This is a genomic window from Xanthomonas indica (assembly GCF_040529045.1).
Taxonomy (GTDB): Bacteria; Pseudomonadota; Gammaproteobacteria; order Xanthomonadales; family Xanthomonadaceae; genus Xanthomonas_A; species Xanthomonas_A indica.
Genome location: NZ_CP131914.1, coordinates 1,227,251 through 1,452,795, shown reverse-complemented (window position 1 = coordinate 1,452,795; position 225,545 = coordinate 1,227,251). Strand labels below are relative to the sequence as shown.

At 69.2% G+C, this 225,545-nt stretch carries 200 protein-coding genes and 1 riboswitch (2 of these 201 running past the window's edge); of the genes, 82 read left to right on the top strand and 118 right to left on the bottom strand.

Annotated features, from left to right (window positions below):
• The 16 genes from gspD to xerD form a co-directional block, all read right to left on the bottom strand.
• Positions 1-2,089 carry the 5' portion of a type II secretion system secretin GspD gene (gspD, locus tag Q7W82_RS06220; protein ID WP_242160627.1) on the bottom strand. The gene continues 221 nt to the left of window position 1, outside the view, so the window shows 2,089 of its 2,310 coding nt (coding positions 1-2,089); it begins with the start codon at positions 2,087-2,089; its stop codon lies off the left edge, out of view.
• 11 nt (positions 2,090-2,100) lie between these two features.
• Entirely contained in the window at positions 2,101-2,874 is a 774-nt protein-coding gene (gene xpsN / locus Q7W82_RS06215; RefSeq protein ID WP_242160626.1) for a type II secretion system protein XpsN, read from the bottom strand.
• Positions 2,864-3,688, bottom strand: coding sequence for a type II secretion system protein GspM (gene gspM, locus Q7W82_RS06210; protein ID WP_242160625.1), 825 nt, complete (start codon positions 3,686-3,688; stop codon positions 2,864-2,866). The genes xpsN and gspM overlap by 11 nt, the downstream gene beginning before the upstream one ends.
• The gene (locus Q7W82_RS06205; RefSeq protein WP_242160624.1) at positions 3,669-4,793 is read right to left on the bottom strand and encodes a PilN domain-containing protein; all 1,125 of its coding nucleotides are present in this window, start codon (positions 4,791-4,793) and stop codon (positions 3,669-3,671) included. The genes gspM and Q7W82_RS06205 overlap by 20 nt, the downstream gene beginning before the upstream one ends.
• A complete protein-coding gene (locus tag Q7W82_RS06200; RefSeq protein WP_242081800.1) occupies positions 4,790-5,647 on the bottom strand; it encodes a type II secretion system protein GspK in 858 nt (285 codons plus the stop codon). The genes Q7W82_RS06205 and Q7W82_RS06200 overlap by 4 nt, the downstream gene beginning before the upstream one ends.
• Positions 5,644-6,297, bottom strand: coding sequence for a type II secretion system protein J (locus Q7W82_RS06195; RefSeq protein WP_242160623.1), 654 nt, complete (start codon positions 6,295-6,297; stop codon positions 5,644-5,646). Before Q7W82_RS06195 ends, Q7W82_RS06200 begins: the two co-directional genes overlap by 4 nt.
• Complete coding sequence (locus Q7W82_RS06190; protein WP_242081802.1) at positions 6,294-6,710, bottom strand: prepilin-type N-terminal cleavage/methylation domain-containing protein; 417 nt, start codon at positions 6,708-6,710, stop codon at positions 6,294-6,296. Before Q7W82_RS06190 ends, Q7W82_RS06195 begins: the two co-directional genes overlap by 4 nt.
• On the bottom strand, positions 6,707-7,156 hold the full coding sequence (locus tag Q7W82_RS06185) for a GspH/FimT family pseudopilin (RefSeq protein WP_242160729.1): 450 nt from the start codon (positions 7,154-7,156) through the stop codon (positions 6,707-6,709). Before Q7W82_RS06185 ends, Q7W82_RS06190 begins: the two co-directional genes overlap by 4 nt.
• 78 nt (positions 7,157-7,234) lie before the next feature.
• Complete coding sequence (gene gspG, locus Q7W82_RS06180; RefSeq protein WP_026143220.1) at positions 7,235-7,672, bottom strand: type II secretion system major pseudopilin GspG; 438 nt, start codon at positions 7,670-7,672, stop codon at positions 7,235-7,237.
• 816 nt (positions 7,673-8,488) lie between these two features.
• Complete coding sequence (locus Q7W82_RS06175) at positions 8,489-9,703, bottom strand: type II secretion system F family protein (protein WP_019798209.1); 1,215 nt, start codon at positions 9,701-9,703, stop codon at positions 8,489-8,491.
• A 133-nt stretch (positions 9,704-9,836) separates the two neighbouring features.
• Positions 9,837-11,567: a type II secretion system ATPase GspE gene (gspE, locus tag Q7W82_RS06170; protein ID WP_242159750.1), complete on the bottom strand. Its 1,731-nt coding sequence runs from the start codon at positions 11,565-11,567 to the stop codon at positions 9,837-9,839.
• A gap of 280 nt (positions 11,568-11,847) precedes the next feature.
• The gene (locus tag Q7W82_RS06165) at positions 11,848-13,743 is read right to left on the bottom strand and encodes a S8 family peptidase (RefSeq protein ID WP_242159749.1); all 1,896 of its coding nucleotides are present in this window, start codon (positions 13,741-13,743) and stop codon (positions 11,848-11,850) included.
• A 156-nt stretch (positions 13,744-13,899) separates the two neighbouring features.
• The gene (locus Q7W82_RS06160; protein WP_242159748.1) at positions 13,900-20,898 is read right to left on the bottom strand and encodes an ESPR-type extended signal peptide-containing protein; all 6,999 of its coding nucleotides are present in this window, start codon (positions 20,896-20,898) and stop codon (positions 13,900-13,902) included.
• Positions 20,899-21,974: 1,076 nt separating this feature from the next.
• A complete protein-coding gene (gene purL, locus Q7W82_RS06155) occupies positions 21,975-26,033 on the bottom strand; it encodes a phosphoribosylformylglycinamidine synthase (protein ID WP_242159747.1) in 4,059 nt (1,352 codons plus the stop codon).
• Positions 26,034-26,338: 305 nt separating this feature from the next.
• On the bottom strand, positions 26,339-27,142 hold the full coding sequence (locus Q7W82_RS06150) for a DsbC family protein (RefSeq protein ID WP_242159746.1): 804 nt from the start codon (positions 27,140-27,142) through the stop codon (positions 26,339-26,341).
• A gap of 98 nt (positions 27,143-27,240) precedes the next feature.
• Positions 27,241-28,215: a site-specific tyrosine recombinase XerD gene (gene xerD, locus Q7W82_RS06145; protein ID WP_242159745.1), complete on the bottom strand. Its 975-nt coding sequence runs from the start codon at positions 28,213-28,215 to the stop codon at positions 27,241-27,243.
• A 212-nt stretch (positions 28,216-28,427) separates the two neighbouring features.
• Here xerD and Q7W82_RS06140 point away from each other — a divergent pair, with 212 nt between their 5' ends.
• Positions 28,428-28,904 carry an RDD family protein gene (locus Q7W82_RS06140; RefSeq protein WP_242159744.1) on the top strand — a complete coding sequence of 159 codons (477 nt, stop codon included), beginning with the start codon at positions 28,428-28,430 and terminating at the stop codon, positions 28,902-28,904.
• 48 nt (positions 28,905-28,952) lie between these two features.
• On the opposite strand, the gene Q7W82_RS06135 is transcribed toward Q7W82_RS06140, so the two are convergent.
• From Q7W82_RS06135 to lptF, 3 genes are read right to left on the bottom strand one after another with little or no spacing between them, the layout of a single operon-like run.
• Complete coding sequence (locus Q7W82_RS06135) at positions 28,953-29,297, bottom strand: hypothetical protein (protein WP_242159743.1); 345 nt, start codon at positions 29,295-29,297, stop codon at positions 28,953-28,955.
• 2 nt (positions 29,298-29,299) lie between these two features.
• Entirely contained in the window at positions 29,300-30,406 is a 1,107-nt protein-coding gene (gene lptG / locus Q7W82_RS06130; RefSeq protein WP_242159742.1) for an LPS export ABC transporter permease LptG, read from the bottom strand.
• Entirely contained in the window at positions 30,403-31,488 is a 1,086-nt protein-coding gene (gene lptF / locus Q7W82_RS06125; RefSeq protein WP_160948123.1) for an LPS export ABC transporter permease LptF, read from the bottom strand. The genes lptG and lptF overlap by 4 nt, the downstream gene beginning before the upstream one ends.
• 106 nt (positions 31,489-31,594) lie before the next feature.
• Here lptF and Q7W82_RS06120 point away from each other — a divergent pair, with 106 nt between their 5' ends.
• The 3 genes from Q7W82_RS06120 (at position 31,595) to Q7W82_RS06110 (ending at position 36,801) form a co-directional block, all read left to right on the top strand.
• A complete protein-coding gene (locus tag Q7W82_RS06120; protein WP_160948124.1) occupies positions 31,595-33,079 on the top strand; it encodes a leucyl aminopeptidase in 1,485 nt (494 codons plus the stop codon).
• Between the two features lie 124 nt (positions 33,080-33,203).
• Positions 33,204-33,629: a DNA polymerase III subunit chi gene (locus Q7W82_RS06115; RefSeq protein ID WP_242081849.1), complete on the top strand. Its 426-nt coding sequence runs from the start codon at positions 33,204-33,206 to the stop codon at positions 33,627-33,629.
• Between the two features lie 115 nt (positions 33,630-33,744).
• Positions 33,745-36,801: a valine--tRNA ligase gene (locus tag Q7W82_RS06110; protein WP_242159741.1), complete on the top strand. Its 3,057-nt coding sequence runs from the start codon at positions 33,745-33,747 to the stop codon at positions 36,799-36,801.
• A gap of 158 nt (positions 36,802-36,959) precedes the next feature.
• Here the strand turns inward: Q7W82_RS06110 and Q7W82_RS06105 are convergent, their stop codons facing one another.
• From Q7W82_RS06105 to pssA, 4 genes are all read right to left on the bottom strand, one after another.
• Entirely contained in the window at positions 36,960-38,114 is a 1,155-nt protein-coding gene (locus Q7W82_RS06105; RefSeq protein ID WP_242159740.1) for a pectate lyase, read from the bottom strand.
• 630 nt (positions 38,115-38,744) lie between these two features.
• Positions 38,745-39,233 carry a ribosomal protein S18-alanine N-acetyltransferase gene (gene rimI / locus Q7W82_RS06100; RefSeq protein WP_242159739.1) on the bottom strand — a complete coding sequence of 163 codons (489 nt, stop codon included), beginning with the start codon at positions 39,231-39,233 and terminating at the stop codon, positions 38,745-38,747.
• Entirely contained in the window at positions 39,230-39,724 is a 495-nt protein-coding gene (locus Q7W82_RS06095; protein WP_242159738.1) for a hypothetical protein, read from the bottom strand. Before Q7W82_RS06095 ends, rimI begins: the two co-directional genes overlap by 4 nt.
• Entirely contained in the window at positions 39,721-40,497 is a 777-nt protein-coding gene (gene pssA, locus Q7W82_RS06090) for a CDP-diacylglycerol--serine O-phosphatidyltransferase (protein ID WP_242159737.1), read from the bottom strand. Before pssA ends, Q7W82_RS06095 begins: the two co-directional genes overlap by 4 nt.
• Positions 40,498-40,574: 77 nt before the next feature.
• On the opposite strand from pssA, the gene Q7W82_RS06085 reads away from it, so the two are divergent.
• From Q7W82_RS06085 to Q7W82_RS06075, 3 genes are all read left to right on the top strand, one after another.
• On the top strand, positions 40,575-40,967 hold the full coding sequence (locus tag Q7W82_RS06085) for a DUF4124 domain-containing protein (RefSeq protein WP_242159736.1): 393 nt from the start codon (positions 40,575-40,577) through the stop codon (positions 40,965-40,967).
• A 100-nt stretch (positions 40,968-41,067) separates the two neighbouring features.
• A complete protein-coding gene (locus tag Q7W82_RS06080; protein ID WP_242159735.1) occupies positions 41,068-42,762 on the top strand; it encodes a proline--tRNA ligase in 1,695 nt (564 codons plus the stop codon).
• A gap of 249 nt (positions 42,763-43,011) precedes the next feature.
• The gene (locus Q7W82_RS06075; RefSeq protein WP_242159734.1) at positions 43,012-43,473 is read left to right on the top strand and encodes an H-NS histone family protein; all 462 of its coding nucleotides are present in this window, start codon (positions 43,012-43,014) and stop codon (positions 43,471-43,473) included.
• Between the two features lie 61 nt (positions 43,474-43,534).
• Here the strand turns inward: Q7W82_RS06075 and Q7W82_RS06070 are convergent, their stop codons facing one another.
• Positions 43,535-44,794, bottom strand: a complete 1,260-nt coding sequence (locus Q7W82_RS06070) for a threonine/serine exporter family protein (RefSeq protein ID WP_160948130.1) — start codon at positions 44,792-44,794, stop codon at positions 43,535-43,537.
• A gap of 99 nt (positions 44,795-44,893) precedes the next feature.
• Between Q7W82_RS06070 and Q7W82_RS06065 the strand changes: the two genes are divergently transcribed.
• The 4 genes from Q7W82_RS06065 to Q7W82_RS06050 all read left to right on the top strand — a co-directional run bounded on the left by Q7W82_RS06065 (position 44,894) and on the right by Q7W82_RS06050 (position 48,500).
• The gene (locus tag Q7W82_RS06065) at positions 44,894-46,006 is read left to right on the top strand and encodes an ABC transporter permease (protein ID WP_242081816.1); all 1,113 of its coding nucleotides are present in this window, start codon (positions 44,894-44,896) and stop codon (positions 46,004-46,006) included.
• 76 nt (positions 46,007-46,082) lie between these two features.
• Positions 46,083-46,898, top strand: a complete 816-nt coding sequence (locus tag Q7W82_RS06060; protein WP_242159733.1) for an ABC transporter ATP-binding protein — start codon at positions 46,083-46,085, stop codon at positions 46,896-46,898.
• 4 nt (positions 46,899-46,902) lie between these two features.
• On the top strand, positions 46,903-47,829 hold the full coding sequence (locus Q7W82_RS06055; RefSeq protein ID WP_242081818.1) for an MlaD family protein: 927 nt from the start codon (positions 46,903-46,905) through the stop codon (positions 47,827-47,829).
• The gene (locus tag Q7W82_RS06050; protein WP_242159732.1) at positions 47,826-48,500 is read left to right on the top strand and encodes an ABC-type transport auxiliary lipoprotein family protein; all 675 of its coding nucleotides are present in this window, start codon (positions 47,826-47,828) and stop codon (positions 48,498-48,500) included. Before Q7W82_RS06055 ends, Q7W82_RS06050 begins: the two co-directional genes overlap by 4 nt.
• 471 nt (positions 48,501-48,971) lie before the next feature.
• Here Q7W82_RS06050 and Q7W82_RS06045 read toward each other — a convergent pair whose 3' ends face one another.
• Positions 48,972-49,547, bottom strand: a complete 576-nt coding sequence (locus Q7W82_RS06045; RefSeq protein ID WP_242159731.1) for an alpha-ketoglutarate-dependent dioxygenase AlkB — start codon at positions 49,545-49,547, stop codon at positions 48,972-48,974.
• Between the two features lie 114 nt (positions 49,548-49,661).
• Between Q7W82_RS06045 and Q7W82_RS06040 the strand changes: the two genes are divergently transcribed.
• A complete protein-coding gene (locus tag Q7W82_RS06040) occupies positions 49,662-51,305 on the top strand; it encodes an electron transfer flavoprotein-ubiquinone oxidoreductase (RefSeq protein WP_242159730.1) in 1,644 nt (547 codons plus the stop codon).
• Positions 51,306-51,316: 11 nt separating this feature from the next.
• Positions 51,317-53,383 carry a glycoside hydrolase family 99-like domain-containing protein gene (locus tag Q7W82_RS06035; protein WP_242159729.1) on the top strand — a complete coding sequence of 689 codons (2,067 nt, stop codon included), beginning with the start codon at positions 51,317-51,319 and terminating at the stop codon, positions 53,381-53,383.
• Position 53,384: 1 nt separating this feature from the next.
• Here the strand turns inward: Q7W82_RS06035 and Q7W82_RS06030 are convergent, their stop codons facing one another.
• Both Q7W82_RS06030 and Q7W82_RS06025 read right to left on the bottom strand, forming a co-directional pair.
• A complete protein-coding gene (locus Q7W82_RS06030; protein WP_242159728.1) occupies positions 53,385-54,023 on the bottom strand; it encodes a CoA transferase subunit B in 639 nt (212 codons plus the stop codon).
• Position 54,024: 1 nt separating this feature from the next.
• Positions 54,025-54,762 (bottom strand): CoA transferase subunit A, encoded by a 738-nt coding sequence (locus tag Q7W82_RS06025; RefSeq protein ID WP_242159727.1) that lies wholly within the window; start codon positions 54,760-54,762, stop codon positions 54,025-54,027.
• A 133-nt stretch (positions 54,763-54,895) separates the two neighbouring features.
• On the opposite strand from Q7W82_RS06025, the gene Q7W82_RS06020 reads away from it, so the two are divergent.
• Entirely contained in the window at positions 54,896-56,242 is a 1,347-nt protein-coding gene (locus Q7W82_RS06020; protein WP_017911208.1) for a phosphomannomutase/phosphoglucomutase, read from the top strand.
• 55 nt (positions 56,243-56,297) lie between these two features.
• A complete protein-coding gene (locus Q7W82_RS06015) occupies positions 56,298-57,701 on the top strand; it encodes a mannose-1-phosphate guanylyltransferase/mannose-6-phosphate isomerase (RefSeq protein WP_242159726.1) in 1,404 nt (467 codons plus the stop codon).
• An 85-nt stretch (positions 57,702-57,786) separates the two neighbouring features.
• Here the strand turns inward: Q7W82_RS06015 and rfbD are convergent, their stop codons facing one another.
• From rfbD to rfbB, 4 genes are read right to left on the bottom strand one after another with little or no spacing between them, the layout of a single operon-like run.
• Complete coding sequence (gene rfbD, locus Q7W82_RS06010; RefSeq protein ID WP_242159725.1) at positions 57,787-58,701, bottom strand: dTDP-4-dehydrorhamnose reductase; 915 nt, start codon at positions 58,699-58,701, stop codon at positions 57,787-57,789.
• Positions 58,698-59,255 carry a dTDP-4-dehydrorhamnose 3,5-epimerase gene (gene rfbC, locus Q7W82_RS06005; protein ID WP_242159724.1) on the bottom strand — a complete coding sequence of 186 codons (558 nt, stop codon included), beginning with the start codon at positions 59,253-59,255 and terminating at the stop codon, positions 58,698-58,700. The genes rfbD and rfbC overlap by 4 nt, the downstream gene beginning before the upstream one ends.
• The gene (gene rfbA, locus Q7W82_RS06000) at positions 59,252-60,139 is read right to left on the bottom strand and encodes a glucose-1-phosphate thymidylyltransferase RfbA (RefSeq protein WP_242159723.1); all 888 of its coding nucleotides are present in this window, start codon (positions 60,137-60,139) and stop codon (positions 59,252-59,254) included. Before rfbA ends, rfbC begins: the two co-directional genes overlap by 4 nt.
• A 57-nt stretch (positions 60,140-60,196) precedes the next feature.
• On the bottom strand, positions 60,197-61,252 hold the full coding sequence (gene rfbB / locus Q7W82_RS05995) for a dTDP-glucose 4,6-dehydratase (protein WP_242159722.1): 1,056 nt from the start codon (positions 61,250-61,252) through the stop codon (positions 60,197-60,199).
• Positions 61,253-61,473: 221 nt separating this feature from the next.
• Here rfbB and Q7W82_RS05990 point away from each other — a divergent pair, with 221 nt between their 5' ends.
• Together Q7W82_RS05990 and Q7W82_RS05985 are read left to right on the top strand one after the other, a co-directional pair.
• Entirely contained in the window at positions 61,474-62,220 is a 747-nt protein-coding gene (locus Q7W82_RS05990) for an electron transfer flavoprotein subunit beta/FixA family protein (RefSeq protein ID WP_152236056.1), read from the top strand.
• Positions 62,220-63,161 carry an electron transfer flavoprotein subunit alpha/FixB family protein gene (locus Q7W82_RS05985; protein ID WP_242159721.1) on the top strand — a complete coding sequence of 314 codons (942 nt, stop codon included), beginning with the start codon at positions 62,220-62,222 and terminating at the stop codon, positions 63,159-63,161. The genes Q7W82_RS05990 and Q7W82_RS05985 overlap by 1 nt, the downstream gene beginning before the upstream one ends.
• Before the next feature lie 272 nt (positions 63,162-63,433).
• On the opposite strand, the gene Q7W82_RS05980 is transcribed toward Q7W82_RS05985, so the two are convergent.
• The 16 genes from Q7W82_RS05980 to Q7W82_RS05905 all read right to left on the bottom strand — a co-directional run bounded on the left by Q7W82_RS05980 (position 63,434) and on the right by Q7W82_RS05905 (position 82,327).
• Positions 63,434-64,420: a glycosyltransferase family 2 protein gene (locus Q7W82_RS05980; RefSeq protein ID WP_242159720.1), complete on the bottom strand. Its 987-nt coding sequence runs from the start codon at positions 64,418-64,420 to the stop codon at positions 63,434-63,436.
• Positions 64,417-64,863, bottom strand: a complete 447-nt coding sequence (locus Q7W82_RS05975) for a GtrA family protein (RefSeq protein ID WP_242159719.1) — start codon at positions 64,861-64,863, stop codon at positions 64,417-64,419. Before Q7W82_RS05975 ends, Q7W82_RS05980 begins: the two co-directional genes overlap by 4 nt.
• The gene (locus tag Q7W82_RS05970; protein WP_242159718.1) at positions 64,860-65,405 is read right to left on the bottom strand and encodes a hypothetical protein; all 546 of its coding nucleotides are present in this window, start codon (positions 65,403-65,405) and stop codon (positions 64,860-64,862) included. Before Q7W82_RS05970 ends, Q7W82_RS05975 begins: the two co-directional genes overlap by 4 nt.
• Positions 65,402-68,479 carry a glycosyltransferase gene (locus Q7W82_RS05965; protein ID WP_242159717.1) on the bottom strand — a complete coding sequence of 1,026 codons (3,078 nt, stop codon included), beginning with the start codon at positions 68,477-68,479 and terminating at the stop codon, positions 65,402-65,404. The genes Q7W82_RS05970 and Q7W82_RS05965 overlap by 4 nt, the downstream gene beginning before the upstream one ends.
• Position 68,480: 1 nt before the next feature.
• Positions 68,481-70,763, bottom strand: coding sequence for a glycosyltransferase family 39 protein (locus tag Q7W82_RS05960; RefSeq protein WP_242159716.1), 2,283 nt, complete (start codon positions 70,761-70,763; stop codon positions 68,481-68,483).
• A gap of 22 nt (positions 70,764-70,785) precedes the next feature.
• The gene (locus Q7W82_RS05955) at positions 70,786-71,757 is read right to left on the bottom strand and encodes a GDP-mannose 4,6-dehydratase (RefSeq protein ID WP_242159715.1); all 972 of its coding nucleotides are present in this window, start codon (positions 71,755-71,757) and stop codon (positions 70,786-70,788) included.
• Positions 71,754-72,665 carry a GDP-mannose 4,6-dehydratase gene (locus Q7W82_RS05950; protein ID WP_242159714.1) on the bottom strand — a complete coding sequence of 304 codons (912 nt, stop codon included), beginning with the start codon at positions 72,663-72,665 and terminating at the stop codon, positions 71,754-71,756. Before Q7W82_RS05950 ends, Q7W82_RS05955 begins: the two co-directional genes overlap by 4 nt.
• Positions 72,662-74,086, bottom strand: coding sequence for a methyltransferase domain-containing protein (locus tag Q7W82_RS05945; protein ID WP_353949511.1), 1,425 nt, complete (start codon positions 74,084-74,086; stop codon positions 72,662-72,664). Before Q7W82_RS05945 ends, Q7W82_RS05950 begins: the two co-directional genes overlap by 4 nt.
• Positions 74,087-74,206: 120 nt before the next feature.
• Positions 74,207-75,430 (bottom strand): ABC transporter ATP-binding protein, encoded by a 1,224-nt coding sequence (locus Q7W82_RS05940; RefSeq protein WP_242159712.1) that lies wholly within the window; start codon positions 75,428-75,430, stop codon positions 74,207-74,209.
• Positions 75,427-76,209 carry an ABC transporter permease gene (locus tag Q7W82_RS05935; RefSeq protein WP_242159711.1) on the bottom strand — a complete coding sequence of 261 codons (783 nt, stop codon included), beginning with the start codon at positions 76,207-76,209 and terminating at the stop codon, positions 75,427-75,429. The genes Q7W82_RS05940 and Q7W82_RS05935 overlap by 4 nt, the downstream gene beginning before the upstream one ends.
• 8 nt (positions 76,210-76,217) lie before the next feature.
• The gene (locus tag Q7W82_RS05930; RefSeq protein ID WP_242159710.1) at positions 76,218-77,612 is read right to left on the bottom strand and encodes a glycosyltransferase family 4 protein; all 1,395 of its coding nucleotides are present in this window, start codon (positions 77,610-77,612) and stop codon (positions 76,218-76,220) included.
• A gap of 48 nt (positions 77,613-77,660) precedes the next feature.
• A complete protein-coding gene (locus Q7W82_RS05925; RefSeq protein ID WP_242159709.1) occupies positions 77,661-78,845 on the bottom strand; it encodes a cystathionine gamma-synthase in 1,185 nt (394 codons plus the stop codon).
• 84 nt (positions 78,846-78,929) lie between these two features.
• Complete coding sequence (locus Q7W82_RS05920; protein WP_242159708.1) at positions 78,930-80,300, bottom strand: pyridoxal-phosphate dependent enzyme; 1,371 nt, start codon at positions 80,298-80,300, stop codon at positions 78,930-78,932.
• Between the two features lie 191 nt (positions 80,301-80,491).
• Positions 80,492-80,710, bottom strand: coding sequence for a YdcH family protein (locus Q7W82_RS05915; protein WP_010340228.1), 219 nt, complete (start codon positions 80,708-80,710; stop codon positions 80,492-80,494).
• A gap of 334 nt (positions 80,711-81,044) precedes the next feature.
• The gene (locus Q7W82_RS05910; protein WP_242159754.1) at positions 81,045-81,917 is read right to left on the bottom strand and encodes a hypothetical protein; all 873 of its coding nucleotides are present in this window, start codon (positions 81,915-81,917) and stop codon (positions 81,045-81,047) included.
• Between the two features lie 17 nt (positions 81,918-81,934).
• On the bottom strand, positions 81,935-82,327 hold the full coding sequence (locus tag Q7W82_RS05905; protein WP_048491628.1) for a DUF4398 domain-containing protein: 393 nt from the start codon (positions 82,325-82,327) through the stop codon (positions 81,935-81,937).
• A gap of 99 nt (positions 82,328-82,426) precedes the next feature.
• On the opposite strand from Q7W82_RS05905, the gene Q7W82_RS05900 reads away from it, so the two are divergent.
• A complete protein-coding gene (locus tag Q7W82_RS05900) occupies positions 82,427-83,566 on the top strand; it encodes a PilT/PilU family type 4a pilus ATPase (protein ID WP_017907532.1) in 1,140 nt (379 codons plus the stop codon).
• Between the two features lie 398 nt (positions 83,567-83,964).
• On the opposite strand, the gene maiA is transcribed toward Q7W82_RS05900, so the two are convergent.
• Together maiA and Q7W82_RS05890 are read right to left on the bottom strand one after the other, a co-directional pair.
• Complete coding sequence (gene maiA / locus Q7W82_RS05895) at positions 83,965-84,621, bottom strand: maleylacetoacetate isomerase (protein WP_242159707.1); 657 nt, start codon at positions 84,619-84,621, stop codon at positions 83,965-83,967.
• Between the two features lie 89 nt (positions 84,622-84,710).
• Entirely contained in the window at positions 84,711-85,700 is a 990-nt protein-coding gene (locus Q7W82_RS05890) for a fumarylacetoacetate hydrolase family protein (protein WP_242159706.1), read from the bottom strand.
• 345 nt (positions 85,701-86,045) lie between these two features.
• Here Q7W82_RS05890 and Q7W82_RS05885 point away from each other — a divergent pair, with 345 nt between their 5' ends.
• The 3 genes from Q7W82_RS05885 to Q7W82_RS05875 all read left to right on the top strand — a co-directional run bounded on the left by Q7W82_RS05885 (position 86,046) and on the right by Q7W82_RS05875 (position 88,614).
• A complete protein-coding gene (locus tag Q7W82_RS05885) occupies positions 86,046-87,419 on the top strand; it encodes a DEAD/DEAH box helicase (protein ID WP_242159705.1) in 1,374 nt (457 codons plus the stop codon).
• A gap of 175 nt (positions 87,420-87,594) precedes the next feature.
• The gene (gene queD, locus Q7W82_RS05880; RefSeq protein WP_010343828.1) at positions 87,595-87,954 is read left to right on the top strand and encodes a 6-carboxytetrahydropterin synthase QueD; all 360 of its coding nucleotides are present in this window, start codon (positions 87,595-87,597) and stop codon (positions 87,952-87,954) included.
• Positions 87,955-88,236: 282 nt separating this feature from the next.
• On the top strand, positions 88,237-88,614 hold the full coding sequence (locus tag Q7W82_RS05875; RefSeq protein WP_242159704.1) for a phasin family protein: 378 nt from the start codon (positions 88,237-88,239) through the stop codon (positions 88,612-88,614).
• Between the two features lie 268 nt (positions 88,615-88,882).
• Here the strand turns inward: Q7W82_RS05875 and bioD are convergent, their stop codons facing one another.
• Positions 88,883-89,572 carry a dethiobiotin synthase gene (gene bioD, locus Q7W82_RS05870; RefSeq protein WP_242159703.1) on the bottom strand — a complete coding sequence of 230 codons (690 nt, stop codon included), beginning with the start codon at positions 89,570-89,572 and terminating at the stop codon, positions 88,883-88,885.
• A gap of 120 nt (positions 89,573-89,692) precedes the next feature.
• On the opposite strand from bioD, the gene Q7W82_RS05865 reads away from it, so the two are divergent.
• The 3 genes from Q7W82_RS05865 to btuB all read left to right on the top strand — a co-directional run bounded on the left by Q7W82_RS05865 (position 89,693) and on the right by btuB (position 92,828).
• Positions 89,693-90,175 carry a GAF domain-containing protein gene (locus Q7W82_RS05865; protein ID WP_160948164.1) on the top strand — a complete coding sequence of 161 codons (483 nt, stop codon included), beginning with the start codon at positions 89,693-89,695 and terminating at the stop codon, positions 90,173-90,175.
• The gene (locus Q7W82_RS05860) at positions 90,172-90,600 is read left to right on the top strand and encodes a TfoX/Sxy family protein (protein ID WP_242159702.1); all 429 of its coding nucleotides are present in this window, start codon (positions 90,172-90,174) and stop codon (positions 90,598-90,600) included. Before Q7W82_RS05865 ends, Q7W82_RS05860 begins: the two co-directional genes overlap by 4 nt.
• Positions 90,601-90,625: 25 nt before the next feature.
• A riboswitch (cobalamin riboswitch) is annotated at positions 90,626-90,843 on the top strand.
• Between the two features lie 113 nt (positions 90,844-90,956).
• Entirely contained in the window at positions 90,957-92,828 is a 1,872-nt protein-coding gene (gene btuB / locus Q7W82_RS05855; protein ID WP_242159701.1) for a TonB-dependent vitamin B12 receptor, read from the top strand.
• Between the two features lie 433 nt (positions 92,829-93,261).
• Here the strand turns inward: btuB and gph are convergent, their stop codons facing one another.
• Together gph and dinB are read right to left on the bottom strand one after the other, a co-directional pair.
• Entirely contained in the window at positions 93,262-93,915 is a 654-nt protein-coding gene (gene gph / locus Q7W82_RS05850; RefSeq protein ID WP_242159700.1) for a phosphoglycolate phosphatase, read from the bottom strand.
• Positions 93,916-94,580: 665 nt separating this feature from the next.
• Positions 94,581-95,642 (bottom strand): DNA polymerase IV, encoded by a 1,062-nt coding sequence (gene dinB / locus Q7W82_RS05845; RefSeq protein ID WP_242159699.1) that lies wholly within the window; start codon positions 95,640-95,642, stop codon positions 94,581-94,583.
• Between the two features lie 208 nt (positions 95,643-95,850).
• Between dinB and fabA the strand changes: the two genes are divergently transcribed.
• Entirely contained in the window at positions 95,851-96,366 is a 516-nt protein-coding gene (gene fabA, locus Q7W82_RS05840; RefSeq protein ID WP_242159698.1) for a 3-hydroxyacyl-[acyl-carrier-protein] dehydratase FabA, read from the top strand.
• A complete protein-coding gene (gene fabB / locus Q7W82_RS05835) occupies positions 96,366-97,574 on the top strand; it encodes a beta-ketoacyl-ACP synthase I (RefSeq protein ID WP_242159697.1) in 1,209 nt (402 codons plus the stop codon). The genes fabA and fabB overlap by 1 nt, the downstream gene beginning before the upstream one ends.
• A 46-nt stretch (positions 97,575-97,620) precedes the next feature.
• Here fabB and Q7W82_RS05830 read toward each other — a convergent pair whose 3' ends face one another.
• From Q7W82_RS05830 to Q7W82_RS05805, 6 genes are all read right to left on the bottom strand, one after another.
• The gene (locus tag Q7W82_RS05830; protein WP_242159755.1) at positions 97,621-98,487 is read right to left on the bottom strand and encodes a hypothetical protein; all 867 of its coding nucleotides are present in this window, start codon (positions 98,485-98,487) and stop codon (positions 97,621-97,623) included.
• 396 nt (positions 98,488-98,883) lie between these two features.
• A complete protein-coding gene (locus tag Q7W82_RS05825) occupies positions 98,884-100,908 on the bottom strand; it encodes a M3 family metallopeptidase (protein ID WP_242159696.1) in 2,025 nt (674 codons plus the stop codon).
• 61 nt (positions 100,909-100,969) lie between these two features.
• A complete protein-coding gene (locus Q7W82_RS05820; protein WP_048492234.1) occupies positions 100,970-102,073 on the bottom strand; it encodes a PLP-dependent cysteine synthase family protein in 1,104 nt (367 codons plus the stop codon).
• Between the two features lie 122 nt (positions 102,074-102,195).
• Positions 102,196-102,411 (bottom strand): heavy-metal-associated domain-containing protein, encoded by a 216-nt coding sequence (locus Q7W82_RS05815; RefSeq protein ID WP_184502392.1) that lies wholly within the window; start codon positions 102,409-102,411, stop codon positions 102,196-102,198.
• A 34-nt stretch (positions 102,412-102,445) separates the two neighbouring features.
• Positions 102,446-104,884 carry a heavy metal translocating P-type ATPase gene (locus Q7W82_RS05810; RefSeq protein WP_242159695.1) on the bottom strand — a complete coding sequence of 813 codons (2,439 nt, stop codon included), beginning with the start codon at positions 104,882-104,884 and terminating at the stop codon, positions 102,446-102,448.
• A complete protein-coding gene (locus Q7W82_RS05805; protein WP_242159694.1) occupies positions 104,881-105,321 on the bottom strand; it encodes a heavy metal-responsive transcriptional regulator in 441 nt (146 codons plus the stop codon). The genes Q7W82_RS05810 and Q7W82_RS05805 overlap by 4 nt, the downstream gene beginning before the upstream one ends.
• Positions 105,322-105,438: 117 nt before the next feature.
• Between Q7W82_RS05805 and Q7W82_RS05800 the strand changes: the two genes are divergently transcribed.
• From Q7W82_RS05800 to Q7W82_RS05790, 3 genes are all read left to right on the top strand, one after another.
• Positions 105,439-105,846 carry a CopL family metal-binding regulatory protein gene (locus Q7W82_RS05800; RefSeq protein WP_242159693.1) on the top strand — a complete coding sequence of 136 codons (408 nt, stop codon included), beginning with the start codon at positions 105,439-105,441 and terminating at the stop codon, positions 105,844-105,846.
• 121 nt (positions 105,847-105,967) lie between these two features.
• The gene (locus Q7W82_RS05795) at positions 105,968-107,776 is read left to right on the top strand and encodes a copper resistance system multicopper oxidase (RefSeq protein ID WP_242159692.1); all 1,809 of its coding nucleotides are present in this window, start codon (positions 105,968-105,970) and stop codon (positions 107,774-107,776) included.
• Positions 107,773-108,975 (top strand): copper resistance protein B, encoded by a 1,203-nt coding sequence (locus Q7W82_RS05790; RefSeq protein ID WP_242159691.1) that lies wholly within the window; start codon positions 107,773-107,775, stop codon positions 108,973-108,975. The genes Q7W82_RS05795 and Q7W82_RS05790 overlap by 4 nt, the downstream gene beginning before the upstream one ends.
• Positions 108,976-109,274: 299 nt before the next feature.
• Here Q7W82_RS05790 and Q7W82_RS05785 read toward each other — a convergent pair whose 3' ends face one another.
• Both Q7W82_RS05785 and glmS read right to left on the bottom strand, forming a co-directional pair.
• Positions 109,275-109,748, bottom strand: a complete 474-nt coding sequence (locus Q7W82_RS05785; RefSeq protein WP_209032510.1) for a hypothetical protein — start codon at positions 109,746-109,748, stop codon at positions 109,275-109,277.
• 107 nt (positions 109,749-109,855) lie between these two features.
• On the bottom strand, positions 109,856-111,688 hold the full coding sequence (glmS, locus tag Q7W82_RS05780; RefSeq protein WP_242159690.1) for a glutamine--fructose-6-phosphate transaminase (isomerizing): 1,833 nt from the start codon (positions 111,686-111,688) through the stop codon (positions 109,856-109,858).
• A gap of 242 nt (positions 111,689-111,930) precedes the next feature.
• Between glmS and Q7W82_RS05775 the strand changes: the two genes are divergently transcribed.
• The 14 genes from Q7W82_RS05775 to Q7W82_RS05710 all read left to right on the top strand — a co-directional run bounded on the left by Q7W82_RS05775 (position 111,931) and on the right by Q7W82_RS05710 (position 129,769).
• Positions 111,931-113,199 (top strand): efflux RND transporter periplasmic adaptor subunit, encoded by a 1,269-nt coding sequence (locus Q7W82_RS05775; RefSeq protein ID WP_242159689.1) that lies wholly within the window; start codon positions 111,931-111,933, stop codon positions 113,197-113,199.
• Positions 113,200-113,327: 128 nt separating this feature from the next.
• Positions 113,328-114,044: an ABC transporter ATP-binding protein gene (locus tag Q7W82_RS05770; protein WP_242083751.1), complete on the top strand. Its 717-nt coding sequence runs from the start codon at positions 113,328-113,330 to the stop codon at positions 114,042-114,044.
• Positions 114,045-114,072: 28 nt separating this feature from the next.
• Positions 114,073-115,395: an ABC transporter permease gene (locus Q7W82_RS05765; RefSeq protein WP_242159688.1), complete on the top strand. Its 1,323-nt coding sequence runs from the start codon at positions 114,073-114,075 to the stop codon at positions 115,393-115,395.
• Between the two features lie 15 nt (positions 115,396-115,410).
• Complete coding sequence (locus Q7W82_RS05760) at positions 115,411-116,625, top strand: FtsX-like permease family protein (protein ID WP_242159687.1); 1,215 nt, start codon at positions 115,411-115,413, stop codon at positions 116,623-116,625.
• Between the two features lie 12 nt (positions 116,626-116,637).
• The gene (locus Q7W82_RS05755) at positions 116,638-117,948 is read left to right on the top strand and encodes an ABC transporter permease (protein ID WP_242159686.1); all 1,311 of its coding nucleotides are present in this window, start codon (positions 116,638-116,640) and stop codon (positions 117,946-117,948) included.
• A complete protein-coding gene (locus Q7W82_RS05750; protein WP_242159685.1) occupies positions 117,945-119,186 on the top strand; it encodes an FtsX-like permease family protein in 1,242 nt (413 codons plus the stop codon). Before Q7W82_RS05755 ends, Q7W82_RS05750 begins: the two co-directional genes overlap by 4 nt.
• Positions 119,187-119,199: 13 nt before the next feature.
• Positions 119,200-120,495: an ABC transporter permease gene (locus tag Q7W82_RS05745; protein WP_242159684.1), complete on the top strand. Its 1,296-nt coding sequence runs from the start codon at positions 119,200-119,202 to the stop codon at positions 120,493-120,495.
• 46 nt (positions 120,496-120,541) lie between these two features.
• Positions 120,542-121,768, top strand: coding sequence for an FtsX-like permease family protein (locus tag Q7W82_RS05740; protein ID WP_242159683.1), 1,227 nt, complete (start codon positions 120,542-120,544; stop codon positions 121,766-121,768).
• A 49-nt stretch (positions 121,769-121,817) separates the two neighbouring features.
• Complete coding sequence (locus tag Q7W82_RS05735) at positions 121,818-123,119, top strand: ABC transporter permease (RefSeq protein ID WP_242159682.1); 1,302 nt, start codon at positions 121,818-121,820, stop codon at positions 123,117-123,119.
• Positions 123,120-123,156: 37 nt separating this feature from the next.
• Complete coding sequence (locus Q7W82_RS05730; protein WP_242159681.1) at positions 123,157-124,377, top strand: FtsX-like permease family protein; 1,221 nt, start codon at positions 123,157-123,159, stop codon at positions 124,375-124,377.
• 36 nt (positions 124,378-124,413) lie between these two features.
• Positions 124,414-125,745, top strand: a complete 1,332-nt coding sequence (locus Q7W82_RS05725) for an ABC transporter permease (protein WP_242159680.1) — start codon at positions 124,414-124,416, stop codon at positions 125,743-125,745.
• Complete coding sequence (locus Q7W82_RS05720; protein WP_242159679.1) at positions 125,742-126,977, top strand: FtsX-like permease family protein; 1,236 nt, start codon at positions 125,742-125,744, stop codon at positions 126,975-126,977. The genes Q7W82_RS05725 and Q7W82_RS05720 overlap by 4 nt, the downstream gene beginning before the upstream one ends.
• Positions 126,978-127,079: 102 nt before the next feature.
• A complete protein-coding gene (locus tag Q7W82_RS05715; protein ID WP_160946290.1) occupies positions 127,080-128,417 on the top strand; it encodes a sigma-54 dependent transcriptional regulator in 1,338 nt (445 codons plus the stop codon).
• Positions 128,414-129,769 carry a HAMP domain-containing sensor histidine kinase gene (locus Q7W82_RS05710; RefSeq protein WP_019797852.1) on the top strand — a complete coding sequence of 452 codons (1,356 nt, stop codon included), beginning with the start codon at positions 128,414-128,416 and terminating at the stop codon, positions 129,767-129,769. The genes Q7W82_RS05715 and Q7W82_RS05710 overlap by 4 nt, the downstream gene beginning before the upstream one ends.
• A 183-nt stretch (positions 129,770-129,952) precedes the next feature.
• Here the strand turns inward: Q7W82_RS05710 and Q7W82_RS05705 are convergent, their stop codons facing one another.
• From Q7W82_RS05705 to glmU, 3 genes are all read right to left on the bottom strand, one after another.
• On the bottom strand, positions 129,953-130,252 hold the full coding sequence (locus tag Q7W82_RS05705; protein WP_242159678.1) for a hypothetical protein: 300 nt from the start codon (positions 130,250-130,252) through the stop codon (positions 129,953-129,955).
• A 118-nt stretch (positions 130,253-130,370) separates the two neighbouring features.
• On the bottom strand, positions 130,371-130,892 hold the full coding sequence (locus tag Q7W82_RS05700) for a GNAT family N-acetyltransferase (protein ID WP_242159677.1): 522 nt from the start codon (positions 130,890-130,892) through the stop codon (positions 130,371-130,373).
• 3 nt (positions 130,893-130,895) lie between these two features.
• Positions 130,896-132,263 carry a bifunctional UDP-N-acetylglucosamine diphosphorylase/glucosamine-1-phosphate N-acetyltransferase GlmU gene (glmU, locus tag Q7W82_RS05695; protein WP_242159676.1) on the bottom strand — a complete coding sequence of 456 codons (1,368 nt, stop codon included), beginning with the start codon at positions 132,261-132,263 and terminating at the stop codon, positions 130,896-130,898.
• 141 nt (positions 132,264-132,404) lie between these two features.
• On the opposite strand from glmU, the gene Q7W82_RS05690 reads away from it, so the two are divergent.
• The gene (locus Q7W82_RS05690; RefSeq protein ID WP_242159675.1) at positions 132,405-132,788 is read left to right on the top strand and encodes a GtrA family protein; all 384 of its coding nucleotides are present in this window, start codon (positions 132,405-132,407) and stop codon (positions 132,786-132,788) included.
• A gap of 610 nt (positions 132,789-133,398) precedes the next feature.
• Here the strand turns inward: Q7W82_RS05690 and Q7W82_RS05685 are convergent.
• The 11 genes from Q7W82_RS05685 to Q7W82_RS05635 all read right to left on the bottom strand — a co-directional run bounded on the left by Q7W82_RS05685 (position 133,399) and on the right by Q7W82_RS05635 (position 142,286).
• Complete coding sequence (locus tag Q7W82_RS05685) at positions 133,399-133,977, bottom strand: chorismate mutase (protein WP_242159674.1); 579 nt, start codon at positions 133,975-133,977, stop codon at positions 133,399-133,401.
• Positions 133,978-134,439: 462 nt separating this feature from the next.
• A complete protein-coding gene (locus tag Q7W82_RS05680; RefSeq protein ID WP_242159673.1) occupies positions 134,440-134,808 on the bottom strand; it encodes a hypothetical protein in 369 nt (122 codons plus the stop codon).
• Between the two features lie 32 nt (positions 134,809-134,840).
• Complete coding sequence (locus Q7W82_RS05675) at positions 134,841-135,263, bottom strand: F0F1 ATP synthase subunit epsilon (protein WP_019796279.1); 423 nt, start codon at positions 135,261-135,263, stop codon at positions 134,841-134,843.
• Between the two features lie 144 nt (positions 135,264-135,407).
• Complete coding sequence (atpD, locus tag Q7W82_RS05670; RefSeq protein ID WP_017910295.1) at positions 135,408-136,814, bottom strand: F0F1 ATP synthase subunit beta; 1,407 nt, start codon at positions 136,812-136,814, stop codon at positions 135,408-135,410.
• Between the two features lie 119 nt (positions 136,815-136,933).
• Positions 136,934-137,797: a F0F1 ATP synthase subunit gamma gene (gene atpG, locus Q7W82_RS05665; RefSeq protein ID WP_160946285.1), complete on the bottom strand. Its 864-nt coding sequence runs from the start codon at positions 137,795-137,797 to the stop codon at positions 136,934-136,936.
• Between the two features lie 116 nt (positions 137,798-137,913).
• Positions 137,914-139,461, bottom strand: a complete 1,548-nt coding sequence (gene atpA / locus Q7W82_RS05660) for a F0F1 ATP synthase subunit alpha (protein WP_026143773.1) — start codon at positions 139,459-139,461, stop codon at positions 137,914-137,916.
• Positions 139,462-139,608: 147 nt separating this feature from the next.
• Positions 139,609-140,136: a F0F1 ATP synthase subunit delta gene (locus Q7W82_RS05655; protein ID WP_017910292.1), complete on the bottom strand. Its 528-nt coding sequence runs from the start codon at positions 140,134-140,136 to the stop codon at positions 139,609-139,611.
• A 1-nt stretch (position 140,137) separates the two neighbouring features.
• Complete coding sequence (locus tag Q7W82_RS05650) at positions 140,138-140,608, bottom strand: F0F1 ATP synthase subunit B (RefSeq protein ID WP_017910291.1); 471 nt, start codon at positions 140,606-140,608, stop codon at positions 140,138-140,140.
• 114 nt (positions 140,609-140,722) lie between these two features.
• Positions 140,723-141,022, bottom strand: coding sequence for a F0F1 ATP synthase subunit C (gene atpE, locus Q7W82_RS05645; protein WP_010340497.1), 300 nt, complete (start codon positions 141,020-141,022; stop codon positions 140,723-140,725).
• 77 nt (positions 141,023-141,099) lie between these two features.
• A complete protein-coding gene (gene atpB / locus Q7W82_RS05640; RefSeq protein ID WP_242159672.1) occupies positions 141,100-141,894 on the bottom strand; it encodes a F0F1 ATP synthase subunit A in 795 nt (264 codons plus the stop codon).
• 26 nt (positions 141,895-141,920) lie between these two features.
• Positions 141,921-142,286 carry an ATP synthase subunit I gene (locus tag Q7W82_RS05635; protein ID WP_026143249.1) on the bottom strand — a complete coding sequence of 122 codons (366 nt, stop codon included), beginning with the start codon at positions 142,284-142,286 and terminating at the stop codon, positions 141,921-141,923.
• Between the two features lie 446 nt (positions 142,287-142,732).
• Here Q7W82_RS05635 and Q7W82_RS05630 point away from each other — a divergent pair, with 446 nt between their 5' ends.
• The gene (locus tag Q7W82_RS05630) at positions 142,733-143,545 is read left to right on the top strand and encodes a hypothetical protein (protein WP_242159671.1); all 813 of its coding nucleotides are present in this window, start codon (positions 142,733-142,735) and stop codon (positions 143,543-143,545) included.
• A 91-nt stretch (positions 143,546-143,636) separates the two neighbouring features.
• Here Q7W82_RS05630 and Q7W82_RS05625 read toward each other — a convergent pair whose 3' ends face one another.
• From Q7W82_RS05625 to aceF, 3 genes are all read right to left on the bottom strand, one after another.
• Positions 143,637-143,939, bottom strand: coding sequence for a hypothetical protein (locus tag Q7W82_RS05625; RefSeq protein WP_242159670.1), 303 nt, complete (start codon positions 143,937-143,939; stop codon positions 143,637-143,639).
• A gap of 43 nt (positions 143,940-143,982) precedes the next feature.
• Positions 143,983-145,782 (bottom strand): dihydrolipoyl dehydrogenase, encoded by a 1,800-nt coding sequence (lpdA, locus tag Q7W82_RS05620; RefSeq protein ID WP_242159669.1) that lies wholly within the window; start codon positions 145,780-145,782, stop codon positions 143,983-143,985.
• Positions 145,783-145,914: 132 nt separating this feature from the next.
• Positions 145,915-147,669, bottom strand: coding sequence for a dihydrolipoyllysine-residue acetyltransferase (aceF, locus tag Q7W82_RS05615; RefSeq protein WP_242159668.1), 1,755 nt, complete (start codon positions 147,667-147,669; stop codon positions 145,915-145,917).
• 210 nt (positions 147,670-147,879) lie between these two features.
• On the opposite strand from aceF, the gene Q7W82_RS05610 reads away from it, so the two are divergent.
• A complete protein-coding gene (locus Q7W82_RS05610) occupies positions 147,880-148,623 on the top strand; it encodes a hypothetical protein (RefSeq protein WP_242159667.1) in 744 nt (247 codons plus the stop codon).
• A 164-nt stretch (positions 148,624-148,787) separates the two neighbouring features.
• Here the strand turns inward: Q7W82_RS05610 and Q7W82_RS05605 are convergent, their stop codons facing one another.
• A complete protein-coding gene (locus tag Q7W82_RS05605; protein WP_242159753.1) occupies positions 148,788-149,246 on the bottom strand; it encodes a DNA-deoxyinosine glycosylase in 459 nt (152 codons plus the stop codon).
• Positions 149,247-149,503: 257 nt separating this feature from the next.
• Here Q7W82_RS05605 and Q7W82_RS05600 point away from each other — a divergent pair, with 257 nt between their 5' ends.
• Entirely contained in the window at positions 149,504-150,133 is a 630-nt protein-coding gene (locus Q7W82_RS05600) for an OmpW family outer membrane protein (protein ID WP_242159666.1), read from the top strand.
• A 122-nt stretch (positions 150,134-150,255) separates the two neighbouring features.
• Here the strand turns inward: Q7W82_RS05600 and Q7W82_RS05595 are convergent, their stop codons facing one another.
• The 5 genes from Q7W82_RS05595 to Q7W82_RS05575 form a co-directional block, all read right to left on the bottom strand.
• Entirely contained in the window at positions 150,256-150,819 is a 564-nt protein-coding gene (locus Q7W82_RS05595; protein ID WP_242159665.1) for a DUF1453 domain-containing protein, read from the bottom strand.
• Between the two features lie 13 nt (positions 150,820-150,832).
• Positions 150,833-151,636, bottom strand: a complete 804-nt coding sequence (locus tag Q7W82_RS05590; RefSeq protein WP_242159664.1) for a MetQ/NlpA family ABC transporter substrate-binding protein — start codon at positions 151,634-151,636, stop codon at positions 150,833-150,835.
• Between the two features lie 228 nt (positions 151,637-151,864).
• On the bottom strand, positions 151,865-152,560 hold the full coding sequence (locus tag Q7W82_RS05585; RefSeq protein WP_242159663.1) for a methionine ABC transporter permease: 696 nt from the start codon (positions 152,558-152,560) through the stop codon (positions 151,865-151,867).
• The gene (locus tag Q7W82_RS05580; protein ID WP_242159662.1) at positions 152,557-153,564 is read right to left on the bottom strand and encodes a methionine ABC transporter ATP-binding protein; all 1,008 of its coding nucleotides are present in this window, start codon (positions 153,562-153,564) and stop codon (positions 152,557-152,559) included. The genes Q7W82_RS05585 and Q7W82_RS05580 overlap by 4 nt, the downstream gene beginning before the upstream one ends.
• Before the next feature lie 98 nt (positions 153,565-153,662).
• Positions 153,663-154,559, bottom strand: coding sequence for a DMT family transporter (locus tag Q7W82_RS05575; RefSeq protein ID WP_242159661.1), 897 nt, complete (start codon positions 154,557-154,559; stop codon positions 153,663-153,665).
• A gap of 299 nt (positions 154,560-154,858) precedes the next feature.
• On the opposite strand from Q7W82_RS05575, the gene Q7W82_RS05570 reads away from it, so the two are divergent.
• A complete protein-coding gene (locus tag Q7W82_RS05570; RefSeq protein WP_242159660.1) occupies positions 154,859-155,341 on the top strand; it encodes a YajQ family cyclic di-GMP-binding protein in 483 nt (160 codons plus the stop codon).
• 393 nt (positions 155,342-155,734) lie between these two features.
• On the opposite strand, the gene salA is transcribed toward Q7W82_RS05570, so the two are convergent.
• The 6 genes from salA to Q7W82_RS05540 form a co-directional block, all read right to left on the bottom strand.
• Positions 155,735-157,021, bottom strand: a complete 1,287-nt coding sequence (gene salA, locus Q7W82_RS05565; protein WP_242159659.1) for a salicylate 1-monooxygenase — start codon at positions 157,019-157,021, stop codon at positions 155,735-155,737.
• A gap of 23 nt (positions 157,022-157,044) precedes the next feature.
• On the bottom strand, positions 157,045-157,764 hold the full coding sequence (locus tag Q7W82_RS05560; RefSeq protein ID WP_242159658.1) for an alpha/beta hydrolase: 720 nt from the start codon (positions 157,762-157,764) through the stop codon (positions 157,045-157,047).
• 19 nt (positions 157,765-157,783) lie between these two features.
• A complete protein-coding gene (locus Q7W82_RS05555) occupies positions 157,784-158,977 on the bottom strand; it encodes an outer membrane protein transport protein (protein WP_242159657.1) in 1,194 nt (397 codons plus the stop codon).
• Between the two features lie 163 nt (positions 158,978-159,140).
• Positions 159,141-160,079: a catechol 1,2-dioxygenase gene (catA, locus tag Q7W82_RS05550; RefSeq protein ID WP_242159656.1), complete on the bottom strand. Its 939-nt coding sequence runs from the start codon at positions 160,077-160,079 to the stop codon at positions 159,141-159,143.
• A gap of 76 nt (positions 160,080-160,155) precedes the next feature.
• A complete protein-coding gene (gene catC, locus Q7W82_RS05545; RefSeq protein ID WP_242159655.1) occupies positions 160,156-160,446 on the bottom strand; it encodes a muconolactone Delta-isomerase in 291 nt (96 codons plus the stop codon).
• A gap of 2 nt (positions 160,447-160,448) precedes the next feature.
• Positions 160,449-161,633: a muconate/chloromuconate family cycloisomerase gene (locus tag Q7W82_RS05540; protein ID WP_242159654.1), complete on the bottom strand. Its 1,185-nt coding sequence runs from the start codon at positions 161,631-161,633 to the stop codon at positions 160,449-160,451.
• A 143-nt stretch (positions 161,634-161,776) separates the two neighbouring features.
• On the opposite strand from Q7W82_RS05540, the gene Q7W82_RS05535 reads away from it, so the two are divergent.
• The gene (locus Q7W82_RS05535) at positions 161,777-162,706 is read left to right on the top strand and encodes a LysR family transcriptional regulator (RefSeq protein ID WP_242159652.1); all 930 of its coding nucleotides are present in this window, start codon (positions 161,777-161,779) and stop codon (positions 162,704-162,706) included.
• A 16-nt stretch (positions 162,707-162,722) separates the two neighbouring features.
• Positions 162,723-163,286, top strand: a complete 564-nt coding sequence (locus Q7W82_RS05530) for a DUF1415 domain-containing protein (RefSeq protein WP_242159650.1) — start codon at positions 162,723-162,725, stop codon at positions 163,284-163,286.
• A 110-nt stretch (positions 163,287-163,396) separates the two neighbouring features.
• Here Q7W82_RS05530 and Q7W82_RS05525 read toward each other — a convergent pair whose 3' ends face one another.
• Both Q7W82_RS05525 and Q7W82_RS05520 read right to left on the bottom strand, forming a co-directional pair.
• Complete coding sequence (locus tag Q7W82_RS05525) at positions 163,397-164,104, bottom strand: pseudouridine synthase (RefSeq protein ID WP_242159648.1); 708 nt, start codon at positions 164,102-164,104, stop codon at positions 163,397-163,399.
• Entirely contained in the window at positions 164,101-165,171 is a 1,071-nt protein-coding gene (locus tag Q7W82_RS05520) for a class I SAM-dependent methyltransferase (RefSeq protein ID WP_242159647.1), read from the bottom strand. Before Q7W82_RS05520 ends, Q7W82_RS05525 begins: the two co-directional genes overlap by 4 nt.
• 143 nt (positions 165,172-165,314) lie before the next feature.
• Here Q7W82_RS05520 and Q7W82_RS05515 point away from each other — a divergent pair, with 143 nt between their 5' ends.
• Positions 165,315-165,578, top strand: coding sequence for a hypothetical protein (locus tag Q7W82_RS05515; protein ID WP_017908770.1), 264 nt, complete (start codon positions 165,315-165,317; stop codon positions 165,576-165,578).
• A 451-nt stretch (positions 165,579-166,029) separates the two neighbouring features.
• Here Q7W82_RS05515 and Q7W82_RS05510 read toward each other — a convergent pair whose 3' ends face one another.
• From Q7W82_RS05510 to Q7W82_RS05490, 5 genes are all read right to left on the bottom strand, one after another.
• Positions 166,030-167,364, bottom strand: coding sequence for a sorbosone dehydrogenase family protein (locus Q7W82_RS05510; protein WP_242159646.1), 1,335 nt, complete (start codon positions 167,362-167,364; stop codon positions 166,030-166,032).
• Positions 167,365-167,438: 74 nt separating this feature from the next.
• Positions 167,439-167,759: a DUF3247 family protein gene (locus tag Q7W82_RS05505; RefSeq protein ID WP_242159645.1), complete on the bottom strand. Its 321-nt coding sequence runs from the start codon at positions 167,757-167,759 to the stop codon at positions 167,439-167,441.
• Between the two features lie 115 nt (positions 167,760-167,874).
• Entirely contained in the window at positions 167,875-169,875 is a 2,001-nt protein-coding gene (locus tag Q7W82_RS05500) for an ATP-binding protein (RefSeq protein ID WP_242159644.1), read from the bottom strand.
• Between the two features lie 165 nt (positions 169,876-170,040).
• Positions 170,041-170,289: a hypothetical protein gene (locus tag Q7W82_RS05495; protein WP_242159643.1), complete on the bottom strand. Its 249-nt coding sequence runs from the start codon at positions 170,287-170,289 to the stop codon at positions 170,041-170,043.
• Positions 170,290-170,308: 19 nt separating this feature from the next.
• On the bottom strand, positions 170,309-170,779 hold the full coding sequence (locus Q7W82_RS05490) for a hypothetical protein (protein ID WP_160946270.1): 471 nt from the start codon (positions 170,777-170,779) through the stop codon (positions 170,309-170,311).
• Positions 170,780-170,971: 192 nt separating this feature from the next.
• On the opposite strand from Q7W82_RS05490, the gene Q7W82_RS05485 reads away from it, so the two are divergent.
• On the top strand, positions 170,972-171,541 hold the full coding sequence (locus Q7W82_RS05485) for a DUF3016 domain-containing protein (protein ID WP_242159642.1): 570 nt from the start codon (positions 170,972-170,974) through the stop codon (positions 171,539-171,541).
• 46 nt (positions 171,542-171,587) lie between these two features.
• On the opposite strand, the gene alr is transcribed toward Q7W82_RS05485, so the two are convergent.
• Positions 171,588-172,661, bottom strand: coding sequence for an alanine racemase (gene alr, locus Q7W82_RS05480; RefSeq protein ID WP_242159641.1), 1,074 nt, complete (start codon positions 172,659-172,661; stop codon positions 171,588-171,590).
• Positions 172,640-173,947, bottom strand: a complete 1,308-nt coding sequence (locus Q7W82_RS05475; protein WP_242159640.1) for a D-amino acid dehydrogenase — start codon at positions 173,945-173,947, stop codon at positions 172,640-172,642. The genes alr and Q7W82_RS05475 overlap by 22 nt, the downstream gene beginning before the upstream one ends.
• 136 nt (positions 173,948-174,083) lie before the next feature.
• On the opposite strand from Q7W82_RS05475, the gene Q7W82_RS05470 reads away from it, so the two are divergent.
• Entirely contained in the window at positions 174,084-174,563 is a 480-nt protein-coding gene (locus Q7W82_RS05470) for an Lrp/AsnC ligand binding domain-containing protein (protein WP_242159638.1), read from the top strand.
• A gap of 21 nt (positions 174,564-174,584) precedes the next feature.
• Here Q7W82_RS05470 and Q7W82_RS05465 read toward each other — a convergent pair whose 3' ends face one another.
• A complete protein-coding gene (locus tag Q7W82_RS05465) occupies positions 174,585-174,965 on the bottom strand; it encodes a host attachment protein (protein WP_242159637.1) in 381 nt (126 codons plus the stop codon).
• A gap of 122 nt (positions 174,966-175,087) precedes the next feature.
• Positions 175,088-175,531 (bottom strand): hypothetical protein, encoded by a 444-nt coding sequence (locus tag Q7W82_RS05460; RefSeq protein WP_242159635.1) that lies wholly within the window; start codon positions 175,529-175,531, stop codon positions 175,088-175,090.
• A 138-nt stretch (positions 175,532-175,669) separates the two neighbouring features.
• Between Q7W82_RS05460 and msrB the strand changes: the two genes are divergently transcribed.
• The 6 genes from msrB (at position 175,670) to Q7W82_RS05430 (ending at position 179,672) form a co-directional block, all read left to right on the top strand.
• Complete coding sequence (gene msrB, locus Q7W82_RS05455) at positions 175,670-176,134, top strand: peptide-methionine (R)-S-oxide reductase MsrB (protein ID WP_242159634.1); 465 nt, start codon at positions 175,670-175,672, stop codon at positions 176,132-176,134.
• A gap of 80 nt (positions 176,135-176,214) precedes the next feature.
• Positions 176,215-176,574 (top strand): MliC family protein, encoded by a 360-nt coding sequence (locus tag Q7W82_RS05450; RefSeq protein WP_242159633.1) that lies wholly within the window; start codon positions 176,215-176,217, stop codon positions 176,572-176,574.
• 114 nt (positions 176,575-176,688) lie between these two features.
• Positions 176,689-177,543, top strand: a complete 855-nt coding sequence (gene motA, locus Q7W82_RS05445) for a flagellar motor stator protein MotA (RefSeq protein ID WP_160946263.1) — start codon at positions 176,689-176,691, stop codon at positions 177,541-177,543.
• Positions 177,544-177,550: 7 nt separating this feature from the next.
• A complete protein-coding gene (motB, locus tag Q7W82_RS05440) occupies positions 177,551-178,747 on the top strand; it encodes a flagellar motor protein MotB (RefSeq protein WP_242159632.1) in 1,197 nt (398 codons plus the stop codon).
• Between the two features lie 106 nt (positions 178,748-178,853).
• The gene (locus tag Q7W82_RS05435; RefSeq protein WP_242159631.1) at positions 178,854-179,378 is read left to right on the top strand and encodes a hypothetical protein; all 525 of its coding nucleotides are present in this window, start codon (positions 178,854-178,856) and stop codon (positions 179,376-179,378) included.
• Positions 179,379-179,387: 9 nt separating this feature from the next.
• Entirely contained in the window at positions 179,388-179,672 is a 285-nt protein-coding gene (locus Q7W82_RS05430) for a DUF4031 domain-containing protein (protein WP_242159630.1), read from the top strand.
• Between the two features lie 395 nt (positions 179,673-180,067).
• Here the strand turns inward: Q7W82_RS05430 and Q7W82_RS05425 are convergent, their stop codons facing one another.
• Positions 180,068-180,607 carry a hypothetical protein gene (locus Q7W82_RS05425; RefSeq protein WP_242159629.1) on the bottom strand — a complete coding sequence of 180 codons (540 nt, stop codon included), beginning with the start codon at positions 180,605-180,607 and terminating at the stop codon, positions 180,068-180,070.
• Between the two features lie 146 nt (positions 180,608-180,753).
• Between Q7W82_RS05425 and Q7W82_RS05420 the strand changes: the two genes are divergently transcribed.
• Positions 180,754-180,996, top strand: a complete 243-nt coding sequence (locus Q7W82_RS05420) for a DUF3297 family protein (protein WP_048492240.1) — start codon at positions 180,754-180,756, stop codon at positions 180,994-180,996.
• 81 nt (positions 180,997-181,077) lie between these two features.
• On the opposite strand, the gene Q7W82_RS05415 is transcribed toward Q7W82_RS05420, so the two are convergent.
• From Q7W82_RS05415 to Q7W82_RS05405, 3 genes are all read right to left on the bottom strand, one after another.
• Entirely contained in the window at positions 181,078-181,839 is a 762-nt protein-coding gene (locus Q7W82_RS05415; RefSeq protein WP_019798936.1) for an ABC transporter permease, read from the bottom strand.
• On the bottom strand, positions 181,836-182,783 hold the full coding sequence (locus Q7W82_RS05410; RefSeq protein ID WP_242159628.1) for an ABC transporter ATP-binding protein: 948 nt from the start codon (positions 182,781-182,783) through the stop codon (positions 181,836-181,838). Before Q7W82_RS05410 ends, Q7W82_RS05415 begins: the two co-directional genes overlap by 4 nt.
• Positions 182,784-182,953: 170 nt before the next feature.
• Positions 182,954-183,883 (bottom strand): DMT family transporter, encoded by a 930-nt coding sequence (locus tag Q7W82_RS05405; protein ID WP_242159626.1) that lies wholly within the window; start codon positions 183,881-183,883, stop codon positions 182,954-182,956.
• A gap of 111 nt (positions 183,884-183,994) precedes the next feature.
• Here Q7W82_RS05405 and Q7W82_RS05400 point away from each other — a divergent pair, with 111 nt between their 5' ends.
• Positions 183,995-184,474, top strand: a complete 480-nt coding sequence (locus Q7W82_RS05400) for an Lrp/AsnC family transcriptional regulator (protein WP_311195499.1) — start codon at positions 183,995-183,997, stop codon at positions 184,472-184,474.
• A 178-nt stretch (positions 184,475-184,652) separates the two neighbouring features.
• Here Q7W82_RS05400 and Q7W82_RS05395 read toward each other — a convergent pair whose 3' ends face one another.
• Together Q7W82_RS05395 and Q7W82_RS05390 are read right to left on the bottom strand one after the other, a co-directional pair.
• Positions 184,653-186,290, bottom strand: a complete 1,638-nt coding sequence (locus tag Q7W82_RS05395) for a Na+/H+ antiporter (protein ID WP_160946256.1) — start codon at positions 186,288-186,290, stop codon at positions 184,653-184,655.
• 412 nt (positions 186,291-186,702) lie between these two features.
• Positions 186,703-187,176 carry a hypothetical protein gene (locus tag Q7W82_RS05390; protein ID WP_242159623.1) on the bottom strand — a complete coding sequence of 158 codons (474 nt, stop codon included), beginning with the start codon at positions 187,174-187,176 and terminating at the stop codon, positions 186,703-186,705.
• A gap of 372 nt (positions 187,177-187,548) precedes the next feature.
• Here Q7W82_RS05390 and Q7W82_RS05385 point away from each other — a divergent pair, with 372 nt between their 5' ends.
• Positions 187,549-188,139 carry a fasciclin domain-containing protein gene (locus Q7W82_RS05385; protein WP_242159621.1) on the top strand — a complete coding sequence of 197 codons (591 nt, stop codon included), beginning with the start codon at positions 187,549-187,551 and terminating at the stop codon, positions 188,137-188,139.
• Between the two features lie 117 nt (positions 188,140-188,256).
• On the opposite strand, the gene Q7W82_RS05380 is transcribed toward Q7W82_RS05385, so the two are convergent.
• The 4 genes from Q7W82_RS05380 to Q7W82_RS05365 all read right to left on the bottom strand — a co-directional run bounded on the left by Q7W82_RS05380 (position 188,257) and on the right by Q7W82_RS05365 (position 192,337).
• Positions 188,257-189,699, bottom strand: coding sequence for a UdgX family uracil-DNA binding protein (locus tag Q7W82_RS05380; protein ID WP_242159620.1), 1,443 nt, complete (start codon positions 189,697-189,699; stop codon positions 188,257-188,259).
• Positions 189,700-189,755: 56 nt separating this feature from the next.
• Positions 189,756-191,000: a putative DNA modification/repair radical SAM protein gene (locus tag Q7W82_RS05375; protein WP_242159619.1), complete on the bottom strand. Its 1,245-nt coding sequence runs from the start codon at positions 190,998-191,000 to the stop codon at positions 189,756-189,758.
• 94 nt (positions 191,001-191,094) lie between these two features.
• Complete coding sequence (locus tag Q7W82_RS05370) at positions 191,095-191,901, bottom strand: class III extradiol ring-cleavage dioxygenase (protein ID WP_242159618.1); 807 nt, start codon at positions 191,899-191,901, stop codon at positions 191,095-191,097.
• 34 nt (positions 191,902-191,935) lie between these two features.
• Positions 191,936-192,337: a DoxX family protein gene (locus tag Q7W82_RS05365; RefSeq protein ID WP_242159617.1), complete on the bottom strand. Its 402-nt coding sequence runs from the start codon at positions 192,335-192,337 to the stop codon at positions 191,936-191,938.
• Between the two features lie 109 nt (positions 192,338-192,446).
• Here Q7W82_RS05365 and Q7W82_RS05360 point away from each other — a divergent pair, with 109 nt between their 5' ends.
• Together Q7W82_RS05360 and Q7W82_RS05355 are read left to right on the top strand one after the other, a co-directional pair.
• The gene (locus Q7W82_RS05360; RefSeq protein ID WP_242159616.1) at positions 192,447-193,352 is read left to right on the top strand and encodes a LysR family transcriptional regulator; all 906 of its coding nucleotides are present in this window, start codon (positions 192,447-192,449) and stop codon (positions 193,350-193,352) included.
• Between the two features lie 112 nt (positions 193,353-193,464).
• Positions 193,465-194,034, top strand: coding sequence for a flavodoxin family protein (locus Q7W82_RS05355; RefSeq protein ID WP_242159615.1), 570 nt, complete (start codon positions 193,465-193,467; stop codon positions 194,032-194,034).
• A 202-nt stretch (positions 194,035-194,236) separates the two neighbouring features.
• Here the strand turns inward: Q7W82_RS05355 and Q7W82_RS05350 are convergent, their stop codons facing one another.
• Positions 194,237-195,148, bottom strand: coding sequence for a LysR family transcriptional regulator (locus Q7W82_RS05350; RefSeq protein ID WP_242159614.1), 912 nt, complete (start codon positions 195,146-195,148; stop codon positions 194,237-194,239).
• Between the two features lie 146 nt (positions 195,149-195,294).
• Here Q7W82_RS05350 and Q7W82_RS05345 point away from each other — a divergent pair, with 146 nt between their 5' ends.
• The 11 genes from Q7W82_RS05345 to Q7W82_RS05295 all read left to right on the top strand — a co-directional run bounded on the left by Q7W82_RS05345 (position 195,295) and on the right by Q7W82_RS05295 (position 206,233).
• Positions 195,295-196,362 carry an aldo/keto reductase gene (locus tag Q7W82_RS05345; protein WP_242159613.1) on the top strand — a complete coding sequence of 356 codons (1,068 nt, stop codon included), beginning with the start codon at positions 195,295-195,297 and terminating at the stop codon, positions 196,360-196,362.
• Positions 196,363-196,399: 37 nt separating this feature from the next.
• Entirely contained in the window at positions 196,400-196,819 is a 420-nt protein-coding gene (locus Q7W82_RS05340; protein WP_242159611.1) for a carboxymuconolactone decarboxylase family protein, read from the top strand.
• Between the two features lie 66 nt (positions 196,820-196,885).
• Positions 196,886-197,881 carry an aldo/keto reductase gene (locus Q7W82_RS05335; RefSeq protein ID WP_184502394.1) on the top strand — a complete coding sequence of 332 codons (996 nt, stop codon included), beginning with the start codon at positions 196,886-196,888 and terminating at the stop codon, positions 197,879-197,881.
• Positions 197,882-197,945: 64 nt separating this feature from the next.
• A complete protein-coding gene (locus Q7W82_RS05330) occupies positions 197,946-198,647 on the top strand; it encodes a glycosyltransferase (RefSeq protein WP_242159610.1) in 702 nt (233 codons plus the stop codon).
• 70 nt (positions 198,648-198,717) lie between these two features.
• Entirely contained in the window at positions 198,718-199,734 is a 1,017-nt protein-coding gene (locus tag Q7W82_RS05325; RefSeq protein ID WP_242159608.1) for a 3-oxoacyl-[acyl-carrier-protein] synthase III C-terminal domain-containing protein, read from the top strand.
• Between the two features lies 1 nt (position 199,735).
• Entirely contained in the window at positions 199,736-200,713 is a 978-nt protein-coding gene (locus Q7W82_RS05320) for an NAD-dependent epimerase/dehydratase family protein (RefSeq protein ID WP_242159606.1), read from the top strand.
• Complete coding sequence (locus tag Q7W82_RS05315; protein WP_242159605.1) at positions 200,710-201,558, top strand: MBL fold metallo-hydrolase; 849 nt, start codon at positions 200,710-200,712, stop codon at positions 201,556-201,558. The genes Q7W82_RS05320 and Q7W82_RS05315 overlap by 4 nt, the downstream gene beginning before the upstream one ends.
• Entirely contained in the window at positions 201,551-202,735 is a 1,185-nt protein-coding gene (locus tag Q7W82_RS05310; RefSeq protein WP_242159604.1) for an ATP-grasp domain-containing protein, read from the top strand. The genes Q7W82_RS05315 and Q7W82_RS05310 overlap by 8 nt, the downstream gene beginning before the upstream one ends.
• Positions 202,732-203,847, top strand: a complete 1,116-nt coding sequence (locus Q7W82_RS05305; RefSeq protein WP_242159602.1) for a hypothetical protein — start codon at positions 202,732-202,734, stop codon at positions 203,845-203,847. The genes Q7W82_RS05310 and Q7W82_RS05305 overlap by 4 nt, the downstream gene beginning before the upstream one ends.
• Positions 203,848-203,988: 141 nt before the next feature.
• Positions 203,989-205,176 carry a GGDEF domain-containing protein gene (locus tag Q7W82_RS05300; protein WP_242159601.1) on the top strand — a complete coding sequence of 396 codons (1,188 nt, stop codon included), beginning with the start codon at positions 203,989-203,991 and terminating at the stop codon, positions 205,174-205,176.
• Positions 205,177-205,219: 43 nt separating this feature from the next.
• On the top strand, positions 205,220-206,233 hold the full coding sequence (locus Q7W82_RS05295) for a Rieske 2Fe-2S domain-containing protein (RefSeq protein ID WP_242159600.1): 1,014 nt from the start codon (positions 205,220-205,222) through the stop codon (positions 206,231-206,233).
• On the opposite strand, the gene Q7W82_RS05290 is transcribed toward Q7W82_RS05295, so the two are convergent.
• Together Q7W82_RS05290 and Q7W82_RS05285 are read right to left on the bottom strand one after the other, a co-directional pair.
• The gene (locus Q7W82_RS05290; RefSeq protein ID WP_242159599.1) at positions 206,223-209,198 is read right to left on the bottom strand and encodes an EAL domain-containing protein; all 2,976 of its coding nucleotides are present in this window, start codon (positions 209,196-209,198) and stop codon (positions 206,223-206,225) included. The genes Q7W82_RS05295 and Q7W82_RS05290 overlap by 11 nt on opposite strands.
• Before the next feature lie 102 nt (positions 209,199-209,300).
• Positions 209,301-210,227 carry an oxygenase MpaB family protein gene (locus Q7W82_RS05285; protein ID WP_242159598.1) on the bottom strand — a complete coding sequence of 309 codons (927 nt, stop codon included), beginning with the start codon at positions 210,225-210,227 and terminating at the stop codon, positions 209,301-209,303.
• Positions 210,228-210,401: 174 nt separating this feature from the next.
• On the opposite strand from Q7W82_RS05285, the gene Q7W82_RS05280 reads away from it, so the two are divergent.
• The 7 genes from Q7W82_RS05280 (at position 210,402) to Q7W82_RS05250 (ending at position 219,874) form a co-directional block, all read left to right on the top strand.
• Positions 210,402-211,019 carry a hypothetical protein gene (locus Q7W82_RS05280; protein ID WP_160946235.1) on the top strand — a complete coding sequence of 206 codons (618 nt, stop codon included), beginning with the start codon at positions 210,402-210,404 and terminating at the stop codon, positions 211,017-211,019.
• 354 nt (positions 211,020-211,373) lie between these two features.
• Entirely contained in the window at positions 211,374-213,491 is a 2,118-nt protein-coding gene (locus Q7W82_RS05275) for a TonB-dependent siderophore receptor (protein WP_242159594.1), read from the top strand.
• Positions 213,492-214,272: 781 nt separating this feature from the next.
• Positions 214,273-215,415, top strand: coding sequence for a glycosyltransferase family 1 protein (locus tag Q7W82_RS05270; RefSeq protein WP_242159592.1), 1,143 nt, complete (start codon positions 214,273-214,275; stop codon positions 215,413-215,415).
• Positions 215,416-215,434: 19 nt separating this feature from the next.
• Positions 215,435-216,577, top strand: a complete 1,143-nt coding sequence (locus Q7W82_RS05265; protein WP_242159590.1) for a glycosyltransferase — start codon at positions 215,435-215,437, stop codon at positions 216,575-216,577.
• Between the two features lie 61 nt (positions 216,578-216,638).
• Complete coding sequence (locus Q7W82_RS05260) at positions 216,639-218,045, top strand: undecaprenyl-phosphate glucose phosphotransferase (protein WP_242159588.1); 1,407 nt, start codon at positions 216,639-216,641, stop codon at positions 218,043-218,045.
• Positions 218,046-218,072: 27 nt separating this feature from the next.
• A complete protein-coding gene (gene wecB, locus Q7W82_RS05255) occupies positions 218,073-219,188 on the top strand; it encodes a UDP-N-acetylglucosamine 2-epimerase (non-hydrolyzing) (RefSeq protein WP_242159587.1) in 1,116 nt (371 codons plus the stop codon).
• A gap of 11 nt (positions 219,189-219,199) precedes the next feature.
• A complete protein-coding gene (locus Q7W82_RS05250; protein ID WP_242159585.1) occupies positions 219,200-219,874 on the top strand; it encodes a methyltransferase domain-containing protein in 675 nt (224 codons plus the stop codon).
• Here the strand turns inward: Q7W82_RS05250 and Q7W82_RS05245 are convergent.
• The 5 genes in view from Q7W82_RS05245 to Q7W82_RS05225 are tightly spaced (at most 3 nt apart) and all read right to left on the bottom strand, a layout consistent with a single transcriptional unit that may run on beyond the window.
• Positions 219,843-221,150, bottom strand: coding sequence for an O-antigen ligase family protein (locus Q7W82_RS05245; RefSeq protein ID WP_242159583.1), 1,308 nt, complete (start codon positions 221,148-221,150; stop codon positions 219,843-219,845). The two genes, Q7W82_RS05250 and Q7W82_RS05245, sit on opposite strands and share 32 nt — an antisense overlap.
• Positions 221,147-221,929, bottom strand: a complete 783-nt coding sequence (locus Q7W82_RS05240; RefSeq protein WP_242159581.1) for a WecB/TagA/CpsF family glycosyltransferase — start codon at positions 221,927-221,929, stop codon at positions 221,147-221,149. The genes Q7W82_RS05245 and Q7W82_RS05240 overlap by 4 nt, the downstream gene beginning before the upstream one ends.
• Positions 221,926-223,002 carry a glycosyltransferase family 4 protein gene (locus tag Q7W82_RS05235; protein WP_242159580.1) on the bottom strand — a complete coding sequence of 359 codons (1,077 nt, stop codon included), beginning with the start codon at positions 223,000-223,002 and terminating at the stop codon, positions 221,926-221,928. The genes Q7W82_RS05240 and Q7W82_RS05235 overlap by 4 nt, the downstream gene beginning before the upstream one ends.
• Positions 223,003-223,005: 3 nt before the next feature.
• Positions 223,006-224,325, bottom strand: a complete 1,320-nt coding sequence (locus tag Q7W82_RS05230; protein WP_242159579.1) for a hypothetical protein — start codon at positions 224,323-224,325, stop codon at positions 223,006-223,008.
• Positions 224,322-225,545: the 3' portion of a hypothetical protein gene (locus Q7W82_RS05225; protein ID WP_242159578.1), read on the bottom strand. It continues 42 nt past the right edge of the window; 1,224 of the gene's 1,266 nt are visible here — the last part of the coding sequence; its start codon lies off the right edge, out of view — the gene reads right to left on this strand; its stop codon occupies positions 224,322-224,324. Before Q7W82_RS05225 ends, Q7W82_RS05230 begins: the two co-directional genes overlap by 4 nt.

Below are 225,545 nucleotides of genomic sequence, written 5' to 3'. Positions count from 1 at the left end.
CGTTGATCAGGCCGGCGAGCATGATGGTGTCGCCGCTCTGCACCGCCGCCTCGGTCTTGACCCGGCGGGTGTTGATATCGACGTTACAGGCAGAGCTGTTGACGACGGTGGTAGAGGAGGTGCATGCGGCCGGCCGCGCGCCGGGCGTGCTGACCTCCTGCACGATGTCGAGGAACACCATGCCGTCCTTGGTGACCCGTGGACGCACCTTGAGGATCACGCCGGTGTCGATGTACTGCACAGACGAGTAGCTGGTATCGGTGCCGATGCCGGTATTGATCGAGGTCGAATTAATCGGAATCCGCGTGCCGACATTGAGGGTGGCTTCGGCGTTGTTGCGCACGAACACCGACGGGGTCTGCAGCAGCTTGAGGTTGGTGACCTTGTCCAGGGCGGTGATGACCGCCGCAGCATTGGTGCCGAGGAAGGTCCAGCCGAGGCCGCTGCTGCCGGTGATCTTGCCGGCGATATCGCCCCAGATCTTGCGGCCCTGTGCACTGGGCAAGCCCGCGCCCGCTCCAAGGCCGGTGGAATTCGCCACGGTGGAATCGGCAGAGGCGTTGACCGAATTCTCGAAGAACCAGTTCACGCCGTACTGCAGATCACCGGTCAGACTGACCTCCGCCACCTGCGCCTCGATATGCACCTGCATCGGCATCACGTCGAGCTTCTCGACCACGTCGCGGATCGAGCGCCACGCCTGCGGGGTCGAACGCACCAGCAGGGTGTTGGTTTCCTCCACCGCCGACACGCCGACCTTGTCGCCCTGCACTTCCAGGGTCACGCTGCCGTTGCCGGCGGTGCGCGGCGACAGCTGCAGGCTGCCGCTGCCGAAGCCGCCGCTGCTGCTGCCGGAAGAACCGCTGCTACCCGACAGGCTGTCGCTGCCGCTGCTGCCCAGGCTGCCGCCCAAGCTGCCGCCACCCAGGCTGCTGCTGTCGCTGCCGTTGAAGCCGCCCAGGCCGCCGCCGTTCAACTGGCTCATCTGCGAGCCCGGCATCAGCGAGGCGTTGGAGTCGCCACGGTTGCCGCCGCCGGCGCCGAACACCTCGGCCAGGCGGTCGGCCAGGTCCTTGGCCTTGATGTACTTGAGTTCGTAGGAGAACAGCCGCGCGCCGCCGCCGGCGCTGTCGATGCGGTCCAGCCACTCCTGGATCTGGTCCAGGTAGCGCGCCTGCGGGGTGATCACCAGCACCGCGTTGGCATTCTCCAGCGGCATGAAGCGGAACATGCCGGCGCTGGGGGTCTTGCTGTTCTCGCCGAACACCTTCTCCAGGTCGGCCGCGACCTGTTCGGCCTTGCCCGACTGGATCGGGAACACGCCCACCGACATGCCCGACAGCCAGTCGACGTCGAAGATCTGCACCGTGCGCAGGTAGTTCTCCAGTTCGGCGCGGGTGCCGCCCAGGGTGATGACGTTGCGCGAGCTGTCGATGCCGACGATGGCGTTCGGCCGCGCATACGGCTCCAGCACCTTCTTCATCTCGCTGGCGGAGATGTATTTCAGCGGCACCACGCGCACCTCGAAGCCGCGCGCGTTGGCCGGCGAGGCGGTGCTCGGCGCCACCGTGCCGGCCAGGGCCTGGTCGGCGGGGACGATGTTGTAGCGGCCGCCGCTGTAGACCATGCGCGCGTTGTTCCAGCCCAGCACCATCTCCAGCAGGTTCAGCGCCTGCGCCGGCGATACCGGCTTGGGCGTGGCCAGGGTCACCGTGCCCTGCACGCCCGGCGCGATCACGTAGTTCTGCCCGAGCATGTCGCCGAGGATGGCCTTGACCACCGCCTGCAGCGATTCGCCCTCGAAGTTGAAGGTGGCGCTGCCGCTGCTGGCGTTGCCCAGCGACGGTGCCGGCGCCGCGGCGGCCGCGGAATTGATCATGGTGCCGCTGCCGCGGCGGATCACCGGGGCGGCGCGCTCGGGCAAGGCATTGGGATCGGCCGGGCCGCCCTGGCCGTCGGTCTGGGTGCTGCCGGCCGCGCCGACCTGGGGGTTGATCGCGGCGCCGCGACGGATGTCCGGCGAGGGCGTGGTGGCGCAGCCGGCCACCAGGCCGATGGCGAGGAACAGGGAAAACAGACGCGGCGTCATGCGATCACTCTTCAAGGGTTCTGACCTGAGGGGTTGTTCTGGCGCTGTTGCTGCAATTGCCGGCGGCGCGCTTCGATCCGCTCGCGGATGGCCTGCAGTTGCTCCGACGACGGGGCCGGCGACGACGGCGGGGGGGCGCTCGGGGTTGGTGCCTGGTTCGGCACCGGGTTGGGGGCGGATTGGGGCGGCGGGCGCGGCGCATTGGGGTTGGACTGGCCGTTGCTCGCAGCTCCCGGCATCTGCCCCTGCGCGGCGGCCGCGCGCCCGGCCTGGCCGAGCACGGTCGGGGGTTGCCCGCCCTTGCCGTCGAACACCTTCAACTCCAGGGTCTGGGTGCCGCCGGAACCGCTGACCGTGGCCTGGCGCGGGGCCAGCGACAGCAGCCGCCAGCCCTGCACCGCGTCGCCGCCTTCCTGCAGGCGCAGCGATTCGCCCTGCTCGGTGGTCAGCGTGGCCATCTTGAAGCGGTCGGTGAGCAGCACGCCGGTCAGGCGCACGTTGGGGGCGGCGGCCTGGCCGTTGTCGGCGCTGAGGAAGAACGGATGCGGGCGGCGATCCTCGGCGAACACCGGGCGCGCGGCGATCTCGCCGTACTGCGAGAAATCGCCCAGGCGATGCGCAGTGGCCGCGGGCAGGCCCGGCAGCCGCTGCAGCATCGACGGATCGTCGGGCAGCGGCGCCACGCGTTCGCCGAGCCCGCCCAGGCCCAGCGCCCAGACCAGCAGCCCCCACAGCGCCAACGTGCCCAGCCACACGGTGCGCAGGCCCATCGCTTCAATTCGCATGGCGTCCCTCCACCTGTTGCGGCAGGTCCGCCGGCGCGGCATTCGCGGCGCCAGGCGTGCCCGGCAGGTTGGTCGCGCTGGGCGCGGCCGGCGGCGCTGGTGCGGTGGCCGGCTCGCTCGGCCCGGCGCCGGCGGAACCGCCGGCATTCATCACCGGCGTGGCCGCGGCAGGTGCCGCCGCTGCCGACGGGTCCGGCGTGGCGGACGCCGCCGGCGGCGCCGGCATCGCGTTCGGGCGCAGGTAGCCGGCCAGCTCGAAGGCCACGTCCAGGCCGTTGCCGCTTTCGCCCGGCGAGAGCTGGTAGCGCTGCGCCATCACGTTGAGGTTGTCGATGAACAATGCCGGCGTGCCGCTCTCCAGCGCATGCAGCACGGCCGCCAGTTCCGGCGTGCCGCAGCGCAGGCGCACCTGCACCGCGACGCGGGTGAAGCGGTCGCTGCGGTTGTCGGCGGCCAGCGGCGAGCGGTTGCTGATCGCGCAGCTGCGGTTGCCGGGGCTGGCCGTGGCCACGGCGCTTTCCAGGCGCTGTACCAGGCCGGCCGAGGCCAGCTCGGCCGAGGTCTCGCGCAGGAAGCCCGGGCGCGTGGCCAGCTCGCGCTGCGCCTGCTGCAGCCGTTGCGCCACCTGCGGCGCCTGCTGCAACTGCATGCGCACGCGCAGTTCGCGCTGCTGCAGTTCCTGGATCTGCGTATCGACCTCGAGCATCGGCACGGTCCACCACGGATGCACCAGCACCAGGTAGCCCAGCGCCAGCGCCGCCAGCAGCAGGCCCAGCGCCAGCCAGCGGTCGCGCTTATCGACCTGCACCGGCATCGGCGGCCTCCTTGCGCTTGGTCCCGGCCAGTTCGGCGGTGAGGGTGAACCGGTCGCGGTGGCTGCCCGGGTCGGCCTGCAGCACGCCGGTCAGCGACGGCGTGCGCCACAGCGGCGAGCCTTCCAGGCGCCCGACCAGCGACGAGGCTTCGCTGCTGAGGCCGATCAACTGCAGCTGGTTGCCCTCGATCGAGAACTTCTCCAGATAGGTGCCCTCCGGCAGGCGCTTGCTCAGTTCGTTCCAGACCTCCACCGAGGCCGGGCGCTCGGCGCGCAACTGCTCGAAGAAAGCGGCGCCTTCGACCAGGTCGACCAGTTGCTGGCGCTGCGCGGCGACCCCGCGCGCGCGCTGCGCGCCGCTGTCCACCTGCGCGCGCAGGTGCTCCAGCGCATCGCGGCGGTTGTCCAGCAACTGCCAGCCGGCCGCGCACAGCGCCAGCAGCGCGGTGACGGCGAGGATCGCGTTCCAGCGCCGCATCGGGTCGGCGCGGCGGTGGCGCTGTTCCTGCGGCAGCAGGTTCACCCCCAGCGGCGCGCCATCGCTGCCGGCGACGTCGATGCCGGCCAGGGTCGGGCGCAGCGCACCGGCACTGGCCTGCAGATCGTCCAGCACGCGGCGCGGGGCCACCACCAGTTCGGCATCGAGCTGGGCGTCGTCGCGGCGGCCGTCGGCGCGCACGTCGTAGATCACCTGGTCGGCCTGGAACGGAGTCTGCCGGTCGATCTCGAACTTGACCACCTCGCGCAGGTGCTCGGCCGCCGCCGCCGGCAGGCGCAGCCGGCGTTGCAGCGCCGCCTCGGCCGGCAGCAGCCAGACCCGCGGCAACGCCGCCAGGCGCGGCCCCAGCAGCGCCTCCAGTTCGGCGGGCAACAGCGGCCACGGCAGCGCCAGCGGCGCGCCCAGCTCGGACTCGACCTGCCGCGCCAGCATCAGCTGCTCGCCCTCGCGCCACAGCAGCAGCCGCGCCTGCGACCAGCCCAGCTGCAGTTGCCAGCGCGGCGGCAGCCACGCCATCAGCGAGCGCTGCCACCAGGCCAGCAGCCCGCCCGCACCGGGGGCGATGCGTACGCCAAGTTTGTCCATCGTGTCGCGCCACGCCGTCATCGCACCGTCGTTCCTTCTTCCCAACGCAACACAGTGTAGGCGGAGCCCGGCAGCGCCGACGAGCCTGGGCGCACCACCGCGCGCAACACGCCCTCGCGGCCATTGCCCAGCCGTGCCCGGCTTTCGATGCTGTAGGTGCCGCCCCCGCCCATGCCGACCATGCCGAGCTGGGTCTGGTCGGTGCGTTCGCGCTGCGCCAGCACCTGCTGCGCGTCCAGGCCGAGCGCGGTCAGCACCGGCCCCGGCGCGAAGTCCGGTGTCGGCCGCGACACGCCGCCGTACAGGGTCAGGTTGGGCAGCAGCTTGGCGTACAGCTCGGGGTCCATGCCCAGCACCAGCTGCAGCTCGGCCAGGCTCTCGAACGGCGCATCCTTGGCGCCATAGGGCAGGCCGGCGGCGGCATAGTCCGGATCCTCGGCGCCGTTGGGCTGGGTCAGGTTGTCCGGATCGCGCCAGTCCACGATCGCCGCGGCGATGCGCTCGGCGCGCTGCGGATCCTCGCCGACCGCGCGCACCAGCGCCGCCAGCAGCGTCGCATCGGCCATGTTCAGATCGACCTTGCCGCTCTCGTCGGTGACGCGCAGGTCGACGGTGGCGCCTTCGTACTGCCAGCGGTAGCGCCGGCCGTCGGCACGCCAGCCCGGCTGCGTGGGCGTGCCGGCGAGCCGGGTCAGCGCGTATTCCAGGCCGGCGCGCGCGCGCTCCTGCGCCTCGGCGCCGTCGCCCAGCACCTTGCCCTGCAGGTTCTCGGTGCGCGCGGTCAGCGCGAACGCGCCGATCAACGCGGTCAGCAGCGCGATCAGCCACAGCACCAGCACCAGCGCGGCGCCGCGGTCGCGACGCGCCGCGCTCATTGCCGCATCTCCGCGCCGCCGGCCTGGCGCAGCGCCACCACCAGCGGCGGCCACGCCGTGCCGTCGCCGCTGCGCAACTCGATCGAGACCAGCAGCGGCAGCGTGTCGGTGCGCTCCCAGCGCTCCTGCCAGGGGCCGATGGTGCCGCGCTCCGGGTCCAGGCCGCGGTAGCGGAAGCGCACCTCGCGCAGGTCGCGCGCCAGCGGCTCGGGCGGGCGCGGCGGCGTCTCGGCCAGTTGCTTGCCGGCCTGCACCTGCACCAGCGCGATCGCCAGTTGCCGATGGTCGCCCTCGCCGCTGACCCGCAGGTCGTGCAGGTAGGGGCCGCCGCGGCCGAGGTAGTCGGGCAGATCGGCCACGAACTGCATGCGCTGCGGTTCGCCGACGAAGCGCACCGGCTGCAGGGTCTGCGTGTCGATGTCCAGCGGCAGCGACTGCGCGCCGCTCAGGCGCCGACGCAGGAAACCCTCGACCGCGCGCATGCGTTCGCTGCGCCCGGCGATCGCCTCGCCGCGGCCGCTGATCGCCATCGCCGAGCGCAGCGTGGCGAAGGCCAGGGTCAGGCCGCCGACCAGCAACACCGTGGCCAGCAGCACTTCGATCAGGGTGAAGCCGCGCGCGGTGGCGCGGCGCGGCGCATGCCGGGTCATTGCGGCACCCCGGCGGCCTGCGGCGCGACCAGGCGCAGCGTCTTCCACTGCAGCGCCTGCGCCGGTGCATCGCCCCAGCGCACCTGCAGGGTCAGTTGCAGCAAGGTCGGCGCGCCGGGCACCACCGCGGCATCGGGCGGCCGCCGCGGGTCCGCATAGGGCGCCACGTCCAGCGTCCAGCGGTAGTGGCCCTGATCCAGGGTGCCCTGGCTGCGCCCCGGCTGCAGCGGCTGCTCCACGCCCTGCGCGGCCAGCAGCGACTGCGCATACAGGGTGGCGCGGCTCAACTGGTCGGCACGCTGCACCTGCCGCGCCGCGCCGGACAGCGAACCGAGCAGCAGGGTCAGCGCCAGCGCCAGCAAGGCGAACGCCACGATCACCTCGATCAGGGTGTAGCCGCGCTGACGGTTCATGGCGCCGCCTGCTCCGGCGCACGCCCCACCGTGACCTCGCCGGTCAGCCAGGTCACGTCGATGCGCCAGCGCGCCTGCCGCGCCTGCAGCTCGATGCGGCCGCCGGTGGACGCGCCGTCCTCGAAGAACTGGATCGCGCCCTCGCCGTCGCGGCGCTGCGCCTGGCGTGCGCCGGTGAAGCGGATCGTCAGCGACGGGGGGATCTCGCCGTGGCGGCCGTTGGGCGCCTGCCAGCGGTGCGCCTGCGGATCGATCAGGAAGCGCTGCGGCAGGCCGCTGGCGATCGCCTGGGTGCGGGTGTAGCGCAGTTGCGACGCGATCTCCTTGGCCGCCGAGCGCAGGCGCATGCCGTCGATGCCGCCGGTCAGCACCGAGGCCGCCAGCAGCGCGGCGATCGCGATCAGGCCCACCACCAGCAGCATCTCCAGCAGCGACACGCCGCGCATGCGCGCACGCGCCGCCGGCACGCACGCCGGCGCGCCGAAGCGCAGCGCGCCGGCAGGGGCCCGGATCACGGCGCCGGATCACTCGTACTTGATGTCGGCGTCGTAACTGCTGCCGCCGGGCTGGCCATCCTTGCCCAGGCTGATCAGGTCGAACGGACGGCCTTCGCCGGGCACCTTGTACTCGATCGGGTGGCCCCAGGGGTCGTTCAGTTCGGCAGGCTTGGCGTACGGGCCGAGCCAGCCGCTGACGCCGCCCGGCGCGGTGACCAGGTCGTCGAGCTTGGACGGCAGCTTGCCGGTATCGAGCTGGTAGTTGTCGACCTTGCCGGCCAGGGTCTGGATCTGCGACTTGGCCAGGTTGGCCTTGCCGCGGTCGGCGCCGCCGAGCACGCGGCTGCCGACCAGGGTCAGCACCGCGCCGATCAGCACGATGACGATGATGATTTCCAGCAGGCTCATGCCCGCCTGGCGTGCGGCGGACGGGGAACGGGTGAGGGAGCGGCGGAGAGTGCGCATTGCATCGGATCCTTGCGGTGGAAGACCTATGTAGCCGAACACGGTGACGATGGCAGCCGGGGCCGGCCGGCGGTACAGCGGCGCGTCACGCACGCCGTCACACCTGCCGCCGGAGGATCCGTGCCGCGCGCACGCACGGCCGCGACCGGCGCGCACGGCGCCGCTGGCAATGGGACAGGGGCAGCGGCCGAAGGTTCCCGCGCGAGAAGGCGTGGCGTCACAGTCCGCGGCAGTCGCCCGAAGCCCGGCCGAGGCCGGGCGTTCGGCGCCACATGCGCCATGGCGCACCGCGCGGGCGTGTCAGGCGAGGCCGCGGCCCTCCATGGCGTCGCATTGCCGGCGCCGGATAGACCGGCCCGGCCCTCCATGGCCGGGCGTTCGGCCATGCACGAACCTGCGGTTCGCAAGCGCATGGCCTCCTTTGATTCATTCGTCCGCTGCGCCAGATGACTGCGCAGCCGTCCATGGCGTGACATCGCGAGCGCCGGAACCACCGGCCCGGCCATCCTTGGCCGGGCGTTCGGCGCCACATGCGCCATGGCGCACCTCGCGGGCGTGTCAGGCGAGGCCGCGGCCCTCCATGGCGTCGCATTGCCGGCTCCGGATAGACCGGCCCGGCTATCCATGGCCGGGCGTTCGGCCATGCACGAACCTGCGGTTCGCAAGCGCATGGCCTCCTGTGATTCATTCGTCCGCTGCGCCAGATGACTGCGCAGCCGTCCATGGCGTGACATCGCGAGCGCCGGAACCACCGGCCCGGCCATCCCTGGCCGGGCGTTCGGCGCCACATGCGCCATGGCGCATAAGCGTGGCACCTCACCCAATCGCATTGGTGAGGTCGTAGAGGGGGACGAGGACGGAGATGATCACCAGGCCGACCACCGAGGCCAGGACCAAGGTGATCGCCGGCACCATCGCCGCCAGCAGGCGGTCGATGGCCTGTGCGGTCTCCTGTTCGAAGGTGTCGGCGGTCTTCAGCAGCATGATGTCGAGCGCGCCCGATTCCTCGCCGACCTGGATCATCTGCAGCGCCAGGCGCGGGAAGCGCTTGCCCTTGGACAGCGAGGCCGACAGGCCGTGGCCGTTCTTGACGTCGTCGGCGGCGGCGCCGACGTCGGCGGTCAGCGCCAGGTTCGACAGCACGTTGCGGGAGATGCCCAGCGCCGCCAGCAGTGGCACGCCGTTGCGCAGCAGGGTGCCGAGCGTGCGGGTCAGGCGCGCGGTCTCCAGCCGCGAAATCAGCACGCCGACGAAGCGCTGGCGCAGCAGCCAGGCGTCGAAGCGGGCACGGAAGGCGGGATCGCGGCGCTTGCGATCCACCGCCAGGATGGTCACGCCCGGCACCACCAGCAGCACGATCCACCAGTCGCGCACGAACAGGCCCACGCTCAGCACCGCCTGGGTGAACCACGGCAGGGCCACGTCCAGGCTCTCGTACATCTGCGCGAACTGCGGCACCACGTAGCCGAGCAGGAACAGCAGCGCGCAGCCGACCACGCTGACCAGGATCGCCGGGTAGATCAGCGCGTTGATCACCCGCCCGCGCAACTCGCGGCTGCGCTCCAGGTACTCGGCCAGGCGTTGCAGGGTGTCGTGCAGGCTGCCACCGGCCTCACCGGCGCGCACCATGTTGATGTACAGGCGCGAGAACAGCCCGTGCTGGCGCTCCAGCGCGGTGGACAGCGGCGCGCCGCCGCGCACCGCATCACGGATGTCGCCGACGGTGCGCTTGGAGCGTTCGTCCTCGGGCAGTTCGAGCAGGATCGACAGCGCGCGATCCAGCGGCTGACCGGCGCCGAGCAGGGTCGCCAGTTGCTGAGTGAACTGCACCAGCGCCGCGCCGTCGAACGGCTTGGGCCGGAACAGCCCGCGCAGCGAGGTGCCGCCGCCCTCGGCGGCCAGCCTGGCCTGCATCGGCATGTGCCCCTGCTCCTGCAGGCGCAGCGCCACTTCCGCCTCGCTGGCGGCTTCCATCTGCCCTTCCAGGATCTCGCCGTGCGAGTCCAGGGCCTTGTAGCGATACAGGGGCATCAGGGCTGGGAGTGGGGAATGGGGAATCGGGAATGGGAACGCGCGTCGTGCGCGGTCCGTGCGTTCCCGAGCGCGGACCGCCGGCGCATGGCGCAGCGACACGTCGTCACCACCGGAGCGCACGCCGCGCGCATCAGGTTTCCTCCGTCACGCGCAGCACTTCCTCGATCGTGGTCTGGCCGCTGAGCGCCTTGGCCAGGCCGTCCTCGTACATGGTGCGCATGCCGGCCTCGCGCGCCAGTTGCTCGATCTCGCCCATGCCGGCGTGGCGCATCACCGCACGCCGCAGCACGTCGTTCATCACCAGGAATTCCATGATGGTGGTGCGGCCCACGTAGCCGGTCGGCGCGATCGCCGAAGGCCGCGGGCGGTACAGGAAGATCTCGCCTTCCGGCTGCAGCCGGCGCAGTTCGAACTTCTCGATCTCCTCCGGCGAGGCCGCATAGCGCTCGGCATGGGTGGGCTCCAGCCGCCGCACCAGGCGCTGGGCGAGGATGCCGTTGATGGTGGAGGTCAGCAGGTAGTCTTCCACGCCCATGTCGAGCAGGCGGGTGATGCCGCCGGCGGCGTTGTTGGTGTGCAGGGTGGACAGCACCAGGTGGCCGGTCAGCGCGGACTGGATCGCGATGCGCGCCGTCTCCAGGTCGCGCATTTCGCCGATCATGATGATGTCCGGGTCCTGGCGCACGATGCTGCGCAGCGCATGCGAGAAATCCAGGCCGATCTGCGGCTTGGCCTGGATCTGGTTGATGCCTTCGATCTGGTATTCGACCGGATCCTCGACGGTGATGATCTTGACGTCGGCGGTGTTGAGCTGGCTCAGCGCGGTGTACAGCGTGGTGGTCTTGCCCGAGCCGGTGGGGCCGGTGACCAGCAGGATGCCGTGCGGTTGCTCGAGCACCTTGCGGAACTGCGGCAGGAACGCGTCGGTGAAGCCGAGCCGGTGGAAGTCGAACACCACGGTCTCGCGGTCGAGCAGGCGCATCACCACGCTCTCGCCGTGCGCGGTGGGCACGGTGCTCACGCGCAGGTCCAGTTCCTTGCCCTGCACCCGCAGCATGATGCGGCCGTCCTGCGGCAGGCGGCGCTCGGCGATGTTGAGCTTGGCCATGATCTTGACGCGGCTGATCACCGCCGCGGTCAAATTGGCCGGCGGGCTCTCGCCGTCGATCAGCACGCCGTCGACGCGGTAGCGCACCTTCAGCCGGCTCTCGAACGGCTCGATGTGGATGTCCGAGGCGCGCAGTTCCACCGCGCGCTGGATCACCAGGTTGACCAGGCGGATCACCGGCGCCTCGGAAGCCAGGTCGCGCAGGTGCTCGATGTCGTCGGCGGCGACGCTGTCGCCGTCGGCGGTTTCCACGATCGCGCCCATCGCGCTGCGGCCCTGGCCGAACCAGCGCTCGATCAGGTCGTCGATCTCCGAGCGCAGGCCGACCCGCGGCAGCACCTGCAGGCCGGTGGCCAGGCGCACCGCGTCGGCGGCATAGGCATCGTGCGGATCGGCCATCCACAGTTCCAGCACGCCGCCATGTTCGCCCAGCGGGCACACATGGAATTGCTTGAGGAAGCGCAGCGACAGCGGTTGCGCCTCGGGCAGGCTCTCCGGCGCGGTGGCCGGCAACTGCTTGGCGTCGAGCAGCGGCAGGCCCAGGACCTCGGCGCTGAGCTCGGCATGGTCGCGCTCGGAGACCAGGCCCAGGCGCGCCAGCAGCGCCAGCAGGCCGCCGCCGGACTCGCGCTGCAGCTGCCGCGCGCGCGCCAGGTCGCCGTCCTTGAGCCGGCCCTTGGCCAGCAATGCCGCGATGATGCGGCTTTCGGGCGTCTCCACGGCGACGGCAGTGTCCTTCACGAGCGCATTCACGCGATCCCTCCCAGATGACCGTGCGACTTTAGCAGTTCGGCATGACCCGACGCCGAATCCGGCGCGCTCCCCTGTCGCTGTCTACCGGGAGGCAGGGATGCCGGCTCCGGCAGGCCGGCGGCGGTCATCGGCCTGACATCCGCGCAGGCGATGCTCGCCGGTCGCGCCGCGCCTTGGCCAGCCGCACGGCGGGCCGGCACGGCGCTGTCCCCAGACGCAGGAAACCCGGCCGGAGCCGGGTTTCCTGGGACGACATGGCGCCTCCCTGCGCGGCGTGCGCTTACTGGCGCGCGACCAGGCTGACGCCGGTGTAGCTGCTTTCGCCGACCAGCTTGATGTAGTACGTGCCGGCCTGCGGCGCGGTGAAGCGCACCGTCTCGTTGTTGCCCGGGCGGGTCGACTTGGCGTCGGCGTTGCCGGCACTCGGCTCCTTGCCGAAGCTCACGTACAACGACACGTTGCCGCTGCCGCCGTAGGTGAGGAAACTCAGCACCGCACCGGCCTTGGCCTCGAAGCTGTACAGCGCCTCGTTGCCGGCGGCGCCGGCCAGGCCGGCCACTGCCACCTTGTTGGTCAGTGCGGTGGCCGTCGGCGCGCACTGCTCGGTGGCCGGATCGCACGGCTCTTCCAGCGCCTTGGCCAGCGCGGCCTTGGCATCGACGATACCGGTGCCGATCGGGGTGCTGGACGGGATCGACACCGGGAACGGACGCGCGGTCTGCTTGAGCAGGGTCTCCAGCGCCGCCGGGGTCAACGGTGCCTTGCCCGCAGCGATCAGGGCGCTCTGCACCAGCGCCGCCACCGCGGCCACGTGCGGCGAGGCCATCGAGGTGCCACCCAGGCCCATGTAGGTGTAGTTGCCGGAGGTCGGCGTGGTCGCACCGCTGTAGCCGTTCTGCCAGATGTAGCCGCCCGGGTTGCCGTCGACGCTGCCGCCGCCGCCGGGACCGGACAGGTCCACCTTGGCGCCATAGTTGGAGTAGTAGGTGATGCCGCCGGTGATGCGGGTGGCGCCGACCGCGATCACGTTGTCGCAGCTGGCCGGGCTGAAGTTGGCGGCGTTGGCGGTGTTGTTGCCGGCGGCCACCACCACCGTGGTGCCGCGCGACACCGCGCCGTTGATCGCGTCCTGGGTGACGCTGTCGCAGGCGCCGCCGCCGCCCAGGCTCATGTTGATGATCTCGGCCGGGTTCTGGTTGGCCGGCACGCCGGACACGGTGCCGCCCGAGGCCCAGATGATGGCGTCGGCGATGTCGGAGGTGTAGCCGCCGCACTTGCCGAGCACGCGCACCGGCAGCACGGTGGCGTTGGGCGCCACGCCGGCCATGCCGATGCCGTTGTTGGTCGCTTCGGCGACGGTGCCGGCGACGTGGCTGCCGTGCCAGGAACTGTCGTCGGCGACGGAACCGGCGTAGCACTCGTTGTCGTTCTCGACCCAGTCGCCGTAGTCCAGCGCGCCCGGCACGCGGGCGTCCGTCGGACGCCGCGAGGTCGCCGCGTCGGAAATGAAGTCGTAGCCCTGCAGCAGGTTCACCGCCACGTCCGGATGGTTCGGCAGGATGCCGGTATCGAGCACCGCCACCACCACGCCGTCGCCCTTGGACACGTCCCACGCGGCCGGCGCGTTGATGCCGCCGGTGGCGTTGCTGTAGTGCCACTGGTACTGCGCGTACAGCGGATCGTTGGGCACGAACTGCGGCTGCACCTGCGCCTTGGCGCGCAACACCTCGACCGGCCGCAGCTTGGCGTCGACCTGCGCGTACTTCACCGCCGGGTCGGCGGCGATCTCGGCCACCACCTTGTCCAGGTCGGCCTTGCTCAGCTTGCCGGTCAGGCGGATCAGGTCCGCGCCGATGCCCAGGGTGCGCACGTACTCGGCGCGCACGCTGGCCGCGGCCGCGCGCGAGATGCCGTTGCCGCCGCCGAGGCTGGCGCGGCCCACCGCCGACTGCACCGCCGACAGCTTGGCGCTGCGGTCGCTGGCCGCGGCGGTGCCGGCGTTGTAGCGCACCAGGATGCGGTTGGAGGTCACCGCATCGGCCGGCGCGGACCTGCCCGGTTCCTTGACCGGCAGCGGCGCAGAAGCGCCGGCCGCGATCGCGCTCGAGGCTCCCAGCGACATCGCCAGCATGGCGGCGGCGATGGCATTGATACGAAGGTTTTGCTTGTCGATCACGTTGACGTCCTCTTCAAAGTTTCGTGGATCAGGCGACAGTTGCGGCCGTAAAACTCCCTTTTTCGAATCCGTTGGCCGGCCCAGCCAAGGTCCTGTGGTCTGCCCCCTCAGGCCATTGCGTGGCGGACGGCGGCACGCGCCGCCGTCCGCGATGGATCACCAGCCGAAACCGGCACCGATGCCGATGGAGCTGTCGTCGCTGCTGAAGGCACCACCGATGGTCACCGTGGCGCGGTCGCTGAAGGCGCGCTGGTAGCCCACCGACAGCGCCGATTTGCCGTTCTGGAAGCCGATGCCGGCGCCGACCCGGTTCTGGGTGCGGATGCCGGCGGCGCTGGTGGCCATGTTGAGCATGGCCGCACTCATCGCGCCCTGGCGGTCGATGCGACGGTCCTGGTCGCGCAACCGCGCATCGACGTCGCCGCGCAGCACCTCGAAGCTGTCGGCCATCGTGCCGAAGCGCGCATCGGTGTACGACTTGGCCGTGGCCACACCGTTGTCGAGCTGGCTCTTGTTGACCGCATCGGTGGCCTGGGTGCCGGCGGCAACGTTGGCAAGCTGGCGCTCGTTGCCGGCGCTGCCGATCGAGACCGTCTGCGCGCGATCGGCCACCGAACCCTGCCCCAGTGCGACCGCGCCCTGCGCCGTGGCGCTGGCGCCCTGGCCGAGGGCGGTGCCCGAGGCCGCGCTGACGCTGGCGCCCTCGCCCATCGCCACCGCGTTGGTCGCCACCGCCGCGATGTGGCTGTTGGCGCCCACCGCGGTGCTGCCGTCGGCGTTGACCTTGGCGTTGCTGCCGATCGCGGTGTCGTTGGGGCCGTGCGCATAGGCGCTGCCGCCGATCGCGGTGCCGGTGACGTCGTTGGCGCGTGCGGCGGTGCCGACTGCGGTGGCGCTGGAGGCCACCGCCGTGCTTTCGCCGACCTGCGCGGTGTCGATGCTGCCGGACACCGGCGTCGCTGCCGCCGCGGTTGCAGCGGTCGCGGCCGACGCCGCCGGCGCCGCTTCGGTAGCCTGCGCCGCCACCGCACTGGTGCCGACCATGCGCGCGCTGCGTGCCGCGGTGGCGCTGCCGCCGCTGCGCGCATCCAGTTCGCTGACCTTGCCGTCCAGCGCCGCCAGCGCCGCGCCGACGTTGTTGTAGCTAGCGCCCTGGATCACGTAGGTCGGCGCCACGAACACCCCTTGCGCGCCGAGCCCGGCGCCGCCGCCCAGGAACGTCGCCATGTTGCTCAGCGACTGATACAGCTGGCCGCCGTTGATCGCCTCGGTGCTGCCGGCGGCGACGCTGCCGGCGGTCAGGTTGACGATGCGCCGGGTGGCCGGGCCGCCGCGGCCGTTGCCGCTGCCCAGCGACACGGTGTCGGCCTCGTACACCCGCGAGCCGGCACCGAGCGCGACCGCGTTGTCCGCGGAGACGCCGGCATTGGCGCCGAGCGCGACGCCGTTGCTGCCGCTGTTGCGGACGAAGCTGTTGTAGCCCATCGCCACGCCGTTCTCGCCGATCGCATTGGTCTGCAGGCCGATCGCGGTGCTGCGCGCACCGGTCGCCGAGCTGCCGGCACCGCTGGCGGTGGCCCCGGCGCCGGCGGCGACGGCACCCACGCCCAGCGCGGAACTGCGCAGGCCGCTGGCGGTGGCGCCGGCACCGGCCGCAGTGCTGTCCACGCCGCTGGCGCTGGCCACCGCGGTGCCGGAACTCTGGAAGCGCGCGCTGGTGTCGCCGGCGGCGGTGGCCACCGCGTCCAGCTGCGCCTTGTTCACCGCATCGGTGGCGTTGACCGCCGCGCCGACGTTGGTGATGCGGCGCGTGGCCGGCGCGCTGACGCCGTTGCCGCCGCCCACCGACACCACGTTGGCTTCGCTGGTGCGCGCGCCAGAGCCCAAGGCGACGCTGCCGGCGCCGCTGGCCGAGGCGTTGATGCCCAGCGCCGTGGCATTGGTGCCGCCGTAGGCGAAGGCGTTCTGGCCGATCGCGGTGCCGCCCTGCGCGGTGGCCCAGGCGAACTGGCCGACCGAGGTGGTCTGCGCCGCGGTGGCCCAGGCCGAGGCGCCGAGCGCGGTCGCGTCCTCGCCGGTGGCGCGGGCGCTGTAGCCCAGCGCCGCGGCATACGCGCCGGACGCGGTGCTGCCCCAGCCCAGCGCCGAGGCGTAGTTGCCCGCCGCCGCCGCGCCGTAGCCGAACGCGCTGGTGCGGGTGCCGCTGGCGGTACTGAAGGCACCGACCGCGGTGCTGTAGTCGCTGCCGGCGGTGGCCTTGTAGCCGTCGGCGGTGGCCTGCAGCCCGCTGGCGATGGCGCCGGCACCGCTGGCGCTGCTGAACGTGCCGCTGGCCTGCGCACCCGCGCCCAGCGCGGTGGCGCCGGCGGCGCTGGCGGTGGTGGTGCTGTCGAGCAGCACATTGCCGTTCGCATCGGTGTAGTACAGCGAGCCGCCGATCGCGGTGCTGGATTCGCCGGTGGCGGTGGCGTTGTAGCCGGACGCGGTGGCATAGCGGGCGCCGGCCAGCGCGCCGCTGCCGAACGCCGAGGCACCGGTGCCGTAGGCGTTGCTGGCCTCGCCGGCGGCGGTGGCGTAGGTGCCTTCCACGTAGCTGCCGACATCGTCGGCCGGATCGCTGCCGCCGCTGGCCTTGAACTGCTTGCCGGTGGCATCGGCGGACTGCTTCACCGCCTCCAGCTGGGCGACGTTGACCGCGTCGGTGGCCTCGGTCCCGGCGGCGACGCTGGTGATCTGCCGCTCCTTGCCGGCGCTGCCCACCGAGACGGTGTTGTCGCGCGCCGCCTCGGAGTTGGCACCCAGGGCCACGCTGTTGACGCCGGACGCATACGCGCCGTAGCCGAACGCACTGGCGCTGTCGGCGCTGGCATAGCTGAGGCTGCCGAGCGCGCTGCTGAAGTCGGCGGTGGCGCCGGCACCCGCACCGAACGCGGCGCTGTTGGCGCCCGAGGCCTCGGCCGGGATCAGGCCGAAGAACGAGGTGCCGCCGACCGCCACGCTTTCCTCGCCGGAGGCCACGCTGTACTCGCCCACCGCGACGCTGCCGCTGCCGGAGGCGGTGGAGGACACGCCGACCGCGGTGCCGTAGCTGCCGGAGGCCAGCGCGCCATAGCCCAGTGCCGAGGACAGGTAGCCGGTCGCCTCGCTGTAGCCGCCCAGCGCGGTGGCGCCGGTGCCCGAGGCGGCGCTGCGGAAGCCGGTGGCCGTGGCCTGGTTGTCCGAGGCCACCGCTTCGTTGCCGGTGGCGGTGGAATAGGTGCCGCTGGCCTGCGCGCCGGCACCGCTGGCGGTGGCGCCGATCTCACTGGCCTGGGCATTGCTGCCGATGGCGATGCTGTTCTCGCCCGCCGCCTGGCTGGCATTGCCCAGCGCGATCGCATCGACGCCGCTGGAGACGGCGTTGAAGCCGATCGCGGTCGCCCCGGCGGCCACCGCATTGGCGCCGCCGCCGAGTGCGGTGGCGCCGTCGGCGGTGGCGTTGGCCGCCTCGCCGGCGGCCAGCGCATTGTCGCCGTCGACCAGTGCGCCGGCATCGCTGTCGGCGCTGCCGCTGGCCTGGAAGTACTTGCTGGTGGTCGCCGCCGCCTGCTTCACCGCGTCCAGCTGGGCGACGTTGACCGCATCGGTGGCCTCGGTGCCGGCAGCGACGTTGGTGATCTGCCGCTCCTGGCCGGCACTGCCCACCGACACGCTGTAGGCGCGGTCGGCGACCGCGCCGGCGCCCAGCGCCACCGCGTTCGCGGCGGTGGCTTCGCTGCCGGCGCCGAGGCTGATCGCGCTTTCCGCGTCGGCCACGGTGTTGGTGCCGATGGCGATGGTATTGACCTGGTTGCCCAGCGCCTGGAAGCCCAGCGCCACGCTGTAGTTGCCGTAGCCGAAGGCGCCACGGCCGACCGCGGTGGCGCTCAGCCCCGGCGCCCAGCTGTTGAAGCCGATCGAGGTGGCGCCGCTGCCGCTGGCCCACGCCCCGGTGCCGAACGCCGAAGCATTGGTGCCGGTGGCCCAGGCCGAGGTGCCGAACGCCGAGGCGCCATCGGCCGTGGCCCAGGCGTAGGCGCCGACCGCACTGGCGTCCTCGCCGCTGGCCCAGGCATTGTCGCCCTGCGCCAGGCTGTAGTTGCCGGTGGCACGCGCCTTGTAGCCGCCGGCGGTGCTGTGGTCGCCGGTGGCCTGCGCACCGTAGCCGGTGGCGGTGGCGACGCTGCCGGTGGCCTGCGCGCCCGCGCCGAGCGCGGTGGCGTTCTCGCCGGCATTGGCGCCGACCAGCACCGGCTTGCCGTCGGCATCGACGATCGGCTGGTTGTACTGGTCGTAGGCCTGGCCGCGGCCGCCGATGGCGGTGCCGCCGGTGCCGCTGGCACTGCTGCCGTTGCCCAGCGCCACCGCGTCATCGCCCATCGCCGCCGCGCCGCTGCCGAACGCCGCCGCGCCGGCGCCGTAGGCATTGGCCGCATCCCCGGCGGCCAGCGCGCCCTCGCCGTCGGCATAGGCGCCGACCGCGCCGCTGCCGCCATGGGCGAAGAACTTGGAGGTGCCTTCGGCGGTGGCGCGCACCGCATCCAGCTGCGCGAGATTGACCGCATCGGTGGACTGCGTGCCCGCGGCGACGTTGACGACCTGCCGCTCGCTGCCGGCATCGCCGACCGAGACCGTGTTGGCGCGGCGCGCCACCGAGTTGGCGCCCAGCGCCACGCTGTCGGCCGCAAACGCGGTGCTGTAGTAGCCGAGCGCGGTGCTGTTGGCGCCGCTGGCCCAGGCCTGCGCGCCCACCGCGCTGGCGAAGTCGCCCGGCGCGTAGGCGAAGTAGCCCAGCGCCGTGCTCTGCAGGCCGGAGGCCTCGGTCATGCTGCCGTTGGCGGTGGACTCGTCGCCCGAAGCGATCGCGCCGGCGCCGAACGCGGCGGCATTGGCCCCGCTGGCCTGGGTCTGCACGAACAGGCCCAGGCCCGGGATCAGGTCGGCCGGACCGCCGACCGCGACGCTGCTGGTACCGGTGGCCACGCTCTGCGTGCCGACCGCGGTGGCGTAGTCGCCGGTGGCATTGGCCACCGCACCGAAGGCCGATGCCTGCGCGCCGCCGGCGTAGGCGCCCACGCCCACCGCCGAGGCGGCGAACCCGCCGGCATCGGCGCTGGCGCCCAGCGCGGTGCCGCCGACCCCGGCGCTGGTGGCGCCGGTATCCACCGCCACCCCGCTCTTGGTGATCAGCGGCTCGCCATTGGCGTCCACCGCCACGCCACCGACCGCCACCGCCGCCGGCCCGGTGGCCTGCGCGTTGGTGCCGAAGGCGGCGCTGTTCTGCCCGGCCGCGACCGCGCCGCTACCCACCGCGGTGGCGCCGCTGTTGAGCGCGTCGGCACCCGCGCCGAGCGCAGTGCTGCCGTTGCCGATGGCATTGGCGGCCTCGCCGGCGGCCAGTGCGTCGTCCCCTTCGACGTAGGCGCCGGCATCGCTGTTGGCGCTGCCGCTGGCCTGGAAGTACTTGCCGGTGGTGGCCGCGGCCTGCTTCACCTCATCCAGTTGCGTCACGTTGACCGCATCGGTGCCCTCGGTGCCGGCGGCGACGTTGGCGATCTGCCGCTCCTTGCCGGCGCTGCCCACCGAGACGGTGTCGGCGCGATCGGCGACCGATCCCTGGCCGAGCGCGACGCTGCCGCTGGCCGCGGCCTTGGCGCCATAGCCCAGCGCGGTGGAGTCGTCGGCCTGCGCCCAGGACGCGGCACCGAACGCGGCGCTGGACGCGCCGTCGGCCGAACTCAACCAGCCGACCGAGGTGGAGAAGTCGCCGTTGGCCCAGGCGCCGGCGCCGAACGCGCTGCCGCCTTCGCCCTGCGCCTCGGTGGTGAACAGGCCGAGCACGCTGCCGCCGACGGCGGTGCTGGAAACGCCGCTGGCGAGGCTGGAAAAGCCCACCGCCACGGCATCGCCGCCGCTGGCGTTGGCGCCGTAGCCGAACGCGGAGGCGAAATCGCCGCCGGCCTGGCTGAAGCCGCCGGTGGCGGTCGCGGCCAGCCCGGTGGCGGCGGCGGAGAAGCCGGTGGCGGTGCTCTGCGTGCCGTCGGCGCGCGCCGCGGTACCCAGTGCGGTGGAGAACGCGCCATTGGCCTGCGCGCCGGCGCCGAACGCGCTGGCGCCCTGTTCGGCGGCGGTGGTGGTGCCTTCCAGCAGCACCTCGCCGTTCTCGTCGACGATCGACAGCGCACCGCCGACCGCGGTCGCCGAGGCGCCGACGGCCGTGGCGTTGCTGCCGACCGCGGTGGCATTGCCGCCCAGGGTGGTGGCGCCGCTGCCCAGCGCGCTGGCACCATCGCCGATGGCGTTGGCGCCTTCGCCGGCGGCCACCGCGTTGGCGCCCTCGACGTAGGCCCCGGCATCGCTGGCATCGCTGCCGCTGGACTGGAAGTACTTGGCGGTGGTGTCGGCGGTCTGCCTGACCGCGTCGAGCTGCGCCACGTTGACCGCATCGGTGGCCTCGGTGCCGGCGGCCACGTTGGTGATCTGGCGTTCGCCGCCGGCCTTGCCGACCGAGACGCTGTCGTCGCGGTCGGCCACCGCGTCGGCGCCCAGCGCCACGCTGTTGCGGCCCTGCGCGACCGCGCTATTGCCCAGTGCGGTGCTGTTGAAGCCGCTGGCGCTGGAGAAGCCGCCGACCGCGGTGGCGTACGCACCGGTCGCGTCGGCCGCCACGCCGACCGCGGCGCTGGCGACGCCGGAGGCGATGCTCTCGGCGCCCAGCGCGGTCGCGCCATCGCCACTGGCGGTGCTGTAGTAGCCGAGCGCGCTGGCCTCCACGCCGCTGGCTTCGCTGAGCGTGCCGCTGGCCACGCTGCCGTCGCCGCTGGCATTGCTGGCCGCGCCGGTCGCGGTGCTCTGCGCGCCGCTGGCGTTGCTCTCCGCGCCGACCGCGGTGGCGTAGTCGCCGCTGGCGCTGGCGTTGTCGCCGATCTGCAGGGCCTGCGCCTGGGCGCTGGTGGGCAGCGCCACGGCGCCGGCGCCCAAGGCCAGGGCGATCGCGCCGGCCAGGGCCAGGCCGTGTGCGCGTGCGGCACGGCGATCGCGGACGACCGCGCCGCGCGCATCCCCGCTGGCCAGTTCCGATGCCACCACCCACATCCCCAGTGCGTTGTTCCAGACCTTGCGATAAATCCGATTCATCGACGACTGCTCCTCAATTCGGCTGGTTTCGGTCAAAAAGCCACCCTCGCCCGGCGTTCCGGCCGGCCGACCCCCTGTCGGTTTTTTGGTGCCGCACGTCCCGACCGGGACGCGAGAGGCTCACGCCTGTCGCTGCTCGGAGCTGTAGATGAACCGAGGTGGAATGCGGAACTGACTCGAGTGTTAACTCGGCCTCTCAAGTACGTCAAGTTTTTGACTTGATGCGCCACGCGCCGTGACAAAGACCGCGAATTCAGCCTGGTTTCGTTAAATTTTCGATAAATATCAATGAAAACAACCAGGTCGCGCCAATTTTTCGGCACGAAGCTTGCCAGCCTTGACACGCGACGCGTCGGGCGATTTCGTTTTCTGTCAAGGACTTGACGCAAACAGCTGGTAGAGGCGCCAAAGCGCGTCAAGGCAGGGCGGGCGACGGCGCCAGACGGATGCGGATCGCGCCGATTGCGCGAAATGGGGCGAGCGGTCGCATGGCGGAGCGACCTGGGTGCCGGGCGACGGATGGGTGCTGCCGGGTTGCGGCGACACAGTGCAGAGCGCCGCGAGTGGGCGCGCGCCGCGCGCCTGGGTGCGACGGCGGATCCAGCACACCGACGCAATGACGCCAGCGCGCGACGCACCGCGACGTTGCGTGGGAGCGGCTTCAGCCGCGACCGGGCGCGATCAGATCATCCGAAGGCGGGATGGCCGAGGAAACCCACTCGACACACAGGAAAAATCACGGCATCGGCCCGTCAGACCGTCGGCTCGGCCGGCCTGGAGGCCGTCCTGCGTCGGGACTGAAGTCCCTCCCACATGGGACACAGCGACGCGCGATTCGGCGCATGCCACGCCACGAATCCCGGCACTGCAGTCTGCATCCCACAGCGATGGCAGCGCGGCACAGACCCTCGATCAACGCAGCCGGCAGCGCCGGCCCCAACATCGGGGCAGCGGGCGCTGCCGACGGCGCCCTGGCGGGCGCCATCGTCTGCTCGCGATCAGGTCGCAGAACACGTCACCGTCGGCGCCGACCGAGCAAGCGCGTCGCCATCGCGGCGAGCGCGCCAGGGGGCGGGTCAGCCCACCCACACCCGTGCGTTGCGGAACATGCGCAGCCACGGCGCCTCGTCCGGCCACTCGGCCGGATGCCAGCTGAGGTTGAGCGAGCGCAGGGTGCGTTCCGGATGCGGCATCAGGATGGTCACCCGGCCGTCGTCGCTGGTCAGGCCGGTGATGCCGTCGGGCGAGCCGTTCGGGTTCAGCGGGTACTGCGTGGCGACGGCGCCATGGCCGTCGACGAAACGCAGTGCCACGCGCGCGGCGGCCTGGTCCACGGCACTGTCGAATTCGGCGCGGCCTTCGCCGTGCGCCACCGCCACCGGGATCCGCGAGCCGGCCATGCCGCGCAGGAAGATCGACGGCGATTCCACCACTTCCAGCAGGCTGGTACGCGCCTCGAACTGCTCGCTGCGGTTGCGCAGGAAGCGCGGCCAGTGCTCGGCACCGGGGATGATGTCCTTGAGCTGGCTGAGCATCTGGCAGCCGTTGCACACGCCCAGGGCGAAGCTGTCGCTGCGCGCGAAGAACGCGGCGAAGGCATCGCGCAGCGCCGGCCGTTCCAGGATCGAGGTGGCCCAGCCGCGGCCGGCGCCGAGCACGTCGCCGTAGCTGAAGCCGCCGCAGGCGGCCAGGCCGACGAAGTCGGCCAGGTTCACACGGCCGGCGATCAGGTCGCTCATGTGCACGTCGAAGGCGCGGAAACCGGCGCGCTCGAACGCATTGGCCATCTCGATCTGGCCGTTGACGCCCTGCTCGCGCAGGATCGCCACCTTCGGCCGCTGGCCGCTGGCGATGAACGGCGCAGCGATGTCCTCGGCCGGGTCGAAGGCCAGCTTCGGCTTCAGTCCGGGCGCGGCGAAATCGCGCGCCAACGCGCGCTCCTCGGCGGCGCTGTCGGGGTTGTCGCGCAGCGTCTGCATGGCGTGGGTGACCGACCACCAGGCATCGAACAGCTCGTCCCAGCGCCATTCGGCCAGGGTCTTGCCGCCCAGGCCCACGCGCACCGCGGCGGCGGTGCTGGGGCGGGCGATGCGCTGCGCGCATTCGGTCAGCGCATGGCGCTCGATCAGGTCGGCGAACGCGGCGCGATCTTCCTTGGCGACCTGCACCACCGCGCCCAGTTCCTCGTTGAACAGGCTGCGGAACGGATCGTCGCCCCAGGCATCGAGGGTGATGTCCAGGCCCTGCCGCGAGGCGAACGCCATCTCGCACAGCGCGGCGAACGCGCCGCCGTCGCTGCGGTCGTGATAGGCCAGCAGCAAGCCGGCCTCGCGCGCATCGCGGATCAGTTCGAAGAACGCACGCAACCGCTGCGGATCGTCCAGGTCGGGCACCGCGCCACCGAACGCCGGCAGCGCGCCATCGCCATGCACCTGCGCCAGCACCGAACCGCCCAGGCGCTGCTTGCCGCCGCCCAACCCGATCAGCCACACCTCGCTCTCGGCCTCGCGCGCCAGCAACGGCGTCAGCTGCGCCCGCGCATCGGCGACGGGCGCGAACGCGGAGACGATGAGGGAGACGGGGGAGACGCTTTTGTGCGTGGCGCCGGGACTGGAGAATGGGGAATCGGGAATCGAAGAAGCGGCGGCATCGGCGGCGGACGCATCGCGCTTTTCCCCATTCCCGATTCCCGATTCCCGATTCACGGCCGTAACACCCCACTGCGCCTGCATCGACAGCGAGTCCTTGCCCACCGGGATGCTCAGGTCCAGCTGCGGGCACAGTTCCATGCCCACCGCCTTGACCGCGGCGTACAGGCGCGCGTCCTCGCCGTCGTGGTTGGCCGCGGCCATCCAGTTCGCCGACAGCTTGACCTGGTCCAGCGCCTGCACCGGCGCCGCGCACAGGTTGGTGATCGCTTCGCCCACCGCCATCCGCGCGGCCGCGGCGGCGTCGAGCAGGGCCAGCGGGGTGCGCTCGCCGATCGCCATCGCTTCGCCGGCGTGGGTGTCGAAGCCGGCCAGGGTGATCGCGCAATCGGCCAGCGGCAGCTGCCAGGGGCCGATCATCTGCTCGCGCGCGGTCAGGCCGCCGACGCTGCGATCGCCGATGGTGACCAGGAAGCTCTTCGCCGCCACGGTCGGATGCGCCAACACGCGCAGCCCCGCCTCGCGCAGGTCCAGCGCATCGGTGTCCAGCTCCGGCCAACGCGGTGCGGGCGGCTGGCGGGCGTCGCGGTGCATCTTCGGCGGCTTGCCGAAGAGCACGTCCATCGGCAAATCGATCGGATGCTGGGAATGGGGAGTGGGGAATGGGGAATGGGCAACAGCGGAGTCTGCCTGCTTTTCACCATTCCCGATTCCCGATTCTCCATTCCCACCGCCGAGGACACCGTAGCCCACGACGAGCCGTTCCTCGGCGGTCGCCACACCCACCGCGGCAAACGGACAGCGCTCGCGCTCGCACAGGGCGGCGAATTCGGCCAGGCGCGCCTGCGGCACGCCGAGCACGTAGCGTTCCTGCGATTCGTTGCACCACAGCTGCATCGGCGACAGCGACGGGTCGTCGCTGGGCACGCGGTCCAGGTCGATGATCCCGCCCACGCCGGAGTCGTGCAGCAGTTCGGGGATGGCATTGGACAGGCCGCCGGCGCCGACGTCGTGGAACCAGCGGATCGGGTTGTCCGCGCCCAGCGCCACGCAGCGGTCGATGACCTCCTGCACGCGCCGCTCCATCTCCGGGTTGTCGCGCTGCACGCTGGCGAAATCCAGGTCCTCGGCGCTGTCGCCGGAGGCCACCGAACTGGCCGCGCCGCCGCCCAGGCCGATCAGCATCGCCGGGCCGCCGAGCACGATCACCGCATCGCCGGGCTGCAGCGGGATCTTCTCCACCTGCACGCGGTCGATCGCACCCAGGCCGCCGGCCAGCATGATCGGCTTGTCGTAGGCGCGGGTCAGATCCTGCGTCTCCGGCAGCTCGAAGCTGCGGAAATAGCCGAGCAGGTTGGGCCGGCCGAATTCGTTGTTGAACGCGGCGCCGCCGAGCGGGCCGTCCAGCATGATTTCCAGCGCCGGGGCCATGCGCGGGTTGAGCGGACGCGCGCCCTCCCACGGCTGCGGCAGGCTGGGGATGCGCAGGTGCGAGACGCTGAAGCCGGTCAGGCCGGCCTTGGGCTTGCCGCCGCGGCCGGTGGCGCCCTCGTCGCGGATCTCGCCGCCGGCGCCGGTGGAGGCGCCCGGGAACGGCGCGATCGCGGTCGGGTGGTTGTGGGTCTCGACCTTGATGCAGAACGCCGACGGCGTCACCGCCTCGCTGCGGTACTCGCCGCTGGCCGGATCCGGGCGGTAGCGCGCGGCCGGATGCCCTTCCACCACCGCCGCGTTGTCGCTGTACGCGCTGAGCGTGTGCTGCGGCGTCTGCTGGTGGGTGTGCTTGATCATCCGGAACAGCGAGCGGTCCTGCTCCTTGCCGTCGATGGTCCAACTGGCGTTGAAGATCTTGTGCCGGCAGTGCTCGGAATTGGCCTGCGCGAACATCATCAGTTCCACGTCGGCCGGATCGCGGCCGAGCTCGCCGAAGCGCTGGCGCAGGTAGTCGATCTCGTCCTGGGCCAGGGCCAGGCCCAGGCGCGCATTGGCCGCTTCCAACTGGTCCAGCGGGATGCGCTCGACCTCGCCCCGCACCGGCGCCTGGAACAGCGCCTGCGCCTGCGCGGCGCTGTCCAGCAGCGACTGGGTCATCGGATCGTGCAGCAGCCTGGCCAGCGCAGCCTGGTCGGCCGCCGCCGCCGCTGGCCAGCCGGCCAGGTCCAGGCGGGTGCCGCGCTCGACCCGGCGGATCGCCAACCCGGCGCCGCGCACCAGTTCGGTGGCTTTGCTCGACCACGGCGAGCGCGTGCCCAGCCGCGGCACCACGTAGCGCGAGCAGGTGCCCGCGTCGGCCGGCGCCGGCGCGTCCTGCGCCTGCAGGATGCGCCGCGCCGCGACCAGGTCCAGCGATGCGGCGTTCTCGCCGTCGATGAAGTAGACGTGCCAGGCGCCGGCGATGCGCACGCCGGGAACCAGGGACTGCAGGCGGGTTTCGAGCCGAGCGCGACGGAACGGCGAAAGGGCGGAAGCGCCCTCGAGGACGATCATGTCCGGGGAACCGTGTGAGGAAACGGGCTGGCTATTGTAGCGGAGAGCTGGGAATGGGGATTCGGGAATGGGGAATCGGCACAGCCGGCCGCCGAGCGGGGTCGGCGCAAGCGGACGTACCGGTGGTTGGACGCCCGTTGCAATGGCGCTCTGGACACAAAATGCGGTGTGACGCCCGCGATAACGCAGCGGCAAAGACCGCGCCGATGCCCCAAAGGGGAGACACCGGCGTTAAACGCCGTGCCTGGGGAAAAACGAGCGCAGTCGCGCCCATTCCCGATTCCCGTTTCCCCATTCCCGGCCGCTCAGCGGCTTCCGCCAGCCTTGGTCGCTTCCGCCGCGCGCTGGTCCAGGGCTTCGCGCAGCTTGGCCGGGGGCAGGTAGCCGCCGAGCTGGGTGCCGTCCGGGGCGAAGATCGCCGGGGTGCCGTTGACGCCCAGGCGCTGGCCCAGGTTGTACTGCATGGTCACCGGGTTCTTGCAGTTGGCCGCGCTCGGCACCTTGCCGCTGGCCTTGGCGTCGGTCAGCGCCTGCTTCTTGTCCGCCGCGCACCACACCGCGACCATGTCCTTGTAGTCCTGGCTGCCCAGGCCCATGCGCGGGAACGCCAGGTATTCCACGGCGATGCCCTGCTTGTTGAGTTCGCCGATCTCGCTGTGCAGCTTGCGGCAATAGCCGCATTCGATGTCGGTGAACACGCTGATGGTGTACTTGGGATTGGCCGGGGCGAACACGATGCGGTCGGCGCGCGGCGCCGATTCCAGCAGCTTGCGGCGGTAGCTCAGCAGGCCCTCGCTGGAGGCGAACTGCTTTTCCTGGATGTCGAACGGCTGCGCCTGGAACAGGTAGCGGCCGTCGTCGGAGACGTACAGCACCTGGCCGCCGACCACCACCTCGCGGAAGCCGGGGAACGGCGCGGCGCCGATGTAGTCGGGCTTGAAGTTCGGGTCCAGCTGCAGCAGCGCCGCACGCACGCGCTGCTCGCCCGGGGCGCCGCTGGCGGCGGGGCTGGCCTTGGCCGCGGCGGCGCCGGGCGCCGGGGAGGTGGACTGTGCGCAGGCGGAGAGCGAAGCTGCGCCCAGCAGCGCGCAAAGAGCAAAACGGAGCATTGGCGATCCATGAGGGCTGCGAATCGCCCGATTGTCGCATACCCCCCACCGCGGTCCATGTAGACAGGCTGAGCGGCCATCGCGCGCCGCGACCGCGCTCACCCGCGCGGATGATGCTTGCGGTGCAGGCTCTGCAGGTGCTCGCGCGCGACCAGGGTGTAGATCTGGGTGGTGGACAGCGAACTGTGGCCGAGCAGCATCTGCAGCGCGCGCAGGTCGGCGCCGCGGTTGAGCAGATGCGTGGCGAAGCTGTGACGCAGGCCGTGCGGACTGATCCGCGCCGGGTCGATCCCGGCCACCGCGGCATAACGCTTGACCAGCCCCCAGAACTGCTGGCGGGTCAGCGCGCGCCGGGCGGCATCGATGAACAGCGGCACCACGCCGTCGCTGGCCGGCACCGCCTGCCCGGCCGCCAGCGCCGGCCGCGCGCTGTCCAGGTAGCACTGCAGCCAGTGCTGCGATTCCTCGCCCAGCGGCACCAGCCGCTCCTTGCTGCCCTTGCCGGTGACCCGCAGCACGCCCTGGCGCAGGTTCACCGCATTGGCCGGCAGATTCACCAACTCACTGACGCGCAGGCCGGCGGCATACATCAACTCAAGCATGGCGCGGTCGCGCAGCCCGGCCGGCGCGGTCGCGTCCGGCGCCGCCAGCAACGCATCGACCTGGCTCTCGGCCAGCGCCTTGGGCAGCGAACGCGGCAGCCGTGGCGGTTCCAGCAGCGCGGTCGGGTCGTCGCTGCGCTCGCCGCGGCGCACGCGCAGCGCGAAGAACGCGCGCAGCGACGACAGCCAGCGCGCATTGCTGCGCGGCGAATAGCCCAGTTCGGTGCGCCAGGCCAGGTAGTCGAACAGCGCCTGCCGATCGGCGCCGGCCAGGCCACCGCCCGCGCCGTCGCGCCAGCGCGCGAAACCCTCCAGGTCGCGGCGGTAGCTGTCCAGGCTCTGCCGCGCCAAGCCCTGCTCGGCCCAGGCAGCATCCAGGAACTGCTGGATCGCGACCGCATCGGCCTCGCGCAGCGGCGCGAGCCGTTGCGTCTGCTGGCGGCGCTCGGCGGGGGAATGCAGGGAGGGCATGCTGGGCGGGATTGGGGATTGGGGATTGGGGATTGGGGATTGGGGATTGGGGATTGGGGATTGGGGATTGGGGATTGGAAAAGCCTAGCCGCTTTGCCTGGGGGCGCAAGGTCGACGTGCCCGGGCAGCGCACCGGGATGGCATGCGTGAGCAGTTCGACTGCGGCGCATCCCGTCCACCGCAAAGCGCGCGGCTGGCTCTAAGCTGTGCCGATGAGCGCATCGCCTCCCGCTTCCGTCCCCCGTCCGCGCGCGCTGCTGCTGTGGCGGCTGCTGGCACTGTTCTACGACGCCTGGCCGGTGCTGGCGCTGTGGTTCGCGGTCTCGGCGCTGTTCACCCTCGGCTACACCCTGGAGGGCCATGCCCCGCGCGAGAACATCGCGCCCTTCAGCGCCCTGCAGTGGCTGCTGTGGCTGTGCTGCTGGGCGGTGGCCGGGCTGTACGCCACGCTGAGCTGGCGCCGCGGCGGCCAGACCCTGGGGATGCGCCCGTGGCGGCTGCGCCTGCACGGCGCCGACGGCACCACGCCGAGCTGGGGCGCGCTGTGGCGGCGCTATCTGGTGGGCAGCGTGTCGTTGCTGCTGGGCGGGCTGGGGTTCTGGTGGGCGCTTTTTGATCGCGAACGGTTGACCTGGCACGACAGGGCCAGCGGCACCTATCTGACACGATTGCCGAAAGCAAAGCCCTGACCGCAGGACATGGGCGCGCGGCGGCACAACCGCTCTTGCCTTATTGGATCAAGGCTGCAAACGACCTCGGGATTGCTTCGCCGCCGAGCCGCGCACGGCATGCACCAGGCGCATGATCGTGCACTGCCCCAGCGCTTGCAGCGCACATCCCATCAAGTACAGCAGCAACAGAAACGGCGGTACCAGCAACAGATAGCTGGCAACCCAGGACAGTCCGTGCAGCGCGTGGTCCACGCCCAACGCTTCCAATGCCAGCATCTGCGGTGTCAACGGCAACTGCAAAAATACGAAGCGACCCTTTTCATCGGCGCCAAGCGCCATCCACACGCATGACGCCACCAGCGCCGCGTACAGCATGCACAGACCGAAGCCGAGCAGGCCGCGCCGGCGCATGACTAACTGCTGCGTTTGCGGAACAGCAACCAGGACACAGTGAGCATCACCAGCGGCGGCAAGGCGTAGGCGATGCGGTAGTCGAACTTCAGCGCGCCGGCCATGCGTCCGAAGAACAGCTGCAGCAGCCAGAACACCAGGGCGAACAGGATGCCCAGGAACAGGCGCTTGCCCATGCCGCCGCTGCGCAGCGCGCCGAACGCGAACGGGATCGCGGCGAAGCACAGCGCCAGCACGTTCAACGGATAGAACCAGCGGCTCCAGTACTGGTCCTCGTAGTCGCGCGCGTCCAGGCCGTTGCGGCGGCGGTACTCGATGCTGGTGTGCAGGTCGCGCGCCGACAGGTTGCGCGGCTTGGCCAGGCCCGAGGCCAGCGCCGCCGCATCCAGCCGCGATTGCCACGGCAGGCTGTCGAACTTCTCGCGCTGCACCGAGCGCTCGGCGAAGGTGTCGCGGTAGGCCTGCTTGAGGGTCCAGCCGCTGTGCCGGTGCTCGGCGATGGCGGCATGGGTCAGCGAGGCCAGCCGGCCGTTCTCGTCCAGCGTGTACAGGCGCACGTCGCGCAATTCCAGCCAGGTGCCGCCGTCGTCTTCCAGGTGCTCTTCGCCGGCCTGCGCGTTGAGGAAGGTGTTGCCCTCGCGCGCCCACAGCCCGGAGTAGCGGGCCATGCTCATGTCGCCGTTGTACTTGGCGTTGGCCTTGATCGCATCGGCCTGGTTCTGCGCCCACGGCGCCAGGGTCTCGCCGTTGACCACCATGGCCACGGTCAGCACCGCCATGGTCGCCGCCGCGGCCAGGCTCAGCCGGCGCCGCGACAGGCCCAGCGCGCGCAGCGCGGTCAGCTCGGAGGTGGCGGCGAGCTGGCCCAGGCCCATCAGCACGCCGATCACCGCGCCGGTGGGGAACAGGGTGTAGGCGCGGCGCGGCACCGTGTAGGCCACGAACGCGGCCGCATGGCCCAGGCTGTAGCTGCCAGTGCCGATCGTCTTAAACTCGTTGGACAGGGCCATGATCACGTCCAGGCCCAGCAGCACCGCCCAGGTCAGCAGCACCGTGCCGAGCACGGCGCGGCCCACGTACACATCGTGCAGGTTCGGACGCAGCCTCATGCCGGCTGCCTCCGCGGCCGCGACAGCCGGCCATCGCGCAGGTACATCCACACCGACAACGCCAGCAGCGGCAGGGTCAGCCACCACAGGCCGAGCGCGCGCGGCAGCTTCTCGGTGCTCAGCCACTGCGTGCCGAGGAACATCAGGTTGGTGCCGACCAGGTAGGCCAGGAACGCCAGCATGATCCGGCCATAGCGCTGCTGTCGCGGCGAGCTGCGCGACAGCGGCAGGGTCAGCAGGGCGAAGGCCAGCGCCAGCAGCGGCGGCGCCAGGCGCGCATGCAACTGCGCGTTGGCCTGCGGCCGCGGATCGCCAATCAGCTTGGCGGTGGGCAGCAGCTCCGGATCGTCGTCCTTGCGCGCGGCGTCACGGTCCGGCAACGCCACGTCGTTGCTGACGAAGCGCATCATCCGGTAGTCCAGCCCGTCGCCGGCCAGCGGCCCCTCGACCCGGTAGCCGTCCTCCAGGCGCAGGTAGCGGTCGGCCTTGCCCTCGAAGAACATGGCGCCGCGCTGCGCGGTGACCACGTCCAGGCGGCCGTCCTTCTGCCGCTGCATGAACACCTTGCTGAGCTTGGTGCCGTCCCCGGACAGGGTGCTGATGTAGACGATGCCGCCGTCGGACAGCGGGGTGAAGCGCCCGGCCTCCAGCCCGGCCATCAGCAGGCTATGGTTGGCCTCGTCGATCAGCCGGTCGGAGGTGCGGTCGGCCCAGGGGCCCAGCCACAGCGAGCACATGCCAACCAGGGTCACCACCGGGATCACCAGCATCAGGATCGGCCGCAGCAGGCGCCGCGGGCCCACGCCGATGGCGGTGATCACCGCCATTTCCGAATCCCGGTACAGCCGCGCCAGCGCCAGCAGCAGGCCCAGCATCAGCGCCAGCGGCAGAATCAGCGGCAGGTACACCACGAACTGCAGGCCCAGCTGTGAAAACAACAACTTGGCCGGGATGCGGCCATCGGCGATGTTGCCCAGGATGTCCACCAGCACACCACCGACGCTGACCACCAGCAGCACGATCAGGGTGGCCGAGAAGCTCTGGACGAAATCGCGCAGCAGGTATCGATCGAGCTTCGGCATGGGGGTGGGTTGATTTAAACTCTCGGATTCGTTCGCGGCGGACCCAGCCTATCCGACTGGGGGTAAAGAGTCGCGATTGTACGGATTTGCCAACGGAATCTGATCAATGGCCCTGGAATTCACCCTGAACCACGACGCCCCGGCCACCGCGGCGTTCGACTGCATCGTCGTCGGCGTGTTCGCCGACAAGCGCCTGTCCCCGGCCGCCCAGGCCCTGGACGCGGCCAGCGGCGGACGCCTGACCGCGCTTGCCGAACGCGGCGACGTCAGCGGCAAGACCGGCGCCACCGCCCTGCTCCACGACCTGCCCGGCGTGAAGGCGCCGCGCGTGCTCGCGGTGGGCCTGGGCGACGCCGCCAAGTTCGGCGTGCCGCAATACCTGAAGGCGGTCGGCGACGCCGCGCGCGCCCTCAAGAGCGGGCCGGCGACCAGCGCGCTGCTGACCCTGAGCGAGCTGGAGGTCAAAGGTCGCGACCAGGCCTGGGCGATCCGCCAGGCGGTGATCGCCAGCGACCACGCCTGCTACCGCTACACCGCCACCCTCGGCAAGAAGAAGCCCGACGACAGCGGCCTGGCGCAGTTGGCCGTGCACGGCGACGACGCCACCGCGCTGGCCCAGGGCGAGGCGATCGCCGCCGGCGTGAAATTCGCCCGCGAACTGGGCAACCTGCCGCCGAACCTGTGCACCCCGGCCTACCTGGCCGAGACCGCCGCCGCCTTCGCCCAGGGCGTGGACGGCGCCGAGGCCGAGATCCTCGACGAGACGCAGATGCAGGAGCTGGGCATGGGCTCGCTGCTGGCGGTGGCGCGCGGCTCGGCCAACCGGCCGCGGTTGCTGGTGCTGAAGTGGAACGGCGGCGGCGATGCCCAGCCCTACGTGCTGGTCGGCAAGGGCATCACCTTCGACACCGGCGGCGTCAACCTGAAGACGCAGGGCGGCATCGAGGAGATGAAGTACGACATGTGCGGCGGCGCCAACGTCATCGGCACCTTCGTCGCCGCGGCCACTGCGCGCCTGCCGCTGAACCTGGTGGTGGTGGTGCCGGCGGTGGAGAACGCCATCGACGGCAATGCCTACCGCCCGTCGGACGTGATCACCAGCATGTCCGGCAAGACCATCGAGGTCGGCAACACCGACGCCGAGGGCCGCCTGATCCTGTGCGACGCGCTGACCTACGCCGAGCGCTTCAAGCCGGCGGCGCTGATCGACGTGGCCACCCTCACCGGCGCCTGCATGGTCGCCCTCGGCCACCAGACCGCCGGCCTGATGAGCAAGCACGACGACCTGGCCGCCGAACTGCTGGCCGCCGGCGAGCACGTGTTCGACCGCGCCTGGCGCCTGCCGCTGTGGGACGAGTACCAGGGCCTGCTGGATTCCAGCTTCGCCGACGTCTACAACATCGGCGGCCGCTGGGCCGGCGCGATCACCGCCGGCTGCTTCCTGTCGCGCTTCACCGAAGGCCAGCGCTGGGCGCACCTGGACATCGCCGGCGTGGCCAGCGACGAAGGCAAGCGCGGCATGGCCACCGGCCGCCCGGTGGGCTTGCTGTCGCAGTGGTTGCTGGACCGCGCCGCGGGCGGCGCGGCGTGATTGGGGAGTCGGGATTGGGGATTCGTGAAAAGCGCCTCCGCGTTTCCTTCGCGTGTCCCCTGCCCCAGCAGGCGACCATGATCCGCGGTTGCCAATCCCCAATCCCCAATAACGAATCCCCGCTCTGATGCGCGCCGACTTCTATCTGATCGCCAAGCCGCGGTTCCTCAACGAACCGCTGCGGCTGGTGTGCGAGCTGGCGCGCAAGGCCAACGACGCCAACCTATGGACCCTGGTGCTGGCGCGCGACATGGCCCAGGCCGAGGAGCTGGACGAACTGCTGTGGGCGTTCGATGCCGACGCCTACATCCCGCACCAGATCGCCGACGCCGATGCCGACGAAGAAGAGGCGCAGGTGCTGATCGTGCCGCCCGGCGTCGACGCGCCGGAGCGCCCGCTGGTGATCAACCTGCGCGATGCGCCCTACCTCGGCGCCTGCGAGCGCGTCCTGGAAGTGGTCCCGGCCGACCCATCCGCGCGCGAACCGCTGCGCGAGCGCTGGAAGCAGTACAAGGCGCAGGGCTACGCGGTCACCAAGCACGATATGTGAGGAGCCGGGATTCGGGATTGGGGATTGGGGATTCGGATGAATTCCTGCCCCGCTCCCTCATCGGCACCGCACGGCAAGACATCCCGAATCACCAATCCCCAATCCCGGCTTTTCCATGACCACCCTCGCCTCCAGCTACGACCCCAAGTCCTTCGAATCGCGCCTGTACGCGCAATGGGAAGCGTCCGGTTACTTCGCGCCGTCCGGGCAGGGCACGCCGTACACGGTGCTGCTGCCGCCGCCGAACGTAACCGGCACGCTGCACATGGGCCACGCCTTCCAGCAGACGCTGATGGATGCGCTGGTGCGCTACCACCGCATGCGCGGCTTCGACACGCTGTGGCAGGTCGGCAGCGACCATGCCGGCATCGCCACCGAGATGGTGGTGTCACGCAACCTGACCCTGGAAGGCAAGGGCGAGACCCGCGATTCGCTGGGCCGCGACGGCTTCATCGCCAAGGTCTGGGAGTGGAAGCAGCACTCCGGCGACACCATCGAGCGGCAGATGCGCCGCCTCGGCACCTCCGCCGACTGGTCGCGCAGCACCTTCACCATGGATCCGCAGCCGTCGGCGGCGGTGGTCGAGGCCTTCGTGCGCTGGCACGAACAGGGCCTGATCTACCGCGGCCAGCGCCTGGTCAACTGGGACCCGGTGCTGAAGACCGCGATCTCCGACCTGGAAGTGGAGAACGTCGAGGAAGACGGCTTCCTGTGGTCGATCGCCTACAAACTGGACGACGGCGCCAGCTACGAACACGTCGAGCACGACGCCGACGGCAACGAGACCCTGCGCGAGACCCGCGACTACCTGGTGGTCGCCACCACCCGCCCGGAAACCCTGCTCGGCGATACCGCGGTGATGGTGCACCCGGAGGACGCGCGCTATGCGCACCTGATCGGCAAGACGGTGACGCTGCCGCTGACCGGCCGCCGCGTGCCGGTGATCGGCGACGACTACGTCGATCGCGCGTTCGGCACCGGCGTGGTCAAGGTCACCCCGGCGCACGACTTCAACGACTACCAAGTCGGCGTGCGGCATGGGTTGCCGATGATCAACATCCTGACCCCGGAAGCCAAAATCATTGGAATTTCCAGTTATCGCCAACGCCGCGATAGCGAAAATCCGCGCAGCCCGATCTTGACCCAAGAACGAGATGCCTTGCCTTTTGATCTTGGAATTCCAGAAAAGTACTGGAACCTGGACCGCTTCGAGGCACGCAAGGCGGTGCTGGCCGATCTGGAAGACCTCGGCATCCTGGTCGAGACCAAGCCGCACAAGCTGCAGGTGCCGCGCGGCGACCGCACCGGCCAGGTGATCGAGCCGTATCTGACCGACCAGTGGTTCGTGAAGATGGACGCGCTGGCCAAGCGCGGCCTGGAGCTGGTCGAGTCCGGGCAGATCCAGTTCGTGCCGCCGAACTGGATCAACACCTATCGCCACTGGATGGAGAACATCCAGGACTGGTGCATCAGCCGCCAGCTGTGGTGGGGCCATCGCATTCCAGCCTGGTTCGACGACGCCGGCAATTGCTACGTTGGCCGCGACGAGGCGGACGCGCGCGCCAAGGGCGGCCTCGGCGCCGACGTCGCGCTGCACCAGGACAGTGATGTGCTGGAGACCTGGTTCTCCTCGCAGCTGTGGCCGTTCGCGACCATGGGCTGGCCGGATCCGCAGGCGATGGCCGAGCGCGGCTTCGACCGCTACCTGCCGTCGAGCGTGCTGGTCACCGGCTTCGACATCATCTTCTTCTGGGTGGCGCGCATGATCATGGCCACCGACAGCTTCACCGGCAAGGTGCCGTTCCGCGACGTCTACATCACCGGCCTGATCCGCGACAAGGACGGGCAGAAGATGTCCAAGTCCAAGGGCAACGTGCTCGATCCGCTGGACATCATCGACGGCATCAGCATCGAGGACCTGGTCGCCAAGCGCACCACCGGGCTGATGCAGCCGCGCATGGCCGAGAAGATCGAGAAGGCCACGCGCAAGGAATTCCCCGACGGCATCATCGCCCACGGCGCCGACGCGCTGCGTTTCACCATCGCCGCGCTGGCCGGCCACGGCCGCGACATCAAGTTCGACCTTGGCCGCGCCGAGGGCTACAAGAACTTCTGCAACAAGTTGTGGAACGCCAGCCGCTTCGTGCTCATGAACACGCGCCAGGAAGATGTGGACGCGGCGACCATCACGAACGCGTCGCCACGCGCCCAGGTGGCGAACCACGCGGACACCGCTTCGAATGCCAGTTCCGCCTCGCTTGCACCGGTCACCGATGCCGAGAAGTGGATCCTGCTGCGGTTGCAGGCGGTCACGGCCGAGGCGCAGGCGCAGTTCGCCGCATACCGCTTCGACCTGCTCGCGCAATGCCTGTACGAGTTCGCCTGGAACGAGTTCTGCGACTGGTTCCTGGAACTGGCCAAGCCGGCGCTGAGCGGCGACGACGCGGCCGCCGCCGACAGCACCCGCCACACCCTGCTGCACGTGCTGGAGACCCTGCTGCGCCTGCTGCACCCGCTGACCCCGTTCGTCACCGAGGAACTGTGGCAGCAGGTGGCGCCGCGCCTGGGCATCGCCGCGCCGACCATCTCGCTGCAGCCGTACCCGGACGCGGCGGCGATGGACGTGGCCGCCTACGCCGGCGCCGCGGCCGACGTGGAATGGCTGAAGGCGATGGTGTCGGCGCTGCGCCGCGTGCGCAGCGAATTGCAGGTGGCGCCGTCGCGGCAGGTGCCGCTGCTGCTGCAGGGCGGCCAGGCACAGGATCGTGCGCAGATTGATAACCCCACGGTGGTTTCCGAAAAGTCCGCTCCCTCTTACTGGACGCAAGACCGTGCCCGCGTAGAACGGTTCACGCCGCAGCTGCGCTTCCTACTCAAGCTCGACGATATTGAGTGGCTGCAGGATGGTGCCGCGTCGCCGGCCGCGGCCACCGCGATCGTCGGCGAGCTGAAGCTGCTGGTGCCGCTGGAAGGGCTGGTCGACCTGGATGCCGAACGCCTGCGCCTGGACAAGGAGATCGCCCGCGTCGCGTCCGAGAAGGACAAGAGCGAGGCCAAGCTGGGCAAGTTCACCGACAAGGTGCCGGCCGCGGTGGTCGAGCAGGAACGCCAGCGCCTGGTCGACTGGAGCGCGCAGCTCGACGGCCTGCGCGCGCAGCGCGCCAAGCTGTAGGAGCAGCGCGATCACGCCACCGTAGGAGCGGCTTCAGCCGCGACCTGGTTTTCATGGGAACGCCCGGTCGCGGCTGAAGCCGCTCCTACGACGCGCTGCCGAAATTGCCGCACCACCACACCGCCGCCCGGTCTTCCAGGCGGCGGCGCAGCGATCCTTCAGAGCTTGCCGGCGCCGGCCTTGGCCTTGACGTCGGCGGCCACCTTGTTCGCCGGCAGCAGCGAGTAGGTGTACGGCGGGGTCCAGCCGATGCTGTTGTTCCAGGAGCAGGTCAGCGCCTTGCCGTTGAGCAACGAGCCGAAATCGCGGTAGACGCTGCCGCCGTAGTCGGCCGCGATCTTGTCGCAGCTGCTCACACCACTGATGTCGAAGACGTTGTTCTCGGAGAAGATCTTCGACTCCTTTCCGACGCCGTGCGCGTAGGAGAACGGATACACCGCGTGGCTGGTGCTGCCCACGTGGTAGTTGTTGTACAGGTGCACCTGGCCGAAGCGCACACGCGGCGCGCGCGCGGAGATGTTCTCGAACAGGGTGTTGTGGATGGTCACCTTGAGCTTGCCGCTGTCGGTGCTGGAGGCGCTGTCGCTGGAGCCGATCAGGTTGTTCTTCTCGTGCGACTTGAACGCCGAGTAGGACACGGTGACGTAGTTGGCGCCCTTCTTGATGTCCAGCGCGCCGTCGTGGTGCTGCTTGGGCCGGCCGTTGGCGGTGCCGTTCTGGTCGTCGGTGCGGCGGCCGTCGGTGAAGGTCACATGGTCTACCCACACGTTGCTGGCGCCCTCGATGGTCATGCCGTCGTATTCGGAATTCCAGTTGCCGGCGCTGCCGTCGTCCGGATCCCACACCGGCTGCGGATCCCACGGGTTCTCGATGGTCAGGTTGCGCACGATCACGTCGTTGGCCTTGACGTAGAAGTAGCCCTCGCGGATCTCGGCGTTGCTGCCCACGCCGATCAGCGTGGTCTTGGTCGGGATGTCCAGGCGTGCGCGGCTCTTCATGTCCGCGGTGGTGCTGTACGGCGTGCCTTCGCTGATGTCGATGATGCCGTTGACCTTGATGATGCGGCCATTGCTGCCGGCGCTGGCCTTCAGCGCAGCCTTCAGCTGCGCCGCCGTGCTGACGCTGTAGACGTCGGCCGCGGCGGCCTTGGAACCGCCCTTGGTGCCGCCGTTCTGCGTGGCCCAGCCGGTGCTGGCGACCTCCAGGCTGGCGTCGGCCTGGGCGGCGCCAGCGATGCCGGCCAGGCACAGGGCCAGGCCGAACGTGCGCAGCGGCGAGCGCGGCGATGGAGCGATGCGGGACTGCGTGGTCATCCTGGAAACCTCGTGAGCATGCGTGGTTTGGACGCAGGCGCGCGCGCTCCGCCAAAGCGGCATGCACGGCGACGCCTGCGCGATCGCTGTCCCCTCGGACACTGCGGGTCATGCCTTCGTGGGAGGCAGGCGCCGAAGAGGCGCGCACTGTAGGGAGCGCGTAGCCCGTGTAAAGAGACGATGGAGAAACGCACGATCCAACCGCACGATATGTGAGCCGCATCGAACGAATCGACCGCGCGCGACAGTGCGCCGCGACGCCATCGCTGCGGGACAACAACGCTGTCCCACCGACAGTGAGCGACATTGCGCGGTTCGCCTGCAACCGCGCAAAAACACCGGAAAAAGCCGCCAAGGCGATTGGGCGCGCGCCGGGCCTTGCCCAGCGGCGCGCGGCACGCAGGCCCGATCACCGCAGCGAACACGCTGCCGGCACCACCGCCGACCGCCTGCAGCGGGATCGCTCAGCTCATGTGGTGTGGCGCGCGGCGCAGTGCCGTTGCGCCGCCCGGGCACAGGCCAGCACCATCCACCATCCCCTCATCGGCCGCGTGCGCCGACGCTGTCCGCACACAAGCGACAGCAGCGCACGAAGGACCCTACGTCGCCCGCGGCGGACGCGCAGGGATCTCAGGACATGCCATCGAAGAACAGCTCGATCGCCATCACCAGCGCGTCCTCGCGACCGTTCGCGGCCGGGTAGTAGCGCGGGCGCCGGCCGATCTCGTTGAAGCCTTCGCTGTGGTACAGGGCGATCGCGTTGGGATTGGACGGGCGCACTTCCAGGAACACCCGGCGCGCACCGAGGTCGACGCCGTACTTGATCAGCGCGCGCAGCAGCAGTCGGCCGTAGCCGCGCGACTGCCGCTCCGGCGCCACGCAGACGTTGAGGATGTGCGCCTCGTCGGCGGCGACGCTGATCACCCCGTAGCCGACGATCGTGCCCTCCTCCACCAGCACCCAGCCCGGATAGCCGGCCTGCAGGCAGTCGCGGAAGATGCCGCGGGTCCAGGGGAACGGATAGGCGCGGCGCTCGATCTCCATCACCGCGTCCAGATCGGCCTCGCGCAAGGCACGCAGCGTGGCCGTCGGCGCCGGTGCCGAGCCGAGCGCGCTCATCGCGGCACCCGCTTGCGCAGCGCGCGCAGCTGCGGCCACAGCGCGCGCTTGGCCGCGGCATTGCCACGCAGTTCGTCCAGCGGCCAGGTCGCCATCAGCGCCTGCGTGGCCGGATCGTTGGGATTGAGGCCGGAGGCGCGCAGCAGGGCGATCTGCAGGCGGTCGGGCAGGCGCAGCCCGACCCGGCGCGCCCCTGCCGCGGGCGCCGCTCGCACCGCGTCCGGCTGCACCGTCGGCGCCGGTGGCGCGGATGCCCGCCGCCGCTCCGGTGCGTCGCCGGCCGGCATGTCGGCGGCGTGGCCGCCACGTGGCGGCGCCGATGCCGATGGCGCGCGCTGCACCGGCGCCGCCGGCTCGATCGCCGGCGACGCGGCGGGCTCGGGCTCGACCACGGCCGCGGCGTCCACGTAGACGGTGTGGCCGAGCGCCTGCAGCCAGCCGACCTGCTCGGCCGACCACAACGGCGCATGTCCGGACGCGTGCTCGCTCATGCCGTGTCCGGCACCCTTCGCCAGCGCCGCCACAGCCACAGGCACGGCCCGGACAGCGCGTACAGCACGCCGATCGCCAGCAGCGCCCGCGCCAGGTCGATGACCAGCACCGCCAGCACGATCGGCGCCAGCACCAGCATCAGGAACGGCACCCGGTCGGTACGCGGGCCCTTCTCGCCGCTGCCCTTGAAGCTCCAGAAGCGGATGCGGCTGACCATCAGCAGCGCCGCGGTCACGGTCAGGCCCAGGGCCACGTAGCGCAGCTGTTCGCCGTCCCAGCCCAGCGAGCCATCGGCGAAGGACCAGACGAAGGCCATCATCAGCCCGGCCGCGGCCGGGCTGGCCAGGCCCACGAACCAGCGCTTGTCGACCGTGCCGACCTGGGTATTGAAGCGGGCCAGGCGTAGCGCGGCGCAGGCCGCGTACAGGAACGCCGCCGACCAGCCGACCCGGCCCAGCATGCTGCCGTCGAACTTCAGCGCCGACAGCGACCAGTGGTACATCACCAGCGCCGGCGCCATGCCGAAGCTGACCAGGTCGGCCAGCGAGTCGTACTGCACGCCGAATTCGCTGCTGGTGCCGGTCAGCCGCGCCACGCGCCCGTCCAGCCCGTCCATCACCGCGGCCACGAACACCGCCACGCTGGCGTGCACGAACTGGCCGTTGGCGGCGGCGATGATGGCGTAGAAACCGGAGAACAGGCCGGCGGTGGTGAACAGGTTCGGCAGCAGGTAGATGGTGCGCGAACGGGGGGGCGGTCGGGATGGGTCCATCCCGTCAGTCTAATCGACTTGCCAGGCCCGTCGGCGGGTGCTGCAATCGGCGCTCCCGCCGCGCCCTGGAGACCGAGATGCGCGTCCTGCCCCGGCTTTGCTGCCTGCCCCTGCTCGCCGTCAGCGGCATGCTCGGCGCCACCACCCTGTACCAATGGAAGGACGCGCAGGGCGTCACCCACTATGCCGAGACCCCGCCCGCCGGCGGCAAGTACCAGGTCCGCAAGGTCGACACCCGCGGCGACGCCCCGGCCGAGACGCCCGCGGCGGCCCCGGCCGAGAACGGCCAGTGCCTGACCGCGCGCAAGAACCTGGACATCCTCAACAAGCCCGGCAAGATCACCACCGACAGCGATGGCGACGGCAAGCCGGACGGGGAACTGGACGAATCCCAGCGCGCCTCGCAGAAGGCCCTGGCCGAGGCCGCGATCAAGGCCTACTGCACCCCGGCGGCCGCACCCGCCAGGTAACCCGCACGCACCCCGAACGCGCCGGGCCGGCCGCGGGCGATGCCCGCAGCGCCGGCAATGACTGGCAAAATGGGCGACCCGCCGTCTGCGAAGCCCCTCGATGCGCCTTTCCCAGTTCCACCTGCACACCACCAAGGAAACCCCGGCCGACGCCGAACTGGTCAGCCACCAGCTGATGCTGCGCGCGGGCATGATCCGCAAGCTCGCCTCCGGCCTGTACACCTGGTCGCCGCTGGGCCTGCGCGTGCTGCGCAAGGTGGAAACCGTGGTGCGCGAGGAAATGAACCGCGCCGGCGCGGTGGAAGTGCTGTTCCCGACCATCCAGCCGCGCGAGCTGTGGGATGCCACCGGACGCTGGAGCAAGTTCGGCGGGCTGATGCTGCGCATGCAGGACCGCAAGGAACAGGACTACTGCTACAGCCCAACCGCCGAAGAGGCCGCCGCCGATTTCGCGCGGCAGGAGCTGAGCAGCTACAAGCAGCTGCCGGTCAACTTCTACCAGATCCAGACCAAGTTCCGCGACGAGATCCGCCCGCGCTTCGGGGTGATGCGTGCGCGCGAGTTCCTGATGAAGGACGCCTATTCGTTCCACCTCAGCGACGAGGACCTGGCACGCGAATACGAGAACATGAAGGCGGCCTACACCCGCATCTTCACCCGCCTGGGCCTGCAGTTCCGCGCGGTGCAGGCCGATTCGGGCGACATCGGCGGCGACGCCTCGCAGGAATTCCACGTGCTGGCCGCCTCCGGCGAGGATTCGCTGGCGTTCTCCACCGGCTCGGACTACGCGGCCAACGTCGAGGCGGCGATCGCCGCAGCGCCGGCGCCGCGCGCGGCGGCAGGCGAGGACCTGCGCAAGGTCGCCACGCCCACCCAGAAGACCTGCGAGGCGGTAGCCGAGCTGCTCGGCATCCCGCTGCAGCGCACGGTCAAGTCGGTGGCGGTGATGGCCGGCGAGACCTTCGTGCTGGCGCTGGTGCGCGGCGATCACACGATCAACGAGATCAAGCTGGGCAAGGTCGCCGGCCTGGCCGGTTACCGCATGGCCAACGAGGCCGAGATCCGCGCGCACCTGGGCAGCGAACCGGGCTTCCTCGGCCCGCTGAGCCCGCGCCAGCCGATCCGCGTGGTCGCCGACCGCGACGTGGCGGCGCTGGCCGACTTCGTGGTCGGCGCCAACGAGTCCGGCTTCCACCTGGCCGGGGTCAACTGGGGCCGCGACCTGCCGGAACCGGACGCCGTCGCCGACCTGCGCAACGTGGTCGAAGGCGAACGCGCCCACGACGGCGGCGAGATCCGCCTGGCGCGCGGCATCGAGGTCGGCCATGTGTTCCAGCTCGGCCGCCAGTATGCGCAGGCGCTGGACGCCACCGTGGTGGACGAGAACGGCAAGACCGTGACGCTGGCGATGGGCTGCTACGGCATCGGCATTTCCCGCATCGTCGCCGCGGCGATCGAGCAGAACCACGACGACGTCGGCATCCGCTGGCCGCAGCCGATGGCGCCGTGGACGGTGGCGGTGTGCGTGATCAATCCCAAGCGCGACGCGGCGGTGGACGCCGCCGGCGAAGCGTTGCTGGCGGAACTGCAGCAGGCCGGGCTGGACGCGGTGCTGGACGACCGCGGCCTGCGCCCCGGCGCGATGTTCGCCGATATCGAACTGATCGGCGTGCCGCACCGGGTGGTGGTCTCGGAACGGGGCTTGGCCGCCGGCACCTTCGAATATCGCGCGCGCAGCGGCGGCGATGCCGAACACCTCGATCGTGCCACCTTGCTGGCCCGATTGCAGGCATGACCAAAGGGCCGGGACGATATCCCGGCCCTTTTTCTTTACGCCACCATCACGCCACATGGGCGAAACCGACAGAGTATCGCCGCAATTGAATACGTCCGGCATGAATCCATAAGGACATATTCCAGGGGATTGCGTTCGCAGATACCCGGACGCGAATAAGCCGGATATTTGTCAAGCTGATTCGGCATCATTATGATTCTGCGCTGCCAGGGAATGGCGGAAGGCCACCACCCATTTTCCGGAGTAAAGATGACCATCGATCTCAGCGGCCTGTCGGCCAAGCAATTGGGCGCCCTCATCAAGACCGCCAAGAAGCAGCAGTCCATCGTCGCCAAGCGCACTCCCATCGCCAAGGTCCGCACCCAGTTGACCCGTCTGGCCAAGAGCCACGGCTACAGCATCGAGGAAGTCTTCGGCGGCGCTCCCGCCGCACGCGGCCGCAAGGCCGGCAAGCCGGGCCCGAAGCCGGGCCGCAAACTGGGCAAGGTACCGCCGAAATACCGCAATCCCGCCAATGCCGCCGAAACCTGGACCGGCCGCGGCAAGCAGCCGCGCTGGCTGGCCGACCTGGTCGCCAAGGGCAAGAAGGTCGAGGATTTCCTGATCGCCGGTGGCGCTGCCAAGTCCGCCGCACCGGCCAAGAAAACCGCCAAGAAGGCGGTCAAGCGCGTCGCCAAGAAGGCCAGCAAGAGCACCGCGCCGAAAGCCTGATCCGGCAACGGAAATACCGACGAAAAACGCCGGCGCATGCCGGCGTTTTTTATTACCGGATTCAAAGATTCTTGCGCGCCGGCACCAGAAGATTGCCGAACAACAGGCCGGCAACCAGCGCCATCACGATATTGGTCACCGTCAGCAGCGCCGATTGTCCGCCGAGCACGTCCTGCTGCTGGACCAGGGTCAGCAACCCGCGCAGGCTGGCGCTGCCGGGCACCAGCATGATGATTCCCGGCAGCCGCACCAGCGCCCCCGGCCGCTGCACGATGCGCCCGAACAGATTGCCGGCCGCGGTCAGCACCATCGCCGACAGGAAGATGCCGACCGGGCTGCCCCAGGCGTCGCCGGCGAAGCGCGCGATCGTATAGCCGGCCACCGAAGCGGCCATCACGAACGGATAATCGCGACCGCTGGCCTTGAACAGCAGCGCGAACGCGTAGGCGGCCACCAGCAGCGAGGCCCATTCCACCCAGCCGTGTTGCGGCCGCGACGCGCGCACCATCGGCTCCAGGCCGAGCAGTTGCGCCAGGGTCACCGCGATCACCGCGCCGACGGTCAGCTTGACGATGGTGGTGACCGCACCAGCGAAGCGCGCCGTGCCCGAAACCCAGTGCTGGCTGGTCAGTTCGTTGACCGCATTGGTCAGCGCCATACCCGGCAGCAGCACCACCAGCGAGGCGATGATCACCGTATTGAGATTCAGCGGCGCGACGAAACTGGCCACCAGGGTCGCGACGAAACCGGCCAGCAGCGCCGCCAGCGCGTCGTTGGCTTCCTTGGTCGCCGGGCGCTTGTCGGTGAGCTGGGTGAGCACGCCGATCAGCAGGCCGATCGCGGTGGCGGTGGCGATGTCCAGCCACGGCAGGCGCCACAGCCCGGCCACGCCGGCCGCGGCCAGACCGAAGCCGAGCACCTGCATCGCGATCCAGCGCGGTCCCGGCGGCTGGTCCAACTGGCGCAGCGCGGTGTGGCCCTGGGCCACGCTCATGCGCCCACTGGCCACGTCGTCGGCGATGCGGTCGGCGACGCTGAGCTTGTGCAGGTCGTTATCGCCCGGCGCCAGCCGCACCACGCGGGTGATGTCGCTGGAGCCGATCGCCTTGGTCGGGTCGCTGAAGCTGAGGATCAGCCCGGTCGGGTTGGACCAGGGTTCGCAGTCCAGGTCCAGTTGCTGCGCCAGTGCCACCACCGCCGCCTCCAGCCGCTGCGCGGTGGTGCCATAGGTGTGCAGTCGCCCGGCGATGTCGGAGACGAAGGCGATGCGCTGCGCGTAGGTCGCGGTGGCGGAGGGGCTGACGGTGGGAGCGGCGGGCATGTCGGCTAGTATGGCGCGAACGCCGCGCCCGGCCACCCGTCGCGATCACCACATCTGCAACACGGGCGAAACAGGTATGCTCGCGCACCGGACGCCCCCATGATCGAACCGCAACCGCCCAAACTCAGCCAGGACGACCGAGACCCCTCGCGGGTGCGGCTGACCGGCAGTTGGACCCTGGCCACGGCCCTGGCCTCCTCGGAAGTGCTGCGCGGCATGCCGGCCGGCACCACCGGCATCGACGCCAGCGGCATCGCCCAGCTGGATTCGGCCGGGGTGCTGCAGTTGATGCGCTACGCCACGCGCAACGGCATCGCCCACGAGGCGCTGGATTTCCGCCAGGATCACCGCGCGCTGGTCTCCACCATCGAGGACGTGGCCGACGACCGCCCCAAGCGCAAGCGCGACTACGGCTTCGCCGCGGCGCTGGAGCGCCTGGGCTACGCGGTCCACCGCAACGGCAAGGAAATCGTCGCCCTGGTCGGCTTCCTTGGCGAGACCCTGGTCAAGTTGCTGCGGCTGCTGCACGCGCCGCGCCGGTTCCGCCTGACCGCCACCGTGCACCACATGGAGCAGGTCGGCCTGGACGCGGTACCACTGGTGGCGCTGCTGTCCTACCTGGTCGGCGCGGTGATCGCCTTCCTCGGCTCCACCATCCTGCGCGACTTCGGCGCCGAGATCTATGTGGTGGAGCTGGTCAGCATCGCCTTCCTGCGCGAGTTCGCGGTGCTGCTGACCGCGATCGTGCTGGCCGGGCGCACCGCCAGCGCCTTCACCGCGCAGATCGGCGCGATGAAGGCGCGCGAAGAGGTCGACGCGATCCAGACCCTGGGCCTGGACCCGATGGACCTGCTGGTGATCCCGCGGCTGGTGGCGCTGCTGCTGATGCTGCCGCTGCTGACCTTCGTGGCGATGATCGCCGGCCTGGCCGGTGGCGTCACCGTCGGCGCCTTCGACCTGGGCATCCCGCCGCAGATGTACCTGGCGCGCATGCACGACACCATCCAGATCCGGCACATGCTGGTGGGCCTGTCCAAGGCGCCGATCTTCGCCATCGTGATCGGCCTGATCGGCTGCCTGGAAGGGCTGCGCGTGGAAGGCACCGCCCAGTCCGTCGGCGAGCGCACCACCTCCAGCGTGGTGCAGACGATCTCGCTGGTGATCATCATCGACGCGATCGCCGCGCTGTGGTTCATGAACATGGGGTGGTGATGGAGCCGGGATTGGAGATTGGAGATTGGGGATTGGTTGAAGCCGGGCGCTGCGCACCCGTGCGGGAGCTGTTGCCTTGACCAATCCCGAATCCCAAATCCCCAATCCCGAACTGGCCATCTCCGTCCGCGGCCTGGTCAATCGCTTCGGCAGCCAGACCGTGCACGAGGACCTGGACCTGGACGTGCGCCGCGGCGAGATTCTCGGCGTGGTCGGCGGCTCGGGCACCGGCAAGTCGGTGCTGATGCGCACCATCCTCGGCCTGCGCGACCCCGATGCCGGCAAGATCCAGGTGCTCGGCGTGGATACCGATTCCGGGCGCCGCGCCGATCGCCTGCACGTGGAGCGCAACACCGGCGTGCTGTTCCAGGACGGCGCGCTGTTCTCTTCGCTGACCGTCGGCGAGAACGTGCAGGTGCCGCTGAAGGAGCATTTCGGTGAACTGCCCGACAGCTGGCATTACGAACTGGCGCTGCTCAAGGTGAAGCTGGCCGGCCTGCCCGCCGATGCATTGAACAAGCTGCCCTCGCAGCTGTCCGGCGGCATGCGCAAGCGCGCCGGGCTGGCGCGCGCGCTGGCGCTGGACCCGCCACTGCTGTTCCTGGACGAACCCACCGCCGGCCTGGACCCGATCGGCGCGGCCGCCTTCGACCGGCTGATCCGCACCCTGCAGGAAGCGCTGGGCCTGACCGTGTTCCTCATCACCCACGATCTGGACACCTTGTACGCTATCTGCGACCGCGTGGCGGTGCTGGCCGACCGCAAGGTCATCGCCAACGCGCCGCTGGCCGAGATCGAGCAAGTGGACCATCCGTGGATCCAAGAGTATTTCCACGGCCCGCGCGCCCGCGCCGCACGCGATGCCAAGACCGCCTGGACCGAGACCCCCTGAGCCCATGGAAACCAAAGCCAATTACGTGCTGATCGGCGCCTTCACCATCGTGGTGGGAATCGCGCTGCTGCTGTTCGGACTCTGGGCCGCCAAGTACTCCTCCGACCGCACCTGGCAGGAATACCGCGTGGTGTTCCGCGAGGCGGTGACCGGCCTGTCGGTCGGCAGCCCGGTGCAGTACAACGGCATCGCGGTGGGGTCGATCACCGAGCTGACCCTGGCGCCGAACGACCCGCGCCAGGTGGTGGCGCGGATCCGGGTCAACTCGACCACGCCGATCAAGAGCGACACCCGCGCCAAGCTGGGCATCACCAGCCTGACCGGCCCGTCGATCATCCAGCTCTCCGGCGGCACGCCGGAAGCGCCGACGCTGACCTCGATCGACAACAGCGACGCGCCGATCATCCAGACCACGCCCTCGGCGCTGCAGAACATCACCGACACCGCCAACCGCATCGTCGAGCGCCTGGACGAGGTCCTCAGCGACCGCAACGTCGCCAGCATCACCGCCACCCTGCACAACCTGGAGACGATCAGCGGCGGCCTGGCCGACCGCGACCAGGGCATGCAGTCGCTGATCGTCAGCGCGCGCGACGCCGCGCGCAATCTAGACACCACGCTCAAGACCACCAACGGCACCATCCAGCGCCTGGACCAGAATCTGGTGCAACAGCTGCCGCCGATCCTGAACAAGCTGGAGGACACGCTGAGCAAGCTGGATTCGGCCGCGGGCAATGCCGACAAGATCCTTGGCGAGAACCGCTCGGCGATCAACAGCTTCGCCAACGACGGCCTCGGCCAGCTCGGCCCGACCCTGACCGAATTGCGCGGCCTGATCCGCGACCTGCGCCGGGTCAGCGACCGCCTGGACAACAACCCCGCGCGCTACCTGCTCGGCCGCGACGCCCCGAAGGAGTTCAAACCCAAATGAAGCCGATGCGCGCCTTCCTCCTGCTCGCCGTGCCGGCCCTGCTGCTGGCCGGCTGTTCGCTGACCGGCGGCAACAAGGAGCCGGTGACGATCTACGCGCCGGACGTGCGGGTGACCGCGGACCCGGCCTGGCCGCAGGTGCGCTGGCAACTGGCGCTGACCAAGCCCAGCGCCGCGCGCGTGGTCGACAGTGCGCGCATCGCGGTGCGCCCCACGCCGGACGAACTGCAGGTATACGGCGGCGTCAGCTGGGCGCAACCGGCCACCGACATGCTCGAGGACATGCTGCTGCGCGCGTTCGAGGATTCCGGACGCATTCCGGGCGTGGCCCGGCTCGGCACCGGCATCCGCGCCGACTACAAGCTGCTGCTGGACCTGCGCCGTTTCGAATCGGACTACGCCGGGCGCGCGGTGCCGTCGGCGACCATCGAGCTCAACGCCAAGCTGCTGTACAGCGCCGACCAACGCGTGGTCGCCTCGCGCACCTTCCTGGTGACCGAACCCGCCGCCGGCACCGCAGAATCGCAGGTGGTCGACGCCTTCGGCCAGGCGCTGTCGCAACTCGGCCGCGACGTGGTCGGCTGGACCCTGCAGCAGGGCCAGGCCGATGCCGCCACCGCGCTGGCCCCCAGCGTGCCGCCGCCGGCCAGCCCAAAGCCGCCGCGGCGCTGATTGACTCCCCTCTCCCACCGGGAGAGGGGTCGGGGGTGAGGGTACGACGGCCAGGGAGCCACCTTCTCCAGACACATTCCTGGCCACCCGACCCTCATCCGCCCCTTCGGGGCATCTTCTCCCGGTGGGAGAAGGAGTCAAGGCATCCGACGGCAACGGTGCCGCTTTTGCTCCCCTCTCCCACCGGGAGAGGGGTCGGGGGTGAGGGTACGGCGGCCGCGGAGTCATTTGCCCAGATACCTCCCTAGCCACCCGCCCCTCATCCGCCCCTTCGGGGCACCTCCTCCCGGTGGGAGAAGAAGTCAAGGCATCCGACGGCAACGGTGCCGCTTTGCTCCCCTCTCCCACCGGGAGAGGGGTCGGGGGTGAGGGTGCGGCGGCCGCGGAGTCATCCCCCCAGATACCGCCCTAGCCACCCGACCCTCATCCGCCCCTACGGGGCACCTTCTCCCAGTGGGAGAAGGGTGGGCGCTAGACGATCCGGCGGAACGTCAGGTTGATCCGCTCCCCCACCGGCTTGGCCGTGCGCGGCAGCGCATGCCGGTACAGGCGCTGGGTGTCGCCCGCCATCAGCAGCAGCCCGCCGGAGGTCAGTTCCAGCGCCTGGCGCAGTGCCGGCTCCTGACGATGGCGCAGCACGAAGCGACGCGTCGCACCCAGGCTCAGCGAGGCGATCACCGGCGCCGGGCCGAGTTCGCGCTCGTCGTCGCTGTGCCAGCCCATGGCGTCGCGGCCGTCGCGGTAGCGGTTGGCGAGCACGCTGTTGAAGGCCACCCCGGTCTCGGCCGCCAAGCGCGCGCGCAGCGACAGCAGCGCCTCTGGCCACGGATGCGGCGCGAAGCGGGTGCCGGAATAACGGTAGCTGGCGTCGGCGTCGCCGATCCAGCAGCTCAGCCGCGGCGAATCGACTAGCTTGCCGAACAGGCGGATCCGGTGCACCTCCCATGGCACGTCCCGCAACAACTGCGCGCACAGCGCCGCCGCCGCGGCCGGGTCCAGCCACTCGGGGTACCAGCGCAGATCGGCGCCAGGCAGGTCCAGTTCCATCGCGCCACGCTAGCATGCCGGCCACCACCATACGCCGGCGTGCGGAATTTGCCCCTTCACGCGCAAACCCTGAAAATGCAGGCAGCCAGAACGAGCCAAACGGGAGCGGAGCAGATGACGGGAACCGAGGGCGGCGCCAATGCGCCGGAGCCAGTGGAGCGCGACGTCATGGAATACGACGTCGTCACCGTCGGCGCAGGCCCGGCCGGGTTGGCGTTCGCGATCCGGCTCAAGCAGCTCAACCCCGACATCTCGGTCTGCGTGATCGAGAAGGCCAGCACCATCGGCGCGCACATCCTGTCCGGCGCGGTGATCGAACCGGCGCCGCTGGACGCGCTGCTGCCGGGCTGGCGCGACAACCCGCCGCCGATCTGCGTGCCGGCGGCCGAGGACGAGTTCTGGTACCTGAGCAAGGACGGCGGGCACAAGTTCCCGATGGTGCCGCCGGGCATGCGCAACCACGGCAACTTCATCGTCAGCCTCGGCGCGATGTGCGCCTGGCTGGCGCCGCAGGCCGAGGCGCTGGGCGTGGAGATCTATCCGGGCTTCGCCGCCGCCGAGACCCTGCACGCCGAGGACGGCACGGTGCTGGGCGTGCGCATCGGCGACATGGGCGTGGCCAAGGACGGGTCGCACAAGCCCGGCTACACCGCCGGCATCGACATCCGCGCCAAGGTCACGGTGCTGGCCGAAGGCGCGCGCGGACACCTGACCAAGCGTCTGATCGCGCGCTTCGCACTCGACGCCGGCCACGATCCGCAGGCGTTCTCGATCGGCATCAAGGAGCTGTGGCAGTTGCCCGAGGGCCGCGTCAGCCCCGGCAAGATCGTGCACACCCTGGGTTGGCCGGCCGACAGCAAGACCTATGGCGGCAGCTTCCTGTACCACCTGGAGAACAACCAGGTGGCGCTGGGCTACGTCAGCGGCCTGGACTACCACGATCCCGACTACCGCCCGTGGGAAGCCTTCCAGCAGTGGAAGAACCACCCGATGATGAAGTCGCTGCTGGAGGGCGGCACCATCCTCTCGGCCGGCGCGCGCGCCATCGCCAGCGGCGGCTGGCAGTCGCTGCCCAAGGTGGAGATGCCCGGCGCGCTGCTGATCGGCGATACCGCCGGCCTGCTCAACGTGCCCAAGATCAAGGGCACCCACCAGGCGATCCGCAGCGGCATGCTCGCCGCCGAACACCTCGCCGCCGGTGCCGCGCTGGACCCGGCCGGCTTCGACGCGCGCCTGCGCAACTCGGAAGTGATGGCCGAGCTCCGCCAGGTGCGCAACATCAAGCCCGGCTTCAAGAAGGGGCTGTGGTTCGGCCTGCTCAACGGTGCCTGGGAGACCCTGGTCAAGGGCGCCTCGCCGTGGACGCTGAAGGTCGGCGCCGACTGGAAGAGCCTGGACCGGCTGGGCGAACACGAGCAGCCCAAGCGCGACTACGTGCAGCGCGAGCTGGCCCCGCGGGACCGCCTGCAGGGCGTGTACTTCGCCGCCACCGAGCACGACGAGGACCAGCCGGTGCACCTGCATGTGCTCGATCCGCAGATCTGCGTGACCCGCTGCACCGAGGAATACGGCAACCCCTGCACGCGCTTCTGCCCGGCGGCGGTGTACGAGATCGTCGACGACGCGGCCGGCAAGCGCCTGCAGATCAACGCCGCCAACTGCGTGCACTGCAAGACCTGCGACATCAAGGATCCCTACGCGATCATCGATTGGGTGACGCCGGAAGGCGGCTCCGGGCCGAATTACCAGAACCTGTGAGCGGTCACCGGATGAGCGACTCCGTGTCGGCACGCCTGCGGGCAGGCATGTACCGCCTGTTGCGCATCGTGTTCCGGGCGATGCCGATCTCCGAAGGCGTGCGCGACCGATGGCGCAACTGGTTTCTCGATAGATACGCGAACTGGGTGCCGGAGGCGCCCAGAGGTCGCGTCGCGAGCGTCGGGAGCATGGCCCTGCGCCCTCTGCATCGCGCCGATGAAGCGGCGATCGGTCATGTGCCTTACCAGAAGGGCGTGCTGCCGTCGCCGCTGCCGGCAACCCTGGTCGCGTTCTATCTCCCGCAGTTCCATGCGATTCCGGAGAACGACGCATGGTGGGGCAAGGGCTTCACCGAGTGGCGCAACGTCAGCCGCGCCCTTCCGCAGTTCTATGGACACATGCAGCCACGGATCCCGGCTGATCTTGGGTTCTACAATCTGCGCGACCGCGAGGTGATGCGGCAGCAGGCGCAACTCGCCTCCGAGTACGGGATCGGTGCCTTCTGTTTCTATTTTTATTGGTTCGCAGGAACGACCCTGCTCGAGGACCCCATCCGCAACTGGCGCGATGACACGACCATTTCCTTGCCCTACTGCCTGTGCTGGGCCAACGAGAACTGGGCGCGCCGGTGGGACGGCCGCAATACCGACATCCTGATCGAGCAGCAACACAGCGACGCAGACGATCTGGCCTTCATCGCGCACTTGGCCACCTATCTCGCCGACCCTCGCTACTTGCGCATCGACGGCAAGCCGCTGGTGCTGGTCTATCGTCCCAATCTGATGCCGGACCCGAAGGCAACGGCGTCGCGTTGGCGCGCATGGTGCGCAGCCAATGGGATCGGCGAGATCCATCTTGCGTACGTCCAGGGGTTCGAGCGTCCCGACCCGCGCGATATCGGCTTTGATGCTGCCGTGGAGTTTCCGCCCAATATGAGTGCGCCGCCCTCGGTGGCTGGCGCACAGTTGTTGATCAATCCGGATTTTGCCGGGGAGGTGCTGGACTGGCGCGTCCTAGCGACCGAGATGGCAGCCAGGCCGTTGCAGGACTATCCGCTCTATCCCTGCGTCAATCCCGGCTGGGATAACGAGCCCCGCCGCTCCGGCAAGGGCCGCGTGTATCTCCATGCCTCTCCGCGCGGCTACGGGACATGGCTGTCGCAGACCATCCATGACCGGCTTGCGCCCGTTCCGACTGCGCAGCGCATGGTGTTCGTCAATGCCTGGAACGAATGGGCCGAAGGTGCCGTCCTGGAACCGGATGCGCGCCTGGGCCACGCATGGCTGGAAGCGACTCGCCGCGCATTGCAACCAAAGCGCCCCGCAAACGAACGCCCGCACGTCGTCATCCATGCCTGGTATGTCGATGTTCTGGAAGAATTACTGGCGCAGCTGCGCGAGGCGGCGTTCGACCACCAGCTCATCGTGACGACGACGGAACGCAACCTCGCCGGCGTCAACCTCGCCCTCAAACAACAAGGGATGGAGGCCGAGGTCGTGGTCCACGACAACCATGGCCGCGACATCCTGCCGTTCCTGCGCATCGCCGATCGCCTGCTCGATGCCGGTGTATCACTGGTGCTGAAGCTGCACACCAAACGCTCGGTGCATCGCCAGGATGGCGATCAATGGCGGCGCGAGATGGTGGGCAGCCTCCTCGACCGCGACCGGGTCAAGGCGATCGTGGAGGCCTTCCAGCAGCGTCCGGATCTCGGCCTGGTGGCCCCGGAAGGGCATCTCCAGCCCCTGAGCTTCTACTGGGGCGCAAACGAGCAGGCCGTGCGCGCCCTGGCCACGCGCATGGGTATGGCGCAACCGGACATCGAGAGCGCGGTCTTTGCAGGCGGCAGCATGTTCTGGGTGCGCCTGCAGGCGATTCAGCCCATTTTGGACTGCCACCTGCAGGCCGGCGAATTCGAGAAAGAGGCGGGACAGGTGGACGGCACCTTGGCGCACGCCATCGAGCGCCTGTTCAGTCTCTCCACGGTGGATCGGGGCTACGCCGTGACCAGCGCCGCCTCCCTCGTGGGGGCCGAGGACGCGTCCGCCGGCCCCTACAGGTACGCGCGCAGAGGCTAGATCACCCGGCCCGGATCGAGAACGGCACGCCGGTCTTGGCGACCAGTTCGGCCTCGTCCACGCCCTCGGCGGTTTCCACCAGTACCAGGCCGCTGTCGGTGACGTCGAACACGGCCAGGTCGGTGATGATGCGGTCGACCACGCCGACGCCGGTTAACGGCAGGTCGCAGGCCGGCAGGATCTTGTGGCTGCCGTGCTTGGCCACGTGTTCCATCAGCACGACCACGCGCTTGACCCCGGCCACCAGGTCCATCGCCCCGCCCATGCCCTTGACCATCTTGCCGGGCACCATCCAGTTGGCCAGGTCGCCCTTCTCGCTCACCTGCATCGCGCCGAGGATGGCCAGGTCGATATGGCCGCCGCGGATCATCGCGAAGGAATCGTGGCTGCCGAAGTAGCTGGCGCCGGCGCGGGCGGTGACGGTCTGCTTGCCGGCGTTGATCAGGTCGGCGTCGACCTCGTCCTCGGTCGGGAACGGGCCGATGCCGAGCAGGCCGTTCTCCGACTGCAGCCACACGTCCACGCCCTCGGGAATGTGGTTGGCGACCAGAGTCGGCAGGCCGATGCCCAGGTTCACGTAGGCGCCGTCGGTGAGTTCGCGGGCGGCGCGCTGCGCCATGTCGTCGCGGGTCCAGGCCATGTCAGGCGTCCTTCTGGCGCAGGGTGCGCTGTTCGATGCGTTTTTCGGGATGCGGGTTGTGCACGATGCGGTCGACGTAGATGCCGGGCAGGTGCACCTGGTCCGGATCCAGGCTGCCGGTCTCCACGACCTCCTCGACCTCGGCGATGCAGAGCTTGCCGGCCATTGCGCAGGCCGGGTTGAAGTTGCGCGCGGTCTTGCGGAACACCAGGTTGCCGGCGGCATCGGCCTTCCAGGCCTTGACCAGGGCCACGTCGGCATGCAGCGCGGTCTCCAGCACGTAGTGCTTGCCGTCGAATTCGCGGGTCTCCTTGCCCTCGGCCACCACCGTGCCGTAGCCGGTGGCGGTGAAGAACGCGGGGATGCCGGCACCGCCGGCGCGCAGGCGCTCGGCCAGGGTGCCCTGCGGGTTGAATTCCAGTTCCAGTTCGCCAGCCAGATACTGGCGCTCGAACTCCTTGTTCTCGCCGACGTAGGACGAAATCATCTTGCGGATCTGCCGCGTCGCCAGCAGCTGGCCCAGGCCGAAGCCATCGACGCCGGCATTGTTGGAGATCACCGTGAGGCCGCCGACGCCGCTGTCGCGCAAGGCCGCGATCAAGGCCTCGGGAATGCCGCACAGGCCGAACCCGCCGACCGCCAGGGTCTGCCCGTCCGCGACCACGCCGGCCAGCGCCGTGGCCGCATCGGGGAAAAGCTTGCCGCGCCGCCCGCTCACAGGGGTAGAGGTGTCGCCCATTCGCCAGCTCCGCATTGGAATGTAGACAGCTAGTTTAGCCGCTCGGGGACTGCGACCCCCGCCGCACCGCCGCAACGACCGATTAAGCGCCGTAACGTTACACTCGGGTTTCCCCCAACTAGGACCCTCTTCCATGTCGCTTCCCGCATTCAAGGCCTACGACATCCGCGGTCGCGTACCCGACGAACTGAACGAGGACTTGGCGCGCCGCATCGGCGTGGCGCTGGCGGGGCAATTGGACAGCGGTCCGGTGGTAGTCGGCCATGACGTGCGCCTGGCCAGCCAGGGGCTGCAGGACGCGCTGTCGGCCGGCCTGCGTGCCAGCGGCCGCGAGGTCATCGACATCGGCCTGTGCGGCACCGAGGAAGTGTATTTCCAGACCGACCACCTGCAGGCCGCCGGCGGCGTGATGGTCACCGCCAGCCACAATCCGATGGACTACAACGGCATGAAGCTGGTGCGCGAGAACGCGCGCCCGATCAGCTCCGACACCGGCCTGTTCGCGATCCGCGACACCGTCGCGGCCGATACCGCGGCGGCCGCCGAGCCGACCGCCGCCGAGCATCACCGCCCGGACAAGAGCGCCTACATCGAACACTTGCTCAGCTATGTCGATCGCGCCACGCTCAAACCGCTGAAGCTGGTGGTCAACGCCGGCAACGGCGGCGCCGGCGCCATCGTCGACCTGCTGGCGCCGCACCTGCCGTTCGAATTCGTGCGCGTCTTCCACGAGCCGGACGGGCACTTCCCCAACGGCATTCCCAACCCGCTGCTGCCGGAGAACCGCGCCGCCACCGCCAACGCGGTCAAGCAGCACGGCGCCGACTTCGGTATCGCCTGGGACGGCGACTTCGACCGCTGCTTCTTCTTCGACGCCGACGGCCGCTTCATCGAGGGCTACTACCTGGTGGGCCTGCTGGCGCAGGCGATCCTGGCCAAGCAGCCGGGTGGCAAGGTCGTGCACGACCCGCGCCTGACCTGGAACACCATCGAACAGGTCGAGGAAGCCGGTGGCATCCCGGTGCTGTGCAAGAGCGGCCATGCCTTCATCAAGGAGAAGATGCGCAGCGAGAACGCCGTGTACGGCGGCGAGATGAGCGCGCACCACTATTTCCGCGAATTCGCCTATGCCGACTCGGGGATGATCCCGTGGCTGCTGATCGCCGAGCTGGTGTCGCAGTCCGGCCGATCGCTGGCCGACCTGGTCGAGGCGCGCATGCAGAAGTTCCCGTGCAGCGGCGAGATCAACTTCAAGGTCGCCGACGCCAAGGCGGCGGTGGCACGGGTGATGGAACACTTCGCCTCGCATGCGCCGACGCTGGACTACACCGATGGCGTCAGCGCCGAATTCGCCGACTGGCGTTTCAACCTGCGCAGTTCCAACACCGAACCGCTGCTGCGCCTGAACGTGGAAACCCGCGGCGACGCGGCGCTGCTGGAGCAGCGTACGCAAGAAATTTCCGATCTGCTGAAAGCATGATCGTTCCCTTTCCTTTCTCTTCCCCCTTCAACGGATCCATGGAGTCCTTCCGTTCATGAGCGACATTCTGCCCATCATCCTGTCCGGTGGTTCCGGCACCCGCCTCTGGCCGCTGTCGCGCGAGGCGTATCCCAAACAGTTCCTGCCGTTGGTGGGAGACACCACCATGTTGCAGTCGACCTGGCTGCGCGCTGCGCCGATCGCCGGCCGCCCCCCCATCCTGGTGGCCAATGAAGAACACCGCTTCATTGCCGCAGAGCAACTGCAGCAACTCGGCGTCACGCCGGGCACGATCCTGCTCGAACCGAAGGGCCGCAACACCGCCCCCGCCATCGCGGTCGCGGCGATGGAGGCGATGCGTGAGGGTGCCGACCCGCTGCTGCTGGTCCTGCCATCCGATCACGTGATCCTGGACGAAGCCGCGTTCCAGGCCGCGGTCCAGGCCGCCGCGTCTTCGGCGGCCGACGGCAAGCTGGTGACCTTCGGGATCAAGCCGACCGCGCCGGAGACCGGCTACGGCTACATCAAGGCGGCTGCCGGGGTCGGCGCGCGCGCCGTCGAGCGCTTCGTCGAAAAGCCCGACCTGTCCACTGCCCAGGGGTATCTGACCTCGGGCGAGTACTATTGGAACAGCGGCATGTTCCTGTTCCGCGCTTCGCGCTACCTGGAAGAACTGCGCAAGTTCCAGCCCGCCATCGCCGATGCCTGCACCAAGGCGTGGCAGTCGGCAAAGCGCGACGCCGACTTCACCCGCCTGGACAAGGACGCCTTCGCCGCCAGCCCCTCCGACTCCATCGACTACGCCGTGATGGAGAAGACCGCCGACGCGGTAGTGGTGCCGCTGGACGCGAAGTGGAGCGACGTCGGGTCGTGGTCGGCACTGCTGGATGTGTCGCCGCAGGACGCCAACGGCAACGCCCACCACGGCGACGTGATCGAGATCGATTGCCGCAACACCTACGCCTACGGCTCGCGTCTGATCGCGATGGTGGGCCTGCAGGACGTGGTGGTGGTGGAAACCGACGACGCCGTGCTGGTCGGGCACAAGGAGCGCATCCAGGAAGTGAAGGACGTCGTCGGCAAGATCAAGGCCAACGGCCGCTCCGAAGCCACCTGGCACCGCAAGGTGTACCGCCCGTGGGGCGCCTACGATTCGATCGACAATGGCCAGCGCTTCCAGGTCAAGCGCATCACGGTCAAGCCCGGCGCCACGCTGAGCCTGCAGATGCATCACCACCGCGCCGAGCACTGGATCGTGGTCAGCGGCACCGCTGAGGTCACCCGTGGCGACGAGGTGCTGCTGCTCACCGAGAACCAGAGCACCTACATCCCGCTCGGGGTGACGCATCGTTTGAAGAACCCCGGCAAGCTGCCGCTGGAACTGATCGAAGTGCAGTCGGGCAGCTACCTGGGCGAGGACGACATCGTGCGCTTCGAGGACACCTACGGGCGCACCTGAGTTCGGCATCCGCCGCAAACGCAAAGAGCCGGGCACTGCCCGGCTCTTTGTTTTTCACCGATGCCATTTTGCAGTGCGCGCCGTCTCAGGCGGACGGCGCTGCCGCGGCGAGTTCGCCGATCACCTGGCGCAGACCATCGCGCCACTGCGGCAGTTCCAGCGCGAAATCGCGCTGCAGGCGCGACACATCCAGGCGCGAATACGCCGGGCGCTTGGCCGGGGTCGGATACTCCGCGGTGGTGATCGGCAGCACCCGCGGCGCGCGCGGCAACAGGCCCGCTGCCACCGCCTCGGCAAAGATCGCCTCGGCGAAGCCGTGCCAGGTGGTCTCGCCGGCCGCGGTCAGATGCCAGGTACCGGACGGCAGCGTCGCGCGCTGGGACAGCACGCGCGCGGTGACATCCGCGATCAGCGCCGCTGGCGTCGGTGTGCCAACTTGGTCGGCGACCACCCGCAGTTCGTCGCGATCAGCACCGACGCGCAGCATGGTGCGCAGGAAATTGTTCCCGTGCGCGGCGTACACCCAGGCGGTGCGGAAGATCAGGTGCTGCGCACCGGACGCGCGGATCGCCTCCTCGCCGGCCAGCTTGGTGGCGCCATACACGCCCAGCGGCGCGGTCGGTGCATCTTCGGGATAGGGCTGGGTACCCTGGCCGTCGAACACGTAGTCGGTGGAGTAATGCACCAGCGGCACGCCATGCGCTGCGCACCAGGCGGCGATCGCCGCCGGCGACTCGGCATTGGCGCGATGCGCCGCCTCGGCGTCCTGCTCGGCGCGATCGACCGCGGTGTAGGCCGCGGCGTTGACCACCGCCGATGGCCGCAGCCGGTCCAGCAGTTCGCCCAAGGTCTGCGGCTGGTCGAAGTCGGCGCGCTCGCAGGCGCTGCCGTCGGGCAACTGGCCGCTGCGCGTGGTCGCGACCACCGGCCCCTGCCCGGCCAGCGCCCGCAGCAGTTCCTGCCCGACCTGGCCGTTGCCGCCGAAGACCAGCACGCTCATGGCTGGTAGACCGGCAGACGCTCGACTGGGATCTCGGCGAGGAAAGGAGTAATGGCATCCTTGGCCGACAACACGGGATCGGCGATCGGCCAATCCACACCGATCGCGGCATCGTCCCAGCGCACACCAGCGTCGGCTTCCTTGACGTACACGTCGGTGCACAGATAGCTGAACACCGCGCGCTCCGACAACACAGCGAAACCGTGAGCAAACCCTTCCGGTATCCAGAGCTGCTTGTTGTTTTCGGCACTCAACACCACCGCAGTCCAGCGGCCGAAGTGCGGCGATCCATGGCGGATGTCGACGGCCACGTCGTACACCTCGCCCTCCAGCACGCTGACCAATTTTCCTTGCGGCCGCGGCCACTGGTAGTGCAGGCCTCGCAAAACGCCCTTGGCAGAAGCAGAAACATTGCTTTGTACGAACCGCGTAGGCAGTCCGTGTTCTCCGAAACGCTCTGCGTTCCAAGTCTCGAAGAAATAGCCGCGCGCGTCGCCGAACACTGCTGGCTCGATCACCACGCAGCCAGGCAGATTGGTTTCAATCACTTTCACGGAACGGATCCTCGTACAGCCAGTTCATGCAGGTAGGTGCCATAAGCGTTCTTGCGCAGCGGAGCGGCAAGTTTCTCCAGCTGCGCCGCATCGATCCATCCCTGCCCGAAGGCGATCTCTTCCGGACAGCACACCTGCAGGCCCTGTCGCGACTGGATGGTCTCGATGAAATTGGAGGCCTCGTGCAGCGACTGGTGGGTGCCGGTATCCAGCCACGCGTAGCCGCGACCCAACGCTTCCAGGTGCAGTTCGCCGGCTTCCAGGTAACGGCGGTTGAGATCGGTGATCTCCAGTTCGCCGCGCGGCGAGGGCTTCAGCTCCGCGGCATGTTCGCTGGCTTGGCCATCGTAGAAATACAGGCCGGTGACCGCGTAGTTGGAGCGCGGCTTGGCCGGCTTTTCCTCGATGTCGATGACCTTGCCGGAAGCGTCGAACTCGGCCACGCCGTAGCGCTCGGGGTCGTTGACCCAGTAGCCGAACACGGTCGCGCCGTGCTGGCGCGCATCGGCGCGGCGCAGGGTCTCGGTCAGGCCGTGGCCGTGGAAGATGTTGTCGCCCAGCACCAGGCAGCTCGGCTTGCCGGCAACGAAGTCGCGGCCGATCAGGTAGGCCTGGGCCAGCCCGTCCGGGCTAGGCTGCACCGCGTACTGGATATCCATGCCCCACTGCGCGCCATCGCCCAGCAGCGCCTGAAACAGCGCCTGCTCATGCGGGGTGTTGATGATCAGCACCTCGCGGATGCCGGCCAGCATCAGCACGCTGAGCGGGTAGTAGATCATCGGCTTGTCGTACACCGGCAGCAGCTGCTTGCTGACACCCTTGGTGATCGGGTAGAGCCGCGTGCCGGAGCCGCCAGCGAGGATGATGCCCTTGCGTTGTGTCATGAGGTAGTTCCTGGTGAAGCCCGCACCTGCATGGGGGACTCTTTCGAGGCGCGCGCGTTACGCCGCGGTGCCGATGCGTTCCAGTCGATAGCTGCCGTCGAGCACGCCCTGCACCCAGTCCTGATGGCTCAGGTACCAGTCCACGGTGAGCGCGATGCCCTGTTCGAAGGTGTACTGCGGTTCCCAGCCCAGTTCGTTCTTCAGCTTGGACGCATCGATGGCATAGCGGCGGTCGTGGCCGGGCCGATCGGCGACGTAAGTGATCTGGTTGACACGCGGCTTACCGTCTTCGCGCGGACGCCGCGCGTCCAGCAGCGCGCAGATCGCCTGCACCACTTCGATGTTCTCTTTCTCGGAATTGCCGCCGACGTTGTAAGTCTCGCCGACCTTGCCCTTGGCCAGCACGGTACGGATCGCCTCGCAGTGGTCGCCGACGAACAGCCAGTCGCGTACCTGCTTGCCGTCGCCGTACACCGGCAGCGGCTCGCCGGCCAGCGCCTTGGCGATCACCAGCGGGATGAGCTTCTCGGGGAAGTGGTACGGGCCGTAGTTGTTGGAGCAGTTGGTGGTCAGCACCGGCAGGCCGTAGGTGTGGTGGAACGCGCGCACCAGATGGTCGGACGCGGCCTTGGACGCCGAGTACGGCGAGTTCGGCGCATACGGCGTGGTTTCGCTGAACTTGCCGGTCTCGCCGAGCGTCCCGTAGACCTCGTCGGTGGACACGTGCAGGAAGCGGAACGCGTCGCGGCGGTCTTCAGGCAGCGCCTTCCAGTGATCGCGCACCGACTCCAGCAGACCGAGGGTGCCGACCACGTTGGTCTGGATGAAGGCACCGGGCCCGTCGATCGAGCGATCCACGTGGCTTTCGGCGGCGAAATTGACCACGGCGTCGGGCTGGTGCTCGGCGAGCAGGCGGCCCACCAGATCGCGGTCGCCGATATCGCCGTGCACGAACACATGGTCCGGGTTGCCGTCCAGCGACGCCAGCGTGTTCAGGTTCCCGGCGTAGGTCAACGCGTCCAGGTTGATCACACGGATGCCGCGCGCCACCGCCTCGAGCACGAAATTACCGCCGATGAAACCGGCACCGCCGGTCACGAGCCAAGTGGACACTGTGCGTCTCTCCTGATTGGCGCCACTGGCGCCCGCTTCCCAAACATCACAGGATATACGTTTTGTATGAATGGATCGTGGTTAAACCGAGGGCTGAGACAATAGCCCGCGCCAACCATACGCCCTCGCATGGTCCCCCGCGCCCGGTTAGAATCCTCCGACTGCCCCGTGCCAGCCGCCGCGGCCGGGCCTTCCCGCACTGCTGAAGGATCTCGTACACGATGAAAATCCTCGTCGCCTACAAGCGCGTGGTGGACTACAACGTCCGCATCCAGGTCAAGCCGGACGGCTCCGGCGTGGTCACCGAGGGCGTCAAGCTCTCCGCCAACCCGTTCGACGAAATCGCCCTGGAAGAGGCGCTGCGCCTGCGCGACGCCGGCATCGCCAGCGAGGTGGTGGTCGCCACCATCGCCCCGGCCGACGCCGCCGCGCACCTGCGCAACGGCCTGGCAATGGGCGCCAACCGCGCCATCCACGTGGTCGCCGATGCGGCGATCCAGCCGCTGACCGCCGCGCGCACCCTGCTCAAGCTGGTCGAGCAGGAGCAGCCGGACCTGGTGATCCTCGGCAAGCAGGCCATCGACGACGACGCCAACCAGACCGGGCAGATGCTGGCCACGCTGTGGGGCCGGCCGCAGGCGACCTTCGCCGGCAAGCTGGTGGTGGCCGACGGCAAGGCCACGGTGACCCGCGAGGTCGACGCCGGCCTGGAGACCCTGGAAGTGGATCTGCCGGCGGTGGTCACCACCGACCTGCGCCTGAACGAGCCGCGCTTCATCAAGCTGCCGGACATCATGAAGGCCAAGAGCAAGCCGCTGCAGACGCTGGCCTTCGCCGACCTGGGCGTGGAGGCCAACGACAGCCTCACCACCACCCACTACGCCCCGCCGGCCAAGCGCAGCCGCGGCGTGATGGTCAAGGATGCCGCCGAACTGGTGGCCGCACTGAAGAACAAGGGGTTGCTGTAATGGCCAAGATCCTCGTCGTCGCCGAACATCTCAACGGGCAGCTCAACGCCGCCACCGCCAAGTGCGTCAGCGCCGCGCAGGCGCTGTCGGCCGAGGCCATCGACATCGTGGTGCTGGCCGCCGATCCGGCCGCGGTGGCTGCCCAGGCCGCGCAGATCGCCGGCGTGGCCCGCGTCCTCACTGTCGCCAATGCCGCCAACGAACACGCCATCGCGCAGGTGCTGGGTCCGCAGATCGCTGCCCTGGCGGCAGGCTACACCCACGTGTTCGGCCCCTCCACCACGTTCGGCAAGGACCTGATGCCGGTGGTGGCCGCCCTGCTCGGCGTCAACCAGATCTCCGACCTGATGGCCGTGGACGGCGACTACGCGTTCAAGCGCCCGATCTACGCCGGCAACGCCATCATCAGCGTGCAGGCGCCGGCTGACCAGATCGTGGTCGCCACCGTGCGCAGCGCCTCCTGGCCGGAAGCGGCACAGGGCGGCAGCGCGGCGGTCGAAGCGGCCAGCGTGGACGCGACGTTGCCGAGCCACACCCGCTTCCTCGGCCTCGCCGCCGGCAAGTCCGACCGACCCGACCTGCAGAGCGCCAAGCGCGTGGTGTCCGGCGGCCGCGGCGTCGGCTCGGCGGAGAACTTTCAGATTATCTACCAACTCGCGGACAAGCTCGGCGCCGCGGTCGGCGCCTCGCGCGCGGCGGTCGACGCAGGGTACGTGCCCAATGAGCTGCAGGTCGGCCAGACCGGCAAGATCATCTCGCCGGAGTTGTACGTGGCAGTTGGCATTTCCGGCGCCATCCAGCACCTGACCGGCATCAAGGACGCCGGCACCATCGTCGCGATCAACAAGGACCCGGAATCGCCGATCTTCGAGATCGCCGACATCGGCCTGGTCGGCGACCTGTTCCAGCTCCTTCCGGAGTTGAGCTCCGCGCTGGGCTAACTGACGACTGCCGCATGATCAAAAGATCATGCGGCTTGTCGGTAGAACCGCGGTCGGACGCCCACCCAATGACCGAGCCTCATAGAAGAATCTAAAGACGGCTGTGGCGGAGGACTTTGGCAGTCCTACCCGTTGCCTTTCAAGAGTTCATCAAAAACATCACAGCGCCGTAGGCAATCGAACTTGGCGCGTGCTGGCGTCTCTTGTGGCTCGGCGCTACGGCTGGATGCCCAGCCTCCCGCCGTAATGCCGGATGCAACCATGAGGACCCGTTACTCTGGGCGCTGGCGCGGCGCCAACAAGCCGGTCAGGGCACGGCGTGGAATTGAGGCAATGTCGTAGCCCAAGAACGCGAGCAGGAACTGCAGACCTGAGACCGCTGCAACGGTCGCAATCATCACCGTCCCGAGCGGAGTAGCGATACCATGGTGCGCCGATTGCCACCAATGCCATCCGCCAAATGTGAAAGCCAAAAAGAGCAAGGCCAATGCCGCCACCAGCTCGAACGACGCCACCGAGAGATCTCGCAGGAAATAGTTATAAACAATGCGCTTGAAAGTATTACGGATGTGCTTGAACGCAAACTCGCCCAGAATCTTACTGACCTTTAGCCCGCTTTCTTCATCACCGTATCTGGCATCCATCGGAATATCGACCACCACGGCGCGCATCGTATTGAGCCGAAACAGGATGTCAGTTTCAAAGAAGTAGCGCTTGCTGATCTGATCCATGGGCAAATGACTGGCGACAGATGAACTGATCGCCGTATAACCGTTAGTTGGATCAAACAGATCCCAGTAACCCGTCGATGCCTTGGACATGAAACTGAGACCCAGGTTGCCGATCCGGCGCAGCAATGGCATCTGCTTGATCTGCCGCAAATCCCAAAAGCGGTTGCCCTTCGTGTAGTCCGCTTCCCCACGAAGAATGGGCGCAATGAACTGCGGCAGAAGTGCAGGATCCATCTGCCCGTCCCCATCGATCTTTACGGCAACAGCAGCACCATCGGAGATTGCTCGCCGATAGCCGGTCATCACCGCTCCACCGACCCCTTGGTTGACAGAATGGCGCAGCACCCGCACCCGTGGATCGCTGATGTGCGACTCAATGAAGTCGCCGCTTCCCTCTGGACAAGCATCGTCCACGCAGTAGATGACATGAACCTCAGGCCCCACCGCGGCAACAACGGACTGAATATGGCGCTTCACCCGATAACAGGGAATGACCATGGCAACAACGGACGGAGGCGGCACACTCATCGATAGATCCAATGCTTAGAAATGAAGAAACTCGCCAGCGCCAGCAAGACATCACCGGCAGGCTTGGCGGTCCACGCCCAACCCATTCCCGCGTAACGCCCCACCACCCACACTAGCGCAGAACTCAAGATGCTCATGACCACCCAGGTCAGAGCGAACCGCACTGCCTGAGTCCGGCTCAGGGCAGCAACACTTTCACCACTGCCGAAGGTGTACTTTCCATTTAACCAAAAGCCGAACACAGCGCCACCGACACGACCAACGAGATTGGCGGCAATCAGCGGCGCTCCGCCCCAGGTGAGCGCGACGAACAGCATCCAGTCGATCGCCAACTGGATACCGCCAACGAACCCGAATTTTGCCATCTGCGCGAGCAGGGGACCCCACTTGTCACGAAGACGCAGCAACCGTGGCGATCGTGCCATTGCAGGCAGCGGACTCATTTGATGTTCAACACCGTTTTCGCATCAAATGCGCAGCGGCTTGCCCTAGCCTCATTACCGATCACCAGCATTACGTCATAGTGACCTGCCGGAACTCCCGTCAGGTCCATCGACACGGTCAAGCCTGCCTTCGACGGCTTGCTCGCGGCGAAACGCGGGGCGGCACTGACATCCGGCCGATCCGAGCGATCGGCCTTGAAGTATCGGGCAGCACCGGATGCATCGCGCAGCTCCAGATAGGCGTCCGGTTGCTCGACGACCTTCGTGTCAACCGCCCAACCGACTGCGCGCGCCGGCGTAGAAGAAGAGAGCGACCAACCGTCGGCACCATGCTGCGCGCCCTCGATCACGTCGAGATAGCAAGCCTGTGCAGAATCCGCGTTCGCCTGCTGCAGCCAGGCTGGCGGCGCGCTCAACGGGGCAGCTCCCTTGGGTGCAGGAGCTGCCGAAGTCTTGCCCGGTTCCATGCTCGCCGGTGCATCTACACGGCCACAACCTGAGAGCAGCAATGCTCCACCGACAAGTACCGCAAAGTATTTCATACTCGACCTCCACTCAGTAGGTTCTCGAAATAGGCGGCGTGTGCCTTCGCCTGGCGCTGAACTGTAAACCGCCTTGCTCGTTCGCGACCAGCCGCTACCATTTCGGCGACATAGGAATCGTCGGTCGACGCGCGGCTGAGCGCTTCAAGCATCTCCGCTGGATCTTCGGGATTTTTCAGCAGATGGCTGGCGCCGAGGCCGATCTCACGCAGCGAACTGTTATCCGACGTGATCACCATGGTACCGCAAGCCATCGACTCGACCACCGGCAGGCCAAAGCCTTCGTACAACGAGGGATAGATAAAGGCCCTCGCTTGACTGTAAAGCGCGGGAAGGTCCTCAAGCGGAACATAACCCAAGGTCTGCACACGTCCATTTGCTGCCGCCATCAATTTTCGCAGGTCTTCGTTCTTCCAACCGGAAGCCCCTACCACCACGAGCTTCTCTTCTCCCTTATAGGACAGCATTGCCTTCAGGAGGGTCTTGAGATTCTTGCGCGGCTCGATGCTACCCACATACAGGAAGTACTTTTCAGGAAGATCATAGCGTTGCTGCACGCTTCGCCGCTGGACAAGCGACGCTGGCTTGAACAGTTCGTCATCAACAGCGCAATGGATCGTTACGATGCGCTCCTCGGCAACTCCATAATGGCGAATAAAGTCCCTACGACTACTTTCAGAAATAGCTACGAACTTGGCACCTTCCTTCACCGCACGATCAAAATTACTTGAACAGAGCCGGACGTTTTCCTCAGTATGAAACTGCGGATGAGACAGGAATGTGGTGTCGTACACCACCATCACCGCAGCCGTCCCCAAGCCCTGCGGATACACGTTTCCGGAGCAATACACCAAGTCCATGCCAGGTACGAAATGGTCCTCGTCGCGATAAGCAGGCAGTGGCCCCCGGTACGTCGTCATGCCACTGCCACGCAAGGTGGTCAGGGCATTGCTGCGCCCTGGCGCGTAGTCAGGATGAACGAAGTCACCAAATCCCGGTAGCAGCAAATAATCATGCTCTCGTCCATATTCCGCCTGATAGGCAGATATTCCCTTGACCAGCGTTGCCACATAGCGACCGACACCTGAAACCTCGCCCACGACAGCGCGCGACGCGTCGATAGCGATCCTGGGGCGCATCTTGACCTGACTCCGCTCCGCATTGTGCGTACCGTCGACAATATCGGCAATACGAGCATGCATACGTTTTGCGGAATGCTTCAGCGACCAGTGGTTGAATACGTCCTGAGCGGCCTGATCGCCCTTGGCACGCGACTCCTCCTGATTTTCAAAGGCGCGGCGCAACAAGTGGACGAGGTGTTCCTCATCGGGCAGCGCCCATTTGAATCCAGTGTAGTAAGGACACTTTGCTTCAGCGGGAACCAGCGAAACCTGTAATGGGTAGCTGTTATCCTCGTCCATGAATGCCTGCTGCGCACTCCAGTAACTGGCGATTACCGGAACTCCGCATGCCATCGCCTCCAGCAAGGGCATTCCCCAACCTTCACCGCGTGTCGGAAGCACGAAGCAATCAGCGGATCGATAGAGTTGCGCGATTTGATAGTAGGGAACCGACTCGTTCACCGAATAGACAACACGCCCCCCTTCAGGATCAAGTTTCAGACCGCGTATAACAGCCTCTGGGTCCACGCCCGGATCATGATTGGAGTACTTGCAGATCAACACAACCGGATCGGCGCGACGGAAAGCGCGATTGAATGCTCGCAGAAGGATCTCGGGAGACTTACGTTCACCCCACTCGAACACCGACAAGAAAGTATAGACCCCTTCAATCCGCTCACTTCTAATCCGCGGATTAAAATAGTTGGTGTCGATCAGAGCAAGCGGCATCACGTTCACAGGCACCTTGACGCCACAGCGCTGGAAGGTCCATTTATTGAACTCGGTGGGCACCCAAACTTCATCGACAGAATTGCATCCCTCCACCCATTCGACGGGGATACCCGTCGTCTCCAGCATGGTGTAACCGATGCGGTATCCACTGGTCACCTTGCCGAACGCATCCGCCTGACCATATACCAGATGAGGCACGCCATCTTCGACGATCGGACGCTGCTTGATCATTTCCAGCATGTAGACGCCGGTACTCTGCGTCCTCGCCTCATCGACAGGAAAAACAGTCCCCGGACCGTAAAGATACTCGTAAGACACAGACACGCCAGCGCCATCCAACCCCAACGCAATTTGCCGCGCGGTCATGGCATAACCGACTGGACGGAAAAAAGTAGAGTGCAAGTTGACCTGGTACTTGTACCGAGCGTCTAGCACATCCTTCCATTTGCCAAGGAACGTCTCCTTGGACTTAAGAAACATGTCGTTGAGATTGACCTTGTTGACAGAGGTCGAGCCATGCTCACGGTGACGAACCGTCAGCGTTCCGCAATTGATGACCCGAAAGCCCGCTGCCCGCGCCTTGAGGCAATAGTCGGTATCTTCGTAATAAGAAAAAAAGTCTTCATCCAGGAACCCAACTGCATCCATGACCTCCCGACGAATGTAAACACACGCGAAGACCACGCCCTCAACGTCTTGGTCGAAGCCGTACTGATTGATATCTTTCTCGCCCGACCCTAACTGCTGCCCCCAATAGCTGCGGTCAGGCATGTAAGTGCCAGCATGCTGAAAGTCATCCGCATCGAGGCGACGAATGCGACAACCAACGACGCCAGCGCCAGCATGGCCATACGCCGTTGACTGCAGCTTGCTGATCCAGAGAGGATCATCGATCTCGGTGTCGTTGTTCAACAATATTACGTCGCGGTCACGCTCGATCAAGCGCAAGGCCGCATTGTTCCCTCGCACGAACCCAAGGTTCTCACCATTGAAGATGGTGGAAATTCCCGGGACCTTCTTCAGATAATCAATGGTACCGTCGGTACTGCCGTTGTCCACGACAATGACTTCCACTTCATTCGCATTGGTATTACGCAGAACGCTCGCAAGGCACGGCTTGGTATATTCCAGTCCATTCCAGGTCAAGATCACGACCGAAACCGGGCGCGACGCCATTGGAAGACCTGCGGCGCTTGAGCTTGTGTCTTTTTCAGTACTCATGTCAGTTCACTTTGTAGATGCTGCAGGTGCCGGTGTCAGGGATGCGGGTTGCATGAGTCACCTCGATGCGATCATCGGCGAGGACATACCGGACCTGTCCCAATGCCTGAGCATCAACCACTCCACCATTAGGCAACATGCGCATTGCGACAGGCAGATACGGCAACCAAAATGCATTATCGACCAGCTCACGACGACCACTGGCGACAACGGCGACTCCACCGGGGGAGTGCGCGATAATTTCTTCAGCAAGCGCACTACAGCGCGCATCGAACGCACCCGGACTACGGCTCAGCTCGCGCCACGTCGCTGCGTTGCTCGCCAGAAGCCAGGCCCCCAGAAGCAGCAACTGAAGCGCTCGCCGACCAACGCCGTCGCGCATGGCGGCTACCAGCAAGAGGAGCAGCCCCAGACCAACGAACCAGCAACGCGTGGAGCGATACAGTTGGGCCTCCATGCTGTCTACCGTCGAGCCAAACCAAGGGCTGAGGTGAAACTTGAGGACCATCAGGAATAGCACAGCGGCGGTCATCACCACCGCAATGATGGCCCAATAGGCGCCCCAAGCTGCGACAGACTCATCCAATTTAGGCCGCCTCTTGAACATAAGAATCAAAAGCAGCGGAAAAGAAGAAAAGTAATAGCGACTATGCCAGCGACCCAATCCACCAAGATCGCTTGGCGCAATACCGATTGTGAAAACTATCGCCATTCCTATCGCAGCGGCTGTCGCCATCAACATGAAAAGCGTAGCCTTCCAGTTGACTCGCTCCATCTCATGATTCCGCTGCGCGATCAAGAATCCGATCCCAGCGGCCAACGACAGACTGAAGGGAATTGCAAGAATGGTCAAATGCCCGAGCAACAGGCCAGCAAAGCCCGGCAGATCCGATATGATCGTATCCCGCCAGCCATGCAGGCGATTTCCGTACATGCCCAGTCCGTCGGTGGCGGGCGAAGCCAGGCTGACCGAAACCAACTTGAAGGCGACATAGCTGGCAACCACCGCCAGCAACCAGGTCGGACGAGTGATGAATCGGGACAAATTACGTTCTTTTAACGAAACAATCGCCATCGTTGCGACCAAAGCCAGCAACACCGTGACGCCATTGAGCCTGACGTTGAGCACCATTCCGATCGAAAAACCGAACAGCAGAGAAGCAGCCCAGGAGTCAGGACGTTCCAGATATCTCAGGCCAGCCCAGCAGGCCCAGAGATACAAAGGAAAGTACAACACCTCCGTGGCGGCATAAGCGGAAATGAAAATACTCGGCAAAGCGACAGCTGCCAACGCCACCAAGAGACTAAGACGCCCAGCGATAAAACGGCGCGCCATCAGGTAGACCGGGAAAATCGCCGCCGTGACCACCAGTGCGTTGATCAACCTTATACCAGTATAAAACCCGTCGCCCGCCATGAAGCTAGGTGCGATCAGATACGGGTACAGCATGTTCGGCATATTGGTCGCATGCAGGATCTGTTCGGGCATGGGAATGCCAGAACGACCACCTCCAGCCCAGATGCCAGCCGCGATCATCTTGTACAAATACTCGTCGCCGGACCAATACGGCAACATCTGCACAACCATGAACCGAACAAACGCGCAGCCCAGCCACAAGGCAACGAGCAACGAGCATGGAACGCGCACTTCTTCGGCTGCAACTTCCTCATACGTCCAGCGTGCGACCAGCGCAGCAAACATAACGATCGCAGCCAACAGAATAACGGTCAGTAGATAGCCGACCCAGATTCTCCACTTCGGAACCTGCACCACGCGGATGTCGCTGACATGCAACCCTGCAGGGCCATCGTAGAAAATGCGCAGGAATACGGTATCCGGGACATTCTCCCCGACATCCATCGTGTCTGCCCAATGCAGCGATGCCTGCCCCGGCTGGGTACCGAAGCTTCGCTCCTGGGCCGGGTTGTCATAGCCAGGACCGAATAGATCGACAACGATATCCGCCGGACCTCCTGGCGAGGCATCCACGGAGAACGAGAAGCCGTAGCGCTGCCCTGGCTCCAGCTTGAACTGACCCATCAGCATGTGCGAGCGCCCAGCCCCGGTTGCCCTGAAACCGGAACCGTCCTCGCCGAAGCCATCCGTATGAATGGCTTCGGCTTGCAACTGCGTAGCGTAACGAGGATCGGCCTGGAATGCGTTCCAGCAGATCAACAGTAGTGCCGACACAATGAGGGCAACCACTACCTGTATCGGGCGCGGCCGACTCCAACGCTGCTGCCACATGCCCATTCCCCCTTGCTCACCCACGTTGCTTCTCATGTCCCCGGCCTGAAAACAAGCCTCAATCCTTCAGACGACGCAGCCCTGCATCTACCATCGAGCTAATCAGTTCCTGCAGGCTGGTCTTCGGATGCCAGCCTAGCTTGCTCTGTGCTTTAGCCGGGTTGCCCAACAGGACATCGACTTCAGCAGGACGCATGAACTTCTCGTCGATGACGACATAGTCGCGATAGTTCATACCGACATGGGCGAAAGCAATCTCGCACATGTCGCGAACACTGGTAGTTACTCCAGTAGCGATGACATAGTCGTCAGCCTGATCTTGCTGCAGCATCAACCACATCGCCTCAACGTAATCGCCCGCGAAACCCCAGTCGCGCTTCGCATCGATATTGCCTAGACGCAACTCCTTCTGTTTGCCCAACTTGATGCTCGCCACCGCGTCAGTCACCTTGCGGGTAACGAACTCGATGCCGCGTAGCGGCGATTCGTGATTGAACAGAATGCCGCTGGAAGCATGCATCCCATGGCTTTCACGGTAGTTGACCGTAGCCCAGTGCCCCATCAGCTTGGCAACACCGTAAGGACTGCGAGGATAAAACGGCGTTTTCTCGTCCTGCTTCTCAGCCTGGATCAAGCCGAACATCTCGCTGGTCGAGGCCTGGTAGAAGCGCGCGTCGGGGTTGGTGATGCGCACAGCCTCGAGAACATTGAACACACCCACACCATCGACCTGTGCGGTCAGGATCGGCTGCTGCCAGGAACTGCCCACAAAGCTCTGCGCACCAAGGTTATAGACCTCTCGCGCTTGCGAAATCTGCATCGCACGAATCAATGAAGCGAGATCCGAGATATCACCATCGATCAACTTGACCTGTTGCTCAACACCAAGCTCACGCAGGCGCCAAAGCGTGTCACTGCTACGGCGCGCAAGGATGCCATACACCTCGTATCCCTTCTCAAGAAGCAGCTTGGAAAGGTATGCACCGTCCTGGCCGGTGATGCCGGTAATCAACGCGGATTTTTTGCTCATTTGTTTCTCACTGATGTCAGGATGTCGTTCAAGGTCTGATCAAATTCAATCTTCGGACGCCAACCCGTATCCAGGGTTGTCTGCGTTGCATCAGCCACCATCCGCCTCTGATCGGATGGTCGCAGTCGAGCCGGATCGACACGCACTTCAGCCGCGGTGCCCGCCAGGCTCTGCATGTGCTGCAGGACTTGGGCGACAGTGCGCTCCACGCCTGACCCGACTAGATAGCGACGCTGCGGGCGACCGGACGCGAGAATCGCGGCATAGGCGGCGACTACATCACGCACATCGGTGAAATCACGAGTTGCCTCGATGTCGCCCACGTCGATCACCGGAGACTGCCTTCCTTGCTTGATCGCTACGACCTGGTGGGCCAACGAGGATACAACGAAGTCGGCGCTCTGACCCGGACCAATGTGGTTAAACGGGCGCGCGATCAACACATCGCGACCAGTGCGCCTGCCCCACTGCAGGCAAAGCTCCTCGGCGGCGAGCTTGCTGGATGCGTAAGGATTGCCGGGACATGGAACAGTCACATGGTCGACAGGCAGCGAATCGAGAGCCACGCGACCATAGACGTCGCCGGAGCTTACATAGAGAAAACGCCCCTTGAAGCCGCTGGCCGACAATGCCTCAAGGAGGTTCAGCGTCCCGATGACATTGATCTCGTACGTCTCCTTCGGCTGGGCGATGGCCCGAGGCACAAAACTCTGCGCCGCCAGATGGATGACATCGGTCGGTCCGGATTCGGAAACGAAAGCGGCAACCGCCAGCTCGTCGCGCAGGTCCTTGCCGCTTGGCCATGCGATCGGCTGCACTTCACTCCCGAAGTCACCTGCCTTAACAGCAGCCAGCAGGTGCCCCCCCACGAAGCCGCTAGCTCCGGTGACGAGGAGGCGCGACGTCATGGCTGCGACACCGATTTGCGGGCGATCACCGCATAGTCCAATGCCTCATGATACGGCTTGACCAACGCATTGATGGTTGCCGCGCCAGGCACGTCGGGTGCGACATAAGGTATGTCGGACGGCTGGCGAGCCTCGAACAGTGCCTGAATATCAGACTGCACGAATCCGCGCGCGCTGACCATCCACCGCAACATCTGCGGCGGCAACGGGTTCCGATGCGTGGGATCCATGTAAAACGTTAACTGCGCCACCCGCACATTTTCCGGATTGGGAGTTTCGAGAATGAGCCCACCCCCAGGCACCAGAACGCGATGCGCTTGGTCGATCAATTCGATAAGCGAGCCGAAGCTCAAGTGCTCGGCGAGGTGGAACAGCGAGACCACGCCAATCGAGGCGTCAGGCAGCGATTTCAGCTTGACCAGCACATCGCCGAACTCGACCTCCAACTCCTTGCGCAGGCACTCGCGCACGAACAGCATGTTCAGGTCGACGCCAGAGGCCCGGAGCCCCGCTTCACGCAGCAGCTCCAACCACTCTCCACGACCACAGCCCAGATCCAGAACCGGCGCACTTGGAGTGCCTGCGCCCACATCACGAATGAACTTCAGGTACGGCTCCAGGCGGACGCGGATCTGCTCCTGCGGGCCGCGGAACTGATCTTCGAAGTCTGCATAGAGCGCATCCAGGTGCGATTCGACTGCGGATGTTCGCGCCACGCTCTCGCTTTCCCCTGCGGACACAGCAGGCGCCACGACGGCGGGTACGATGGGAACCTGCAGCAACTCCACTTGCCTCGCCTGCAGTTCGGCAAGCTGCTCGGCCATCACCTCGATCTGCTTTGCCAGCGCATCTACCTCTTCTCGCACAGGCAAAGACACAATGCTGCGAGCCTGCGTCTCGAGCTGCTGAGCCTGATCGGCCACCGCGCGCGCCAACAAGCTTTGCGCGTGCTGCAAATCACCGCTCACCGCCCCAATGTGGGTCTCCAATACCCGGCTGTTGCGATGTAGACGTGCTGCGGCATGTGCCCAGTGAAGGAATCTGCCAAGGACAGGAGTTCGTCGCCAACGATGTAGCTTGAACGTGAGCAGCAAGCCATCGATATGTACGCCCCGCGCCTTGCCCTCGTCCGACCAGCGAATCTCTCCGAGCACTTCGATCTTTGTCATGCCACCAGTGCGCAGCGCGCTCAGATGCGTCATCGCGCTGTCATCTGGCTCTCGAAGAAGCACAGCCCGATATACATTGACGATGAAGGCAACATCGTCGTACCCGAGGAAGTCGGCAACCACATACTCCGCCTTCACCGGAAAATCCTGCGTTGGGGGAGGTGCAACGAAGTTCGATGACGAGATGCGAATGTCCGTTATCGAGGAAGAAACCCCCGGGGACACATTCAGGTCGTCGGCACCGAGGCGCATGCGAACCCTCCGCATTACCTCTGTGGCCGACAGCAGGGTTTCCTGTTTGGCTCCCATTTTATTTTTCTCTTGGCTATTATGCTTGGAAGGAATGGCACGGACTCGTCAACATTGACGCACCTAACCGCCACTTATCGAAATCTGCGGCGGCAACCAACTGGTTCCCACGAAGTATTGCTTATCCAGATTGGCTACCGAAAACACAAGCGCCATGTCGCGCCATTGGTAATTCTTTCCGAGATGGTCTCGCGTGTCGCTGAGCGAGATGGAAACCGAGTAGGTTCCAGGGCCAAGTTCGGCCTGGAAGTCAACATCGAATATCAGCTCGCGACCAACGGGCACTTTCTCCAGTATCTGTTCCGTATGGAAAGTATTGGTACCGAAGATCGCTTGACCGAGACGGTCGCGAATCATGTATCCGAATACAAGCCTATCCAACGCCTTCCGTGCCCTGACGCCGACACGCAACCGGACAGGCTCGCCCACTGCCACATATTCAGTGGGCTTGCCATGCGCGTCGAGTAGAGCAACCGACTCAATGACCGCCTCCCCCGTACCCGACTCGACCGCTGTTCCGCCGTCTTCTCGCGCAGTCAAGTTGATCGTCCCCTGCTCTTTCTGCGCTATCAAGGCATTGTAGTAATCCATGACCTGCTTTGGCTCGCCATCCATGATCATGGTACCTCCATCCAGCAGAATCGCCCGATCACAGAGCACCTGCACAGCCGTCGGATCGTGAGACACAAACAAAAGGCTGGTTCCCTCCGCCTGGAAGGTCTTTATCCGATCAAAGCACTTGTGAACGAAATAGGCATCGCCAACCGACAGCGCCTCGTCCACGATCAGCAGATCCGGCCGGAACGCCGTGGCCACACTGAAGGCGACACGCATCTGCATGCCGCTGGAATAAGTACGCACAGGCGCATCGAAGTACTCGCCGATTTCCGCAAACGCCTCTATGTCACCGATCGCCTTGGCGATATCCCCTTGCGCATGTCCCATCAGGCCAGCCGCATGAAAGACGTTCTGACGACCGGTCAGATCAGGATTGAAACCCATGCCGAGCTCCAGGATCGCAGCGACCTTTCCGCCCTGGATCACGTGCCCGCAGCTAGGCTGGGACGTTCCCGTGATCATTTTGAGCAGGGTGCTCTTTCCTGCGCCATTCTGCCCGACGATTCCGACACTTTCGCCGCGCCCTACTGCAAAGGAGATGTTGCGCAGTACCCAATGCTGCTCGGCCGGCTTGAAAGGCAAACCAAACCAGGAAAGGACGCGCATCCACTCGCTACGCCACGTGGAATAGGACTTGCCAACGTCTTTGACACTCAACAGGGCGTTCATAGAGCATCGACCATTTCAGCGCTGGACTTGCGGAACATGATCAGTGCGGCAACGGCCAGGATCACGGTAACAACCATCAATGATCCGAGCTGATGCCAGGCAGGCGGCTTATTGTAGACCAGCACATTCTGGTAACTGCTGACGAGCGCATACAAAGGATTGTAGGAGAACCATGACTGCAAATTCGGCGGAAGTGTATTGAGGTTGTAAACGACAGGCGTCAACCAAAACAGTGCATTGAGCACCACGGGAATGATCTGCCCCAGGTCGCGCATAAAGACGTTAATCACACCGAGGAGCGTGCCAAGACTGACCGAGAGCGCCAGGGTCATAAGAATCAGTAACGGAAGCCACATCGCATTGCTGTCCGGGTAATGCCCGAGCGCAGCAAATACGCCGAAGATCGCACAGGCCAACAGAAGATTGGTCACCAACATCGTGCCGGCCGCGATGATAGGCAGGCACAATCGTGGAAACGCCATTTTCTTCATCAGGTTGCCATTGTCGATGAACAAGTTCACGCAACGGCTCAGCGTCTCGGAAAACAAGGCCCAGAAAAGCATGCCTGCCATGAGATAGAGCGCATAGGCATATTTGTTGTCCACCCCGGGGAGCTTGGCCGAAAGCACTTCCGAGAGGATGAGGGCGAAGATGAGCACCTGCGCCAAGGGATGGATGATCATCCACAAGCCGCCCAGCTTGCTACGCGCAAAACGCGAGCGCAGATCGTTCTTGATCGACGACAGGATGAAATAGCGATACCCCCACAGGGAGCGCATTACGTTAATCACGGCGATACAGCCTCGTTATCCGCCGCAGTGCTGCGGTCGACTTGATGGAATTCAGGTAATTGAGAAAGATACGCCGCGAACAGCTGACCGCTGCCATGAGCAGACATTTCCCTAAGTATCGTTGAACGTCCGGCCGCAGCAACGTTCGCGGCACGCCCGCGGTCTCGCACCACGCTCCGCATTTGCCGCGCCGCATCGGCAGTATCAGGCTCGGCCCAGCTCTGTCCCTCGCCATGCGGGTACTGGCCTTCGAGCACCGGAACCAGACGGTAATCGACTAGAAAGCTGTTGCTTTCATCCATGAAGTCGCAATTTCCGGACCAGCCAGTCGCAATCACCGGCTTGCCCAGGCGCATGGACTCTGCCATCCCCAATCCGAGGCCTTCCGCACGATGAAGAGAAATATAGCAATCGCTCAGTTCATGCATCGCGGCAACATGACTGGCGTCGATCACGCCATCCCGTAGCAGGATGCGCGAATCTTCTCCGATCAAGCCGGCCAACTGGATCAAGAACGCCGGACTGCGCTCGCCGTTGCTCGATTTCAGCAACAGGCGGACGTCATCCTGCACAGCCGGAAACGCCTCGCGAAACGCCTTGATCACGCCCCCTGGATTCTTCCGTTCCAATGAAGAATTGCAGTCAAATGTGCACAGGAACACAAACGCATCATCGGGCAGACCGAGATGAGCGCGGGTCAATGCGCTTGCCGGCGTCGGCAATAACGGGAATGGGATCTTGGTGACAGGCTTGTCTGTGACTGCACGAAACGCTTCAGCAACGAACTCCGTCGCCACGACGATCTCATCCACCTGCTGCACGGCTGCCATCCAGGCATCGGGTACGCGTGGCAATTCCCAGAACCAGCAGCCTATGACGCGACCGGACGGCGGCTTCAGCTTGCGAAATGCCGCCATTGCTGCATCGAAATGGTCCGGATTCACGAACACGACCGTCGTATCGAAAGACGGTTCGGTCATTCCGGCGTACGCCTCCAGACTGCGATCCTGACGGGAATGTGGGATATCGATGTCCGCATCCACGATCGCGATGGGATATCCAACCGACAGCAGAGCGCTGGCGTAAGCGCGTGCACTAACACCAAGCCCGAACTCCCCGCTAATGTAGCCCAAGAGATTTGCGCCCTTGGTGGAGGCGCCCGTTTCCGTTTGCGATGGACGCGCAAGCGCCCCCCTGGCCGCCGCAGGTGGCCATTCAGCGATATTGGAGAAGCGCAAGGATGCAGGCAGCACTGTCTCTCTCTGCCGACGGATGAGACGACGCAGACGAGCAGGCAACAACGCACGATAAGCCACGAGCGCGACTTGGCGCAGGTGGCCAGCGAAAGGAATGCGCTCGCCAGCACTCTTCGGAAGGATCCGATCAGTCATCGGCGCCAGGGCATATGTACGCCCGCCAGGGTGTGTACCTTCTCCATTTCAGTCCAATGCCCTGTCCAAATCCCCACGCAAATCCTCAACATCCTCCACCCCCACGCTCAACCGCACCAGCGCATCGCTGATGCCGAGCTGCTCGCGCCGCGCGACCGGCACCGAAGCATGGGTCATCACCGCAGGATGGTTGACCAGGCTTTCCACGCCGCCCAGCGATTCGGCCAGGGTGAACAGCTTGGTGCGCTCGCAGAAGCGCTTGGCCGCGTCGAAGCCGCCCTTGAGCACGATCGAGACGATGCCGCCGTAGCCGCTCATCTGCCGGCCGGCCAGGGCGTGCTGCGGGTGCGAGGGCAGGCCCGGGTAGATCACCTTCTCCACCGCCGGGTGCGTCTCCAGCCACTGCGCCAGCGCCAGGGCATTGTCGCAGTGCGCACGCATGCGCAGCGGCAGGGTCTTCAGGCCGCGCAGCGCCAGGAAGCTGTCGAACGGGCCCTGCACGCCGCCCACCGAGTTCTGCAGGAAGGCCAGTTGCTCGGCCAGTTCGGCATTGTGGCCGACCACGGCCATGCCGCCGACCATGTCCGAGTGGCCGTTGAGGTACTTGGTCGCCGAATGCACCACGATGTCCGCGCCCAGCGCCAGCGGCCGCTGCAGCAGCGGCGAGGCGAAGGTGTTGTCGACCACCACCAGCAGGCCGTGCTTGCGCGCGATCGCGGCGATCGCCGCGATATCGACGATCTTCAGCATCGGATTGGTCGGGGTCTCGATCCACACCATCTTCGTGGTCGGACGGATCGCGGCCTCGAACGCGGCCGGGTCGGTCAGGTCGACGAAGCCGAACTCCAGCGCGGCGGTGCGCTTGCGCACGCGCTCGAACAGGCGGTAGCTGCCGCCGTACAGGTCGTCCATCGCGATCACGTGGCTGCCGCTGTCCAGCAGCTCGATCACCGTGGCCGTCGCCGCCATGCCCGAGGCGAAGGCGAAGCCGCGGCTGCCGCCTTCCAGGGCCGCCACGCAGCGCTCGTAGGCGAAGCGGGTCGGGTTGTGGGTGCGCGAGTACTCGAAGCCCTGGTGTTCGCCGGGGCTGGACTGGGCGTAGGTGGAGGTCGCGTAGATCGGCGGCATCACCGCGCCGGTGGACGGGTCCGGGTGCTGTCCGCCATGGATGGCCAGGGTCGCCAGCGCCAGCGCGGGGCCGTCGCCATGGGGATTCGACGTGTTGTCCGTCATGTGGGGTTACCGGAAAAGGGGCGTGATTCTAGCAGTGCGGTCTGAACGGCCCCATGCAGCACGGGGCCGTGCCGGGCGCAGGGATTACTGCACCCGGCGGCGCAGGTAGTTGAGCAGGTCGATGCGGGTGATCAGGCCGAGGAAAGCGCCCTCGTTCATCACGATGGCGACCTGGCCGCGATCGAACACCGGCAGCAGGGCCTCGATCGGCGATTTGACGTCCAGCCGGTCGAGCTTGCTGACCATGGCCGTGGCCACGGGGTCGCGGAACCGCGCTTCATCGCCGTATACATGCAACAAGACGTCGCTTTCGTCGACGATGCCCACCAATTGATCGCCTTCCATGACCGGCAGCTGCGACACGTCGTACAGCTTCATGCGCTGGTAGGCAGTGGTCAGCAGGTCCTTGGGGCCGACCACCACCGTGTCGCGCTGGCTGTACGGGCGCAGGATCAGGTCGCGCAGGTCGCCGTGCTGCGGGCGCTCCAGAAAGCCGTTGTCCAGCATCCAGTAGTCGTTGTACATCTTCGACAGGTACTTGTTGCCGGTGTCGCAGACGAACACCAGCACGCGCTTGGGCTCGGTCTGTTCGCGGCAGTACTTCAGCGCCGCCGCCAGCAGGGTGCCGGTGGAGGAGCCGCCGAGGATGCCCTCCTTGGCCAGCAGTTCCCGCGCTGTGTGGAAACTCTCGGCGTCACTGATCGAATAGGCCTTCTTGACCCGGGTGAAATCGGAGATCGCCGGCAGGAAATCCTCGCCGATGCCCTCCACCAGCCAGCTGCCGGACTTCTCGCTGACCGTGCCCTGCTCGATGTATTCGGTCAGGATCGAACCGACCGGGTCGGCCAGCACCAGCTCGGTGTGCGGCGAGGCGGCGGCGAAGGCGCGCGACAGGCCGGTCATGGTGCCGGAGCTGCCGCAGCCGAACACGATCGCGTCCAGCCGGTCGTCCATCTGCCGCAGGATCTCCGGGCCGGTGCCGAACTCGTGCGCGGCGGGGTTGTCGGGGTTGCCGAACTGGTTGATGAAGTAGGCGCCCGGGGTCTCGGCGGCGATGCGCGCGGCCAGGTCCTGGTAATACTCGGGGTGGCCCTTGGCCACGTCGGAGCGGGTCAGCACCACCTCGGCGCCCATCGCCTTGAGGTTGAAGATCTTCTCCCGGCTCATCTTGTCCGGGACCACCAGGATCAGCTTGTAGCCCTTCTGTTGGGCGACCAGGGCCAGACCGATGCCAGTGTTGCCGGCGGTGCCCTCGACCAGCACCGCGCCGGGCGTGAGGTCGCCGCGGCGCTCGGCCGCCTCGATCATCGACAGGCCGATGCGATCCTTGATCGAGCCGCCGGGATTGGCGCTCTCCAGCTTCAGGTACAGCTCGCACACCCCGGTGTCGAGCTTGCTGGCCTTGACGATAGGGGTGTCGCCGATCAGGTCGAGGACGGAGGAGTGAATGGCCATCGGGTCCGAATGCGTCGCGCCGCGGCAGCGGCTGGACCGGGCATTATCCGCGCTCGGGGGTGGAAAGTCAGAGAATGCGCGCGGCACGGACGAAAAAAGCCGCAATCGCGGCTCTCGGAGGGGGATGACGCGGACGGTGGCAAGCCGACGAGGAGGCCAGCCACCGCCCGCGACAAGGGGGAATGGGACGGTCAGTGCGGCTTCTGCTCGTAAAGGCGCAGCAGCTTTTCCTTGGCGGCGAGCTTTTCGCGCTTCATCTGCGCCAGGGTGACATCGTCGATCGGCAGCACGCCGAGCTCGGCGTCCATGCACTTCTTGTCCAAGGTCTTGTGGCGCTGGTAGAGCTGCTTGAACTCCGGATCGGACTTGATCAACGCGTCGATTTCGGTCTGCGGTTGCCCTTCGAACATAGGAATAGCCTCCTTCAGCTAGAAACAAGAACGCCCCGGCCGCTGCGGCACGGGGCGTTGCCTGGGAGCGGAAGCGCGCGAGCCGCCGGCTGCACCGCCGCAACGCCTGGAACCACGGTTCCTGCGACGTCGGACTGCGGTGCGCGCCACTGCGTCATCGGCTCGGACTCCTCCGTTGGCACCAGGCGGCGGGAGTGCCACCTGGAATACCGACCCTACGCTTCCCTACCGCCGCGGACAAGAGAAGCAAGCCCGCTTTGTCGCATTCAGTTGCTCGGCGCTCAGGCCCAGGGGAAAACCCCGTTAAACGCCGATGCAAAAGGGCACGACAGGCTTAGGGCGCGATCACAACCTCGGCCGAACGGGCCTTGGTCGACGCCCCCTTCTTGCCGACCGCCTGCACCCGGTTGGCGGGCACGCCGCCGCTGACCAGGGCCGCGCGCAGGGCATCGGCGCGCTTCTGCGCCACCCCGGCATCGGTGTCGTAGGCTTCGACCCGCACCTTGCCCTTGCTGATCTGCAGGTACTGGGACAGGGCCTTGGCCTGGTTCGTGGCATCGCCCGACAGCGCCGCCTTGCCGGCGCCGAAGGCCGCGCCGGAGAAGGTGAAGACCTCCCCGCGCGTCTCGAAGCGCGAGGCCGGCAGCTTGGTGCCGGCGACCAGTTCGGCCTCCTCGCGCGCCAGCTTGGCCGACTTCTGCTGCGCGGCGCTGAGCTTGGCGGTCTGCTGCCCGGCGACGCTGGCCAGGGCCGCATCCGCGTCTGCCCGCGCAGCCTGCTCGGCCTCGGCGGCCTGGCGCAGGCTCTCGGCCTCCTCGGCCTGGATCTGCGCCTGCACGCGCAGGCGCTCGGCCTCCTGGCGGGCCCGCGCGGCCTCGCGGCGGCTGGCCTCGATCAGCAGATCGCTGCGGGTCTTCTCCAACTGGTCGACCTGGCGCCGGGCGATTTCGGCGCGGGCCATGGTTTCGGCGATCTCGACCCGGCGCTCGGCCAGGTAGCGCGCCTCGTCGCGCTCCTTGCGCTTGGCGTTGGCGAAGTTGGCCACCGCCTGCTGCGCCTGCAGGCGTTCGTAGGCGGCGACATCGGCGTTGAGCGGATCGGCCTGCAGCGCCACCAGGCGCTGGTTGAGCACGGCCAGTTCCGGGTCGTCGGCCGCCATCGCGCCCAGCGGCGCCAGCAGCAACGCCAGCAGGGCCAGGCGGCGCATTCCGTGCAGCGCGCGGCTCATGGACGGCCCTCCCCGGTGCCCAGGGTCTGTTGCAGTTGGGCCACCTCGGCCTGGCGCTGCTTCAACTGCGCATTGGCCACCGCCTCCTCGCTGCGAGCGCGGGCCAGGTCGGCATCGGCGGCCACGCGCAGCGCCAGCTGCGGCGCGGTCTTGCGCTGGCGGCGGTCGAGCGCGGCCTGCTGCGCCTGTTCCAGGCCCTGGCGGGCGCTGGCCAGCAGGTCCGGCGCGTACTGATCGGCATCGGCCTGGATCGCGCGCTGCACCGCCTGCTGCGCAGACAGCAGTTCCGGCGAGGCCACCTGGGCGAATGCGGCCGGCGCGGCGAACAACGCCAATGCGCAGGCCATCACATACTGCTGACAACGGAAGTGTGCGAAGCTAGTTTTCATCTAGGGGGGCCGTGGACGGAGACGTCGATCACGGCCATTGTCGGAAGCCTGTGGCGCGCTTGCAACGGGCGATTGCGGATCGTTGGGGAACCATTGCGCATGGATATCGGCTATTTCCTGAAGCTGATGACCGAAAAGAACGCCTCGGACATGTTCCTGACCACAGGAGCACCGGTCTATATCAAGATCGAAGGCAAGCTGTACCCGCTCGGCGCCACCGGCCTGCCGCCGGGCATGGTCAAGAAGATCGCCTACTCGCTGATGGACGAAGGCCAGGTGCCGCAGTTCGAGCGGGAGCTGGAATTGAACATGGCCATCGCCCTGCAGGACGCCGGGCGCTTCCGCGTCAACGTGTTCAAGCAGCGCGGCGAGGTCGGCATGGTGATCCGCGCGATCCGCAGCAAGATCCCCAGCATCGAGGAGCTGCACCTGCCGCAGGTGCTCAAGGACGTGATCATGACCCCGCGCGGGCTGGTCCTGGTGGTCGGCTCGACCGGCTCGGGCAAGTCCACCTCGCTGGCCTCGATGATCGACTACCGCAACAGCACCACCACCGGGCACATCCTCACCATCGAGGACCCGATCGAATACCTGCACAAGCACAAGATGTCCATCGTCAACCAGCGCGAGGTCGGGCTGGACACCCACGCCTTCCACAACGCACTGAAGAACGCGATGCGCGAGGCGCCGGACGTGATCCTGATCGGCGAGATCCTGGACGCGGAGACCATGGAGGCGGCCATCGCCTTCGCCGAGACCGGGCACCTGTGCCTGGCCACCCTGCACTCCAACAACGCCGACCAGACCATCGAGCGCATCCTCAACTTCTTCCCCGAGAGCGCGCACAAGAACGTGCTGATGAACCTGTCGCTGAACCTGCGCGCGGTGATCTCGCAGCGCCTGGTCAAGGACAGCAGCGGCCGCCGCCGGCCGGCCTCGGAAGTGCTGTTGAACACGCCGATGATCCGCGACCTGCTGCGCCGCGGCCAGGTCCACGAGATCAAGCAGGCGATGGAGGAATCGCTGGAGGAAGGCATGGAGACCTTCGACCAGTGCCTGTTCCGCATGGTCAAGCAGGGCCAGATCGAGCAGGAGGAAGCGCTGCGCGCGGCCGACTCGCGCGACGGCCTGGCCTTGAAGTTCCGCCTGTCCGAAGGCGGCAGCGGCGAACACGATCCCTACGCCGACTACGACAGCGGCCCCAGCGCCGCGCCGCGCATCACCCACGGCTTCGTCTGAGGCGTCGCCACTTCCTCGTAGGAGCGGCTTCAGCCGCGACCGGGCGTTCGCAGACGCCTGGTCGCGCTGGCCCCGCGGCGACGGCGGCAACGGCGGCAACGGCGGACCAGGGTCCACCAGCGGTCACCGCGCGGTCGCCCTTCCCGGGGCAAACGCCACCTCCACGCAACTGCGCGTCGGGACTGAAGTCCCTCCCACAGTGCACCCAGCGCGTTCGCCGCAAGCCCCTGTGGGAGCGACTTCAGTCGCGACGCGCGAAGGACGGAGCGTCAGGCACTGCAGTCCTTTCCACATTCTCATGCTTACCGATGCGGCAGGGATGGCGGCAGCGTTGGCCGATCGGGCATTACCGGCACGCCGGTCGCGGCTGAAGCCGCTCCTACGACGATACTCCCGACTTACTGCGCGTCGGGCTGGTTTTCCGGGCGCGCCGCGTCGAAGGCCGGCAGCGCCAGGCAGGCGCGCTCGATCCGCTCCAGGGTCGGGTAGACCTGCAGGTCCACGCCGAAGCGGCGCGCGTTGTACAGCTGCGGCACCAGGCAGCAGTCGGCCAGGCCCGGCTGCTCGCCATGGCAGAAACTGCCGGTGTCCGGCGATTCGGCCAGCAGTTGCTCCAGCGCATCGAAGCCGACCTGCATCCAGTGCCGCATCCACTCCTCGCGCTCGGGCTGCGGCACGTTCCAGGCGCTCTCGAAGAACTGCGCCACGCGCAGGTTGTTGAGCGGGTGGATGTCGCAGGCGATCAGTTGCGCCAGGCCACGCACGCGGGCGCGATCGATCGGCGCGTCCGGCAGCAGCGGCGGCTCCGGCCAGCGCTCGTCCAGGTACTCCAGGATCGCCAGCGACTGGCGGATCGGCTGGCCGTCGTGGCACAGGGTCGGCACCAGCTCCTGCGGGTTCAAGCGTGCATATTCCGGCGAATGCTGCTGCCCGCCATCGCGCACCAGATGCACCGGCAGCGACTGGTAGGCCAGGCGCTTGAGCTCCAGCCCGATGCGCACCCGGTACGCGGCACTGGAGCGCCAGTAGGTATAAAGCTGCAGTGCCTCGTCCATGCCCGCCTCCGTCTGCGCAATCGACAACGATACCGGTGGACACCTGGGCCGCGGCGCCGCCGGTCGCCCCGGCACCGCCGCCGGCCGGGTCAGGGCAGCGGCGCCTGCTCGATGCGCTGCTCGATCGCGCCGAAGATGCTCACTCCGTCACGGTCCAGCATTTCGATCCGCACCACGTCGCCGAAGGACATGTACGGCGTGCTCGGCTTGCCGTCGCGCAGGGTCTCCACGGTGCGCTGCTCGGCGAAGCAGGAGGCGCCGCGCGTGGTGTCCTGGTTGGCGATGGTGCCCGAGCCGACCACCGCGCCGGCCGCCAGCGGCCGGGTCTTGGCCGCGTGCGCGACCAGCTGCGCGAAATCGAACTGCATGTCCTCGCCGGCTTCCGGCGCGCCGAACCAGGCGCCGTTGATGTGGGTCAGCAGCGGCAGGTGCACCTTGTTGCCCTGCCAGGCATCGCCCAGTTCGTCGGGAGTGACGAACACCGGCGACAGCGCCGAACGCGGCTTGGACTGCACGAAGCCGAAGCCCTTGGCCAGTTCCGGCGGAATCAGGTTGCGCAGCGACACGTCGTTGACCAGGCCGATCAGTTGGATGTGCGCGGCGGCCTGCGCCGGGCTGACCGCCATCGGCACGTCGTCAGTGACCACCACGATCTCGGCCTCCAGGTCGATGCCGTAATCCTCGCTGACCACCTTGACCGCGTCGCGCGGGCCGTAGAAGCCGGCGCTGACCGCCTGGTACATCAGCGGATCGGTGTAGAAGCTCTCCGGCACCTCGGCGCCGCGCGCGCGGCGCACGCGTTCGACGTGCGGCAGGTAGGCGCTGCCGTCGAGGAATTCGTAGGCGCGCGGCAGCGGCGCCGCCAGCGCCGCCATGTCCAGGTCGAACTGGCCGTCGGCGCTGCCGTCGTTGAGCGACTCGGACAAGGCGTTCAGGCGCGGGGCGAGGTTGCTCCAGTCCTCCAGCGCGCGCTGCAGGGTCGGCGCGATGCCGGTGGCGCGCACCGCGCGGGTCAGATCGCGGGACACGACGATCAGGGTGCCGTCGCGACCGCCTTCCTTCAGGGAACCTAGCTTCATGTCCGTCCAGTGCTGGGGGCTGAGCCGGCGATTGTACGGCCAGACGCCGGCTTGGTTTCAACTGAAACGGACCCGCATTTTGTGCAGCGCGCCAATTCAGGTACACTGACCCGGTCTGCATGCGGCCGTCCGTTTCCCTCAGGGATCGCCGGCGAGGCCAGGATCGCAACGATCCGACTCGCCCGCCCCGCCCGACGCCTTTCGTGGTGCCGACGAACCCCAGCCTCGCGCTGCGGGTTGATCCACCCTCTCGCAGCGCGGTTCACGGGAACGCTCCGAGCCTCACCTACTTGCGCCTGCGCGCCGGGTCCGTCCCGGCGTCGGCGCGTTATCCGGAGCATTCTCATGTCGTTCGAATCCCTGGGCCTTGCGCCCTTCCTGCTGCGCGCGTTGGCCGAGCAGGGCTACGAAACCCCCACCCCGATCCAGGCGCAGGCCATTCCCGTCGCCCTGGAAGGCCATGACCTGATGGCCGGCGCGCAGACCGGCACCGGCAAGACCGCCGCGTTCGGCCTGCCGCTGCTGCAGCACCTGGGCACCTCGCCGCAGCCGGTGGGCACCGGCCCGCGCAAGCCGCGCGCGCTGATCCTGACCCCGACCCGCGAACTGGCCACCCAGGTCCACGACAGCCTGCGCGGCTACAGCAAGTACCTGCGCATTCCCAGCACCACCATCTACGGCGGCGTGGGCATGGGCAACCAGCTCGACGCGCTGCGTCGCGGCGTGGACCTGCTGATCGCCTGCCCGGGCCGCCTGCTCGACCACCTCGAGCGTCGCAGCGTGGACCTGTCGGGCATCGAGATCCTGGTGCTGGACGAAGCCGACCGCATGCTCGACATGGGCTTCCTGCCCTCGATCAAGCGCATCCTCGCCAAGCTGCCCAAGCAGAACCGGCAGACCCTGCTGTTCTCGGCCACCTTCGAGGACGGCATCAAGCAGTTGGCCCGCGAGTTCATGCACGATCCGCAGGAAATCCAGGCCACTCCGAGCAACACCGTGGCCGACACCATCACCCACCGCGTGCACCCGGTGGACGGTGCGCGCAAGCGCGAACTGCTGCTGCACCTGCTGGCCGCCGACTCGCGCAAGCAGACCCTGGTGTTCGCCCGCACCAAGCATGGCGCCGACAAGCTGACCACCTTCCTGGACAAGTCCGGGCTGAAGACCGCCGCGATCCATGGCAACAAGAGCCAGGGCCAGCGCCTGCGTGCGCTGAGCGACTTCAAGGCCGGCCGGATCACCGTGCTGGTGGCCACCGACATCGCGGCGCGCGGCATCGACATCGACCAGTTGCCCAAGGTCATCAACTACGACCTGCCGATGGTCGCCGAGGACTACGTGCACCGCATCGGCCGCACCGGCCGCAACGGTTCGACCGGTGAGGCGATCTCGCTGGTGGCGCAGGACGAGGCCAAGCTGCTGCGCGCGATCGCACGCATGCTCAAGCGCGAGATGGACATCCGCGACGTGCCGGGCTTCGAGCCGGTCACGCCGATCCGCTGGGGCAACAACAACCCGCCGGACGAGCGTCCGGGCGGCCAGCGTCCGCCGCGCCGCGGCAGCCATGCCCGCCGCGGCCACGGCGATGCGCCGGCGCATGCGCATGCCCACGCCGGCAGCAAGAAGCCCGGCGGCCACCACGCCGACGGCGCCCGCCGCCAGGGTCAGGGCCGCCGCCAGGGCAACGGCGGCGGCAACCGCCCCGCCGCGCCGCGCTGAGCCTTCCGCGGCCGCGCCCTCCGCACGCACCCAGGCCGCCCTTCGGGGCGGCCTTTTTATTCCGCTTCACCTGGCAGCGCGCAGATCGCCCGCCCTGCAGCATGACGCCACCGCCGTCGTTGCGCGCGCCCAGCATCGCGCCATGCCGCCCCACCCCGACCGTAGAATGCCTCCCATGGATATCTTCAAAGTCTTCACCCTCGAAGCCGCGCACCGCCTGCCCAACGTGCCGCCGGGCCACAAGTGCGCGCGCCTGCACGGCCATTCGTTCCGCATCGAGCTGCACGTCAGCGGCGAACCCGGCGCCGAGAGCGGCTGGGTCATGGATTTCGGCGACATCAAGGCGGCGTTCCGCCCGCTCTACGACCAGCTCGACCACCACTACCTCAACGACATCGACGGGCTGGACAACCCCACCAGCGAGCGCCTGGCGATGTGGATCTGGGAACGGCTCAAGCCGGCGCTGCCGCTGCTGAGCGAGGTGGTGGTGCACGAGACCTGCACGTCCGGCTGCCGCTATCGCGGTCCGGGCTGAGCAAGGCTGGGATTGGGGAATGGGGACTAGGGAATCGCAAGGACGGCACCGCGCCGGCTGAGGGTTTTCGATGCCGCCCGCCTTGCGTTCGTCGTCGCGCGCATCTGGCGCTTTCCAGGCTCGCGGGGGCGTCCGGCAAGGGCTGGCGGAATTGCGCCAAGCCATTGAGCAGAAAAGCAGTTTGAACGGATCCTGAGCGGCTTCAGAAAATTTTGTTGCATCGCAGCAGAATGGGCGTATGTTGCACTGCAACAGCAGTCGGCATTCCAATGGAGTTGCATGATGTCCGCTCAATTCAACGACCAGTTCAGCAGCTACACCCAGCAGTTCGCCGCCACCGCGGCGCGTGCCAACCGCCTGGCGCTGGAGAGCGCCGAGAGCGTATTCGGCGTGCAGTTGAAGACCTTCGAAAAGAATGTGTCGGCCACCACCGGCTTCCTCGGCGAACTGACCGAGGCACGCGACCTGGGCACCGTGCAGGCGCTGTGGCCGAAGGGCCTGCAGATCGCCCGCGACAACTTCGAGCGGCTGGCCACGGCCAACCAGGAAGTGTTCGGCCTGAGCCTGAAGACCTCCGAGGCCATCGGCCAGCTCGCCAAGCACCAGTTCGAGGCGGCGACCGAGCAAGCCGCGCCCAAAGCCAAGCCCGCCGCCAAGTAAGACCCGATTCGACGTCGCTGCGGTTCGCCGCCCGACGCACCCTCGGTCTGCACGGGTCCCTCCCCCCGTGCAACCCCAAGGCCCGGTAGATCCCTCCCTCTACCGGGCCTTTTTTATGGGCGGGATTCGGGAGTTGGGGATTGGGGATTGGTCGATCGCGTGCGTCCCGGCGTTCCTGTCTTTCTTTGCGGGAAAGCTGCGACACCGATGCTTCGTTTGTGAGGTGTCGGGACTGAAGTCCCTCCCACACAACCCGTCCGGCAGTTGGTCAGCCCGGCGACATTCCTGCCCAAGGCTGCAACTGCGCGGCCAGTTGCTCGGCCTGCGGTTGCGGCCGGTACGGCAGCCGCCCCCAGCACGGCATCGGCAGCCGCGTGCGCAGCATCGCCATGTTGTCGTCGATGCGCTCCATCGCCGGGTCGATCTCGTTGCCGATCCAGCCGATGCACTGCAGGCCGTCGGCGGCGATCGCCGCGGCGCTGAGCCGGGCGTGGTTGAGGCAGCCCAGGCGCAGGCCGACCACCAGCACCACCGGCAGCCGCAGCGCGCGCGCCAGATCGGCCTGGTCCAGCGTCGCCGACAACGGTGCCGCCCAGCCGCCCACGCCTTCCACCACCACCACGTCGGCCTGCGCGCGCAGGCGTTCGAACGCGGCCGCGATCGGCGCCAGTTCCAGTTGCACGCCGGCGTCGGCGGCGGCCAGTTCCGGCGCCAGCGGCAGCGGCAGCGCGTAGGGATTGAGATCGTCATAACGCGGGCGCGGCGCGCTGGCCTCCTGCAACGCCAGTGCGTCCTCGTTGCGCCAGCCCTCGGCCTCGCGCGTGCAGCCGCTGGCCACCGGCTTCATGCCCACCGCGCGCTGGCCGCGCGCACGCAGGGCATGCAGCAGCGCGGTGCTGGCGATGGTCTTGCCGATGCCGGTATCGGTGCCGGTGACGTAGAAGGCGGGAACAGCCATGCGAACGAAACCCTGTCGGTTGGCCGGCGGGACGCGCGGCGGCGCGCAGGATAGCCGGGCGCGCCGCGCGCGTCAGCCGCGGCGGTGCCGGCGGACCCAGCGCGCTGCTAGACTCGGGCGATGTTCGCCTCGTCCTCGCTCACCGGCAGCAAGCCGGAACAGTACGCCCAGTTGCTCGACCAGGCCCGTGCCCTGGTCGCCGGGGAGCCCGACCGTATCGCCAATGCCGCCAACCTGGCGGCGCTGGTGTACCACGCGCTGCCGCGGCTGAACTGGGTCGGTTTCTATCTCTACGACGGCAAGGAACTGGTGGTCGGGCCGTTCCAGGGTCTGCCGGCCTGCGTGCGCATTCCGCTGCACAAGGGCGTATGCGGCGCGGCCGCCAGCAGCGGCCAGACCCAGCGCATCGACGACGTGGAGGCGTTCCCCGGGCACATCGCCTGCGATGCGGCCTCGCGTTCGGAACTGGTGGTACCGCTGCTGCGCGACAGCGCGCTGGTCGGCGTGTTCGACCTGGACAGCCCCGACCTGGCCCGCTTCGACGCCGACGACCAGCGCGGGCTGGAAGCGATCGCCCAGGTCTTCGTCGACAGCCTGCGATGAGCACCACCAAGCTGCGCAACATCGGCCCCAAGAGCGCGGCCTGGCTGCGCCAGGTCGGCGTGCGCACGCAGCAGGACCTGGAGGCGGCCGGCGCGGTCGGGGCCTTCGTCAAGGTCAAGCGTGCCGGCTTCAAGCCCAGCCTCAACCTGCTGTATTCGCTGGAAGGCGCGCTCAGCGGCTGCCACTGGCAGGAACTGTCCGAGGCGCGGCGCGCGCAGTTGCTGGGCGAGCTGGAGACCGCAACGGCGGCGCTGCCGGCGCAGCGCGGCCTGCCGGTCGCCGGGCCGGTGGCGACCACCCATTTCGACCGCGCCGATACGCGCGGCGACGATGACGCCGACGGCGCCTACGCGCCCGACCCGCACGACACGCCGGCGAACGACCATCACGGCGACGACGACGGCCACGGCACCCACGCCGACTGAGCCGCGCAGGCAGCGGCGATCGCGTACAATCGCGCCGCTTCAAGGTGACCCGCCGGCTCCGGCCAGCGGGTTGAAACGGGAAGCCGGTGCGTCTTGCGACAAGGCCGGCGCTGCCCCCGCAACGGTAAGCGATCCGCGCTGACGACCTGCGCCACTGTGCCTGGGCATGGGAAGGCGTCGCAGCCGGGAGGTCCGCCTCCCCGATCGCCAGCCCGGAGACCGGCCTTGCAGTTCACTGGTTGCGATGCGGAGGGCGTCGCGGCGTGCCGCGCCGTGTCCGGCGCCGTCCGCTTGCACCTTCCGTTCGCGACTCCCTTGCCGTCACAGCGCGCAGCCGCGCGCCGGAGTTGCCACCCATGTCGTCCCGCCTGCTTTCGGTCGCGATCGCGTCCGCCCTGTCCCTGCCCGCGCTGGCCCACGCCGCCGATGCCGCCACCGACCTCGACCAGGTCCTGGTCACCGCCACCCGCACCCAGATCTCGGTGGAGGACAGCGTGGTCCCGGCGCAGGTCATCGACCGCGCCGAGATCGAGCGCAGCCAGGCCGATTCGCTGGCGCAGCTGCTGCAGGGCCGCGCCGGCATCGGCATCTCCAACCAGGGCGGCCTGGGCAAGCTGACCACGCTGAACCTGCGCGGCAGCGAATCGGACCACGTGCTGGTGCTGGTGGACGGCGTGCGCATCGGCTCGGCCAGCGCCGGCCTGGCCGCGTTCCAGGATCTGCCGCTGAGCCAGATCGAGCGCATCGAGATCGTGCGCGGCCCGCGTTCGAGCCTGTACGGCTCCGACGCGATCGGCGGCGTCATCCAGATCTTCACCCGCCGCGGCGGCCAGGGCTTCCAGCAGAACCTGAGCCTGGGCGGCGGCAGCCACGGCCTGCGCGAGGCCGGCGCCGGCTTCAGCAACCGCGGCGAGCGCGGCTGGCTGGCCGTGCAGGGCGGCTACCAGAAGACCGACGGCATCAATGCCTGCAACGGCTCGGCCACGCTATTCGCCGGCTGCTTCGTCGACCAGCCCGACCGCGACGGCTACCGCAACGTCTCGCTGAGCGCGCGCGGCGGCTACGCCCTGACCGACACGCTGCGCATCGAGGGCCAGGCGCTGAACATCGACAGCCGCAACGCGTACGACGGCGACGCGCTGTTCGCCGGCAACGAGGCCGACAACACCCAGCAGGTGTTCAGCGGCAAGCTCGACTGGACGCCCTCCGATCGCCTGCACCTGGCCGCGCAGCTGGGCCGCAACGTCGACGACGCCGACAGCTACTACCGTGCGCCGGGCGCGCGCACCCGCAGCTTCATCAGCACCTTCGACAGCCGCCGCGACACCGCCGCGCTGCAGGGCGACATCACCCTGGCCGAAGGCCACCTGCTCAGCGTCGGCAGCGACTGGCAGCGTGAGCACGTCGCCAGCACCACCGCCTTCGACGTCGACAGCCGCGACAACACCGGCGTGTTCGCCGAGTACCAGGGCCGCTTCGGCGCGCAGCAGCTGCAGGCCAGCGTGCGCAGCGACGACAACGAGCAGTTCGGCGAGCACACCACCGGCAGCCTCGGCTGGGGCCTGGCGTTGGCGCATGGCCTCAAGCTCACCGCCAGCGTCGGCACCGGCTTCAAGGCGCCGACCTTCAACGACCTGTACTACCCGTTCGCCGGCAACCCTGACTTGAAGCCGGAGCGCTCCAAGAGCGGCAACCTGGGCATCGCGCAGTATGCCGACAGCTGGAACTGGACCTTCAACGCCTACGAGACCCGGGTCAAGGACCTGATCTCCTACGACGCGGTCAGCTTCCTGCCGGTCAACGTGGACGAGGCACGCATCCGCGGCGCCGAACTGACCGGCTATGCGTTGCTGGCCGGCTGGGAACTGTCGGCGCAGCTGAGCCACACCGATCCGCGCAACCGCAGCGACGGCGACAACCGCGACAACTGGCTGGCGCGGCGCGCGCAGAACACCGCGCGCCTGGACGTGGACCGCGGCATCGGCCCGGTCAAGCTCGGCGTCACCGTGTTCGGCAGCGGCCACCGCTTCGACGACGCGGCCAACCGCGTGCGCCTGGCCGGCTATGGCACCGTCGACCTGCGCGCGGAATACGCGTTCACCCCGGACTGGACGCTGCAGGCCAAGGCCAGCAACGTGTTCGATCGCGACTACCAGACGGTGAACTGGTACAACCAGCCGGGCCGCGAGTACGCGCTGACCCTGCGCTACGCGCCGGCAGCGCGCTGAGCCGGCGTCCCGCGCTGCGCCGATGGCGTGGCGCGGGACGACAGTGCAGAAACCACGCGTCTTTTTTTGTAGGAGCGGCTTCAGCCGTGATCGGCTTTCCCGGGAAAGCCTGTCGCGGCTGAAGCCGTTCCTACGAAAGGCGGCATGTGCGAACACAGCGGATGTAGATGCGCGCATTCTCAAAGCAGACATGCGCGACGCACGCGCACGTGGTCGCTCGCGATCAGGCCGCTGGCTGCCGAACGCAAACAGCCTCCCTCGTGCTCATGCATCGCGGCACAAACCTGACAGTTCAGCGACCGCTGCGCGCCCGGACCCTCACCCCAACCCCTCTCCCGGGGGGAGAGGGGCTTACTGCGTCATCGGCTGAAGCCGCTCCTGCAAGCGCATCCCGGTCTTTGCGCTACACCGCAGTGTTTGGATCGCCGTCGTATCAGCGCAGCCGCAGCAGCTCGCGCAAATCATCCATCAGCAACACCACGTCGGCCGTGGCCAGATCCAGATCGCGCGGATAGCCGTAACGCACCAGCGCCACCGGCATGCCGGCGGCGTGGCCGGCCTGCAGGTCGGTCCCCGAATCGCCGACCATCAGGCAGCGCGCCGGCGGCTGCGCGAACTGCTGCGCCAGGTGCAGCAGCGGCGCCGGGCTGGGCTTGCGCTCGGGCAGACTGTCGCCGCCGAGCACCGCAGAGAACAGATCGGCCACGCCCAGATGGCGCAACAACGGCGGCACCATTGCCGACGGCTTGTTGGTGCACAGCGCCAGCGTCACACCATCCGCATGCAACTGCGTCAGCGCCTCGGCCGCACCCGGATACAGCCGCGGACTGCGCAACAGGCATTCGGCGTAGTGACGCATGAAGGTCGGCATCACCGTCTCGAGTGGCGTGGCGTCGCCGACATGCCGCCAGGCGCTCTCGACCAGTTTGCGCACGCCCTCGCCGATCCAGCCGAGCACGGTCGCCTCCGACACGCGCGGCAGGCCGAAGTCGGCCAGGGTGCGGTTCAGCGCCTCGGCGATGTCGGCGCCGCTGTCGACCAGGGTGCCGTCCAGGTCGAACACCACCAATGCATAAGGAAATGTCATGTCGTGCCAACACAGGGGGACAAGTGCGCATTGTAGGTGGCGCAATGTCGGACGCGGTTGCGACGCGCGCGCGCGACGCGTGCCCTGCCTTCGCTGGCACGCGATTGCGACCACGCCACGCCCGCTACGGCAGCGCCGTGACGGCGACCGATCGCGCGAACCGCGCTCACGCGATCCATCCCGGTCCGAGTCAACCGCTCGATCCCTGCGCTCGCGCGCACGACACCCGAGAACATCACCGGTTGGCGATCCCCACCCATGTTTCAATCCACGCGTCCGTGAGGACGCGACCAGGTCGATCCGCGTGCCGGAGGATGAAGTCGCTGTTGCAACCCGAGCAGCATGCCCCTGTGGGAGGGACTTCAGTCCCGACGCGGGAGCGACGGCCAGGTTCTCGGCTTGCACCCACATCCCATGGTTGTTTCAACACACGCACACGCGAGCGTGTGCGACCGCTGACGCTGTGCCTGCTGAACGCCTCGATGCGCTTTCAATCCACGCCCCCGCAAGGGCGCGACACAGACCCGCCGTCGCCGCACCGTAACCCCAGGTGTTTCAATCCACGCACCGCTCAGGGCGCCGCGATAGAGGGTACGACAGTCTCCCGTGGCACACGTTCCAATGCAGTCAGCCGGGAAGGCAGTCTCCCAGGCAACGCAACCGCCTCAACCGAACAAGCACCCCTGCGCCTGCCCCGGCTCGCGCTCGTGGAAGCCGGACAGGCCGACGCCGACCAGGCGGTAGCGGGTGGATGCCGGCAGGTCCACCCGCTCGCGCAGCGCCAGGGCGATGTCGATCAAGGCCTGCAGCGAGTCCGGCGGTTGCTCCGGGGTGAAACTGCGGGTGAGGATGCGGAACTGCGCGGTCTTCAGCTTCAGCACCACGGTGCGCGCGATGCGCTCGGTGCGGCGGGTGGCGTTCCAGGTCTTCTCGGCCAGTTGCCGGATCGCCGGCTCCAGCGCCTCCAGCGCCAGGTCTTCGGCGAAGGTGTCCTCGGAGGAGATCGACTGCACCGGCTGGTCCGATTCCACCGGGCGTTCGTCGATGCCGCGCGCGCGCTGGTACAGGCGCAGGCCGAAGCTGCCGAAGCGCGCCTCCAGTTCCGCCTCGCTGCGCCCGCGCAGATCGCCGACGGTGGCGATGCCCAGTTCCGCCAGCTTGGCCTCCATGACCTTGCCCACGCCGGGTACCTTGTTCACCGGCAACGGCGTCAGGAACGCGTCCACGCGATGCGGACGGATCACGAACTGGCCGTCGGGCTTGCGCCAGTCCGAGGCGATCTTGGCCAGGAACTTGTTCGGCGCGATCCCGGCCGATGCGGTCAATTCGGTTTCGGCGCGGATCTGCGCGCGGATGGTCTGGGCGATCTCGGTGGCGGTGCGCATTTCGCCCTTGGGCGCGGTGACGTCCAGGTAGGCTTCGTCCAGCGACAGCGGCTCGATCAGGTCGGTGTGGCGCTGGAAGATCTCGCGCACCTGCCGCGACACCGCCTTGTAGCGGGCGAAATCCGGCGGCACGAAGATCGCGTCCGGGCACAGCCGCTCGGCGCGCAGCGCCGGCATCGCCGAGCGCACGCCGAACACGCGTGCCTCGTAGGAGGCGGCGCACACCACCGAGCGCATGCCGCGCCAGGCCACCACCACGGGCTTGCCGCGCAGCGCCGGATCGTCACGCTGCTCCACGGACGCGTAGAACGCATCCATGTCGACGTGAATGATCTTGCGCATCGACCCCAACCCTACGCCTGCGAACGGTGAGCACATGATAAGCCCGGCACTGCGCACGGATTGAGAACGCGCGCCTTGATCCGGCGCAGTGCGCGCGCCGTCGCCGCTGCCGACACTACGCGTGCGTACGGATAAAACGTTTGATTGAACGCGCGACGCTCATGCACTCTTGCGCGCCTCGACTGTCTCGCCTGGGAATGTTCCGCTCATGAGTCGTCTGTCCTCCTATTCGCGCGAGCAGTTGCTCGCCAGCGCACGCGGCGAGTTGTTCGGCGCCAATGCCGGGCGCCTGCCCAACGACCCGATGCTGATGTTCGACCGCATCGTCGCCATCGACGAGACCGGCGGCGCGCACGGCAAGGGCGTGATCCGCGCCGAACTGGATATCCGTCCGGACCTGTGGTTCTTCGGCTGCCATTTCATCGGCGATCCGGTGATGCCCGGCTGCCTGGGCCTGGATGCGATGTGGCAGCTGACCGGCTTCTTCCTGACCTGGTTGGGCGCACCCGGCCGTGGCCGTGCGCTGGGCGTGGGCGAGGTGAAGTTCACCGGCCAGGTGCTGCCCACCGCCAAGCAGGTGGTGTACGAGATCGACATCAGCCGGGTGATCAACCGCAAGCTGGTGATGGCGGTGGCCGACGGCCGCATGTCGGTGGACGGGCGCGAGATCTACACCGCCAAGGACATGCGCGTGGGCCTGTTCACTTCGACGGAGGCATTCTGATGCGGCGCGTGGCCATTACCGGGATGGGCATCACCTCGTGCCTGGGCAACGATCTGGACAGCGTGGCGCGCGCCTTGCGCGAGGGCCGCTCCGGCATCCGCTACAACGCGCAGGCGGCGGAGTTCGGCCTGCGCAGCCAGGTCGGCGGCGATGTGCAACTGGACCTGGACGCGGCGATCGACCGCAAGCTCAAGCGCTTCATGGGCGACGCCTCGGCCTACGCCTACCTGGCGCTGCGCGATGCCTTGGCCGACGCCGGCCTGGACGAAGCGGCGATCAGCGATCCGCGGATCGGCCTGATCGCCGGTTCCGGCGGCGGCTCCAGCCACTGGCAGGTGGAGGCGGCGGACCTGCTGCGCAACCGCGGCGTGCGCAAGGTCGGCCCGTACATGGTGCCGCGCACGATGTGTTCGGCGGTGTCGGCCAGCCTGGCCACCGCATTCAAGATCAAGGGCGTCAGCTACTCGCTGTCGGCCGCGTGCGCGACCTCGGCGCACTGCATCGGCGCGGCAGCGGACCTGATCCGCCACGGCCAGCAGGACGTGATGTTCGCCGGCGGCGGCGAGGAACTGGACTGGACCATGAGCCTGATGTTCGACGCCATGGGCGCGCTCTCCACCGGCTTCAACGATACGCCGGCGGTGGCCTCGCGGCCCTACGACGCCGCGCGCGACGGCTTCGTCATCGCCGGCGGCGGCGGCATGCTGGTGCTGGAGGACTACGAGCACGCGGTGGCGCGCGGTGCGCGCATCCATGCCGAACTGGTCGGCTACGGCGTGACTTCCGACGGCGCCGACATGGTCGCCCCGTCCGGCGAAGGTGCGGTGCGCTGCATGCGCATGGCGCTGCAGGGCGTGGACGCGCCGATCGACTATCTCAACACCCACGGCACCTCGACCCCGCTCGGCGACGTCACCGAGCTGGACGCGGTACGCGCGGTGTTCGGCGACGCGGTGCCGCCGCTGTCCTCGACCAAGGCGCTGTCCGGACACTCGCTGGGCGCGGCCAGCGTGCACGAGGCGATCTACTGCCTGCTGATGCTGCGCGACGGCTTCATCGCCGGCTCGGCCAACATCGACACGCTGGATCCGCGCGCCGAGGGCTTCCCCATCGAGCGCGAAAGCCGCGATGCGGACTTGCGCACGGTGATGTCCAACAGCTTCGGCTTCGGCGGCACCAACGCCGCGCTGGTATTCGCCAAGGCCTGAGTCGGGCCACGCCTGCACGGTGCCGGCAGCGGCAGCGTGCCGCGCGTCAGCGCTCCAGCTGCCGGACGTCGCGACGCCCGGCGTCGTCGTCCTTGTGCGCTTCCGGCTTGGCCGGTGGCGCTGAAGGCGGTGGCGGTGGCGGTGGCGGTGGAGGCGGTGGCGGTGGTGGCGGCGGAGGCGAGGTCGGCTTCGGCGAATGCCGCTCGACCCACTGGATGGTCGCCGGCGACGGTGGCCACGCCGGCGATGCCGACGGCGCGGACGCAGGGGGCGGCACCGGCTGCAGTCCCATCGCTTCGCGCTGGCGGCGGTCGCTGTCCTGGCGTTGCAACTCCTTCGCCAGTTCCTTGTTGTAGCGGGGATTGAGCGCGTCCGGCGGCGGGATCTGATGCATCCGCTCGCCCGGCGGCGTCCATGCCGGCGTGGCGCTCACGGCCTCGGAGGCAGACGCCGCTGGCGGCGGCGCCCGCCATTGCGGCCCCAACTGCCGCTGCAACGGGGCCGGAATCTGCGCCGGCCCGGCCGCGCTCGCGGCGCTTTCCAGTGGCCGATAGCGCGCGCGTTCGCGCGCCCACGGCTGACCGCGATAGTGCGTGTCCCAATAGCGATCCAGCGCAAAGCCGACGGTGGGCACGCCGGGTGCGATGCCCTGTTCCTGTGCGCTGAAATCGATCGCGCCGGCCGGCAGCCAACCGCGTTTTTCGCGCCAACTGACATCGCACCAGGTCCAGTCGCGGGTGCAGCCATGCACCCGCAGTGCATCGTCGGTGACCGGCGTGGCCACGCGCGGATACTCCGGCGCCGGGCCGGCGCGCAGGCTGGCGCCGATGCGCACCGTGCCGCTGCCGTCCTGCGCCAAGGCCGGCGCGACCATGCTCAACAGCAACGGCGTCCACCACCCTGCTCGCTTCATGCGGTCCTCCGTGTGCGGTGCGGCAGTGTCCTATGCCGCGATCGCGGCGGCGACGATCGCCGTGCCGCTGTGCTGTGTTCTAGCACAGAGGAGCTGGGATTGGAGATTGGAGATTGGGGATGACCAGCCTGCGGCTGTTGAGAGCCGGGATTGGGGATCGAGAACGGGAACGGGGTCGGGGTCGTCCTGCACGGGACAACATCGCCAGCAAACGATCTGACGAACGTGGCCGCCTTCCGATGAAAAGTCGCCGCTTTTTGTGGGAGGGGCTTCAGCCCCTCCCACAAGATCCTCGCAACTGCCCGAAACCCGCGAAGAATCCCGACTCCCTAACCCGAATCCCGGCTTTCAACAGCCGCAGGCTGTCATCCCGAATCCCGAATCCCGAATCCCAGCTTATCCCGCCATGCCGCTGTGCCGCAGCAACGCCTCCAGCTCCGGCGCGCGGCCGCGGAAGGCGGTGAAGTTCTCCAGCGCCGGGCGGCTGCCGCCGCGCGAGAGGATCTCGTGCAGGAAGCGCGCGCCGGTGTCCGCCAACTGGTCCGGCGCTTCCTCGAACGCGGCATAGGCGTCGGCGCTGAGCACCTCGGCCCATTTGTAGCTGTAGTAACCGGCCGCATAGCCGCCGGCGAAGATGTGGCTGAACTGGTGGGGGAAGCGGTTCCATGCCGGCGGCCGGTTCACCGCCACTGCGTCGCGCACGCGCTCGAGCAACTGCAGCACGCTGTCGGTCTGCGCATCGAAGCTGTGGTGCAACTGCATGTCGAACAACGCGAACTCGAGCTGGCGCACGGTGAACATGCCGCTCTGGTAGTTCTTCGCCGCCAGCATCTTGTCAAACAGCGCGCGCGGCAGCGGCTCGCCGCTGTCCACGTGCGCGGTCATCGCCTGCAGGCGCGGCCATTCCCAGCAGAAGTTCTCCATGAACTGGCTGGGCAGTTCCACCGCGTCCCATTCCACGCCGTTGATGCCGGCCACGCCCAGTTCGCCGACCTGGGTCAGCAACTGGTGCAGGCCGTGGCCCATCTCGTGAAACAGGGTGGTGACCTCGTTGTGGGTGAAGGTGGCCGGCTTGCCGTCGCTGCCGCGGCCGAAGTTGCACACCAGGTACACCAGCGGGGTCTGCACGCCGTCGGCGCGCTCGCGGCGGTTGCGGCAGTCGTCCATCCAGGCGCCACCGCGCTTGCCTTCGCGCGCGTACAGGTCCAGGTAGAACTGCCCGACCAGGCGCCCCTGCGCGTCGCTGAGGCGGAAGAAGCGCACGTCCGGATGCCACACCGGCGCGCTGTCGGCCTCCACGCGCAAGCCGTACAGGTCGTGGATCAGGCCGAACAGGCCGTCCAGCACCTTGGGCTCGGTGAAGTAGCGCTTCACCTCCTGCTCGGAGAAACTGTAGCGCGCCTGCTTGAGCTTTTCGCTGGCATAGAGCAGGTCCCAGGCTTCCAGCGTGTCCAGGCCCAGGTGCTCGCGCGCGAAGGCTTCCAGTTCGGCGCGGTCGCGCTGCGCGTAGGGCTTGGCGCGTGCGGCCAGGTCGTGCAGGAACTCCAGCACCTGGGCGGGATCCTGCGCCATCTTGGTCGCCAGCGAATACTCGGCATAGCTGGCGAAGCCGAGCAGCGCCGCCAGTTCGCCGCGCAGGGCGAGGATGCGGCCGATCGCCGCGCTGTTGTCCAGCGCCGCATCGCCGAACTCCGAGGCGCGGATCGCATTGGCGCGGTACAGCGTCTCGCGCAGCGCCCGGTCCTCGGCATACATCTGCACCGGCAGGTAGCACGGCATCTGCAGGGTCAGCTTCCAGCCTTCCTGGCCGTCGCGCTCGGCCGCCGCGCGCGCAGCGGCGACGCTGTCCTCGGGCAGGCCGGCCAGGCGAGCCGGGTCGTCGATCAGCAGCGACCACGCGTCGGTGGCGTCGAGCACGTTCTGCGAGAACTTGGCCGACAGCGCCGACAGCTCTTCCTGGATCGCGGCGAAGCGCTGCTTGTCGGCCTCGCCCAGTTCGGCGCCGCCCAGGCGGAAGTCGCGCAGCGCGTTGTCCAGCACCTTGCGCTGCGCCGGGCCGAGCGTGGCCGCCTCCGGCGATTGCGCCAGCGTGCGGTACTGCGCAAACAGCGCCAGGTTCTGCCCCAGCGCGCTGGAGAAGCGCGTCACCTTGGGCAGGTTGGCGTTGTAGGCCTCGCGCAGCGCCGGCGTGTTGACCACCGCCTGCAGGTGGCTCACCTGGCCCCAGGCGCGCCACAGGCGCTCGGTGGCATCGTCCAGCGGCGCCACGAAGCTGTCCCAGCGCACCGGCGCCACGGTCTCGGCGGCGGCCACGGCGGCCTCGGCCTGCGCCAGCAGCGTGTCGATCGCCGGGCCGATGTGCTCGGGCTGGATCGCATCGAAGCGCGGCAGGCCGGAAAAATCGAGCAGGGGATTGGTCATCGCGGAACTCTCGGTAGCGGGGAAAGGACCGGCGCGGCCGGCCATGGAAGACAGATGGCGGTCAGTCCAGCGCGGCACAAGGCAGCGGCGGCAAGCCGGCGCCGGCCACCGCCGCGGCCAGTTGCGCGTCGGCCTGTTCGACGTCGATGCCGTGCTCGGCGTACCACTGCGGCCGGTAGTAGCTGTGCACGTAGCGCTCGCCGCTGTCGCACAGGATGGTGACGATGGCGCCACTGCGGCCCTGTTCGCGCATGCGCGTGGCCGCCTGCAGCACGCCGACGAAGTTGGTGCCGGTGGAGCCGCCCACGCGCCGGCCCAGGCGCGCGCTGACGTAGCGCATCGCCGCCAGGCTCAGCGCGTCGGGCACCTTGACCATCGCATCCACGCAGCTGGGGATGAAGCTCGGCTCCACCCGCGGCCGGCCGATGCCTTCGATACGCGAGCCGCCGGTGCTTTCCAGGCCGGCGTAGTCGCGCCCGGCCAGCGCCTCGCGGTAGCCGTCGAAGAACAGCGACACCTCCGGGTCGGCGCACAGGATGCGGGTGGGATGGCGCCGGTAGCGCACGTAGCGGCCAAGCGTGGCCGCGGTGCCGCCGGTGCCGGGGCTGCACACGATCCACGCCGGGATCGGATGCGGCTCCTCCTGCATCTGCCGGAAGATCGACTCGGCGATGTTGTTGTTGGCGCGCCAGTCGGTGGCACGTTCGGCGTAGAGGAACTGGTCCATGAAATGGCCGCCGGTCTCGCGCGCCAGCTGCACCGAATCGGCATGCAGATCGCAGGCGCGCCCGACCAGGTGGCAGCGCCCGCCCTGGAACTCGATCGCGGCGATCTTCTCCGGCGAGGTCGTTGCCGGCATCACCGCGATGAACGGCAGCCCCAGCAGGCGCGCGAAGTACGCCTCGGATACCGCGGTGGAACCGCTGGAGGCCTCGATCACGGGGCGCCCCTCGCGCAGCCAGCCGTTGGCCAGGGCGTACAGGAACAGCGAGCGCGCCAGGCGGTGCTTGAGGCTGCCGGTGGGATGGCTGGATTCGTCCTTGAAGTACAGGTCGATGCCGGGGAACCCGGGCAGGTCCAGCGGGATCAGGTGGGTGTCGGCCGAGCGGTTGAAGTCGGCTTCGATCTTCTGGATGGCGGCGGCCACCCAAGCGCGATGGGTCATGGCGATGCGGGAGCGGAGAAATCGCGCCCACGATACACGCCCAGCCGGGCGCCAGGACCATGCGCCGCGCAGGCCGCCACCCCGGCGTTCACCCGGCGCGGCGCACGGCCCAGCGGCGGCGCTCAGCCGGCGGCGGCCACGCTGAAGCCGGCGTCGGCGATCGCCTGCTCCAGCGCGGCCACGTCGATGCGCGCGGGGTCGTAGTCGATGCCCACGCGCCCGCCCTCCAGCACCACCGTGCTGGCGGCCACGCCCGGGCAGGCGTCCAGCACCCGCTGCAGCCGTGCGCTGCAGCCGCCGCAACTCATGCCGTGGACGAGAAGATCGAGATGTTGCATGTCAGGCTCCAGGAGGAAGAAGGCGAATACGCGCTCACCGCGCCCGCCAGCGATTCAGCAGCAGCGCGTTGCCCAGCACCGAGACCGAACTCAGCGCCATCGCCGCGCCGGCGATCACCGGGTTGAGCAGGCCGAATGCGGCCAGCGGGATGCCCAGGCCGTTGAAGACGAAGGCGAAGAACAGGTTCTGGCGGATCTTGCGCACTGTGGCCGCGGACAGGTCGATGGCGGCGGCGACGCCGGCCAGGTCGCCGTGCATCAGCACCACGTCGGCCGCTTCGATCGCGATGTCCGAGCCGCTGCCGATGGCGAAGCTGACGTCGGCCGCGGCCAGCGCCGGGGCGTCGTTGATGCCGTCGCCGACCATGCCCACGTGCGCGCCCGGCACGGCCTGCAGCTCGCGCACATGCGCGGCTTTGTCCTGCGGCAATACCTCGGCCTGCACCTGGGCGATGCCGAGCCGCGCGGCCACCGCCTGCGCCGCGTGGCGGTTGTCGCCGCTGAGCATGGTCACCGCGATGCCGCGCGCCTGCAGCCGCGCCACCGCCTCGGCAGCGCCCTCGCGCAGCGGATCGGCGATGGCGATATAGCCGGCCACGGCGCCGTCCACCGCCACGCCGACCACGCTGTGGCCCTGCGCCTGCGCCGCCTCGGCCTGGCGGCGCAGCGTCGGGTCGGCCGGCACGGCGATCAGGCCATCGAGCCACGCCAGCGCGCCCAGCGCGACCTCGCGCCCGTCGACGCGGCCGCGCACGCCTTGCCCCGGCAGGGTCTGCACCGCCTCGGCGCGCGGCGCCGGCGCGGGCGTGCGCACCCCCAGGTCGGCGGCGCGCTGCACGATCGCACGCGCCAGCGGATGCGCCGACCCGGTCTCCAGCGCGGCGGCCAGACGCAACAGCGGCGCGGACTCGGCCTCGTCGGCGACCAGCACCGCGGTCACCTGCGGCTGGCCCAGGGTCAGGGTGCCGGTCTTGTCGACCACCAGCGCGGTCAGCGCGCGGGCGCGTTCCAGCACCTCGGCGTCGCGGATCAGGATGCCGGCGCGCGCGCCGATGCCGGTGCCGACCATGATCGCGGTCGGCGTGGCCAGGCCCAGCGCGCACGGGCAGGCGATCACCAGCACCGCCACCGCGTGCACCAGGGCGTCGGCGAAGCTGCCGCCCAGCGCCCAGGTCGCGCCCAGGGTGACCGCGGCGATGGCCAGCACCGCCGGCACGAACACCGCGGCGATGCGGTCGACCAGGCGCTGGATCGGCGCACGCGAGCCTTGCGCGGCATCGACCATGCGCACGATCTGCGCCAGCAGGGTGTCGGCGCCGACGCCGGTGGCGCGCGCGCGCAGCAGGCCGAGCTGGTTGACCGTGGCCGCATGCAGGCGACTGCCCGGCGCCTTGGCCACCGGCAGCGCCTCACCGGAGAGCATCGCCTCGTCCACGCTGGAGTGGCCGTCGAGCACCTCGCCGTCCACCGGCACGCGCTCGCCGGCGGCGACCACGAACACGTCGCCGACCACCAGTTCCGCCGCATCCACCTCCACGATGGCGCCGTCGCGCTCGACCCGCGCGGTGGTCGGCGCCAGGTCGAGCAGCGCGCGCACCGCGGCGGTGGTGCGGCGCTTGGCGCGGGCCTCCAGCAGGCGCCCGAGCAGCACCAGGGTGATGACGCTGGTGCTGGCCTCGAAGTACACGTGCTGGCCGTGCAGGCCGGCGACGGTGACCACGGCGCTGTACAGATAGGCCATGCCGGTGCCCAGCGCGACCAGCACGTCCATGTTGGCGCTGCCGTTGCGCAGCGCGCGGTAACCGGCGCGATAGAAGCGCGCGCCGATCCAGCACTGCACCGGCGTGGCCAGCAGCAGTTGCAGCCAGCGCGGCAGCGGCTCGGCATGCGCACCGCGCAGGGCGTCGCCATCCAGCATGCCGAGCATCTGCCCCCAGAACGGCAAGGTCAGCAGCACCGCCGCGGCGAACATGCCCAGTTCGCGCCGCCAGGCACGGCGCTCGCGGCGCTCGCGCTCGGCCAGCTGCGCCGCGTCCATGGCCTCGGCGACACGCGCACCGAATCCGGCGCGGGCGATCCGCGCGATCAGCTCCGCCGGCGCGACCGCGCCCGGCAGGATCTCCACCCGCGCCTTGGCCGAGGCCAGGTTGGCGTGGCCGCTGAGGACGCCCGGGGTCTTCGCCAACACGGCATCGATCGACGCCACGCAGGAGGCGCAGTGCAGGCCGCTGAGTTCCAGGGTCAGGGTCTGGGTCGGTACGGCGTAGCCAGCCTGCTCGATGCGCTGCCGCAGCGTCGACAGGTCCACCTGCTGCGGGTCGTAGTCCACCTGCACGCGCGCGCCGGCATAGCTGGCCTGCGCCGCCACCCCGGGCAGGCGCTGCAGCGCCTTCTCCACGCCAGCCGCGCAGGCGGCGCAGGTCATGCCCTGCACCGGCAGCGTCAGCGACGTGGTGGTCCGGTCCGCACTCATCGCGACGGCTCGCCGGCGGCATCGCCACGGATGTCGCCCAGGATCGGGCAGGCGTCCGGCACGCCGCGGCCGGGGCAGTCCTCGACCAGGGCGGCCAGGGTGTCGCGCATCTCCGTGAGTTCGGCGATGCGCCGGTCCAGTGCCTGCAGGCGCGCACTGGCACGCTGCTTGATGCCCTCCACGCCGTGCACCTGGTCGTCCTGCAAGGCCAGCAGTTCGCCGATCTCCTCCAGCGAGAAACCCAGCTCCTTGGCGCGGCGGATGAAGCGCACCCGCTGCACCGCCGCGGCGTCGTACTCGCGGTAGCCGGAGGCGCGGCGCGGGGCCGGTGGCAGCAGGCCCTGGCGCTCGTAGTAGCGCACGGTATCGATGGCGACGTCGGCCTGGCGGGCGAGCGCGCCGATGGTGAAGCGGGCGGTGGCGGGGTCGGATCGCATGCGCACACCCTACTCCCTGGAGTCGGGTCCAGAGTCAAGCCTCGCCGCGCCGCAGTCGCTTGCCGCCCACGCCGGCTTCGGTATCCTCTGTGGCCCCCCGCCGCCACCCTGCTGCCTGTGCCGACCTTCGCCGTCCTGCTGCGCCTGCTGCTGTGCCTGAGCCTGCTGCTCAACGGCACCGCGGCCGCCATGGCGATGCCGGGCATGGCGGCGCACGGCACCTCGATGCACGACACGGCTGTCACGGTCGCCAGCACGGCGCCAGCGCATGCGGCGATGCCCTGCCACGACGCGCCGCCACCGCCGCCAATGGATCACGACGGCCACTGCCACGACCATGCCGGCAAGCATGGCGGCTGCGGCGGCATGGCCGGCTGCCAATGCCCGCATGCGCAACCGCTGCCGGCCCTGCTGGCGATGCCGCTGGCGCTGCCGCGCATGCCCCGCCACCTGGTCGCCGCCGCGCCCCAGGCCGCGCACGGCGCGCCCGGCCTGCCGCGGCTGGAACGCCCTCCCAGCGCCTGAGCGCGCGCGGCCGCCCCGCGGGCGGCCTCCTGGCGGCGGCGCACAGGCGCTGCCGCGCCCGTGCCTGCCGCGCCGCCATCGGCGCTGTCTGGCGCATCGCATCCGCTTACGGACATCGCACATGAACGCATCTTCTTCCGGCCTGCCGGCGCTGCCGTCGCGGCGCCGCTTCGTCACCGGGCTGGCGCTGGGCGCCGCCGCCGGCCTCACCGGGCTGCCGCTGCGCCACGCCCAGGCCAGCGCGCTCGCCCGCAACGGCGCCGCGCCCTACGTGCTGCACGGCACCGACCTGGACCTGAGCATCGGCAGCACGCGGGTCAACTTCACCGGGCGCGAGCGCCCTGCCATCGCCGTCAACGGCAGCGTGCCGGCGCCGCTCCTGCGCTGGCGCGAAGGCGACACGGTGACCATCCGCGTGGCCAACCGCCTGCCCGGCCACACCCAGACCTCGGTGCACTGGCACGGCCTGCTGCTGCCGGCCAACATGGACGGCGTGCCAGGCATGAGCTTCGACGGCATCTATCCCGGCGAGACCTACCAGTACAGCTTCGCCCTGCGCCAGTCCGGCACCTACTGGTACCACAGCCATTCGCTGCACCAGGAGCAGGCCGGGCTGTACGGCGCCATCGTGATCGACCCGCGCGAGCCGCCGCCGTACCGCTACGACCGCGAACACGTGCTGCTGCTGTCGGACTGGACCGACCTGGATCCGGCGGCGCTGTTCCGGCGGCTGAAGCAGATGCCGTCCTACGACAACCTGTACCAGCGCACCGTCGGCGATTTCCTGCGCGACGCGCGCGAGGACGGGCTGCGCGCCACCCTCGCCGACCGCGGCATGTGGGGGCGCATGCGCATGACCCCCACCGACCTGTCCGACGTCAACGGCAACACCTACACCTACCTGCTCAACGGCATGACCCCGGCCGGCAACTGGACCGGGCTGTTCCGCCCCGGCGAAAAGGTGCTGCTGCGCTTCATCAACGCCTCCAGCATGAGCTACTTCGACGTGCGCATCCCCGGGCTGAAGATGACCGTGGTCGCCGCCGACGGCCAGTACGTGCATCCGGTGAGCGTGGACGAGTTCCGCATCGCCGCCGCCGAGACCTTTGATGTGCTGGTCGAACCCAGCGGCCAGGACGCCTACACGGTATTCGCCCAGGACATGGGCCGTACCGGCCACGCGCGCGGCACCCTGGCCGTGCGCGAGGGGCTGCAGGCGCCGGTGCCGGCGAACGACCCGCGCCCGCTGCTGCGCATGCAGGACATGGGCCATGCGATGGCCGGCCACGCCGGCATGGACCACGCCGCAGGCGCAGCCATGCAGGGCATGGAGGGCGGCTGCGGCGCGACCATGCACATGGCCGGCATGCCGGGCATGGAGCACGCCGCGCACGCGCCTGCCGCCGCACCTGCGCATCCGCGCAGCGAACGCGGCAATCCGCTGGTGGACATGCAGTCCTCCGCCACTGCGCCACGGCTGGACGACCCCGGCATCGGCCTGCGCGACAACGGCCGCCGCGTGCTGACCTACGCCGACCTGCACAGCCTGTTCGAGGACCCGGACGGACGCGAGCCGGGACGCGAGATCCAGTTGCACCTGACCGGCAACATGGAGAAGTTCGCCTGGTCGTTCGACGGCATTCCCTTTGCCAGCGCCGAACCGCTGCGGCTCAACTACGGCGAGCGCCTGCGCATCGTGCTGGTCAACGACACGATGATGCAGCACCCGATCCACCTGCACGGCATGTGGAGCGACGTGGAGGACGCCGCCGGCCGCTTCCAGGTGCGCAAGCACACCGTGGACATGCCGCCGGGCACGCGCCGCAGCTACCGAGTGCGCGCCGACGCGCTGGGCCGCTGGGCCTACCACTGCCACCTGCTGTACCACATGGACGGCGGCATGATGCGCGAAGTGCGGGTGGACGCATGAGCCGCCGCCACTTGTCGCCGCTCGCGCAGGCCACCGCTCTGGCGCTGCTGCTCGCCCACGCGCCGGTGTATGCGCAGCATGTCCACGCGGCCGGCAACGGCACGGACGTACCGGTAGCGCGCTGTACCTGCCCGGCGTCCGCTGCCACCATGCCCATGGCGAACGCGGAGACGGCACAGCCCGACACGGCAATGCACGGCGCCATGGACCATGCAGCCATGGGGCATGCCACGCAGGCGCCGGCCATGCACGGCGCGCCTGTGACGCGGACCACGGCAGAGTACGCCGACGCCCTGTCGCACGAGCACATGGACCACGCCACGATGGGCCACGCGGCGGTACCGGCGTCGCAGGGCGATCACCGCGAACACGCACACGCTGCACACGACGGCATGGATCACGACGGCATGGACCATGCGATGCGCACCGCGCCGGCACCGACCGCGAGCGCGTGCCAGTGTCCTACAAGTGCCGGCACGCCGCTGCCGCGCGAACCCATCCCGCCGATCACCGCCGCCGACCGTGCCGCCGCATTCCCGGTGCTGCGCGACCACGGCATGGCGCATGGCGCGTCGCGCACCGGCTACCTGTTGGTCGACCGCCTGGAGGGCTGGGACAACGCGCACGGCAGCGGCCAGGCCTGGGAAGCGCGCGGCTGGTACGGCGGCGACATCGACCGGCTGTGGCTGCGCAGCGACGGCGAGCGCGAGGGCGGCCGCACCACGGCGTCGACGCTGGAACTGGCCTATGGCCACGCGATCTCGCCGTGGTGGGACGTGCTGGTCGGCGCCAGCCAGGCGTTCGCGCCCGGCCGCGCGCAGACCTCGGCCGCGTTCGGCGTGCAAGGCATGGCGCCGTACAAGTTCGAGGTGTCGGCCATGCTCTACGTCGGCGAGGGCGGCCATGCCAGCCTGCACCTGGAAGGCGAGTACGACGTGCTGCTGACCAATCGCCTGATCCTGCAGCCACGGCTGGAAGCCGAACTGGCCGCGCGCGACGATCCGGCGCATCGCACCGGCAGCGGCCTGACCACCGTGGAGGGCGGGTTGCGCCTGCGCTACGAGGTCACGCGCCGGTTCGCGCCGTATGTTGGCGTGGAGCACGTGCGCAGCTTCGGCGACACCGCCGACCTGCGCCGCGCCGATGGCGAGGCGGCGCGCGAGACGCGCTGGGTCGCGGGCCTGCGGTTCTGGTTCTGACGGTTCTGGTTTTGAGCTGCGGGCGCACGGCGAACAGCGGCGCAAGGACGCGCCGCCGTAGCGAAACGCGGCATCGCCGCCAGCGCGAAGCGCGTCTCGCGCCAGGAGCATGCACGGCCCTCGCCACACCCAGGCAGCGCGAACGGCCGTGCGTCCGTAGGAGCGGCTTCAGCCGCGACGGGCGTTATCGGGAAAGCCCGTCGCGGCTGAAGCCGCTCCTACGAGATGCGGAACCGGGGGCCGCGGCACAGCGCATCAGGCATCGACGGCGACGGGCGCTCGACGTGCCCCTTCACCGCTCACGCGTGCAGCGCCGCCTGCAGTGCCTCCACCTCGTGCCGCGGCGGACGCAGCGCCCCCAGTGTGCGGACCAGCTCACGGTAGCTGCGCGCGAGTTGCCCGAACAGGCTGGCGTCGCTGTCGCGGGTCTCGGCGACTTCGGCATAGGCGCCGCGGCCGAGATCGATGAAGTAGTCCACGCTGACCCGACGTCGCGCCGCCACGCCGGGGAACAGCCCGGCGATGAGCAGGCAACCGTCGCCGACCTCGCGCAACGCGTCGGCGCGCGCACGCCCCACCTGCTCCTGCGCATGCAACCACGCAAGCGCCTGGATGCGCGCCAGCAGCTGCGCATCGCGCTGGTAGCGCAGCAGCACGAACACCAGATAGTGCTCGCGCGATTCGTCCAGCGGCCGGCCCAGGCGCTGCCCGGCCTCGTGCACCAGCGCCTGCCACAGCTCGGCCGGCGCCCCCTGTCTGAAAGACTCGTACATGCGTCCTCCTGCGTGGTGGGAACCCTCGCAGGAAGCTTATGCATAACCCGGGCCAGTGCGCTGGCAGCCGACTACGCCGTCTGCCAAGGCAACGCCGGCGCGGCGACTTACTCCACCGTCACCGACTTGGCCAGGTTGCGCGGCTTGTCCACGTCGGTGCCGCGCGCCAGCGCGGTGTGGTAGGCCAGCAACTGCACCGGCACGGTGTGCAGCACCGGGCTGAGCACGCCGGCATGGCGTGGCGTGCGGATCACGTGCACGCCCTCGGATTCGCTGAAGTTGCTGTCCTGGTCGGCGAACACGAACAGCTCGCCGCCGCGCGCGCGCACTTCCTGCATGTTCGACTTCACCTTCTCCAGCAAGGTGTCGTTGGGCGCGATCACCACCACCGGCATGTTGGCGTCCACCAGCGCCAGCGGGCCATGCTTGAGCTCGCCGGCCGGATAGCCCTCGGCGTGGATGTAGGTGATCTCCTTGAGCTTGAGCGCGCCTTCCAGGGCGATCGGGTAATGCAGGCCGCGGCCGAGGAACAGCGCGTTGTGCTTGTCGGCGAAGCGCTCGGCCCATACCGCGATCTGCGGCTCCAGGTTGAGCACGTGCTGCACGCTGCCGGGCAGGTAGCGCAGCTGCTCCAGGTACTCGGCCTCCTGTTCGGCGCTCAGCCGCCCGCGGCGCTTGGCCAGCACGCAGGTGAGCTGGAACAGCGCCGCCAGCTGGGTGGTGAAGGCCTTGGTCGAAGCCACGCCGACCTCGGCGCCGGCACGGGTGTACAGCACCATCGCGCTGGCGCGTGGGATCGCGCTCTCGGGCACGTTGCAGATCGACAGGGTCTTGGTATGGCCCAGTGCCTTGGCGTACTTGAGCGCCTCCATCGTGTCCAGGGTTTCGCCGGACTGGGAGATGGTCACGATCAGTTGCCGCGGATTGGCGCAGGCATCGCGGTAGCGGTACTCGCTGGCGATCTCCACGCTGCACGGCAGCCCGGCGATGCCCTCGATCCAGTAGCGCGCGGTCAGCCCGGCGTAGTAGCTGGTGCCGCAGGCCAGGATCTGCACGCCATCCACGTCGGCCAGCAGCGCCTCGGCCTTGCTGCCGAACAGCGTGGTGTCGAACCCGCCGGCGTCGAACAGCGCCTCCAGCGTGTCGGCCAGCGCGCGCGGCTGCTCGTGGATCTCCTTCTGCATGAAGTGGCGGTACGGGCCCAGTTCCAGCGAGGCCAGCGACACGTCGGACACGTGCGGCTCGCGCTGCACCGGCTGGTCCTGCGCGTCGTACACCTGCACGCCGTCGCGGCGCAGCTCGGCGGTGTCGCCCTCTTCCAGGAAGATCACCCGGCGCGTGGCCTGAATCACCGCCGAGACGTCGGAGGCGATGAAGTTCTCACCCTCGCCCAAACCGATCAGCAGCGGACAGCCCATGCGCGCACACACCAGCAGGTCCGGGCGCGACTTGCTCACCGCGGCCACGGCATAGGCGCCGGTCAGTTCCTTCACCGCCGCCTGCAGCGCGCCGAGCAGGTCGCGCCCCTGGGCGATGTAGTGGTGGATCAGGTGGGCGATGACCTCGGTGTCGGTCTGCGACTCGAACACGTAGCCCAGCGCGGTCAGGCGCTCGCGCTGCTGCTCGTGGTTCTCGATGATGCCGTTGTGGACCAGGGCCAGGTCGCCGTGGCTGACGTGCGGATGCGCATTGGCTTCGGTGACGCCACCGTGGGTCGCCCAGCGGGTATGACCGATGCCCAGCGGCGCGTGCAGGCCTTCGGCCAGCGCGGCGCTCTCGGTTTCCACCACACGGCCTGTGCGCCGTACGCGGCGCACCTCGCCATCGGCGATGGCGGCGATGCCGGCCGAATCGTAGCCCCGGTACTCCAGGCGCTTGAGCCCCTCGATCAGGACAGGAACCACATCGCGATCTGCGATCGCACCGACGATACCGCACATAGCCAGCCCCTCAGACGAAAAGTCCATCATTCTAGCGAAGTCCGCTGAATGTCTCGCCGCTGTCCGCTGCCGGACACAGGGCGTGTCACCCATTCCCGAGCATGCCGCGCCCCAGTGTCCGCGAACGTGTCCGCGGACACCCGGACACCTGTCCGCGCCGTCCGCTTCCATGCAATTCAATGGTTTGCAGTTGGCACGCATCGTGCTGTGAAGTCCCCATCCTCACCGCTGCGACCGTACCGATGATCCGTGACACCTCCGCCCAGGACCAGGTTCTCGCCCGCCCCCGCTCCGCGGCCTGGCGCCGCTGGCTGTGGCCCGGGCTGATCGTCGCGCTGGTGCTGCTGGGCATCGCCTTCGCCGCCCGCGGCTGGATCGCCGGCAGCCGCTCCTTCGACGCGCAACGCGTGCGCATCGCCACGGTGACCCGCGGCGACCTGGTCCGCGACATCTCCGCCGACGGCCGCCTGATCGCCGCCAACAGCCCCACCCTGTACGCCATCTCCGGCGGCACCGTGACCCTGAAGGTGGTCGCCGGCGACGTGGTCAAGCAGGGCCAGGAACTGGCCGAGATCGACAGCCCCGAATTGCGCAGCAAGCTGGCCCAGGAAGAGGCCACCCTGGCCGGCCTGGAAGCGGAGGCCGGCCGCGCCGACCTGGACGCGACCCTGGCCCGCGCCAACGCCAGCAAGCTGATCGACCAGGCGCAGATCGAGCGGCAGGCCGCCAGCCGCGACCTGGAGCGCTACCAGCGCGGCTACGAAGGCGGCGCGGTGCCGGCGGTGGAACTGGCCAAGGCCCAGGACACGCTGAAGAAGGCCGACATCGCGATGAGCCACGCGCAGAAGGATTCGGGCCTGCAGGCGCAGGGCGCGTCGCTGGACGCGCGCAACAAGCGCCTGCTCGCCGAGCGCCAGCGCGCGGTGGTGGCCGAGGTGCAGCGCCAGGTCGACCTGCTGACCCTGCGCTCGCCGTTCGATGGTCAGGTCGGCCAGGTGCAGGTCTCGCAGCACACCAACGTCGCCGCCAACGCGCCGGTGCTGAGCGTGGTCGACCTGTCCAAGTTCGAACTGGAGATCAAGGTGCCGGAAAGCTTCGCCCGCGACCTGGCGATCGGCATGCCGGCGCAGTTGACCAGCGGCGCTGGCGAACCGTTCGCCGGGGCGATCTCGGCGGTATCGCCGGAAGTGGTCAACGGCGAGGTCAATGCGCGCATCCGCTTCACCGACAAGCAGCCGCCGGGCCTGCGCCAGAGCCAGCGCATGAGCGCGCGGGTGCTGCTGGATACCCGCAAGAACGTGCTCAAGCTCGAGCGCGGCCCGTTCGTCGAACAGTCCGGCGGCCGCTACGCCTACGTCATGGACGGCGACTCGGCGGTGCGCCGCCCGGTCGAACTGGGCGTCACCAGCCTGGGCGAAGTCGAAGTGCGCTCGGGCCTGCAACCGGGCGACCGCGTGGTGGTCTCCGGCAGCGATCTGTTCGGCGACGCACCGCAGGTCACGGTGCATTGAGAGTTGGGATTGGGGAGTCGGGATTGGGGATTCGTCAGCCTCTCCCGTTCTCCTTTCCCGACTGCTGATTCCGATTCCCGACATCCCCAATCCCCAATCCCCGCTCCACCACCACAGGAACTCATGCCATGCTCGAAATGCGCGCCGTCTCCAAGGTCTTCCGCACCGAACAGGTCGAGACGCATGCGTTGCGCTCGCTGGACCTGCATGTCCGCGAGGGCGAGTTCGTCGCCGTCACCGGGCCGTCGGGCTCGGGCAAGACCACCTTCCTCAACATCGCCGGGTTGCTGGAAACCTTCACCAGTGGGCAGTACCTGCTCGATGGCCAGGACGTCAGCAACCTCAACGACGATGCGCGCTCGCGCATGCGCAACCAGAAGATCGGCTTCATCTTCCAGGGCTTCAACCTGATTCCCGATCTCAACCTGTTCGACAACGTCGACGTGCCGCTGCGCTACCGCGGCATGGGCGCGGCCGAGCGCAAGCAGCGCATCGAGGAGGCGCTGAGCCGGGTCGGGCTGGGCTCGCGCATGAAGCACTACCCGTCCGAGCTGTCCGGCGGCCAGCAGCAGCGTGCGGCGATCGCCCGCGCCCTGGCCGGCAGCCCGCGCCTGCTGCTGGCCGACGAACCGACCGGCAACCTCGACTCGCAGATGGCGCGCGGGGTGATGGAACTGCTGGAGGAGATCAACGCGCAGGGCTCGACCATCGTCATGGTCACCCACGATCCGGAACTGGCCGCGCGCGCCCAGCGCAACGTGCACATCGTCGACGGCCAGGCCACCGACCTGCAGCGCGAACCGGTGCTGGCGCACGGCGGCAGCGACGCCGCGGCCGCGCGCTGACCGGCACGGCGACGGCGCGGGGACCGGCATGCTCGGCTACTACTTCCAGCAAGCGTGGCGCAGCCTGCGCCGCAGCCCGGTGCTTACCGCGCTGATGGTGCTGTCCATCGCGGTGGGCATCGGCGCGGCGATGACCACGCTGACGGTGATGCGGCTGCTGTCCGGCGATCCCTTGCCCGGGCGCAGCCAGCAGATCTTCTTCGCGCAACTGGATCCACGGCCCAGCAAGGGGGCCAACCAGAAGCCGTACGACAAGCTCGACTACATCTCGGCCTTTGACCTGTGGACGCGCGGGCGCGCCGATCGCCAGGCCATGGTCGCCGAGAGCGAGATCAAGGTGCACGCGGCGGACAGCGCCGCCCCGCCCTTCATGACCCAGTTGCTGATGACCCAGGCCGATTTCTTCCCGATGTTCCAGGTGCCGTTCGCCTACGGCAGCGGCTGGCGCGCGCGCGACGATCAGGACCGGGCGCGGGTGGCGGTGATCTCGTCCGACCTCAACGCCAAGCTGTTCCAGGGCCGCAACAGCGTCGGCCGCAGCCTGCTGGTGCGCGGCACCGCAGTGCGCATCGTCGGCGTGCTGGCACCGTGGCGGCCGTCGCCGCTGTTCTACACGTTGGCCGGCGGCAGCTTCGCCCACGGCGATACCGCCAGCTTCTATGGACGCACGCAGGACGTGTTCATGCCGCTGTCCAGCAGCCTGGAGGTCAACGACGGCCACATCCAGCCGTGGACCTGCTTCAGCAAGCCCGAGGCCACCATGGACCTGCGCAGCGCCCCGTGCGTGTGGCTGCAGTTGTGGGTGCAGTTGGACACGCCGGCGAAGGTCGCCGACTACCGCCGCCTGCTGGCCGACTACGCCGCGCAACAGCAGGCCGCCGGGCGCATCGGCCGCGCCGACACCGCGCGCCTGCTGTCCCTGCCGCAATGGCTGGACCACAACCGCGTGGTGCCGGGCGACGTGCGCCTGCAGAGTTGGCTGGCGCTGGCGTTCCTGGGCCTGTGCCTGTTCAACAGCGTCGGCCTGCTGCTGGCCAAGTTCCTGCGCCGCGGCGGCGAGATCGGCGTGCGCCGCGCGTTGGGGGCTTCGCGCCGCGCGATCTTCGCGCAATGCCTGACCGAGGCCAGCCTGATCGGCCTGATCGGCGGCATCGGCGGCTGGCTGCTGACCCTGCTCGGCCTGTGGAGCGTGCGCCAGCAGCCGACCGCCTACGCCGATCTGGCGCATCTGGACCTGACGACCTTCGCCGGCACCTTCGCACTGGCGATCGCCTGCAGCCTCGCGGCCGGCCTGTTCCCCGCCCTGCGCGCCAGCGGTATCGCGCCAGCCATGCAACTCAAGAGTCTGTAAGCGGGGGACGCGACGATGCAGATCACTCCCATCCTCAGCGCGCTGTCGCGCCACCGCGTCGCAGCGACGCTGATCGCGCTGGAAGTGGCGCTGGCCTGCGCCGTGCTGTGCAACGCCTTCTTCCTGATCGGCAACCGCCTGGAACTAGTGCACCTGCGCAGCGGCATCGACGAGGCCGCGCTGGGCCTGGTGTCGCTGTCCGGCTGCGACGGCTGCAACGATGCCGACGTCAACGCCCGCGCCCTGGATGCGGTGCGGCGCACGCCCGGCGTGCGCGCGGCCGGCGCCATCAACACGGTGCCGTTCGCGCCGCCGGCGTTCAACAACGGGCTGTGCCTGGACCAGGACTGCACCCAGGTGGGCGGCGTGCCGCACTTCTACATGCTCAGCCCGGGCGCTGTCGCCGCGCTGGAACTGACGCCGGACAGTGGCCGCGCGTTCGGCGACGCGGACTACCAGCCGCTGGTCAACGGCATCCCGACCGCGGCCGGCGTTTGGATCACGCGGGCGCTGGCCGCGCACCTGTGGCCGGGCCAGGATCCGCTGGGGAAGGAGTTCTGGGCCGGCGGCCATTTCCGCGTGATCGGCACGCTGACGCACCTGGCGCGCCCCGATCCGGGCCGCAGCGAGGATGGCGTGATCGGCAGCGACTGGTCGGTGGTGATCCCGGTGCGCGAGGCCGCGCAGTCCGGCACCTACGTGCTGCGCGCCGATCCGCGCGACCTGCCGCGGGTGTTGGCCCAGGCGCGCGCGGCAGTGGCGCGGGCAGTGCCCGAGGCCGTGCTGGACAACGCCAACAGCAAGCCACTGGACGCACTGCGGCAGACGTATTTCCAGAGCGACCGCGCGATGACCGGGCTGCTGGTCGCGATCATCGTCGCGATGCTGCTGGTGACCGCGCTTGGCATCGTCGGCCTGGCCAGCTTCTGGGTGCAGCAGCGCACCAAGCAGATCGGCATCCGCCGCGCGCTCGGCGCCACCCGCCGCGACATCCTGCGCTACTTCCAGACCGAGAACCTGTTGCTGGTCGGCGCCGGCGTGGCCCTGGGCATGCTGCTGGCCTACGGCGGCAACGTGCTGCTGATGCACGTCTTCGAACTGGAGCGGCTGCCGGCCAGCTACCTGCCGGTCGGCGCGCTGCTGCTGTGCGCGCTCGGCCAGCTCGCCGTGCTCGGCCCGGCCCTGCGCGCCGCCGCGGTCGCTCCCGCCATCGCCACCCGCAGCGCCTGACCCGGAGTCCGCATGCTCGCTTACTACCTACGCCTCGCGCTGCGCAGCTTCGGCCGCAACCGCATCCTCACCGCGCTGATGGTGCTGGCCGTGGCGCTGGGTATCGGCGCGTCGATGACCATGCTGACGGTGCTGCACACACTCTCTGGCGATCCCTTGCCCGGGCACAGCGCCACGCTGTTCCACCCGCAGCTGGATCCGCGTCCGCGCAACCTGCCCAGTGCCGACCCCGAGCCGCCGGACGAGTTGACCTGGCAGGACGCGACCGCGCTGTACCGGGCGCAGGCTGCGCCGGCGCAGACCATGACCAGCGGGAACTGGCTGCCGGTGCGCCAGACCGTGTCCAACAGCCCCTTGCGCATGCTCACCACCCGCGCCGCCACGGCCGATCTGTTCGGCATGTTCGGCATGCGCTTCCTCTACGGCAGCGGCTGGAGCCATCGCGACGATACGCAGCGCGCGCTGGTGGTGGTGCTGAGCCGCCAGCTCAACGACGCGCTGTTCGGCGGCGCGGACAGCGTCGGCAAGACCCTGACCATCGCCACCCGCCCGTTCCGGGTGATCGGGGTGATCGACGCCTGGGATGCGCAGCCGCGCTTCTACGATCTCAACTCCGGCGCGTACACGCCGCCGGAGGCGCTGTACATACCGTTCGAGACCTGGCTGGACCTGCCGCAGGACTACGGCTACGGGCCGATGCAGTGCTGGGGCAAGGATGGCGAGGCCGGCCTGCACGACCCCAAGGCCGCGCAATGCACCTGGGTGCAGTACTGGGTGCGGTTGGACACGCCGGAGCAGGTGCGGCGCTACCGCGCGGCGCTGGATGCCTACAGCGCGCAGCAGCGCCAGCTCGGCCGTTTCGAGCGCGCGCCCAACACGCGCCTGCGCAGCCTGGTCGCGTGGCTGGATTACAAGCGGGTGGTGCCGGCCACGGTGCGCATGCAGACCTGGATCGCCTTCGGCGTGCTGTTGGTGTGCCTGCTCAATGCGGTCGGCTTGCTGGTCGCCAAGTTCATGCGCAAGGCCGGCGAGATCGGCGTGCGCCGTGCGCTCGGTGCCAGCCGCCGCGCGGTGTTCGCGCAATGCCTGGCCGAGTCGGCGCTGATCGGCTGCCTGGGCGGTCTGCTCGGCATTCCGCTGACCTGGATCGGCCTGTGGCTGGTGCGCCAGCAACCGGTGGCCTATGCGCAACAAGCCCATGCCGATCCCGCGATCCTGGGCATCGCCCTGGCCGTGGCCACGCTCTCGGCGCTGGCCGCCGGCCTGTGGCCGGCCTGGCGCGCCTCGCGCATCGCCCCCGCCCTGCAGGTGAAATCGCTATGACCTCGCTGCCTCCGGTACGCCCCATCCTGTCCGCGCTGGGCAGCCATCGCGCCGCGGTGGTGCTGATGGCCCTGCAGATCGCCCTGACCCTGGCGGTGCTGTGCAACCTGGTGTTCATCATCGCCCGCACCTACCAGCGCGTGCACACGCCCACCGGGGTGATGGAGCAGGACATCGGCCTGATCCAGAGCATCGGCGTGATCGGCGAGCCGGGCAACGTCAGCAGTGTCGGCCGCAACCTGGACCTCCTGCAAGCGGTCCCCGGTGTGGAAGCGGCGGCGTTCGGCCCGCCGCCGCTGGCCGGCCCCAACCGGGCACAACTGTTCCTGCAACCGCAGGCCACGCAGCCGGTCGCACGGGCGACGCTGTTCAACGGCAGCCAGGGCCTGAACCGGACCCTGGGCATCCGCATCGTCGCCGGCCGCGACCTGCGCGATGCGGAACTCCCTGGCGCCTCCGCATTGTTCGGCGCGCCTGCCGGGGTCGAGCGGCGCCTGCCGGCGCTGATCACCCCGTCGCTGGCCGCCAAGCTGTTCCCCGGCGTCTCGCCGCTGGGACGCACGCTCTACGCCAGCCTCTTCAACCAGCAGGTGGGTCTGGACATCGTCGGCGTGATGGCGCCGGTACGCGGCAGCATCACCGGCCACGACGACGACGCCGACGCGCTGCTGACCGAAGTCGCCGCCCGCAGCGAAGGCTGGGGTGGCATCTACCTGATCCGCAGCAAGCCCGGGCAACTGGCGCAGGTGCTGCCGCGCGCCGCGGCGGCGATGCAGCGCGCCAATCCCACCTACGTGCAGCAGCCGGCCGCCACCCTGCAGGAAGTGCGTGCGGATTACTTCAAGAGCGACAGCGCAGTGGCGCGGATGCTGCTGGCGATCATCCTGATCCTGCTCACCGTCACCGCACTGGGCATCGGCGGGCTGGCCAGCTTCTGGGTGCAGCAGCGCACCCGGCAGATCGGCATCCGCCGCGCGCTCGGCGCCACCCGCGGCGACATCCTGCGCTACTTCCAGTTGGAAAACCTGCTGATCGTCGGCGGCGGCGCGCTGCTCGGCGCGGTGCTCGCCTACGTCATGAACCAGTGGCTGATGCAGCGCTTCGAACTGGAGCGGCTGTCTTCGCCCACCGTGCTGACCGGCATCGTCGCGGTGTGGCTGCTCGGCCAATGCGCCGTGCTCGGCCCCGCCCTGCGCGCCGCCGCCGTCCCGCCCGCCACCGCCACCCGCAGCGCCTGACCCCGGAGCTCCCATGTTCGGCTACTACGTCCGCCTCGCCTTGCACAGCTTCCGCCGCAACACCGTCCTCACTGCGCTGATGGTGCTGGCCATCGCCTTGGGGATCGGCGCCAGCATGACCACGCTGACCGTGTTCCACGTGCTCTCCGGCGACCCGATCCCGCAGAAGAGCGATCGCCTGTTCTACGTGCAGGTGGATGCCCAGCCCAAGGCCGGCTACCAGCCGGGCGAGGAACCGGATTCGCAGAACACCCGCTTCGATGCCGAGGCCCTGCTGCGCGAGAAGCGCGCCAAGCGCCAGGCGCTGATGACCGGCGGCAGCGTGGCGATCGAACCGCGCAAGAGCGGCCTGAAGCCGTTCAAGTCGGAAGCGCGCTTCACCTCGGCGGACTTCTTCCCGATGTTCGACACGCCGTTCCTGTACGGCCACGGCTGGACCGGCACCGAAGACGAGCGCCACGACCGCGTGGTGGTCATCAGCAAGACGCTCAACGAGAAACTGTTCGACGGCGCCGACAGCGTCGGCCGCGAACTGCGCGTGGACCAGAACACTTTCCGCATCGTCGGCGTGCTCGACGCCTGGGACCCCAAACCGCGCTTCTACGACGTCACCAACACCTACGGGTCGGACGAACAGGCCTACCTGCCGTTCTCGGTGGCGATGGACCTGAAGATGGACCGCAACGGCAGCATGAACTGCTTCGGCGACAGCAACGGCGACCAGACCGCGCTCAACGCCCCCTGCACCTGGGTGCAGTACTGGGTGGAACTGGAAAACCCGGCGCAGGCCGCCGACTACAAAGCCTACCTGGAGAACTATTCCTCGCAGCAGCGCGCCGCCGGCCGCTTCCAGCGCCCCAACAACGTGCGCCTGCGCAACGTCATGCAGTGGCTGGACCACAACGAAGTGGTGCCCGGCGACGTGCGCCTGCAACTGTGGCTGGCGATGGGCTTCCTGCTGGTGTGCCTGCTCAACACCGTCGGCCTGCTGCTGGCCAAGTTCCTGCGCCGCAGCGGCGAGATCGGCGTGCGCCGCGCACTGGGCGCTTCGCGCGGAGCGATCTTCGCGCAATGCCTGGTGGAGGCCGGCGCCATCGGCCTGGTCGGCGGCATGGCCGGCCTGGCGCTGGCCACGCTCGGCCTGTGGGCCGTGCGCCAGCAGCCGGCCAGCTACGCCAAGCTGGCGCACCTGGACCCGAGCATGCTGGCGCTGACCTTCGCGATGGCGGTGGGCGCCAGCCTGCTCGCCGGCCTGTTGCCGTCGTGGCGCGCCATCCAGGTCGCGCCCGCCCTGCAGCTCAAGTCCTGATCCTGCGCGCCCTGCGCCTTCCACGCATCCTCACAAGGTCATCGCCATGGATATCCGCCCCATCCTGTCCACCCTGCGCCGGCACAAGACCGCCGCCGCGCTGATCGTGCTGGAGATCGCCCTGGCCTGCGCGATCGTGTGCAACGCGCTGTTCCTGATCGGCAACCGCATCGAGACCCTGCACCGGCCCAGCGGCATCGCCGAGTCGGAACTGGTGACGATCTCGCTGGGCGGCATCGGCCAGCAGGTCAACGCCGCCGTGCGCACCCGCGAGGACCTGGCCGCGTTGCGCGCGGTGCCCGGCGTGCGCAGCGCCACGTTGCTCAACCAGGTGCCGTTCGTGCACTACTCCTGGAACACCAGCCTGTCGCTGACCGCGGACCAGGAGCGGCCCACGCTCAACGCGGCGCAGTACATGGCCGAGGAAGGCACGCTGAAGACCCTGGGCCTGAAGCTGGTGGCCGGGCGCGATTTCGCCCCCGACGAATACATGGATCTGGAGGCCGCCCAGACCGACAAGCGGATCCAGGAGAAAGGCACCGCCATCATCCTCAACCGCGCCACCGCCGAAAAGATGTTCCCGGGGCAGAACGCGCTGGGCAAGACCGTGTATACCGGGCCGGTGGGCGCCCGCGTGGTCGGCATCGTCGAGACCCTGGCACGGCCCGCCGCCACCAGCGGCCTGGCCGAGATCGACTACGCGATGCTGCTGCCGTTTCGCCTGAACTACACCGACGGGCTGTACGTGCTGCGGGTCACCGACCCGTCACGGCGCCAGGAAGTACTGAACGCGGCCACCGCGGCACTGATGAAGGTCGACAGCAGCCGGCTGGTGCTCAAGCAGCAGACCTACAGCGAGATTCGCGACGCCTACTTCCAGGGCGACCGCGCGATGGTGTGGCTGCTCGGCGCGGTCTGCGTGGCGTTGCTGGTGGTGACCGCGCTGGGCATCGTCGGCCTGGCCAGCTTCTGGGTGCAGCAACGCACCAAGCAGATCGGCATCCGCCGCGCGCTCGGCGCCACCCGCGGGCAGATCCTGCGCTACTTCCAGACCGAGAACTTCCTGCTGGCCAGCACCGGCATCGTGCTCGGCATGCTGCTGGCCTACGCCATCAACCAATGGCTGATGGGCAAGTACGAATTGCCGCGGCTGCCGCTGTCCTACCTGCCGATCGGCGCGGTGGCGCTGTGGCTGCTCGGCCAGCTCGCCGTGTTCGCGCCGGCGCGCCGCGCCGCCGACGTGCCGCCGGCCGTCGCCACTCGCAGCACCTGACCCATCCCGTTGGCCGGCTTCGGCCGGCCTTTTTTCTTCAGGACGCACGATGCTCGGCTACTACTGCAAACTGGCGCTGCACAGTTTTCGTCGCAATCGCCTGCTCACCGCCCTGATGGTGCTGGCGATGGCGGTGGGCATCGGCGCGTCGATGACCACGCTGACCGTGTTCCACGTGCTGGCGGCCGATCCCATTCCCGGCAAAAGTGCGCAGCTGTTCAACGTCGAACTCAATCTTCAGCCGGACGACCACTACGATCCGAACGACACCGATCCGCAGCAACTGAGCCGGCGCGATGCCGAGACGTTGCTGCGCGACCGGCGCGGCGACCGCCAGGCGATGATGTCTGCCGGCGGCGTGACCGTGATCCCTGCGCAAGCGGCGCAGACCCCGTTCGGCGCCGAAGCGCGCTACACCAGTGCCGATTTCTTCCCCATGTTCGCGGTGCCGATGCGCTACGGCCACGCCTGGACCGCGGACGACGATGCCCGGCGCGCGCGCGTGGTGGTCATCTCGCAACGCCTCAACGCGCAACTGTTCGGCGACGTGGACAGCGTCGGGCGCGAACTGCAGCTCGGCGATAGCGCGCTGCGGGTGGTCGGGGTGATGGACGACTGGAACATGAATCCGCGCTTCTACGACCTGACCAATACCGAGTACGGCAACAGCGAGGACGTCTTCGTGCCGTTCTCCACCGCACGCGACCTGGACCTGGACGTCAGCGGCTCGATGTCCTGCTGGGGCGACACGGCCGATGGCAAGACCAGCGAAAACGCGCCGTGCGCCTGGATCCAGTACTGGGTGGAACTGGACAGCCCCGGCAAACGCGTCGCCTACCTGGACGCGCTGCAAGCGTATGCGCAACAGCAGCGCGATGCTGGCCGCTTCAGCCATCCGCCGGACATCCGCCTCAGCGACGTGATGACCTGGTTGGACCGCAACCACGCGGTGCCCTCCGACGTGCGTCTGCAGGTGTGGCTGGCGCTGGCGTTCCTGAGCATCTGCCTGCTCAACACCGCCGGCCTGATGCTGGCCAAGTTCCTGCGCCACAGCGGCGAAATCGGCGTGCGCCGCGCGCTGGGCGCCTCGCGCCGGGCGATCTTCGCCCAGCACCTGGTCGAGGTGGCGACGATCGGCGTGGCCGGCGGCAGCGCCGGCCTGCTGCTGGCCTGGATCGGCACCTGGCTGGTGCGGCAGCAGCCGGCCGAGTACGCGTCGCTGGCGCACCTGGATGGCCGCATGCTGCTGCTCGCGCTTGGCCTGAGCCTGGGCAGCAGCCTGCTGGCCGGCCTGCTGCCGGCCTGGCAGGCGATGCGCGTGCCCACCGCCCTGCAACTCAAGTCGCAATGACGCGCCGCGTGCGCCCCTCTCAGCCAGGACTCCCGCCGTGTCTCTTCATCCCATTCTCTCCAGCCTGCGCAAGCACCGCGTCGCGGCCAGCCTGATCGTGCTGGAAATCGCCTTCAGCTGCGCTGTGGTCTGCAATGCGCTGTTCCTGATCGACCAACGGCTCGAGCGCATGCACCGGCCCAGCGGCGTCGCCGAGCAGGAGCTGGTGCAACTGCGCACCCGCAGCGTGGTCAAGGACGGCAACAGCGCCGCATTGACCCAGTCCGATCTGGACGCGCTGCGGCGCATTCCCGGCGTGCGCGATGCCAGCAGCATCAACATGGCGCTGTTCGGCGATTCGATCGGCTACAGCGGCGTGTCGCTGCAGCCGGACCAGGAGCGCAGCACCCTGCATGCCGTGCACTACTTCGGCGATGCGCATCTGCTCGACACCTTGGGGCTGCGCCTGATCGCCGGACGCGGTTTCCGCGCCGACGAGTTCGTCGACGAAGCGCAGTTGACCAGCACCGTCGACAAGCGCGCGCCGCCGGCGGTGATTCTCAGCCAGGCGCTGGCGCAGCGCCTGTTCCCCGGCCGGGACGCGGTCGGCCGCAACCTCTATGTGTTCGGCGAACATCGCGTGGTTGGCGTGGTCGAGCGCCTGGTGCAGCCGCGCGACATGGGCGCCGAGTCCCAGTACGACTTCGCCATGCTGTTCCCGGTGAACGTGGCCTCCTCCAGGAGCACCTACCTGCTGCGCGTGCGCGACCCGGCGCAACGCGAGGCGGTGCTGCGGCAGGCCAAGGCGGTGCTGCAGCAGCAGGGCCCACGGCGCATGGTCAGGAGCGCCAAGACCCTGGAGCAGGCGCGCTCGGACTATTACCGCAACGACCAGGCGATGGCCTGGCTGCTGGTGGGCGTGAGCGCGGCGCTGCTGCTGGTCACCGCGCTGGGCATCGTCGGCCTGACCAGTTTCTGGGTGCAGCAGCGCACCAAGCAGATCGGCATCCGCCGTGCGCTCGGCGCCACCTGCACGCAGATCCTGCGGCATTTCCAGCTGGAGAACTTTCTGCTCGCCAGTACCGGCATCGTGCTCGGCATGCTGCTGGCCTACGCCGCCAACCTGTACCTGATGAGCGCCTACGAGTTGCCGCGGCTGCCGTTGTGGTACCTGCCGGTCGGCGCGGTGGTGCTGTGGCTGCTCGGCCAGCTCGCGGTGCTGCCGCCCGCCCGCCGCGCCGCCGCGGTGCCGCCGGCGGTGGCCACGCGCAGTGTCTGAGCGAGCGCGGCCACCCATCGAGCGAGGAGACGCGGGATGCTGAACTATTACCTGCCGCTGGCCTGGCGCAGCCTGCTGCGCACGCCGGTCGCCACGGCGTTGATGGTGCTGGCGATCGGCCTGGGCATCGGCGCGAGCATGACCATGCTGACGGTGCTGCACGTGATGTCGCGCGATCCGCTGCCGGGCAAGAGCGATGCGCTCTACACCCCGCATCTGGATCCGTTGCCGTCCAGCTATCCAGAAAACCACGAGTGGGGCGATCCGGCCGACAACCTCACATGGCCCGACGCCATGGCGCTGCTACGCGCCGCACCCGCCACGCCGCAGGCGGCGATGACCGGCGGGCAGGTCTTGCTGTGGCCGCCGCGCGCGGCGCAAGCGCCGCTCGACCTGAGCGGCTGCTACACCAGCGCCGGGTTCTTCGCCCTGTTCGGCATCCCCTTGCAGCGCGGCCACGGCTGGAGCGCGGCGGACGACCAAAGCCACGCCCGCGTCATCGTGCTGAGCCGCACCCTGGCCAACACCCTGTTCGGCGCGCACGATCCGATCGGCCAGCGGGTGGCGCTGGGGGAAAAGCGCATCGGCTTCCAGGTGATCGGCGTGACCGGCCAATGGGATCCGCAACCGCTGTTCTACGCCGACCCTGGCAGCAAGGGCAGTTTCGGCCAGCACGACGATTTCTTCCTGCCCCTGTCGACCGCGATGGAACTGGCACTGGACGTCAACAGCAACATCAGCAGTTGGAACAGCTTCAACGGCGACGACGCGGCGCGACGCAAGGATCCGTCGACCAGCTGGCTGCAGTTCTGGGTGCGCCTGGACACGCCGCAGCAGGTCGCCGCCTACCAGCGCCTGCTCTACGACTACGCCGCGACACAGCATGCCAGCGGCCGCTTCCAGCGTCCGCCGGAGCGGGCGCGCCTGTATGCGTTGATGGACTGGCTGCGCCACCTGCGGATGGTGCCCGACGATGTGCGCCTGCAGACGCTGCTGGCGCTGGGTTTCCTGTGGATCTGCCTGGTCAACGTGATCGCCTTGCTGCTGGCGAAATTCCTGCGCCGCGGCGGCGAGATCGGCGTGCGGCGCGCGCTCGGTGCCCGCCGCGGCCACGTGTTCCTGCAGTTCGGCAGCGAGGCCGCGCTGATCGGACTGCTCGGTGGCGCAGTGGGCATTGCGATCGCCGAACTGGGTCTGTGGAGCGTGCGGCAGCGCCCGGACGACTACGCCAGGTTGGCGCGGATGGACCTGCAAATGCTGCTCGCCACCGTGGCACTGGCGGTGATCGCCGCACTGCTGGCGGGCCTGCTGCCCGCCTGGCGGGCCAGCCGGATCGACCCCGCCCTGCAGATCAAGGACCTGACATGAATCTGCCAATCCGTCCCATCCTCTCCAGCCTGCAGCATCACCGCCTGACCGCCGCGCTGCTGGCGCTGCAGGTCGCGCTGACCTGCGCCTTCGTCGCCAACGCCGTGTTCCTGATCGGTGGGCGCATCGAACGTCTGCGGGTCTCCAGCGGCTTGCCCGAGGAAGAACTTTCGCTGATCTCGGTGCGCGGCGTCCAGAGCGATGGCAACGCGCCGGCCCAGCAACAATCCGATCTGCGGGCGTTGCGCAGCATTCCCGGTGTCACCGCGGCCGCCGCGATCGGCTTCAGCCTGCCGCTGTCCGGCGGCGCCAACGACTATGGCGGTTGCCCCGACCGGCAGACGCTGGACCGCGCGATGGCGCAGCAGTCGATGGACAATACAGGGTGCATCCAGGCCACGTATTACTCCGGCTCGCCCGGTTTCGTGCAGGCCATGGGCGCGCACCTGGTCGCTGGCCGCGACTTCCGTGCCGACGAATATTCCACCGCCACACCGAGCGCCGTGATCGTCACCCGCGCGCTGGCGCGGCAACTGTGGCCAGGTCAACCTGCGGTCGGCAAAACGCTGTATGGCGGAGTCCACGGCGCCATCGTCGTCGGTGTCGTCGACGATCTGCTGCGCACGACGCTGCGCGGCGCAGCGGTCGACCATCTGGCCGCGCTGTCGCCGCAGCTGCCCGCGGGCAACCAGGTGCAATACCTGTTGCGCAGCGCGCCGCAGGACCGCGAACGGATCCTGGCCGCAGCGGCCGGCGCGCTGGCACAGGCAGGACCGCTGCGGCTGATTCCGGCCGAAGGGCGCCGCAGCTATTCCCAGCTGCGGCAGCGCTATTTCCAGCGCGATGCCACCATGATCGGGTTGCTGCTCGCGGCGACCACCGGCCTGTTGTTCGTGACCGCCCTGGGCATCGGCGGACTGGCCAGTTTCTGGGTGCAGCAACGCACGCGCCAGATCGGCATCCGCCGCGCCATCGGCGCGACCCGTCGCGACATCCTGCGCCATTTCCAGACCGAAAACCTGCTGATCGTGAGCGCCGGCAGCGCCGCGGGCATGGTGCTGGCGTTGCTGCTCAATCAAGCGCTGTTGCAGCGCTACGATCTGCCACGCCTGCCGCTGGGCTACCTGCCGACCGTCGCTGCAACACTCTTGCTGCTCGGCCAACTGGCGATCCTGGCGCCCGCCCGCCGCGCCGCCGCGGTGCCGCCGGCGGTGGCCACGCGCAGTGTCTGAGGCGCCGATGCACGCAGGCACGACAAGCCGCGCGCGGACTGCGATGATGCCGCCTGGTCCGTTTTTCTTCGCCAGCGCGCCCGCCCGCGCCCAAGGTGCACGATGCCCTGCCTGCTGATCATCGACGACAACCCCGCAGTCGCCACCGCGCTGGAAGTGCTGTTCTCCCTGCACGACATCGATACCGTCTACGCCGACAGCCCGCAGGCCGGCCTGCAACGCCTGAGCGAGGGCGACATCGACCTGGTGCTGCAGGACATGAACTTCACCGCCGACACCACTTCCGGCGAGGAAGGCGTGGCCCTGTTCGATGCGATCCGCGCGCGCCACCCGGACCTGCCGGTGATCCTGCTGACCGCCTGGACCCAGCTCAGCAGCGCGGTGGAACTGGTCAAGGCCGGCGCCGCCGACTACCTGGCCAAGCCCTGGGACGACCGCAAGCTGCTGACCACGGTCAACAACCTGCTGGAACTGTCCGAGACCCGCCGCGAACTGGAGCGCCGCCGCGACGGTGAGCGCCGCCACCGCCAGCAGTTGGCGCAGCGCTACGACCTGTGCGGCGCGGTGTTCGCCGACCCCGCCAGCGAGCGCGCGATCGCCCTGGCCTGCCAGGTCGCGCGCTCGGAACTGCCGGTGCTGATCACCGGCCCCAACGGCAGCGGCAAGGAGAAGATCGCGCAGATCATCCAGGCCAACTCCTCGGTGCGGCGCGGCCCGTTCGTGGCGCTGAACTGCGGCGCGATCCCGGCCGAATTGATCGAGGCCGAGCTGTTCGGCGCCGAGGCCGGCGCCTACACCGGCGCCAACAAGGTGCGCGAGGGCAAGTTCGAGGCCGCCGACGGCGGCACCCTGTTCCTGGACGAGATCGGCAACCTGTCGCTGGCCGGGCAGATGAAGCTGCTGCGGGTGCTGGAAACCGGCCGCTTCGAGCGCCTGGGCTCCAACCGCGAGCGGCAGGTCAAGGTGCGGGTGATCAGCGCCACCAATGCCGACCTGACCGCGATGATCCGCGAGGGCACGTTCCGCGAGGACCTGTACTACCGGCTCAACGCGGTGGAACTGTCGCTGCCGGCGCTGGCCGAGCGCCCTGGCGACATCGTGCCGCTGGCCGAGCACTTCCTGTCCGGCGACAAGCCGCTGTCGGCCGGCGCCTGCCAGGCGCTGCAGCGCCACGCCTGGCCCGGCAACGTGCGCGAACTGCGCAACGTGGTGCAGCGCGCCGAACTGCTGGCCGGCGGCACACAGATCGAGGCCACCGACCTCAACCTGCCGAAGCCGGCAGCGCCGCGCGTGACCGCCGCCGCCGAACCCGATCGCGAGCGCATCGTGGCGGAACTGGGCCGTGCGCACGGCGTCATCGCCCAGGCCGCCGCCGAACTGGGCATGAGCCGGCAGGCGCTGTACCGGCGCATGGACCGCTACGGCATCCCGCGCGAATGAAACTGCGCCGCTCCTTCACCGTCATGCTGTTCCTGCGCCTGCTGCCGGTGCTGGCGCTAGCCGCCGCCTTGCCGTGGTTGCTGGCCTACTGGATGGACCGCGGCTGGGAAGTGGTGACGGCCTCGGCGCTGGCCCTGCTGCTGTTGATGTGGTGGACCCTGCGCCGCGCCACCGCACCGATGCGCTCGCTGTTCCGCGCCCTAGCCGGCACCGTCAGCAGCTACCGCGACGGCGAATACAACTTCGGCGTGCACTGGCGCGGCGACGACGAACTGGGCGAGATGGTCGCCGCACACGCCCAGCTCGGCGAGATCCTGCGCGAGCAGCGCCAGGGCCTGGCGCAGCGCGAACTGATGCTCGACACCATGGTGCAGAACACCCCGGTGGCGATGCTGCTCACCTCCAAGGGCGGCGACGGCCTGCGCCGCGTGGTGTTCTCCAACCTGGCCGCGCGCAAGCTGCTGCATAGCGGCTGGAAGCTGGAAGGCCAGCGCCTGGACGACCTGCTGCTGGGCGTGCCGGCGCCGCTGCGCGAAGCGATCTCGCGCGGCGGCGACAGCCTGTTCGCCATCGAAGGCGGCGACGAGGATCCGGACGAGGAGCAGATCTACCACCTGTCGCAGCGCCGCTTCCATCTCAACGGCCGCCCGCACGAGCTGCTGTTGATCCGCCTGCTCACCGCCGAGTTGCGTCGCCAGGAAGTGCACACCTGGAAGAAGGTGATCCGGGTCATCAGCCACGAGCTCAACAACTCGCTGGCGCCGATCGCCTCGCTGGCGCACTCCGGTGCCGAGCTGGTGCGGCGGCAGAAGGTGGAAAGGCTGGAAGAGGTGTTCGGCACCATCGAGGAACGCGCGCGGCACCTGGAAGGCTTCATCCGCGGCTACGCGCGCTTCGCCAAGCTGCCGCAGCCGCAGCTGCAGACCGTGCACTGGGCGCAGTTCCTGGCCGGGCTGCAGCAGCACATCCCGTTCGCGCTGGAACTGGAGGCGCCGGACCTGCACAGCCGGGTCGATCCGGCACAACTGCAGCAGGCCCTGCTCAACCTGGTCAAGAACGCGCACGAATCCCTGCCCGAGGGGCAGACACCGGCCGATGGCGTGCGGGTGCGCGTGTCCACCCGCCCGGACTGGCTGCGCCTGGAAGTGCTGGACCGCGGCAGCGGCATGAACGAGGCGGTGCTGCACAACGCCCTGATGCCGTTCTATTCGACCAAGCGCAACGGAACCGGCCTGGGCCTTGCCCTGACCCGCGAGATCGTCGAGGCCCACGGCGGCCGCCTGTCGCTGCACAACCGCGACGAAGGCGGATTGTGCGTGACCGTGCAGCTGCCGCAGGGGGAGCGCGGCTGATTCTGTTCGGGATTGGGGATTGGGAATTGGGAGTGAGAGTCGAGGCCCGGGGCCCGGGGCCCGGGGCCCGGGGCCCGACGAGCGTGAGCACAGCTAGGCAAGCCGTGATCGCCGCACTGCGCTCCGTTTCAGCGAAAACCCCTGGTTCATCCTGACGCGTCCCGGACACACCGGGCGCGGTGCTCAGTAGATCGCCATGTGGTCGATCACGGCGCGGTCGACGTCGGCGCAGCCCTTGACCACGATCTCGACGTTGGCCTTGCTGGTGAACGCGGCCAAGGCCAGCGAATACAGTTCCTTGAAGTGCGGCGTCGCTTCGTCGCGATACACCTCGTAGAAGACACCGCCGCATTGCTGCGGGATGTCGCTATCGGCGACGACGAGGGTGAATCGATTGGATTCCGAATAGATCTTGCTGATCTTTGCATGCACGCGATCGAACGCGGTCGCCTGAAAGCTCAGCAGCGTCAGCGCTGACGCCATGACAAGTCGCTTCATGGTGTTCCCCTGTGTTGACTGTCGCGGCGATATCGCCGCTCTCCCAGCGGCGTACAGTATCAGTCGCCACACCCGCAGGCTCGGCGACCCGCCGCGGACGCGCTCAGTGCGACGGCAACGGGCAACGCATCGCCACCCGCAGGTGCATCGGGAAGCCGAGCGCGGCTTCCTGTTGCCAGGTGGCGCGCAACTGCGGCCCCCATTGCGCAGGCGGCAGCTCGGCGAAGCCTGCGCTGGCGTAGAACGGGGCATTCCACGGCACATCGCGCAAGGTCGTGAGCAGCATGCACGGGAAGCCGGCCTCCATCGCGGCCGCGCGCGCATGCCGCAGCAGCGCACGACCAAGGCCACGGCGGCCTGCATCGGGGTCCACATCCATCTGCTGCACATGAAAGCCGTCGTCCAGCCGCCCGCCGAGCAGATAACCGGCGCAATGACCGTCTTCGTCCAGCGCCACCCACAGCTGCCCGCGTGCAAGCCCGGCGCGCAACGCCTGCGCATCCAGCGTGTGTGCGGCGAACACGGCCTGTGCCGCATGGCCCTGCAACAGGGCGCCGGCGCGCCGCTCGATCTCCAGCAACCGCGCAAGCTCCTGCTCGCGCGCCAAACGAATGCGTCCGGCCATGCCTCAGTCGCGTTTGCCCGGGCGCTTCCAGCCCTCGACCGTTTCCTGGCGCACCCGCGCCACGCTCAACTTGCCGGCCGGCGCGCTGCGGGTGATCACCGAGCCGGCGCCGATGGTCGCGCCCTCCCCGATCTCCAGCGGCGCCACCAGCGCGCTGTTGGAGCCGACGAACACGCCATCGCCGATCGAGGTCTGAGACTTGTTCACGCCGTCGTAGTTGCAGGTGATGACGCCGGCGCCGATGTTGACGCCGCTGCCGATGGTGGCATCGCCCAGGTAGGTCAGGTGATTGGCCTTGCTGCCGACGCCGAGCACCGCCTTCTTGGTCTCGACGAAGTTGCCGATGTGCACGCCGTCGGCCAGCACCGTGCCCGGGCGCAGCCGCGCGAATGGCCCGATCTGCACCGCGCCCTCGGTCACCACGCCTTCCAGGTCGCAATGCGCGCGCACCTCCGTCCCCGGTCCCAGCACCACGTCCTTCAGGCGCACGAACGGGCCGATGCTGACGCCGTCGCCCAGCTCCACCTCGCCTTCCAGGATCACGTTGGCGTCGATGCACACGTCGTGGCCGGCGCGCACCCGGCCGCGCTGGTCCAGGCGGTTCGGGTCGATCAGTTGCACGCCCTGTTCGCACAGCGCACGCGCCGCCCGCAGTTGCCAGGCGCGTTCCAGTTGCACCAGTTGCCAGGGATCGTTTGCGCCCTCGGCCTCGATCGGATCGGCCACCAGCACCATCTCCGCCGGCGTGAACTCGGCGGCGGCGGCGGCGAACACGTCGGTCAGGTAGTACTCGCCCTGCGCATTGTCGTTGCGCAGCTGCGCCAGCCAACGCTTCAGCGCGGTGGACTCGGCGGTGACGATGCCGGTGTTGATGGTGCGGATGCGCCGCTGCTCGTCGTCGGCGTCCTTCTGCTCGACGATCGCCGCGACCTTGCCGGCGGCATCGCGCACGATGCGGCCGTAGCCGGTGGGATCCTCCGGTTCGGCGACCAGCACCGCCAAGCGCCCCGGCGCATGCAGCAGGCGGATCAGGGTCTCGGCGCGGATCAGCGGCACGTCGCCGTACAGCACCAGCACCGTGGCCGCGTCGGGCACGGCCGCCATCGCCTGCTGCACCGCATGGCCGGTGCCCAGCTGTTGCGCCTGCTCGGCCCACAGCAGGTCCGGCTGGTCGGCGAAGGCCGCCAGCACCGCCTCGCCACCGTGGCCATGGACGATGTGGATCGCATCGGGCTGCAGGTGGCGCGCGGTCTCGATCACATGCGCCAGCATCGGCCGGCCGGCGATCGGCTGCAGCACCTTGGGCTTGACCGACTTCATCCGCTTGCCCGCGCCGGCGGCGAGGATCACGACGTGCAGGGGCAGGCTCATGGGGGCGGTTCCGTTGCGGGTGGACGACGAATTCTAGAGCGTGCCGGCCGCGCTTGCCGTCACGACCGCCGCACGCACGACGGGCTGTACATCGGCGCGGCAAGCGCTAGCATGCGCGATCGTCTTCTCCTGCGGATGTTCATGGGTCTCCTGCGCCAGGGCAGCCAGTTCCTGCTGATCGGCCTGCTGCAATTGCTGGTCGACTGGAGCGTGTTCGTCGCCGCCACCGCGGCCGGCATGCCCGCCGTGCCGGGCAACGTGCTGGGCCGCGTCTGCGGCGCCCTGCTCGGGTTCTGGCTCAACGGCCGCATCACCTTCGCCAACGGCGACGATGCGCGCCTGGGCTGGCGCCGCTTCGGCCGCTTCATGGCCATGTGGCTCGTGCTCACCGCGCTCAGCACCTGGCTGGTGGCGTTGTGCGCCCACGCGCTGGGCCTGCGCCTGGCCTGGCTGGCCAAACCGCTGGTCGAAGGCATGCTGGCGGTGGTGTCGTTCTTCCTGGGCCGGCAGCTGGTCTACCGCTAGCGCTGGCGAGCGCGGCAGGCAGAAAGAGGTCTCCGATCGACGCGCTCCTCGCGGACGACTTCGGGGCTTAAAGCCCCTCCCACGATAGGCCCAGCGGATGTCAGAAGCATCCGTGTGGGAGCGACTTCAGGCGCGACAAGCAAAGACCGGGCAAAGGCCGACGTCGAAAGCTGCTGGACTGAACACTCCTCTCGCAGCAGACCAACCAGACACAGCAATGCTCCCATGGGAGCGGCTTCAGGTCGCCTCCCTCCACCTTTTCCGCCAATAACCATTGGTGCACCGTAGGAGCGGCTTTAGCCGCGACAGGGCGTTACAGGTAGAGCGTGTCGCGGCTGAAGCCGCTCCTACGAGCGTGCCTTCTATCGCTACGGGAGCTGCCTTCAGTCGCGACGAACGAAGACCGGGCAATGATCAGCGGCGACGGCTGTCGGGGCTGAAGCCCCTCCCACAACCGGCCCAGCGGACGCCAGGAGTATCCCCCTGTGGGAGCGACTTCGGTCGCGACGCGTGGAGCCCGGCCGTCGGACCCACATCAGGAGCGCGGAGAGCCAAAGCAACTCCGCCGCTCCGACGCAGGCCAGACGTCGCCGGCCAGGCTCTCCGCGACTCAGTGGCAGAAATCGCCCAGGCTGCGCACCAGCGCGGTGCGGTGCAGTTGGTCCAGCTGCCAGCGCAGCGCATAGGCCTCGGCCGCGCGCGCGGTCGTGGCCGGGCAGTCGGGCGCCTGGCGCACCGCAGCACTGGCCTGCAGCGCATCCAGCATCTCACCCTGCAACTGATCCAGGCGCGCACGCAGCGCGGTCAGGTCCGGGCGCGGGCTGTTGGGCGCGCGGCCGCGCAGGTGCCACCGCGACAGCAATTCGTACTGCACCAGCTTGTTGGATTCGATCTGCATGCCGAAGAAGCGCGCCGCATCGTCCGGATCCACGCCGTGGGCCGGCGCCTGCTCGCGCACGCTGGCCAGCACCGCGGCCTCGCGCGTGGCATCCAGCACCGGCTTGCCGCTGTCCCACTTGCTCAGCGCGACCTGGTCGCCGATCGCATTGCGCTCGACGATGCGGTCCAGCAGCGGCTCCAGCGGGGTGGCGCTGCGCGCGGGCAAGGCACATCCCATCAACATGGCGCCGGCGAGCATGGCGGTCAGCGCATGGACGCAGGGACGAGGAACGGAAGCGGACAGGCTCATCTCGATTCTCCGGTAACCGTCTGCGGATGGGGGATGGACCGCAGATCGGGCCGCCATCTTGCCGCAGTCCACGGACCGGACGATGACCACACTCGCGTCTTGTCGCATGGCGGCACTGCCGAGTCAGCGACCAGCAAGCCAGCGCCGTGCGCTGCGTCGCAGTGCGCGGCGGCGGCGGCGCGACGAGGGTCAAAGAATGCGCATAAGCGCAGCGTGTCCACAAAACGCTTGGCCGACAGGTCGCAGAACGAGGGCGAGCCGTCGAACTCCCGGGCGAAAGCGGTCAGCGCGGCACGGCACCATGGCTGAGCGGCTGCATGGAACGCGACGACGCCCGCAAACGCCGATGCGTCCACCGCACTTGTCGAACAATCGCTCTTGCGCGTGCCACTGCCTGCGTGACCTGCGCCAGGCCGCCTGCACGCCATCGGTGCCGGCCGGGGCGAAGCGGATAGGCTTGGTCTACTGAAGGACCCGCCGGCTCGTCTCGAACGCAGCCAATGTGTCGCCGTGGAACGTGAAGTTCAGTTGCAGCGTCACCGGATGGCCAGCCGTGCCGCCCTTGGCGGTCGGATCGACGCCATTGCACTCGGTCACGGGCGGGGTGAGCGAGGAACTGAAACACTCGAGCACGACACCATGGCGCGACGCGAGCGCCTCCACCGCCGTCTTTGCGGTTCCGACCGGGGCTTCTGCACTGGCGGTCTTTTGCCAGAAGTCGTCACGCTCCTGCAGATTGCCGCGACTGAACATGCCATCGAACAGCCCGGTGCTGCGCAGCAGCAGCACGCCGACCAGGACGATAACGAGATAGGCGATCGCCTTGCCCACAGCTGCCCCCTGGTCTACCGGCGCGCGCCGTGTCAGTGCTTGAGGTTCTTGCGCAGGCGCTCCAGCGCCTGCAACTGCGCGGTGACTTCGGCCAGCTTGGCTTGCGCCTCGGCCACGTCCATGCCTTCGCCGCGGTTGGCGAGCAGGCGCTCGGCTTCTTCCTTGGCCTTGCGCACCGACGCCTCGTCGATGTCCTGCGCGCGGATCGCGGTATCGGCCAGGATCGTCACCACCTGCGGCTGCACCTCGAGGATGCCGCCGGAAATGGCGAAATCCAACTGCTCGCCGCTCGGGGTGGTCACCACCACCTTGCCGGGCTTGAGCCGGGTGATCAACGGCGCGTGCTTCGGGGCAATGCCCAACTCGCCCAGTTCGCCGGTCGCGACCACCAGGGTGGCGTCGCCGTGGTAGATCTCATGCTCGGCGCTGACGATGTCGCAACGGATGGTGCTCATGGTTACCTCGCTGGCGCGAGGCGGGATTGGGGATTGGGGATTGGGGATTGGGCAAAGCAGTCGCGCCGCCTTGTCCTCACTCCCACTCCCTTGTCCTCGATGCCGCCTTGCGAATCCCTAATCCCGAATGCCGAATCCCGGCTCTTACGCCTTCTCGGCCATCTTCTTGGCCTTCTCGACCGCTTCCTCGATGCCGCCGACCATGTAGAAGGCCTGCTCCGGCAGGTGGTCGTATTCGCCGTCGACGATGGCCTTGAAGCCGCGGATGGTGTCCTTCAGCGACACGTACTTGCCCGGCGAGCCGGTGAACACTTCGGCCACGTGGAACGGCTGGCTGAAGAAGCGCTCGATCTTGCGCGCGCGCGACACGGCCTGCTTGTCCTCTTCGGACAGTTCGTCCATGCCCAGGATCGCGATGATGTCCTTCAGTTCCTTGTACTTCTGCAAGGTGGACTGCACGCGGCGGGCGGTGTCGTAGTGCTCGTGGCCGATCACGTTCGGGTCCAGCTGGCGGCTGGTCGAGTCGAGCGGGTCCACCGCCGGGTAGATACCCAACGAGGCGATGTTACGCGACAGCACGACGGTGGCGTCGAGGTGGGCGAAGGTGGTCGCCGGCGACGGGTCGGTCAGGTCGTCCGCGGGCACGTACACGGCCTGGATCGAGGTGATCGAGCCGGACTTGGTCGAGGTGATGCGCTCCTGCAGCACGCCCATTTCCTCGGCCAGGGTCGGCTGGTAGCCCACCGCCGACGGCATGCGGCCCAGCAGCGCCGACACTTCGGTGCCGGCCAGGGTGTAGCGGTAGATGTTGTCGACGAACAGCAGCACGTCCTTGCCCTTGCCCGAGGCGTCCTTCTCGTCGCGGAAGTACTCGGCCATGGTCAGGCCGGTCAGCGCGACGCGCAGGCGGTTGCCCGGCGGCTCGTTCATCTGGCCGTACACCATCGCCACCTTGTCCAGGACGTTGGAGTCCTTCATCTCGTGGTAGAAGTCGTTGCCCTCGCGGGTACGCTCGCCCACGCCGGCGAACACGGACAGACCCGAGTGCGCCTTGGCGATGTTGTTGATCAGTTCCATCATGTTGACGGTCTTGCCGACGCCAGCGCCGCCGAACAGGCCGACCTTGCCGCCCTTGGCGAACGGGCACATCAGGTCGATGACCTTGATGCCGGTCTCCAGCAGCTCGGTGGCCGAGGACTGGTCTTCGTAGGTCGGCGCCGCGCGGTGGATTTCCCAATGGTCGGTGGCCTGCACGTCGCCGGCCTCGTCGATCGGGCGGCCCAGCACGTCCATGATGCGGCCCAGCGTGCCGGCGCCGACCGGCACCGAGATCGCACGGCCGGTGTTGGTGGCGACCAGGTTGCGCTTGAGGCCGTCGGTGGAGCCGAGGGCGATCGTGCGCACGACGCCGTCGCCCAACTGCTGCTGCACTTCCAGCGTGATGGCGGTGCCGTCGACCTTCAGTGCGTCGTACACCTTCGGCACATCGGCACGCGCGAATTCGACGTCGACGACCGCGCCGATGATCTGAACGATCTTGCCCTGACTCATTTGGATAACTCCACTAATGTCTGTTCGAAACTGGTGTCGGGAATGGGGAACGGGGAATCGGGAATGGGAAGATCGAGCGATGTTGCGACCATTCCCGTTTCTCCATTCCCTATTCCCGGCTACACAGCGGCCGCGCCGCCGACGATTTCGGAAATTTCCTGGGTGATCGCGGCCTGGCGCGCCTTGTTGTAGACCAACTGCAAGGTGCTGATCAGCTTGCTGGCGTTGTCGCTGGCCGCCTTCATCGCGACCATGCGCGCCGCATGCTCGGAGGCCACGTTCTCCAGTACCGCCTGGTACACCAGCGACTCGATGTAGCGCGTCATCACGTGCTCGAGCACGCTCGCGGCATCGGGTTCGTACAGGTAGTCCCAGTCGTGGTGCGCGACCTGGCTCTCGGCCGCCGGCAGCGGCAGCAGCTGGTCGAAGCTGGCCTTCTGCGTCATCGTGTTGACGAAGCGGTTGTAGACCAGATACACGCGGTCCAGCTTGCCTTCGGTGAACGCATCCAGCATCACCTTGATCACGCCGATCAACTGCTCCACGCGCGGCTGGTCGCCCAGGTGGCTGACGCTGCCGACCATGTCCACCTTGAGCCGGCGGAAGAACACCGAGGCCTTCTGGCCGATGGTGACCACGTCCACGCCCGCGCCCTGGTCCTGCCACTGGCGCACTTCGCCCAGCATCTTGCGGAACAGGTTGTTGTTCAGGCCGCCGGCCAAGCCGCGATCGGAGGAGATCACGATGTAGCCGACGCGCTTGACCGACTCGCGCTGCACCAGGAACGGATGGGTGTAGTCGGTGCTGGCCTGCGCCAGATGCCCGATCACCTGCTTCATCGCCTGCGCGTACGGACGCGAGGTCTTCATCCGATCCTGCGCCTTGCGGATCTTGGAGGCCGAGACCATCTCGAGCGCGCGCGTCACCTTGCGGGTGTTCTGCACGCTCTTGATCTTGGATTTGATTTCGCGTCCGCCTGCCATGCTCTCGCTCGCTTTGCTCGCTTCGTGGGAATGGGGAATGGAGAATCGGAAATGGGCAAGCCCGGATCCCGCTCCTACGATTCCCTATTCTCTATTCCCGATTCCCTGCAACTGATTTACCAGCTACCCGTGGTCTTGAACTCGCCGATGCCCTTCTTGAACGCGGCCTCGATGTCGCCGTTCCAGTCGCCGGTGTCGTTGACCTTGGCGATCAGCTCGCCCTGGGTGTTGGCGAAGTGGGCGTGCAGGCCCTCTTCGAACGCCAGCAGCTTGTTGACCGGCACGTCGTCGAGGTAGCCCTCGTTGACCGCGTAGATCGACAGCGCCTGGTTGGCGATGGACATCGGCATGTACTGCTTCTGCTTCATCAGCTCGGTGACGCGCTGACCGCGCTCGAGCTGCTTGCGGGTGGCTTCGTCCAGGTCCGAGGCGAACTGCGCGAACGCCGCCAGCTCACGGTACTGAGCCAGCGAGATGCGGATGCCGCCGGAGAGCTTCTTGATGATCTTGGTCTGCGCGGCGCCGCCGACGCGCGACACCGAGATACCGGCGTTCACCGCCGGGCGGATGCCGGCGTTGAACAGGTCGGTTTCCAGGAAGATCTGGCCGTCGGTGATCGAGATCACGTTGGTCGGCACAAACGCGGAGACGTCGCCGGCCTGGGTCTCGATGATCGGCAGCGCGGTCAGCGAACCGGTCTTGCCCTTGACCTCGCCCTTGGTGAACTGCTCCACGTACTCCTCGGACACGCGCGCAGCGCGCTCCAGCAGGCGGCTGTGCAGGTAGAACACGTCGCCCGGGTAGGCTTCGCGGCCCGGCGGGCGCTTCAGCAGCAGCGAGATCTGGCGGTAGGCCACGGCCTGCTTGGACAGATCGTCGTACACGATCAGCGCGTCTTCGCCGCGGTCCATGAAGTACTCGCCCATGGTGCAGCCGGCGTAGGCGCTGATGTACTGCATCGCCGCCGATTCGGAGGCGGTCGCGGCGACCACGATGGTGTGCGCCAGCGCGCCGTTCTCTTCCAGCTTGCGCACGATGTTGGCGACGGTCGAGGCCTTCTGCCCGATCGCCACGTACACGCACTTGATGCCGGTGTTCTTCTGGTTGATCACCGCGTCGATGGCCAGCGCGGTCTTGCCGGTCTGGCGGTCGCCGATGACCAGCTCGCGCTGGCCGCGGCCGATCGGGATCATCGCGTCGACCGACTTGTAGCCGGTCTGCACCGGCTGGTCGACCGACTTGCGCCAGATCACGCCCGGCGCCACGCGCTCCACCGGCGCGGTCTGGCTGGTGCCCAGCGGGCCCTTGCCGTCGATCGGCTCGCCCAGCGCGTTGACCACGCGGCCCAGCAGTTCCTTGCCGACCGGCACTTCCAGGATGCGGCCGGTGGTCTTGGCCACGTCGCCTTCGCGCAGGTTCTCGTAGTCGCCGAGCACCACGGCGCCGACCGAGTCGCGCTCCAGGTTCAGCGCCAGGGCGTAGGTGTCGTTCGGCAGTTCGATCATTTCGCCCTGCATCACGTCGGCCAGGCCGAAGATGCGCACGATGCCGTCGGACACGCTGGTGACCGTACCTTCGTTGCGCGACTCCGCGGCCAGCTTGACCTGCTCGATGCGGTTCTTGATCAGTTCGCTGATTTCGGAGGGGTTGAGCGTGGTTGCCATCTTGGTTTCCTTCGGATCGTCCATCGCGCAAGGGCGGATGGCGACGTGTGGTTAGCTTCTTTGAGAATCGGGAATGGGGAATCGGGAATCGCGGGTGGCGTCGCCGCCGGGCCGGGTTCTCTCCTCTCTATTCGCCATTCCCGTTTCTTAGTGGGCCAATGCGGACTGCAGACGCGAGAGCTTGCCTTTCAACGAACCGTCGATGACCACGTCGCCGGCGTCGATCACCGCGCCGCCGATCAGCGAAGCGTCCACCGCCGTGGTGATCTCGACCTCGCGGCCGAAGCGCTGCTTCAGCGCCACCTTCAGCGAGGCCACCTCGGCATCGCTCAGCGCCGTCGCGGAGGTCACGTTGGCCTGCACCACGCGCTCGGCCTCGGCCCGCAGCTGGTCGTACAGACCGGCGATCTCCGGCAGCAGCGGCAGCCGCTGGCCTTCGGCCAGCAGGCTCAGGAAGCGCTGGTACTGCTCGTCGGCCGCTTCCGGCGCCAGCAGCGACACCGCCTGCTCGCGCTGCAGCAGCGGGTTGTGCAGCAACGCGGCCACGCGCGGGTCGGCCGCGACCTGGGCGGAGAACGCCAGCGCCTGCGACCAGGGCGCGAGCTTGCCGGCGTCGCTGGCCGCGGCGAACGCGGCGCGAGCGTAAGGACGCGCCAGTGTGAGGGCCTGGCTCATCTCAGATCTCCGCCGCCAGCTCGTCGAGCAGCGCCTTGTGGGCGTTGGCGTCGATTTCGCGCTTGAGCAGCTTCTCGGCGCCGCTCACCGCCAGCAGCGACACCTGGCGACGCAGGTCCTCGCGCGCGCGGTTTGCCGCGGCGTCGATCTCGGCCTGGGCCAGTTCCTTCTGCCGGTTGGCTTCGACGATCGCCTCGTGCTTGGCCGCCTCGACGATCTGGTTGGCGCGCGCATGCGCCTGGTCGATGATCTCGTTGGCCTTGATGCGGGCGTCCTTCAACGCTTCGTTGACCTTTTCCTGCGCCTGCGCCAGATCCTTCTGGCTGCGATCGGCAGCGGCCAGGCCTTCGGCGATCTTCTGTTGGCGCTCTTCGATGGCCTGCATCAGCGGCGGCCAGATCTTGGTCGCGACGATCCAGATCAGACCGGCGAACGCCAGCGCCTGGGCAAAGAGGGTGAGACCGATATTCATGGGGTACGCTCAGCCAATGGTGACGGGGTGGACGCGCCGCCAGCACGGCGACGCGTCCGAACCTTCATCCGTAGCGGCGGCCGCCTGCGGCGACCGCACGCCGGTACGACGGGATCAACCGCCCTGCGGCAGACGCGCGACGAACTCGCCGATCATCGGGTTGGCGAACGCGAACAGCAGGCCGACCGCGACGCTGATGATGAACGCGGCGTCGATCAGGCCGGCGGTGATGAACATGCGGACCTGCAGCACCGGGATCAGTTCCGGCTGGCGCGCGGCCGATTCCAGGAACTTGCCGGCCATGATGGCCAGACCGAGGCCGGCGCCCAGCGCGGCCAGGCCGATCATGATGCCGACGGCGAGGACGGTGGAGCTCTGGACTTGGGCGAGGTTGGTCAGGACGGCGAAGTACATGGTTTTCTCCAGGAACAAAGTTGCTTGAGGATGGTGAATCGAACGAAGGGTTGCTTAGAACGCGTGAAACAGAAACGTCAGTGGCTGTCTTCCGCCAGGCTCAGGTACACGATGGACAGCATCATGAAAATGAACGCCTGCAGCGGAATCACCAGCAGGTGGAACAGCATCCAGCCGAAGCCGAACGCGCCGCCGGCCAGCGCACCGAGGATGCCGGCACCGCCCAGCACCCAGATCAGCAGGAACACGATCTCGCCGCCGAACATGTTGCCGAACAGTCGCATCGCCAGCGACACCGGCTTGCTCAGCCATTCGACGATATTGAGGATCAGGTTGAACGGCAGCATCCACTTGCCGAACGGCGCGGTGAGGAATTCCTTGGTCATCCCGCCCACGCCCTTGGAGCGCAGCGAGAAGAACAGCATCAGGAAGAACACGCTGATCGACATGCCGAGGGTGGCATTGACGTCGGCGGTGGGCACCGGCTTCCAGTAGTGCACGCCGGCCCAGCTCAGCGGGATCGCGAGGAAGTCCGCCGGGATCATCTTGATGAGGTTCATCAACAGGATCCAGAAGAACAGGGTGATCGCGATCGGGGTCACCAGCTTGCTGGTGCCGTGGTAAGTGTCCTTGGCCTGGCGGTCGACGAACTCCAGCATGATTTCCACGAACGCCTGCCACTTGCCGGGCACGCCGGCGGTGGCCTTGCGCGTGGCCAGCCAGAAGCCGAACACCATCAGCAGGCCCATCAGCAGCGACATCACCAGGGTGTCGACGTGCAATTGCCAGAACCCGCCTTCCTGCACCTGGAAGGTGAGGTTGTGCAGATGGTGCTGGATGTAGGAGGTAGGGGTTTCTGCCTCGCCCGCCATGAGTCCTGAGCCTTTTCTTGATTCGATCAACGCCTGGCCAGAGCCAGAACCTGGAACATCAGCCCGACGGCGATACCCGCCAACAGGGCCAGAGGAGGCAACCGCCACCAGGCAAAGCCCAGCGCCAGCACCGCGAACACCAACACCCACTTCAGCACCATGGCCACGATCAACCGCGCCAGCGCCGAGCCTGCCGCCTGCACGCCGCCATTGAGCGCGGTGCGTGCGGCCAGCCATCCCCCTGCCACGGTCGCCAGCCCGGTTGCGGCGGCGCCCATCGCGTATTTCGGTCCCAGCAGCAGGAACAGCAGGGACACCACGGCCACCGCCACCAGCGGGTAAATCGCTGCGCGCAGCATCAGCCGCCGACCCGCATCAACGGAGTTCAGCACAGAAAATCCTGCAATTGGTGGTGGATTGAGGACGTCTTCGCGTCCGTCGAGCCGCGGAATTATAGCAATGGGACAATTTGCGAGACAACCGCCAAGGGTCCTGACGGCGTCCGCAGGCCCGTCCGCTCGTAGACGATAGCACGGCGGCCGTCCGCCACCGGCACCGAATGCGGCGTCGCAGCACGTCTTTGCGGGGGAACTTTCTGTCCACTGCCCTGTCTGATCGGACAGGGACTGCGCCCATCCTCGTCGGCCCACAGCGCAGACCCGCCGAGCCCCGGTCCTTGCCGGGGCTCTTTTGTTGCGCGTTCTGGGACGCGTGTGCCGGGTCGAGCCACCATACTTTCACGAATGGTGGACGCAGATTTAAGGATAGTGACGCCACGCGCTGGCATTGCCATCGACGCCCTATCCAAAAAATCCCAAGACGACGGAGCTTGTCCCCCATGAAACACCTGCTTGCCCTGGCGCTGCCGTGCGCGCTCGCCGCCGCTTATGCCCTGCCCGCCCACGCCGAAGACGGCGATGACCGCTTCACCCTGCGTGTGGGCGCGATGAACGTCGACAACGAGAACACCCTGCGCGGCAATGCCGTGATCAACGGCAATGCCATTTCCGGCTCGCAGGACTTCAACTTCGGCGGCAAGGAATGGGAGCCGCGCGTGGACGGCGTGTTCCGCCTCAGCACCCGCCAGCGCCTGATCTTCGACTACTTCAAGTTCGACAAGGACCGCCGCGAGGAACTGGGCGAGGACGTCAGCCTGGGCGGCGTGACCGTGCCGTCGGGCAGCTTCGTCAAGGGCGAACTGAAGTACCAGGTGGCGAGCCTGGTGTACGACTACTCGGTGATCGACAACCCGCAGTTCAGCATGGGCCTGCAGATCGGTGCCGAGTGGGCCAAGGTGGAATCCAATGCCTACGCCGACCTGGGTCCGGTCTACACCGGCACCTTCCTGGACGAGAGCGAAGACGGCGCCGCGCCGGTGGTCGGCCTGCGCTTCACCGCACACCCGAGCGAGCACTGGCTGTTCAACATCCAGGGCCAGTACCTCAACACCAAGTGGGGCGATTTCGGCGACTACGACGGCGACCTGAGCCGCGCCAACGCCATCGTCGAGTACCGCTTCACCCGCAACTTCGGCATCTTCGCCGGCTACGACTGGTTCAAGCTGGACGTGGACCGCAAGCGCGACAACGCCAGCGTCGGCCTGAAGCAGGAGTTCAAGGGCCCGGTCGCGGGCGTGACCTTCGCGTTCTGATCGACGATCCACGCGCGCTACAAGCGAAAGGCCCGCCATGTGCGGGCCTTTTGCGTTCCTGCTGGCGTGCCATGTTGCCGACGCAGCGGACTCAGGGCGGCTTGGTCGCACCGGCCACCAGCAGGTGCCGGTGCGTCGTGCAGTAGCACTCGTCGTGCCAGCCGTAGTGCGGGTCGGTGCAGATCGCATGCTGCAGCGACGCCGGCAGCGACGCCACGTCGCTGCGCAAGTCGCGCTTCAGCGACACGAAGACCGAGCCGGGATGCGGCCAGTCGGTCCGCCGCGGCGGCTCGGCGATGCGGTTGCCGGCGGCGAGTTCGCGCTGCAGCAGCGCCTGCAGTTCCGGACATAGCGTGCCCTGCCCCACCTCGACCTCCCTGCGTCGGTCCACCATGGCCGCGACCGCACCGCGCGCGGCGGCGCGGTCGCTCAGGACATCACTTCTTCTTGGGGATGTAGAGATCGGTGATGGTGCCGTCGTAGACCTCGGCGCTCATGCCGACCGACTCGCTCAGGGTCGGATGCGCGTGGATGGTGTGGCCGATGTCCTCGGCCTCGGCGCCCATCTCGATCGCCAGGCCGATCTCGGCCAGCAGGTCGCCGGCGTGCACGCCGACGATCGCGCCGCCGATGATGCGGTGCGTCTCCTCGTCGAAGATCAGCTTGGTGAAGCCCTCGGTGCGGCCGATGCCGATGGCGCGGCCACTGGCCGCCCACGGGAACTTGGCCACGCCGACCTTCAGCCCCTTGGCCTTGGCCTCGGTTTCGGTGACGCCGACCCAGGCGATCTCCGGGTTGGTGTAGGCCACCGACGGGATCACTCGCGCCACCCATTCCTTCTTCTCGCCGGCAGCCACTTCCGCGGCCAGCTTGCCCTCGTGGGTGGCCTTGTGCGCCAGCATCGGGTTACCGACGATGTCGCCGATGGCGAAGATGTGCGGCACGTTGGTGCGCATCTGCCGGTCGACCGGAATGAAGCCGCGCTCGGTGACGTTGATGCCGGCCTTGTCGGCGCCGATCTTCTTGCCGTTGGGCGCGCGGCCCACCGCGACCAGCACGCGGTCGTAGGTGGTGGCGGCCAGCGCCGGGGTCTCGCCCGCGGTGGCGGCCTCGAAGGTCACGGTGATGCCCTTCTTGTCGGCCTTGACCTCGGCCGCCTTGGTCTTGAGATGGACCTCCACGCCCTGCTTCTTCAAGCGGTCGGCCAGCGGCTTGACCAGGTCCTTGTCGGCGCCCGGCATCAACTGGTCCATGAACTCGACCACGGTGACCTTGCTGCCCAGCGCGCTGTACACGGTGGCCATTTCCAGGCCGATGATGCCGCCGCCGACCACCAGCAGGGTCTTGGGGATCTCCTGCAGTTCCAGCGCGTCGGTGGAGTCCATCACCCGCTTGTCGTCCCACGGGAAGTTCGGCAGCTTCACCGCCTGCGACCCGGCGGCGACGATGCAGTGCTCGAAGCGCAGCAGCTGGGTCGTGCCGTCGGCACCGACGATTTCCAACTCGTTCGGCGACACGAACGACGCCACACCGGTGACGGTGCGCACCTTGCGCTGCTTGGCCATGCTGGCCAGGCCGCCGGTGAGCTTGCCGACCACCTTCTCCTTGTACTCGCGCAGCTTGTCCAGGGTGATCTTGGGCTTGCCGAAGTCCACGCCGAAGTCGCCGGCATGGGCGACCTCGTCGATCACCGCGGCCGCGTGCAGCAGCGCTTTGGAGGGAATGCAGCCGACGTTGAGGCAGACGCCGCCGAGGCTGGCGTAGCGCTCGATCAGCACCGTATCCAGGCCCAGGTCGGCGGCGCGGAACGCGGCGGTGTAGCCGCCGGGGCCCGCACCGAGCACCACCATCTTGCATTCGATGTCGGCGGGCTTGCCGCTGGCAAGGGCCGGCTTGGGCGCCGGCGGCTCGGCCGGCGCGCGGTGCGACGGCGCCACCGGCGGCTTGCTGGCCGGCACCTCGGCCGGGGCCGCGGCAGGCGCGCCTGCGGCGGCGCCATCGGCGGTCTCCAGCAGCGCGATCACCGCACCCTCGGACAGGGTGTCGCCGAGCTTGACCTTCAGTTCCTTGATCACGCCGGCGGCCGCGGACGGCACTTCCAGCGTGGCCTTGTCCGACTCCAGCGTCACCAGGCCCTGATCCTTCTTCACCGTGTCGCCGACGGCGACCAGCACCTCGATGACCGGAACGTCGCTGTAGTCGCCGATATCCGGGACCTTGACCTCAATGACCGCCATGCAGCTTCTCCTGTGACCCCTCGCCGCGGCGAGAGGCATTTGCAGTTCGTCGGCGCGACCGCGCAAACAGGCGGCGCGCGCAGGTGGGGGAAAACCGGCGCCGCGACGGACGCGGCGCCGTGACGACAGGGCTTACAGCAGCACGCGGCGCATGTCCGCCAGCACCTGGCTCAGGTAGGTGGTGAAACGCGCCGCGGCGGCGCCGTCGATGACCCGGTGGTCGTAGCTCAGCGACAGCGGCAGGAGCAGCTTCGGGGCGAATTCCTTGCCGTTCCAGACCGGCTGGATCGAGGACTTGGATACGCCCAGGATCGCCACTTCCGGCGCATTGACGATCGGGGTGAAGGCGGTGCCGCCGATGCCGCCGAGCGAGCTGATCGAGAAGCAGCCGCCGCTCATGTCGGCCGGGCCGAGCTTGCCGTCGCGCGCCTTCTTGGCCAGTTCGCCGCTCTCGCGCGCCAGTTCGACCACGCCCTTCTTGTCCACGTCGCGGATCACTGGCACGACCAGCCCGTTCGGGGTGTCGGCGGCGAAGCCGATGTGGAAGTACTTCTTCAGGGTCAGGTTCTCGCCGCTGGCGTCGAGCGAGGCGTTGAACTCGGGGAACTGCTTCAGCGCCGCGGCACTGGCCTTGAGCAGGAAGGCGAGCATGGTCAGCTTAATGCCGGCCTTCTCGTTCTCCTTGTTCAGCGCCACGCGCAGGGCTTCCAGGTCGGTGATGTCGGCCTGCTCGAACTGGGTGACGTGCGGGATCATCGCCCAGTTGCGCGCCAGGTTGGCGCCGGAGATCTTCTTGATCCGCGACAGCGGCTTGACCTCGACCTCGCCGAACTTGGCGAAGTCCACCTTCGGCCACGGCAGCAGGTTCAGGCCGTTGCCGCCCGCGGCAGGCGCGGCCCCGGTAGCGGCCGGCGCGGCGCCGGACAGCGCCGCCTTGACGTAGCGCTGCACGTCATCCTTGGTGATGCGGCCGCCCTGCTCCGAGCCGTTGACCTGGAACAGGTCCACGCCGAGTTCGCGGGCGAACACGCGCACCGCCGGGCTGGCGTAGGGCACCTTCTGCGGCAGCACGCTGTCGGCGTCGAACGCCACCGGCGGGCTGCTCTGGGTGGCGGACGGCGCGGCCGCCTTGGCCGTCGCCGTGGCCTGGACCTGGGCGATCTCGCGCTGGGCCAGCTTGTCCGGCGCCGACGAGGCCGGCACCGGCTCCACGCCGCCGCCGGTCTCGGCGCTGGGCTGGACCGCGGATGCGGACGGCGCGTCGGCATCGCTGCCGGCCACTTCGATCAGCGCCACCACCTTGCCCTCGGACAGGCTGTCGCCGACCTTGACCTTGAGTTCCTTGACCACGCCGGCCACCGACGAGGGCACTTCCATCGTCGCCTTGTCCGACTCCAGGGTGACCAGGCCCTGGTCCTTCTTGACCGTGTCGCCGACCGCGACCAGCACCTCGATCACCGGCACGTCGCTGTAGTCGCCGATGTCCGGCACCCGCGCCTCGACCACGCCGGCGGGCGCGGCAGCGGCCGGGGCCGGCTTGACCGCATTCTGCGCGGGCGCGGCGGCCGGGGCGGCGGCCTGCTGGGCCGGCGCGGGGGTGGCCTTGGCGGCCGCAGGCGCGGCGGGTGCGGCGCCGGCACCGCCCTCGGCCACTTCGATCAGCGCCACCACCTTGCCTTCGGACAGGCTGTCGCCGACCTTGACCTTGATCTCCTTGACCACGCCGGCGAACGGCGACGGCACTTCCATCGTCGCCTTGTCCGATTCCAGGGTGACCAGGCTCTGGTCCTTCTTCACCGTGTCGCCGACGGCCACCAGCACTTCGATTACCGGGACGTCGCTGTAGTCACCGATATCGGGGACAAGTGCTTCCTTGATTTCGGCCATGCGGGCAACTCCGGCAACTAATGAGGGGGAAACCCCTATTGTGGCGGCCCGCAGCCGCAGCGCCAACCTTTGCCGGGCAAAAAAGCCCGATCGCCTGTACCCGGCGCCGCTGCCGGCGGACAGTACGCCGGCGCATGTTGCGCACCAGCGCCGGCGCGCCGCCTTCACGGCACCGCCGCTAGGCTCACCGCAGATTTCCGGAGGGCAGGCATGCGGATCCTGGTGTTGTTGATGGCGTTGGCGATGCCGCTGGTCGCCTGGTTCGGGCAACGTGGCGCATTCGGCCCCACCAATGGCGCCATTTCCGACCGCTACCCGACCCTGATCGTCGCCGCCGGCTACGCCTTCGCAATCTGGGGCGTGATCTTCCTGCTCGACCTGGCCTTCGGCCTGTGGCAATGCAGCGCGCGGCGCCGCCGCGGCAGCGCGCTGGCGCAGGTGCGGGCACCGGCGGCGCTGGGCTTCGCGCTGACCGCGGCGTGGATGCCGGTGTTCTCCCAGCAGCACTTCCTGGTGGCGCTGGCGGTGATCTGGACCGCGCTGGCGGCGATGCTGCTGGCCGCGCTGCGGCTGTCGCGCGATCCGGCGGCCGAACCCGGCCAGACCCTGTGGGCCTGGCTGCCGCTGTCGCTGCACGCCGGCTGGCTGTCGCTGGCCGCATTCTTGAACACCGCACAGGTGATCGTGGCCTACCGCTGGCTGCCGACCGAGCGGATGCTGCCGTGGAGCCTGGTGTTGTTCGCGCTGGCGGCGGCGCTGCTGCTGGCCATGAACCGGGCGATGCGCGGCAATCTCGCCTATGCGGCGGCGGCGCTGTGGGCGCTGGCGGCGGTCTACGTCAAGCAGGCCGAGAGCACGCTGGCCGGTGCGCAGACCGCGGCGTGGGTGGCCTTGCTGCTCGCCGCCGTGCTGGCGCTGCAGACGCTGTGGCTGCGCCTGCGCGTGCGACGCTGATCCATCGGCGCAACGTCAGCGCAGTGCCAATCACCTGTTGTTGCCACACAGCGCGCCGTCTCGCGTAGGAGCGGCTTCAGCCGCGACAGCGCGTTGTCGAGACAGCGCCTCGTCGCGGCTGAAGCCGCCCCTACACAGGTGCCGCCTGTGGGGGCGCCATTAAATCACCGACCATCGGCGCGCAGCCATTGCTGCAGCGGTGACCACGCCTGCAGCAGGCGCGGCCAGGCGAAGGCGGCATTGGCCGGGCTGCTGGATGGCAGCGACAACAGCACCAGCGGCGGATCGCGCAGCGGCAACTGCGGCTGCACGAAGCGCGCGAACGCCTGCGCCGCCGCCGCGCCGTTGCAGGCGATGGCGCGCAGCTGCGGCAACTGCGCGATGCGTTCGGGCAAGGCGTTGGGCACTTCGCTGCCGCGCACGATCGCCGCGTCCAGGCTGCCGCGGCGCCGGCACTGGCCGATCACGTCCCACAGGCCCACGCCGGCCGCATGCAGCGCCTGCACCCGCGCTGCAGCGTCCAGCGCCGGATCGAAGTCGCACAACGCCGCCATCAGTGGCCAGAACCGGTTGCGCGGATGCGCGTAGTAGCGCGCCTGCTGCAACGACGCCACGCCGGGCATGGAGCCGAGCACCAGCACCCGGCAATCGTCGCGTATCTGCGCGGGCAGGCCCTGCAACAGCGGCTGCGTCGTCACATCGCGCGCATCAGGATGAACGGCCAAAAGTCTTAAAACCTCGTTATTTCAAGCCTCAGGCGCGGGTGCCTGAACGTCGCCTGCATTCGTCCGGCGAGGGTCGGCGACGATTCATCTTCTCATCGATACGGTGTGCGCGCCCACTCCCGTGGCCCCACAAGAAAAAGATGAGGAGATACCCCATGCGGTCCATTCAGATCCTGAGCCTGGCTGTCGTGTCCGCCCTTGCGTTTGCGCCCGCCGCATTCGCACAGGATGCCGATACCGCTTCCGGCAAGCACTTCTCCGTCGTCGGCAGCGCGACCCTGCTCGACCCGCATTCCAAGCCGGCCGCCGGCCTCGACGTCGATGGCGGCCCGGCGCCGACCATCAGCGCCAGCTGGCTGATCGACGACAACTGGGCGGTCGAACTGTGGGGCGCTGCCGACAAGTTCAACCACCGCGTCAAGGCCGATGGCATCGGCAAGGTCGGCACCGTCGAGCAGCAGCCGATCGCGCTGAGCGGCCAGTACCACTTCGGCCAGGCGGACAACGTGTTCCGTCCGTTCGTCGGCGTCGGTTACTACGAGTCCAACTTCAGCAACGAGAAGCTCGCCGGCCTTAACGCCGACCAGCACGTCAGCCTGGACACCGCCAAGGGCGCCATCGGCACCGTCGGCGTGGACATGAACATCAACTCCACCTGGTTCGCCCGTGCCGATGCGCGCTACATGCACTCGCGTCCGGAGCTGAAGGTGGCCGGCGAAGGCACCGGCGAAGACCTGAAGCTGGATCCGTGGCTGTTCAGCTTCGGCGTCGGCGCGCGCTTCTAAGCGTTCCGTCTTCAGTCGTAATGCAAACGGGCCCGCAAGGGCCCGTTTGTTTTTGTGCATGCGCTGGATCAAACGCGCGCCAGCGGAAACGGCATGGCGTGTGCCCGCAGGCGCGGCCGCTTTCAGCGCGGCGAGCGATCGAAACCGCGGTAGCGGGTGTAGCGGCGCAGGCGACGCCGCAACAGCCAAGCGTAGGCGCAGGCATAGCCGAGCAACAAGGCCGCGGCCGCCAGCAGGCTCGCATGACTCATCCAGCCCTCGGCCGGCCACGTGGCGCCATCGACCAGGCTACGCCAGCCCTGCCACACCCCGGCACCGATGCGGATCGCCACCAACGCGGTCATGCCCAGCACCAACCACAGGTTCGGCGTGTAATGCAGGCCGTGCGGCAGCGGTTCGAAGCGGGTGGCGACGCTGCCGAGCGCCCCCAGCAGCACGCCGATGCCCCAGCCCGCCAACGCGTACGTGGCAGCGTCCGGCCACCAGTGCCCGGCGATCAGCGCGAACACCAGCAACATCACGCTGGACAGCAGCGCCGACCACAGTTGCACCGCGACCAGCCAGCCGCGCGCCTGGCGCCGTGCCGTGCCCATGCGGAATCGCTGCAGCAGCGACAGCGGCAACAGCACCGCGGTCACCGCCAGGGCGATCACGATCGCCAGCGGAATGGCCAGCAGCAACGGCATGCGCGTGGGCCGATCAGAACGCCGGCAGTACCGCGCCCTGGTACTTGCGCTGGATGAAGGCCTTCACTTCCGGGCTGGTCAGCGCCTTGGCCAGCTTCTGCACGCGCGGATCGTCCTTGTTGTCGGGACGCGCGACCAGGAAGTTCACGTAGGGCGAATCCTTGCTCTCGATCGCCAGTGCGTCGCGGGTCGGATTGAGCCCGGCGTCGAGCGCGTAGTTGGTGTTGATCAGCGCCAGGTCGACCTGGTCCAGCACCCGCGGCAGCATCGCCGAATCCAGCTCGCGGAACTTCAGCTGCTTGGGATTGGCGACGATGTCGCGCTGCGTGGACAGCGCGTTGCTCGGATCCTTGAGTTTGATGACGCCGGCCTTGTCCAGCAGGATCAGCGCGCGGCTGTTGTTGCTGGGATCGTTGGGGATCACCACGTCGGCGCCCTGCGGCAGCGCGTCCAGCGACGTGTACCGGCGCGAATAGGCGCCGAACGGCTCGATGTGCACGCCGACCACGGTGACCAGGTTGCTCTTGCGGTCGCGGTTGTAGGCCTGCAGGTAGGGCTCGGTCTGGAAGTAGTTCACGTCGATCTGCTTCTGCACCACCTGGTCGTTGGGCTGCACGTAGTCGTTGAACACGCGCACGTCCAGGGTCACGCCCTGCTGCTCCAGCATCGGCTTGACCACCTCCAGGATCTCGGCGTGCGGCACCGCGGTGGCGGCGACGCTGAGGTGGTCGCTGGCGGCACCGGCATCGGGCTTGCCGCAGCCGCCGAGGACGAGCACGGCGCTGGCGAGCAGGAGGCGGAACGGGAATCGGGTCATGGCAGGTATCCGGGAAACGTGGGGAAGGAGAAGGGCAGCGGCCAGGTCTGTCAGCACGCTAGCAGACCTGGCCTCGCACTGCGGCGAAAGGCCGGGGAGTGCGTCCTGGCGCAGGCGCGGCGCTCGTCCCGGCGTGTGCGATCCGGCACCGCGCCCGCTCTGGCGCCAGCGGTCGCGGCTGATCCCGCCGCGGGGACACGCGCCGCTCCTACGCCGGCGCGCGGGACATCAGCGCCGGCTGTAATGCGCGACCAGGCGATCGCCGAGCATCTGCAGCGCCTGCACCAGCAACAGCAGGATCACCACCGTCACCAGGGCCACGTCGGCATGCGAGCGCTGGTAGCCGTCGCGGTAGGCCAGGTCGCCGAGGCCGCCGGAGCCGATCGCGCCGCCCATGGCGGTGAAGCCGATCAGGGCGATGGTGGTCACCGTGGCGCCGGCGATCAGCCCAGGCCGCGCTTCCGGCAGCAGTACCCGCGTCACCAGTTGCCAGGTCGTCGCACCCATCGCCATGCTGGCCTCGACCACGCCGCGGTCCACTTCGCGCAGCGCGGTCTCCACGAGCCGCGCGTAGAACGGCGCCGCGCCCACCACCAGCGGCAGGATCGCGCCGCGCACGCCCAGCGAGGTGCCCATCGCCCACAGGGTCAGCGGGATCATCGCGATCATCAAAATGATGAAGGGCACCGAGCGCAGCACGTTGATCACCAGCGCCAGGCTGCCGTACAGCAGCGGCTTCTGATGCGTCTGGCGCGGGCCGGTGAGGAACAGCAGCACGCCCAGCGGCAGGCCGATCAGCAGGGTCAGCGGCAGCGAGCCGCCGAGCATCAGCAGCGTATCGACGGTGGCGCGGCCGATCTCGCTCCACTTGCCGGCATCGAGATTGCGGAAGAAGCCGGTGGCGGCGGTGGCGAACGGACTCATCGGCGCAACTCCTGCACGTGCACGCCGGCAGCGACGAACTCGGCCTGCGCCGCATCCATGTCGCCCCCGACCAAGGCCACGGTGAGCTGGCCGTAGGGGGTGTCCTTGATCCGGTCGATGCGCCCGGACAGGATGTTGTAGTCCACCGCGGTGGCGCGGGCGACGCGCCCGAGCAGCGGTGCGTAGGTGTCGGTGCCGAGGAAGGTCAGCCGCAGGATGCGCCCGTCCACCGCGGTGAAATCGCGGTACAGCTCGGCCTCGTCGACGTGTTCGGCCTCGGAGACGAAGCGCTTGGTGGTCGCATGCTGCGGATGCAGGAACACCTCGGTGACCGGCCCGCTCTCGACCAGGTGCCCGGCATCGAGCACCGCCACGCGGTCGCAGACCCGGCGGATCACTTCCATCTCGTGGGTGATCAGCACGATGGTCAGGCCCAGCTCGCGGTTGATCTGCGCCAGCAGCGCCAGCACTGAGGCGGTGGTCTGCGGATCCAGCGCGCTGGTGGCCTCGTCGCACAGCAGGATCCGCGGCCGCGTGGCCAGGGCGCGGGCGATGCCGACGCGCTGCTTCTGCCCGCCCGACAGCTGCGCCGGGTACTTGCCGGCATGCGCGGCCAGCCCGACCCGCTCCAGCAGCTCGGCCACCCGCGCGTCGATCTCGGCGCGCGGCGTACCGGCCAGTTCCAGCGGGAAGGCGACGTTGCCGGCGACCGTGCGCGAGGACAGCAGGTTGAAGTGCTGGAAGATCATGCCCACCCGCTGGCGCAGGGTCCGCAGCCCGGCGCGGTCCAGCGCGGTGACGTCCTCGCCGTCGATGATCAGGCGCCCGCCGCTGGGCTCCTCGAGCCGGTTGATCAGCCGGATCAGGGTCGACTTGCCGGCGCCGGAATGGCCGATGATGCCGAACACCTCGCCGGCCTCGATGCGCAGGTCGAGCGGATGCAGCGCCACGACCGGATGGCCGGCGACGGAATAGGACTTGTGCAGGCGCTCGAACTGGATCAACGCGCGGGACCGGCAGCGACGGGGGGCGCAAAGCCTAGCAGGCCAAGGTGGCGTGCGTTATTCCATTCGATTCTAACGTAGGCGCGCATTGCGGTTGGCTAGGGTCGCGCCTGCGGCGGCGGATGCGCCGCCGCGCGGATCCGCTCCCGGTGCAGCAGGTACAGGCCGCTGGCGACGATGATCGCCCCGCCCACCCAGGTCCAGGCATCGGGCAGCTTGCGCCACAGCAGCCAGTCCCAGGGGATCACCCACAGCAGGCCGCTGTATTCCAGCGGCGCGACCAGCGAGGCGTCGCCGCGGCGGAACGCCTGGGTCAGCGCCACCTGGCCCAGCGCCCCGGCCAGGCCCATGCCGGCGATCCAGCCGGCGTCGGCCGCGCGCAGCGGGGTCCAGTCTGGGAGCGCCAGGGCGCCGGCGCCCAGCGCCATCAGCAGCAGGAACCACACCACCAGCGACTGCGGCGTGTCGGTGCGCGCCAGCAGGCTGACCAGCACTGAGGCCACCGCGTACGCGACGGCCGCCAGCAGCACCATCAACCCCGGCAGCGAGACGAACCCGTCCATGCCGGGGCGCAGCACCACCAGCACGCCGACCAGGCCGACGCCGATCGCCGCCCAGCGCCGCGGCCCCACGTATTCGCCCAGCAGCGGCACCGACAGCGCGGCCACCAGCAGCGGCGCGACGAAGTAGATGGTGTAGGCGGTGGACAGCGGCAGGCTGCGCAAGGCCCAGGCGAAGCAGCCGATCATGGCGATGCCGAGCACGCCGCGCAGCAGATGCAATCCCCAGCGCACCGGCCAGATAGCGCGCGGCCCGGCGCTGGCCAGCACCCACACCAGCACGAACGGCAGCGAGGCGCCGCCGCGCAGCGCCGCGACCTGCAGCGCCGGATAGTGCGCGCTGAGCTGCTTCATCGACGCATCCATCAGCGAAAAGAACGCGACCGCGGCGATCATCCATGCGGCGGCGACGGCATTGGAACGGGAGTTGGGCATCGGCGCATTATCGCCGCGATCGGCGATGTGCGTGGTACCGGGCTCATCGCGTCGGGACTGAAGTCCCTCCCACATGGCCCCAGCCGGCGCACCGGCCGATGCCGCTTCTTGTGGGAGCGACTTCAGTCGCGACGCGCGGCGCCCACCAACGCATGCCATTGCGCAACGCGCCGGAACCGACATCCACCCCACCCTGCACGTGCCAGCCCCTGCGACACCTGCGCTGCCACTTCCCACCTGCCGCGCCCCACTCCTCGCCCGCACGTCTTACGATAGGCATCTTTGCCGAGGACCCACCCATGCCTTCCTTCGATATCGTGTCCGAAGTCGACAAGCACGAACTGACCAATGCCGTCGACCAGGCCAACCGCGAGCTGTCGACGCGCTTCGACTTCAAGGGCGTGGAAGCCAAGTTCGAACTGGACGACCAGGTCATCACGCAGTCGGCGCCCAGCGACTTCCAGGTCAAGCAGATGACCGACATCCTGCGCGCGCGCCTGCTGGCCCGCGGCATCGACGTGCGCTGCCTGGAGTTCGGCGACGTGGAGACCAACCTGGCCGGCGCCCGGCAGAAGATCACCGTCAAGCAAGGCATCGAGCAGAAGCTGAGCAAGAAGATCGTGGCCACGCTCAAGGAGGCCAAGCTCAAGGTGGAAGCGCAGATCAACGGCGACAAGCTGCGGGTCAGCGGCAAGAAGCGCGACGACCTGCAGGACGCGATCGCGCTGCTGAAGAAGAGCGATTTCGAGCTGCCGCTGCAGTTCGACAACTTCCGCGACTGAAGCCGGCCGAGCAGACGCTTCGCGCACCACGCCTTTGCCAGGGTGCAAGACGACCACCGCATGCCGACGGGTCGTCTTGTACGCGACCGCACGATGTCGTGGCCGGGATGCGTGGATGCACGCAATTGCGCCTCGCCCAACGACCTGGTGCAGTACCTGCTCGCCTCGCCTTCGACAGCGTTGCAGAAGAACGGCCTGCACTCCATGCAGCGACCTGCGCATGCCATCCGGCCAGCGCAGGTGCGGGCATCCCGGCATGGCGACCGGAACGCTTCCTGACCGTTGCGCCGCTTGCGAGATGGACGTCCGGGGCGTCGCAACAGGGCGGCACAAGCCAGCCGCACCACCGTCTCCACGCCGCGTGCGGCCGATGCCACCCGCCGCAGTCCCTGTCTAACCGCCCGCGGTGACGCCCGCGACCAGCATCCGCCGCCCCTGCGCGACCTCGGCCTCCAGGTCATGCGTCCAGATCCAGTCGAAGCGCTGCGCCAGGGTCTGTGCCAGCCGCGCGTCATCGGCACCGGCCTGCGGATCGCGCAGTTCGTACAGTTCGCCAGCCTCGCGCGAGGTGCGCTGCACGCGGCAGGCGCGCGGCAGGCGCAGGCGCTCGTAGACCTGCAGCAGGCCCGGCAGATCGCCGCGCGTCAGGCCGGGCGTGGCCAGCAGTTGCGCCAGGAAATAGGCATCTTCCAGCCCCTGCCCGGCGCCAGCGCCCTGGTGCGGCAGCATGGCGTGCGCGGCATCGCCGATCAGCGCCAGCCGCCCGTGCACGTAGCCGAGCAGCTCGGCCAGATCGTGCAGCGCCCAGTGGGTGGGCGTGTCGATGCACTCCAGCAGGGTGCGCGCCGCTTCGCCCCAGTGCGCGAACGCCTCCAGCATCTCGCGGCGGCTGGCTTCGCGTACCCAGGCCTGGCCGGCACGCCATTGCGGCGCCGGGTCGCTGCGGTCGGAGACGAAGGCCACCACGTTGATCAGCCGGCCCTGCTTCACCGGGAAGGTGAGGATGTGCGCGTCCAGGCCCAGCAGCATCTGCGGCACGTCGACCAGGTGCGCGTCCACGCCACGCGCGGCGAAAGCGGCACGCAAGCGCGCGGCGTCGATCAGGCCGCGATAGGCGCAGGTGCCGGTGAAGCGCGGCGCCGCCGGCGCGTGGCCGAGCGCGTGCAGCACCTCGCCGCGCAAGGCCGACTTGATGCCGTCGGCGGCGATCAGCACGTCGCCTTCGTACTGGCTGCCGTCGGCGAAACGCACGCGCGCCGCATCGGCGTCCTGCTCCACGGCAACCGCGCGCTTGCCGAAGCGGGCCAGCCCGAACGGCAGACGCGTGGCCAGCGCATCGAGGAAATCGGCGCGGTGCACCGACGACTGGCCAACCCCGGGCGCCAGGGTTTGCCCCAACAGCCGCGCGTCCTCGCCGCGGCGCCATTCGAACCACACGTCCTGCCATGGTGCGGGGGTGCGGTCGGCGAGGTCGGCATAAGGCTCGCCCATGCCCAGCCCGGCCAGCGCGCGCACCGCGTTGGGGCCGAACGAGACGCCGGCACCGATCTCGCCGAAGGCCGGCGCCGATTCGAACAACTGCACGTCGAGATGGCGGTGACGGCACAGGCCCAGGGCCAGGCCGACGCCGGCGATGCCACCGCCGACGATGCCGATGCGCAGGGGGGATGCAGGAGTCATCTGGCGTTCTCCGATGGGGATCGTCAATCGCGGCCGGCCAGCAGGATCTTGTCGGCCAGCAGCGCGGGCGCGCTGAAACACACTTCGTGGCTGCCCGGCAGGCTGACCAGCCGGTAGGCGCCCAGGCGCGCACTCAGCCGCGGATGCCAGCCGTACTCGCCTGGCGGCAGGGCCACGTCGTCGGTGGCGTAGAGCCAACTGCGCGGGATCTGCAATTCGTGGAAGCGCTTGAGCGGCACCGCGTCGAAATGGCTGCGCGCCGGCGTCGGGCTCAATTGCGCGTAGGCCTGCTGCGCCTGCGCCAGATCGGCGTCGCCGATGAAGCCGTCGCGCCAGATCGGGAACGGCAGCATGATGCCGCCGTCGGCATCGACCGCGTTCTTCCACAGCGCCTGGTAATGCGGCGGCAGCAGGTCGAACAGCGCCTCGCCGTCGCGCAGCACGAAGGCGTTGTGAAAGATCAGCCGCTTGCAGCGCTCCGGCTCCTCTTCGGCCAGGCGCTGCACGATGCTGCCGCCCCAGCTGTGGCCGAGCACGACCAGGTCGTGCAGGTCGTGGCGGCGCACGTAGTCCACCACCGAGGCCACGCAGTCGGCATGGGAGACGCGCTTATCGGCGCCGGCGCCATGCCCGGCGATGGTCGGCGCATGCACCTGCACGCCGTGCGCGCGCAGATGGGCGGCGACGCCGTCCCAGGCGTGGCCGTCGTGCCAGGAACCGTGCAGCAACAGATAGGTTTGCATGGGATCGTCTCCGTATGGCTCAGCGGAAGGTCCAGCCGAGGCCGAAGGTGAGATAGGTCAGATCGCAGGTGCCGGCTTGCACGCCGCCGCTGGCGACCGCGCCGCCCGGCGCGTGGGTGACGCTGCCGCTCAGCGACAGCTGCGGCGACAGCCGCCAGGTCGCACCCAGCGCGTAGTGGCGGTACTGCGCCAGCGGCGCCAGCACCGCGAGCTGCGCCTGGCTGTCGGGAATCAGCTGGCTGGCGCGCGAGTAGCCAAGCCGCAGCGACCAGGCATCGTTGAGGCGGTAGTCGGCGCCGAATCGGACGATGCGTTGGCTGCGCCAGCCGAAGCCGGGGCCGTCCGCATCGCCGAGCGCCCCGCCCTGGTCGATGCGGTTGCCATAGGCGCGCTCGCCGGACCAGTCGATCCACAGCCAGTCGGCGGCCAGGGTCAGCGCGTCGCTGGCCTGCCAGGCCAGGCCGGCACCGGCCTGCTGCGGCAGGTTTAGATGGCCTTCCGGCAGTAGCCCGCGGTAGCGCTGCAGGCGGCCGAAGCGGATGCGGCTTGACCAAGTGACGCCTGCGTTCAACCCCGGCGCCAACTGGCCATACCAACCCAGCGCCACGCCATAGCCGTACGCGGCGTCGGCACCGGCCGACTGGAAGCCGATGCCTTCCAGGCCGGCGATGTGCAGGCGCTGGTAGGCCAGCCGCGGCGAGACGCCCAGGTACTGGTGCTCGCCCACGCGCCAGGCCAGGGTCGGCGCCAGCACCACCTGCTGCAGCTTGGACAGGGTGTCGTGGCTGCCGTAGACCGGGGTGCCATAGTCGAGCGCCACGCCATGGCCGAACACCGACACGCCCAGGCTCAGGTCGTCGTTGAGCTGGCGGTTGTAGCCGGCGGTCGGCACCGGGATCAGCGCATCGTCCTTGTAGCGCGCCGTGCCGACCTGGCTGCGCACCGGCGCCGAGATCAGGGTGAGGTCGGCATCGATGCGGTCGCCGACCGCGCCCATCCAGGCCGGGTTGTTGGCCGAGGCCGCCGCGTCCAGCGGCAAGGCGATCGAGGTGCCGGCCAAGCCCTGGGTCTGTGCGCCGTAGCCGGGCAAGGCCACACCGTTGTTGGCGGCGGCAACGCCGGACACCGCGGCCACGGTCCACAGCAGCGTGCTCCATCGCTGCTTGCCGTACCGCTGCGCCCCACGGCGCGATGCATCTTGGAACTGTTGCATGATCGGGCCCTCCCTCCGAGCCGATACGTGGATGCGGCCGCCGTGCGGCGGCACGCAGGGATCCGTACCGCCACCGGAGATGTCGGCGGCAGCGGGTGCCAGAAACCGAAGACGGCGTTGGATGCTGCGCCGCGGCCGCGATGTGGCCGCGGTGCGCGGTCGGCTAGGCGGCCGCGCGGCGGCGCGCCGGATTGGCCTGGTTGTCGACGCCGTCGACCAGCGGGGTCAGGTGGAAATCGAAGGCGATCTCGGCGAACGGACCGTCCACGCCGTTGGCGGCGATGCTGGCCGGATCGCGGTGCTCCACGATCGCCGGCACCAGGCCGTCGCGGGTGGCATAGGCGAAGTCGTCGTCGACCAGCGGGTCGCCGGCGATGTTGATCTGCGTGGTCAGCTTGCGGTGGCCGTCGGCACCGACGAAGAAGTGGATGTGCGCCGGGCGCTGGCCATGCCGGCCGAGCGCGAACAGCAGCCGTTCGGTCGGGCTGCCCGGCGGCACGCCGTAGCCCTTGGGCACGATACTGCGGAAGCGGTACTGGCCGTTGTCGTCGGCAATGATGGTGCGGCGCATGTTGAACGGCGCCTGCTTGCCGGTGGGATCGAAGTGCGAATAGAAGCCGCGCGTGTCGCAATGCCAGACCTCGACGCTGGCGCCAGGCAGCGGGCGGCCGTCGGCGCCGTACACGGTGCCGTGCATGACCAGGGTGTGGCCGTTCGCGTCGCTGCCGTCGTCGAGCCGGGCGACGCCGTGCGCCACCGGCGCGCCGGCCACGTACAGCGGTCCTTCGATGGTGCGTGGGGTCGGATTGTCGATGCCCAGTGCCGCGTCGATGGCATCCAGGCGCAGGTCCAGGAAGTGGTCCAGGCCCAGCCCGGGCGAGATCAGGCCGGCCTGCCCGGCCGCGCCCAGGTCGTTGAGCCAGGCGATCGCCGCCCAGTACTCGTCCGGCGTGATCTCCAACTCGTCGATGCTGCGGAACAGATCCGACAGCACGCGGTGCACGATCTGCTTCACCCGTGGCGTGCCGCCCGGCATGTCCAGCCCGCTGACCTGGCGCAGGAACGCCTGCACATCGGGGGTGGCGAAGATCTTGACGCTCATGGTGATGCCCTTCCTTTCTCGTGGTGGCGATGGCGGCCGAGACACGTCCCCTCCCGAGGGAGCGTCCGCAGCGGAACTAGCGATCGTCCTCGTACAGCGACGAGGGGTGGCGGCACAGCGGGGTGACCGCGATGCGCATGTAGGGGAACAACGGCAGCGACAGCAGCAGCGCGTGCAGTTCGGCGTTGTCGGCCACGTCGAAGATGCTGACGTTGGCGTACTGCCCGACCACCCGCCAGATGTGCCGCCAACGGCCGTCGCGCTGCAGGTCCTGGAAGCGCGCCTTTTCGTCGCGCTTGAGCTGCTCGGCACGCTCGGGCGGCATGTCGGCGGGCAGTTGTACGTCCATGGTCACGTGGAACAGCATGGTCAGTCCTCCATGGTGGCGCCGACCGCCACCACGCTGCGGCCGCGATCGCGGCGGAAGGCCTGCACTTGCGCCTCGTCCAGCGCGATGCCCAGGCCGGGGCCGGTGGGCAGCTGCAGGTGGAAGTCGGCGTAGCGCAGGGGCTCGGTCAGCAGGGGCTCGGTCAGCAGCAGCGGCCCGAACAGTTCGGTGCCCCACTGCAGCTGCGGGAAGGTGGCGAACACCTGCGCCGAGGCGATGGTGCCGATCGGCCCTTCCAGCATGGTGCCGCCGTACAGGCCGATGCCGGCCGCCTCGGCGATGGCGGCGACCTTCTGCGCGGCGATCGGCCCGCCGGACGGCTCGATCTTCACCGCGAACACGTCGGCCGCCGGCGCCCGCGCCGCCAGGAACGCGCTCTCCGGCCCGGCCAGGATCTCGTCGGCCATCAACGCCAGCGGGAAACGCTGCATCAACCGCTGCATCGCCTCGCGCGAGGCCACCGGCTGCTCGACCAGCTCGCAGCCGGCATCGGCCAGCGCCGGCAGCGCGCGCACCGCCTCGGCCTCGCTCCAGGCCATGTTGACGTCGACCCGCACCGCCGCGCGCGCGCCCAGCGCACGCTTGATCGCGGCCACGTGGGCGATGTCCTCGGCGGGTGGCCGCGCGCCGATCTTCAGCTTGAACACCTGATGCCGGCGCAGGTCCAGCAGGTGCTCGGCCTCGGCGATGTCGCGCGCGGTGTCGCCCGAGGCCAGGGTCCAGGCCACCGGCAGGCGCTCGCGCAGGCGCCCGCCCAGCAACTCGGACAGCGGCAGGCCGACGCGCTTGCCCTGGGCGTCCAGCAGCGCGGTCTCCACCGCGCACTTGGCGAAATGATTGCCCCTGACCTGCTTGCCGATGCGCTGCATCAGCGCCTGCACGGCGGTCGCGTCGGCGCCGGCCAGCAGCGGCGCCAGGTAGCGGTCGATCGCCAGCTTCATGCCTTCCGGGCTTTCCGCGCCGTAGGCCAGGCCGCCGATGGTGGTGCCTTCGCCCAGGCCGACCACGCCGTCGGAGCAGTGCAGGCGCACCAGCATCAGGGTCTGCCCCTGCATGGTCGCCACCGACAGGCGGTGCGGACGGATGGTCGGCAGGTCGAGCAGCAGGGTCTCGACGCGCTCGACGGTGGGGGCGGTGCGGCGGTTGGGGATCGGCGACGGGTCCATGCGGACCACACTGCGCCGGCCGCGCGACCACGTCCAAGACTCTGTTGGTCTCGTTCCATACCTTTTTGGTATTTTGTCCGTGCTAACCGCTTCATTTCTGCGTTTATTGCGGCGCAACATACCCGAACGAGCACCAACCTCCGATGGACCTGCGCCAACTCCGCTACTTCGTCGCCGTCGCCCGCGAGCGCAACTTCACCCGCGCCGCCGAGCGGCTGCACATCGCGCAGCCGCCATTGAGCCGGCAGATCCAGCAGTTGGAGGCGCAACTGGGCACGCGCCTGATCGTGCGCAGCAGCCGCCCGCTGCGGCTGACCGACGCCGGCAAGCTGTTCTACGAAGAAGCGCTGCAGGTGCTGGGCCGGGTCGAGCAGATGCAGGACGCCGCGCGCCGGATCGGCCGCAGCGAGCAGCGTGTGTTCGCGATCGGCTTCGTCGCCTCCGCGCTCTACGGCGGCCTGCCGATGCTGGTGCGGCGCCTGCGCCAGCAGCGCCCGGAACTGGACATCCGTCTGCTGGAACTGATGTCCGGCGAGCAGATCGAGGCGCTGAAGACCGGCCGCATCGACCTGGGCATCGGCCGTATCCGCCACGACGACGACATGGTGGAGCGCTTCGTGCTGCGCGAGGAACGCCTGGTGGTCGCGCTGCCGATGGAGCATCCGCTGGCCGCGTCCGACGCCCCGCTGGCGCCGGACGCGCTCACCGCGCAGCGCCTGATCGTGTACCCCAGCCAGCCGCGGCCGAGCTTTGCCGACCAGGTGCTGTCGCTGCTGCGCGACCGCGGCATTCGCCCATTGGCAGTGCAGGAGGTGCGCGAACTGCAGACCGCACTGGGCCTGGTCGCCGCGGAGATGGGCCTGTGCGTCATCCCGGCCTCGGTGCGGGTGCTGCGCCGCGACCTGCACTACCGCCTGCTCGACGACGAACACGCCACCTCACCGATCATCCTCAGCCACCGCCGCAACGACAGTTCCGAACTGCTGCCGCTGATCAAGCAGCTGATCCGCGCGATGTACGCGGAAACGCCGGCGTGGCTGGACACCGCCTACAATCGCCTGCACCTCCCCTAGGCCACTGCAGCGACCGATGCACGACGAAATCCCCGGCGACGCGCCCGACTACCTGGGCGACACCCGCCGCTGGCTGGAACGCGCGGTGATCGGCCTGAACCTGTGCCCGTTCGCCAAGGCCGTGCACGTCAAGCAGCAGATCCGCTACGTGCTCAGCGATGCGAGCACGCCCGAGGCGCTGCTCGAACAGTTGGCCGAGGAACTGGTGCTGCTGCGCGACACGCCGGCCGAGCAGATCGACACCACCCTGATCGTGCACCCGGACGTGCTGCAGGACTTCCTGGACTACAACGACTTCCTCGACAACGCCGACGCCGCGGTCGAGGCGCTGGACCTGCAGGGCATCCTGCAGGTGGCCAGTTTCCATCCGCAGTACCAGTTCGCCGGCACCGCGCCGGACGACATCGGCAACTACACCAACCGCGCGCCCTACCCCACCCTGCACCTGCTGCGCGAGGACAGCGTGGAACGCGCCGTGGCCGCCTTCCCGGACGCGGACGTGATCGTCGAGCGCAATCTCCAGACCCTGGAGAAGCTGGGGCTGGAGGGCTGGAAGCGGGCGCTTGACGGCCGGGATTAGGCATTCGGGATTCGGGATTGGCAAAACCGCCATGCTCAAGCACGGCGGCGGATCCCGCTTTTACGAATCCCAAATCCCCAATCCCTAATCCCCGCCCTCGACCCCAATCCCTAATCCCGGCCCTCGAACAGCACCGCCACGTCCGCCGCCTCCAGCACCCGCCACTGCCCCGACGGCAGATCGCCCAGGCCGAAACCGCCGATGCGGCTGCGGTGCAGCGCCGCCACGTGGTTGCCGACGGCGGCGAACATGCGCCGCACCTGGTGGTAGCGGCCTTCGTGCAGGGCGACGCGCACCTGACGCGTCCCCAGCGTCTCCAGTTCCACCGGCAGCAACGGCGTGGTCTCGCCGTCGAGCATCAGCGTGCCGCTGGCGAATTGCGCCGCTTCGTCGCCACGCAGGTCCTCGGCCAGGGTGGCTTCGTAGACCTTGGCCAGCCGCGCCTTCGGCGAGACGATGCGATGCAGCAGCGCGCCGTCGTCGGTCATCAGCAGCAGGCCACTGGTGTCGCGGTCCAGCCGCCCCACCGTGGACAGCAGCGGCGAGCGCAGGCGGAAGCGCGGCGGCAGCAGGTCGTAGACGATGCGCCCCGGATCCTTGGTCGAGCAGGTATAGCCGACCGGCTTGTGCAGCGCCAGGATCAGCCCGGGCGGCGGATCCAGCGGTTCGCCGTCGACCCGGATCGCCGCGTGCGGCACCTGGTCGTCGGCGTACAGCACCTCGCCGTCGGCATCGGTGATGCGGCCTTCGCGGAACATCAGCGCCACCTGCTTGCGGCTGCCGTAGCCCAGGTTGGCCAGGTGCTTGACCAGTTTCATCGGCGCGCTCCGGCGCGGCTGCGCACCGCGTGGATCAGCTTGAAGCCATCGCGGGTGGCGAGCACCTCGGTCTCGCCGAAACTGGCGTCGAGCACCGCCTCGTAGGGCAAATGCCGGTTGGCGACCAGGAACAGCCGCCCGCCCGGCGCCAGCGCCTGCGCCGCCACCGCGATGAAGCGCCGGCCGATGTCCGGCCGTTCCATCCGCCCCGGCGCATGGAACGGCGGGTTGCTGACGATGACGTCGTACTGCCCGGGCAATCCGGTGGTCACATCGTGCCAGTGGAAGCCCAGCGCCACCCCGGCCGGCGCCTGCGCCAGGTTGGCACGCGACAATGCCAGCGCGCGCGCGTCGGCCTCGAACAGGTCCAGCGCGGTCAACTGCGGACAGCGCGCCAGCAACTCCGCCGACAGATAGCCGTAGCCGGCGCCGAGATCGGCGGCACGGCCGCGCAGGTCGGCGGGCAGATGCTCGGCCAGCAGCGCCGAGGCCGGGTCGATGCGGTCCCAGGCGAACACGCCGGGGCGACTGCGGAAGCGCCCGTCCAGGATCGGCCGCACCGCATCCAGCCTCGCCCAGCGCTGCTGCAGCGCGGCGTCGTGGCCGCCCTGCAACGGCGCGGTCCAGTACACCCGGCAGTGGTGCTTGGTCAGCTTGCCGCCGAGGCCGGCCAGGTGCTGCAGGTCGTCCTCGCCGGAACGTGCACCCTCGTTATTGGCCTGGCAGGCCACCACCACACCGCCCGGCGCGGCCAGCGCCACGGCACGCGCCAGCAACGCCCGCGCTTCCTCGCGCTGGCGCGGCGGCAGCACCAGCACCAGCGCATAGCCGCCGGCATCGGCATCGCCGTCCTGCTCGGCGCGTACGGTCCAGCCACCTTGCTGCAGCGCACTGGCGAACGGTCGGTAATCCTGCTCGCAGACCAGGTGCGGCGGCTGCGCGTGCTGGCGCAGCGCCCAGCCGTCACGGGCGCGCAGGAACAGCACCTTGCCGGCAGGCCAGCGCAGCACGCCCTGGGCGAACGGCAGGAACAGGGTCTCGAGAGGGGCGTCTTGCGCGGCCGGCATCGGGCGTTGTCTTCGGAACAGGGACGCGCATTCTACCGGCAGCGGGCGGCGAGCCCGGTTTTGCGCGAATCCAACGCATCATTGATGTTTCGGCAACATCGCCGCGCCTAGGCTGCAAGGCACCCAATGACCGGAGAGGCAGCATGCGCGCAGTGTTCATCGGCGGCGTCGTCGACAACAGCGAAGTGGACCTGGATGGCAGCCAGCCGCCGTTGCACTACCCGGAGAACACCGGCACCGGACGTCCGCGCTACCGCCTGCACCAGCGCGGCGCACGCGACGACGGCAGTGTGGTCTACGCCGTCTACGCGGCCCCGGAACTGGGCGATACCGAAGTGGAGCGCGTGTTCAACGAACGCGGCTACGCCCGCCGTTTCGGCGTGGAGCCGGCACCGGTGGAGCACTGATACCGGGCAGTAACCCAGTACACCCAGACGCGATACGCAGGAGCGGCTTCAGCCGCGGCCGGGCCCCTCCCCAGGAATGCCCAGGTCGCGGCTGAAGCCGTTCCTGCGACGGCCATGACAGGCTGTGTGATCGCGCGCCGGCATCGGCGCGATTTCGACGGCAGAAGCGCCGAACAAGTCCAGTGCGTAGCGGCGTCGGCCGCGACGGCATTTGCGTGCAACCGTCGCGGCTGAAGCCGCTCCTACGCCGGGTGCATCCCGCAGGACACCGCTGCGCCTGCAGCGAGAGACGCGATGCGGGATCATGGACCCTGGGACGCGCCACCTCGACCCGGTCTTCTGTAGGAGCGGCTTCAGCCGCGACCAGTTTTCATCAGCTAGACCTCGTCGCGACCAAGACGCCGCTACGATCGGTGCGAAATGGCGCAGCGGGCGTCATGCCCGCTGCCGCTCACTTGCCCGGCTTCGGCGTCACCCGCCACACCACGTTGCCGACGTCGTCGGCGACCAGCAGCGCGCCAGGCTTGTCCACCGCCACGCCGACCGGGCGGCCCTGCGCGCGGCCCTCGGCGTCGAGGAAGCCGGTCAGCACGTCCTGCGGCTTGCCGCTGGGCTTGCCGTTGGCGAAGGGCACATAGATCACCTTGTAGCCGGACGGCGGATCGCGGTTCCAGGAGCCGTGCTGGCCGATGAAGGCACCGCCGCGGTAGGTCGGCGGCAACAGCGCGCCCTCGTAGAAGGCCAGGCCCAGCGAGGCGGTGTGCGCGCCCAGCGCATAGTCGGGCTTGATCGCGCTGGCCACCATCTCCGCATTCTGCGGCTGCACGCGCTCGTCCACGTGCTGGCCGAAATAGCTGTACGGCCAGCCGTAGAAGCCGCCCTCGCGCACCGAGGTCAGGTAATCGGGCACCAGGTCGCTGCCGAGTTCGTCGCGTTCGTTGACCACGGTCCACAGCGTGTCGGTGCCCGGCTGCCAGGCCAGGCCGACCGGATTGCGCAGGCCACTGGCGAACACGCGGGTGGCGCCGCTGGCCGCGTCCACCTCGAGGATCGCGGCGCGGTTGAGCTCCTGCTCCATGCCGTTCTCGGCGACGTTGCTGTTGGAGCCGACGCCCACATACAGCTTCTTGCCGTCGCGGCTGGCCAGCAGGCTCTTGGTCCAGTGGTGGTTGATGCCGCCGGGCAGGTTGGCGACGAAGCTGGGCGCGGCGGTGATCTGCGTATCGCCGTCCTTGTACGGGAAACTGACCAGGGCGTCGGCGTTGGCCACGTACAGGCGGTCGCCGACCAGGGCCATGCCGAATGGCGAATACAGGCCCTTGAGAAACTGGGTACGCACCTCGGCGACGCCGTCGCCGTCGGCATCGCGCAGCAGGGTGATGCGGTTGGCGCTGGGCACGCTGGCGCCGGCCTTGGACATCATCGCGCCCTGGATCTTGTCGCGCAGGCCGCTGCTTTCCTTTTCCGGCGCCGGCGGCTCGGCGGTCTCGGCGACCAGCACGTCGCCGTTGGGCAGCACGTACAGCCAGCGCGGGTGGTCGAGATCACGGGCGAAGGCCTGTACCGCCAGGTCGGCCGCGGGCACCGGCGCGGCGCCATCGGCCCAGCGCTTGACCTCGGCGATCTTGACCGTGGGGATCATGCGCTTGACCGGATCGGGCAGCACCGGATCCGGTCCCATGCCGTCCTCGATGGGGTGCTTGGCGGTGTCGCCGCAGGCGGCGAGCAGGGCGGCGCTGAGCGCACACAACACCCAACGGGCACGAATCGGCGAAGACATGGCCATGCGTCTTGGATATCCGGGAACACGGGGGAAGCCCGATGATGCCCAGCCATGGCCCGGAAAAAGTGAAAGATGCGTCAAGATGCGTCGCCGCGCGGATCGATGTCCCAGGGCCGCGCCGGCAGCTGGCGCACGCTGCGGATCTGGTCCAGCCACAGGTAACGGTGCTGGGCCGGGTCGTCGAGGTCGTCGATACGCACCTGCGCATTGCTGCCTTCGTTGCCGTCCGCATCGCGGAACTGCTGAATGCTGGGGCGAACCGACACGGTGCCAAAGCACACGCTACCGTCGGTCAATTCGATGCGCACATGCGACTGGCCGGGCAGTTGCAGGATCAACGCTTCCAGCGCCTGGATCTGCGCCTGGTCGGTGTGGACACGCTCGGCATACTGGGTCATCGGCGGACTCCGGGGGGGGGGGCCGTCGCAGCCTAACGCCACCAGCGTGAGCCGACGGACAAGAGCACCGGGCGTGTTCGAGCCGCACCTGCCGCGGCGGCTCGGCGGGCGCGCCCTAGCGCTGCCGCGCGAAGCGTACCGCCGAGACCAGTTGCGCCACGCTGTAGGGCTTGGCCAGGTGCTCCTGGAAGCCGGACTGCAGCGCGCGCTGGCGGTCGTCGGCGCGCGCCAGCGCGGTCACCGCCACCGCCGGCAGGTCGTCCGCGCCCAGGCCCATGTTCTCGCGCACGGTGCGGATCAGGCCATAGCCGTCCATGCCCGGCATGCCGATGTCGGTGACCATCACGTCGATCGCGGCATGGCCGCCGCCGTCGAGCACCTCCAGCGCCTCGCTGGCCGAGCCCACCGCGACCACCTCGGCGCCCTGCTCCTCGAGCAGGCGCCGCAGGTAGTCGAGCATGTCCGGCTGATCCTCCACCGCCAGCAGGCGCACGCCCTTGAGCGAATACGCCTCGACCACCTGCTCGGCCATCGCGAACGCGCGCACTTCGCGCAGCGGGCGCGAGCCCGGCGCGTCGCGGTGCAGCGGCAGGCGCACGGTGAACACCGAGCCGCAGCCACGGCCTTCGCTGGCCGCGCTGATCTGCCCGCCGTGCATCTCCACCAGTTGCTGCACGATCGCCAGGCCCAGGCCCAGGCCGCCGTGCAGGCGCGTGGTGGTGCTGTCGGCCTGGCGGAAGCGGCCGAACAGGTGCGGCAGGAATTCCGGCGGAATGCCGTCGCCGGAATCGCGCACCGCCACGCTGACGTGCTCGCCATCGTCCTCGAGGTCGATCGCCAGGGCGATGCGCCCGTGCGCGGGCGTGAACTTGATCGCGTTGGACAACAGGTTCCAGAACACCTGCTGCAGGCGCGTGGCGTCGCCCAGCACCATGCACGGCTGCGAGGGCGCCTGCAGGGTCAGCGCCTGGTCCTTGCCTTCGGCCACCGGTTCCTGCGCACGCATCGCCTCGCGCACCTGCTCGGCCAGGTCCAGCGCCTCCACTTCCAGTTGCACCTTGCCCAGCAGCATGCTGCTGAGATCGAGCATGTCCGAGATCAGCCGTTGCTGCGCGCGCGCGCTGCTGGCGATCACCGACAGGCCCTTGCTGCTCGGGTCGCCCGGCGGCAGCCGCTGCAGCAGCAGATCGCTCCAGCCGAGAATGGTGGTCAGCGGCGTGCGCAGTTCGTGCGACAGCGTCGCCAGGAACTCGTCCTTCAGCCGCGCCATGCTCTCGGCGGCGTTGCGCGCGCTGCGCTCGGATTCCAGCAGTTGCTCGCGCGCCAGTTCGATGTCGCGGCGCTCGGTGACGTCCGGGCTGCTGCCAGCCAGGCCGATGAACTGGCCCTCGGCGGAATAGCGCGGCATCGCGGTCATTTCCAACCAGCGCCATTCGCCATCGTGGCGGCGCGCGCGCACCAGGGCGCGCAGGTTGCGCTGGTCGTGCAGCGCGCTGCGCAGTTCGTAGGCGAACACGCCCACGTCCTCCGGATGCAGCACGTCGCCCCAGCCCGGGCGCGCCCCGTCGGCGTCCAGATCGATGCCGAAGAACTCGGCATAGGCGGTGTTGGTGAAGCGCAGTTCGCCCTGGGCGTCGAGCACCCATACCGGCATCGGCAGGCCCTCGGCCAGTGCGCTGAAGCGCGCCTCGCTTTCGGCAAGGTCGCGCTCCATCCGCTTGCGCTCGGTGATGTCGAGGAACTGCACCGCGACCTGGCGCAGTTCCGGCGCGCCGACGCGGAACGAATCCACCGCCCACCAGCGATCCAGCGCGGTGGCGAAGTTCTCGAACTTGGCCGAACGGCCGCTCAGCGCCACCTCGCCGTAGCGCTGGAACCAGTGCTCCTCGTGGGTGGGCGAGATGTCGCGCATGCGCCGACCCACCACGTCGCGCAGGCCAGTTTCGCGCTCGAAGGCCGGATTGACCTGCAGGAACACGTAATCGACCGCGCGCTCGCCCTCGAACAGCATCTGGATCACGCAGAAGCCGGAATCGATCTTGTCGAAGATTTCGCGGTACTGCAGGTCCGTCGCCTGCGCGAACGAAGACGAGGAGGAGTCTGGGCTTGCATGCATGACGGAGTAGCTCTGAAAGCGGCCTACGGCAACGGATGAAGTCGGCGCCCGACATCCGCGGCGCAACAACCGCGCGTTAGGGACGGCAAGGCGGAACCCCCATCTTGTTAAGCCACTCCGCTGCCGTCAAGCCGCGGCGTCCGCTCCCGCCTGCGCCGACCTGGCTTACCAGAAGAAAGCGACTACCAACACGATGCCCAGCAGCGACAGGCCGATGCCGGCCAGGACCATCCACTGCGTCAGGCGCGCGCTGCGCAAGGCCTGCTCTTCCAGCCAGCGCTCGGCTTCCTCGCGCCACGGTGGCGGCGGCGAGGCCTCCAGCAACTGCTGCACGCGTGCCGCCCCCAGCTGCCGGCATTGCCGGCGGCATTCCTCGGGGACCACGGGGCGCTCGGGCGCACTGACGACGGACATGACAACGTTCCTGAATTGCTCAGCCGAGCGTGAACCGCGGCGCGTCGCTGGCGAGCTCATGTTCTACCGCCATCCGCGCCAATCGCGTGTAGTTGGCGCGCGGGCCGGCACCACGGCCGACGATCAGGCCGAGGTATTCCAGGCCCGTCCACACCCGCGCCTTCCACTCCACGCCGTGCTCGGCCAGCACCAGCGTCAGCGTGTAGCGGAAGCTTTGCCCCTGCGGGCTGCGGTAGTGATAGCTGGGCGGGAACTGCACGGCCACGTCCCGCGCCTCGCCGAGCGAGACCAGGTAACGCCGCAACAGCTGGCGCACGTCGTCGCCCGGGTTCAGGCGCAACTGCCGCGCCGCATCGTCCAGGTTCGCCTGGTGCTCGACGAAGGCGGCCGCGCCGCTGGCCGGGCTGTGCCCGTGGCGCTTGGCCCAGTCGATGAACTGCAGGCGCACATCGCTGCCAGTGTGGGCCTGGTGGAACAACGGCGTCTTCATGCAATCCCCGCGTCACTCGAGTGGCCTCCATCCTCGCGCGCGCACCGTGAAGCAGGCGGCGAGGCGATGTGAGCCGTCCGTCATGCCGCAGCGGATGAATCGGCGGCCAACGCTCGCCGCCGCGCGCCTCGCCGCGATTGCGGGCGCGCCGGCACAGGCACACACTGGGCGTACGCCTCCTGGAGATCCGCCATGAAGATCCGCTATGCCTGGACGGCGCTGGCTGCTGCCTGCCTGTGGGCGGGCGGCGCCTCCGCCGAGATCCGCAACGTCACCGACCCGCAGGCCCCGCGCAGCCTCGCCAGCGACGGCCCGGTCCAGGTCAGTTGGGCCGATCCGGCCACCTTCAGCGAACTGCGGCAGAGCCGCAACCGCTGGGAAGCCGAACGCGGCGACTGGGTGCAGGACCTGGCCGCCTACCTGCAGAAGCAGGCCGCCAAGCAACTGCAGCCCGGCCAACGCCTGGACATCACCCTGACCGACATCAAGCGCGCCGGCGACTACGAGCCCTGGCACGGTCCGAACTGGAACGACGTGCGGGTGATGCGCGACCTGTACCCGCCGCGGATCAGCCTCGACTTCACCCTGTACGGCGCCGATGGCCAGGTGCTGGCGCAGGGCCAGCCGAAGCTGATGGACCCGAGCTATCTGTACAACAGCTCGGTCGGCCTGAGCACCGATCCGCTGCGCTACGAAAAGCGCATGCTCGACGACTGGCTGCGCCGCCAATTCCGCAAGGACAGCGCGGTCGCCGAACGCTGAGCCGCACGCGCGGCGCCGGCAGCGCGCCGGCGCCGTCAGGCAGGGCTCAGGCGCCGAGGTAGACCCGCGGCGCGCGCTTGAGGCCGCACAGCAGCCGGTAGGCGCTGGACGCGCAGCGCCCGGCCAGCGCATCGATGCGCGGCTGCGCGCCCCACAACTGCACCTCGCTGCCGAGCCCGGCCTGCGGGCGCTCGGTCAGGTCCACGGTCAGCATGTCCATCGACACGCGCCCGATCAGCTCGCCAGGGGCGCCGTCGATCAGCACCGGCGTGCCGTTGGGCGCGAACTGCGGATAGCCGTCGGCATAGCCGATCGCCACCACGCCGACCCGGGTCGGCCGCGCCGCGACGAAGCGCGCGCCGTAGCCGACCGGCTCGCCCGGTGCGATGTCGCGCACGGAGATGATCCTGGACTGCAGGGTCATCACCGGACGCAGTTCGCCGGGCAGCGCGGCCGCCGCGGCGAAGGGGTCGGCGCCGTACAGCATCAGCCCCGGCCGTCCCCAGTCGTTGCGCAACTCCGGCCAGCCGAGCAGCGCCGGCGAGTTGCACAGGCTGGTCTCGCCGACCAGGCCGGCGGTGGCCTGGCGGAATACCTCCACCTGCTCGCGCGTGCGCGCGCTGTCCAGTTCGTCGGCACGGGCGAAGTGGCTCATCAGCACCAGCCGCTCGACCTGTGGCAGCGCGCTCAGCCGCGCATGCGCGGCGCGGAATTCGTCCGGCGCCAGGCCCAGCCGGTGCATGCCGCTGTCCAGCTTCAGCCACAGGCACAGCGGCTGCGGCGCGGCGAAGGCGGCGATCGCCTCCACCTGCCAGGGCGAGGCCACCGCGCACCACAGCCGGTGTTCGGCGACCAGCGGCAGTTCCTCGGCGTCGAAGATGCCTTCCAGCAACAGGATCGGCGCGGCGATGCCGGCCTGGCGCAACTCCAGCGCCTCCTCGATGCAGGCCACCGCGAAGCCGTCGGCCTCGCCGTCCAGCGCGCGCGCGCAGGCCACCGCGCCGTGCCCGTAGGCATCGGCCTTGACCACCGCCAGCGCCTTGCCGCCGCTCAGCCGGCGGGCCAGACGGTAGTTGTGGCGCAGCGCGTCGAGGTCGATCAATGCACGGGCTGGGCGCACGCGACGGCCTCGGCAACGGACGCGGCGGAACCGCGGGAATAACGGAAGATGTCCAGGCCCTCGCCGCTGATCTGCGGCTGCCGCGAGACCATCAGGTCGGCCAGGTAGCGACCCGAACCGCAGGCCATGGTCCAGCCCAGGGTGCCGTGGCCGGTGTTGAGGAACAGGTTGCGGTAGCCGGTGGCGCCGACCACCGGCGTGCCGTCCGGGGTGGCCGGGCGCAGCCCGGTCCAGAACTCGGCCGCAGCCAGGTCGCCGCCGCGCGGGTACAGGTCGTTGACCACCTTCTCCAGGGTGGCGCGGCGCCGCGCCGGCCGCGACAGGTCGAAGCCGGCCAGTTCGGCCATGCCGCCGACGCGGATGCGCGCGTCGAAGCGGGTGATCGCCACCTTGTAGCTCTCGTCGAGGATGGTGGAGGTCGGCGCCAGCGCCGCGTCGCGGATCGGCAGGGTCAGCGAATAGCCCTTCAGCGGGTACACCGGCAGGCGGATGCCCAGCGGCGCCAGCAGGCCCGGCGAATAGCTGCCCAGCGCGACCACGTAGCGGTCGGCGCGCTCCAGCCGGCCGCCGATGCGCACGCCGTCGATGCGGTCGCCGTCGACCTGCAGGGCTTCGATGGTCTCGCCCTGGCGGAACTGCACGCCGGCCGCGGCGGCCATCGCCGCCAGGCGCTGGGTGAACAGGCGACAGTCGCCGGTCTGGTCGTTGGGCAGGCGCAGCGCGCCGACCAGGGTCGCCGGCGCGCTGGCCAGGGCCGGCTCGACCCGGGCGATGCCGGCGCGGTCCAGCAGTTCGTAGGGCACGCCGTACTCGCGCAGCACCTCGATGTCCTTGGCCGCGCCGTCCAGTTGCTGCTGGGTACGGAACAACTGGGTGGTGCCGAGCTGGCGGCCTTCGTAGGCAATGCCGGTCTCGGCACGCAGCTGGTCCAGGCAGTCGCGGCTGTACTCGGACAGGCGCACCATCCGCGCCTTGTTGATCGCATAGCGCTCGGCGGTGCAGTTGCGCAGCATCTGCGCCAGCCACAGGTACTGCTGCAGGTCCGCGGTCGGCGTGATCGCCAGCGGCGCGTGGCGCTGGAACAGCCATTTCAGCGCCTTCAGCGGCACCCCGGGCGCCGCCCACGGCGACGCGTAGCCGGGCGAGACCTGCCCGGCATTGGCGTAGCTGGTCTCCAGCCCGGCCGCCGGCTGGCGGTCGACCACCGTCACCTCGCAGCCGTTGCGGGCCAGATACCACGCCGTGGCCGTGCCGATCACACCGCTGCCGAGAACCAGAACCCGCATGCGCCTACTCCGTTCGGATCAATTCCCTGGCTGGATGGCGCCAGGGCAGAAGTTCGGTGCAGTATAGGCAGCGCAACCCAGGATTTTCCCCTGATTTCTACCGACCTGGCAGGCCAAACCCCTGAGACCCGCCCGCATGGCCACACGCCTCCGCGAACTGGACAAGATCGACCGCAAGATCCTGCGCATCCTGCAGCAGGAAGGGCGCATCTCCTTCACCGAACTGGGCGAGCGCGTCGGCCTGTCGACCACCCCGTGCACCGAGCGGGTGCGCCGGCTGGAACGCGACGGCGCCATCACCGGCTACTACGCGCGGCTGGACCCGCACTACCTCAAGGCCAGCCTGCTGGTGTTCGTGGAGATCAGCCTGGCCTACAAGTCCGGCGACATCTTCGAGGAATTCCGCCGCGCCGCGCTGAAGCTGCCCAACGTGCTCGAGTGCCACCTGGTCTCGGGCGACTTCGACTACCTGCTCAAGGCCCGCATCAGCGAGATGGCGTCCTACCGCAAGCTGCTGGGCAGCACCCTGCTGACCCTGCCGCACGTGCGCGAATCCAAGAGCTACATCGTGATGGAAGAAGTGAAGGAAACGCTCAGCCTGCCGATCGCCGACTGAGCGTTTCGCGCGGTGTGCAGGTCAGGAGACCAGCAGCTTCTCCAGGTCGTCGCGCGAGGAATTGGCGTGGTTCTTGGCCAGTTCGGCCACCACCCGCTTCTGGACCTCCTTGTGCAGCAGCGGCCGCAACTGCCCCAGCGTGTGCGGGTCGGCAACCAGCATCAGGTGTTCGACATCGCCGCGCAGGGCGTCCTGGTACAGGCGCTCGGCCACCTGGCGCACGAACCCGGCCTCATCCATGGTCATCGGCCGGTCGCCGTCCTCCACGCCTTCGATCGGCGTCGGGTTCAGCACTTCGGTCTGCTCCAGCAGCGCGGTCTCGCCCGCCAGGTTGACCCGGAACAGGCGTGCGCTGGTGCGGTCGGCGACGACGATCAGGGTGTTGTCGGGAAGCTTGCTCATCGGTTCTCCTGGCGAACATGGCGCCGCGCACATCGCGGCCGGTCCGCCAGTCTAGAAACCGATTTGTGAGGATGGCGGCCACGCGGCGTTCGCCGCGCGTTCGTCGCCCAGCTGCACGCGCCTCAGTCCTGGATGCGCACGCCGTCGCCGCTGGGCACGGTGTCGTAGTAACGGCCGGTGCGCGTGTCCAGCGCGCGGTTCGGCCCGACCTGCATCGCCCCGGGAATCACCTGGCCGCTGCGGTCGTAGAGGCGCACCGGGCGGCGCGCGGCCGGATCGGCGACTGCGGCCGGCACCGCCGGGCTGGCCACGCGCTTGCGCTTGGCCTGCCCCTGCGGCCGGTCGTCCAGGTTGGAGGGGACTGGCGTCGCCTTGGGAGCGGAGGCCGACGCCGGCGGGCGCTCGTCGAGACGGCTGGCCATCGATGGCGGTGGCGGCGGCGCGGACTGCAGGGTATTGGCGTCGCGATTGCTGGCCGGTGCGCCGGGCACCGGTTGAAGCGCCTGCGCGACGGCGAGCGCCGGCACGAGCAGGGCGATGGCAACGCAGGGCAGCAAGCGATTCACGATGGCTCCGTCGACGCGCCGGGAAGAGGCGTTCACGCTAGCGCATCGACCGCGCCGCGTCGACGCGGCCCCGGCGCGCTTGATCCGCCCCGTACAGCCCTCATGTTGTTTTCCCCTTCTTCCAGCCCGGGCCCCGCCATGAGCCGATTCGACCTCACGCCTCCCACTGCTGCCGAGCGCGAGCAGCTGATCGGCGGACTGAACGCGGAGGAACGCCGGGTGCTGCTGCAGCACGGCACCGAAGCGCCGTTCTGCGGGGTGTTCCTGGACAACAAGCTGGAAGGCGTCTACACCTGCCGGCTGTGCGGACTGCCGCTGTTCCGCTCCAGCGCCAAGTTCGATTCCGGCACCGGCTGGCCGAGCTTCTTCGCGCCCTACCACCCCGACCACGTGCGCGAGCTGCGCGACACCAGCTACGGCATGATCCGCACCGAGATCGTCTGCGCCCGCTGCGACAGCCATCTCGGTCACGTGTTCCCGGACGGCCCGCCGCCGAGCGGCGAGCGCCACTGCCTGAATTCGGTCTCGCTGCAGTTCACCGAACAAGGCCAGGCGCTGCCCAACCCGCTGCACCGCGGCGGCGGCGAGACCGAACCGGCCTGATTCCGGCGCGGACGCGCCGCCACAGGGAGACCACCGGTATGCGAACCCCGTTGCTTCCCCTTCTGCTCCTGCCGCTCGCCGTGAGCGCCTGCCAGCGCAGTCCCGCCCCGGCGCCGGCACAGGCCGCGCCCGCAGCGGCCACGCCGTCGCCCACCGCCGCCCCCGGCCTGCAGGCCGATGCCCTGCCCATGCAGTGGCGCTGCGGCGAGGAACTGGTGCAGGCGGCGGCCGATCCGGCGCGCGAGCGCCTGGCCCTGCAGGTACGCGGGACGCGCCTGGACACGCAGCGCACCGACGCCGGCGCCGCCACCGGCGCGCGCTACGCCGACGCGCTGGGCAATACCTTCTGGCAGTCGCAGCCGGACCAGGCCACGTTGACCCTGGCGGGCCTGGGCGAGACGCTCAAATGCGTCCGCCACGACAGCGGCATGACCGGCTGAGCACCCGGTCCGCCGCCTGCGCCGCCAAAAACCCGGCACGGTTCACACCTTCAGAATGGCGCCGCGGGGCCGACATCTAGAGCGTCCCCGTTCCGGCCCGCAGGCTGCTCCGCCATGCTCATCATCGTTGGCTTCATCGTCGTCATCATCAGCGTGGTCGGCGGCTACGTGCTGTCGCACGGCAAACTTGGCGCACTGTGGCAGCCCTACGAGCTGATGATCATCGGTGGCGCGGCGCTGGGCGCGTTCCTGGTCAGCACCCCGGGCAAGATCGTCAAGGCCACCATCGGCGGCGTGCTGGGCGTGTTCAAGGGCCCGCAGTACAAGGCCGACGACTACCGCAGCACCCTGACTCTGATCTACGAACTGCTGAACAAGGCGCGCCGCGACGGCTTCATGGCTTTGGAAGACCACGTCGAGCGTCCGGCCGACAGCGCGATCTTCGGCAACTACCCCAAGGTGCTGGCCGACCACCACCTGCTCGACTTCATCACCGACTGCCTGCGCCTGATGATCGGCAGCAACATCGAGCCGCACGAACTGGAACCGTTGCTGGAACTGGAACTGGAGAAGCACCACCACGAAGCGATGGCGCCGGCGCATGCGCTGAGCAAGGTCTCCGACGGCCTGCCCGGCTTCGGCATCGTCGCCGCGGTGCTGGGCATCGTCATCACCATGGGCTCGATCGGCGGCCCGATCGAGGAAATCGGCCACCACGTCGGCGCGGCGCTGGTCGGTACCTTCCTCGGCATCCTGCTGGCCTACGGCTTCGTCGCGCCGCTGTCGGCGGCGATGGAAGCGCGCGCCGAGCAGGACAGCCGCATCTTCGAATCGGTGAAGACCGCGCTGCTGGCCTGCCTGCGCGGCTACAACCCGAAGATCGCCCTCGAGTTCGCGCGCAAGACCCTGCCGACCGACGTACGGCCGAGCTTCGCCGACTTCGAAACGCATCTGAAGACGATCAAGTAACGCAGTCATGGCCGAGACCAAGCCCACCGTCGTCATCCGCCGGGTCAAGAAGGTCCAGGGCGGCGGCCACCACGGCGGCGCGTGGAAGGTGGCCTATGCCGACTTCGTGACCGCGATGATGGCGTTCTTCCTGGTGCTGTGGCTGGTCGCGGCCACCACCAAGGAACAGCGCGCGGCGATCGCCGAGTACTTCCGCAACCCCAGCCCGCTGGCCGGCAAGAGCCCGGCGCCGAGCCCCGGCATGGCCGGCCCCGGCGGCGCCAGCACCTCGATGATCAAGCTCGGCGGCGCCGGCGAGATGCAGCGCGGCAACAACAAGGATCCGTTCGGCAGCAAGAGCCTGAAGGGCGACGACAGCAAGAGCAGCCAGCGCGAGAAGGAAAAGGAGCGCCTGGAGACGCTGATGCAGGAGCTGAAGGAAGCCATCGACAAAAGCCAGGCGCTGGAGCCGTTCAAGGACCAGTTGCTACTGGACCTGACCCCGGACGGCCTGCGCATCCAGATCGTGGACAAGGAGAACCGGCCGATGTTCGACCTCGGCAGTGCGGTGCTCAAGCCCTACACCCGCGGCATCCTCCATGAGCTGTCCGGCTTCATCAACCAGGTGCCCAACCACATCAGCATCACCGGCCACACCGACGTCACCCAGTACAGCACCAAGAACGGCTACAGCAACTGGGAGCTGAGCGCGGACCGCGCCAACGCCGCGCGCCGCGAACTGGTCGCCGGCGGCATGGGCGAGGACAAGGTCTCGCGCGTGGTCGGGCTGTCCTCGTCGGTGCTGTTCGACAAGCAGGTGCCGAACAATCCGATCAACCGCCGCATCAGCATCGTGGTGATGACCAAGGATGCCGAGGACGCGGCCACGGCCGATGGCGACCATAGCGTCGCCCTGGGCACCGTGCAGCCCGACGCCGACACCAAGGTGCCGGACCTCAGCGCGGCGGCGACGGAGGCGGCCGCGGCGCCGGCCGCCGGCAAGACAGCGCCCGCCGCCGCACCTGCTGCCAGCACCGGCGCTGCGTCGGCAGCAGCGCCGGCGGCGACGCCGGCCAAGGCCTCGGTGCAGATCGCCGAACCGCGCACGACCTCGCCGGAGGCGGCGGCCGCCGCCGCACGCGACGCCTTGCGCAGCATCAACGGCGGGGCACCGGTGACGGCCGCCGCCGGCAGCGGCGGGACCGAGGCGGCCAGCGCACGCTGATCGCGGCGGCGCCCGCCGCGGCGCCGGCGGCCGCGCCGCGATGGCCCGGCGGGACCGCACACGGCGCGGCGCTTACAATGGCCGCCACTTCGCCAACGAGACCGCCGTGTCCAAGCAATCCAAAGCCAAGCGCGACAAGCGCAAGAAGCAGCAGCCGTCGCGCCCCTTCGCCCGCCTGGGCCGCGAGCAGCCCATCGCCAACCACGCCGTGCTGCAGGACCAGAGCGGCCGCGTGCTGGCCGCGATCGGCCTGCAGGGCCGCCAGTGGCTGCTGGCGGTCGGCGGCCAGACCATGGGCAATGCCGACAATCCGGTGCCGATGCTGGCGATGCTCAAGCACCTGGCCAACCTGCAGGAACAGGAAGGCAACACCATCACCCTCGAATACTCGACGCAGCTGCAGCAGATGATCGACGCGCTGGCGGCCGAGGCCGGCCAGACCCCGGCCGAGTACCTGGACGCGCTGGTCGCCGAGTTCGCCGCAGGCGATGGCGCGACAGAGGATGCGGCCGAGGACGAGACCGACGCGGACGACGCGACGGAGACCGGCGATGCCGCGCCGGCGCAGGCCGACAGCAGCGCGGCGCCTGACACCGCGGCGGACGCCGACGGCACGCACAAGCCGGCCTGACCGGACCCGATGGCGGTCTACATCGACGATGCGGTGCATCCCTGGCGCGGCCAGCGCTGGGGCCACCTGCTCGCCGACACGCTGGACGAACTGCACGCCATGGCGGCGCGGCTGGGCATTCCCCGCCGCGCCTTCCAGAACAAGCTCAGCGGCGCGCACTACGACGTGCCGGCCGCCCTGCGCGACGAAGCGATCCGCCTGGGCGCGGTGCCGGTCTCGCGGCACAGCGACCGCGAGCTGCTGAAGGCGCTGATCCGCAATGCGCGTGCGCAGGCGCGCGGCGAGGCCGATTGAAGCGTGATGGCGGCGGCGCGGGCGTGCGGGTGCACTGGGCCAGCGCTTCCGGCAGCGGCCGGCACGGCTACGTCTGACGGCTCTGCGCGTCGCGACTGAAGTCGCTCCCACAGGGAGCTGTGGATACGTTCTGGCGCACTGCAGGGGGGCTTCAGCCCCAACATTCACCATGGGCGGTGCGATCACGACTTCGTTCGTCGCGGCTGAAGCCGCTCCTACAGGGCGCTGGCGGCAAGCTGCTGGGTGCACTGTGCGAGGGACTTGAGTCCCGACTGCATCCGGCGCCAGAACATCCAAACACTGCACGCATCGCCACTGAAATCGCGCCCACAGGACGCTGCGGTGCCTGACATGCAAGGCTGCAACACCAATCACCGATGCGCAGCGAGAGATGCCTAGAACGGATCGCTGCCCGGGCGCAGGTCGATGCCGAGGATCGCCGCCAGGCGCTGCATGTCCTGGTCGTCGCGGCTGAGCGCCATCCAGCCGGCGCGGATCTCGCTGCCGGCGTCCCAGCACCAGATGCTGTAGCCGTGCTCGCGCAGGCGGTCGTAGGCCACCGCCAGCAGCGAGGCGCTGTCGTGGTCCTCTAGGAAGTCGGCATCGTCGATGTCGCCGCCCCAGTCGATGCGCAGGTTCCAGCGCGCGGCCAGTTCGTCGATCGCACCGATCAGCGCCTCGCGGTCGTGGCCGTCGACGTAGAAGCCCGCCCGCCAGTCGATCGCGTCCTTCAGCGTCCACAGCCAGTCCGCGTCCTCGCGCTCGACTTCGCCGGCGGCCTCGCGGTAGGCGTCGAACTGCCGCAGCGCGCTCTCCTCGTCGCCGGGGTTGATCAGCAGCAGCAGGTTCCAGATCAGGCCCTGCTGGGTGTCCGGATCGTCGTCGTCGTCGAACAGGTCGTCGGGATCGTCGTAGTCGGCGCTGTTGTCGGGCATGGCGGCGCATCGGGCATCACGGGGGAGCGCCAGTGTGCCGCGCCCGGCGCGACGACGGAAGCGCGGAACTCGGCAACGGCGCCGCGGGCGTTTATCCTTCGCAGCCCGGAAGACGGCGCTGTCCGCCGCCACGCGAAGCCACCACGATGTCCGACACGCCCCCCGACCGCCTGGCGGTCAGCCCGCAGAGCCCGTTCCACGATGCCGAGACGCTGTCGCGCGGCGTCGGCATCCGCTTCAACGGCGTGGAGCGCGACAACGTCGAGGAGTACTCGATCAGCGAAGGCTGGATCCGCGTGCAGGTCGGCAAGGCGCGCGACCGCCGCGGCAATCCCATGACCATGAAGGTCAAGGGCCAGGTCGAAGCCTTCTGGCTCGACGCCAAGTAAGCGCGATCGCCGGCAGGCACGGCGCCTGCCGGCACATCGCGGTGCCCGGCCGCACCTCGCGGCCCTCGGCGACCGACCGCCTCAGGGCTTGAGCCGGTAGCCGCTGCGGAAGATCGCCCAGATCACGCCCAGGCACAGCGCCAGGAATCCCAGGGTCATGCCCACGCTGACCGCGATGTGCACGTCGGCCTTGCCGTAGAACGCCCAGCGGAAGCCGCTGACCAGGTACACCACCGGGTTGAACAGGCTGATCTTCTGCCACAGCGGCGGCAGCATGTTGATCGAGTAGAAGCTGCCGCCGAGGAAGGTCAGCGGCGTGATCACCATCAACGGGATCACCTGCAGCTTCTCGAAGCCGTCGGCCCACACGCCGATGATGAAACCGAACAGGCTGAAGGTCAGCGCGGTCAGCACCAGGAAGCCGAACATCCACAGCGGATGGGCGATCTCGTACGGCACGAAGGCGCGCGCCGTGAGCAGGATCAGCAGGCCCAGCAGCACCGACTTGCTCGCTGCCGCGCCGACGTAGCCGATCACCACCTCCCACCACGCCACCGGCGCCGACAGCACCTCGTAGATGGTGCCGGCCCAGCGCGGCATGTAGATGCCGAAGGAGGCGTTGGAGATGCTTTCGCTGAGCAGCGACAGCATCACCAGCCCCGGGATGATGTAGGCGCCGTAGCTGATGCCGTCGATGGCGCCCATGCGCGAGCCGATCGCCGCGCCGAACACCACGAAGTACAACGAGGTCGACAGCACCGGCGAGGCGATGGACTGGGTCAGCGTACGGAAAGTGCGCGCCATCTCGAAACGGTAGATCGCGGCGATCGCGTGCAGGTTCATGCGCGCACCTCCGCCGCGGCGGACGCCGGCCGCACCAGGTTGACGAAGATCTCCTCCAGCGAACTCTCGCTGGACTGCAGGTCCTTGATCTCCACGCCCTGCTCCTCCAGTTGCCGCAGCAGCGGGCCGATGCCGGTCTGCTCGGCCTGCGCGTCGTAGGTGTAGGTCAGCGTGGCGCCGTCGGCGGACAGTTCCAGCGGCTGCGTCGCCAGCGCCGGCGGCAACGCCGGCAGCGGCGCCTGCAGGGTCAGCGCCAGCTGCTTCTTGCCGAGCTTGCGCATCAGCGTGCGCTTGTCCTCCACCAGCACTAGTTCGCCGCGGTTGACCACGCCGACACGGTCGGCCATGTCCTCGGCCTCCTCGATGTAGTGGGTGGTGAGGATGATGGTGGTGCCCTGCTCGCGCAGGCGCCGCACCATCTGCCACATGTCGTGGCGCAGCTCCACGTCGACGCCGGCGGTGGGTTCGTCCAGGAACAGGATGGACGGTTCGTGCGCGAGCGCCTTGGCGATCAGCACGCGCCGCTTCATGCCACCGGACAGGGTGGAGATGCGGCTGCCGCGCTTGTCCCACAGCGACAGCTCGCGCAGCACCCGCTCCAGGTGGGCGTCGTCGCGCGGCTTGCCGAACAGGCCGCGGCTGAAGCGCACCGTCGCCCATATCGTCTCGAACGCGTCGGTGGCCAGTTCCTGCGGCACCAGGCCGATCTTGGCGCGTGCGGCGCGGTAGTCGCGCACGATGTCGTGGCCATCGGCCAGCACCCGGCCGCTGCTGGGCGTGACCAGGCCGCAGACGATGCTGATCAGCGTGGTCTTGCCGGCGCCGTTGGGGCCGAGCAGGGCGAAGATCTCGCCGCGGCGGATCTCCAGGTCGATGCCCTTGAGCGCCTGGAAGCCCCCGGCGTAGGTCTTGGTGAGCTGTTGCACGGAAATGATCGGCGACACGGGAACTCCCTGGACGCGCGGCGGGCGCGGAAACGGCCCCCAGGGTAGAAGCCGGATCGTGATGGATAAATCCTGATCCGGCGGAAGCACTCTCCCGGATACGGGACAGTGCGCCAGCAGTGCCCGCAAACGCAGGGCAGCGCCGCGGTTATGGCGGTGGCGAACGCCGGCTAGCGTTGTCCGGTGTCGACGTCGCCGATGGTCGGCCGCGCGGGGCGCGGCCACGGCAGCACGCGCCAGCCGAAGTTGACCCCGGCCGCCGCCAGCAGGATCAGCAGCGCCCCGAGCACCTGCGTCCACGCCAGCGACTGCCCGAAGGCGATGCGATCGACCGCGATCGCCACCACCGGATAGATGAACGACAGCGCCCCGATCATCGCCGTGGGCAGTTTCTGGATGGCGCCGTACAGCAGCACGTACATCGCCCCGGTGTTGACCACGCCGAGCACCACCAGATCCAGCCACTGGCCGGGGCGGGGCGGCAAGGCATCGAAGTGCGCGAACGGCGCCAGCAACACGATGCCGATGCCGAGTTGCAGCAGCGCCAGCAGGTGCGGCGGCGTGCCTTTCAGGTGCTTGGTGACGATCGACGACACCGCGTACAGAAACGCCGCGCCCAGCGCCAGCGCGACGCCCTGCAGGTACTCGCCCGGCACCGCGAGCACTGCCGGCGCGATGCGCACCACGCCCACCAGGCCGACGAAGGCCACCGCCAGCCACGCCACGGTCGAGGCGGTGATGCGCTCGCGGAACACGATCGCGCCCAGCCCGACCAGCATGAACGGCTGCGTGTTGTAGACGGCGGTGGCCATCGAAATCGAGGCGCGGCCGTAGGCGGCGAACAGCAGCAGCCAGTTGCCCACGATCGCGACGCCGCCGAGCAGCACAAGCGCCAGCATCCGCGGCGAAAACGCCTTGCGTCGCAACAGGCCCAGCGCCGCGCAGACGATGAGCAGGGTGGCGGCGCCGAACAGGCAGCGGAAGAACACCACGTTGACCGGCGATTGCCGCGACGACACGACCAGCCAGCCGATCGTGCCGGACATGAGCATGGCCACGACCATCTCGGCCGCACCACGGCGGATCTCGCTGGACGCCATCCCGGTTCCTTTCACTGTGTCGGATGGCAGCCATTGTAGGAACCACGACTTCGCGAAGACATGCCTAAAATTAGGCCATCCAGCAACATCACCTCAGAAATTAATCCATTTATGCAAAATCGCCTTTCCGTACCCATCGTTGCCACACTCGACGCGATCGACCGCGCCATCCTCGGCGCGCTGGCGCAGGACGCGCGCGTGGCAATCAGCGAACTGGCCCGGCAGATCGGCCTGTCGGCGCCGGCCACCGCCGACCGCGTGCGGCGGTTGCAGCACCAGGGCGTGATCGCCGGGTTCACGGTCGAGCTCGACCCACGCACGCTCGGCTACACCTTGCAGGCGATCGTGCGGGTGAAGCCGCTGCCGGGGCAGTTGCACCTGGTGGAGGAACTGCTGCAGCGCATCCCGGAAGTCGTCGAATGCGACAAGGTGACCGGCGAAGACTGCTTCATCTGCCGGCTGTACCTGCGCACCATCCAGCATCTGGACAGCATCCTGGCGAAAGTCAGCGAACGTGCCGAAACCAACACCGCAATCGTGAAATCCATGCCGGTGCCCAGGCGGCTGCCGCCGCTGGTCGAGGATGCCTAGCGCGGGGCGCTAGCCGTGCGCCCTGCTACCCGCGGCGCAGGCCACCGTGCGCCGATGACGTACAGAGGGCGAAGAACCGTGAACCGGCGCGAGCCGGCACCGGCACCGCGAAAAATCCGCAACGGCGCCAGGAACCCGCTTCCACGAATCCCCATTCCCGATTCCCCATTCCCAGCCCTCAACTCTTGCGCCGCGCCTCCAGCAGATCCAGATTGCGGATCAGCCGGCGCGCGATCTCGTCGGAGATCTTGCGCTGGCGGGTCAGCTTGAACAGTTCCTGGCGCTCGGCCTGCAGGCCGGCGTTGCGCAGTTGGCGCAGCACATTGTCCAGGCGCCGCGCCTCCTCCGGGTCGCTCTCCATCGCATCGCCGTGGTCGAGATGGCGCTGGTACAGCGCGCTGACCCGGTTGGCCGCCTCGTTGTACAGGTCGGCGTGCTCGCTGTCCTGCACCAGCCGCTGGCGCAGCTTCTCCACCGCGGCCAATGCCGCACGCGAGGACTCGCGCCGGGCCAGGTCTTCCTCCAGCCGGTCGCTCGGCTCTTCCGGTAGCTCCAGGCCGCGCAGCAGGCGCGGCAGCGCGATGCTGGCGACCAGCAGCGAGGTGACGATCACCGCGCTGGCCAGGAAGATCGCCAGGTCGCGCGCCGGGAACGCGGCGCCATTGGGCAGGGCCAGCGGCAGGGTCAGCACGCCGGCCAGGGTGATCGCGCCGCGCACGCCGGCCAGCGAGGTGGCCACCACGATCCGCCACGGCGGGCTTTGCCGGTCTTCGCCGCGACGGCGCGCCTTGAGCAGGGTCCAGCGCAGCGACAGCCACACCCACAGGAAGCGCAGCAGCAGCAGGCCGACGTAGATGGCCAGCGCGTAGCCGAGCAGCCACCACGGGTCCAGGTGCCCGGCTTCGTCCATGTTGTGCATGGCGCCCTGCACGATGCCCGGCAACTGCTCGCCGAGCAGCACGAACATGATGCCGTTGAGGGTGAACTGCACCATGTCCCACACCGCCGAGCGCTGCACGCGCATGCTGCCCGGGGCGCGGCCGCTCAGTTCCACGTAGCTCATGGCGATGCCGGCGGCGACCGCGGCGAGGATGCCCGAGGCGTTGATCGCCTCGGCCAGCAGGTAGGCCGCGAACGGCAGCAACAGGTTGACCAGGATCGCCGCGCCCGGCTCCTCGCCGACCTGGCGCCACACCCAGCGCTGCGCCAGGCTAGTGCCGACCACCACCGCGATGCCGGCGGCCACGCCGACCAGCGCCACCCACAGGAAGGTCAGCGAGGCGTCGGCCAGCGAGAACGCGCCGGTGATCGCCGCGGCCACCGCGAACTGGAAGCAGACCAGGCCGGAGGCGTCGTTGAGCAGCGACTCGCCTTCCAGGATGTGCATCAGCCGCTTGGGGATCGGCGCGCGCGCCGCGATCGAGGACACCGCGATCGGATCGGTGGGCGACACCACTGCGGCCAACGCGAACGCCACCGCCAGCGGCATGGTCGGGATCATCCAGTGGATCAGGAAGCCGGCGCCGATCACCGTGAACACCACCAGGCCCAACGCCAGCTCCAGGATCACGCCCTTGTCACGGAACAGGCCCTGCTTGGGGATGCGCCAGCCGTCCAGGAACAGCAGCGGCGGCAGGAACAGCAGGAAGAACAGCTCCGGCTCCAGCGCATAGCCCTTCTTGAACACGCCGGCGATGATCGCGCCCAGGCCGATCTGCACCAGCGGCAACGGCAGCGAGAACGGCAGGACACGCACGAGGTAGCCACTGGCCACCACCGCCAGCAACATCGCCAAGACCACTTCGATCGAATGCATGCTCGTCCGGACGGCGGCGCCACGCCGGCGGCGCCGCCCATGAATGGGGGAGCCTGCAAGCAAAGCGCACCGCGGCGGCGATGTCCAGTGGCACGGCGCAGCCGGCCGCTGATGTCGCACCGTTGCCGCCCGGACGGCTGGCCCACAACTGGGGGGCAAGATGGGCAGCGCTCGCCCTGGACCCAGCGGCGTCCATCAAGCCGGATCTGGACGCCCCGGTGCGTCACCGATGGATGACGGCGCGGCCGGCGTTGTCCGCTGGCTGCACTGCGTCGCGCGACGCTTGATCCGCCCATGTTCCTGACTCGACAGGTGTGGAACGGCAACGCGTCGCTCCCTGCAATTCGCCAAGGGAGCGCACGAACGCACCATGCCCCGAGCATGCCACGCGGCAGGCACGTAACCGGATCGACTACGGCGTGTAGGGTTCGAACACCTTGTCTTTTCCCGTGGCGGTGCTAATGGTCCATATTTGCGTGCAATACGCGCGATTGATGTAGATGTAGTCGCTACGTGCATCCACGTCGTTATCGAGACTCGCGTCGTAGTCCTTTTGCTTGGTCAGAAACAGGGCGATTCCCTGTTTGCCTCTGTCCCCCTTGATGGGCGTGATCAGCACGGCAGCCCCTTTTTCCTCCCAGGCATCGGGCAAGTCCATCTCAAAGCACAGCCAGCGATCGCCCGGCGTCGCCTTCAGGCCCAGCACCCGTGCTACCGGGCTACTGTTGTCGGCAAGTTGCTCCGGCGAAAGGCGTGTGACGTAGCACGCTTTCGGCTTTCCTTCCGACTGATCCTGTGCGCTTTCGATGAACTCCCATCCCTTGCTGCCGCCCAGTCGCTTTACCTTGCTCAGAATCGACACAGGGCCGTAGTGGTAGTACTTCATGCCATCCTCTCTTTGCATGTGATCGTGCGGTTGATTGGCATGTCCCTGCATCCCGGTCGACGGCAGATGCCGATCGCGTTCCGCTGGCAACACCGGCGGCTTCCAGTTGATCGACAGGACCGGACCGTGATTGGCGAAGGGCCATGCACCCACAGAATCGGCCGACGGCGAAGCAAGAGATGCCGGGCAAAACCTGATTTGCGGCCAGTACCCGCCCTACTCTTCCCATCTGGCGTATTGCAGCGAGCGCGACGACATTGGGAACGCTCGTTCATCATTATCTGGACCGCGTGATGCAACCGCACCGGCGCAGCGCGCGTAGAGAGATGTGCACGGTCGACTGGCCGCGCATCCCTTTCAAGGAGCAAGCCCATGAAACTCCATTTGCTGGCCCTGGCCCTCGCCGGCCTCGTCTCCCTGCCCGCCATGGCCGACACCGGCCAGGCCGCGATGCACGACCACGCAGCGATGAGCGAGGCCAAGCCGAATCCGATGGTTGGCGGCGCGCCGATGTATGCGACCAAGGACATCGTCGACAACGCGGTCAACTCCAAGGAGCACACCACCCTGGTCGCCGCGGTCAAGGCCGCCGGCCTGGTGGACACGCTGAAGGGCGCCGGCCCGTTCACCGTGTTCGCGCCGACCAATGCCGCCTTCGCCGCCCTGCCGGCCGGCACGGTCGACACGCTGCTCAAGCCGGAGAACAAGGAAAAGCTGACCCAGGTGCTGACCTACCACGTGGTCCCGGGCAAGCTCGATGCGGCGGCGCTGCTGGCGCAGATCAAGGCCGGCGGCGGCAGCGCCAAGCTGACCACGGTGCAGGGCGAAACGCTGATCGCTAAGACCCGCGGCGGCAAGGTCACCCTCACCGACAGCAAGGGCAATACCGCGCACGTCACCACCGCCGACGTGATGCAGCGCAATGGCGTGATCCATGTGGTGGACAAGGTTTTGATGCCGTAAGCACATCGGGGGTGCATTGGCATCGCGGGGACGGCTGCGGCCGTCCCCGTTTTGCGCCTCCCTGCGCTCGACGACGGCAGCACGCCCGACTGCGACGACCGCCGCGTGCGCAGGCCGTCAGTCGTCGGCACTGTCTCCGTGCAGCATCGGCACCTGCTCCGCCAACATGCGCAAGTCGCGCACGAAGCCTTGATAGGCGGCCTCTCCCGCTTCGCCGCCGCGCTGGCGCAGCACCCACGACGGATGCACGGTGGCCAGGGCACGCGTGCCGTCGTCCAGCGCCTGCCACTGCCCACGCTGGGCCATCAGCGCAAACCCGTTCCCCAGCACCGCGCGCGCCGCGGTCGCGCCCAGGCACAGCACGATGCGGGGGCGCACCCGCGCCAGTTCACCGGCCAGCCACATCCGGCAGGCCTCGACATGGGCACGCTCGGGATTGCGGTGCAGCCGCGCCTTGCCGCGTTGCTCGAAGCGGAAATGCTTGACCGCGTTGGTGACGTACATGCCGGCACGTTCGACCCCCAGTTCCTGCAACGCGCGGTCGAACAGGCGTCCGGCCGGGCCGACGAAGGGACGCCCACTCAGGTCCTCCTCGTCGCCGGGCTGCTCGCCGACCACCATCACCGCGGCATCCTGCGGTCCCTCGCCGAACACGGTCTGGGTGGCCGGCTGCCACAGCGGACAGCGGCGGCAGTCGCGCGCCGCCGCGCGCAGCGCCTCGAGGCTGTCGTCGGCGGCCACCGCCGGCGCCGGGGGCGGCGCGGGAATGCGCCGACGCACCGGCTCCGGCGCGCGCTCGGCCATCTCGCGCACGCGCTGCCCGGCGTCGCGGATCAGCGTGGGCAGCAGCTGCGCCTCCGGCAGATGCTTCCAGTATTTCTGCGGCATCTCCTGGCGCATCATCGTCGGGTTGAGCCGCGCCGGATTGAAGATGTTGGCGTAGTAGGTGCGCCACAGCGTGTCCTGCGCATCGTCGGCCGGCGCATCGGCGCGCTGCGCGCCGGCGCCGAACTGCAGCGTCTCGCCATCCCAGCGCACACTGCGGTACGGGGTGAGGATCGCCCAGCGCATGCCGGCAAAACGGCGTGCGAAGAACGGTGCCACGCGATCGACGATGTGGTGCTCCGGCTCGAACCAGGCGATGTAGGCCTCCTGCTCGCCCGGCACCTCACGGAAGCGCACGAACGCCTTCATCTTGTGGCTGTCGCGGCGCACCGCCTGCGCCCATTGCTGCGCGCGGTGCACGTCGGCATCGGTGACCCGCTGCAGCAGCGCGCGCTCGCCGCCGGCGATGCGCCACAGCAGGCGGTACAGCAGCGCATGCCGCTGCGGATCGCGATGGCACAGCACCGCGCCGGCCAGCGCCAGGAACTCGGCCGACACCCGCGGCGGCGGCACCTGCGCAGGCAGCGCCGCGACGTCGGTGCCGGCGAGCAGGCCGCCCTGCGCATCGCCATCCCAGGCCAGCGTCTCCGGCGCCACCTGCGCACACCATGCCGCCCGCGCCACGGCCCGCCACGCCTCCAGGCTCCACGGCGGCAGCACCTCAGCCTGAAACACGGCACGCCCCGCGCATCGCTCCTGCGCCTGAAACGCAACAGGCCGCGCCCATCGCGTCAATCAAACAGGCCACCCTGCCGCGGCGCCGGCGCCAGTTGCGCGCGCAGCCGTTGCGGATCGTCCAGCCGCTGCCGCGGATGGTGATCGAGCACGCTGACGAACGGCAGCAGCTTCTTCAGCGGCACCCGCAGCCGCGCCAGGTCCTCGACCCGCAGCCGCGCGTGCCGCCGCGCCAGCAGCAGCCGCTCGACGTTGCGCGTGCCCAGCCCCGGCACGCGCAGCAGCAGTTCGCGCGCGGCGGTGTTGAGATCTACCGGGAACCGCTCGGGGTTGCGCAGCGCCCAGGCCAGCTTGGGGTCCACGTCCAGATCGAGCATGCCGCTGGCCGCGGGCGGGGCGATCTCCTCCACCGAGAAATCGTAGAACCGCAGCAGCCAGTCGGCCTGGTACAGGCGGTGCTCGCGCTGCAGCGGCGGCGCCAGCAGCGGCAGCTTGCTGGAGGCGTCGGGAATCGGACTGAACGCGGAGTAGTAGACCCGGCGCAGGCGATAGTTGCCGTAGAGATTGTGGCTGGTGTGCAGGATCGCGCGGTCGTCGGCGCCATCGGCACCGACGATCATCTGCGTGCTCTGCCCGGCCGGGGCGAAGCGCGGCGGCTTGGCGCGTACCCGCGTCTCGGCCTTGCGCGCCTCCTTGCTCTCCTCGATGCGCCAGCGCAACTCGCCCATCGCCGCACGGATGCCGCCGACGTTCTTCTCCGGCGCCAGTTGCGCCAGGCCGCCTTCGGTCGGCAACTCCACGTTGATGCTGAGCCGGTCGGCGTAGCGGCCGGCGGCGGCGAGCAGTTCCGGCGCCGCATCGGGAATGGTCTTGAGATGGATGTAGCCGGCGAAGCGATGCTCCTCGCGCAACTGCCGCGCCACCTCGACCAGTTGCTCCATGGTGTAGTCACTGTTGCGGATGATGCCGCTGGAGAGGAACAACCCTTCGATGTAGTTGCGCTTGTAGAAATCCAGGGTCAGCTTGACCACTTCGGCCGGGGTGAAGCGCGCGCGGCGCACGTTGCTGGACACGCGGTTGACGCAGTACGCGCAGTCGAACACACAGAAGTTGGTCAGCAGGATCTTCAGCAGCGACACGCAACGCCCGTCGGGCGTGTACGAATGGCAGATGCCCATGCCCTCGGTGCTGCCGATGCCGCCGCTGCGCAGCGAATGGCGCTTGTCGGCACCGCTGGAAGCGCAGGAGGCGTCGTACTTGGCCGCGTCGGCGAGCACGGCGAGTTTTTCGAGGGTATTCACCGGCCGACGATGCCGGGTCCGCGTCTCAAACGGTGAGACGCGGATGCGCTGCGGCCTTCACCGCCATGAATCGCTCAGGTCGACGCGCCGGCGTTCAGGCCGCTGCGCGTGCCGCGGCGCCATCGAAGCGATAGATGTCCATCGCCAGCAGGCCGGCGTCGATCCCGGCGTCGATGCGCTGCGCGCCTAACCCGTCCGTCCCCGCCGCGCCCATCGCCACGTAGATCGGCAACCAGTGCTCGTCGGTGGGATGCGCACGCGCGGCGAACGGCGCCTGCCGCCGGTAGTCGAGCATCGCCGGCACGTCGTCGCGGCGCAACGCCTGCTCGGTCCACTCGATGAACGGACGCACGTAGGGCACTTCCTTGCCCTCGGCGTAGCGGCCGAAGTCGTGCAGGTTGTGGGTGATGCTGCCCGAGCCGATCACCAGCACGCCGTCCTCGCGCAGCGGCGCCAGCGCGCGGCCCAGCGCCAGATGGTGCTCCGGCCCCAGTTCCGGCTGGATCGACAGCGGCACCACCGGGATGTCGGCCTGCGGGTACAGCAGCGACAGCGGCACCCACACGCCGTGGTCCAGCCCGCGGCGCTCGTCCAGCACCGGCGCCAGCCCGGCCTGCGCCAGCAGCTCGGCGACCTGGTGGGCCAGCGCCGGCGCGCCCGGCGCCGGGTACTGCATCGCATACAGCGCCTGCGGGAAGCCGCCGAAGTCGTGGATGGTCGGCGGCTGCGTGGCGGCACCGACCAGCGGCCGCCGGCCCAGCCAGTGCGCCGAGGCCAGCACGATGGCGCGCGGCCGCGGCAGCGTCTTCGCCAGTTCGGCCAGGCGCGTGCCGACCAGGCCGGGCTGCAGCGCGGTCATCGGCGAACCGTGCGAGATGTACAGGGAGGGCAGACGGGACATGACAGGTCTCCGGAAGGGACAGGAAACACCACGCTCAGCGCGTGCGCAACACGAAGCGGCCGTCGCCGATCAGGAACAGCACCGCCAGCGCCAGCGCCCAGAACGCCGGGTACTCCCAGCCGCCGCCGGGATTGGCGAAGCCGAAGCCGTTGGCGCCGTGCACGCTGACGATGGTGCCGAGCAGCAGCGGGATGCCGAGCAGTCCCACCCAGCGCGCGTACACGCCAAGCAGCAAGGCCGCGGCGAGGGTGAACTCCAGCGCCATCGCCACATAGCCCAGCGCGCCGGGCAACCCGAGCGACACGAAGTAGGCGGCGGTGCCGGCCGGGGTGAACACCAGCAGCTTGGTCAGTGCATGCACCAGGAACAGCGCGCCCAGGGCCAGGCGCAGCAGGGTGGCACCGTAGGGCGCCAGGCGGGAGACGGGAGCGGACATGGGAGACCTCACGACGGGGCAGGGAATGGGGAACGCTGTACAGGCTATTCCCGTCGCCGCCACGAATAAATTATCGTTATTTCGAGAATTCATTTCGGGATCCGCAACAATGGATACGCTTGATGCGATGCGGGTGTTCGTCGCCGTGGTCGACCGCAACGGCTTCAATGCCGCCGCCGAGGCGCTGGGCATGTCCACGGCCAGCGTCACCCGCCAGGTGGCGTGGCTGGAACAGCGCCTGGGCTCGCGCCTGCTCAACCGCACCACCCGCCGGGTCAGCCCGAGCAGCGTCGGCGCCGCCTACTACCAGCGCTGCCAGTTGTTGCTGGCCGAGTTCGACGACATGGAGGCGGCGGTCGGCGAGCAGGCGTTGACGCCCTCCGGCACGCTGCGGATCAACGCCCCCTTCAGTTTCAGCATCGCCCGGCTCGGGCCGCGCCTGGCCGGCTACAGCGCGCGCTATCCGCAGGTGGCACTGGACCTGACCCTGTCCGACCGCCTGGTGGACATCGTCGAGGAAGGCTACGACCTGGCGATCCGCATCACCCGGCAGGTGGCGCCGACCTTGATCGCGCGCAAGCTCGGCGAAGTGCAGGCCTTCCTGTGCGCGGCACCGGCCTACCTGGCGCGCGCCGGCACGCCGCAGCTGGCGGCCGACCTGGCCGGCCACGCCTTCCTCAGCTACAGCTACGTGCAGGACGACCTGACCCTGCACGGCCCCGAGGGCGCGACCCAGGTGCGGGTGGCCGGCACCCTGCGCGCCAATTGCGGCGACGTGCTGCGCGAGGCGGCCATCGCCGGCATGGGCATTACCATGCAGCCGGACTTCATGGCCGAGGCGGCACTGGAAGATGGCCGCCTGGTGCGGGTGCTGCCCGAGCACGAGGTCGGCCCGATCGGTGTCTATGCGGTGTACGCCAGCCGCAGCCACCTGGCGCCGAAGGTGCGCAGCTTCATCGACTACCTGGTCGAGGTCGGCATCGACCGCAGCATGCGCTCCCCGGCCGAAGACTGAACCGAACCGCGGCGCGCGGTCGGACACAACATCCCGCCGGTGGCGCTGATCCGGGCGGCAGGGCGTGCGCACAATGCCCGCGCTTTCCCCCTCACCCTTCAGGAGTCCGCCTATGAGCAAGATCGTGATCGTCTACTTCAGCGGCTACGGCCACACCGTCAAGCAGGCCGAGGCCGTGCACGCCGGCGCCGCCAGCGTCGGCGAGGCCACGCTGTACCGCATCGACCAGGACGGCAACCTGCCCGACGGCGCCTGGGAGGCCATCGGCCAGGCCGACGCCATCATCTACGGCAGCCCGACCTACATGGGCGGCCCCGCCTGGCAGTTCAAGAAGTTCGCCGACGCCAGCTCCAAGCCCTGGTTCGCGCAGGCCTGGAAGGACAAGATCGCCGCCGGCTTCACCAACTCGGCCTCGGTCAACGGCGACAAGTTCGCCACCATCGAATACTTCTGGACCCTGGCCCAGCAGCACGGCCAGATCTGGGTCGGCACCGGCCTGCTGCCGTCCAACACCAAGGCGCACGGCCCCAACGACGTGAACTGGACCGCCGGCTCCGGCGGCGCGCTGGCGATCTCGCCGTCCGACGCCTCGCCGGACGAGGCGCCGCGCAGCGGCGACCTGGAGACCGCGCGCCTGCTCGGCAAGCGCGTGGCCGAGTTCGCGGCCAAGCTCAAGGGCTGAGCCGCTTCGGTGCCGCCCGCGCCGGGCGGCACCCTGCACCGCGATCGCCGCGGTGCACGGGGCGACACGATGCCCCCTTCGGCGCCCGGCCTAGCCGGTCGGGCGCTTCCGCAGCACGAGCTAATCGCGGCTGCAGCACCGCCGCCTGTTCTCGCCCCCTCCCACTTTTCGCAACCGCCGGCCCCGAGCCAGCACCGGCGATCTACGCCGTGCCGCCCGTCGCATGCGCCGCGCGCAGGTGATCGATGAACACGCGCAGCTTCGGCGGCAGGTGCTCGCGCGCCGGGTAGTAGATGTGCCAGCCGGCGAACGGCGCATGCCAGTCGTCCAGCACCCGCTGCAGGCGGCCGGCGGCGACGTCGGCGGCGACCTGCCACTCGAACGCCTGGCCCAGCCCCAGACCGCGGCGCGCGGCGTCCAGGCCGACCGCGGTGTCGTTGACCACCAGCCGCCCGGTGACCTCGACCAGGAAATCGTGGCCGTCGCGGGTGAATTCCCAGGCCTGCAGGCGGCCGTCGGTGCGCCGCCAGCGGATGCAGTCGTGCTCGGCCAGCTCGGCCGGCGTGCGCGGCGTCCCATGCGCGGCGAAATATGCCGGCGCGGCCACCACCGTCTGCCGCTGCGGCGGCCCCAGCGGCACCGCGATCATGTCGCGCGCCAGGCTCTCGCCCAGGCGGATACCGGCGTCGAAGCCGCCGGCGACGATGTCGGCCAGGGTCCGGTCCGAATACAGCTCCACGCTGACCTCCGGATAGCGCGCCAGGAACGCCGGCAGCTGCGGGCACACCAGCTGCTCGGCGGCCACCAGCGGCAGGTTGATGCGCAGCGTGCCGGCCGGGCGGTCGCGCAGGAAATCCAGGTCGGCGAAGGCCACATCGATCTGCGCCAGGCCCGGCGCCACCCGCTGCAGGAAACGCTCGCCGTGCTCGCTCAGGCCGACCCGGCGGGTGGTGCGGTTGAGCAGGCGCGCGCCCAGTTGCGCCTCCAGCGCGCGCAGCGTCTGCGACAAGGCCGAGGGCGAGACGCCCAGTTCGGCGGCGGCGCGGGTGAAGCTGCCGTGGTGGGCGACGCGGACGAAGGCGACGACGGCGGACAGCGGCGGTGGACGGTGCATGGGGAACGGGCGGCAGCGGCAGGACGGACGCGCGGGGTGCGCCCTCCATTGTTTAGCACACCTTCAAGGCACATGCGGATTACCCGGATTTATCCATGGCGACACGGCGCCTACAGTGCCCGCACCCCTCACTGGAGACCGCTGCGATGGCCCTTGATCACTACCGCCTGCTCGGCCGCTCCGGCCTGCGCGTCAGCCCGCTGTGCCTGGGCACCATGACCTTCGGCGCCGACTGGGGCTGGGGCGCGGACGAGGCCGAAGCGCGCCGCCTGTTCGACCTGTACGTCGATGCCGGCGGCAACTTCCTCGATACCGCCAACATCTACACCAACGGCAGCGCCGAGACCCTGCTCGGCCGCTTCGTCGCCGGCCGCCGCGACCGCCTGGTGATCGCCAGCAAGTTCGCGCTCAATCCCTTCCCCGGCGACCCCAACGGCGGCGGCAACCACCGCAAGGCGCTGCTGCGCTCGGTCGACGCCAGCCTGGCGCGGCTGGGCACCGACTACCTGGACCTGCTGTACCTGCACGCCTGGGACGGCACCACCGGCATCGACGAGGTCATGCGCGGTTTCGACGACCTGGTGCGTGCCGGCAAGATCCTCTACGCCGGCATCTCCGACACCCCCGCCTGGCAGGTGGCGCGCATGCAGACCCTGGCCGACCTGCGCGGCTGGACGCCGTTCGTCGCCCTGCAGATCGAGTACTCGCTGGCGCAGCGCACGGTCGAGCGCGAACTGGTGCCGATGGCCGAGGCGCTGGGCATGTCGGTGCTGGCCTGGTCGCCGCTGGCGATGGGCGTGCTCACCGGCAAGTACGGCGCCGCCGACCTGGCGCGGGTGCGCGCGGCCGCCTCCGGCGGCGCGCAGGTCGATGGCGTGGGCCGCGCCGAGGTCGCGCATTCGCAACGGACCTTCAATGAGCACGCGCTGGCGGTGGCCGAGGCGGTGGTGGCGCTGGCCGCGGACCTGCAGCGCTCGCCGGCCCAGGTGGCGCTGGCGTGGTTGCTGGCGCGCGGGGCGATGCCGATCGTCGGCGCACGCAGCGTGGCGCAACTGCAGGACAACCTGGGCGCGCTGTCCCTGCACCTGGACACCGAGGCGCTGCAGCGGCTGGACGCCGCCAGCGCGATCGAACTGGGCTTCCCGCACGACTTCCTGGCCTCGCCGAATCCGCAGGCGCTGCTGAGCGGCGGCACCCGCATCCAGCCGCGCTGAGCGCGGCGACCGTCCCTTCGCACACGAGGAGCGTTGCATGGCACCCACCACGACCACACTGCCGAGCAGCATGACCCTGGCCGAGGCCGAAGCGGCCGGCATCGCGCAGATCGCCGCACTGATGGGCCCGCAGCAGGGTGCAGCGATCCGCGCCCTGGCCGACGACGCGGACACCGCGCTGAGCGGCCGCGGCGCCGCCATCGCCTTCGGCGAGATCTATCGCGCCGACGGCGCGCTGGACCTGCGGACCCGCGAACTGGTCACGGTGGCGGTGCTGGCCAGCCTCGGCCACGCCGCACCGCAGTTGCGCCTGCATCTGCGCGCCGCGCAGGCGGCGGGCGCCAGCCGTGCAGAGATCTTCGCGGTGCTCGACCAGTTGTACGCCTACGTCGGCTTCCCCACCGCGCTCAACGCGCTCGCCATCGCGCGCGAGGTGCTGGACGCGCCCTCACCCTGAGCGAACCGGACACCGGCCACGCTTTCCCTCCCCCTCCCCCTCCCCCTCCCCCTCAGGAGCAGTTCCATGCAAACCCGCACCCTCGGCCGCAACGGCCCCCGCGTCTCCGCCCTCGGCCTCGGCTGCATGGGCATGAGCGCGTTCTACGGCGGCCGCAGCGACGACGCGGCCGCGATCGCGGTCATTCATGCCGCGATCGAGCACGGCGTCAGCCTCATCGACACCGCCGACATGTACGGCCCGCACACCAACGAAGTGCTGGTCGGCAAGGCGCTGGCCGGGCGCCGCGACCAGGTCGTGCTGGCGACCAAGTTCGGCATCAAGCTCGATCCCAACGACCCGGCCGCGCGCGGCATCGACGGCCGCCCGGAGTACGTGCAGTCCGCCTGCGAGGCCAGCCTGCGCCGGCTCGGCGTGGACCACATCGACCTGTACTACCAGCACCGGGTGGATCCGAACGTGCCGATCGAGGACACGGTCGGGGCGATGGCGCGGCTGGTGGAACAGGGAAAGGTGCGCTTCCTGGGCCTGTCCGAAGCCGCTGCCGGCACCATCCGCCGCGCGCACGCGGTGCATCCGATCACCGCGCTGCAGAGCGAGTATTCGCTGTGGTCGCGCGACCCGGAGCACGACGGCGTGCTGGAGACGGTGCGCGAGCTGGGCATCGGCTTCGTGCCCTACTCGCCGCTGGGCCGCGGCTTCCTGACCGGGGCGATCCGCTCGCCGGAGGACTTCGAGGCCGATGACTACCGGCGCCATTCGCCGCGCTTCCAGGGCGAGAACTTCGCCCGCAACCTGCAACTGGTGGAGCGGGTGCGCGAACTGGCCCAGGCCAAGGGCGTGACCCCGGGCCAGCTGGCGCTGGCCTGGGTGCTGGCGCAGGGCGAGGACCTGGTGCCGATCCCCGGCACCAAGCGCCTGGCCTACCTGGAGGAAAACCTGGGCGCGCTGCAGGTGAAGCTGAGCGCCGAGGAGCTGGCGCAGATCGAGGCGATCTTCCCCGCCGATGCCGCTGCCGGCCATCGCTACCCCGCCGCCTCGCGCGGCGCGCTGCAGGGCTGAACCGCGTCCCCGGCCGCGGCGCGGGTCGATTGCCCGCGCCGCGCCGGCCCCGCATGATGCGCGGGTGATCTCCTTCATCGTCCCCGCGCACGACGAAGCCGCCCTGATCGGCGACACGCTGGCCTCGCTGCACGTCGCCGCCCAGGCGCTGCGGCTGGACTGCGAGACGCTGGTGGTGGCCGATGCCTGCAGCGACGCCACCGCCGAGATCGCGCGCCGGCACGGCGCGCAGGTGCTGGAAGTGGAACTGCGGCATATCGCCGCCGTGCGCAATGCCGGCGCCGCCGCCAGCCGCGGCCGCCATCTGCTGTTCGTCGATGCCGACACCCGGGTCAATACGCCACTGCTGGCCGCGGCGCTGCGGGCGCTGGGCACCGGCGCGGTCGGCGGCGGCGCGCAGGTGCGCCTGCTCGGCGACATCGCCTGGCACGAACGCCTGGCCCAGGCGCTGTTCGGCTGGCTGTTCCGCTGCACCGGCATCGCCCCCGGCTGCTTCCTGTTCTGCACGCGCAGCGCCTTCGTCGCCGCCGGCGGCTTCGACGAGCGCTACTACGCCGGCGAGGACGTCGCCCTGAGCCGCGCGCTGGCGCGGCAGGGACGCTTCGTGATCCTGCGCGAGCCGGTGCACACCTCCGACCGCAAGCTGCGCAGCTTCAGCAAGCGCGAGCACCTGGGGCTGTTGCTGCAGTTGCTGCGCCGCGGCCGCGGCATGCTGCGCTCGCGCGACGCGCTCGGCTTCTGGTACGGGCAGCGCCGCGGGCGCTGAGCGCGTCGCTGCGGTTGCCGGCGCCGACGTGCTGGCAGTACGCTGCGCGCCCCTTGTGCGAGCTTTACGGATGAGCGTCGACACCAGCAGGCCCATTGCGCTGCGTCTCCTCGGCACGGGCGAGTACCTGCCCGCGCAGCAAGTGCCGGCGGAGACCTTCGACCGGCGCTGGGGCAAGCCCGCCGGCTGGACCCTGCGGCACACCGGGGTGGCCACGCGGCACTATGCGGGCGCCGACGAGCCGGCCACCTTGATGGGCGAGCGCGCCGCGCGCGCGGCGCTGGAGGCGGCGCAGTTGCAGGCACACGAGGTCGATTGCGTGATCAGCGCCTGCAGCCTGATGGAACAGGCGATCCCGTGCAGCGCGGCGCTGCTGCACGCGCGGCTGGGCCTGCAGGGCAGCGGCATCCCGGCCTTCGACATCAACGCCACCTGCCTGAGCTTCATCGCCGCGCTCGACCTGGCCGCGGGCGCGATCGCCGCCGGCCGCTATCGCCGCGTGCTGATCGTCTCCAGCGAGATCGCCAGCGTCGGCCTCAACCCGGACGATGCGGACACCGCGCCGCTGTTCGGCGATGGCGCCGCGGCGGTGGTGCTCGGCGCCGACACCGGCGACAGCGGTTCGCAGTTGCTGACCGCGCGCCTGGAAACCTACTCCGAAGGCATCGACCACTGCCGCGTGCGCGCCGGCGGCACCCGCCTGCGCCTGGATCACGGCGTCGAGGCGCTGCGCGCCGGTTCGCAGTTCGAAATGAACGGCCGCGCCACCTACCGCCTGGCCGCGGCGAAGCTGCCCGGCTTCCTGCAGCGGCTGCTGGCGCAGGCCGGGGTCGAGCTGGCGCAGTTGCGGCGGATCGTGCCGCACCAGGCCAGCGCCAAGGCGCTGCGCCATCTGCGCGTGGCGCTGGGGCTGGCGCCGGATGCGCTGATCGAGGTGATCGGCCACCGCGGCAACCAGATGGCCGCGTCGATTCCCGGCGCGTTGCACCAGGCGATCGCCAGCGGCCGCATCGTCCGCGGCGACCTGATCGGCCTGGTCGGCTCCGGCGCCGGGCTGGCGTTCGGCGGCGCGGTGTTGCGCTACTGACATGGCCCGCGTCCTGGTCACCGGCGCGTCCGGGTTTATCGGCGCCTACATCGTGCGCGCACTGGCCGAGGCCGGCGTGCCGGTGCGCGCCAGCGGCCGCGACGCCGCCAAGCTGGCGGCCTTCGCCAACGATCCGCGCATCGAGGTGCAGCGCGCCGACCTCTGCCACGACGCGTTGGCGCCACTGCTGCACGGCTGCGATGCGGTGATCCACTGCGCCGCGCTGTCGGCGCCGTGGGCCAGCGCCGAGACCTTCCGCCTGGCCAACGTGGTCGCCACCGAGCGTTTGCTCGACGCCGCGCTGGCTGCGCGTGTGCGCCGCTTCGTGCACTTCAGTTCGCCGAGCATCTACTTCCGCTTCAACGATCAATACCAGATCACCGAAGACTTCACCCCGCCGGCGCGCTGGATCGGCGGCTACCCGCAGACCAAGTGGGAAGCCGAGGAGAAGGTGCGCGCGGCGGCGGCGGCCGGGCTGCCGGCGGTGGTGCTGCGCCCGCGCGCGGTGTTCGGCCATGGCGACAACGCGATCGTGCCGCGGCTGCTGGCGGTGGCGCAGCGCGGCTGGTTCCCGCTGGTCAACGGCGGCCGCGCGATGATCGACGTGTGCTGCGTGGAGAATGCGGTGGCCGCGGCGCTGGCCGCGCTGCGTGCCGAGCACATCGGCGACGGCCGCGCCTACAACATCAGCAACGGCACACCGATCGCCGTGCGCGACCTGGTGACCGAACTGTTCGCGGTGCTGCGCCTGCGCGTGCGGCTGCTGCCGGTACCGCGCGGGCCGGCGCTGGCCCTGGCCACGCTCGGCGAACAGATCGCGCTGCGCCGACGCGGCCAGCCCGAGCCGCGGCTCAGCCGCTACGGCATCGGCGTGCTCGGCTATTCGCAGACGCTGGACATCGGCCGCGCGCGCCGCGAACTCGGCTATGCGCCGGTGCTGTCGACCGAGGCCGGGCTGGCCGCGCTGGGGCAGTCATGAGCGCGCCCCGGCTGCGCTGGCGGCTGTACGAAGCCGGCCACTGCACGCACCCCGAACGCGCCACGCGCCGCGGCGCGCCGCTGGCGCCGTGTCCGTTCCCGGCGCTGGCGGCCCTGCTGCAGCATCCGCAGCACGGCGACCTGCTGTTCGACACCGGCTACGCGCGCCACTTCTTCGACGCCACCGCGCGCTTTCCCGAGCGCCTGTACCGCTGGCTGACCCCGGTGCAGCTGGCGCCCGGGCAATCGCTGCGCGAGCAACTCGCACGCGACGGCGTGGATCCGGACCGCATCGGCTGGATCGTGCTGTCGCACTTCCACGGCGACCACGTCGGCGGTGTCGCCGATTTCCCGCAGGCACGCCTGGCCTGCGCACGACAGGCCTGGGACGACCTGCAGCGCCGCGGCCGCCTGGCCGCACTGCGCGAAGGCTTCCTGCCGGCGCTGCTGCATGGCGCGCGCCCGCGCATGCACTGGATCGAAGCGCTGCCCGCGGCCGCAACGCCCGCCGCGCTGCGCGACTTCGGCCCACCGCGCGACCTGTTCGGCGACGGCAGCGTGCTGCTGGTACCGCTGCCCGGGCATGCGCCCGGCCACTACGGCCTGTGGTTCGAGGACGCGCAGGGCCCGGTGTTCCTGATCGCCGATGCGGCCTGGTCCAGCGCCGCGCTCGCCGACGGCACGCCGCCGCCGGCGCTGGTCACCCGCCTGCTCGGCGAGCATCGCGTGTACCGCGACACCCTGGCGCGACTGCATGCGCTGCGCCAGGCCGAGCCGGGGTTGCGGCTGGTGCCCTCGCATTGCCGGCAATGGCGGCCAGCGCAGGCGGCGCACAGGCATGGCTGAGGCGCCCGGCGTGCTGATCACCGGCGCGCGCGCGCCGGTCGCGCTGGACCTGGCGCGCCGTTTCGCCGCGCAGGGTTGGCGGGTGCACCTGGCCGACAGCGTCGCCAGCCGCATTTCCGGCTGGTCACGCGCGGTGGCCGCGCATCACCGTGTGGCGCCGGCACGCGATGCGCCGCGCGCCTGGCTGGCCGACCTCAATGCCCTGCTCGCGCGCGAGCGCATCGACGTGCTGGTGCCGACCTGCGAAGAGGTGTTCTACCTGGCCCGCTACCGCAGCGCGCTGCCGGCGCAGCTGCACCTGCCGCTGCACGACTTCAACACGTTGCGCACGCTGCACAGCAAGTACCACTTCATGGAACTGGCGCGCGGGCTCGGCAGCGACGACGTGGAGGTGCCTGCCGGCGTGCGCGTGCGCAACCTGGCGCAGGCACGCGAGTGGGCCGGTTCCGAACCGCTGGTGCTCAAGCCGGAGTTCTCGCGCTTCGGCGTGCATGTGCGGCTGTACCCGGACGGTGTACCCACCGATGCCGCGCCGCTGCCCGCGCAGGGCGACTGGGTCGCGCAGCGCTACTGTGCGGGCGAGGAGCGCTGCTCGTACGCGCTGGCGCGCGACGGCGCGTTGCTGGCGCATGTGGTGTACCGCCCGCGCTATCGGCTGCGGCGCAGTTCCAGCTATTACTTCGACGCGGCGCCGGATCCGCAGATCGAGCGCTTCACCGCGCAACTGGTACAGGCGCTGCGCTTCACCGGGCAGATCTCCTTCGACTGGATGGTGTCGTCGGAAGGGCGCTGCAGCGTGATCGAATGCAATCCGCGCGCGACCAGCGGCCTGCACCTGTTCGCCGCAGCCGACCCGCTGGTGGGCGTGCTGTGCGGCGACGCGGGTCCGACGGCGGCGCCGCTGCGCCCGGCCGACGACCGCGCGGCGATGCTGGGCATGCTGATGCTGGGCGTGGCGCTGCCCGCGGCGCTGGGCCATGGCCGCCTGCGGCAGTGGCGTCAGGACTACGCGCGCGCCGAGGACGTGCTGGCGCCGCGCGGCGACCGCTGGCCGCTGGCCGGCACGCTGTGCGACCTGGGCAGCCATGCGCGGCTGGCGCTGGCGCAGCGCTGCAGCGTCCGCGAGGCCGCCACCCGCGACACCGAATGGGACGGCGAGGCGCTGCCGCCGCCATGACCGGCGCCGATGCCGAGGCCGCGGCGGCCGATTACGCCGCGCAGCTGCAGCGTTTCGCCGCACTGCATGCCGGCGGCGAGGCGCAGCAGTTGGCCGACAATGCGCATGCACGCATCGAAGTGCTGCGCGCCGGCGCACTGGCGCTGCCGGTGACGGTCGGCGAGCGCCACCCGGGCAATGCCTGGGTCTGCTCGCCGCGCACCACGTATGCCGACTACGCCGCCGAGGAAGCCGCGCGGCTGCTGCCGGGCGCGCTGGCCGCACCGGTGCGCGGGCTGTGCGGCGGCATCGGCGCGTGGCTGGACTGGGCGCGCATCGACCGCGCGGTCACCCTCAACAACTGGCTGCTGTCCACCAACCTCTATCCGCCGCTGCCGCCGAGCGGCCTGCGCACGCTGCTGGACGCCGCACGCTCGCGCTGGCCCGACCACGCGCTGTGGTTCCGCTCGCTCAACGCGGTGGACACGCCGCAGTGGCTGCACGCGCTGCAGGCCGAGGGCTTCACCCTGATCGCCAGCCGCCAGGTCTACCTGTACGAAGACTGGCCGCAGCTGCTGCGCCATCGCGACCTGGCCCGCGACCTCAAGCTCGTCGACCGCCGCGACCTGCAGCGCTGCGGCAACGAGGCCATCGGCGAGGCCGATTACCCGCGCATCGCCGCGCTGTATGCGCAGCTGTATCTGGAAAAATATTCGCGTTGCAATCCGGCCTACCACGCCGGCTTCCTGCGCGCCTGGCACCGCGCCGGGCTGCTGCGCTTCGATGGCTTCCGCGACGCCACCGGGCAACTGGTGTGCATCACCGGCCTGTTCGGCATCGGCGGCACCGTCACCGCGCCGATCGTCGGCTACGACCTGCGCCTGCCGCAGCGGCTGGCGCTGTACCGGACCCTCACCGCCTGCGGCATCGACCATGCGCGACGGTACGGCCAGCGCCTCAACCAGAGCGCCGGCGCGGCCAGCTTCAAGCGCCAGCGCGGCGGCGTGCCGGTCATCGAGTACAGCGCGGTCGATGCGCGGCACCTGCCGTTGCGGCGACGCCAGCCGATCGCCGCGCTCGGCGCGCTGACCCGGCGCGTCGGCGTGCCACTGATGCGCCGGTATCGGCTGTGAGCGGCGCCGCGCCGCGCGTTTTGCATTCCGTAACCGTTTTCAGCGCAAAACGCGCGTGTTTTGCCGAATGCCGGGCGCACCCGCTGCCTTATACTTTGCTGCACCTGCAACACCCCATCGCCGCTGCGGCCCGGGACATCTGTGGAATGGATTGCGCATCTGGCCCATGCCGGCACCCTGCTGATCGTCAATGCGTTGCTCGCGGCGGTGTCCTCGGCGATGTTCCTGGCCCTGTACGTCACCGGCCGCAAGGAACGGCATGCGCGCAGCCTGTTGCTGCTGGCGCTGAGCTACGGCGTGTTCGCCCTGGGCTTCGGCACCCTGCTGGCGCCGGCCTGGCACTACATGGCGACCTGGGTCGCGCCCGCCGGCAACGTCACCCTCGACGTGGCCACCATCCTGACGCTCGTGGCGGTGAATGCCTACCTGCAGCGCCCGCTGCTGCAATGGACGTTGCTGGTACCGGTCGCGCTGCTGTGCGCACTGGAACTCTACAGCCTGCACTACACCGGCCTCGATCACCGGATCATGGTGATCTTCGGCGGCCTGGTGCGCGGCATGCTGACCGTGGCCACGGCGGTGGTGCTGTGGCGCCATGCCGACAGCACGGTGCGCGCGGCAGCGCGCTTCACCGCGGTCTTCCATTTCCTGTGGGCTGGCATGGTGGGGTTGCGGGTGGCCTGGTGGGCCTTCCATCCGGACGTCGACACCAGCTACGACCCGACCACCAACTTCGGCCTGCTCTCGCGCATCGTGCTGACCGCCAGCATCACCCCGGGCTTCCTCTGGATGCTGACCCGCGAAATGAACGCGGAGCTGACCCGACACGCCTCGCAGGATCCGCTCACCGGCGTGACCAACCGCCGGGTGATGTGGGAGCGCGGCGAGGCGGCGACGCTCGATGCCGCGCGCCGGCACGCGTCGATCGCGGTGCTGATGATCGACGTGGATCATTTCAAGGCAATCAACGACCGCTTCGGCCATGCCGTCGGCGACCAGGTGCTGGTCGCCATCGCGCAGACGCTGACGCAGCAGATCCGCCTGCCCGACCTGCTGGCGCGCATCGGCGGGGAGGAGTTCATGGTGCTGGTTCCGCAGGCCGACGAGGCGGGCGTGCGCGATCTCGCCGAGCGCCTACGGCGACGCATCGAACAGCAACAGATCGGCGCCGCGCAGGAGGCGCCGCTGGCGTGCACGGTGAGCATCGGCTATTGCCTGTCGCCAGGCGCGCAGGCGTCCTGGCAGGCCCTGGTGCTGGCGGCGGACCAGTCGCTGTACGCGGCCAAGCGCGCCGGCCGCAACCGGATCGCCGGCACCGCCATCGCATGATCGCCTGCCGCGGACCACACACGATCGCGGCGCCGCGCGCGGCATGAGTACCTGGCATCCGTCCCTGTACCGGCAGTGGTTCGCCGTCGCGCCCGCCACGGCGTTGCGACGACGACCGCTGGCGGTATCGGTGATGGACCGGCATGCGGCGATCGCGCGCTGCGCCGACGGCCGCCTGCTGGCGCTGGAAGACCGCTGCCCGCATCGGCACGCGCCGCTGTCGGCCGGCTGCGTCACCGGCGACGGCCTGTCCTGCCCGTATCACGGCTGGCGCTTCGACCACACCGGCGCCCTGCGCGAGATCCCCGGCCTGCCACCCGGGCAGACGCCGCCGGCCGTGCGGGTGCGCGCCTTCGCCGCGCGCGAGCACGACGGCCTGATCTGGCTGCGTCCCGATCCGGAAGGCGCGGACGCGCCGTCGCACCTGGTACAGGCGCTGCAGCCCTCGGCGCGGCGCTTCCTGTGGCGCACGCGCTGGGACGCGCACGTGGTCGATGCGCTGGAGAACTTCCTGGATCCGCTGCACACGCATCTGCTGCATCCGGGGCTGGTGCGACGCGGCGGCGCACGCACCGCCATGCGCGCCGAACTGCGCCACACCGAGGAAGGCTTCCACGTGGACTACCGCGGCGCCGCGGCGCAGAGCGGCTGGCTGTACCGCTTGTTCGAATCGCCGCGCACGCTGGAACGCGCGCATTTCGCCGCCCCTGGCAGCGCGCAGATCGAGTACCGCTATGCGCGCGGCGGCCGCGTGCGGATCAGCCTGCACTTCACCCCGCTCGGCGTGCGCAGCACCGAGGTCTTCGCCAGCCTGCACGTGGAGGGACGCTGGGCGCCGGCGTGGGCGGTGCGCCTGTTGGTGTGGCCGCTGCTGCGCCGGGTCGGCGAGCAGGACCGGCGCATGCTCGCACTGCAGTCGCGCAACCTGCAGCGCTACCCGGGCGCGCGCGGTGCCTCCACCGCGCTGGACCTGGTGCGCGAACCGCTGCGCCGCTACTGGGCAGGCGAGGCGCTGCCGGCGCCGGGCAGCGGCCACGACGTGGAGATCATGCTGTGACCGCGCCGAGCCGCTGCAGCACCTGCGGCAACGGCGCCGGGCGTCCCAGCAGATAACCCTGCACGCCGCCGCAGCCGTGCGCGCGCAGCCAGCGCAACTGCGCGTCGGTTTCCACGCCCTCGGCGACCACGTCCAGCCCCAGGCAATGCCCCAGGGTCAGCAGCGCCTGGCAGATCGAGGCGTTGCGCGGGTCGCGGTCCACCTCGGCGACGAAGCTGCGGTCGATCTTCAGCGTGTCCAGCGGCAGGTCGCGCAGATACGCCATGCTGGAGAACCCGGTGCCGACATCGTCCAGGGCCACGCGCACGCCCAGCGCGCGCAGTTGCCGCAGCACGTCGCCGGCCTGCTGCGGCTGCCGCATCAGGCTGCTCTCGGTCAGTTCCAGCTGCAGGCCGTCGGCGGCCAGCCCGGCATCGGTGCAGGCCTGCACCAGGTCGGCGACCAGATCGCCATCGAAGAACTGCAGCGCCGACACGTTCACCGCCACCGGCAGGTCCGGCCATCCGTGGTCGGCCAGTGCGCGGCGCGCGCGCGCCGCCGCGCGCAGCACCCACCGCCCCAGCGGCAGGATCAGCCCGGTGTCCTCGCACAACTGGATGAACGCATCCGGCGCAATGAAGCTGCCGTCGGCCTGCGGCCAGCGGATCAGGGCCTCGAGCTCGCGCGGCGCACCGCTGCCGGCGTGCATGATCGGCTGGAAGTGCAGTTCGAACTCCTGGCGCTCGATCGCCTGCTGGAGGCGTCCGGCCAGGCGCAGGCGTTCGCCGGTGCGTGCCGCCATGGCGCGGTCGAAGCGCACCAGGCTGCGGCCCTCGGCCTGTGCCGCATGCGCGGCCTGCGCGGCGCTGCCGATGGCCTCGTCGGCGTCGGCGGCATCGTCCGGACACAGCGCCACGCCGATGTGCGCCTGCAGTTGCTGGGCGAACTCGCCACCCTGCACCGGCGCATACAGCGCCTCCTGCAGCGCCTGCAAGGCCTGCGGCAGGGCCTGCGGATCCAGGATCGCCAGCACGAAGTCCTGCGCCGGCTGGTGCGCGCTCAGGCCGAAACGCTCGCCGAGCGCGCGAATGCGCGCGGCCACCGCGCTGCGCACCGCGTCGCCGACGGCGCGGCCCAGGGTGTCGCCGATCAAGGCCAGCCCGCGCACCTGCACGTAGGCGATGGCGTAGCCGCCGCGCTGGGCGCGCAAGGCGTCGGCGAGGGCGTGCGGCTTGAGCAGGCCGGTGCTGAACTCATGGCGCGCCAGATAGGCCAGTTCGCGCTCGTGGGCCACGCGCTCGGTGACGTCCTCGGCCAGGATCAGCCGCGCCGGCACGCCGCCGAATTCCAGGTCGGCGCTATGGATGCACACCGACAGCAGGCTGCCGTCCTTGCGCCGGTGCGTCCACATGCTCGGCGCATCGAACCCCTGCCGCGGTTTGCGCACGTCCTGCAGCAACCGCTCGGCATCCTCGGCCGGGCGCAGATCGCGCAGGTCCATCGTCAGGAATTCCTCGCGGCTGTAGCCGTACTGGCGCACTGCGGCCTGGTTCACTTCCAGGAAGCGCAGGCTGTCCACGGCGAACACCCAATACGGCAGCGGATTGCGATCGAACACCAGCCGGAACTGGCGCTCGGCATCGAGCAGACGCGCCTGCGCCGCCACGCGATCGCTGACGTCCTGCACCGCGCCGGTCATGCACATGCCCGTGCGGGTACGCACCAGCGCGCCACGCGCGGCCAGCCAGCGCAGGCGTCCATCGGGCAGATGCATGCGGTAGACAGTGTTGTAGTCCGCGCGCCCTTGCGCGGCGTCCTCGTACAACTGCTCCACTCGCGCGCGATCCTCGACGTGGAGCCGCTCCAGGAACGCCTCGATGGGCATCTGCATGCGTTGCAGGCCGAACATCGCCCCGGTCGGCTCGGACAGGCGCAGCACGCGCTCGGCGATGTCGATGCGCCATGTGCCGATGCCGCCCATGCCGTGCGCCAGGCGCAGGTCCTCGTCGCCGCGGCGCAGGCGCTGCAGCAGATGGCGCTGGCGCCGCTCGGCACGGCGCAGGCTGCCGAGCAGATAGCCCAGGCCGAGCAGGTACAGCACGTACACCAGCGCCGCCGCCGCGGCGAACCACCACCAGCCGGACAACGTCTCGCGCAGCCCCACGCCGGCCACCGCCAGCAAGGGATACGCGCCGCCACCGCTCAGCGCCAGGATCCGCGGCGTGCGGTCGAAGACATCGCGGTGCAGCCCCAGCGCGCCGCCGTGCGGCATCGGCTGCGCGAGTGCCAGCGGCAGCCGCGGCTGGCTGGCCGCAAGCAGGCGGCTGGCGGCCAGCAGCCTGCCCTGCGCGTCGGTCAGGGCGACGATGCCGTCGCGCCCGCTGTCGGTGCCTTGCACGATCCGCTGCAGCGCGGCCACCCGCCATTGCGCCTCCACCCAGCCGTCCGTTCCCCAGGGCACGGCCACCCGCACCACTGCCGTGCCATCGGCCAGGCGCAGCGGCGGGCTCACGCAGATCCGATCGCCGCAGCGCCCACGTTGCCGCCAGGCGCGCAGTTGCGCATCGCCGGCGCCGCCGAAGCGGCGTTGGCCCTGCGCATCCAGCAAGGCCACGTCGTGCAGCTCCGGATGCCGCGCCAGCAGGCCGCGCAACGAGGCGGCGATCAGGTCGGGCGCACGCACCGGCGTCTCCGCCAGCAATGCCTGCGCGCCCAGGCCTTCGCCATGCAGGGCCTGGCCGAGATTGTCCAGTTGCAGCTGCAGCAGCCGGTCGGCGCCGGTGGCCAGCGCCAGGCTCTGGCGCTGCGCCGCGGCCAGGCGGTTGTGGCGGTCCTGCGCCAGCACCAGCACCAGCCCCATGGCCAACAGCACCGCCAGCACCAGGCCCCAGGTCGCGATCGCCCGCAGCGGCGCGCGCGTGACGCGTCGCAGGCTGTGCCGAAAGCGATGGTCGCGCTTCCTGTCGGCGAGCGGCTTCTGCAGCATCGGGAGTGGGAACGGGCGGAAGGTGCTGGTTACAGCGGCCTGGGACCGGCGATCTTGACCGCGTGTGACGCGATGCTGCGTTCAGCGATGCGGATAAACCATTCAGTCCACTGCGGGCCACTGTGCCAGCTGCCGTGTCGGCAGGCCGACGCGGCGGCAGGCGCGCGCGGCGATGCCGTCGTGCAGCGCGACGCGGAACAGCGGCGCCACCTGCTGCAGCAACCAGGCCGGTACCGCCGGGCCGGTGCGCTGCAGCCGCGCCTGCCGCAGCATGGCGCTGGCCCACGGCGGCAACAACGCCGCACCGGCGCCCAGGAACAGTTCGCGCGACAGTCCGGGGGCCGGCACCGGCAGGCGCAGGCCGGCCAGCACCGCCAGCACCTCGCGCGACCGCGCATCCACCCGCAACTGCGGCCGCTGCCGGTCGAAATAGGCCAGCACCGCCGCCTCGCTGGCCGGGACCTCGCGTGCACCCAGCGCCTCGGCGACGCGCCGCCCTTCGTCGTAGTAGCGGTCGGCGATCGCGCCGGGGACCGCGCGGCAGTAGCGGCGATACCCCTGCAGGAAGCCGTAGGCCTCGGTCACGTGCACCCAGGTCAGCAGCGCCGGATCGTCGGCGGCATAGGCGCGCCCGTCCGGCGTGTGGCCGCGCACGCGGGCATGGATCGTGCGGACCCAGGCGATCTGGCGCTGCGCCGCGTCGGTGGGCGCGTAGCTGGTGGCGGCGACGAACTGGGTGGTGCGGCGCAGGCGCCCGACCAGATCCTCGCGGAAGTTGGAATGGTCGTAGACCCCGGCCAGCGCCAACGGGTGCAGGGTCTGCAGCAGCAACGCGCACAGCCCGCCGGCCAGCATCCCGGGAAACTCGGCATGGATGCGCCAGGTGACGCTGTCCGGACCGAACAGACCGAGGTCGCCGAGCGGCTGGTCGTAGTCGATGGCGTCGCGCTCGCGCGGGAACGCGCCCAGCACCCAGCGACGGATCTGGGTGGTGGCCGGAGCGGAGAGGGTACGCAGCAGCGAAGGCATGCGCCGATGCTAGCGGAGACGGCGCGAGCGCCGTGCGATGGCGTATGGCGCACAGCGGCCGCGCCGCATGTGCGACCGCAGCATGCACTTTGCAGCCGCTGTGCTAGAAAGAAGCTGCCTCAAGATCGCCCGCCGACGTTCCGCGTCCGTCACCGCATCTGCAAGGAGCCCGTCATGTTCGCATTGTTCAAAGGCTTGGGATTGCTGCTCGAGGACAACGCGCTGCACCAGCGCTCGTTTCCCGAACAGGTCGCGCACTGGCAGCACAAGAGCGAGGCGCAGATCCGCGACGAAGTGGCATTGCTGGCCAAGGCCAAGCAGCAGTGGCTGGTGGCCTCGATCATCGGCTGGCAGGCCATCTCGCTGATCCTGCTCGGCGTGATCACCGCGCAGCTGTGGCAACACGACTACCACCTGACCTTCTCGCGCATCGTCATCGTGGTCACCTCGTGGGTGGCGATCCTGTTCGTGATCTGGTTCATCGCCAACATGTTCGACCGCACCGCCGGCTTCGAGCGCTGGCTCACCGCGTTCAACAGCCGCGAACCGCTCTCCGCCGATGCCGACACCGTGGAGTGCGTGGCCGACGCGCTGAACATGGCACGCAAGTACCCGGAGATCCTCGCCTACAAGCGCGAAGTGGTGGCCAACCGCGAACTGCGCCACGAGGACATCCGGATCATGCGCGAGATGGGCCGCATCCGCCTGCATGCCGAACTGGTCGCCTCGCTGATCCAGTTCGAAGGCACCCCGCCCGGCGGCCAGCCCGGCGTGTTCCGCGTCGCCGGCTGAGCCCGCGCCACACGCACGCCACGCACGCCGCGCGCGCCATCTGCACGATGGCGCGGCGAAGATCTGCAACCAACGCGACCGCGCCATGCGGTCGCCGTCGCGCGCACGAGTGGCCAAGCCTCTGCGGCGCGCGCTGCTGCGCATCCCGCTGCGCGCCCGAGCGCCAAGCTGCACTGGCGTGCAGCATCGCCGCGATGCCGGCCGCCTGCAGCGTCTCCACCCCACCAACGACGACCGTGTCGCCGCGACGCCCGGTGCAGCCGGCGACGACCTGCGTTCGCGGCCACGGGCATTCCCAACCGGCGCTTCGCGAAATATAATCATTCTCGATTAGAACCTTCACCCCCGGTCTCGATGACACTGCACCCCCTGTCCTGCGCCTGCCTGCTGGGCATGGCGCTGTCCCTGCCTGCGCACGCAACCACCGCCGACACCGCCGCGGACGCCGAAAGCGGCGCCGATGCCGCGCAGGCGACCGCCCTGCCCACGGTGCAGGTGCGCGCCGACGCGCAGCGCGGCTTCCGCGCCACCGGGCCGGTGCAGGCCGACAAGTCCGATGCGCTGCTGGCGCAGACGCCGTTCTCGATCACCGTGGTGCCGCGCGCGCTGCTGGACAGCCAGCAGGCGCTGAGCCTGTCCGATGCCCTGCACAACGTCTCCGGGGTGGTCGCCAACACCTACGGCCGGCGCGGCTGGGACGACCTGATCATCCGTGGCCAGACTGCCTCCGACGCGCTGTTCGTCGACGGCCTGCGCACCGCCGACAGCAACCGCGTGGCCGAGCAACTGTTCGGCGTGCAGCAGGTGGAGGTGCTGAAGGGCCCGGCCTCGCTGCTGTACGGGCAGGTGCTGCCGGGCGGCCTGGTCAACCTGATCAGCAAGCGCCCCGGCGCCGAGCCGATGCGGCGGGTGGACCTGAGCGTGGGCAGCGACGGCCTGCGCCAGGGCAGCGTGGATCTCAACCAGCCGCTGTCGGCCGACGGCAAGGTGGCGCTGCGCCTCAACGGGCTGGCGATGAACAGCGACGATCCCACCGACCACGTGTATTTCCGCAGCCGCTGGATCGCCCCGTCGCTGTCGCTGGACCTGGGCCCGCGCACCGACTTCGTGCTGCTGACCAGCTACCAGGAACGCGACTACATCCGCCAGCAGGGCCTGCCCTGGGAAGGCAGCGCCGAGCCCAACCGCAATGGCCGGATCGACCGCGCGCTGTTCACCGGCGAACCCGGGCAGCGGCCGTACCACAGCCACCAGAGCCGGATCGGCTACGTGCTCGATCACCGCTTCGACAACGGCTGGACCCTGCACCACGCCGCACGCTGGCAGAGTTTCGGCTTGAATGGGTTCCTGATCGCCAACAACGGCCTGGCCGCCGATCTGCGCACGCTGCGCCGCACCGCCACTCAGCAACAGTTCGACGGCCGTACCTGGGTCCAGGACACCTACCTGCAGGGCGGCTTCGCCACCGGTACCTGGCAGCACACGGTCACCGCCGGCCTGGACGCGTTCAAGACCTGGGAATGGAACGTGCAGTCGACCTGCCGCGTCGGCACCCTGGACGTGTATGCACCGGTCTACGACAGCGCCGTGGTCTGCCCGGCCCGGCCCAACCGCGACAACCTCAGCGTGGTGACCTCGGGCGGCCTGTATCTGCGCGACCGCATCCAGTTCGCACCCGACTGGCAATTGCTGCTGGGCCTGCGCCACGACCGCAGCCGCAACCGCAGCGAGGACCACCTGGCCGGCACCGACACGCGCAACGACAACAGTGCGACCACAGGCTCGGCAGCGCTGATGTTCGACGCCGGTGGCGGCCTGCGCCCGTATGTCAGCGTGGCCACCTCGTTCTATCCCAACGTCGGCACCGACGCGCAGGGCGCGCAGTTCGACCCCGAACGCGGGCGCCAGGTGGAACTGGGCGTCAAGATGGAAGTGAGCAGCAGCACCAGCCTGAGCATGGCGCTGTACGACCTGCGCCGACGCAATGTGCTGCAGACCGATCCGTTCAACGACGGCTACAGCATCGCCGTGGGCGAGCAACGCAGCCGCGGCCTGGAGCTCAACGCCGCCGCCGACCTGGGCAGCGGGCTGAGCCTGTTCGGCGGCTACGCCTATACCGATGCCGTAGTCACCGACGACGGCGGCCAACGCGTGAGCAGCGTCGGCAGCCGCCTGAACAACGTGCCGCGGCACAGCGGTTCGCTCTGGCTGCAGTACGCCGCCCACGGCGCGGCCGACGGCTGGAGCGTCAGCGGCGGCGTGCGCGCCGAAGGCGAGAAGACCGCCTACGGCCACCGCATCCCGGGTTATCTGGTGGTCGATGCCGGCCTCGGCTACCGCCAGGGCCATTGGCGCTACGCGCTGAACCTGAAGAACGCCTTCGACCGCGACTACTACACCGGCGGCCTGCAACGCGCCGTGGCCCTGGGCGACCCGCGCACGCTGCTGTTCTCGGTGGGCGTGGATTACTGAGGTGGCGCGCGTCGTTGCGCACGACGCGACACCGGTCGCACCAGCGTGGTGCCGGATCGCGGGACAGCCTCCTGTGGGAGCGCCCTCAGTCGCGACGCGAGACGCCATCCGGCAACTCCGTTGCAGAGGCGTCGGGACTGAAGTCCCTCCCACAACAGCGGCGATCGGATGGACAGTCGCATGCGCGGGCGAATCCGGCGATGCGATGCGGCGCATCGGTCGACCTCGCGGCCAGGTCGCGGCTGAAGCCGCTCCTACGCTGTCCAGTGCCGGATCGCAGCGAGCCGTTCTGTAGGAGCGGCTTCAGCCGCGACGCATGACGTCATCCGGCAGCCCTGCGGGAACGCTTCTTGTGGGAGCGACGTCAGCCGCGACGCGAGACGTCATCCGGCAGCTCCGCGGGAATGCCTCCTGCGCATTCAAAGGTGATTAACCCATCACTCTCGGCGCTGCTGCGGCCACCGGCGCATTGCTGGCCCGGCGACCAGGGTAGTAGCGGCGCGGGGTTCGACACGGCCACCGCAGCTTCGGAGCACAGGCCGCCGGGCGGCAGCGGCAGCGCGTAGGTGCCAGGCCGGCGCTGGCCGCCCGCCAAGGTCGCCCAGCGCCTGGGCAGCGCAGGTTCGTTCTAGACTCTATGTCCGACCAGGGGAACCAGGATGCGCCAACAGCACCTCCCATGCAGCGACATGCCGAGCCTCGCCCGACGCGATGCATCGCCGGCGGCCGCGCCCTGCCCCGCCGCCAGGCCCACCGAGCGTCGCGCGCGACCGCTGTTGCGATGCACGTAATCCTGGCGACGGAGTCGATCCGGTATCCGCTGACCGGCGTCGGCCGCTACACACAGGAACTGGCCACGCAGCTGGCGGCCCTGCCGCAGATCGCGTCGCTGCGCTTCCTGCATGGCCGGCACCTGCGCCAGGACCTGCCGGCACCGGGCCCGGCGCCGACGCTGGTGCCGTGGCTGCGCGACCGGCTGTCAGGCATCCGGCCGGCCGTCGACGTGTACCGGCGGCTGCACAACGCGGCCAGGTCGCGCGCGCTGCGCGGCCAGGCGCCGGCCCTGTTCCATGGCTGCAACTACTATCTGCCGGCGTTCGACGGCCCCTGCGTCGCCACCTTCCACGACGTCTCGATCTATCGCTGGGCCGAGTGCCATCGGGCCGACCGGGTGCGCTACATGCGCAAGGAACTCGCGCTGTCGCTGCGCCGCGCACAGTTGATCCTGACTGTCTCGGAATTCTCGCGGCAGGAAATCGCCGCGCAATTCGACTGGCCGCTGGCACGCATCCGCGCCATTCCGCTGGCCGGCAATGCGGCCTTCCGCCCGCACCGCGCGGAGGAACTGCAGGCGCCGCTGCAGGCGCTGGGCCTGCAGGCCGACGGCTACACGCTGTTCCTGGGCACGATCGAGCCACGCAAGAACCTGCAGACGCTGCTGCAGGCCTATGCCGCGCTGCCGGCGGCGCTGCGCACACGCTGGCCGCTGGTGGTGGCCGGCCATCCCGGCTGGCACAGCGAGGCACTGCACCAGCGCATGGCGCAGGCGCAACGCGACGGCTGGCTGCGTTACCTGGGCTATGTGGAGGAGACGCGGCTGCCGGCGCTGGTCGCCGGCGCACGGCTGTTCGTGTTCCCGTCGCTCTACGAGGGGTTCGGCCTGCCGGTACTGGAAGCGATGGGCAGCGGCACAGCGGTGCTGTGTTCCAATGCGGCGGCGCTGCCCGAGGTCGCCGGCGACGCAGCGGCGCTGTTCGATCCCGGCGATACCGATGCGCTGATCGGCTTGCTCGCGCGCGGCCTGGACGATGCGGCGTGGCGCACGACGCTCAGCGCAGCCGGGCGCCGTCGTGCTGCGGAATTCGATTGGCGCATCTGCGCCGCGCGCACCGCCGACGCCTATCGCGACGCGATGCGCGCATGAAGCACGGACGCTGAGGCTGATGCGCGTTCTGCATGTCTACAAGACCGCCCTGCCCGACTCCACCGGCGGGATCGAGCAGGTGGTGCATACGCTGGCGCAGCACGCCCAGGCACGCGGGGCGCACTGCGACGTGCTGGCACTGTGCGGCGATGCTGCGCAGGCCGGCACCCGGATCCATGCCGGCTACACGCTGCATCGGCTGCAGCGCATCGCCGAGGTCGCGTCCATGCCGGTTTCGCTCGGCCTGGTACGGCGCTACGCACAACTGGCGCGCCGTGCCGACCTGATCCATTACCACTTCCCGTGGCCGTTCATGGATGTCCTGCACTTCGCCGCCTCGGCGGGCACCCCGTCGGTGCTCACCTATCATTCGGACATCGTGCGGCAACGGCAGTTGCTGCGCCTGTACCGGCCATTGCAGCGGCGCTTCCTGCGCAGCGTCGGCCGCATCGTCGCCACCTCGCCGAACTACCTGGCCAGCAGCGCGGTGCTGGCCGAGCACCGCGCCAAGGTCAGCGTCATTCCCATCGGCCTGGATGACGCGCCAGCACACGCAGCGTCGGCGCAGCGGGTGGAGGCCTGGCGCGCGCGGCTGGGCCCGCGCTTCCTGTTGTTCGTGGGGGTACTGCGCTACTACAAGGGACTGCGCGTCCTGCTGCAGGCGGCGCAGGGCCTGCAGATCCCGATCGCGATCGCGGGCGACGGCCCGGAGGCGGCCGCCCTGCGCGCGCAGGCACAGGCGCTGGGGCTGTCCCACGTGCACTTTCTCGGCCACGTGGACGAAGCCGACAAGCATGCGCTGCTCGCCGCCTGCGCGGCGCTGGTGTTCCCCTCGCATCTGCGCTCCGAAGCGTTCGGGATCTCCTTGCTGGAAGCGGCGATGCACGCCAAGCCGATGATCTCCTGCGAGATCGGCACCGGCACCAGTTTCGTCAACGTCGCCGGCGAGACCGGCCTGGTGGTGCCGCCGGGCGATCCGCTGGCCTTGCGCGACGCGATGCGCTATCTGTGGGACCATCCACAGATCGCCGCGGCCTACGGGGGGCACGCGGAAGCGCGATACCGGCGGTTGTTCACCGCCGATGGCATGGTCGACGCCTATCTGGCGCTGTACCGCGATGTCTGCGGCGCGCGCGGGACGGCAGACGGGGAACAGGGATGAGGGACGCGGGGACGCACGGGAACAACGCACTGCAGGCGCTTCGCGCGCGGGATAGACACGCATGAGGCTGCTGGGCAGGCCGCTGCCGCGGGCAGTGACATCGGGCATGGTCGGCGATGCGATGGCGCTGGCGGCGACGCTGCTGAAGGTGGCCGATGCCGCGGTCATCGTCGGCAGCGGGCTGCTGGCCTATGCCGTGCGCGCGGGACAGGCCAGCCTGCCCGATGCGCCGCGCTATCCGTACGCCCTGCTGGCCGGCGCCGCGCTGGCGTTGCTGGTGTTCTCGCAACTGGCGCTGTACCGCAGCTGGCGCCTGGCGCTGCCGACGATGATGCTGGGCCGGTTGCTGCTCGGCTGGGGCGTGGTCCTGGGGGTGCTTGCGTCGCTGAGCTTCTTGAGCAAGACCGGCCCTAGCTTCTCGCGCTTGTGGTTCCTGTACTGGGCGGTGATCGGCGCAGGCGGCCTGGTCGGCGTGCGCGTGGCCGCGGACCGGCTGCTGCGCTGGCTGCATCGGCATGGCGTCGGCACCCGCCGGATCGCGGTGCTGGGGCCGCCGGAGCGGGTCGAACAGGTCGGCGCGCGGATCTGCCAGGGACCGTGGTCGGGGCTGCAGTGGGTGCCGTCGCCGGCGGCGATCCGCAGCGGCGACCTCGCCGCCCTGCCGCAGTGGCTGGATCTGCACGGCATCGCCGAGGTGTGGCTGACCTGGCCGATGCGCGAGGAGGCGCTGATCCGCGAGAGCATGCGCCGCCTCGATGCCAGCAGCGTGGACGTGCGCTGGGTGCCGGACATCTTCGCCTTCGGCATGATCCACCACGGCATTGCCGAGGTGGCGGGCATGCCGCTGCTGGAACTGTCGGTGCGGCCGCTGTCGCGCACCGCGCAATGGCTCAAGAACGTCACCGACAAGCTGCTGGCCGCGCTGATCCTGCTGCTGAGCAGCCCGTTGCTGCTGGTGCTGGCGCTGGGCGTCAAACTGTCCGGGCCGGGGCCGGTGCTGTTCCGGCAGATCCGGCACGGTTGGGACGGACGCCCCTTCGAACTGTGGAAGTTCCGCAGCATGCGCCTGCACGACAGCGCCGATGCCGCGCCGCAGACGCCCCGCGGCGACCCGCGGGTGACCCGCTTCGGCGCCTTCATGCGCCGCACCAGCCTGGACGAGCTGCCGCAGTTCTTCAACGTGCTGCAGGGGCGCATGTCCATCGTCGGGCCGCGCCCGCACGCGCTGGCACACAACGCGCAGTACCAGGATCTGGTGCCGAACTATCTGCAACGCCACCGGGTCAAGCCCGGCATCACCGGCTGGGCGCAGGTGAACGGGCTGCGCGGCGAAACCGATACGGTGGAGAAGATGCGCAAGCGCATCGACTACGACCTGTACTACATCCAGCACTGGTCGCTGTGGCTGGACCTGAGCATCATCGCGCAGACCGGCGCGATCGTGCTGTTCGATCGCGACGCGTATTGACCGCTGGACCTGGGGAGTCCGAATCACATGCACATCAGCTACGTTCTCGGCACCCGCCCGGAGATCATCAAACTGGCCTCGCTGATCGCCGCCAGCGTGCGCGACGGCCTGCGCTTCTCGATCGTGCATACCAACCAGCACTATGCCGAGACGATGGACCGCATCTTCTTCGACGAGCTGGAGCTGCCGCGCGCGCACTACAACCTCGGGGTCGGCTCGGCGCCGCACGCCACCCAGATCGGCCGCATGCTGTGCGGCATCGAGCCGGTACTGGAACACACCCAGCCGGACGTGGTGGTGGTGCAGGGCGACACCAACAGCGCGCTCGCCGGCGCCATGGCCGCCAACAAGCGCGGCATCGCGGTGGCGCACGTGGAGGCGGGATTGCGCAGCCGCGACCACAGCATGCCGGAAGAAGTGAACCGGGTGCTGATCGACCGCATGTCCGATTACCTGTTCTGCCCCACCGCGCTGCAGGCGCAGATCCTGCGCGAGGAAGGCCTGGCGGCGGCGAACATCCGGGTCACCGGCAACACCGTGGCGGATGCGACGCTGGCGCACGCGCGCACCGCGCTGCGGTGTTCGGACATCCTGCAGCGGCTGGGCCTGCAGCAGGGCGGCTACCACCTGCTGACCTGCCACCGGCGCTCCAACACCGACGACCCGCAGCATTTCGCCGCGCTGATGCAGGCGGTGGCCGCGATCTCCGAGGACGCCGGCGTGCCGTTGATCTTCCCGATGCATCCGCGCCTGGCGAGCATGGGCAATGCCGCATCGGCGCGGCATCGCTGTCTGCGCGCGATCGGGCCGGTCGGCTACCTGGACATGCTGGCGCTGCAGCAGGGCGCGTCGCTGATCATGACCGACAGCGGCGGCATCCAGGAAGAAGCCTGCATCCTGCAGCGCAAGTGCCTGGTGCTGCGCACCAACACCGAACGCCCGGAGACCCTGCAGGTCGGCGGCGCGGAGTTGCCGTTGAGCCTGGACATGCGCGGCCTGCGTGCGGCGGCCGACACGCTGCTGGCGCGCACGGTGGCCTGGCGCAATCCGTTCGGCGACGGCCATGCCTACCGGGACATCCTGGACACGCTGCTGGGCACGGCGGTCGAACAACCCGCGCCGCAGCGCGTGCGTCACGCCTGAGCGCTACGCCCATGGGACTGCGCACGCAGGCCGATTACAACGATCCACGCTCGCTCAGCGCGCGCCTGCGCGCACGGCGCCTGCAGCGCTTCATGCAGATGGTGTCCGAGTGCCATCGCCGGCAGGGCGGGTGCCGAGTGATCGACGTCGGCGGCACTCTCGGCTACTGGGCCCACGTCCCGGACGCGTTCTTCGACCAGCACCGTTGCAGCGTCACCGTGGTCAACCTCGACCCGAACCACACCCACGCACCGCGTCCGTACCTGCGCGAACACCACGGGGATGGCTGCGCCCTGGACTTCGCCGACAACGCCTTCGACATCGCCCATTCCAATTCGGTCATCGAGCACGTCGGCGATGGCGCACGCACGCAGGCCTTCGCCGACGAGATCCGGCGCGTGGCGCCGCGGCACTACGTGCAGACGCCGAACTACTGGTTCCCGATCGAGCCGCATTATCTGGCGCCGGGCATCCAGTTCCTCCCCTACGCATGGCAGGCCGAACTGCTGTACCGGATCCCGCTGGGCCGGATCGATCGGCCGCAGACCCGGACGCAGGCGCGCGCGTTCGTGGAGGACATCCGCCTGCTGACCCATACCGAGCTGGCGCGCCTGTTCCCGGACAGCACCCTGGTCGGCGAGCGCCTGTGCGGACTCACCAAATCGTGGATCGCGGTGCGCCAATGAGCGATGCTTGCACGGTGCTGGTGGGCACGGGCAAGCGGGCATACAGGACCGCCATCACCAGCGCCGCGTGCAGCGAGAACGCATAGAACGGCAGGTAGAAGTCGAACACGCCCAGCCCCAGCAGCAACAGCAGCCAGGTCAACGCCCAGCCACGTGCGCCGGCACTGCGCAGCAGCGGCGCCCACAACGCATACAGCAGGCCCAGGCACGCCAGCAGCCCGCACAGCCCGGTCTCCGACAGCACCGCCAGCAACGCATTGTGCGCATGCAGTTCGCCGCGATCGAAGCGGCCGCCGGTGTAGTCCGGCACCAGGAACTGGAAGACGCCGGCACCCAGTCCGAACCACGGGTGGCTGCGCCAGGCCTCGAACGCGCCGGCCCACAGGTAGGTGCGCCCCAGCGACACCGCGGTGAGCGTGCTTTCGTGCACCGCGCTGGTCATGTCCGCATAGCGCTGCCACAACACGAAGCCAGCCAGCCCCGACAAACCCACCAGGGCGACCGCTGCCACGCGGCGACGTTGGCGCGGGGCGCCTCGGCGCGGCCACGCCCACCACAGCAGCAGCGCGCCGACCGGCAACAGCGGGTTGCGCACCTCGGTCAGCGCCAGCGCCAGCACGGCGCCCAGCAGCGCCATGACCAGCGCAACGCGGCCCATCGCGCCACTGCGCCAGAACTGCAGGACCAGCGCGGCCACCACGACGGCGCTCGCCGCCAGCAACGCCGGATGTTCGTACATGCCGGAGATCCGCGGCAGGTACTTGAAACTATCCTCGGCGTGGAAGAACAACGAAACGCGCAGCGCCGGCGGCCAGTGCAGGCGCGCGGCCAGCCCCAGCGCCAGGTTCCACCACAGCGCGATCAGCGCCGCCAGCGTCGCCGCGCGTGGCCAGCGTGGGCAGGCAAGCGCGAGATTGAGCATCGCCCACAACGCCAGCAGGGCGGTGGCGTAGCGCACGGCGAACTTGAACGCCAGCGTGGGATGGTCCGATGCCAGTACCGACGCGGCCAGCGCCGCCAGGCAGGCCAGGATCGCCAGCAACGGCGTGCGCAGGATCGCCGGCACGCCATGCCGCCACACCGCCCAGACCGCCACGCCCAGCACGAAGGCGCGGATCGCCATCGAACCCAGCGACAGGCCCACGCCGAAATAGCGGCCGGTCAGCACCACCTGCTGCAGGCAGAACAGCAGGTACACGCCCAGGCACACCGCGACCGCCAGCGGCTGCGCGGCGCGCGCGCCGGCAACGGACGCTCCCGTCGCCGGTGCGCTCATGCCGGTTCGCGGACCGCCGCGCGCGCGCGGTAGCGGCGGCTCAGCCGCGCACGCAGCAGCAGCAACAGGTACAGGAAGTTGGTGCGGACATAGCGCCAGCCCAGGCGACGCGGCTCCAGCGCCAGCCGGAACAGCCATTCCATGCCGAAGCGCTGCATCAGCAGCGGCGCGCGCGGCAGCATGCCGGACAACACGTCGAACGATCCGCCCACGCCCATCGCCACCGCCACGCCCAGTTCGGGCCAGTGCCGCTGCAGGAACAGTTCCTTCTTCGGCGAGCTGATGCCGACGAACAGGTAACGCGCACCGGAGGCGCGAATCGCCGCGACCACCTGCGGCACCTCGGCCTCGCCGAAATAGCCGTCGCGGGCGCCGACGATCTGCAGGCCCGGCGCGGCCGCACGCAGGCGCTCGGCCGCGGCCGCCACCACCGCCGGCCGCGCGCCCAGCAGATACACGCCGTCTCCGGACTGCGCGGCCTGCGCGCACAGGTCCTGCATCAGGTCGATGCCGGCGCGCCGCGGCGGCGGCTCCACGCCCATCCAGCGCAGGCCGATGCTGATGCCACTGCCGTCGATGTGCACCAGTTCGGCCTCGTCCAGCGCCGCGCGCAACGGCGCCTGCGCGCGCGCGTCGATCAGCTTGGCCACATTCAGGCCCTCGATCCGCAAGGGCGCACCGCCGGCGGCCGCGGCCTGCGCCCGTTGCAGCAGGTCGGCAGGCGCGAGCAGATCCAATGGGCAATCGAAGAAGCGCAGACGCGGGGTACTGGGGTTCAAGGGACGGGCTCCTTGGAGATCAACGCATCGTACAGGGCCAGCACCTGCGGCCGGATGCCTTCCCAGGTGAAACCGGCGCGCACCGCGTCCACTACCTGCGGCGCGATGCGTTGCCGGCGCAGCGCGGCGACGCGCGCGGCCAGCGCCGGGACATCGCCCAGCGGATACAGCGCGTCCTGCAGTCCCAATGGCTGCAGGATCGCGCGGTTGCCGGGGATATCGCTGGCCAGCACCGGGCAACCGAGCAGCAGCATTTCGATCAGCACCGTGGGCATGCCTTCCATCGCCGATGGCAGCACGAAGGCGTCGGCATACGCGGCCATCGCCGCCACCTCGGCATCGCCGACGAAACCATGGAAGCGCACGCGTGCGGCCACGCCTTGCGCATGTGCGCAGGCCTCCAGGCGGGCGCGATCGGGTCCGCGCCCGACCAGATGCAGCACCGCCGCCTCCATCCCCGGCTGCGCCAGCAGCGCGATCGCATCGTGCAGGCGTTTCACCGCATCCAGGCGTCCGACCGAGAGCAAGGCCGGCGCGCCCGCCAGCGTCGGGGACTCCACCGAGGCAATCGGCAGTTCGGCGGCCAGCACCGCATTGGGCAGCAGCAGCGCGCGCGTGGCCGACATCCGCCGCGCCTGCAGGTAGTCGCGCCAGTAGGCCGACAGCAGCACCACGCGATCGGCACGGCGCAGCAGCGCACGTTCCACCAGCGCATCCCAGATGCGTTTGCGCAGACGCTTGCCCAGGCGGGGCGCATCGTCGTAGTAGCAGTGCGGCGTGTACGCCACGCGCTTGCCGCGGCAGCCCGCCAGCAGCGCCGCCAGGGCCGCGATCGGCGTGCGCGCACCGTGTACGTGCACGACGTCGGCCCAGCCGATCTGCGGCCACAACCCGGTTGCGGCGACGCGGACCGCGGTGTAATCGGACCGGCCCGGATCTTCCGCCGCCGGCGCCGCCACCCGCACCGCGTGCCCGGCCTGCGCCGCCAGCACGGCCAGGCCATGGATGTGCCGGGCCACACCGCCGCCGCCGTGGTACGGCGCGAAATCCTTGTACACGTGCAGGATGCGCATGGATCAGGCCTCCGCCGTCGTGCCCGCCAGCGGCTGCCGCGCGGTGCCGCGCGCCTGCAGCGGACGCGCCCGCATCCGGCACTGCCGCAGCACGCCGCCGAGCAACAACCAGAAGCCGCCCGCGCCGGACACGGTCAAGGCATTGTCCGAGGACACCAGGGTGGTGGTCATGCCGCACAGCAACCAGAACGTGGCCAGTGCCAGGCGGTCGTCGTCCTGCCGGTAGGCACGCCATAGGATGCGCAGGCACCAGCCGATGAAGCCCAGGAACAGCAGCGCCGCCGGCACGCCCATCTGGTAGGCGATGCTGAACACGGCACCTTCGCCGCCGCCGAGATCGGTCAGCCCCTGGCGAGCGGCGAGGGCGCCCTGGCGCCCCAAGCCGCCGCCGAACAGCGCGACCTGATGCAGGTCGGCCAGATTGCGCACGAGCGCCGACCAATGGCCGATGGTGGAGCCGTCGCGGAACTGCATCGAATTCACCACGATGCCGTAGGAGGCCGCGACGATGGCCAGCAGCACGACGCCGGCCAGCGCGATCCGCGCCGGCGCCGAGCGCACCAGGCCGCGCCCGGTCAGCAGATAGCCGAGCACGGCGACGATGCCGGCCAGCATCGCCCCGCGGGTACCGGACATCCAGATCCCCACGAACAAGCCGACACAGGCCAGCGCCGCCCGCCACGGCCAGCGGCGCTGCCACAGCGCCAGCGCCGCCAGCGCCGCAGTCACCAGGAACTGGCCCTGCGCCAACGGCGCGGCAAGCAAGCCGCCGGCCCGGCGTTCAAGCGGTTCGCCGCCGAAGAAATTCCAGGGCAGGCCGCTCTCCGGCTCGCTGTCCTGCGGCAGCACGCCCTTGACCTGTTGCATGAAGTCCGGCAGGCGCACCTGCTGCACCCAGAAATCGGTATGGGCCAGATCCCAGGCGCCGACCAGCGCACTGGCCACGCCCAGCCAGACCAGGGTGCGGGTGGCGGCGTGCAGGTCGCGCGGCTGCGGCATGCCGCCGTAGCCGGCCAGCAGGAGCAGCATCGGCACCATCACCACGCCGAACGATCCGAGCACGATGCCGGCGGGCAATCCGTGCAGATAGCCGAGCGGCGCGTAGAGCGCCGCCAAGGCGCCGAACGCCAGCACCGACAGCAGCATCGGCCGCGGCATGCGCGCGGTCAGCAGGCACAGCGCGGCAAGCGCCAGGACCGTGGCATCGCGCAGCGGCCGCAGCCAGGCCGCCTGCGGCACCGCGCCGCCGCCGTACAGCCAGGCCACCAGCAGATCGCCAAGATGGATCCACAGGATCAGCAGCACCACTCCAAGCCGCCTCACGCGATCGCTCCCAGGCGCTGCGGCCAGTGCGGATCGCTGGCGAAGGTCTGATGCAGCCATTGCGTCTGCTGGGCAAGCTGTTGCCGGCGCGCCGACGGATCCGTGCGCAAGCGCTCGATCAACGCGCACAGCGCCACCGCATCGTCCACCTGCGTTGGCGGGCGCCCGACCGCCAACGCATCCAGCGAGTGCATCGCCGGCCAAGCCAGGCCGATGACGTAATGACCGCGGCTGGCGGCCTGCAGCAACGCGGTGGAGCAGAAACCGACCACGATTGCCGGCGCCGCGGCGGCGTCAAGCAGCGCATGCGGCGGAGGTCGGCAATGGGCCGCCAGCGCCGAAGTGGCATAGGGATGGCCGCCGCGCGCCTCCTCCGGATGCAGCAGAATCTGCAGCACGGGGGCGTCCCGCTGCGCCAGCGCCTGCGCCAGCGACAGGAAGTCCGCCGCGAGCGGGCGGCCGTAGATCGGCGTGTGCGTCTGCGACACCAGGTACAGCGCCGCCGGCAGCGGCGCGTCGGCAGCATGCCCGGCCGTGGCATCGGTCTGTAGCAGTGCCGGGCCATAGCCGAGGGCCTGCGGCGGCACCCCATGCCGCGCGAACACCTGCGCGCTGCTCGGCCCCCACAGCAGATGCCGCTGCGCGCGCACCGGGAAGAACTCGTCGGTGGGCAGGCCATGCTGCACGCAGACACTGCGCCAGCCGGCGCCTGCCGCCTGTTGCGCAGCGACCGCGTACAGATCGAAGTCGTTGTGCAGCAGCAGCGTGGCCTCGCCCCGCGCGGCCAGTGCGCGCGCCCAGGCCCCGCGCCACAGACGCTGCCGGAACACGCAGCAGCGCACCAGCCAGGACGACACCGGCGGCGCCCCCGCCGAGGCCCGCCGCAATCGCCAGGCGCCGGCGGCGTGACGCCAGGCGGCCGCTGCCGGACGGGCGGGCGGATCGCCGGCGACGCGGCCGCGCAGGCGCGGATGGATCAGCACGCTGCAGGCGATGCCGCGCTGCGCCAGATCGGCGACGCATGGCTTTAGCGCCCCCCAGCCGTTGGCGCCGGGCAGCGTCGCCAGCGCCACCCAGGCGGCCAGCGGCGCCGGCGCGCGCGGCAGGCGCCAGCACAGCCACGCGTCGCGCACTGCTGCCAGGAACCCCCGCAGCCAGGCCCCGCGCCCACGCCGGGCGAGGAAATAGAGTTCATGGCGCGCGGCCGCGGCTTCCTCGCC

What these genes read in the sequence shown, in the direction of transcription:
- xpsN (WP_242160626.1), bottom strand. Translation starts at nt 2,874, where the DNA reads ATGCGAATTGAAGCGATGGGCCTGCGCACCGTGTGGCTGGGCACGTTG.
- gspM (WP_242160625.1), bottom strand. Translation starts at nt 3,688, where the DNA reads ATGCCGGTGCAGGTCGATAAGCGCGACCGCTGGCTGGCGCTGGGCCTG.
- Q7W82_RS06205 (WP_242160624.1), bottom strand. Translation starts at nt 4,793, where the DNA reads ATGACGGCGTGGCGCGACACGATGGACAAACTTGGCGTACGCATCGCC.
- Q7W82_RS06200 (WP_242081800.1), bottom strand. Translation starts at nt 5,647, where the DNA reads ATGAGCGCGGCGCGTCGCGACCGCGGCGCCGCGCTGGTGCTGGTGCTG.
- Q7W82_RS06195 (WP_242160623.1), bottom strand. Translation starts at nt 6,297, where the DNA reads ATGACCCGGCATGCGCCGCGCCGCGCCACCGCGCGCGGCTTCACCCTG.
- Q7W82_RS06190 (WP_242081802.1), bottom strand. Translation starts at nt 6,710, where the DNA reads ATGAACCGTCAGCGCGGCTACACCCTGATCGAGGTGATCGTGGCGTTC.
- Q7W82_RS06185 (WP_242160729.1), bottom strand. Translation starts at nt 7,156, where the DNA reads ATGCGCGGCGTGTCGCTGCTGGAGATGCTGCTGGTGGTGGGCCTGATC.
- gspG (WP_026143220.1), bottom strand. Translation starts at nt 7,672, where the DNA reads ATGCGCACTCTCCGCCGCTCCCTCACCCGTTCCCCGTCCGCCGCACGC.
- Q7W82_RS06175 (WP_019798209.1), bottom strand. Translation starts at nt 9,703, where the DNA reads ATGCCCCTGTATCGCTACAAGGCCCTGGACTCGCACGGCGAGATCCTG.
- Q7W82_RS06160 (WP_242159748.1), bottom strand. Translation starts at nt 20,898, where the DNA reads ATGAATCGGATTTATCGCAAGGTCTGGAACAACGCACTGGGGATGTGG.
- purL (WP_242159747.1), bottom strand. Translation starts at nt 26,033, where the DNA reads ATGATCGTCCTCGAGGGCGCTTCCGCCCTTTCGCCGTTCCGTCGCGCT.
- Q7W82_RS06150 (WP_242159746.1), bottom strand. Translation starts at nt 27,142, where the DNA reads ATGCTCCGTTTTGCTCTTTGCGCGCTGCTGGGCGCAGCTTCGCTCTCC.
- xerD (WP_242159745.1), bottom strand. Translation starts at nt 28,215, where the DNA reads ATGCCCTCCCTGCATTCCCCCGCCGAGCGCCGCCAGCAGACGCAACGG.
- Q7W82_RS06140 (WP_242159744.1), top strand. Translation starts at nt 28,428, where the DNA reads ATGAGCGCATCGCCTCCCGCTTCCGTCCCCCGTCCGCGCGCGCTGCTG.
- Q7W82_RS06135 (WP_242159743.1), bottom strand. Translation starts at nt 29,297, where the DNA reads ATGCGCCGGCGCGGCCTGCTCGGCTTCGGTCTGTGCATGCTGTACGCG.
- lptG (WP_242159742.1), bottom strand. Translation starts at nt 30,406, where the DNA reads ATGAGGCTGCGTCCGAACCTGCACGATGTGTACGTGGGCCGCGCCGTG.
- lptF (WP_160948123.1), bottom strand. Translation starts at nt 31,488, where the DNA reads ATGCCGAAGCTCGATCGATACCTGCTGCGCGATTTCGTCCAGAGCTTC.
- Q7W82_RS06120 (WP_160948124.1), top strand. Translation starts at nt 31,595, where the DNA reads ATGGCCCTGGAATTCACCCTGAACCACGACGCCCCGGCCACCGCGGCG.
- Q7W82_RS06110 (WP_242159741.1), top strand. Translation starts at nt 33,745, where the DNA reads ATGACCACCCTCGCCTCCAGCTACGACCCCAAGTCCTTCGAATCGCGC.
- Q7W82_RS06105 (WP_242159740.1), bottom strand. Translation starts at nt 38,114, where the DNA reads ATGACCACGCAGTCCCGCATCGCTCCATCGCCGCGCTCGCCGCTGCGC.
- rimI (WP_242159739.1), bottom strand. Translation starts at nt 39,233, where the DNA reads ATGAGCGCGCTCGGCTCGGCACCGGCGCCGACGGCCACGCTGCGTGCC.
- Q7W82_RS06095 (WP_242159738.1), bottom strand. Translation starts at nt 39,724, where the DNA reads ATGAGCGAGCACGCGTCCGGACATGCGCCGTTGTGGTCGGCCGAGCAG.
- pssA (WP_242159737.1), bottom strand. Translation starts at nt 40,497, where the DNA reads ATGGACCCATCCCGACCGCCCCCCCGTTCGCGCACCATCTACCTGCTG.
- Q7W82_RS06085 (WP_242159736.1), top strand. Translation starts at nt 40,575, where the DNA reads ATGCGCGTCCTGCCCCGGCTTTGCTGCCTGCCCCTGCTCGCCGTCAGC.
- Q7W82_RS06080 (WP_242159735.1), top strand. Translation starts at nt 41,068, where the DNA reads ATGCGCCTTTCCCAGTTCCACCTGCACACCACCAAGGAAACCCCGGCC.
- Q7W82_RS06075 (WP_242159734.1), top strand. Translation starts at nt 43,012, where the DNA reads ATGACCATCGATCTCAGCGGCCTGTCGGCCAAGCAATTGGGCGCCCTC.
- Q7W82_RS06070 (WP_160948130.1), bottom strand. Translation starts at nt 44,794, where the DNA reads ATGCCCGCCGCTCCCACCGTCAGCCCCTCCGCCACCGCGACCTACGCG.
- Q7W82_RS06065 (WP_242081816.1), top strand. Translation starts at nt 44,894, where the DNA reads ATGATCGAACCGCAACCGCCCAAACTCAGCCAGGACGACCGAGACCCC.
- Q7W82_RS06055 (WP_242081818.1), top strand. Translation starts at nt 46,903, where the DNA reads ATGGAAACCAAAGCCAATTACGTGCTGATCGGCGCCTTCACCATCGTG.
- Q7W82_RS06050 (WP_242159732.1), top strand. Translation starts at nt 47,826, where the DNA reads ATGAAGCCGATGCGCGCCTTCCTCCTGCTCGCCGTGCCGGCCCTGCTG.
- Q7W82_RS06045 (WP_242159731.1), bottom strand. Translation starts at nt 49,547, where the DNA reads ATGGAACTGGACCTGCCTGGCGCCGATCTGCGCTGGTACCCCGAGTGG.
- Q7W82_RS06040 (WP_242159730.1), top strand. Translation starts at nt 49,662, where the DNA reads ATGACGGGAACCGAGGGCGGCGCCAATGCGCCGGAGCCAGTGGAGCGC.
- Q7W82_RS06035 (WP_242159729.1), top strand. Translation starts at nt 51,317, where the DNA reads ATGAGCGACTCCGTGTCGGCACGCCTGCGGGCAGGCATGTACCGCCTG.
- Q7W82_RS06030 (WP_242159728.1), bottom strand. Translation starts at nt 54,023, where the DNA reads ATGGCCTGGACCCGCGACGACATGGCGCAGCGCGCCGCCCGCGAACTC.
- Q7W82_RS06025 (WP_242159727.1), bottom strand. Translation starts at nt 54,762, where the DNA reads ATGGGCGACACCTCTACCCCTGTGAGCGGGCGGCGCGGCAAGCTTTTC.
- Q7W82_RS06020 (WP_017911208.1), top strand. Translation starts at nt 54,896, where the DNA reads ATGTCGCTTCCCGCATTCAAGGCCTACGACATCCGCGGTCGCGTACCC.
- Q7W82_RS06015 (WP_242159726.1), top strand. Translation starts at nt 56,298, where the DNA reads ATGAGCGACATTCTGCCCATCATCCTGTCCGGTGGTTCCGGCACCCGC.
- rfbD (WP_242159725.1), bottom strand. Translation starts at nt 58,701, where the DNA reads ATGAGCGTGCTGGTCTTCGGCGGCAACGGCCAGGTCGGGCAGGAACTG.
- rfbA (WP_242159723.1), bottom strand. Translation starts at nt 60,139, where the DNA reads ATGACACAACGCAAGGGCATCATCCTCGCTGGCGGCTCCGGCACGCGG.
- Q7W82_RS05990 (WP_152236056.1), top strand. Translation starts at nt 61,474, where the DNA reads ATGAAAATCCTCGTCGCCTACAAGCGCGTGGTGGACTACAACGTCCGC.
- Q7W82_RS05985 (WP_242159721.1), top strand. Translation starts at nt 62,220, where the DNA reads ATGGCCAAGATCCTCGTCGTCGCCGAACATCTCAACGGGCAGCTCAAC.
- Q7W82_RS05980 (WP_242159720.1), bottom strand. Translation starts at nt 64,420, where the DNA reads ATGAGTGTGCCGCCTCCGTCCGTTGTTGCCATGGTCATTCCCTGTTAT.
- Q7W82_RS05975 (WP_242159719.1), bottom strand. Translation starts at nt 64,863, where the DNA reads ATGAGTCCGCTGCCTGCAATGGCACGATCGCCACGGTTGCTGCGTCTT.
- Q7W82_RS05970 (WP_242159718.1), bottom strand. Translation starts at nt 65,405, where the DNA reads ATGAAATACTTTGCGGTACTTGTCGGTGGAGCATTGCTGCTCTCAGGT.
- Q7W82_RS05965 (WP_242159717.1), bottom strand. Translation starts at nt 68,479, where the DNA reads ATGAGTACTGAAAAAGACACAAGCTCAAGCGCCGCAGGTCTTCCAATG.
- Q7W82_RS05960 (WP_242159716.1), bottom strand. Translation starts at nt 70,763, where the DNA reads ATGAGAAGCAACGTGGGTGAGCAAGGGGGAATGGGCATGTGGCAGCAG.
- Q7W82_RS05955 (WP_242159715.1), bottom strand. Translation starts at nt 71,757, where the DNA reads ATGAGCAAAAAATCCGCGTTGATTACCGGCATCACCGGCCAGGACGGT.
- Q7W82_RS05950 (WP_242159714.1), bottom strand. Translation starts at nt 72,665, where the DNA reads ATGACGTCGCGCCTCCTCGTCACCGGAGCTAGCGGCTTCGTGGGGGGG.
- Q7W82_RS05945 (WP_353949511.1), bottom strand. Translation starts at nt 74,086, where the DNA reads ATGCGCCTCGGTGCCGACGACCTGAATGTGTCCCCGGGGGTTTCTTCC.
- Q7W82_RS05940 (WP_242159712.1), bottom strand. Translation starts at nt 75,430, where the DNA reads ATGAACGCCCTGTTGAGTGTCAAAGACGTTGGCAAGTCCTATTCCACG.
- Q7W82_RS05935 (WP_242159711.1), bottom strand. Translation starts at nt 76,209, where the DNA reads ATGCGCTCCCTGTGGGGGTATCGCTATTTCATCCTGTCGTCGATCAAG.
- Q7W82_RS05930 (WP_242159710.1), bottom strand. Translation starts at nt 77,612, where the DNA reads ATGACTGATCGGATCCTTCCGAAGAGTGCTGGCGAGCGCATTCCTTTC.
- Q7W82_RS05925 (WP_242159709.1), bottom strand. Translation starts at nt 78,845, where the DNA reads ATGACGGACAACACGTCGAATCCCCATGGCGACGGCCCCGCGCTGGCG.
- Q7W82_RS05920 (WP_242159708.1), bottom strand. Translation starts at nt 80,300, where the DNA reads ATGGCCATTCACTCCTCCGTCCTCGACCTGATCGGCGACACCCCTATC.
- Q7W82_RS05915 (WP_010340228.1), bottom strand. Translation starts at nt 80,710, where the DNA reads ATGTTCGAAGGGCAACCGCAGACCGAAATCGACGCGTTGATCAAGTCC.
- Q7W82_RS05910 (WP_242159754.1), bottom strand. Translation starts at nt 81,917, where the DNA reads ATGCGCCGCCTGGCCCTGCTGGCGTTGCTGCTGGCGCCGCTGGGCGCG.
- Q7W82_RS05905 (WP_048491628.1), bottom strand. Translation starts at nt 82,327, where the DNA reads ATGAAAACTAGCTTCGCACACTTCCGTTGTCAGCAGTATGTGATGGCC.
- Q7W82_RS05900 (WP_017907532.1), top strand. Translation starts at nt 82,427, where the DNA reads ATGGATATCGGCTATTTCCTGAAGCTGATGACCGAAAAGAACGCCTCG.
- maiA (WP_242159707.1), bottom strand. Translation starts at nt 84,621, where the DNA reads ATGGACGAGGCACTGCAGCTTTATACCTACTGGCGCTCCAGTGCCGCG.
- Q7W82_RS05890 (WP_242159706.1), bottom strand. Translation starts at nt 85,700, where the DNA reads ATGAAGCTAGGTTCCCTGAAGGAAGGCGGTCGCGACGGCACCCTGATC.
- Q7W82_RS05885 (WP_242159705.1), top strand. Translation starts at nt 86,046, where the DNA reads ATGTCGTTCGAATCCCTGGGCCTTGCGCCCTTCCTGCTGCGCGCGTTG.
- queD (WP_010343828.1), top strand. Translation starts at nt 87,595, where the DNA reads ATGGATATCTTCAAAGTCTTCACCCTCGAAGCCGCGCACCGCCTGCCC.
- Q7W82_RS05875 (WP_242159704.1), top strand. Translation starts at nt 88,237, where the DNA reads ATGTCCGCTCAATTCAACGACCAGTTCAGCAGCTACACCCAGCAGTTC.
- bioD (WP_242159703.1), bottom strand. Translation starts at nt 89,572, where the DNA reads ATGGCTGTTCCCGCCTTCTACGTCACCGGCACCGATACCGGCATCGGC.
- Q7W82_RS05865 (WP_160948164.1), top strand. Translation starts at nt 89,693, where the DNA reads ATGTTCGCCTCGTCCTCGCTCACCGGCAGCAAGCCGGAACAGTACGCC.
- Q7W82_RS05860 (WP_242159702.1), top strand. Translation starts at nt 90,172, where the DNA reads ATGAGCACCACCAAGCTGCGCAACATCGGCCCCAAGAGCGCGGCCTGG.
- btuB (WP_242159701.1), top strand. Translation starts at nt 90,957, where the DNA reads ATGTCGTCCCGCCTGCTTTCGGTCGCGATCGCGTCCGCCCTGTCCCTG.
- gph (WP_242159700.1), bottom strand. Translation starts at nt 93,915, where the DNA reads ATGACATTTCCTTATGCATTGGTGGTGTTCGACCTGGACGGCACCCTG.
- dinB (WP_242159699.1), bottom strand. Translation starts at nt 95,642, where the DNA reads ATGCGCAAGATCATTCACGTCGACATGGATGCGTTCTACGCGTCCGTG.
- fabA (WP_242159698.1), top strand. Translation starts at nt 95,851, where the DNA reads ATGAGTCGTCTGTCCTCCTATTCGCGCGAGCAGTTGCTCGCCAGCGCA.
- fabB (WP_242159697.1), top strand. Translation starts at nt 96,366, where the DNA reads ATGCGGCGCGTGGCCATTACCGGGATGGGCATCACCTCGTGCCTGGGC.
- Q7W82_RS05830 (WP_242159755.1), bottom strand. Translation starts at nt 98,487, where the DNA reads ATGAAGCGAGCAGGGTGGTGGACGCCGTTGCTGTTGAGCATGGTCGCG.
- Q7W82_RS05825 (WP_242159696.1), bottom strand. Translation starts at nt 100,908, where the DNA reads ATGACCAATCCCCTGCTCGATTTTTCCGGCCTGCCGCGCTTCGATGCG.
- Q7W82_RS05820 (WP_048492234.1), bottom strand. Translation starts at nt 102,073, where the DNA reads ATGACCCATCGCGCTTGGGTGGCCGCCGCCATCCAGAAGATCGAAGCC.
- Q7W82_RS05815 (WP_184502392.1), bottom strand. Translation starts at nt 102,411, where the DNA reads ATGCAACATCTCGATCTTCTCGTCCACGGCATGAGTTGCGGCGGCTGC.
- Q7W82_RS05810 (WP_242159695.1), bottom strand. Translation starts at nt 104,884, where the DNA reads ATGAGTGCGGACCGGACCACCACGTCGCTGACGCTGCCGGTGCAGGGC.
- Q7W82_RS05805 (WP_242159694.1), bottom strand. Translation starts at nt 105,321, where the DNA reads ATGCGATCCGACCCCGCCACCGCCCGCTTCACCATCGGCGCGCTCGCC.
- Q7W82_RS05795 (WP_242159692.1), top strand. Translation starts at nt 105,968, where the DNA reads ATGAACGCATCTTCTTCCGGCCTGCCGGCGCTGCCGTCGCGGCGCCGC.
- Q7W82_RS05790 (WP_242159691.1), top strand. Translation starts at nt 107,773, where the DNA reads ATGAGCCGCCGCCACTTGTCGCCGCTCGCGCAGGCCACCGCTCTGGCG.
- Q7W82_RS05785 (WP_209032510.1), bottom strand. Translation starts at nt 109,748, where the DNA reads ATGTACGAGTCTTTCAGACAGGGGGCGCCGGCCGAGCTGTGGCAGGCG.
- glmS (WP_242159690.1), bottom strand. Translation starts at nt 111,688, where the DNA reads ATGTGCGGTATCGTCGGTGCGATCGCAGATCGCGATGTGGTTCCTGTC.
- Q7W82_RS05775 (WP_242159689.1), top strand. Translation starts at nt 111,931, where the DNA reads ATGATCCGTGACACCTCCGCCCAGGACCAGGTTCTCGCCCGCCCCCGC.
- Q7W82_RS05770 (WP_242083751.1), top strand. Translation starts at nt 113,328, where the DNA reads ATGCTCGAAATGCGCGCCGTCTCCAAGGTCTTCCGCACCGAACAGGTC.
- Q7W82_RS05765 (WP_242159688.1), top strand. Translation starts at nt 114,073, where the DNA reads ATGCTCGGCTACTACTTCCAGCAAGCGTGGCGCAGCCTGCGCCGCAGC.
- Q7W82_RS05760 (WP_242159687.1), top strand. Translation starts at nt 115,411, where the DNA reads ATGCAGATCACTCCCATCCTCAGCGCGCTGTCGCGCCACCGCGTCGCA.
- Q7W82_RS05755 (WP_242159686.1), top strand. Translation starts at nt 116,638, where the DNA reads ATGCTCGCTTACTACCTACGCCTCGCGCTGCGCAGCTTCGGCCGCAAC.
- Q7W82_RS05750 (WP_242159685.1), top strand. Translation starts at nt 117,945, where the DNA reads ATGACCTCGCTGCCTCCGGTACGCCCCATCCTGTCCGCGCTGGGCAGC.
- Q7W82_RS05745 (WP_242159684.1), top strand. Translation starts at nt 119,200, where the DNA reads ATGTTCGGCTACTACGTCCGCCTCGCCTTGCACAGCTTCCGCCGCAAC.
- Q7W82_RS05740 (WP_242159683.1), top strand. Translation starts at nt 120,542, where the DNA reads ATGGATATCCGCCCCATCCTGTCCACCCTGCGCCGGCACAAGACCGCC.
- Q7W82_RS05735 (WP_242159682.1), top strand. Translation starts at nt 121,818, where the DNA reads ATGCTCGGCTACTACTGCAAACTGGCGCTGCACAGTTTTCGTCGCAAT.
- Q7W82_RS05725 (WP_242159680.1), top strand. Translation starts at nt 124,414, where the DNA reads ATGCTGAACTATTACCTGCCGCTGGCCTGGCGCAGCCTGCTGCGCACG.
- Q7W82_RS05720 (WP_242159679.1), top strand. Translation starts at nt 125,742, where the DNA reads ATGAATCTGCCAATCCGTCCCATCCTCTCCAGCCTGCAGCATCACCGC.
- Q7W82_RS05715 (WP_160946290.1), top strand. Translation starts at nt 127,080, where the DNA reads ATGCCCTGCCTGCTGATCATCGACGACAACCCCGCAGTCGCCACCGCG.
- Q7W82_RS05710 (WP_019797852.1), top strand. Translation starts at nt 128,414, where the DNA reads ATGAAACTGCGCCGCTCCTTCACCGTCATGCTGTTCCTGCGCCTGCTG.
- Q7W82_RS05705 (WP_242159678.1), bottom strand. Translation starts at nt 130,252, where the DNA reads ATGGCGTCAGCGCTGACGCTGCTGAGCTTTCAGGCGACCGCGTTCGAT.
- Q7W82_RS05700 (WP_242159677.1), bottom strand. Translation starts at nt 130,892, where the DNA reads ATGGCCGGACGCATTCGTTTGGCGCGCGAGCAGGAGCTTGCGCGGTTG.
- glmU (WP_242159676.1), bottom strand. Translation starts at nt 132,263, where the DNA reads ATGAGCCTGCCCCTGCACGTCGTGATCCTCGCCGCCGGCGCGGGCAAG.
- Q7W82_RS05690 (WP_242159675.1), top strand. Translation starts at nt 132,405, where the DNA reads ATGGGTCTCCTGCGCCAGGGCAGCCAGTTCCTGCTGATCGGCCTGCTG.
- Q7W82_RS05685 (WP_242159674.1), bottom strand. Translation starts at nt 133,977, where the DNA reads ATGAGCCTGTCCGCTTCCGTTCCTCGTCCCTGCGTCCATGCGCTGACC.
- Q7W82_RS05675 (WP_019796279.1), bottom strand. Translation starts at nt 135,263, where the DNA reads ATGAGCACCATCCGTTGCGACATCGTCAGCGCCGAGCATGAGATCTAC.
- atpD (WP_017910295.1), bottom strand. Translation starts at nt 136,814, where the DNA reads ATGAGTCAGGGCAAGATCGTTCAGATCATCGGCGCGGTCGTCGACGTC.
- atpG (WP_160946285.1), bottom strand. Translation starts at nt 137,797, where the DNA reads ATGGCAGGCGGACGCGAAATCAAATCCAAGATCAAGAGCGTGCAGAAC.
- atpA (WP_026143773.1), bottom strand. Translation starts at nt 139,461, where the DNA reads ATGGCAACCACGCTCAACCCCTCCGAAATCAGCGAACTGATCAAGAAC.
- Q7W82_RS05655 (WP_017910292.1), bottom strand. Translation starts at nt 140,136, where the DNA reads ATGAGCCAGGCCCTCACACTGGCGCGTCCTTACGCTCGCGCCGCGTTC.
- Q7W82_RS05650 (WP_017910291.1), bottom strand. Translation starts at nt 140,608, where the DNA reads ATGAATATCGGTCTCACCCTCTTTGCCCAGGCGCTGGCGTTCGCCGGT.
- atpE (WP_010340497.1), bottom strand. Translation starts at nt 141,022, where the DNA reads ATGTACTTCGCCGTCCTGACCAACCTCGCCCAAGTCCAGAGCTCCACC.
- atpB (WP_242159672.1), bottom strand. Translation starts at nt 141,894, where the DNA reads ATGGCGGGCGAGGCAGAAACCCCTACCTCCTACATCCAGCACCATCTG.
- Q7W82_RS05630 (WP_242159671.1), top strand. Translation starts at nt 142,733, where the DNA reads ATGAAACACCTGCTTGCCCTGGCGCTGCCGTGCGCGCTCGCCGCCGCT.
- Q7W82_RS05625 (WP_242159670.1), bottom strand. Translation starts at nt 143,939, where the DNA reads ATGGTGGACCGACGCAGGGAGGTCGAGGTGGGGCAGGGCACGCTATGT.
- lpdA (WP_242159669.1), bottom strand. Translation starts at nt 145,782, where the DNA reads ATGGCGGTCATTGAGGTCAAGGTCCCGGATATCGGCGACTACAGCGAC.
- aceF (WP_242159668.1), bottom strand. Translation starts at nt 147,669, where the DNA reads ATGGCCGAAATCAAGGAAGCACTTGTCCCCGATATCGGTGACTACAGC.
- Q7W82_RS05610 (WP_242159667.1), top strand. Translation starts at nt 147,880, where the DNA reads ATGCGGATCCTGGTGTTGTTGATGGCGTTGGCGATGCCGCTGGTCGCC.
- Q7W82_RS05605 (WP_242159753.1), bottom strand. Translation starts at nt 149,246, where the DNA reads ATGCCCGGCGTGGCGTCGTTGCAGCAGGCGCGCTACTACGCGCATCCG.
- Q7W82_RS05600 (WP_242159666.1), top strand. Translation starts at nt 149,504, where the DNA reads ATGCGGTCCATTCAGATCCTGAGCCTGGCTGTCGTGTCCGCCCTTGCG.
- Q7W82_RS05595 (WP_242159665.1), bottom strand. Translation starts at nt 150,819, where the DNA reads ATGCCGTTGCTGCTGGCCATTCCGCTGGCGATCGTGATCGCCCTGGCG.
- Q7W82_RS05590 (WP_242159664.1), bottom strand. Translation starts at nt 151,636, where the DNA reads ATGACCCGATTCCCGTTCCGCCTCCTGCTCGCCAGCGCCGTGCTCGTC.
- Q7W82_RS05585 (WP_242159663.1), bottom strand. Translation starts at nt 152,560, where the DNA reads ATGAGTCCGTTCGCCACCGCCGCCACCGGCTTCTTCCGCAATCTCGAT.
- Q7W82_RS05575 (WP_242159661.1), bottom strand. Translation starts at nt 154,559, where the DNA reads ATGCCCAACTCCCGTTCCAATGCCGTCGCCGCCGCATGGATGATCGCC.
- Q7W82_RS05570 (WP_242159660.1), top strand. Translation starts at nt 154,859, where the DNA reads ATGCCTTCCTTCGATATCGTGTCCGAAGTCGACAAGCACGAACTGACC.
- salA (WP_242159659.1), bottom strand. Translation starts at nt 157,021, where the DNA reads ATGACTCCTGCATCCCCCCTGCGCATCGGCATCGTCGGCGGTGGCATC.
- Q7W82_RS05560 (WP_242159658.1), bottom strand. Translation starts at nt 157,764, where the DNA reads ATGCAAACCTATCTGTTGCTGCACGGTTCCTGGCACGACGGCCACGCC.
- Q7W82_RS05555 (WP_242159657.1), bottom strand. Translation starts at nt 158,977, where the DNA reads ATGCAACAGTTCCAAGATGCATCGCGCCGTGGGGCGCAGCGGTACGGC.
- catA (WP_242159656.1), bottom strand. Translation starts at nt 160,079, where the DNA reads ATGAGCGTCAAGATCTTCGCCACCCCCGATGTGCAGGCGTTCCTGCGC.
- catC (WP_242159655.1), bottom strand. Translation starts at nt 160,446, where the DNA reads ATGCTGTTCCACGTGACCATGGACGTACAACTGCCCGCCGACATGCCG.
- Q7W82_RS05540 (WP_242159654.1), bottom strand. Translation starts at nt 161,633, where the DNA reads ATGGACCCGTCGCCGATCCCCAACCGCCGCACCGCCCCCACCGTCGAG.
- Q7W82_RS05535 (WP_242159652.1), top strand. Translation starts at nt 161,777, where the DNA reads ATGGACCTGCGCCAACTCCGCTACTTCGTCGCCGTCGCCCGCGAGCGC.
- Q7W82_RS05530 (WP_242159650.1), top strand. Translation starts at nt 162,723, where the DNA reads ATGCACGACGAAATCCCCGGCGACGCGCCCGACTACCTGGGCGACACC.
- Q7W82_RS05525 (WP_242159648.1), bottom strand. Translation starts at nt 164,104, where the DNA reads ATGAAACTGGTCAAGCACCTGGCCAACCTGGGCTACGGCAGCCGCAAG.
- Q7W82_RS05520 (WP_242159647.1), bottom strand. Translation starts at nt 165,171, where the DNA reads ATGCCGGCCGCGCAAGACGCCCCTCTCGAGACCCTGTTCCTGCCGTTC.
- Q7W82_RS05515 (WP_017908770.1), top strand. Translation starts at nt 165,315, where the DNA reads ATGCGCGCAGTGTTCATCGGCGGCGTCGTCGACAACAGCGAAGTGGAC.
- Q7W82_RS05510 (WP_242159646.1), bottom strand. Translation starts at nt 167,364, where the DNA reads ATGGCCATGTCTTCGCCGATTCGTGCCCGTTGGGTGTTGTGTGCGCTC.
- Q7W82_RS05505 (WP_242159645.1), bottom strand. Translation starts at nt 167,759, where the DNA reads ATGACCCAGTATGCCGAGCGTGTCCACACCGACCAGGCGCAGATCCAG.
- Q7W82_RS05500 (WP_242159644.1), bottom strand. Translation starts at nt 169,875, where the DNA reads ATGCATGCAAGCCCAGACTCCTCCTCGTCTTCGTTCGCGCAGGCGACG.
- Q7W82_RS05495 (WP_242159643.1), bottom strand. Translation starts at nt 170,289, where the DNA reads ATGTCCGTCGTCAGTGCGCCCGAGCGCCCCGTGGTCCCCGAGGAATGC.
- Q7W82_RS05490 (WP_160946270.1), bottom strand. Translation starts at nt 170,779, where the DNA reads ATGAAGACGCCGTTGTTCCACCAGGCCCACACTGGCAGCGATGTGCGC.
- Q7W82_RS05485 (WP_242159642.1), top strand. Translation starts at nt 170,972, where the DNA reads ATGAAGATCCGCTATGCCTGGACGGCGCTGGCTGCTGCCTGCCTGTGG.
- Q7W82_RS05475 (WP_242159640.1), bottom strand. Translation starts at nt 173,947, where the DNA reads ATGCGGGTTCTGGTTCTCGGCAGCGGTGTGATCGGCACGGCCACGGCG.
- Q7W82_RS05470 (WP_242159638.1), top strand. Translation starts at nt 174,084, where the DNA reads ATGGCCACACGCCTCCGCGAACTGGACAAGATCGACCGCAAGATCCTG.
- Q7W82_RS05465 (WP_242159637.1), bottom strand. Translation starts at nt 174,965, where the DNA reads ATGAGCAAGCTTCCCGACAACACCCTGATCGTCGTCGCCGACCGCACC.
- msrB (WP_242159634.1), top strand. Translation starts at nt 175,670, where the DNA reads ATGAGCCGATTCGACCTCACGCCTCCCACTGCTGCCGAGCGCGAGCAG.
- motA (WP_160946263.1), top strand. Translation starts at nt 176,689, where the DNA reads ATGCTCATCATCGTTGGCTTCATCGTCGTCATCATCAGCGTGGTCGGC.
- motB (WP_242159632.1), top strand. Translation starts at nt 177,551, where the DNA reads ATGGCCGAGACCAAGCCCACCGTCGTCATCCGCCGGGTCAAGAAGGTC.
- Q7W82_RS05430 (WP_242159630.1), top strand. Translation starts at nt 179,388, where the DNA reads ATGGCGGTCTACATCGACGATGCGGTGCATCCCTGGCGCGGCCAGCGC.
- Q7W82_RS05425 (WP_242159629.1), bottom strand. Translation starts at nt 180,607, where the DNA reads ATGCCCGACAACAGCGCCGACTACGACGATCCCGACGACCTGTTCGAC.
- Q7W82_RS05420 (WP_048492240.1), top strand. Translation starts at nt 180,754, where the DNA reads ATGTCCGACACGCCCCCCGACCGCCTGGCGGTCAGCCCGCAGAGCCCG.
- Q7W82_RS05415 (WP_019798936.1), bottom strand. Translation starts at nt 181,839, where the DNA reads ATGAACCTGCACGCGATCGCCGCGATCTACCGTTTCGAGATGGCGCGC.
- Q7W82_RS05405 (WP_242159626.1), bottom strand. Translation starts at nt 183,883, where the DNA reads ATGGCGTCCAGCGAGATCCGCCGTGGTGCGGCCGAGATGGTCGTGGCC.
- Q7W82_RS05400 (WP_311195499.1), top strand. Translation starts at nt 183,995, where the DNA reads ATGCAAAATCGCCTTTCCGTACCCATCGTTGCCACACTCGACGCGATC.
- Q7W82_RS05395 (WP_160946256.1), bottom strand. Translation starts at nt 186,290, where the DNA reads ATGCATTCGATCGAAGTGGTCTTGGCGATGTTGCTGGCGGTGGTGGCC.
- Q7W82_RS05390 (WP_242159623.1), bottom strand. Translation starts at nt 187,176, where the DNA reads ATGAAGTACTACCACTACGGCCCTGTGTCGATTCTGAGCAAGGTAAAG.
- Q7W82_RS05385 (WP_242159621.1), top strand. Translation starts at nt 187,549, where the DNA reads ATGAAACTCCATTTGCTGGCCCTGGCCCTCGCCGGCCTCGTCTCCCTG.
- Q7W82_RS05370 (WP_242159618.1), bottom strand. Translation starts at nt 191,901, where the DNA reads ATGTCCCGTCTGCCCTCCCTGTACATCTCGCACGGTTCGCCGATGACC.
- Q7W82_RS05365 (WP_242159617.1), bottom strand. Translation starts at nt 192,337, where the DNA reads ATGTCCGCTCCCGTCTCCCGCCTGGCGCCCTACGGTGCCACCCTGCTG.
- Q7W82_RS05360 (WP_242159616.1), top strand. Translation starts at nt 192,447, where the DNA reads ATGGATACGCTTGATGCGATGCGGGTGTTCGTCGCCGTGGTCGACCGC.
- Q7W82_RS05355 (WP_242159615.1), top strand. Translation starts at nt 193,465, where the DNA reads ATGAGCAAGATCGTGATCGTCTACTTCAGCGGCTACGGCCACACCGTC.
- Q7W82_RS05350 (WP_242159614.1), bottom strand. Translation starts at nt 195,148, where the DNA reads ATGCACCGTCCACCGCCGCTGTCCGCCGTCGTCGCCTTCGTCCGCGTC.
- Q7W82_RS05345 (WP_242159613.1), top strand. Translation starts at nt 195,295, where the DNA reads ATGGCCCTTGATCACTACCGCCTGCTCGGCCGCTCCGGCCTGCGCGTC.
- Q7W82_RS05340 (WP_242159611.1), top strand. Translation starts at nt 196,400, where the DNA reads ATGGCACCCACCACGACCACACTGCCGAGCAGCATGACCCTGGCCGAG.
- Q7W82_RS05335 (WP_184502394.1), top strand. Translation starts at nt 196,886, where the DNA reads ATGCAAACCCGCACCCTCGGCCGCAACGGCCCCCGCGTCTCCGCCCTC.
- Q7W82_RS05325 (WP_242159608.1), top strand. Translation starts at nt 198,718, where the DNA reads ATGAGCGTCGACACCAGCAGGCCCATTGCGCTGCGTCTCCTCGGCACG.
- Q7W82_RS05320 (WP_242159606.1), top strand. Translation starts at nt 199,736, where the DNA reads ATGGCCCGCGTCCTGGTCACCGGCGCGTCCGGGTTTATCGGCGCCTAC.
- Q7W82_RS05315 (WP_242159605.1), top strand. Translation starts at nt 200,710, where the DNA reads ATGAGCGCGCCCCGGCTGCGCTGGCGGCTGTACGAAGCCGGCCACTGC.
- Q7W82_RS05310 (WP_242159604.1), top strand. Translation starts at nt 201,551, where the DNA reads ATGGCTGAGGCGCCCGGCGTGCTGATCACCGGCGCGCGCGCGCCGGTC.
- Q7W82_RS05305 (WP_242159602.1), top strand. Translation starts at nt 202,732, where the DNA reads ATGACCGGCGCCGATGCCGAGGCCGCGGCGGCCGATTACGCCGCGCAG.
- Q7W82_RS05295 (WP_242159600.1), top strand. Translation starts at nt 205,220, where the DNA reads ATGAGTACCTGGCATCCGTCCCTGTACCGGCAGTGGTTCGCCGTCGCG.
- Q7W82_RS05290 (WP_242159599.1), bottom strand. Translation starts at nt 209,198, where the DNA reads ATGCTGCAGAAGCCGCTCGCCGACAGGAAGCGCGACCATCGCTTTCGG.
- Q7W82_RS05285 (WP_242159598.1), bottom strand. Translation starts at nt 210,227, where the DNA reads ATGCCTTCGCTGCTGCGTACCCTCTCCGCTCCGGCCACCACCCAGATC.
- Q7W82_RS05280 (WP_160946235.1), top strand. Translation starts at nt 210,402, where the DNA reads ATGTTCGCATTGTTCAAAGGCTTGGGATTGCTGCTCGAGGACAACGCG.
- Q7W82_RS05275 (WP_242159594.1), top strand. Translation starts at nt 211,374, where the DNA reads ATGACACTGCACCCCCTGTCCTGCGCCTGCCTGCTGGGCATGGCGCTG.
- Q7W82_RS05270 (WP_242159592.1), top strand. Translation starts at nt 214,273, where the DNA reads ATGCACGTAATCCTGGCGACGGAGTCGATCCGGTATCCGCTGACCGGC.
- Q7W82_RS05265 (WP_242159590.1), top strand. Translation starts at nt 215,435, where the DNA reads ATGCGCGTTCTGCATGTCTACAAGACCGCCCTGCCCGACTCCACCGGC.
- Q7W82_RS05260 (WP_242159588.1), top strand. Translation starts at nt 216,639, where the DNA reads ATGAGGCTGCTGGGCAGGCCGCTGCCGCGGGCAGTGACATCGGGCATG.
- wecB (WP_242159587.1), top strand. Translation starts at nt 218,073, where the DNA reads ATGCACATCAGCTACGTTCTCGGCACCCGCCCGGAGATCATCAAACTG.
- Q7W82_RS05250 (WP_242159585.1), top strand. Translation starts at nt 219,200, where the DNA reads ATGGGACTGCGCACGCAGGCCGATTACAACGATCCACGCTCGCTCAGC.
- Q7W82_RS05245 (WP_242159583.1), bottom strand. Translation starts at nt 221,150, where the DNA reads ATGAGCGCACCGGCGACGGGAGCGTCCGTTGCCGGCGCGCGCGCCGCG.
- Q7W82_RS05235 (WP_242159580.1), bottom strand. Translation starts at nt 223,002, where the DNA reads ATGCGCATCCTGCACGTGTACAAGGATTTCGCGCCGTACCACGGCGGC.